The organism is Mycolicibacterium baixiangningiae, from assembly GCF_016313185.1.
In the GTDB taxonomy this organism is placed as follows: Bacteria; Actinomycetota; Actinomycetes; order Mycobacteriales; family Mycobacteriaceae; genus Mycobacterium; species Mycobacterium baixiangningiae.
The window spans coordinates 801,478-1,032,163 of sequence record NZ_CP066218.1; the positions used below are offsets into that span (position 1 = coordinate 801,478).

The 230,686-nt window shown below is 67.0% G+C and carries 207 protein-coding genes, 1 tRNA gene and 7 pseudogenes (2 of these 215 running past the window's edge); 124 read left to right on the forward strand and 91 right to left on the reverse strand.

What is annotated here, in order from left to right; translation table 11 throughout:
* From I7X18_RS03770 to I7X18_RS03780, 3 genes are all read right to left on the reverse strand, one after another.
* A protein-coding gene (locus I7X18_RS03770) for an HNH endonuclease signature motif containing protein (RefSeq protein WP_193044488.1) crosses the window boundary here: on the reverse strand, positions 1-1,167 show its 5' portion. The gene continues 234 nt to the left of window position 1, outside the view; only the first 1,167 of its 1,401 coding nucleotides appear in the window; the start codon lies at positions 1,165-1,167; its stop codon lies beyond the left edge, outside the window.
* 96 nt (positions 1,168-1,263) lie between these two features.
* On the reverse strand, positions 1,264-1,551 hold the full coding sequence (locus I7X18_RS03775; protein ID WP_193044989.1) for a YciI family protein: 288 nt from the start codon (positions 1,549-1,551) through the stop codon (positions 1,264-1,266).
* An 11-nt stretch (positions 1,552-1,562) separates the two neighbouring features.
* Positions 1,563-2,339 (reverse strand): DUF3109 family protein, encoded by a 777-nt coding sequence (locus I7X18_RS03780; RefSeq protein WP_193044487.1) that lies wholly within the window; start codon positions 2,337-2,339, stop codon positions 1,563-1,565.
* Positions 2,340-2,436: 97 nt separating this feature from the next.
* Between I7X18_RS03780 and I7X18_RS03785 the strand changes: the two genes are divergently transcribed.
* From I7X18_RS03785 to I7X18_RS03825, 9 genes are all read left to right on the forward strand, one after another.
* Positions 2,437-3,480, forward strand: a complete 1,044-nt coding sequence (locus I7X18_RS03785; protein ID WP_193044486.1) for a Ppx/GppA family phosphatase — start codon at positions 2,437-2,439, stop codon at positions 3,478-3,480.
* A complete protein-coding gene (locus tag I7X18_RS03790; protein WP_193044485.1) occupies positions 3,477-4,634 on the forward strand; it encodes an Rv0497 family membrane protein in 1,158 nt (385 codons plus the stop codon). The genes I7X18_RS03785 and I7X18_RS03790 overlap by 4 nt, the downstream gene beginning before the upstream one ends.
* 7 nt (positions 4,635-4,641) lie before the next feature.
* Positions 4,642-5,499: a sugar phosphate isomerase/epimerase family protein gene (locus I7X18_RS03795; protein ID WP_193044484.1), complete on the forward strand. Its 858-nt coding sequence runs from the start codon at positions 4,642-4,644 to the stop codon at positions 5,497-5,499.
* Positions 5,500-5,517: 18 nt separating this feature from the next.
* Positions 5,518-6,330 carry a thioesterase family protein gene (locus tag I7X18_RS03800; RefSeq protein WP_193044483.1) on the forward strand — a complete coding sequence of 271 codons (813 nt, stop codon included), beginning with the start codon at positions 5,518-5,520 and terminating at the stop codon, positions 6,328-6,330.
* Positions 6,331-6,393: 63 nt separating this feature from the next.
* The gene (proC, locus tag I7X18_RS03805) at positions 6,394-7,266 is read left to right on the forward strand and encodes a pyrroline-5-carboxylate reductase (protein ID WP_193044482.1); all 873 of its coding nucleotides are present in this window, start codon (positions 6,394-6,396) and stop codon (positions 7,264-7,266) included.
* Positions 7,267-7,404: 138 nt separating this feature from the next.
* Positions 7,405-7,662: a helix-turn-helix domain-containing protein gene (locus tag I7X18_RS03810; protein ID WP_193044481.1), complete on the forward strand. Its 258-nt coding sequence runs from the start codon at positions 7,405-7,407 to the stop codon at positions 7,660-7,662.
* A 138-nt stretch (positions 7,663-7,800) separates the two neighbouring features.
* Positions 7,801-7,902, forward strand: a complete 102-nt coding sequence (locus I7X18_RS03815; RefSeq protein ID WP_003402602.1) for a 30S ribosomal protein bS22 — start codon at positions 7,801-7,803, stop codon at positions 7,900-7,902.
* Positions 7,903-7,951: 49 nt separating this feature from the next.
* The gene (locus tag I7X18_RS03820; RefSeq protein ID WP_193044480.1) at positions 7,952-9,025 is read left to right on the forward strand and encodes an SDR family oxidoreductase; all 1,074 of its coding nucleotides are present in this window, start codon (positions 7,952-7,954) and stop codon (positions 9,023-9,025) included.
* 34 nt (positions 9,026-9,059) lie between these two features.
* Positions 9,060-10,124 carry a lysophospholipid acyltransferase family protein gene (locus I7X18_RS03825; RefSeq protein ID WP_193044479.1) on the forward strand — a complete coding sequence of 355 codons (1,065 nt, stop codon included), beginning with the start codon at positions 9,060-9,062 and terminating at the stop codon, positions 10,122-10,124.
* Positions 10,125-10,133: 9 nt separating this feature from the next.
* Here I7X18_RS03825 and I7X18_RS03830 read toward each other — a convergent pair whose 3' ends face one another.
* Together I7X18_RS03830 and I7X18_RS03835 are read right to left on the reverse strand one after the other, a co-directional pair.
* Positions 10,134-10,667 (reverse strand): FAS1-like dehydratase domain-containing protein, encoded by a 534-nt coding sequence (locus I7X18_RS03830; RefSeq protein ID WP_193044478.1) that lies wholly within the window; start codon positions 10,665-10,667, stop codon positions 10,134-10,136.
* A 46-nt stretch (positions 10,668-10,713) separates the two neighbouring features.
* Positions 10,714-11,619 carry an HAD family hydrolase gene (locus I7X18_RS03835; RefSeq protein ID WP_193044477.1) on the reverse strand — a complete coding sequence of 302 codons (906 nt, stop codon included), beginning with the start codon at positions 11,617-11,619 and terminating at the stop codon, positions 10,714-10,716.
* A gap of 35 nt (positions 11,620-11,654) precedes the next feature.
* On the opposite strand from I7X18_RS03835, the gene I7X18_RS03840 reads away from it, so the two are divergent.
* The 21 genes from I7X18_RS03840 to I7X18_RS03940 all read left to right on the forward strand — a co-directional run bounded on the left by I7X18_RS03840 (position 11,655) and on the right by I7X18_RS03940 (position 29,056).
* Positions 11,655-11,918 carry a glutaredoxin family protein gene (locus tag I7X18_RS03840; RefSeq protein WP_404822730.1) on the forward strand — a complete coding sequence of 88 codons (264 nt, stop codon included), beginning with the start codon at positions 11,655-11,657 and terminating at the stop codon, positions 11,916-11,918.
* A gap of 90 nt (positions 11,919-12,008) precedes the next feature.
* On the forward strand, positions 12,009-13,352 hold the full coding sequence (locus I7X18_RS03845) for a glutamyl-tRNA reductase (RefSeq protein ID WP_193044475.1): 1,344 nt from the start codon (positions 12,009-12,011) through the stop codon (positions 13,350-13,352).
* Between the two features lie 3 nt (positions 13,353-13,355).
* Positions 13,356-14,300 carry a hydroxymethylbilane synthase gene (gene hemC / locus I7X18_RS03850; RefSeq protein ID WP_193044474.1) on the forward strand — a complete coding sequence of 315 codons (945 nt, stop codon included), beginning with the start codon at positions 13,356-13,358 and terminating at the stop codon, positions 14,298-14,300.
* Between the two features lie 25 nt (positions 14,301-14,325).
* Positions 14,326-15,996, forward strand: a complete 1,671-nt coding sequence (locus I7X18_RS03855; RefSeq protein ID WP_193044473.1) for a bifunctional uroporphyrinogen-III C-methyltransferase/uroporphyrinogen-III synthase — start codon at positions 14,326-14,328, stop codon at positions 15,994-15,996.
* A 16-nt stretch (positions 15,997-16,012) separates the two neighbouring features.
* Complete coding sequence (gene hemB, locus I7X18_RS03860) at positions 16,013-16,984, forward strand: porphobilinogen synthase (protein WP_193044472.1); 972 nt, start codon at positions 16,013-16,015, stop codon at positions 16,982-16,984.
* Entirely contained in the window at positions 16,981-17,415 is a 435-nt protein-coding gene (locus tag I7X18_RS03865) for a hypothetical protein (protein WP_193044471.1), read from the forward strand. The genes hemB and I7X18_RS03865 overlap by 4 nt, the downstream gene beginning before the upstream one ends.
* Positions 17,416-17,436: 21 nt before the next feature.
* Positions 17,437-17,883, forward strand: coding sequence for a hypothetical protein (locus I7X18_RS03870; RefSeq protein ID WP_193044470.1), 447 nt, complete (start codon positions 17,437-17,439; stop codon positions 17,881-17,883).
* The gene (locus I7X18_RS03875; protein ID WP_193044469.1) at positions 17,880-18,362 is read left to right on the forward strand and encodes a transport-regulating membrane protein Mce1N; all 483 of its coding nucleotides are present in this window, start codon (positions 17,880-17,882) and stop codon (positions 18,360-18,362) included. The genes I7X18_RS03870 and I7X18_RS03875 overlap by 4 nt, the downstream gene beginning before the upstream one ends.
* Entirely contained in the window at positions 18,359-18,595 is a 237-nt protein-coding gene (locus I7X18_RS03880) for a hypothetical protein (RefSeq protein ID WP_193044468.1), read from the forward strand. Before I7X18_RS03875 ends, I7X18_RS03880 begins: the two co-directional genes overlap by 4 nt.
* Positions 18,588-19,331 (forward strand): APH(3'') family aminoglycoside O-phosphotransferase, encoded by a 744-nt coding sequence (locus I7X18_RS03885; RefSeq protein ID WP_193044467.1) that lies wholly within the window; start codon positions 18,588-18,590, stop codon positions 19,329-19,331. Before I7X18_RS03880 ends, I7X18_RS03885 begins: the two co-directional genes overlap by 8 nt.
* Before the next feature lie 52 nt (positions 19,332-19,383).
* Positions 19,384-20,241 carry an oxygenase MpaB family protein gene (locus I7X18_RS03890; RefSeq protein ID WP_193044466.1) on the forward strand — a complete coding sequence of 286 codons (858 nt, stop codon included), beginning with the start codon at positions 19,384-19,386 and terminating at the stop codon, positions 20,239-20,241.
* Complete coding sequence (locus I7X18_RS03895; protein ID WP_193044465.1) at positions 20,228-20,821, forward strand: TetR/AcrR family transcriptional regulator; 594 nt, start codon at positions 20,228-20,230, stop codon at positions 20,819-20,821. The genes I7X18_RS03890 and I7X18_RS03895 overlap by 14 nt, the downstream gene beginning before the upstream one ends.
* Positions 20,822-20,867: 46 nt before the next feature.
* Positions 20,868-21,251 carry a hypothetical protein gene (locus tag I7X18_RS03900; RefSeq protein ID WP_193044464.1) on the forward strand — a complete coding sequence of 128 codons (384 nt, stop codon included), beginning with the start codon at positions 20,868-20,870 and terminating at the stop codon, positions 21,249-21,251.
* A gap of 149 nt (positions 21,252-21,400) precedes the next feature.
* Positions 21,401-21,853, forward strand: a complete 453-nt coding sequence (locus tag I7X18_RS03905) for a pyridoxamine 5'-phosphate oxidase family protein (RefSeq protein WP_226863134.1) — start codon at positions 21,401-21,403, stop codon at positions 21,851-21,853.
* A 54-nt stretch (positions 21,854-21,907) separates the two neighbouring features.
* A complete protein-coding gene (gene hemL / locus I7X18_RS03910) occupies positions 21,908-23,224 on the forward strand; it encodes a glutamate-1-semialdehyde 2,1-aminomutase (protein WP_193044462.1) in 1,317 nt (438 codons plus the stop codon).
* Positions 23,221-23,829, forward strand: coding sequence for a histidine phosphatase family protein (locus I7X18_RS03915; RefSeq protein ID WP_193044461.1), 609 nt, complete (start codon positions 23,221-23,223; stop codon positions 23,827-23,829). Before hemL ends, I7X18_RS03915 begins: the two co-directional genes overlap by 4 nt.
* Complete coding sequence (locus I7X18_RS03920) at positions 23,826-24,431, forward strand: TlpA disulfide reductase family protein (protein ID WP_193044460.1); 606 nt, start codon at positions 23,826-23,828, stop codon at positions 24,429-24,431. The genes I7X18_RS03915 and I7X18_RS03920 overlap by 4 nt, the downstream gene beginning before the upstream one ends.
* Positions 24,428-25,222 (forward strand): cytochrome c biogenesis CcdA family protein, encoded by a 795-nt coding sequence (locus I7X18_RS03925; RefSeq protein ID WP_193044459.1) that lies wholly within the window; start codon positions 24,428-24,430, stop codon positions 25,220-25,222. Before I7X18_RS03920 ends, I7X18_RS03925 begins: the two co-directional genes overlap by 4 nt.
* Positions 25,222-26,895 carry a cytochrome c biogenesis protein ResB gene (gene resB, locus I7X18_RS03930; RefSeq protein WP_226862936.1) on the forward strand — a complete coding sequence of 558 codons (1,674 nt, stop codon included), beginning with the start codon at positions 25,222-25,224 and terminating at the stop codon, positions 26,893-26,895. The genes I7X18_RS03925 and resB overlap by 1 nt, the downstream gene beginning before the upstream one ends.
* A complete protein-coding gene (gene ccsB, locus I7X18_RS03935; RefSeq protein ID WP_193044457.1) occupies positions 26,892-27,890 on the forward strand; it encodes a c-type cytochrome biogenesis protein CcsB in 999 nt (332 codons plus the stop codon). Before resB ends, ccsB begins: the two co-directional genes overlap by 4 nt.
* Positions 27,890-29,056 (forward strand): MinD/ParA family ATP-binding protein, encoded by a 1,167-nt coding sequence (locus I7X18_RS03940; protein WP_193044456.1) that lies wholly within the window; start codon positions 27,890-27,892, stop codon positions 29,054-29,056. Before ccsB ends, I7X18_RS03940 begins: the two co-directional genes overlap by 1 nt.
* Before the next feature lie 40 nt (positions 29,057-29,096).
* Here I7X18_RS03940 and I7X18_RS03945 read toward each other — a convergent pair whose 3' ends face one another.
* Positions 29,097-29,261, reverse strand: coding sequence for a hypothetical protein (locus tag I7X18_RS03945; protein WP_193044455.1), 165 nt, complete (start codon positions 29,259-29,261; stop codon positions 29,097-29,099).
* Positions 29,262-29,309: 48 nt separating this feature from the next.
* On the opposite strand from I7X18_RS03945, the gene I7X18_RS03950 reads away from it, so the two are divergent.
* The 3 genes and pseudogenes from I7X18_RS03950 (at position 29,310) to I7X18_RS03960 (ending at position 31,168) form a co-directional block, all read left to right on the forward strand.
* Positions 29,310-29,627: a DUF4229 domain-containing protein gene (locus I7X18_RS03950; protein WP_193044454.1), complete on the forward strand. Its 318-nt coding sequence runs from the start codon at positions 29,310-29,312 to the stop codon at positions 29,625-29,627.
* Positions 29,624-30,667 (forward strand): annotated as a pseudogene (locus I7X18_RS03955) (aminotransferase class V-fold PLP-dependent enzyme). Before I7X18_RS03950 ends, I7X18_RS03955 begins: the two are co-directional and overlap by 4 nt.
* 165 nt (positions 30,668-30,832) lie before the next feature.
* Positions 30,833-31,168: a response regulator gene (locus tag I7X18_RS03960; protein ID WP_232375405.1), complete on the forward strand. Its 336-nt coding sequence runs from the start codon at positions 30,833-30,835 to the stop codon at positions 31,166-31,168.
* Here the strand turns inward: I7X18_RS03960 and I7X18_RS03965 are convergent.
* Positions 31,146-31,799 carry a response regulator gene (locus I7X18_RS03965; protein WP_193044452.1) on the reverse strand — a complete coding sequence of 218 codons (654 nt, stop codon included), beginning with the start codon at positions 31,797-31,799 and terminating at the stop codon, positions 31,146-31,148. The two genes, I7X18_RS03960 and I7X18_RS03965, sit on opposite strands and share 23 nt — an antisense overlap.
* 44 nt (positions 31,800-31,843) lie before the next feature.
* Here I7X18_RS03965 and I7X18_RS03970 point away from each other — a divergent pair, with 44 nt between their 5' ends.
* On the forward strand, positions 31,844-32,188 hold the full coding sequence (locus I7X18_RS03970; protein ID WP_193044451.1) for an ester cyclase: 345 nt from the start codon (positions 31,844-31,846) through the stop codon (positions 32,186-32,188).
* A 5-nt stretch (positions 32,189-32,193) separates the two neighbouring features.
* Here the strand turns inward: I7X18_RS03970 and I7X18_RS03975 are convergent, their stop codons facing one another.
* Positions 32,194-33,063 carry a 1,4-dihydroxy-2-naphthoate polyprenyltransferase gene (locus tag I7X18_RS03975; protein ID WP_193044450.1) on the reverse strand — a complete coding sequence of 290 codons (870 nt, stop codon included), beginning with the start codon at positions 33,061-33,063 and terminating at the stop codon, positions 32,194-32,196.
* 73 nt (positions 33,064-33,136) lie between these two features.
* Between I7X18_RS03975 and I7X18_RS03980 the strand changes: the two genes are divergently transcribed.
* The 5 genes from I7X18_RS03980 to I7X18_RS04000 are packed head-to-tail and all read left to right on the forward strand — an operon-like array spanning position 33,137 to position 38,346.
* Positions 33,137-33,913 (forward strand): S-methyl-5'-thioadenosine phosphorylase, encoded by a 777-nt coding sequence (locus I7X18_RS03980; protein WP_193044449.1) that lies wholly within the window; start codon positions 33,137-33,139, stop codon positions 33,911-33,913.
* Positions 33,910-34,941, forward strand: coding sequence for an NAD-dependent epimerase/dehydratase family protein (locus tag I7X18_RS03985; protein WP_193044448.1), 1,032 nt, complete (start codon positions 33,910-33,912; stop codon positions 34,939-34,941). The genes I7X18_RS03980 and I7X18_RS03985 overlap by 4 nt, the downstream gene beginning before the upstream one ends.
* A 1-nt stretch (position 34,942) precedes the next feature.
* Positions 34,943-35,770 (forward strand): alpha/beta hydrolase, encoded by an 828-nt coding sequence (locus I7X18_RS03990; protein ID WP_193044447.1) that lies wholly within the window; start codon positions 34,943-34,945, stop codon positions 35,768-35,770.
* Positions 35,771-35,790: 20 nt separating this feature from the next.
* Positions 35,791-36,906: an NAD(P)H-dependent flavin oxidoreductase gene (locus tag I7X18_RS03995; RefSeq protein ID WP_193044446.1), complete on the forward strand. Its 1,116-nt coding sequence runs from the start codon at positions 35,791-35,793 to the stop codon at positions 36,904-36,906.
* Between the two features lie 51 nt (positions 36,907-36,957).
* The gene (locus I7X18_RS04000; RefSeq protein ID WP_193044445.1) at positions 36,958-38,346 is read left to right on the forward strand and encodes an NAD(P)/FAD-dependent oxidoreductase; all 1,389 of its coding nucleotides are present in this window, start codon (positions 36,958-36,960) and stop codon (positions 38,344-38,346) included.
* On the opposite strand, the gene I7X18_RS04005 is transcribed toward I7X18_RS04000, so the two are convergent.
* Both I7X18_RS04005 and I7X18_RS04010 read right to left on the reverse strand, forming a co-directional pair.
* Positions 38,323-39,351: a sensor histidine kinase gene (locus I7X18_RS04005; RefSeq protein WP_193044444.1), complete on the reverse strand. Its 1,029-nt coding sequence runs from the start codon at positions 39,349-39,351 to the stop codon at positions 38,323-38,325. The two genes, I7X18_RS04000 and I7X18_RS04005, sit on opposite strands and share 24 nt — an antisense overlap.
* Positions 39,338-40,051 (reverse strand): response regulator transcription factor, encoded by a 714-nt coding sequence (locus I7X18_RS04010; protein ID WP_193044443.1) that lies wholly within the window; start codon positions 40,049-40,051, stop codon positions 39,338-39,340. The genes I7X18_RS04005 and I7X18_RS04010 overlap by 14 nt, the downstream gene beginning before the upstream one ends.
* Positions 40,052-40,153: 102 nt before the next feature.
* Here I7X18_RS04010 and I7X18_RS04015 point away from each other — a divergent pair, with 102 nt between their 5' ends.
* From I7X18_RS04015 to I7X18_RS04025, 3 genes are read left to right on the forward strand one after another with little or no spacing between them, the layout of a single operon-like run.
* Complete coding sequence (locus tag I7X18_RS04015) at positions 40,154-40,810, forward strand: glycosyltransferase family 2 protein (RefSeq protein ID WP_193044442.1); 657 nt, start codon at positions 40,154-40,156, stop codon at positions 40,808-40,810.
* Entirely contained in the window at positions 40,807-41,478 is a 672-nt protein-coding gene (locus I7X18_RS04020; RefSeq protein WP_193044441.1) for a TIGR04282 family arsenosugar biosynthesis glycosyltransferase, read from the forward strand. The genes I7X18_RS04015 and I7X18_RS04020 overlap by 4 nt, the downstream gene beginning before the upstream one ends.
* A gap of 3 nt (positions 41,479-41,481) precedes the next feature.
* Positions 41,482-42,111, forward strand: coding sequence for a methyltransferase domain-containing protein (locus I7X18_RS04025; RefSeq protein WP_193044440.1), 630 nt, complete (start codon positions 41,482-41,484; stop codon positions 42,109-42,111).
* On the opposite strand, the gene I7X18_RS04030 is transcribed toward I7X18_RS04025, so the two are convergent.
* From I7X18_RS04030 to I7X18_RS04040, 3 genes are all read right to left on the reverse strand, one after another.
* On the reverse strand, positions 42,092-42,574 hold the full coding sequence (locus tag I7X18_RS04030) for a hypothetical protein (RefSeq protein ID WP_193044439.1): 483 nt from the start codon (positions 42,572-42,574) through the stop codon (positions 42,092-42,094). The genes I7X18_RS04025 and I7X18_RS04030 overlap by 20 nt on opposite strands.
* A 1-nt stretch (position 42,575) precedes the next feature.
* Positions 42,576-43,838 (reverse strand): molybdopterin-dependent oxidoreductase, encoded by a 1,263-nt coding sequence (locus I7X18_RS04035; RefSeq protein WP_193044438.1) that lies wholly within the window; start codon positions 43,836-43,838, stop codon positions 42,576-42,578.
* 180 nt (positions 43,839-44,018) lie between these two features.
* A complete protein-coding gene (locus I7X18_RS04040; protein ID WP_193044437.1) occupies positions 44,019-45,374 on the reverse strand; it encodes a hypothetical protein in 1,356 nt (451 codons plus the stop codon).
* 202 nt (positions 45,375-45,576) lie between these two features.
* Between I7X18_RS04040 and I7X18_RS04045 the strand changes: the two genes are divergently transcribed.
* Together I7X18_RS04045 and cynS are read left to right on the forward strand one after the other, a co-directional pair.
* On the forward strand, positions 45,577-46,431 hold the full coding sequence (locus tag I7X18_RS04045) for a formate/nitrite transporter family protein (RefSeq protein WP_193044436.1): 855 nt from the start codon (positions 45,577-45,579) through the stop codon (positions 46,429-46,431).
* Positions 46,428-46,883: a cyanase gene (gene cynS, locus I7X18_RS04050; protein ID WP_193044435.1), complete on the forward strand. Its 456-nt coding sequence runs from the start codon at positions 46,428-46,430 to the stop codon at positions 46,881-46,883. The genes I7X18_RS04045 and cynS overlap by 4 nt, the downstream gene beginning before the upstream one ends.
* Before the next feature lie 5 nt (positions 46,884-46,888).
* Here cynS and I7X18_RS04055 read toward each other — a convergent pair.
* The 3 genes and pseudogenes from I7X18_RS04055 to I7X18_RS04065 form a co-directional block, all read right to left on the reverse strand.
* A pseudogene (locus I7X18_RS04055) lies at positions 46,889-47,502 on the reverse strand (pyridoxamine 5'-phosphate oxidase family protein).
* Positions 47,503-47,509: 7 nt separating this feature from the next.
* Positions 47,510-48,586 carry an o-succinylbenzoate--CoA ligase gene (gene menE, locus I7X18_RS04060; protein ID WP_232375480.1) on the reverse strand — a complete coding sequence of 359 codons (1,077 nt, stop codon included), beginning with the start codon at positions 48,584-48,586 and terminating at the stop codon, positions 47,510-47,512.
* 68 nt (positions 48,587-48,654) lie between these two features.
* Positions 48,655-48,930 (reverse strand): DUF3349 domain-containing protein, encoded by a 276-nt coding sequence (locus tag I7X18_RS04065; RefSeq protein WP_193044434.1) that lies wholly within the window; start codon positions 48,928-48,930, stop codon positions 48,655-48,657.
* A 215-nt stretch (positions 48,931-49,145) separates the two neighbouring features.
* Between I7X18_RS04065 and I7X18_RS04070 the strand changes: the two genes are divergently transcribed.
* Genes I7X18_RS04070 through I7X18_RS04080 form a run of 3 tightly spaced genes read left to right on the forward strand, consistent with a single transcriptional unit; the run spans position 49,146 to position 50,994 of the window.
* A complete protein-coding gene (locus I7X18_RS04070; RefSeq protein ID WP_193044433.1) occupies positions 49,146-50,381 on the forward strand; it encodes an inorganic phosphate transporter in 1,236 nt (411 codons plus the stop codon).
* Positions 50,382-50,399: 18 nt separating this feature from the next.
* Complete coding sequence (locus I7X18_RS04075; protein ID WP_193044432.1) at positions 50,400-50,678, forward strand: hypothetical protein; 279 nt, start codon at positions 50,400-50,402, stop codon at positions 50,676-50,678.
* A gap of 10 nt (positions 50,679-50,688) precedes the next feature.
* Positions 50,689-50,994 (forward strand): DUF3349 domain-containing protein, encoded by a 306-nt coding sequence (locus I7X18_RS04080; RefSeq protein WP_193044431.1) that lies wholly within the window; start codon positions 50,689-50,691, stop codon positions 50,992-50,994.
* Positions 50,995-51,000: 6 nt separating this feature from the next.
* Here the strand turns inward: I7X18_RS04080 and I7X18_RS04085 are convergent, their stop codons facing one another.
* The 4 genes from I7X18_RS04085 to I7X18_RS04100 form a co-directional block, all read right to left on the reverse strand.
* Complete coding sequence (locus tag I7X18_RS04085) at positions 51,001-51,372, reverse strand: VOC family protein (protein ID WP_193044430.1); 372 nt, start codon at positions 51,370-51,372, stop codon at positions 51,001-51,003.
* Positions 51,373-51,393: 21 nt separating this feature from the next.
* The gene (locus I7X18_RS04090) at positions 51,394-52,269 is read right to left on the reverse strand and encodes an SDR family oxidoreductase (RefSeq protein WP_193044429.1); all 876 of its coding nucleotides are present in this window, start codon (positions 52,267-52,269) and stop codon (positions 51,394-51,396) included.
* 74 nt (positions 52,270-52,343) lie between these two features.
* Positions 52,344-53,342 carry an SDR family NAD(P)-dependent oxidoreductase gene (locus I7X18_RS04095; RefSeq protein ID WP_193044428.1) on the reverse strand — a complete coding sequence of 333 codons (999 nt, stop codon included), beginning with the start codon at positions 53,340-53,342 and terminating at the stop codon, positions 52,344-52,346.
* Between the two features lie 185 nt (positions 53,343-53,527).
* The gene (locus tag I7X18_RS04100; protein WP_332522612.1) at positions 53,528-54,514 is read right to left on the reverse strand and encodes an SDR family NAD(P)-dependent oxidoreductase; all 987 of its coding nucleotides are present in this window, start codon (positions 54,512-54,514) and stop codon (positions 53,528-53,530) included.
* Positions 54,515-54,658: 144 nt separating this feature from the next.
* On the opposite strand from I7X18_RS04100, the gene I7X18_RS04105 reads away from it, so the two are divergent.
* A complete protein-coding gene (locus tag I7X18_RS04105; RefSeq protein ID WP_232375406.1) occupies positions 54,659-55,513 on the forward strand; it encodes a helix-turn-helix domain-containing protein in 855 nt (284 codons plus the stop codon).
* Between the two features lie 54 nt (positions 55,514-55,567).
* On the opposite strand, the gene I7X18_RS04110 is transcribed toward I7X18_RS04105, so the two are convergent.
* The 9 genes and pseudogenes from I7X18_RS04110 to I7X18_RS04145 form a co-directional block, all read right to left on the reverse strand.
* The gene (locus tag I7X18_RS04110; RefSeq protein ID WP_193044426.1) at positions 55,568-56,479 is read right to left on the reverse strand and encodes a 1,4-dihydroxy-2-naphthoyl-CoA synthase; all 912 of its coding nucleotides are present in this window, start codon (positions 56,477-56,479) and stop codon (positions 55,568-55,570) included.
* Positions 56,480-56,489: 10 nt separating this feature from the next.
* Entirely contained in the window at positions 56,490-56,948 is a 459-nt protein-coding gene (locus I7X18_RS04115; RefSeq protein WP_193044425.1) for a nitroreductase family deazaflavin-dependent oxidoreductase, read from the reverse strand.
* Positions 56,949-56,955: 7 nt separating this feature from the next.
* Positions 56,956-57,648 carry an HAD family hydrolase gene (locus I7X18_RS04120; protein ID WP_193044424.1) on the reverse strand — a complete coding sequence of 231 codons (693 nt, stop codon included), beginning with the start codon at positions 57,646-57,648 and terminating at the stop codon, positions 56,956-56,958.
* 9 nt (positions 57,649-57,657) lie between these two features.
* A complete protein-coding gene (locus I7X18_RS04125; protein WP_193044986.1) occupies positions 57,658-58,866 on the reverse strand; it encodes an RNA polymerase sigma factor in 1,209 nt (402 codons plus the stop codon).
* Positions 58,867-59,046: 180 nt separating this feature from the next.
* A pseudogene (locus tag I7X18_RS29930) lies at positions 59,047-59,469 on the reverse strand (MMPL family transporter); the annotation flags it as partial.
* A complete protein-coding gene (locus tag I7X18_RS04130; RefSeq protein ID WP_319017966.1) occupies positions 59,454-60,266 on the reverse strand; it encodes an MMPL family transporter in 813 nt (270 codons plus the stop codon). The gene I7X18_RS04130 and the pseudogene I7X18_RS29930, both read right to left, overlap by 16 nt.
* A gap of 162 nt (positions 60,267-60,428) precedes the next feature.
* Positions 60,429-62,039, reverse strand: coding sequence for a fatty-acid--CoA ligase FadD8 (gene fadD8, locus I7X18_RS04135; protein ID WP_193044423.1), 1,611 nt, complete (start codon positions 62,037-62,039; stop codon positions 60,429-60,431).
* Positions 62,040-62,100: 61 nt separating this feature from the next.
* Complete coding sequence (locus I7X18_RS04140; protein WP_193044422.1) at positions 62,101-63,006, reverse strand: oxygenase MpaB family protein; 906 nt, start codon at positions 63,004-63,006, stop codon at positions 62,101-62,103.
* Entirely contained in the window at positions 62,981-64,210 is a 1,230-nt protein-coding gene (locus I7X18_RS04145; protein WP_193044421.1) for an oxygenase MpaB family protein, read from the reverse strand. Before I7X18_RS04145 ends, I7X18_RS04140 begins: the two co-directional genes overlap by 26 nt.
* Positions 64,211-64,317: 107 nt before the next feature.
* Here I7X18_RS04145 and I7X18_RS04150 point away from each other — a divergent pair, with 107 nt between their 5' ends.
* From I7X18_RS04150 to I7X18_RS04215, 14 genes are all read left to right on the forward strand, one after another.
* Positions 64,318-64,914 carry a TetR/AcrR family transcriptional regulator gene (locus I7X18_RS04150; protein WP_226862935.1) on the forward strand — a complete coding sequence of 199 codons (597 nt, stop codon included), beginning with the start codon at positions 64,318-64,320 and terminating at the stop codon, positions 64,912-64,914.
* 276 nt (positions 64,915-65,190) lie between these two features.
* Positions 65,191-66,048, forward strand: coding sequence for an MlaE family ABC transporter permease (locus I7X18_RS04155; protein ID WP_193044419.1), 858 nt, complete (start codon positions 65,191-65,193; stop codon positions 66,046-66,048).
* A gap of 1 nt (position 66,049) precedes the next feature.
* Positions 66,050-66,904, forward strand: coding sequence for an ABC transporter permease (locus tag I7X18_RS04160; RefSeq protein WP_193044418.1), 855 nt, complete (start codon positions 66,050-66,052; stop codon positions 66,902-66,904).
* Positions 66,905-68,527 (forward strand): MlaD family protein, encoded by a 1,623-nt coding sequence (locus I7X18_RS04165; RefSeq protein WP_193044417.1) that lies wholly within the window; start codon positions 66,905-66,907, stop codon positions 68,525-68,527.
* Positions 68,524-69,579: an MCE family protein gene (locus tag I7X18_RS04170; RefSeq protein WP_193044416.1), complete on the forward strand. Its 1,056-nt coding sequence runs from the start codon at positions 68,524-68,526 to the stop codon at positions 69,577-69,579. The genes I7X18_RS04165 and I7X18_RS04170 overlap by 4 nt, the downstream gene beginning before the upstream one ends.
* On the forward strand, positions 69,572-70,618 hold the full coding sequence (locus I7X18_RS04175; RefSeq protein WP_193044415.1) for an MlaD family protein: 1,047 nt from the start codon (positions 69,572-69,574) through the stop codon (positions 70,616-70,618). The genes I7X18_RS04170 and I7X18_RS04175 overlap by 8 nt, the downstream gene beginning before the upstream one ends.
* A gap of 5 nt (positions 70,619-70,623) precedes the next feature.
* Entirely contained in the window at positions 70,624-71,742 is a 1,119-nt protein-coding gene (locus I7X18_RS04180; protein ID WP_193044414.1) for an MCE family protein, read from the forward strand.
* Positions 71,739-72,977 (forward strand): MlaD family protein, encoded by a 1,239-nt coding sequence (locus I7X18_RS04185; protein WP_226862934.1) that lies wholly within the window; start codon positions 71,739-71,741, stop codon positions 72,975-72,977. The genes I7X18_RS04180 and I7X18_RS04185 overlap by 4 nt, the downstream gene beginning before the upstream one ends.
* Positions 72,974-74,224 (forward strand): MlaD family protein, encoded by a 1,251-nt coding sequence (locus tag I7X18_RS04190; protein WP_193044413.1) that lies wholly within the window; start codon positions 72,974-72,976, stop codon positions 74,222-74,224. The genes I7X18_RS04185 and I7X18_RS04190 overlap by 4 nt, the downstream gene beginning before the upstream one ends.
* Positions 74,225-74,249: 25 nt before the next feature.
* Entirely contained in the window at positions 74,250-74,906 is a 657-nt protein-coding gene (locus I7X18_RS04195; RefSeq protein ID WP_193044412.1) for an Rv1363c family protein, read from the forward strand.
* Positions 74,906-75,712: a mannan-binding family protein gene (locus tag I7X18_RS04200; RefSeq protein WP_193044411.1), complete on the forward strand. Its 807-nt coding sequence runs from the start codon at positions 74,906-74,908 to the stop codon at positions 75,710-75,712. The genes I7X18_RS04195 and I7X18_RS04200 overlap by 1 nt, the downstream gene beginning before the upstream one ends.
* A 17-nt stretch (positions 75,713-75,729) precedes the next feature.
* Entirely contained in the window at positions 75,730-76,290 is a 561-nt protein-coding gene (locus tag I7X18_RS04205; RefSeq protein WP_404822729.1) for a hypothetical protein, read from the forward strand.
* A 57-nt stretch (positions 76,291-76,347) separates the two neighbouring features.
* The gene (locus I7X18_RS04210; RefSeq protein WP_193044409.1) at positions 76,348-76,602 is read left to right on the forward strand and encodes a DUF3253 domain-containing protein; all 255 of its coding nucleotides are present in this window, start codon (positions 76,348-76,350) and stop codon (positions 76,600-76,602) included.
* Positions 76,603-76,733: 131 nt separating this feature from the next.
* Complete coding sequence (locus tag I7X18_RS04215) at positions 76,734-77,360, forward strand: hypothetical protein (RefSeq protein ID WP_193044408.1); 627 nt, start codon at positions 76,734-76,736, stop codon at positions 77,358-77,360.
* A 56-nt stretch (positions 77,361-77,416) separates the two neighbouring features.
* On the opposite strand, the gene I7X18_RS04220 is transcribed toward I7X18_RS04215, so the two are convergent.
* Entirely contained in the window at positions 77,417-77,884 is a 468-nt protein-coding gene (locus I7X18_RS04220; protein ID WP_193044407.1) for a YciI family protein, read from the reverse strand.
* A 169-nt stretch (positions 77,885-78,053) separates the two neighbouring features.
* Between I7X18_RS04220 and I7X18_RS04225 the strand changes: the two genes are divergently transcribed.
* From I7X18_RS04225 to I7X18_RS04250, 6 genes are all read left to right on the forward strand, one after another.
* Positions 78,054-79,664 carry an amidohydrolase gene (locus I7X18_RS04225; protein ID WP_193044406.1) on the forward strand — a complete coding sequence of 537 codons (1,611 nt, stop codon included), beginning with the start codon at positions 78,054-78,056 and terminating at the stop codon, positions 79,662-79,664.
* A gap of 30 nt (positions 79,665-79,694) precedes the next feature.
* Positions 79,695-81,263, forward strand: coding sequence for a long-chain-fatty-acid--CoA ligase (locus tag I7X18_RS04230; protein WP_193044405.1), 1,569 nt, complete (start codon positions 79,695-79,697; stop codon positions 81,261-81,263).
* Between the two features lie 19 nt (positions 81,264-81,282).
* The gene (locus tag I7X18_RS04235; protein ID WP_193044404.1) at positions 81,283-82,260 is read left to right on the forward strand and encodes an o-succinylbenzoate synthase; all 978 of its coding nucleotides are present in this window, start codon (positions 81,283-81,285) and stop codon (positions 82,258-82,260) included.
* A 65-nt stretch (positions 82,261-82,325) separates the two neighbouring features.
* Positions 82,326-83,462 carry an LLM class flavin-dependent oxidoreductase gene (locus I7X18_RS04240; protein WP_193044403.1) on the forward strand — a complete coding sequence of 379 codons (1,137 nt, stop codon included), beginning with the start codon at positions 82,326-82,328 and terminating at the stop codon, positions 83,460-83,462.
* A 67-nt stretch (positions 83,463-83,529) separates the two neighbouring features.
* The gene (locus tag I7X18_RS04245; protein ID WP_193044402.1) at positions 83,530-84,486 is read left to right on the forward strand and encodes an oxygenase MpaB family protein; all 957 of its coding nucleotides are present in this window, start codon (positions 83,530-83,532) and stop codon (positions 84,484-84,486) included.
* A gap of 4 nt (positions 84,487-84,490) precedes the next feature.
* Positions 84,491-85,072 carry a TetR/AcrR family transcriptional regulator gene (locus tag I7X18_RS04250; protein ID WP_193044401.1) on the forward strand — a complete coding sequence of 194 codons (582 nt, stop codon included), beginning with the start codon at positions 84,491-84,493 and terminating at the stop codon, positions 85,070-85,072.
* 3 nt (positions 85,073-85,075) lie between these two features.
* Here I7X18_RS04250 and I7X18_RS04255 read toward each other — a convergent pair whose 3' ends face one another.
* On the reverse strand, positions 85,076-85,312 hold the full coding sequence (locus tag I7X18_RS04255; RefSeq protein WP_193044400.1) for a hypothetical protein: 237 nt from the start codon (positions 85,310-85,312) through the stop codon (positions 85,076-85,078).
* A gap of 205 nt (positions 85,313-85,517) precedes the next feature.
* Positions 85,518-85,766, reverse strand: coding sequence for a hypothetical protein (locus tag I7X18_RS04260; RefSeq protein WP_193044399.1), 249 nt, complete (start codon positions 85,764-85,766; stop codon positions 85,518-85,520).
* Positions 85,767-85,963: 197 nt separating this feature from the next.
* Between I7X18_RS04260 and I7X18_RS04265 the strand changes: the two genes are divergently transcribed.
* The 6 genes from I7X18_RS04265 (at position 85,964) to I7X18_RS04290 (ending at position 91,267) form a co-directional block, all read left to right on the forward strand.
* Positions 85,964-86,464 (forward strand): nitroreductase/quinone reductase family protein, encoded by a 501-nt coding sequence (locus I7X18_RS04265; protein ID WP_193044398.1) that lies wholly within the window; start codon positions 85,964-85,966, stop codon positions 86,462-86,464.
* A 70-nt stretch (positions 86,465-86,534) separates the two neighbouring features.
* A complete protein-coding gene (locus tag I7X18_RS04270; RefSeq protein WP_193044397.1) occupies positions 86,535-87,317 on the forward strand; it encodes an alpha/beta fold hydrolase in 783 nt (260 codons plus the stop codon).
* 2 nt (positions 87,318-87,319) lie between these two features.
* Positions 87,320-88,951, forward strand: a complete 1,632-nt coding sequence (menD, locus tag I7X18_RS04275; protein WP_193044396.1) for a 2-succinyl-5-enolpyruvyl-6-hydroxy-3-cyclohexene-1-carboxylic-acid synthase — start codon at positions 87,320-87,322, stop codon at positions 88,949-88,951.
* The gene (locus I7X18_RS04280) at positions 88,948-89,469 is read left to right on the forward strand and encodes a DUF3592 domain-containing protein (RefSeq protein ID WP_193044395.1); all 522 of its coding nucleotides are present in this window, start codon (positions 88,948-88,950) and stop codon (positions 89,467-89,469) included. The genes menD and I7X18_RS04280 overlap by 4 nt, the downstream gene beginning before the upstream one ends.
* Before the next feature lie 110 nt (positions 89,470-89,579).
* Positions 89,580-90,089 (forward strand): SRPBCC family protein, encoded by a 510-nt coding sequence (locus I7X18_RS04285; protein ID WP_193044394.1) that lies wholly within the window; start codon positions 89,580-89,582, stop codon positions 90,087-90,089.
* A gap of 11 nt (positions 90,090-90,100) precedes the next feature.
* The gene (locus I7X18_RS04290; protein WP_193044393.1) at positions 90,101-91,267 is read left to right on the forward strand and encodes a zinc-dependent alcohol dehydrogenase; all 1,167 of its coding nucleotides are present in this window, start codon (positions 90,101-90,103) and stop codon (positions 91,265-91,267) included.
* On the opposite strand, the gene I7X18_RS04295 is transcribed toward I7X18_RS04290, so the two are convergent.
* Positions 91,264-91,929: a DsbA family protein gene (locus I7X18_RS04295; protein WP_193044392.1), complete on the reverse strand. Its 666-nt coding sequence runs from the start codon at positions 91,927-91,929 to the stop codon at positions 91,264-91,266. The genes I7X18_RS04290 and I7X18_RS04295 overlap by 4 nt on opposite strands.
* An 85-nt stretch (positions 91,930-92,014) precedes the next feature.
* On the opposite strand from I7X18_RS04295, the gene I7X18_RS04300 reads away from it, so the two are divergent.
* Complete coding sequence (locus I7X18_RS04300) at positions 92,015-93,142, forward strand: glycosyltransferase family 4 protein (protein ID WP_193044391.1); 1,128 nt, start codon at positions 92,015-92,017, stop codon at positions 93,140-93,142.
* A gap of 122 nt (positions 93,143-93,264) precedes the next feature.
* Here I7X18_RS04300 and I7X18_RS04305 read toward each other — a convergent pair whose 3' ends face one another.
* Positions 93,265-94,089: an SDR family oxidoreductase gene (locus tag I7X18_RS04305; RefSeq protein WP_193044390.1), complete on the reverse strand. Its 825-nt coding sequence runs from the start codon at positions 94,087-94,089 to the stop codon at positions 93,265-93,267.
* A 70-nt stretch (positions 94,090-94,159) separates the two neighbouring features.
* On the opposite strand from I7X18_RS04305, the gene I7X18_RS04310 reads away from it, so the two are divergent.
* Complete coding sequence (locus I7X18_RS04310) at positions 94,160-94,852, forward strand: demethylmenaquinone methyltransferase (protein ID WP_193044389.1); 693 nt, start codon at positions 94,160-94,162, stop codon at positions 94,850-94,852.
* A 14-nt stretch (positions 94,853-94,866) separates the two neighbouring features.
* On the opposite strand, the gene I7X18_RS04315 is transcribed toward I7X18_RS04310, so the two are convergent.
* Complete coding sequence (locus I7X18_RS04315) at positions 94,867-95,403, reverse strand: YceI family protein (RefSeq protein ID WP_193044388.1); 537 nt, start codon at positions 95,401-95,403, stop codon at positions 94,867-94,869.
* 10 nt (positions 95,404-95,413) lie between these two features.
* On the reverse strand, positions 95,414-95,863 hold the full coding sequence (locus I7X18_RS04320; protein ID WP_193044387.1) for a GAF domain-containing protein: 450 nt from the start codon (positions 95,861-95,863) through the stop codon (positions 95,414-95,416).
* A gap of 62 nt (positions 95,864-95,925) precedes the next feature.
* On the opposite strand from I7X18_RS04320, the gene I7X18_RS04325 reads away from it, so the two are divergent.
* Positions 95,926-97,530, forward strand: a complete 1,605-nt coding sequence (locus I7X18_RS04325; RefSeq protein ID WP_193044386.1) for a glycosyl hydrolase family 79 N-terminal domain-containing protein — start codon at positions 95,926-95,928, stop codon at positions 97,528-97,530.
* 13 nt (positions 97,531-97,543) lie between these two features.
* Here I7X18_RS04325 and I7X18_RS04330 read toward each other — a convergent pair whose 3' ends face one another.
* Positions 97,544-98,182 carry a trimeric intracellular cation channel family protein gene (locus I7X18_RS04330; RefSeq protein ID WP_193044385.1) on the reverse strand — a complete coding sequence of 213 codons (639 nt, stop codon included), beginning with the start codon at positions 98,180-98,182 and terminating at the stop codon, positions 97,544-97,546.
* A 105-nt stretch (positions 98,183-98,287) separates the two neighbouring features.
* Between I7X18_RS04330 and I7X18_RS04335 the strand changes: the two genes are divergently transcribed.
* The gene (locus I7X18_RS04335; protein WP_193044384.1) at positions 98,288-98,551 is read left to right on the forward strand and encodes a hypothetical protein; all 264 of its coding nucleotides are present in this window, start codon (positions 98,288-98,290) and stop codon (positions 98,549-98,551) included.
* On the opposite strand, the gene menJ is transcribed toward I7X18_RS04335, so the two are convergent.
* Positions 98,552-99,772 (reverse strand): menaquinone reductase MenJ, encoded by a 1,221-nt coding sequence (gene menJ / locus I7X18_RS04340; protein WP_193044383.1) that lies wholly within the window; start codon positions 99,770-99,772, stop codon positions 98,552-98,554.
* Between the two features lie 20 nt (positions 99,773-99,792).
* Here menJ and grcC1 point away from each other — a divergent pair, with 20 nt between their 5' ends.
* The 3 genes from grcC1 (at position 99,793) to I7X18_RS04355 (ending at position 102,465) form a co-directional block, all read left to right on the forward strand.
* Positions 99,793-100,800 carry a nonaprenyl/(2E,6E)-farnesyl/geranylgeranyl diphosphat synthase gene (grcC1, locus tag I7X18_RS04345; protein WP_193044382.1) on the forward strand — a complete coding sequence of 336 codons (1,008 nt, stop codon included), beginning with the start codon at positions 99,793-99,795 and terminating at the stop codon, positions 100,798-100,800.
* Between the two features lie 67 nt (positions 100,801-100,867).
* Positions 100,868-101,743 (forward strand): zinc metalloprotease HtpX, encoded by an 876-nt coding sequence (htpX, locus tag I7X18_RS04350; RefSeq protein WP_193044381.1) that lies wholly within the window; start codon positions 100,868-100,870, stop codon positions 101,741-101,743.
* A 131-nt stretch (positions 101,744-101,874) separates the two neighbouring features.
* Positions 101,875-102,465, forward strand: coding sequence for a hypothetical protein (locus I7X18_RS04355; RefSeq protein WP_193044380.1), 591 nt, complete (start codon positions 101,875-101,877; stop codon positions 102,463-102,465).
* Here I7X18_RS04355 and I7X18_RS04360 read toward each other — a convergent pair.
* The 12 genes from I7X18_RS04360 to I7X18_RS04415 all read right to left on the reverse strand — a co-directional run bounded on the left by I7X18_RS04360 (position 102,453) and on the right by I7X18_RS04415 (position 113,997).
* Positions 102,453-103,706, reverse strand: coding sequence for a Zn-dependent hydrolase (locus I7X18_RS04360; RefSeq protein ID WP_193044379.1), 1,254 nt, complete (start codon positions 103,704-103,706; stop codon positions 102,453-102,455). The two genes, I7X18_RS04355 and I7X18_RS04360, sit on opposite strands and share 13 nt — an antisense overlap.
* Positions 103,687-104,106, reverse strand: coding sequence for an allophanate hydrolase-related protein (locus I7X18_RS04365; RefSeq protein WP_198730523.1), 420 nt, complete (start codon positions 104,104-104,106; stop codon positions 103,687-103,689). Before I7X18_RS04365 ends, I7X18_RS04360 begins: the two co-directional genes overlap by 20 nt.
* 49 nt (positions 104,107-104,155) lie before the next feature.
* Positions 104,156-104,863, reverse strand: a complete 708-nt coding sequence (locus I7X18_RS04370; protein WP_193044378.1) for a GntR family transcriptional regulator — start codon at positions 104,861-104,863, stop codon at positions 104,156-104,158.
* A gap of 17 nt (positions 104,864-104,880) precedes the next feature.
* Positions 104,881-106,263 carry a dihydropyrimidinase gene (hydA, locus tag I7X18_RS04375; RefSeq protein WP_193044377.1) on the reverse strand — a complete coding sequence of 461 codons (1,383 nt, stop codon included), beginning with the start codon at positions 106,261-106,263 and terminating at the stop codon, positions 104,881-104,883.
* Positions 106,260-107,783: an amidohydrolase family protein gene (locus I7X18_RS04380; protein WP_193044376.1), complete on the reverse strand. Its 1,524-nt coding sequence runs from the start codon at positions 107,781-107,783 to the stop codon at positions 106,260-106,262. The genes hydA and I7X18_RS04380 overlap by 4 nt, the downstream gene beginning before the upstream one ends.
* Entirely contained in the window at positions 107,780-108,667 is an 888-nt protein-coding gene (locus tag I7X18_RS04385) for a carbon-nitrogen hydrolase family protein (protein ID WP_193044375.1), read from the reverse strand. Before I7X18_RS04385 ends, I7X18_RS04380 begins: the two co-directional genes overlap by 4 nt.
* On the reverse strand, positions 108,664-109,464 hold the full coding sequence (locus I7X18_RS04390; protein ID WP_193044374.1) for an ABC transporter ATP-binding protein: 801 nt from the start codon (positions 109,462-109,464) through the stop codon (positions 108,664-108,666). The genes I7X18_RS04385 and I7X18_RS04390 overlap by 4 nt, the downstream gene beginning before the upstream one ends.
* The gene (locus I7X18_RS04395) at positions 109,461-110,351 is read right to left on the reverse strand and encodes an ABC transporter permease (protein WP_193044373.1); all 891 of its coding nucleotides are present in this window, start codon (positions 110,349-110,351) and stop codon (positions 109,461-109,463) included. The genes I7X18_RS04390 and I7X18_RS04395 overlap by 4 nt, the downstream gene beginning before the upstream one ends.
* On the reverse strand, positions 110,348-111,412 hold the full coding sequence (locus tag I7X18_RS04400; protein WP_193044372.1) for a substrate-binding domain-containing protein: 1,065 nt from the start codon (positions 111,410-111,412) through the stop codon (positions 110,348-110,350). Before I7X18_RS04400 ends, I7X18_RS04395 begins: the two co-directional genes overlap by 4 nt.
* Positions 111,409-112,317: an ABC transporter substrate-binding protein gene (locus I7X18_RS04405; RefSeq protein ID WP_193044371.1), complete on the reverse strand. Its 909-nt coding sequence runs from the start codon at positions 112,315-112,317 to the stop codon at positions 111,409-111,411. The genes I7X18_RS04400 and I7X18_RS04405 overlap by 4 nt, the downstream gene beginning before the upstream one ends.
* A complete protein-coding gene (locus I7X18_RS04410; RefSeq protein WP_193044370.1) occupies positions 112,314-112,817 on the reverse strand; it encodes a hypothetical protein in 504 nt (167 codons plus the stop codon). Before I7X18_RS04410 ends, I7X18_RS04405 begins: the two co-directional genes overlap by 4 nt.
* A 154-nt stretch (positions 112,818-112,971) precedes the next feature.
* On the reverse strand, positions 112,972-113,997 hold the full coding sequence (locus tag I7X18_RS04415; protein ID WP_193044369.1) for an NAD(P)H-dependent glycerol-3-phosphate dehydrogenase: 1,026 nt from the start codon (positions 113,995-113,997) through the stop codon (positions 112,972-112,974).
* Positions 113,998-114,104: 107 nt separating this feature from the next.
* Between I7X18_RS04415 and I7X18_RS04420 the strand changes: the two genes are divergently transcribed.
* Positions 114,105-115,010, forward strand: a complete 906-nt coding sequence (locus tag I7X18_RS04420; protein WP_226862933.1) for a WXG100 family type VII secretion target — start codon at positions 114,105-114,107, stop codon at positions 115,008-115,010.
* Between the two features lie 89 nt (positions 115,011-115,099).
* Positions 115,100-115,570 (forward strand): lipoprotein LppJ family protein, encoded by a 471-nt coding sequence (locus I7X18_RS04425; protein WP_226862931.1) that lies wholly within the window; start codon positions 115,100-115,102, stop codon positions 115,568-115,570.
* Here the strand turns inward: I7X18_RS04425 and I7X18_RS04430 are convergent.
* Positions 115,557-116,048 carry a YajQ family cyclic di-GMP-binding protein gene (locus I7X18_RS04430; RefSeq protein ID WP_193044367.1) on the reverse strand — a complete coding sequence of 164 codons (492 nt, stop codon included), beginning with the start codon at positions 116,046-116,048 and terminating at the stop codon, positions 115,557-115,559. The two genes, I7X18_RS04425 and I7X18_RS04430, sit on opposite strands and share 14 nt — an antisense overlap.
* Positions 116,049-116,149: 101 nt before the next feature.
* Between I7X18_RS04430 and I7X18_RS04435 the strand changes: the two genes are divergently transcribed.
* From I7X18_RS04435 to I7X18_RS04445, 3 genes are all read left to right on the forward strand, one after another.
* A tRNA-Tyr gene (locus I7X18_RS04435) sits at positions 116,150-116,232 on the forward strand.
* Between the two features lie 222 nt (positions 116,233-116,454).
* The gene (locus I7X18_RS04440; protein ID WP_193044366.1) at positions 116,455-116,913 is read left to right on the forward strand and encodes a helix-turn-helix domain-containing protein; all 459 of its coding nucleotides are present in this window, start codon (positions 116,455-116,457) and stop codon (positions 116,911-116,913) included.
* 191 nt (positions 116,914-117,104) lie between these two features.
* Positions 117,105-117,920, forward strand: a complete 816-nt coding sequence (locus I7X18_RS04445) for a VapC50 family PIN domain-containing toxin (protein ID WP_193044365.1) — start codon at positions 117,105-117,107, stop codon at positions 117,918-117,920.
* A gap of 153 nt (positions 117,921-118,073) precedes the next feature.
* On the opposite strand, the gene I7X18_RS04450 is transcribed toward I7X18_RS04445, so the two are convergent.
* Positions 118,074-119,411, reverse strand: coding sequence for an aminotransferase-like domain-containing protein (locus I7X18_RS04450; protein WP_193044364.1), 1,338 nt, complete (start codon positions 119,409-119,411; stop codon positions 118,074-118,076).
* A gap of 62 nt (positions 119,412-119,473) precedes the next feature.
* On the opposite strand from I7X18_RS04450, the gene I7X18_RS04455 reads away from it, so the two are divergent.
* The 3 genes from I7X18_RS04455 (at position 119,474) to I7X18_RS04465 (ending at position 123,009) form a co-directional block, all read left to right on the forward strand.
* On the forward strand, positions 119,474-120,091 hold the full coding sequence (locus I7X18_RS04455) for a DJ-1/PfpI family protein (RefSeq protein WP_193044363.1): 618 nt from the start codon (positions 119,474-119,476) through the stop codon (positions 120,089-120,091).
* 69 nt (positions 120,092-120,160) lie between these two features.
* Positions 120,161-122,695 (forward strand): SpoIIE family protein phosphatase, encoded by a 2,535-nt coding sequence (locus tag I7X18_RS04460; protein WP_193044362.1) that lies wholly within the window; start codon positions 120,161-120,163, stop codon positions 122,693-122,695.
* Positions 122,695-123,009 carry an STAS domain-containing protein gene (locus I7X18_RS04465; protein WP_193044361.1) on the forward strand — a complete coding sequence of 105 codons (315 nt, stop codon included), beginning with the start codon at positions 122,695-122,697 and terminating at the stop codon, positions 123,007-123,009. The genes I7X18_RS04460 and I7X18_RS04465 overlap by 1 nt, the downstream gene beginning before the upstream one ends.
* 4 nt (positions 123,010-123,013) lie before the next feature.
* Here the strand turns inward: I7X18_RS04465 and I7X18_RS04470 are convergent, their stop codons facing one another.
* From I7X18_RS04470 to I7X18_RS04495, 6 genes are all read right to left on the reverse strand, one after another.
* Positions 123,014-123,346 (reverse strand): putative quinol monooxygenase, encoded by a 333-nt coding sequence (locus I7X18_RS04470; RefSeq protein WP_193044360.1) that lies wholly within the window; start codon positions 123,344-123,346, stop codon positions 123,014-123,016.
* A 119-nt stretch (positions 123,347-123,465) separates the two neighbouring features.
* Positions 123,466-124,929: an APC family permease gene (locus I7X18_RS04475; protein ID WP_193044359.1), complete on the reverse strand. Its 1,464-nt coding sequence runs from the start codon at positions 124,927-124,929 to the stop codon at positions 123,466-123,468.
* 18 nt (positions 124,930-124,947) lie between these two features.
* Entirely contained in the window at positions 124,948-126,255 is a 1,308-nt protein-coding gene (locus I7X18_RS04480; protein ID WP_198730524.1) for an NtaA/DmoA family FMN-dependent monooxygenase, read from the reverse strand.
* Between the two features lie 311 nt (positions 126,256-126,566).
* Complete coding sequence (locus tag I7X18_RS04485) at positions 126,567-126,890, reverse strand: hypothetical protein (RefSeq protein WP_193044358.1); 324 nt, start codon at positions 126,888-126,890, stop codon at positions 126,567-126,569.
* A gap of 120 nt (positions 126,891-127,010) precedes the next feature.
* Entirely contained in the window at positions 127,011-129,758 is a 2,748-nt protein-coding gene (locus I7X18_RS04490) for a helix-turn-helix transcriptional regulator (RefSeq protein WP_193044357.1), read from the reverse strand.
* Between the two features lie 169 nt (positions 129,759-129,927).
* A complete protein-coding gene (locus I7X18_RS04495; RefSeq protein ID WP_193044356.1) occupies positions 129,928-130,512 on the reverse strand; it encodes a MarR family winged helix-turn-helix transcriptional regulator in 585 nt (194 codons plus the stop codon).
* 240 nt (positions 130,513-130,752) lie between these two features.
* On the opposite strand from I7X18_RS04495, the gene stpK7 reads away from it, so the two are divergent.
* From stpK7 to I7X18_RS04510, 3 genes are all read left to right on the forward strand, one after another.
* Entirely contained in the window at positions 130,753-132,570 is a 1,818-nt protein-coding gene (gene stpK7 / locus I7X18_RS04500) for a serine/threonine protein kinase StpK7 (RefSeq protein ID WP_193044355.1), read from the forward strand.
* Between the two features lie 94 nt (positions 132,571-132,664).
* Positions 132,665-133,915, forward strand: coding sequence for a KasA/KasB family beta-ketoacyl-ACP synthase (locus tag I7X18_RS04505; RefSeq protein WP_193044354.1), 1,251 nt, complete (start codon positions 132,665-132,667; stop codon positions 133,913-133,915).
* A 46-nt stretch (positions 133,916-133,961) separates the two neighbouring features.
* Positions 133,962-136,205 (forward strand): alpha/beta hydrolase family protein, encoded by a 2,244-nt coding sequence (locus tag I7X18_RS04510; protein ID WP_193044353.1) that lies wholly within the window; start codon positions 133,962-133,964, stop codon positions 136,203-136,205.
* Here the strand turns inward: I7X18_RS04510 and I7X18_RS04515 are convergent.
* From I7X18_RS04515 to I7X18_RS04530, 4 genes are all read right to left on the reverse strand, one after another.
* Positions 136,198-137,082, reverse strand: coding sequence for a cyclopropane mycolic acid synthase family methyltransferase (locus tag I7X18_RS04515; protein ID WP_193044352.1), 885 nt, complete (start codon positions 137,080-137,082; stop codon positions 136,198-136,200). The genes I7X18_RS04510 and I7X18_RS04515 overlap by 8 nt on opposite strands.
* A 66-nt stretch (positions 137,083-137,148) precedes the next feature.
* Entirely contained in the window at positions 137,149-138,081 is a 933-nt protein-coding gene (locus I7X18_RS04520) for a cyclopropane mycolic acid synthase family methyltransferase (RefSeq protein WP_193044351.1), read from the reverse strand.
* Positions 138,082-138,299: 218 nt separating this feature from the next.
* Positions 138,300-139,469, reverse strand: a complete 1,170-nt coding sequence (locus tag I7X18_RS04525) for a N(5)-(carboxyethyl)ornithine synthase (protein ID WP_193044350.1) — start codon at positions 139,467-139,469, stop codon at positions 138,300-138,302.
* A complete protein-coding gene (locus I7X18_RS04530; RefSeq protein ID WP_197373277.1) occupies positions 139,453-139,590 on the reverse strand; it encodes a hypothetical protein in 138 nt (45 codons plus the stop codon). The genes I7X18_RS04525 and I7X18_RS04530 overlap by 17 nt, the downstream gene beginning before the upstream one ends.
* A gap of 225 nt (positions 139,591-139,815) precedes the next feature.
* Here I7X18_RS04530 and I7X18_RS04535 point away from each other — a divergent pair, with 225 nt between their 5' ends.
* The gene (locus I7X18_RS04535; protein ID WP_193044349.1) at positions 139,816-140,964 is read left to right on the forward strand and encodes a glycosyltransferase; all 1,149 of its coding nucleotides are present in this window, start codon (positions 139,816-139,818) and stop codon (positions 140,962-140,964) included.
* 199 nt (positions 140,965-141,163) lie between these two features.
* On the opposite strand, the gene I7X18_RS04540 is transcribed toward I7X18_RS04535, so the two are convergent.
* Entirely contained in the window at positions 141,164-141,889 is a 726-nt protein-coding gene (locus tag I7X18_RS04540) for a DJ-1/PfpI family protein (RefSeq protein ID WP_193044348.1), read from the reverse strand.
* Between the two features lie 108 nt (positions 141,890-141,997).
* Here I7X18_RS04540 and I7X18_RS04545 point away from each other — a divergent pair, with 108 nt between their 5' ends.
* Positions 141,998-142,417, forward strand: a complete 420-nt coding sequence (locus I7X18_RS04545; protein ID WP_198730525.1) for a MarR family winged helix-turn-helix transcriptional regulator — start codon at positions 141,998-142,000, stop codon at positions 142,415-142,417.
* Here the strand turns inward: I7X18_RS04545 and ppk2 are convergent.
* From ppk2 to I7X18_RS04565, 4 genes are all read right to left on the reverse strand, one after another.
* Positions 142,414-143,292, reverse strand: coding sequence for a polyphosphate kinase 2 (gene ppk2, locus I7X18_RS04550; RefSeq protein ID WP_193044347.1), 879 nt, complete (start codon positions 143,290-143,292; stop codon positions 142,414-142,416). The genes I7X18_RS04545 and ppk2 overlap by 4 nt on opposite strands.
* The gene (locus I7X18_RS04555; RefSeq protein WP_193044346.1) at positions 143,289-143,759 is read right to left on the reverse strand and encodes a hypothetical protein; all 471 of its coding nucleotides are present in this window, start codon (positions 143,757-143,759) and stop codon (positions 143,289-143,291) included. Before I7X18_RS04555 ends, ppk2 begins: the two co-directional genes overlap by 4 nt.
* A 36-nt stretch (positions 143,760-143,795) precedes the next feature.
* Positions 143,796-147,320, reverse strand: a complete 3,525-nt coding sequence (gene car, locus I7X18_RS04560; RefSeq protein ID WP_193044345.1) for a carboxylic acid reductase — start codon at positions 147,318-147,320, stop codon at positions 143,796-143,798.
* Positions 147,321-147,505: 185 nt separating this feature from the next.
* A complete protein-coding gene (locus I7X18_RS04565) occupies positions 147,506-148,729 on the reverse strand; it encodes an oxygenase MpaB family protein (protein WP_193044344.1) in 1,224 nt (407 codons plus the stop codon).
* A 100-nt stretch (positions 148,730-148,829) separates the two neighbouring features.
* On the opposite strand from I7X18_RS04565, the gene I7X18_RS04570 reads away from it, so the two are divergent.
* The 7 genes from I7X18_RS04570 to I7X18_RS04590 all read left to right on the forward strand — a co-directional run bounded on the left by I7X18_RS04570 (position 148,830) and on the right by I7X18_RS04590 (position 152,350).
* Complete coding sequence (locus I7X18_RS04570; protein ID WP_193044343.1) at positions 148,830-149,114, forward strand: type VII secretion target; 285 nt, start codon at positions 148,830-148,832, stop codon at positions 149,112-149,114.
* Positions 149,115-149,117: 3 nt separating this feature from the next.
* Positions 149,118-149,846 (forward strand): WXG100 family type VII secretion target, encoded by a 729-nt coding sequence (locus tag I7X18_RS30055; RefSeq protein ID WP_404822726.1) that lies wholly within the window; start codon positions 149,118-149,120, stop codon positions 149,844-149,846.
* Positions 149,753-150,091, forward strand: a complete 339-nt coding sequence (locus tag I7X18_RS29465; RefSeq protein WP_226862927.1) for a hypothetical protein — start codon at positions 149,753-149,755, stop codon at positions 150,089-150,091. The genes I7X18_RS30055 and I7X18_RS29465 overlap by 94 nt, the downstream gene beginning before the upstream one ends.
* Positions 150,092-150,254: 163 nt before the next feature.
* Complete coding sequence (locus I7X18_RS29470) at positions 150,255-150,482, forward strand: hypothetical protein (RefSeq protein WP_226862926.1); 228 nt, start codon at positions 150,255-150,257, stop codon at positions 150,480-150,482.
* A 65-nt stretch (positions 150,483-150,547) separates the two neighbouring features.
* A complete protein-coding gene (locus tag I7X18_RS04580) occupies positions 150,548-151,240 on the forward strand; it encodes a hypothetical protein (RefSeq protein WP_193044342.1) in 693 nt (230 codons plus the stop codon).
* Between the two features lie 142 nt (positions 151,241-151,382).
* Positions 151,383-151,838 (forward strand): hypothetical protein, encoded by a 456-nt coding sequence (locus I7X18_RS04585; protein WP_193044341.1) that lies wholly within the window; start codon positions 151,383-151,385, stop codon positions 151,836-151,838.
* A 2-nt stretch (positions 151,839-151,840) separates the two neighbouring features.
* Entirely contained in the window at positions 151,841-152,350 is a 510-nt protein-coding gene (locus I7X18_RS04590) for a hypothetical protein (protein ID WP_193044340.1), read from the forward strand.
* A 178-nt stretch (positions 152,351-152,528) separates the two neighbouring features.
* Here the strand turns inward: I7X18_RS04590 and I7X18_RS04595 are convergent, their stop codons facing one another.
* Positions 152,529-155,252, reverse strand: a complete 2,724-nt coding sequence (locus tag I7X18_RS04595; protein WP_193044339.1) for an AAA family ATPase — start codon at positions 155,250-155,252, stop codon at positions 152,529-152,531.
* A gap of 293 nt (positions 155,253-155,545) precedes the next feature.
* Here I7X18_RS04595 and I7X18_RS30060 point away from each other — a divergent pair, with 293 nt between their 5' ends.
* The 8 genes from I7X18_RS30060 to I7X18_RS04630 all read left to right on the forward strand — a co-directional run bounded on the left by I7X18_RS30060 (position 155,546) and on the right by I7X18_RS04630 (position 183,355).
* A complete protein-coding gene (locus I7X18_RS30060) occupies positions 155,546-155,872 on the forward strand; it encodes a WXG100 family type VII secretion target (RefSeq protein WP_404822724.1) in 327 nt (108 codons plus the stop codon).
* A gap of 609 nt (positions 155,873-156,481) precedes the next feature.
* Positions 156,482-159,799: a hypothetical protein gene (locus I7X18_RS04600; protein WP_226862925.1), complete on the forward strand. Its 3,318-nt coding sequence runs from the start codon at positions 156,482-156,484 to the stop codon at positions 159,797-159,799.
* Positions 159,796-164,772 carry a DEAD/DEAH box helicase family protein gene (locus I7X18_RS04605; protein ID WP_193044338.1) on the forward strand — a complete coding sequence of 1,659 codons (4,977 nt, stop codon included), beginning with the start codon at positions 159,796-159,798 and terminating at the stop codon, positions 164,770-164,772. Before I7X18_RS04600 ends, I7X18_RS04605 begins: the two co-directional genes overlap by 4 nt.
* Positions 164,773-165,076: 304 nt before the next feature.
* Entirely contained in the window at positions 165,077-168,244 is a 3,168-nt protein-coding gene (locus I7X18_RS04610; protein ID WP_232375410.1) for a helicase-related protein, read from the forward strand.
* A 5-nt stretch (positions 168,245-168,249) separates the two neighbouring features.
* On the forward strand, positions 168,250-172,845 hold the full coding sequence (locus I7X18_RS04615) for an Eco57I restriction-modification methylase domain-containing protein (protein ID WP_193044337.1): 4,596 nt from the start codon (positions 168,250-168,252) through the stop codon (positions 172,843-172,845).
* Between the two features lie 47 nt (positions 172,846-172,892).
* Positions 172,893-174,737 carry a DUF262 domain-containing protein gene (locus I7X18_RS04620; RefSeq protein WP_193044336.1) on the forward strand — a complete coding sequence of 615 codons (1,845 nt, stop codon included), beginning with the start codon at positions 172,893-172,895 and terminating at the stop codon, positions 174,735-174,737.
* A 17-nt stretch (positions 174,738-174,754) separates the two neighbouring features.
* Entirely contained in the window at positions 174,755-181,141 is a 6,387-nt protein-coding gene (locus I7X18_RS04625) for a DEAD/DEAH box helicase (protein WP_193044335.1), read from the forward strand.
* Positions 181,142-183,355 carry a 3'-5' exonuclease gene (locus I7X18_RS04630; RefSeq protein WP_193044334.1) on the forward strand — a complete coding sequence of 738 codons (2,214 nt, stop codon included), beginning with the start codon at positions 181,142-181,144 and terminating at the stop codon, positions 183,353-183,355.
* Positions 183,356-183,467: 112 nt separating this feature from the next.
* Here I7X18_RS04630 and I7X18_RS04635 read toward each other — a convergent pair whose 3' ends face one another.
* Positions 183,468-183,722: a hypothetical protein gene (locus I7X18_RS04635; RefSeq protein WP_193044333.1), complete on the reverse strand. Its 255-nt coding sequence runs from the start codon at positions 183,720-183,722 to the stop codon at positions 183,468-183,470.
* A 240-nt stretch (positions 183,723-183,962) separates the two neighbouring features.
* Between I7X18_RS04635 and I7X18_RS04640 the strand changes: the two genes are divergently transcribed.
* The gene (locus tag I7X18_RS04640; protein WP_193044332.1) at positions 183,963-190,316 is read left to right on the forward strand and encodes an anti-phage protein ProA; all 6,354 of its coding nucleotides are present in this window, start codon (positions 183,963-183,965) and stop codon (positions 190,314-190,316) included.
* Here the strand turns inward: I7X18_RS04640 and I7X18_RS04645 are convergent.
* The gene (locus I7X18_RS04645; RefSeq protein WP_193044331.1) at positions 190,313-191,128 is read right to left on the reverse strand and encodes a hypothetical protein; all 816 of its coding nucleotides are present in this window, start codon (positions 191,126-191,128) and stop codon (positions 190,313-190,315) included. The two genes, I7X18_RS04640 and I7X18_RS04645, sit on opposite strands and share 4 nt — an antisense overlap.
* Before the next feature lie 863 nt (positions 191,129-191,991).
* Here I7X18_RS04645 and I7X18_RS04650 point away from each other — a divergent pair.
* Together I7X18_RS04650 and I7X18_RS04655 are read left to right on the forward strand one after the other, a co-directional pair.
* On the forward strand, positions 191,992-192,894 hold the full coding sequence (locus tag I7X18_RS04650) for a hypothetical protein (RefSeq protein WP_226862923.1): 903 nt from the start codon (positions 191,992-191,994) through the stop codon (positions 192,892-192,894).
* Positions 192,887-193,318, forward strand: coding sequence for a hypothetical protein (locus tag I7X18_RS04655; RefSeq protein WP_193044329.1), 432 nt, complete (start codon positions 192,887-192,889; stop codon positions 193,316-193,318). Before I7X18_RS04650 ends, I7X18_RS04655 begins: the two co-directional genes overlap by 8 nt.
* A 436-nt stretch (positions 193,319-193,754) precedes the next feature.
* On the opposite strand, the gene I7X18_RS04660 is transcribed toward I7X18_RS04655, so the two are convergent.
* The 3 genes from I7X18_RS04660 to I7X18_RS29475 are packed head-to-tail and all read right to left on the reverse strand — an operon-like array spanning position 193,755 to position 197,175.
* The gene (locus I7X18_RS04660; RefSeq protein ID WP_193044328.1) at positions 193,755-195,089 is read right to left on the reverse strand and encodes an RNA-dependent RNA polymerase family protein; all 1,335 of its coding nucleotides are present in this window, start codon (positions 195,087-195,089) and stop codon (positions 193,755-193,757) included.
* A complete protein-coding gene (locus I7X18_RS04665; protein WP_226862922.1) occupies positions 195,079-196,884 on the reverse strand; it encodes a hypothetical protein in 1,806 nt (601 codons plus the stop codon). Before I7X18_RS04665 ends, I7X18_RS04660 begins: the two co-directional genes overlap by 11 nt.
* A 15-nt stretch (positions 196,885-196,899) precedes the next feature.
* Positions 196,900-197,175, reverse strand: a complete 276-nt coding sequence (locus I7X18_RS29475; protein ID WP_226862921.1) for a hypothetical protein — start codon at positions 197,173-197,175, stop codon at positions 196,900-196,902.
* Between the two features lie 115 nt (positions 197,176-197,290).
* On the opposite strand from I7X18_RS29475, the gene I7X18_RS04670 reads away from it, so the two are divergent.
* On the forward strand, positions 197,291-198,052 hold the full coding sequence (locus I7X18_RS04670; protein ID WP_193044327.1) for a ribonuclease T2 family protein: 762 nt from the start codon (positions 197,291-197,293) through the stop codon (positions 198,050-198,052).
* Between the two features lie 7 nt (positions 198,053-198,059).
* On the opposite strand, the gene I7X18_RS04675 is transcribed toward I7X18_RS04670, so the two are convergent.
* A complete protein-coding gene (locus I7X18_RS04675; protein WP_193044326.1) occupies positions 198,060-199,313 on the reverse strand; it encodes a hypothetical protein in 1,254 nt (417 codons plus the stop codon).
* 363 nt (positions 199,314-199,676) lie between these two features.
* On the opposite strand from I7X18_RS04675, the gene I7X18_RS04680 reads away from it, so the two are divergent.
* Entirely contained in the window at positions 199,677-200,438 is a 762-nt protein-coding gene (locus I7X18_RS04680) for an SseB family protein (RefSeq protein ID WP_193044325.1), read from the forward strand.
* 371 nt (positions 200,439-200,809) lie between these two features.
* Here the strand turns inward: I7X18_RS04680 and I7X18_RS04685 are convergent, their stop codons facing one another.
* Genes I7X18_RS04685 through I7X18_RS04695 form a run of 3 tightly spaced genes read right to left on the reverse strand, consistent with a single transcriptional unit; the run spans position 200,810 to position 203,325 of the window.
* Positions 200,810-201,238 carry a hypothetical protein gene (locus I7X18_RS04685; RefSeq protein ID WP_193044324.1) on the reverse strand — a complete coding sequence of 143 codons (429 nt, stop codon included), beginning with the start codon at positions 201,236-201,238 and terminating at the stop codon, positions 200,810-200,812.
* Positions 201,238-203,001: a WXG100 family type VII secretion target gene (locus tag I7X18_RS04690; protein ID WP_193044323.1), complete on the reverse strand. Its 1,764-nt coding sequence runs from the start codon at positions 202,999-203,001 to the stop codon at positions 201,238-201,240. Before I7X18_RS04690 ends, I7X18_RS04685 begins: the two co-directional genes overlap by 1 nt.
* Positions 203,002-203,010: 9 nt before the next feature.
* Positions 203,011-203,325, reverse strand: coding sequence for a type VII secretion target (locus I7X18_RS04695; protein WP_193044322.1), 315 nt, complete (start codon positions 203,323-203,325; stop codon positions 203,011-203,013).
* Between the two features lie 141 nt (positions 203,326-203,466).
* Here I7X18_RS04695 and I7X18_RS04700 point away from each other — a divergent pair.
* A pseudogene (locus I7X18_RS04700) lies at positions 203,467-204,246 on the forward strand (mechanosensitive ion channel family protein).
* A 5-nt stretch (positions 204,247-204,251) separates the two neighbouring features.
* Here I7X18_RS04700 and I7X18_RS04705 read toward each other — a convergent pair.
* Together I7X18_RS04705 and I7X18_RS04710 are read right to left on the reverse strand one after the other, a co-directional pair.
* Positions 204,252-205,241, reverse strand: coding sequence for a DUF6880 family protein (locus I7X18_RS04705; RefSeq protein WP_226862920.1), 990 nt, complete (start codon positions 205,239-205,241; stop codon positions 204,252-204,254).
* A 43-nt stretch (positions 205,242-205,284) separates the two neighbouring features.
* Entirely contained in the window at positions 205,285-206,415 is a 1,131-nt protein-coding gene (locus tag I7X18_RS04710) for a DUF2293 domain-containing protein (protein WP_226862919.1), read from the reverse strand.
* Here I7X18_RS04710 and I7X18_RS04715 point away from each other — a divergent pair.
* From I7X18_RS04715 to I7X18_RS04730, 4 genes and pseudogenes are all read left to right on the forward strand, one after another.
* On the forward strand, positions 206,399-207,490 hold the full coding sequence (locus tag I7X18_RS04715; protein ID WP_193044321.1) for a hypothetical protein: 1,092 nt from the start codon (positions 206,399-206,401) through the stop codon (positions 207,488-207,490). The genes I7X18_RS04710 and I7X18_RS04715 overlap by 17 nt on opposite strands.
* Positions 207,491-207,644: 154 nt before the next feature.
* Entirely contained in the window at positions 207,645-208,400 is a 756-nt protein-coding gene (locus I7X18_RS04720; protein WP_193044320.1) for an SseB family protein, read from the forward strand.
* 228 nt (positions 208,401-208,628) lie between these two features.
* A pseudogene (locus I7X18_RS04725) lies at positions 208,629-208,928 on the forward strand (type II toxin-antitoxin system VapC family toxin); the annotation flags it as partial.
* A gap of 419 nt (positions 208,929-209,347) precedes the next feature.
* Positions 209,348-209,728, forward strand: a pseudogene (locus I7X18_RS04730) (PIN domain-containing protein); the annotation flags it as partial.
* On the opposite strand, the pseudogene I7X18_RS29480 reads toward I7X18_RS04730, so the two are convergent.
* A pseudogene (locus I7X18_RS29480) lies at positions 209,725-209,808 on the reverse strand (transposase); the annotation flags it as partial. The pseudogenes I7X18_RS04730 and I7X18_RS29480 overlap by 4 nt on opposite strands.
* 327 nt (positions 209,809-210,135) lie before the next feature.
* Here I7X18_RS29480 and I7X18_RS04735 point away from each other — a divergent pair.
* Positions 210,136-210,492, forward strand: a complete 357-nt coding sequence (locus tag I7X18_RS04735) for a hypothetical protein (protein WP_193044318.1) — start codon at positions 210,136-210,138, stop codon at positions 210,490-210,492.
* Between the two features lie 171 nt (positions 210,493-210,663).
* Here I7X18_RS04735 and I7X18_RS04740 read toward each other — a convergent pair whose 3' ends face one another.
* The 11 genes from I7X18_RS04740 to I7X18_RS04790 form a co-directional block, all read right to left on the reverse strand.
* A complete protein-coding gene (locus I7X18_RS04740) occupies positions 210,664-212,964 on the reverse strand; it encodes a N,N-dimethylformamidase beta subunit family domain-containing protein (protein WP_193044317.1) in 2,301 nt (766 codons plus the stop codon).
* Positions 212,961-213,350: a N,N-dimethylformamidase alpha subunit family protein gene (locus I7X18_RS04745; RefSeq protein WP_198730526.1), complete on the reverse strand. Its 390-nt coding sequence runs from the start codon at positions 213,348-213,350 to the stop codon at positions 212,961-212,963. The genes I7X18_RS04740 and I7X18_RS04745 overlap by 4 nt, the downstream gene beginning before the upstream one ends.
* A 25-nt stretch (positions 213,351-213,375) precedes the next feature.
* Positions 213,376-214,401 carry a sugar ABC transporter substrate-binding protein gene (locus tag I7X18_RS04750; protein ID WP_193044315.1) on the reverse strand — a complete coding sequence of 342 codons (1,026 nt, stop codon included), beginning with the start codon at positions 214,399-214,401 and terminating at the stop codon, positions 213,376-213,378.
* Entirely contained in the window at positions 214,398-215,441 is a 1,044-nt protein-coding gene (locus I7X18_RS04755) for an ABC transporter permease (RefSeq protein ID WP_193044314.1), read from the reverse strand. Before I7X18_RS04755 ends, I7X18_RS04750 begins: the two co-directional genes overlap by 4 nt.
* Positions 215,438-216,403 carry an ABC transporter permease gene (locus I7X18_RS04760; RefSeq protein WP_193044313.1) on the reverse strand — a complete coding sequence of 322 codons (966 nt, stop codon included), beginning with the start codon at positions 216,401-216,403 and terminating at the stop codon, positions 215,438-215,440. Before I7X18_RS04760 ends, I7X18_RS04755 begins: the two co-directional genes overlap by 4 nt.
* Positions 216,400-217,908: a sugar ABC transporter ATP-binding protein gene (locus tag I7X18_RS04765; RefSeq protein WP_193044312.1), complete on the reverse strand. Its 1,509-nt coding sequence runs from the start codon at positions 217,906-217,908 to the stop codon at positions 216,400-216,402. The genes I7X18_RS04760 and I7X18_RS04765 overlap by 4 nt, the downstream gene beginning before the upstream one ends.
* Positions 217,909-218,052: 144 nt before the next feature.
* Positions 218,053-219,537 carry an APC family permease gene (locus tag I7X18_RS04770; protein WP_193044311.1) on the reverse strand — a complete coding sequence of 495 codons (1,485 nt, stop codon included), beginning with the start codon at positions 219,535-219,537 and terminating at the stop codon, positions 218,053-218,055.
* Between the two features lie 21 nt (positions 219,538-219,558).
* On the reverse strand, positions 219,559-221,292 hold the full coding sequence (locus I7X18_RS04775) for a phytoene desaturase family protein (RefSeq protein WP_193044310.1): 1,734 nt from the start codon (positions 221,290-221,292) through the stop codon (positions 219,559-219,561).
* Positions 221,289-221,603, reverse strand: a complete 315-nt coding sequence (locus I7X18_RS04780) for a RedY/HapK family protein (protein ID WP_198730527.1) — start codon at positions 221,601-221,603, stop codon at positions 221,289-221,291. Before I7X18_RS04780 ends, I7X18_RS04775 begins: the two co-directional genes overlap by 4 nt.
* Before the next feature lie 64 nt (positions 221,604-221,667).
* A complete protein-coding gene (locus tag I7X18_RS04785; protein WP_198730528.1) occupies positions 221,668-223,101 on the reverse strand; it encodes a gamma-aminobutyraldehyde dehydrogenase in 1,434 nt (477 codons plus the stop codon).
* 205 nt (positions 223,102-223,306) lie between these two features.
* Positions 223,307-223,984: a GntR family transcriptional regulator gene (locus I7X18_RS04790; RefSeq protein WP_193044308.1), complete on the reverse strand. Its 678-nt coding sequence runs from the start codon at positions 223,982-223,984 to the stop codon at positions 223,307-223,309.
* A 176-nt stretch (positions 223,985-224,160) separates the two neighbouring features.
* Here I7X18_RS04790 and I7X18_RS04795 point away from each other — a divergent pair, with 176 nt between their 5' ends.
* The 4 genes in view from I7X18_RS04795 to I7X18_RS04810 are tightly spaced (at most 38 nt apart) and all read left to right on the forward strand, a layout consistent with a single transcriptional unit that may run on beyond the window.
* Positions 224,161-225,306, forward strand: coding sequence for a phosphotransferase (locus I7X18_RS04795; protein ID WP_193044307.1), 1,146 nt, complete (start codon positions 224,161-224,163; stop codon positions 225,304-225,306).
* Positions 225,307-225,344: 38 nt separating this feature from the next.
* Positions 225,345-226,664: an aspartate aminotransferase family protein gene (locus tag I7X18_RS04800; RefSeq protein WP_193044306.1), complete on the forward strand. Its 1,320-nt coding sequence runs from the start codon at positions 225,345-225,347 to the stop codon at positions 226,662-226,664.
* On the forward strand, positions 226,661-229,579 hold the full coding sequence (locus I7X18_RS04805) for an FAD-binding and (Fe-S)-binding domain-containing protein (protein ID WP_193044305.1): 2,919 nt from the start codon (positions 226,661-226,663) through the stop codon (positions 229,577-229,579). Before I7X18_RS04800 ends, I7X18_RS04805 begins: the two co-directional genes overlap by 4 nt.
* Positions 229,576-230,686, forward strand: partial view of an NAD-dependent succinate-semialdehyde dehydrogenase gene (locus tag I7X18_RS04810; protein WP_193044304.1) — the 5' portion only. 371 nt of this gene lie beyond the right edge of the window; the window shows 1,111 of its 1,482 coding nt (coding positions 1-1,111); its start codon is at positions 229,576-229,578; its stop codon lies off the right edge, out of view. Before I7X18_RS04805 ends, I7X18_RS04810 begins: the two co-directional genes overlap by 4 nt.

The window sequence follows — 230,686 nt, forward strand, 5'->3', positions numbered from 1 at the left end:
CTGGGTGGGGCCTGCCGGCCACGGGATCGTGTGGTTGATGCCGCACTGCTGCGCCGGCTGATCGCACCCGGGAAAGCGACACGTCAGATCGCGGCACCGGACGAAGTCGGCGAGCGCCTGCGACGGTGTGCAGCCCTTCTCCGGTGGCGCGGCGCCCGGGTGGACCAGCCTTCGGATGGTCGCCGAACGGCCCACCTCGGCGAGCACCGGTGCGGGCAGTATGCCCCCGCCGAGCATCACGCCGGGGCCCGCGATCGTCGGCCCGGTCGGTGCGGGCTGCCAGAAGGCCTCGCCCAGCGTCATCTGCCGCAGCGTCTTGCCTGGCCCCTTGCGCTCCGGGTCGGCGCCGTCGAGCTGTGCGCCGACACTGGCCGAAAGGCTTGTCTCCTCGGCGATCACGTGCACCACCACGCAGCCCGGTGTCGTTATCGCGGCGGCACACCGTGTGCGACCGCAGCGGCATTCGAGTCCGTCGTCACCGCTGACCAACGCCCCGAGCGCGTCGGCGCGGCGTTGTCCGAGGTCCCGCGGATCGTCGTCGCACACCGCGCGCGCCATGCTGTCGAGGCGGTTGTCGAGTACCGCTGCGTCGTCGGCGTACAGCGTGGCCCACACCGCCCCGGTGCCGCTGCCGTCGGGCACGTCAACCGTCACGCCGCGGGAACGCGCCGCGATCCCGGTGCGGCGCAACGCATACGGATCGTGACGGTCGACCCAGTAGTCGATCGCCTGCTCGGCTCTGTCGGCGGTCAGCCGCATCCAGGTGTCCGCGTGCGCCGCGACGGCGGAGTCGACGGCGGCCATCGTCTCGGCGTCCTTGATCAGCGCGGTGCGGAAGGCGACGGCGTTCACCAGCCGGTAGGAGACCGCGCCGGTGGCGAACACCTCGGCGAGGCGCGGCAACCGGTCGTGCAGCGCCTTCGCCACGGTCAGCTGATGCGATGCGACGCCGAGGGACACGTTCATCTCCGCGCCCACTTCGGCGCTGACCGCATCCCAGTTGGCCAGGCACCGCTGCTCGCGTTCGGCGGCGTCCACCTCACCCAGGCGCGATTCGAGCAGCTCCGCGACGGCCTTCAGTCGCCGCGCGCATGCGGCGTTCTCCGCCTGTGCCCACGCGCCGACGGCCGCGGCACCGGATACACCTTCGACCAGTTCTTCGAACATGCTTGCGAACGCTAGCCGCGGGCGCTGACACGCCGACGCGTGGACTCGGCGATCTCGCCGCCCTGTGGATGCACCCGCCGCTGTGGACGAGCGGGGTCAACCCGCGAGGCCGCCCATGATCTCGAACACCTCGAAGGTGTTCACCCCCGCAAGCACCGACGGGTCGTGTCTGCCGATCTCCAGGACCTCGGCCCGGTCGGCCGCGCGCACCACGCCCAACCCCCAGACACCCTCCGGATCGGCCACCGGACCGTAGACCACGACCTTTCCGGCCTGCAGCAGCTCGCGCCAGTAGTCCTGGTGCCCGGCCATCGCCTGCTGTTCGTCGGCCGTCATCGTCTGCGCGAAGTCGGCGCGCGGCGGCACGAGCTTGAACAGGAACAACCCCTGTGTGCTCACTGCGCCGCCCGGGTCGCGGGATGCACCGCGATCAGTCCGAGGCCGCTGCGCCGCCGGCACATGGCCGCCATCTCTGCATAGGCCTTCTCGCCGAGCAATTCGGTCAGCTCGGGGCCGTAGGACTCGTACACCTGCCGCGCGCCGACGTGCGCGGCCGGATCGCCGGTGCAGTACCAGTGCAGATCGGCACCGCCCTCACCCCAGCCGCGGCGGTCGTACTCGGTGATCGTCGTCCGCAGGATCTCCGAACCGTCGGGACGCGTCACCCAGTCCTGTGTCCGGCGAATCGGCAACTGCCAGCACACGTCGGGCTTCATCGTCAGCGGTTCGACGCCCAGTTTGAGGGCCTTGCTGTGCAGCGCGCAGCCGATGCCGCCGGGGAAGCCCGGCCGGTTGAGGAAAATGCAGGCGCCCTTGTACTTACGGGTCCGCAGGTTGGGTTTGTCGTCGTATTCGTCCATCTCGAGATAGCCCTTCTTACCCAGGCCTTTCTCGCGGAACTGCCAGTCGTCGGCGGTCAGGTGGGAGACGGCGTCGTCGAGGCGGGCCCGGTCGTCGTCGTCAGACAGGAACGCTCCGTGCGAGCAGCAGCCGTCGTCCGGCCGGCCTTCGACGGTGCCCTGGCAGGCCGGTGTGCCGAAGACACACGTCCACCGCGACAGCAACCACGTCATGTCCGCGGCGATCAGGTGCTCGGAATTGTCCGGGTCGTAGAACTCGACCCACTCACGGGCGAAGTCGAGCTCCACCTCGCCGGGATGGGCTGGCATCACGGATGCCAACGCTACCCGCCCCACCGGGGAGCCGCGCCGCACCTGAAGAGGGGTGTCGGCGCGAGGACGGGCAGCGCCGACGGGATAGGTTGGAACCGTGCGACTGGGCGTTCTCGACGTGGGCAGCAATACCGTTCACCTGCTTGTGGTGGACGCTCGGCGGGGTGGCCACCCGACGCCGATGAGCTCGACCAAGGCGTCCCTGCGGCTGGCCGAGGCGATCGACAACTCCGGAAAACTCACCCGCAAGGGGGCCGACCGGCTCGTCGACACCGTCGACGAATTCGCCAAGATCGCCGCGAGTTCGGGCTGCGCGGAGTTGATGGCGTTCGCCACCTCCGCGGTGCGCGACGCCACCAACTCCGATGATGTGCTGGCGCGCGTGCTCGCCGAGACCGGTGTGCGGCTGCGGGTGCTCAGCGGCGTCGACGAGTCGCGGTTGACGTTCCTGGCCGTGCGGCGCTGGTACGGCTGGAGCGCGGGCCGCATCATCAACATCGACATCGGCGGGGGCTCGCTGGAACTGTCCAACGGCGTCGACGAGGAACCCGAGGTCGCGCTGTCGCTGCCGCTGGGCGCCGGCCGCCTGACCCGCGAATGGCTACCCGACGATCCGCCGGGCCGGCGCCGGGTGGCGATGCTGCGGGACTGGCTGGCCACCGAACTGTCGGATGCGGGCACCGAGCTGCTCGAAGCGGGCAGCCCCGACTTGACCGTCGCGACGTCGAAGACGTTCCGGAGCCTCGCGCGCCTCACCGGTGCCGCGCCGTCGGGGGCGGGGCCGCGGGTCAAGCGGACGCTGACGGTGACAGGGCTGCGGCAGCTCATAGCTTTCATCTCTAGGATGACCGCGGCCGACCGAGCGGAATTGGAAGGGGTGAGTGCCGAGCGAGCGCCACAGATCGTGGCCGGAGCGTTGGTGGCTGAGGCGAGTATGCGGGCGCTCGGAATCGAGTCCGTGGACATCTGTCCGTGGGCGTTGCGGGAGGGTCTGATTCTGCGGAAACTCGACAGTGAGGCCGACGGGAGTCCGTTCGTCGGCGTCAGCGGTGTGGGTGAACTCGCCGCGGTGGAGACGCCCGTGCGGGATGCTGGACACAAGGCGCTCAGCCCAACTGCCACTAAAGGCAACACACGATGACAGAACCAGATAACAGCTCCAGCAACACCCGGCCGATCTCCGTCGCCGAGTTGCTGGCGAAGAACGGCAGCATCGGCGCGCCTCCCGTCGGGGGCCGGCGCAGGCGTCGCCGCGGCAACGCCGATGCGGTGACCGTCGCTGAACTCACCGGTGAGATCCCGATCATCAGCGACCGCTCGCACGACGCCCGCGAGGAACCGGCCGCCGACCACCACGCCGACGAGACCTCCCGCATCCCGCTCAACGGCGCCGGGCAGCAGACGGTCATCGAGCCTGAACCGCAGACCACCGAGGCCGACGTCATCGAGGCCGACGTCATCGAGGCCGACGTCATCGAGGCCGACGTCACCGAGACCGCTGATGTCACCGACACGGTCGGTGCGAACGAGACCACCGACGTCACGGAACCGGTCGACAGCGAGCCGGCGGCCGACGTCATCGACGTCATCGAGGCCGACGTCATCGAGGCCGACGAATTCGAGGCCGACGAATTCGACGCCGATGTCATCGTCGTCGAGGTCATCGAGGACGAGGACGACGACGAGTCCGTCGATCTCACACCGGGCAGCGCTGTCGGCGCCGAGGAGATGAGTCCCGACCCGCTCCTCGATGACGACGACGAGACCGCGGCGGATCTGGGCGATCCGCCGATGGACCTCGACGAGCCCGCGCGGCTCGAACGCTCCGACGACGACGAGTTGCCGTCCTATCTGCGGTCCTCGGCCGGCCCGTTGTTCGGCGGTGGCACCGTCGCCGACGACCTCGCCCGGCGGGGTAAGCGCACCCGCACGATCAACGAGGACGACCTGGTCGACGTCGAGGTCGAGGACGCCGACGAAGAGGACCTCGAAGAGGAGGACCTGCACGACGAGGTCGCGCCGGACGGTCGTATGGCGGCGTTCCTGCGGGGCGCCTGGATCGTCGGGCAGTGCATCATCGCGGTCGCATTCGGTGCGGGCCTGTTCATCGCCTTCGACCAGCTGTGGAAGTGGAACAACATCGTCGCCCTGGTGCTGTCGGTGCTGGTCATTCTCGGATTGGTGGTGGGGGTGCGCGTGGTGCGCAAGACCGAGGACATCGGCAGCACACTCATCGCCGTGGCGGTCGGCGCCTTGGTCACGCTGGGGCCGCTCGCGTTGTTGCAGTCCGGCTAGTCACCCTGTGCGCCCCGCGATCAAGGTCGGTCTGTCGACGGCCTCGGTCTACCCGCTGAGGACCGAGGCCGCTTTCGAGTACGCCGCACGCCTCGGCTACGACGGTGTCGAGCTGATGGTGTGGGCCGAGGCCGTCAGCCAGGATGTCGACGCCGTCGCCAAGCTGTCCGAGCGCTACGGCATGCCGGTGCTGTCGGTGCACGCGCCGTGCCTGCTGATCTCCCAGCGGGTGTGGGGCGCCAACCCGATCCCCAAACTCGACCGCAGCGTGCGCGCCGCCGAACAACTCGGCGCGCAGACCGTCGTCGTCCATCCGCCGTTCCGATGGCAGCGCCGCTACGCCGAAGGGTTCAGCGAACAGGTCGCCGAACTCGAGGCGGGCAGCGACGTGATGGTCGCCGTGGAGAACATGTTCCCGTTTCGCACCGACCGGTTCTTCGGCGTCGGTCAGACGTCGATCGAGCGGATGCGCAAACGCGGCGGCAGACCGGGGCCGGCCATCTCGGCGTTCGCCCCGTCCTACGACCCGCTCGACGGTGAGCACGCGCACTACACCCTCGACCTGTCCCACACGGCGACCGCGGGCACCGACGCGGTCGAGATGGCGCAGCGGATGGGCATCGATGGTCCGGACGGGCTGGTGCACCTGCACCTGGCCGACGGCAGCGGCGCCTCGGCCGACGAGCACCTCGTCCCCGGCCGCGGCACCCAACCGACCGCCGAGGTGTGCCAGATGCTGGCCAACGGTGACTTCAGCGGGCATGTGATCCTCGAGGTCACCACGTCCGGGGCGCGTACCGCCAACGAGCGCGAGGCGCTGCTGCGCGAATCGCTGCAGTACGCCAGGGCGCACCTGCTGCGCTGAGAAGACGGAGGACCACGGATGTCTAGTTCGACCCTGTTCGCCGATGCGATGGCGCTGACCGCGCTGGGCGACGGCGTCTACGGCGGGCAGCTCAACGAGCACTGGACGATCGGGCCGAAGGTGCACGGCGGCGCCATGCTGGCGCTGTGCGCGAACGCCGCGCGCACTGAGCACGGCGGCGAGGGCGTGGAACCGATTGCGGTGTCGGCGAACTTCCTGTGGGCGCCCGACCCGGGGCCGATGCAGGTCGTCACGACGGTGCGCAAACGCGGCCGCCGGGTGAGCCTGATCGACGTCGAACTCCTCCAAGGGGACAGAAGTGCGGTGCGCGCGGCGATCACCCTCGGGGAGCCAGAGCACGACGTGGCACCGCTGCTGTCGGCCAACCCGGTCGTGCCGTTGATGACGCCGGAGCCCCCGCCGGGGCTGGCGCCGATCGGCCCGGGTCATCACATGGCCGACATCGTGCACCTCGCGCACGGGTGCGACATCCGGCCGTCGCTCACCACGATGGCGCCGCGCTCCGACGGCGGGCCGCCGGTGATCGAGTACTGGGTCCGGCCCCACGGCGCCGCGCCCGACGTCCTCTTCGCGCTGCTGTGTGGCGACGTGTCGGCTCCGGTGACGTTCGGGGTCAACCGGTTCGGTTGGGCGCCCACGGTGCAGCTGACGGCCTTCCTGCGGGCCCGGCCCGCCGACGGCTGGCTGCGGGTGATCTGCACGACGACGCAGATCGGCCAGGAGTGGTTCGACGCGGACCACATCGTCGTCGACTGCGAGGGCCACATCATCGTGCAGAGCCGGCAGTTGGCGATGGTGCCCGCCGCTTAGTGACGCGTCGGATGGCGCGCGCCGGATGATGACGTCCGCGCCCGACATGCCATGCTTTGGCGCATGGCCAGAATCGCGATCATCGGTGGCGGAAGTATGGGCGAAGCACTGCTGTCCGGCATGCTCCGGGCGGGCAGACAGGTCAAGGATCTGGTGGTCGCCGAGAAGCATCCGGAGCGCGCGAAGTTCCTCGCCGAGAAGTATTCCGTCTTGGTCACCTCGGTCGTCGAGGCCACCGACAACGCCAACTACGTCCTCGTCGCGGTGAAACCGGCCGACGTCGAACACGTCATCGACGACATCGCCGAAGCCGCCGCCAACGCCGAGACCGACACCGCCGAGCAGGTCTTCGTGACCGTCGCGGCGGGGGTGCCCACCGCCTACTACGAGAACAAACTCCCCGCGGGCGCTCCGGTGATCCGCGCGATGCCCAACGCGCCGGTGGTCGTCGGCGGGGGAGTCAGCGCGCTGGCAGCAGGACGCTTCGCGACCGCGGAGCATCTCCGAGAGGTCTCGGCGATCTTCGACTCGGTCGGCGGGGTGCTGACGGTGCCGGAGTCGCAGCTGGACGCGGTCACCGCGGTGTCGGGGTCCGGGCCGGCCTACTTCTTCCTGATGGTGGAGGCGTTGGTGGACGCCGCCGTGGCGAACGGGTTGTCGCGGACGGTGGCCACCGATCTGGTGGTCCAGACGATGGCGGGTTCGGCCGCGATGCTGCTCGAGCGCCTCGACGACGCGCAGCCGGTGGGCGATGCGGCCATGGGTACGTCGATGGACACCACGGCGGCGCAGCTTCGCGCTACGGTTACCTCACCGGCCGGTACCACCGCCGCTGGGCTGCGGGAACTCGAACGCGGTGGTTTGCGGTCGGCGGTGGCGAATGCGGTCGATGCCGCGAAAACCCGCTCTGAGCAGCTAGGAATTACAACAGAGTAGTTCGTGGATTTCCGATGGATTAGCCCACACCCGTCGCAGTAACCCCATCCGCCACGCTATTCTCCTCGTGTATGCACGGGTCGGTGCCAGCGGTGGGGAAGCCGCTGGAACTGCCCGCGCCTGATGGATTGGGTTGCGATGACGTCTATGAACGGGCCATCGGCACGTGACTCGGCTGGCGGTAAGCGGGACAGCAATGCTCCCGACGGCCAACAGCCACGGGCGCAATTTCTCACGGTCGCCGAAGTGGCGAGTCTGATGAGGGTCAGCAAGATGACGGTGTACCGCCTGGTGCACAACGGTGAGCTGCCCGCGGTCCGGGTGGGCCGGTCGTTCCGGGTGCACGCCAAAGCCGTCCACGACATGCTGGAGAGTTCGTACTTCGACGCTGGCTGACCGGGTCGGCTGACCCGACGTTTTCGTTCACCTGCGCCTCTTGGGTAAGGTGTCCGGGTTGGACGTCAATCCGGACGTCGGGCCGATCGTCGGGTCGGGACCCGACTCGGACCGAGGAATACGTAGGTAGCGGAGTCAATGGGTTCAGTCATCAAGAAGCGGCGTAAGCGCATGTCGAAGAAGAAGCACCGCAAACTGCTTCGCCGGACACGGGTGCAGCGCAGAAAACTCGGCAAGTAACCTCACGGCCGTCTCCGGGGTGTCTCCCAGCCGCAGCCGTTAGGCTGGCGTGGTGGATTCCAGCACCCCGGGTGACGCCGTCCAGTACCCGAAGGTGGTGCTGGTCACGGGGGCATGCCGCTTTCTCGGTGGGTACCTCACTGCGCGGTTGGCACAGAACCCGTTGATCAGCCAGGTGATCGCCGTCGACGCGGTCGCACCGAGCAAGGATCTGCTGCGGCGGATGGGCCGTGCCGAGTTCGTCCGGGCGGACATCCGGAACCCGTTCATCGCGAAGGTCATTCGCAATGGCGACGTGGACACGGTGGTGCACGCCGCCGCGGCCTCCTACGCGCCGCGGGCCGGTGGCCGGGTCACGTTGAAAGAGCTCAACGTGATGGGCGCGATCCAGCTCTTCGCGGCGTGTCAGAAGGCGCCGTCGGTACGGCGGGTGATCCTCAAGTCCACCTCCGAGGTGTACGGCTCGAGTCCCCGGGATCCGGTGATGTTCACGGAGAACACCGATGCGCGCCGGCCGCCGGGGGAGGGCTTCGCCCGCGACAGCATCGACATCGAGGGCTACGCGCGCGGGCTCGGGCGGCGCCGATCGGACATCACGGTCACCATCCTGCGGCTGGCCAACATGATCGGTCCGGCGATGGACACCGCCCTGTCGCGGTACCTGGCCGGGCCGGTGGTGCCGACGGTGCTCGGACAGGACCCCCGGCTGCAGCTGCTGCACGAACAGGATGCGCTCGGTGTGCTGGAGCGCGCGACGATCGCGGGCAGGGCGGGCACGTTCAACGTCGGCGCCTCCGGGATCATCATGATGAGCCAGGCGATTCGGCGCTCCGGGCGGGTCCCACTGCCGGTGCCGCGGTCGGCGCTGACGCTCGTGGACTCGCTGCGACGGGCAACCCGATACACTGAACTCGATCGCGAGCAGCTGAACTACCTGAGTTACGGCCGGGTCATGGACACCACGCGGATGCGGGAGGTCCTCGGTTATAGCCCAAAGTGGACTACGGCGGAGGCTTTTGACGATTACGTGCGCGGTCATGGACTGACGCCGATCGTTGATCCACGATGGGTACGCTCGGTGGAGGGCCGCGCAGTCGCTGCGGCGCAGCGTTGGGGACGTTAGAAAAAACTGACGGAATCGGTGGGGTGAAGAGTACGTGTCGGGTGAGTCTAAAGCCAAAGTCATTCCACTGCATGGCAATTCGGGTCGGGGCGCCGCGAGACGGGCGGCTCAGCGCACGGACAGCGCGCGTCGTCATCCCTCGCTTCTCTCCGACCCCGGTAGCCGGGCCTCGGCCGAGCAGATCGCCGCGGTGGTGCGCGAGATCGACCAGCACCGCGGCGCCGCCGCCGGCGGCTCCCCACTAGAGGACACCCCCAACGAACTCGCCCAGCGCATCGCCGCGGTCGCCGAGTTCGTCCGCAAGCGGATGTCGGGTGACTACACCGTCGACGAGTTCGGATTCGACTCGCACCTCAACAGCGCCGTGTTCCTGCCGATCCTGCGGGTGCTGTTCAACTCGTGGTTCCGGGTCGAGGTCAGCGGGATCGAGAACCTGCCCGCCGAGGGTGCGGCCCTCGTGGTGGCCAACCACGCCGGCGTGCTGCCGTTCGACGGGCTGATGACCTCGGTCGCGGTGAAGGACAAGCACCCCGCCCACCGCGATCTGCGGCTGCTGGCCGCCGACCTGGTGTTCGACCTGCCGATGGTCGGACAGGCCGCGCGCAAGGCCGGCCACACCATGGCGTGCACCTCAGACGCGCACCGGCTGCTGGCGGCCGGTGAGCTGACCGCGGTGTTCCCCGAGGGCTACAAGGGGCTCGGCAAGCACTTCAAAGACCGGTACAAGCTGCAGCGGTTCGGCCGGGGCGGGTTCGTCTCGGCGGCGCTGCGCACCCGCGCGCCGATCGTGCCGTGCTCCATCGTCGGGTCCGAGGAGATCTACCCGATGATGGCCGACGTCAAGCTGCTCGCGCGGCTACTCGGCCTGCCGTACTTCCCGGTGACGCCGCTGTTCCCGGTGGCCGGTCCGCTGGGTCTGGTGCCGCTGCCGTCGAAGTGGCACATCCAGTTCGGTGAGCCGATCTACACCGAGGAGTACGACGAGTCCGCCGCCGACGATCCGATGATCACCTTCGAACTGACCGACCAGGTGCGCGAGACCATCCAGCACACGCTCTACCAGTTGCTCGCCGGCCGCCGGAACACGTTCTTCGGCTGACCGCCGGGGCTACTTCGCGTTCTGCCCGGAGACCATCTTCGCGATCGCCGCATCGCGGCGGGCCTTGATCGTCGCGCTGATCTCGTCGGCCTCGTTGTCGTGGGCGGCCTCGCCGATCACGGTGACGATACTGGTCAGCACCGGTTGCCCGGCCTCGTCGCTGACCTCTCCGCGGACCTCGGTGACGACGGTGCCGTGCGCCTCGATCACCGAGTCCAGGTAGGAGTCGAAGAACAGTTTGTCGCCGGCCAGGACCGGCCGGTGGAAGACGATCTTCTGGTCGCGGTGCAGCATCCGCTCCATGTTGATCGGCACGTCGAACTGATTGAAGATCTCGGCCTGGACCTTGCGCCCGGCCACTGCGAGGAACGTCAGCGAGGCGATCAGCGCGTCGTAACCGGACTCCTCGGCGGCCGCTTCGTCGTGGTGCGCCGGATGGTCGTCCTTGACGGCGCGGGCGAACTCGCGGATCTTCTCGCGGTCCACCTCGAAATAGTCCGGATACCGGTAGTGGGTGCCGATGATTTCTTCAGCGATGGCCATGGCTTCGCGTACTCCCCGCGTCGACGTGCTTGGCGGCGCGAGCCTATCAGCGCCATCCGGTGTGGCCGTCCTGGCGGCGTGACACCACCGCCGCCAGCGCACCGCCGAGTGCACCCAGCGCGACAGCCGACGGCACCCCGATGCGGGCCGCTTTGCGGGCGGTGCGGAAGTCGCGGATCTCCCACCCGCGTTCGCGGGCGACGCCGCGCAGTGCGGCGTCCGGGTTGATCGCGACCGCCGTGCCGACCAGCGACAGCATCGGCACGTCGTTGAAGCTGTCGGAGTAGGCGGTGCAGCGCCGCAGGTTCAGACCCTCGCGGATGGCCAGGGAGCGCACGGCGTGCGCCTTGCCGGTGCCGTGCAGGATGTCGCCGACCAGCCGGCCGGTGAACACCCCGTCCACCGATTCGGCGACCGTGCCGAGTGCGCCGGTCAGGCCGAGGCGGCGGGCGATGGTCGCGGCGAGTTCATAGGGCGTCGCGGTCACCAGCCAGACCTGCTGGCCGGCGTCGAGATGCATCTGCGCCAGCGCGCGGGTGCCCGGCCAGATCTTGGAGGCGATGATCTCGTCGTAGATGTCCTCGCCGAGGTCGACCAGCTCCGCCGTCGAACGGCCCTCGATGAACGCCAGGGCCTTGCGCCTGCCCGCCGCGACGTCGTGGCTGTTCTCTCTGCCGGTGAGCTGGAACTTCGCCTGTGCGTACGCGAAGCGCCCGAGGTCGCCGTAGGTGAAGTACTTGCGGGCGGCCAGGCCGCGGGCGAAGTGCACCAGCGACGAGCCGTGGACGAGCGTGTTGTCCACATCGAAGAACGCCGCGGCGGTCAGATCCGGCGGCGGTGCCGCGGGCGGCGCCGGGACGGGTTCGGCCGCCAGATCGGTGACTGCGGCCTCCGCGCTGGCATCCCCGGCGATCTGTTGCCGCTCGGCGTGCGTACCCCCGATTTCGGACACGACTCAACCCTAGGTCACCGGCCCCGGATACTGGGGTGGTGGATCACGCAATCGAGTTGCTGACGCGGGCCGGCTGCAGTGTGTGCGAGCAGGCGGCCGGCCGGCTGGCGGAGCTGGCAGGCGAGCTGGGTTTCCGTCTGACCGTCACCGATGTCGACGTGGCGGCGGCCGACGGGAACTCGGCGTTGCGGGCGGAGTACGGCGACCGGTTGCCGGTGGTGCTGCTCGACGGCGCCGAACACAGCTACTGGGAGGTCGACGAACCTCGACTGCTGGCTGATCTGGGATCCGCCCAGTGACAAATCCTCGCCGGGGTGACAAAGATGACTAGGTGAAATTTGGTCGGCGCGCTCGTGAACGGATACCGTGGATGACGTGGTGATGAGGCCATGAGCGTGTTGTTGTTCGGGGTTTCGCACCGCAGTGCCCCCGTGTCGGTGCTCGAGCAGTTGAGCACCGACGAATCCGACCAGGCCAAGATCGTCGACCAGGTGTTGCAATCGTCGCTGGTGACAGAGGCGATGGTGCTGTCCACCTGCAATCGCGTCGAGGTCTATGCCGTCGTCGACGCATTCCACGGTGGGCTGTCGGTGATCGGCCAGGTCCTCGCCGAACACTGCGGCATGTCCCTCAACGATCTGACTAAGTACGCCTACGTGCGCTACGCCGAGGCCGCCGTCGAGCATCTGTTCGCCGTCGCGAGCGGCCTGGACTCCGCCGTCATCGGCGAGCAGCAGGTGCTCGGCCAGGTCCGCCGGGCGTACACCTCCGCCGAGGCCAACCACACCGTCGGCCGGACCCTGCACGAACTGTCGCAGCGGGCGTTGTCGGTGGGGAAGCGCGTGCACTCCGAGACGGGCATCGACGCGGCAGGCGCCTCGGTGGTCTCGGTCGCCCTCGACATCGCCGAAGCCAAACTCGGCTCGCTGGCCGGCCGCACGGCCGTGGTCATCGGCGCCGGATCCATGGGTGCCCTGTCCGCCAAGCACCTCGTCCGCGCCGGCGTCGACCGTGTGCACGTGGTGAACCGCTCGTTGCCGCGGGCCCGCCGGTTGGCGCAGAGCCTGCTCGAGCAGGGCGTGACCGCTGACGCGCACAACCTCGACGACATCGCCCACGCGCTGGCCGACGCCGACGTGGTGGTCTCCTCGACCGGCGCGGTGCGGCCGGTGGTGTCGCTGGCCGACGCCCACCGCGGGTTGACCGGACGGCCCGAGCACCGCGAACTGGTGATCTGCGACCTCGGAATGCCCCGGGACGTCGAACCGGCCATCGCCGGGCTGCCCGGCGTCTACGTCATCGACATGGAGCGCATCCAGCGCGAACCCTCGGCGCGGGCCGCGGCGTCCGATGCCGACGCCGCCCGCGCGATCGTGGCCGCCGAAGTCGCCAACTACCTGGCCGGCCAGCGGATGGCCGAGGTCACCCCGACGGTCACCGCGTTGCGGCAGCGGGCCGCGGACGTGGTCGAGGCGGAGTTGCTGCGCCTGGACAACCGGTTGCCCGAACTCGACGTCGCTCACCGCGACGAGGTCGCCAAGACCGTCCGCCGGGTCGTCGACAAACTCCTGCATGCCCCCACGGTGCGCGTGAAGCAGCTGGCCAGCGCACCGGGCGGGGACAGTTACGCCGAAGCGCTCCGCGAGCTGTTCGAGCTCGACCAGCAGGCGGTCGACGCGGTCGCGGCAGGCGAGTTGCCTTTGCTGCCCATCGAACTCGACAGGTCCGAGTAGCGCTTGAGCAACGCCGACGCGCCCATCCGGATCGGCACCCGGGCCAGCCTGCTCGCGAAGACGCAGGCCGGCACCATCCGCGATGCGCTGATCGAAAAGGGCCATCCCGCCGAACTGGTGCTGATCTCCACCGAGGGGGACCGCAATCAGGGTCCCATCGCCGACATCGGCGTCGGGGTGTTCACCGCCGCCCTGCGCGAGGCGATCCATGACGGCCGCGTCGACGTCGCCGTGCACTCGTACAAGGATTTGCCGACGGCCGCCGACGAGCGGTTCACCATCCCCGCGATCCCGCGTCGTGAGGACCCCAGGGACGCCCTGGTGGCCCGCGACGGCCTGGTGCTGGGGGAGTTGCCCGTCGGCTCCACCATCGGCACGTCGAGCCCGCGACGGGCCGCGCAGCTTAGAGCACTGGGTCTCGGTTTGGAAATTCGCCCCCTAAGAGGCAACCTAGATACCAGGTTGAACAGGGTCGGCAACGGTGAGCTCGACGGCATCGTGGTTGCCCGGGCGGGTCTGGCCCGCATCGGACGGCTTCGCGATGTCACCGAGACTCTCGAGCCGGTGCAGATGTTGCCAGCGCCGGCTCAGGGTGCCCTAGCGGTCGAGTGCCGCGCAGGCGACACCGGACTCGTCGCGCTACTGGCGGAGTTGGATGACGCCGACACGCGCGCGGCGGTCACCGCTGAACGGGTCCTGCTCGCCGAACTGGAAGCGGGTTGCGCCGCACCGGTGGGCGCGATCGCCGAGGTGGTCGAGTCTATCGATGAGGACGGCCGCATCTTCGAAGAGGTGTCGCTACGCGGCTGCGTGGCGGCGCTGGACGGATCCGACGTGATCCGTGCGTCTGGCATCGGAACTCCGGGCCGCGCCGCAGACCTCGGGGTCTCGGTCGCCGCGGAGTTGTTCGAACTGGGGGCGCGCGAGCTCATAGCGGATCACCACTGAGCAGTAGAGCGGGAGTGAGCGACAGATGACTCGGCAGGAGAGCGGGCGTGGGCGCAGGATGAAGCCCGGCCGCATCACCTTCGTGGGATCGGGCCCGGGTGACCCCGGCCTGCTGACCACGCGGGCGCACAGTGTGCTCGTCAACGCCGCGCTGGTGTTCACCGACCCGGACGTGCCCGAGGCTGTGCTGGCCCTGGTGGGGGCGCACCTGCCGCCGCCGTCGGGCCCGGAACCGGCGGAGCCGGTCAACGCCGCCGACGGCGCCGAGGAACCCGCGGTGTCGACGATCCCCGGTGGCCCCGACATCCGGCCCGCGCTGGGTGACCCGTCCGAGGTCGCCAAGATCCTGGTCGGCGAGGCCAGGCACGGAGTGGACGTGGTCCGGCTGGTGGCGGGCGACCCGCTGTCGCTCGACGCCGTCATCGCCGAGGTGAACGCGCTGGCGAAGAGCCACGCGAACTTCGAGATCGTGCCGGGTCTGCCCGACACCACCGCGGTGCCGACGTACGCCGGTCTGCCGCTGGGCTCCACCCACACCGTCGCCGACGTGCGCGGTGACGTGGACTGGGCCGCGATCGCCGCGGCCCCCGGTCCGCTGATCCTGCACGCGACCGCGTCGCATCTGCCCGACGCGGCCCGCACTCTGATCGAGTACGGCATCGCCGAGAGCACCCCGGCGGTCGTCACCGCCAACGGCACCACCTGTCAGCAGCGTTCGGTGGAGACCACGCTGTCCGGGCTCATCGACAAGAACGTGCTGACCGGTCCAGAGCAGACCGGCGCACCCGCGGGTCCGCTGGCCGGGCCGCTGGTCGTCACCATCGGCAAGACCGTCGCCAACCGGGCCAAGCTGAACTGGTGGGAGAGCCGGTCGCTGTACGGCTGGACCGTGCTCGTGCCGCGCACCAAGGACCAGGCCGGGGAGATGAGCGACAAGCTCGTCGGCCACGGCGCGCTGCCGATCGAGGTGCCCACCATCGCCGTCGAACCGCCGCGCAGCCCCGCGCAGATGGAGCGTGCGGTCAAGGGTCTTGTCGACGGCCGCTTCCAGTGGGTGGTGTTCACCTCCACCAACGCCGTGCGTGCGGTGTGGGAGAAGTTCAACGAGTTCGGGCTCGACGCCCGCGCGTTCTCCGGGGTGAAGATCGCCTGCGTCGGTCAGGCGACGGCCGAGCGGGTGCGCGCGTTCGGCATCAACCCCGAGCTGGTGCCGACGGGCGAGCAGTCCTCGCTGGGTCTGCTCGACGAGTTCCCGCCCTACGACGACATCTTCGACCCGGTGAACCGGGTGCTGCTGCCGCGCGCCGACATCGCCACCGAGACGCTGGCCGAGGGGCTGCGTGAACGTGGTTGGGAGATCGAGGATGTCACCGCCTACCGGACGGTGCGCGCTGCACCGCCGCCGGCCACGACCCGCGAGATGATCAAGACCGGCGGCTTCGACGCGGTGTGCTTCACCTCCAGCTCGACGGTGCGCAACCTGGTCGGCATCGCGGGTAAACCGCATGCCCGCACGATCGTCGCCTGCATCGGGCCGAAGACCGCGGAGACCGCGGCCGAGTTCGGCCTGCGCGTCGACGTGCAGCCCGAGGTGGCCGCCGTCGGTCCGCTGGTGGAGGCGCTCGCCGAGCACGCCGCCCGGCTGCGCGCCGAGGGTGCGTTGCCGCCGCCGCGCAAGAAGAGCCGTCGCCGGTGAAGATCAGCCGCTGATCATGCGCCAGCGTCCACGCAGATTGCGTTCGACGCCGGCCATGCGCCGGCTGGTTGCTGAAACTTCCTTGGAGCCACGGCATCTGGTGTTGCCGATGTTCGTCGCCGACGGGATCGACGAGCCGCGGCCCATCTCGTCGATGCCCGGGGTGGTTCAGCACACGCGCGACTCGTTGCGCCGGGCGGCTGCCGACGCGGTGGCCACAGGGGTGGGCGGGCTGATGCTCTTCGGTGTGCCCCGCGGCGAGGACAAGGACGCCCGCGGTTCGATCGGCATCGACGCGGACGGCATCCTCAACGTTGCTCTGCGCGACTTGGCCAAGGACCTCGGTGAGGACACCGTGATCATGGCCGACACCTGCCTCGACGAGTTCACCGATCACGGGCACTGCGGAATTGTCGACGGGTCGGGAAGGGTTGATAATGACGCCACCAATCATCAGTACGTGAAATTGGCTGTGGCGCAAGCACAATCGGGCGCCCACGTGGTGGCTCCGAGCGGGATGATGGACGGGCAGGTGGGCGCCATCCGCGACGGACTCGACGCCGCCGGACACACCGACGTGGCGATCCTGGCGTACGCGGCCAAGTTCGCCTCGGCGTTCTACGGCCCGTTCCGCGAGGCCGTCGGCAGCAGCCTGCAGGGTGACCGCCGGACGTATCAGCAGGACAGCGGGAACGCCCGCGAAGCGTTACGTGAAATCGAACTCGACCTCGCCGAGGGCGCTGACATGGTGATGGTCAAGCCGGCCATGTCGTATCTGGACGTCGTGCGGGCGTGCGCGGACATCTCGCCGGTGCCGGTCGCCGCGTATCAGATCTCGGGTGAGTACGCGATGATCAGCGCCGCGGCCGCCAACGGGTGGATCGATCTGCAGGCCTCGGCTCTGGAAGCGCTCGTCGGCATCCGGCGTGCCGGCGCCGACATCGTGCTGACCTACTGGGCGGCAGACGCGGCCGGTTGGCTGGCATGAGCGAACCCAATGTGCGCCCGGCCGGGCCGCCGTCCACCCGGCCGCCCGATGTCGACACCGGATTCTGGTTGTGGGCGGCCGCACTGCCGCTGCTGGTGATCGGCTACCTGATCGACAACCTGATGGTGCCGGTGGAGGGCGCGTCGCTGTTCCTCAAGGGGATGGCGGTGATGATTGTGGTGGTGGTCGCGTCGATCGTGGTGACGTTCCTTCTTCTGCTGCGTCAGGGCTACCGCTGGACCCGCACGCTGCTGACCGCCGGAGGCTTCGGATCGGTCGCCTACACCGCCACGAATCTGTTCACCGTCGAGCGGGAATCTCCCGTGGCGGCCTTCGGGTACGCGGGCACCGCGATCATCGGTTCGGTGCTCATCGCGGGTGGCATCTTCCTGCTGCACCGCAAGGACGCCAACGCCTTCTTCACCCGGTGACCGCGCTAGGCTGACGCGACCATGACCGCTTCGCCAATACCGTCGCGGCCGCGCGTCGTCGAGATCGCATTCTGGGCCCTGGTCGCCGGCGCCGTTCTGCTCATCGTCGGAGGACTGCTCGCCGCCACCGTGACGTTCGAGACCGCCCGCTCGGCCATGGATCCGGAAGTGACGAACGAGAAGGTGCGCGACTACCTGACCGTCTATCGCGGGATGGGGATCGGCGCGGTGTTGGCCGGTGCCGGGTTGGCCTTCGTCGCGGGCCGGGCACGCCGAGGTGACGCGAAGTTCCGGCGGGCCACGGTCGCACTCGCGCTGGCGATCGCGGTGGTGCTGGTGATGCTGGCGGCTGGAGCCGGTGTCGGCCAGCCCATGACGCTGCTGGCGCTGCTGCCGATCGTTGTCGGCACCGTATTGCTGACGCGCCGCAGTGCCGCCGGGTGGTTCGAACCCCGGGCCGCCCGATGACCGGCCCGTCGACCACCGCGTCGAGTGAGCGGCTGTTCTACGAGCCGGGCGCGAGCTGGGCGTGGCTGCTGGCCGGGCCCGCGGCGGGGGCGGCGATGCTGGCGATCCAGATCTCCGCGGGGTACGGGCCGCAGCCGCTGGTGCCGGGGCTGTTCCTGGTCCTGGTGTCGGGGTTCCTGACCGTCCAGATCAAGGCCGCGCGGATCCACACCTCGGTCGAGCTGACTCGCGACAGCCTGCGCCAGGGCGCCGAGATCACGAAGCTGACGGAGATCATCGAGGTGTACCCACCCGCGTCCGGTCCCGATATGCCGAAATGGCAGGCGGCGAGGGCGCTCGGTGAGCTGACCGGCGTCCCGCGCGGGCGTACGGGCATCGGCGTCAAGATGTCGAACAACCGGACCGCCCAGGCGTGGGCGCGGCGGCACGCGAAGCTGCGCGAGGAGCTGACCAAGCTCGTCGAGGACCGCGCGTCGTGAGCGCGCGGGGCCGCGCGCTGCTCGAATTGGTGTTGGCCGCAGCCGCGGCGGCCGGCTGTGTCGCGAGCTGGATGGCGGCCGACAGGCCGGCGACGGCGGCGCCGGTCGCACCGGGAGAACCGGAGACCGCGGTGACGGTGTACTCGGCCCCGCTGCTCACACTCGCACTGCTGCTGGTGACGACCGCCGGGGTGCTGCTCGTCGTGGGGGTGGCCCGGCTGCGGCGTGGCTGACTGGCTACCGGTCACGACCGGAGAATCCGGCGCGCGGGTGTTCCGCAGCGCGGACGGCAGCCGCTACCGCAAGGTGGTCGACGCCGCCGGCGCCGCGGCGCTGGCCGGTGAACGCGACCGGATGAGATGGGCGACCGCGCACGGGGTGCCCGGTCCGGTCGTCCTCGATTGGCGCACCGACCGCGCGGGTGCCGAAATGGTCACTGGTGCGGTGCGCGGAATCCCCGCGGACCAGTTGGGCGCCGAGGCGCTCGCCGAGGCGTGGCCTGCGCTCGTCGACGCCGTGCGGACACTGCACGCGATGTCCGTCGTCGGCTGTCCGTACCGCCGTGACCTCGACACGATGCTGGCGATGGCCCGCGACGTCGTCGCCCGAGACGCGGTCAACCCGGACTTCCTCCCCGACGAGGACCGCGGGGTTCCCGGGACGGCGTTGCTCGCCCGGGTGGAGCGGGACGCGGGGTTGCGACGCCACCAGGAACGCGCAGACCTCGTCGTATGTCACGGCGACCTGTGCCTGCCCAACATCCTCGTCGACGGGTCCAGCGTCGGTTTCGTCGATCTGGGTCGACTGGGCGTCGCGGACCGGCACGCCGATCTCGCGTTGTTGCTGGAGAGCGCTCGGCAGAGCTTCCCGGGGATGCCCGCCCGCAGCGGGGTCGAGGAGCGTTACCCCTGGGCCGTCGACGACGAACGACTCGAGTTCTACCTGCGGCTCGACCCCCTCACATGGTGACCCCGCCCACACCCGGTTGGTACATAGTTCGAATTCTGTAACACTGTGCCACATGACGGAGTTGGCGGAGAACAGCACCACCGGGGTCGACGCGCTGCCGCTGGGACCACAATCGCTGGTCTGGCGCTATTTCGGCGACAACCGGATGTACCTCATCGGCCCCCGGCCCGCGGTCCTGCAGAACATGCTCGCCGAACTCGGCCAGGGCGTCCTCGACCACTCGGTGTTCTTCTCCGACACCGCCGCCCGCGTCAAGCGCACGTTGCCGCCGATCTTCATGACCGTGTACGGCTCCGATGACCAGCACGAGGGCTCCAACGTCCGCGATTTCCACCACGACATCAAAGGCACCATGCCCGACGGCTCCCGCTACCACGCGCTGGATCCGGAGACCTACTTCTGGGCGCACGCGACGTTCGTCGAACAGGTGCTGTACTTCGCCGACACCTTCGTCAAGCGGCTCTCCGACGCCGAGAAAGAGCAGATCTACCTCGAGTCGAAGACCTGGTATCGCCGCTATGGGGTCAGCGACCGGCCGATGCCCGCGACCTACGCGGAGTTCGAGCGGTACTGGCAGCGCATGCTCGACGAGAGCGTCGTCGCCCATCGGACCGCGAGATACGGCGTGGGTTACGTGACCAAGGGCTTCCCCTGCCCGAAGGGGGTGCACCCCGCGGTGTGGCGGGTCCTGTCGCTCGGGTTCAACCCGATCGCCGCGTTCCTCACCGCCGGCGGTCTGCCGCCCCAGGCCCGGCGCCTGCTGGGTCTGCCGTGGAGTGAGCGCCAAGACCGGCGGTACCAGCGTTTCGCGGCGGTCTGGCGGTCGCGGCCGGTGAACTGGCTGTGGGACAGGCTGCCGATGAGCGTGCGCTACAACAAATTCGCCCAGCGGGGCTATGCCCACGCCTGACCGCTCGATGCCTGCGATCCTCGACGCCGCCGTCGCCGAGTTCGAGCGGCACGGCTTCCGGCGGGTCGCCCTCGACAACGTCGCGCGGCGGGCGGGGGTCAGCCGCACCACGATCTACCGACGGTTCGCCAACCGCGACGAGCTGGTGGCCGCCGTGGTCGAGCGCGAGAACGCCGCGTTGTTCCTCGACATCGCGCAGGAGCTGAAAAGCGCTGCACCGCAGTCGAACTACTATGTCGAGGCGTTCACGCTGTCCATCCTGAAGTTCCGAGGGCACCGGATCCTCAATGGCATGCTCGCCGAGGATGCCGGCTTCGTCCTCGCGCTCGCGCATCAGCACTGGGCGGCGGCCGTCGAGCGGATGGCCGAAGCGTTGCGGGTGATCTTCCCGGCCGGCTTCGCCGAGCGGATCGGTCCGCAGGCCGTCAACGAGCTCGCCGACACCATCCTCCGATACGCGGCGGTGGTGCTGTTGCTGCCCAGCATGCAGCCGCTCGACACGGCCGACGAGCTTCGTGCGTTCGCCACCCGGCATTTCCTGCCCAGCCTGCCCGCCGCAGTGAGAGCTGTACCGGCGTAAGACGGCTTCTGTTTCGCAGATCACACTTTCGGGCAGTCGTTAGCTCATGAGCAGCGACGACAAGGACGACACGGAAGAACGGTCCGGAGCCGAAAAGAACGCGTCACAGAACGTGGCCGACGACCCCGACGCCAAGATCACGGAGAAACCCGAGATCACCGACGAGCATCGCGCCGCGGCCAAGGAGATGCGCAAGGAGTACGAGGAAGAGCGCCCGACGATCGTGATGCCGGGTACCGGCGGCACGGTGGCGGGAACCGCCGTCAACGAATGGGTCGACGAGAACGGCGAGCCCAAGTTCGGCAAGGACGAGGGCGGCGAGGCCGAGGGTGGCCAGGACGAGGGTGGCCAGGACGAGGGTGGCCAGGACGAGGGCGGGCAGGACGACAAGCACGCCGAGACGGCCCAGGCGGGCTCCGAGTCGAGCTGACCTGCTCTGGGCCCTGCGCGAGACTGACGCTACGCAGGCAAAGTGCGAGAGAGCCGCTGCGTGAATGCAGCCTCGCGACGCCACGACTCTCGCGCATAGGGTGAATCGGTGTGAGCACCCTGGACACCGTGGCACCCGCGTTCGTCGGCATGGCCCATTCGATCGTGTGGGCATCGGCGGCCACCGTCGACGCCGACGGCCGTCCGCGCTCCCGCATCCTGCACCCGATCTGGGAGTGGAACGGCACCGACCTGTTCGGCTGGATCGCGACCGTGCCCTCGCTGGTCAAACGCGCGGATCTGCATGCGCACCCGTACATCTCGCTGTCGTACTGGTCGCCGAGCCAGGAGACGTGCAGCGCGGACTGTCTGGTGGAGTGGTATTTCGACGACGACACCCGCACCGCGGTGTGGCAGAAGTTCGCCACCGGGCCGGAGCCGGTCGGGTACGACCCGCACATCATCCCGCAGTGGAGCGGCGGTCCGGCCTCGCCGGAGTTCGCGGCGCTACGGCTCACGCCGTACCGGCTGCGGGTGATGCCCGGCAGCGTGATGACCCAGGGCGCGGGTCAGGTGCTCAGCTGGCGGGGCCGGTTGCCCTGAGACGAACTACACCCTGTAGTTGACGCGCTCGGTGCGGCTGGGACACTGGGATGCATGGGTGCTGACCACACCGCGACCGAGAAGTCGGCGCGGCTGTTCGCCGATGCGTGCGCTGTCATCCCCGGCGGGGTAAACTCCCCGGTCCGGGCGTTCAACGCCGTCGGCGGCACGCCTCGCTTCATCACGTCGGCGAGCGGCTACTGGCTGACCGACGCCGACGGCAACCGCTACGTCGACCTCGTCTGCTCGTGGGGCCCGATGATCCTCGGCCACGCCCACCCGGCGGTCGTGGAGGCGGTGCAGGGCGTCGCCGCCCATGGTCTGTCCTTCGGCGCCCCGACTCCCTCGGAGACCGAGCTGGCCACCGAGATCATCGGCCGCGTCGCGCCCGTGGAGCGGTTGCGGATGGTCAACTCCGGCACCGAGGCCACGATGAGCGCGATCCGGCTGGCCCGCGGATTCACCGGCCGCCCCAAGATCGTCAAATTCTCCGGCTGCTACCACGGCCACAGCGACGCCCTGCTCGCCGACGCCGGATCCGGTGTCGCCACGCTGGGGCTGCCGTCGTCGCCGGGCGTGACCGGCGCGGCCACCGCCGACACCATCGTGCTGCCCTACAACAACGTCGCCGCGGTCGAAGAGGTGTTCGGCGAGCTCGGCGACCAGATCGCCGCCGTCATCACCGAATCCAGCCCCGGCAACATGGGCGCGGTCCCACCGGAACCCGGCTACAACGCGGCGCTGCGCCGCATCACCGCCGACCACGGCGCGCTGCTGATCCTCGACGAGGTGATGACCGGTTTCCGGGTCAGCCGCTCGGGCTGGTACGGGCTCGATCCCGTCGACGGCGACCTGTTCGCCTTCGGCAAGGTCATGAGCGGCGGCCTGCCCGCCGCGGCGTTCGGTGGCCGCGCTGAGGTGATGGAACGCCTCGCGCCGCTGGGCCCGGTGTACCAGGCCGGCACCCTGTCCGGGAACCCCGTCGCGATGGCCGCCGGCCTGGCGACGCTGCGCACCGCCGACGACAGCGTGTACGCGGCGCTCGACGCCAACGCCGACCGGCTGGCCGGCCTGCTCACCGGCGCGCTCACCGGCGCCGGCGTTACCCACCGCGTCCAGCGGGGCGGCAACATGCTGTCGGTGTTCTTCTCCGCCGAACCGGTCACCGACTTCGCCACCGCCCGCGCCACCGAGACCTGGCGCTTCCCGCCGTTCTTCCACGCCCTGCTCGACGCCGGCGTCTATCCGCCGCCCAGCGCGTTCGAAGCGTGGTTCGTCTCCGCGGCCCTCGACGACGAGGCGTTCGACCGCATCGCCGCCGCGCTGCCCGCCGCGGCCCGCGCCGCAGCGGAAGCGACGAAGCCCGCATGACCGACAAAACGATCGTGCACGTGATGCGTCACGGCGAGGTGCACAACCCCGACGGCGTCCTCTACGGCCGGCTGCCCGACTACCACCTGTCCGAACGCGGCCGGGCGCAGGCCGAGGCCGTCGCCGCATGGCTTGCCCACCGCGACATCGTCTACGTGGTGGCCTCTCCGCTGGAGCGCGCCCAGGAGACCGCAGGCCCCATCGCCGCGGCGCACGGGCTGTCGATCGACACCGACGACGAACTGATCGAATCGCTCAACGTCTTCCAGGGCAAGAAGGTCTCACCCGGTGACGGTGCGCTGCGCAATCCGGTCAACTGGCGTCACCTGCGCAACCCCCGCACCCCGTCGTGGGGTGAGCCGTACAACGACATCGCCGCGCGGATGACGGCGGCGCTGCACCGGGCGCGGGAGAAGGCCGCAGGCCACGAGGCGGTGTGTGTCAGCCATCAGCTGCCGGTGGAGACGCTGCGCCGCGCGATGACGGGCAAACCGCTGCACCACTTCCCGACCAGGCGGCTGTGCAACCTCGCCTCGGTCACCTCGTTCTATTTCCACGGCGACGCCTACGTCGGGTGGGGATACGCGGAGTTGTCCGGACAGTGAGGCGGTGGTGGATTGTGCTGGCTAGCGTGGCGGTGGTCGCGCTCGCCGGCTGCTCCACCGGTGACGACGCCGTCGCGCAGGGCGGCACCTTCGAATTCGTGGCACCCGGCGGCAAGACCGACATCTTCTACGATCCGCCCGCCGACCGCGGCCGGCCCGGCGCGCTGACCGGCCCCGACCTGCTCGACCCGGCCAAGACACTGTCGCTCGACGACTTCGCGGGCCAGGTCGTCGTGATCAACGTGTGGGGTCAATGGTGTGCGCCGTGCCGCACCGAGATCGGCGAGCTGCAGAAGGTCTACGAGGCCACCCGCGCCGACGGCGTCGCATTCCTCGGCATCGACGTACGCGACAACAACCGCGAGGCCGCCGTCGACTTCGTCCGCGATCGCGGCATCACGTTCCCGTCCATCTACGACCCGCCGATGCGCACGATGATCGCGTTCGGCGGCAAGTACCCGACCACGGTCATCCCGTCGACCGTCGTCCTCGACCGTGAGCACCGGGTCGCGGCGGTGTTCCTGCGGGAACTGCTCGCCGAGGACCTGCAGCCCGTCGTCGAGCGCCTCGCCGCACAGCCTCAACCGGGGACGCAGCCGTGACCGGGTTCGCCGAGATCGCCGCGGCCGGGCCGGTGGTGCTGGCGCTGGGCGTCTGCGTGCTGGCCGGGCTGGTGTCGTTCGCGTCGCCGTGCGTGGTGCCGCTGGTGCCCGGCTATCTGTCGTATCTGGCAGCGGTGGTGGGGGTCGACGACGACAAAACCGACGGCACCGAGCCGCAGCCCGGTGGTGTCGCCGTGCGCGCGCGGCGGCTGAAAGTCGCGGGCGCCGCCGCGCTGTTCGTCGCCGGTTTCACCGCGGTGTTCCTGCTCGGCACCGTCGCGGTGCTCGGTATGACGACGACGCTCATCACCAATCAGCTTTTGCTGCAACGTATCGGCGGCGTGGTCACGATCCTGATGGGCCTGGTGTTCGTGGGGCTCGTCCCCGCGCTGCAGCGCCAGGCCCGGTTCACCCCGCGGCAGCTGTCCACCGTCGCCGGTGCGCCGTTGCTGGGCGCGGTGTTCGCGCTGGGCTGGACGCCGTGTCTCGGGCCGACGCTGACCGGGGTGATCACCGTCGCCTCGGCCACCGACGGCGCCAGCGTCGCGCGCGGTGTGGCCCTGGTCATCGCGTACTGCCTCGGCCTCGGCATCCCGTTCGTGCTGCTGGCCTTCGGTTCGGCGCGGGCGGTGCACGGGCTGGGCTGGCTGCGCCGGCACACCCGCACCATCCAGATCTTCGGGGGAGTGCTGCTGCTCATCGTGGGCACCGCTCTGGTGACGGGGTTGTGGAACGACTTCGTGGCCTGGGTGCGTGATGCGTTCGTCAGCGACGTGAGGCTCCCGATCTGATGGTCACGTCCTCCCCGCGAGCAGACACAAAACTGCCCGAAAATCGCCGAAAATGGACACCTTTGCGTCTGCTCGCGTACGGGCGCAACACCTGGCGGACGCTCACGTCCATGGGCACCGCACTGGTGCTGCTGTTCCTGCTGGCGCTCGCGGCCATCCCGGGCGCCCTGCTGCCGCAACGCAGCCTCAACGAGACCAAGGTCGCCGAATACCTCGCCGAACACCCCACACTCGGCCCGTGGCTGGACCGGCTGCAGGCCTTCGACGTGTTCTCCAGTTTCTGGTTCACCGCCATCTACGTGCTGCTGTTCATCTCGCTCGTGGGCTGTCTGACACCGCGACTCGTCGAGCACGCCAAGAGCCTGCGGGCGGTTCCGGTGCCCGCCCCGCGGAACCTGAGCCGGCTGCCCAAACACCACACCGCGCAGGTCGCAGGGGATCCGCAGCAGGTCGCGGCATCGATCAGCGAGCAACTCAAGGGGTGGCGCAAGGTCACCCGAGCCGAGGGCGAAGCGACCGAGATCTCCGCGGAGAAGGGTTATCTGCGCGAGTTCGGCAACATCGTCTTCCACTTCTCGCTGCTCGGTCTGCTCGTCGCGATCGCCGCGGGCAAGCTGTTCGGCTACGAGGGCAACGTCATCGTCATCGCCGACGGCGGCCCCGGCTTCTGTTCGGCCTCACCCGCCGCGTTCGACTCGTTCCGCGCCGGCAACACCGTCGACGGCACCTCGCTGTATCCGATCTGCCTCAAGGTCAACGAGTTTCAGGCCGACTACCTCGACAACGGCCAGGCCACGTCGTTCTCCGCGGACATCGAATACCAGGCCGGCGACGACCTGACGACGGGGACGTGGCGGCCCTACGAGCTCAAGGTCAACGAACCACTGCGCGTCGGCGGTGACCGGGTGTACCTGCAGGGCCACGGGTACGCGCCGACGTTCACCGTCACCTTCCCCGACGGGCAGACCCGCACCCAGACCCTGCAGTGGCGGCCCGACGACCAGTCGACGTTCCTGTCGTCGGGGGTGATGCGCTTCGACCCGCCCGCGGGCACCTACCCCGACGCCGACGAACGCCGCAAGAATCAGATCGCGATCCAGGGGCTGTTCGCGCCGACCCAGTCGTTGCACGGCACGCTGTTGTCGTCGAGCTTCCCCGCGCTGCGCGACCCCGGCGTCGCGATCGACGTCTACCGCGGGGACACGGGGCTGGACTCCGGCAGGCCGCAGAACATCTTCACCCTCGACGAGCGCCTGATCGGCCAGGGCCGGCTCACCCGCGAAGCCAGGGTCAACCTCAGCGTCGGCGGCGAAACCCGCCTCGACGACGGCACCGTCATCCGGTTCGACGGTGCGGTGCCGTTCGTCAACGTCCAGGTGTCGCACGACCCGGCGCAGATCTGGGTGCTGGTGTTCGCGATGACGATGATGGCGGGTCTGCTGGTCTCGCTGATCGTGCGGCGCCGCCGGGTCTGGGTTCGGATCACCCCGGCGCATCCGGGTACCGTTAGCGTCGAATTGGGCGGGCTGGCCCGCACCGACAACTCCGGGTGGGGCGAGGAGTTCGAGCGGTTGACGGTGCGGCTGTTGGCCGGCCACCCCGACGCTGGTCACACTGACGCCGGCCACCCCGACACGAAAGCCGACGCCGTGTCAGGAGAGAAGGTCACATGAACAGTCCCGAGATCGACCTCGGTCTGGCCCGGTACTCGGACTGGGCGTTCACCTCATCGGTGGTGGTCCTGGTGGCGGCGCTGCTGCTGCTCGCGGTCGAACTGGCCTACAGCCGCAGCCGCAAGGTCGACGACCGGGAACTGGTCGGAGCCGCCGCGGCGGCGACATCGGGCGCTGCCGTCGGCGCCGACAGCGCGCGCCCGGGCATCGTCTCCGACGTCCCGCGGCGTCCGCTCGACGAACGCATCGGTTCGGCCGGGTTGGCGCTGGTGTACGTCGGCACCGCGTTGCTGCTGGCGTGCATCGTGCTGCGCGGACTGTCCACCTCACGGGTGCCGTGGGGCAACATGTACGAGTTCATCAACCTGACGGCGTTCTGCGGTCTGGTGGCCGCCGCGGTGGTGCTGCGCCGCCCGCAATACCGCGCGCTGTGGGTTTTCGTGCTCCTCCCGGTGCTCATCCTGTTGACGGTGTCAGGGCGCTGGCTGTACTCCCACGCCGCACCCGTCATGCCCGCGCTGCAGTCCTACTGGCTGCCCATCCACGTCTCGGTGGTCAGCCTCGGCTCGGGGGTGTTCCTCGTGGGCGGTGTGGCCAGCATCCTGTTCCTGGTCAAGATGTCGCGGCTCGGACAACCCGGACACGACGGGGTCGTCGCGCGCGTCGTCCAGCGGCTGCCCGACGCACAGACCCTCGACCGCATCGCGTACCGCACGACGATCTTCGCGTTCCCGGTGTTCGGTTTCGGCGTGATCTTCGGCGCCATCTGGGCCGAGGAGGCCTGGGGCCGTTATTGGGGCTGGGACCCCAAGGAGACGGTGTCGTTCATCGCGTGGGTGGTCTACGCCGCCTATCTGCACGCCCGGTCGACCGCGGGATGGCGCGACCGCAAGGCCGCCTGGATCAACGTCGCCGGCTTCGTGGCGATGGTGTTCAACCTGTTCTTCATCAACCTCGTCACCGTCGGCCTGCACTCCTACGCCGGAGTGGGCTGATGGGTGACCACTCGCCGGGCGGGTTCCGGGCTCAGCAGCGGTTCCGTGATCCGGCCGCCGAGGAGCCGCAGGCGCCGCCGGAGTGGTCTGCCCCCACCCCGCCGGCCGGGATGCCGGTCGTCGATCCCGCTGCGGTCCAACCGGTGCCGCCGACGCCCGCGGTCGCCCCGCCCGTCACCGAACCGCAGCATCCGGTGTCGCAGCCGCTGCCGGTCCCGCCGACGCCGTACCTCGATCTGTCCACGGTGGCGCTGCTCGGCCAGCCCAAACCCGCGCCCTCGCACGGCTGGCGCAAGTGGCTGTATCTGGCGACGTTCAAGACCGTCAACATCGGCGAGAGCCCCAAGGCCGCGGAACAGGACAGCCTCATCACGCGGGTCAAACAACCGCTGGGCGGCTGCTATCGGATCGCGGTCCTGTCGCTGAAGGGTGGCGTGGGCAAGACCACGATCACCGCCACCATGGGCGCGACGTTCGCGTCGATCCGCGGTGACCGGGTGGTGGCCGTCGATGCCAACCCCGACCGGGGCACGCTGAGCCAGAAGGTGCCGTTGGAGACGACGGCCACGGTGCGCCACCTGCTGCGCGACGCCGAGGGTATCGAGCGCTACAGCGACGTCCGCGCGTACACCTCGCAGGGGCCGAGCCGCCTGGAGGTGCTGGCCTCCGAGACCGATCCGGCGGTGTCGGAGGCGTTCAGCTCTGACGACTACACCCGCACGCTCGAGGTGCTCGAACGCTATTACAGCCTGGTGCTCACCGACTGCGGAACCGGGTTGATGCATTCGGCGATGACGGCCGTGCTGGCGAACGCCGATGTCCTGGTGGTGATCAGTTCCGGTTCGGTCGACGGAGCGCGCAGCGCATCAGCGACCCTGGACTGGCTGGACGCACACGGCCACCAGGCGCTGGTGGCCAACGCGATCGCCGTCATCAACGCGGTACGGCCGCGCTCGGGCAAGGTGGATCTGCAGAAGGTCTCCGACCACTTCTCCCGGCGGTGCCGCGCGGTGCGGGTGGTGCCGTTCGACCCGCATCTGGAAGAGGGCGCCGAGATCAGCCTGGAACGGCTGAGGCCGACGACCCGGGATGCGTTGCTCGAACTGGCGGGTGTCGTGGCCGACGGGTTCGCCGGGGCCGCGCGCCGCGACGACGGACGCGGCTAGCCGGCCCGGCCGACAGCGGGCGCCGGCGATCGCCGCGGTGCTACTGCCGCGGGTTGTTGTCGTCCTGACCGAGACGCCGGAGAAAATCCGGGTCGTCGTCGGGTCCGATCACCCGCGGCTGCGGCCGGCTTCCACCGGACCGCATGAGCCGCCAACCGATGTAGAACAGACCGGCCAGAACGAGTAACAGGAGCAAATACGCCACACAAACCTCCTGACATCGAATATACGCGCCGTCGGTAGGCTCAGGTGCGTGTCAGAAGGTCGGCAAGGTCCCCGTCTCGTCGCCGATGTGCTCGTCTACGTCGGGGCGCGTCTGTTACTGGTTGCGGTGCTCGCGGCGGCGATCCTCGGGGTCGGTCGCCTGCTCGGGCTGCAAGACTTCCCGTTCGTCATCGCGATCCTGTTCGCGATCGTGATCGCGTTCCCGCTGGGCATTTGGCTGCTCGCACCGCTTCGGCAACGGGCGACGGCGAGCATCGCCAGGTTCGACGAGCGACGGCGCCTGGACCGCGAGCAGCTGCAGGCCAGGTTGCGTGGTGACGAGCCCCCCGGTGACCCCGGGGCATGACGGCGCGGCAGGCGTTCGGCGCTGAATTCGACGGGGCCGCAGGGTTTCTCAACTCGCCCACGTACGGGTTGCCCCCGAAGTTCCTGATCCGGGCGCTGCACGACTGTCTTGCCGCGTGGCAGGCCGGAACCCTCGACGCGACGTCGTTCGATCAGCCCGTGCGCGACGGCAGGGCGGGGTACGCGGCACTGGTCGGAGTGCCCGTCGAATCGGTGGCGATGGCCGGTAGTACGTCGACGGCACTGGGTTTGGTGGCCGCCGCGATTCCGGACGGCAGCCGCGGCGCCACGCTGGCGGCTGAATTCACCAGCACCACCTTCCCGTTCGCCGCGTAGGCCGCCCGCGGGGTGTCGATCACCGAACTGCCCGCCGACGAACTCGTCGCGACCGCCGGTGATTACGACTTCGTGACGGTCAGCCTGGTCCAGTCGGCGACCGGCGCCGTGCTGGACACCGAAGCGCTGCGGGCGAGTGTGGCGGGCATCGGGACGGTCACGATCATCGACGTCACCCAGGCCGTCGGATGGAAGCGGTTGGACCTCGGATGGGCCGACGTGACTGTCGCGTCGGTCTACAAGTGGCTGCTGGCCCCGCGCGGTACGGCGTTCCTCTCGGTGAGCGAGCGCCTCGCCGGATCCATGACGCCGCACGCCGCGAACTGGTACGCCGGGGAACTGCCGTGGGAGTCGATCTACGGGCTGCCGCTGCGGTTGGCCGCCGACGCGCGGCGCTTCGACACCTCACCCGCGTGGTTCGGCGCGCTCGGCGCGGGGTTGACGCTGCCGTGGCTGGCGGGGCTCGACGCGGTGGCGGTCGAGGCGCACACCGTCGGCCTCGCCGATACGCTGCGCGCCGAACTGGACCTGCCGCCGAATCCGTCGGCGATCGTGTCGCTGCCGTCCGGCCGCCACGAACACGCCGCCGAGCGCCTGCAGCGGGCCGGCGTTCGCGCCTCGGTGCGGGCGGGGGCGGTCCGCGTCGGCTTCCACCTCTACAACACCACTGACGATCTGGATCAGCTGCTCACCGCGCTCGGGTGAGTAGAGCCCCTCCGGCGGGTATGCGTGGGTCGAAGAACGTTCCGGTTAGCGGTAATGAATCGCGACCGGTCGTCTGGAAGGCTGGGAATGTGAGTCGCTGGAGTTTGCGCTGTGCGCTGTCTGATCGTTGACGACAGCGCAAACTTTCGCGACGCCGCACGCTCGATGCTCCAGCGGGCGGGGATCGACGTGGTTGCGGTCGCATCCAACAGCGCTGAGGCGCTGATCTACTCCCGGGAGCTGGAGCCCGATGTCGCCCTGGTCGACGTGGATCTCGGTGGGGAGAGCGGGTTCGATCTCGCCGAGGAGCTCGGCCGGTCGGGTTTGCCGACAATCCCCGCGGTGATCCTGGTGTCCACCTACGCCGAACAGGATCTCGCCGAGATGATCGCCGTCAGCCCGGCCATCGGGTTCGTCTCGAAGATCTCTCTCTCTGCCAAAGCGATCCGTGACCTGTTCGTCGCCGCGAGGGGGCCGCTCACCGAGCCTCGAGGTACGTGATCACCGCACGCACCCGTCGGTGATCGTCGCCGGTCTCCGGCAGGTTCAGCTTCGTGAGGATGCTGCGCACGTGCTTTTCGACGGTGCCTTCGGTGACCCACAGCCGCCGCGCGATGCCGGCGTTCGAGCGTCCTTCGGCCATCTGCATCAGCACTTCCTGCTCGCGGGCGCTGAGCACCGCGAGCGGATCGTCCCGGCGGCGGGCCGAGACCAGTTCGTGCACCAGGGCCGGGTCGATGATCGACGCGCCCTTGGCGATGCGCTCCAGGGTGTCCACGAAGTCGGCGACATCGGTGACGCGGGTCTTGAGCAGGTAGCCGATGGAGCGTCCGGTCGCGAGCAGTTCGGTGGCGTGCTCGACCTCGACGTGCGCCGAGAGCACCAGGATCCCGGTGTCCGGGAATTCCGAGCGGATCACCCGAGCGGCGTCGAGGCCCTCGGTGGTGTGCGTGGGCGGCATCCGGATGTCGACGACGGCGAGCTGGGGCTGCGTTGCCCGCACGAGGTCGAGCAGTTCGGTGGCGTCGGCGGCCTGGCCGACGACCTCGAATCCCGAGCGGTCGAGCAGGCTGGCGAGTCCTTCGCGCAACAGCACATCGTCGTCTGCCACCACGACGCGCAGCGCACTCATGACGCGCAGCTTAACCGGCGCGGTCGCTGGGTAGCCGGTTGATCATGACGACTCACGAGGCGCTCTACGAACAGTGGATCACCCGATTGTGGGCCGGGGAACCCGTCGCCGCAGAACTGGTGACCGACGATTTCGTCGGGCACTGGCCCGATCGGGAGGTGCACGGACCCGCGGAGTTACAGGCGATCATCGACCAGACCCACGCGATGCTCTCGGACCTGACGTTCGAGATCGAGGTGGGACCGTTGATCGACGGCGATCTGGTGGCCGGGCGCTGGGTCGGCAGCGGCACCAGCGAACAGGGTCCGGCGCGCTTCACCGGCAACGACATCCTGCGGGTGGTCGACGGCAGGTTCGCCGAGTACTGGACAGGAACGTCGACGGGCTGACCGGCTCAGCCGAAGGTGAGCGCGAGCGCCACCGCGACGGCCCACACCAGCATCGTCAGCCCGGTGTCGCGCAGGACCGGGATCAGGTCTTTGCCGCCGAGGCCGCCGCGCACCGGCCGCGCCGCCCGCACGGCCAGGGGCAGCGCGACGAGGCCGGCCGCGCACCACGGTGTCGCGAGCATCAGCACCAGGGTGAGCGCGAACGCGATGAGTAGCAGCGCCTGGTAGAGCAGCCGGGTGCGGGCGTCACCGAGGCGCACGGCCAGAGTGATCTTGCCCGATTCGCGGTCGGTGGGGATGTCACGCAGATTGTTGGCGACCAGCACCGCCGACGACAGCGCACCCATCGCGACGGCCAGCGCGAGCCCGACCCAGTCGACGCGAAGCGCCTGGGTGTACTGCGTGCCCAGCACCGCCACCAGGCCGAAGAAGACGAACACCGCGATCTCGCCGAACCCGATGTAGCCGTAGGGTTTCGACCCGCCGGTGTAGAGCCACGCGCCCGCGATGCACGCCGCGCCGACGGCGATCAGCCACGGCGCACTGCTCACCGCGAGGACCAGACCGGCCACCGCGCCGACGGCGAGGCTGATCATCGCGGCGGTGAGCACCGCGCGCGGAGACGCCAGCTTGGCGCCCACCAGGCGCAGCGGCCCGGCCCGCACGTCGTCGGTGCCCCGGATGCCGTCGGAGTAGTCGTTGGCGTAATTCACCCCGATGATCAGCGCGACGGCGACGACGAGCGCCAGCAGCGCCTTCCACCACACCGCACCGTCCAGCCACGCGGCCGCTCCGGTGCCGGCGATCACCGGCGAGACGGCGTTGGGCAGCGTGCGGGGGCGGGCGCCTTCGACCCATTCGGCGAAACTTGCCACGGGCGCAATCGTCGCACGGCGGGCGTCACCCCTCTCTCACCGCGGCGGAATCCGGATGGTCGACAATGGGCGGATGCTTGGAGTGATCGGCGGAAGCGGCTTCTATTCGTTCTTCGGCCCGGATGCGCGCAGCGTCAGTCTCGACACCCCCTACGGCGCCCCGAGCGCGCCGATCACGGTCGGCGCCGTCGGTGCGCACGAGGTGGCGTTCCTGCCCCGGCACGGCGTCGACCACGAGTACTCCCCGCACACCGTGCCGTACCGAGCCAACATGTGGGCGTTGCGCGCGCTGGGCGTGCGGCGGATCTTCGGGCCGTGCGCGGTGGGCAGCCTGACGCCCGAGCTCGGCCCGGGCTCGATGGTGGTGCCCGATCAGCTCGTGGATCGCACGAGTGGGCGTGCCGACACCTACTTCGATTCCGGCGGCGTGCACGTCAGTTTCGCCGATCCGTATTGCCCCTCGCTGCGCGCGGCGGCCACCGGACTGCCCGGTGTCGTCGACGGCGGCACGATGGTGGTCATCCAGGGCCCGCGGTTCTCCACCCGCGCGGAGAGCAAGTGGTTCGCCAACCAGGGTTTCACGCTGGTCAACATGACCGGTCACCCGGAGGCCGTGCTGGCTCGTGAGCTTGAGATGTGTTATGCCGCAATCGCACTGGTGACCGATCTGGATGCGGGTATCGATAGCGGAACGGCGGTCCGGGCTGTTGATGTCTTCGCCGAGTTCCAGCGCAACCTCGTACCGTTCAAGAAGCTGGTGTTCGAGGCGATCGACCAGGTGGCCGTCGAGCGGACGTGTGCGCACTGTCTGCCGCACGACGGGGTGACGCTGCCGATCGAGTTGCCGTGAGGGTGCTGCTGACCGGGGCGGCCGGGTTCATCGGCTCCCGGGTGCGCGCGGCGCTGGAAGGAGCGGGCCACGACGTCGTCGCCGTCGACGCGATGCTGCCCGCGGCGCACGGCCGGGGTGCGCAGGCCCCTGCGCAGACACACCTCGTCGACGTCCGTGACGCCGCCGCGCTGGCCCCACTGCTCGACGGTGTCGACGTGGTCTGCCATCAGGCCGCGGTGGTCGGTGCCGGGGTCAACGCGGCCGACGCGCCGTCGTACGGCAGCCACAACGACTACGGCACCACCGTGCTGCTCGCCGAGATGTTCGCCGCGGGCTGCCGAAAACTGGTGCTGGCGTCGTCGATGGTGGTCTACGGCCAGGGCCGGTTCGACTGTCCCGAACACGGCCCCGTCGACCCCTTGCCGCGTACCCGCACCGATCTGGACGCCGGTGTGTTCGAGCACCGCTGCCCGGTGTGTGGTGCGGAACTGCAGTGGCGGCTGGTTGGCGAGGATGAGCCGCTACGCCCCCGAAGCCTCTACGCGGCAAGTAAAGTCGCGCAGGAGCACTACGCGCTGGCTTGGAGTGACGCTGTCGGAGGCTCCGTCGTGGCGCTGCGCTACCACAACGTCTACGGCCCCCACATGCCTCGCGACACCCCCTACAGCGGGGTCGCGGCGATCTTCCGGTCCGAACTCGAGAACGGCGACGTGCCGAGGGTTTTCGAGGACGGCGGGCAGATGCGCGACTTCGTCCACGTCGACGACGTCGCGGCGGCCAACCTGGCCGCGGTCGAGGCGCGGGTTGCGGGGTTCGAGGCCTTCAACGTGTGCTCCGGCCGGCCGATCTCCATCATCGAGGTCGCCACCGAACTGTGCGATATCCGCGGCGCCGCAGCACCATTGGTCACCGGACAGTACCGCAGCGGCGACGTGCGCCACATCGTCGCCTCGCCGCTGCGGGCGGCCGAGGAGTTGGGTTTCCGGGCCGCGGTTGACCCGCGGGACGGGTTGCGGGAATTCGCTTACGCGCCGTTGCGGATGTGATGTGCGCCGCTGGACACGCATCCTGGTTATCGTCGTCCTCGTGGCGACAGGAGCGTTGGCGCTGCTGTGGACACAGCAGCGCCGGTTGATCTACTTCCCCGCACCGGGTCCCGTGCCGTCGGCGACCGCGGTGTGGTCCGGCGCGCGCGATGTCGTGGTGCGCACCGCCGACGGTGTGGATCTCGGCGCCTGGTTCTTTCCGGCCGCCGAGCGAGGGCCGGCGGCAGTCGTGTTCAACGGCAACGGTGGCGACCGGTCGATGCGTGCGGCGCTGGCCCTGGCGCTGCGACGGACGGGGCTGTCGGTCCTGCTGTTCGACTACCGCGGCTTCGGCGGCAATCCGGGCCGACCCAGCGAGGAGGGGTTGGCCGCCGACGCCCGCGCGGCCCGCGACTGGTTGGCCGCGCAACCGGAGGTCGACCCGGGCCGTCTGGTGTACTTCGGCGAATCGTTGGGCGGCGCAGTCGCGGTGCGTCTCGCCGTCGAACGACCGCCCGCCGCGTTGATACTGCGGTCGCCGTTCACCTCACTGCCCGACGTGGGCGCGGTGCACTACCCGTGGTTACCGGTGCGGCGGTTGCTGATCGACCGCTACCCGTCGATCGACCGGATCGCGGGGGTGGATGCTCCGCTGTTGGTGATCGCGGGGGACCGTGACGACATCGTCCCGATCGAGCTCAGCCGGCGGCTGTTCGACGCCGCGGCCGAACCCAAGGAGTTCGTGCTCGTACCGGGTGCCGGGCACAACGACCCGGTGATGCTCGACGGGCGGCTGATGATCGAGGGGATCGACCGATTCCTCGGGCACACCTCGGTGCTGGGCCCGTAGCGCGGGGCGATACTGACTGCGTGAAAACCGGCATATGTGAACAGTTCGGCATCGACTTCCCGCTCTTCGCGTTCAGCCACTGCCGCGACGTCGTCGCCGCGGTGACGAACGCCGGCGGTTTCGGGGTGCTGGGGGCGACCGCCTACACCCCCGAGCAGCTGGACCGGGAACTCAGCTGGATCGACGCGCAGGTCGGCGGTAAGCCGTACGGCGCGGACATCATCGTGCCGGCCAAGTTCGAGGGCAAGGGCGAGAACCTCTCGCGCGGTCAGCTGGTCGACCGGATCCCTGCCGAGTACCGCGATTTCGTCACCCAGCTGCTCGCCGACCACGACATCGAGCTCGACGCCGCGCCGCGCCTCGGCGGGTCGTCGCTGTCCGGTGACACCGGCCGCGAACTGCTCGACGTCGCGATGAGCCACCCGATCAAGCTGATCGCCAACGCGCTCGGCGTCCCGCCGGACTACATGATCGAGGCGGGCCGCGAACGCGGTGTGCCGGTCGCCGCGCTCGTCGGCGCGCGTGAACACGCCGTCAAGCAGGTCGCCGCCGGCGTCGACCTGATCATCGCGCAGGGCACCGAGGCGGGCGGGCACTGCGGCGAGGTCTCGACGCTGGTGCTCATCCCCGAAGTGATCGAAGCCGTCGAAGCAAGGGTGCCGGTGCTCGCCGCGGGTGGCATCGTCACCGGCAGACAGATGGCGGCGACGGTCGCGATGGGGGCCGACGGGGCGTGGACGGGTTCAGTGTGGCTGACCACCGAGGAGGCCGAGACCGCGCCGCACACAGTGCAGAAGATGCTTGCCGCCACGTCGCGGGACGCGGTGCGCTCGGCGGGCCGCACCGGTAAGCCGGCTCGCCAGCTCCGGTCGGACTGGACCGACGCGTGGGCGCCGCGGGGGAGCATGCCGCCACTGCCGTTGCCGCTGCAGAACATGCTCGTCGAACCGCTGCTGCGCCGTGTGGATGTGCTTGCCGCGCAGGGCCATCCAGGCGCGCAGGCGTTGGCGACCTACTTCGTCGGCCAGGGTGTCGGCCTGATGGACAAGGTGAAGCCGGCACGCGAGGTCGTCCGCGAATTCATCGAGGACTATCTGGCCGCCGCCGAACGGCTGGGCGACTCGCTGCCCGACTGACGGGCAGGTGTCCGCTTCGCGGTCGAGGTGTCGGGGAATAGCGTTGTGGTGATGAGTCGTGAAAGACCTCGGGTACTGATCATCGGCGGCGGGTTCGGCGGCTTGTTCTGCGCGCGGCGGTTGTCCCGCGTCGACGTGGACGTCACCCTCCTGGACCGCGCCGCCGGGCACCTGTTCCAGCCGCTGCTGTACCAGTGCGCCACGGGCAAGTTGAGCATCGGACACATCAGCCGTTCGTTACGCGAGGAGTTCGCGGGCCACCGCAACATCAGGACGCTGTTGGGTGAGGCCGTCGAACTCGATCCGGTCGCCCGTTCTGTCACCGTGCTGCGGCCGGACGAGACCACGTTCACCATCGATTACGACGTGTTGATCCTCGCCGCCGGGATGCGGCAGTCCTACCTCGGCAACGAGCATTTCGCCCAGTGGGCCCCGGGCATGAAGACCCTCGACGACGCACTCGACATCCGACAGCGCCTGTTCACCGCATTCGAGATCGCCGAGACCCTGCCGCCGGGACCGGAACGGACCAGTTGGCTGACCTTCGCGGTGGCAGGTGGCGGCCCCACCGGGGTGGAACTGGCCGGCCAGATCCGTGAGGTGGCCACCCGCACGCTGGCGAAGGAGTTCCACAGCATCGAACCGGAAGAGGCCAGGGTGCTGCTCTTCGACGGCGGCGACCGGGTGCTGAAGAGCTTCGCACCCGACCTCGCGCTGAAAGCCAACGACACCTTGCGAGACCTCGGTGTCGAGTTGCATTTCGGGGTGCATGTGACGGACGTGGACCGCGACGGCATCGCCGTCACACCGAAGAAGGGCGGCCCCGAGGAGCGGTTCGCGACACGGACCGTGCTGTGGACCGCCGGTGTGGAGGCCGTCCCCTTCGCCCGCCACGTCGCGCAGGTCCTCGGCGCGGAGACCGACCGCGCCGGTCGGATCGCGGTCGAACCGGACCTGACCGTCGCCGGACACCCCGAGATCTTCGTCATCGGTGATCTGGCCGGACGTGACAAGCTGCCCGGCGTCGCGGAGAACGCGATGCAGGGCGGCCTTCACGCTGCTGCCTGCATCCGCCGTGACCTCGCGGGTCGGTCCCGACGTCCCTACCGGTACCGCGATCTCGGGTCTGCCGCCTACATCAGCCACGGGCACGCACTCCTGCAGGTCGGGCCTGTTCGCCTCTCCGGATACGCGGGGTGGGTGGCGTGGGGGCTGTTGCACATCGCCTTCCTCACCGGAGTCAGCAATCGCATCAGCACGGTCGCCACCTGGCTGGCGTCGATAGCCCGCGCCGACCGCTACCACCGGGCGTTCATGCTCGGCGCCGCGGACCGGCACGCCGAGCGGTACACGTATTCATCGTGGGATCTGCCGGACCCCGCACCGGAAGACCGAGGTGCCTCGACGCAACCGGGCTCAGTCGTCGACGGCCAGCGGTAACCGCACCTCGAAGCGGGCCCCGGTGTCGAGGTTGTGCGCCGAGAGGGTGCCGCGGTGGGCTTGCACCAGGCCGGCCGCGATCGCCAGTCCCAACCCGGACCCACTGGGCAGTGACGAATCGTCGCGCGGCACCCGGTCGTTCGATCCGCGGTAGGCGACGTCGAACACCCGCGGCAGGTCGGCCTCGTCGATGCCGACCCCGGTGTCGTCGACACGGGCCCATGCCACGTCCTCGTCGGAGCCGAGCGCCAACTGCACGCGGCCGCCCTCCGGGGTGTGCGCGATGGCGTTGGCGACCAGGTTGGACAGCACCCGCACCAGCGCGCGATCGCTACCGAGCACTCGCACGGGTTTGTCGGGCAGTTCGGCGCGCAGCAGCACGCCCGCGCGTTCGGCGGCGATCCGGTGCGCGGCCAGCACGTCGTCGACCACTTCGTCGAGGGCGACCCGGTCGAAGGTCGGCTGGACCGCGCCTGCGTTGATCTTGCTCATCTCGAACAGGTCGTCGACCATCTCCGACAGGCGGATCGACTCCTGTTCGATGTGCTTGGCGTGGGCGCGCACCTCGTCCCCGCCGACCAGACCGTCGGCGATGGCCTCCGACACCGCCCGGATCCCGGCCAGCGGTGTGCGCAGATCGTGGCTGACGAACGCGACCAGTTGCCGGCGCGACATCTCGGCGGCCCGCTCGGAGTCGCGGATCTCCTGTTCCCACACCGTGCGGCGAGCCTGGTAGCGGCCGAGCATCACCGCGCCGGGAATGGTGACCACCGCGACGACCACCAGCACGACGGCGATCGGCTCGAAGGTCTGGGTGATCATGAAGCCGCTCGCGCCCAGCACGCCGGTGAAGGTGGCCAGTACGGGGATCAGCACCAGCACGACCATGCTGACCGCCAGCGACCACGTCCGGGCCAGCCGGATGATCAGCGCACCGGCCAGCACCACGGGTATCGAACAGGCCAGCGCCCAGGCGCCGATCTCCCAGAGGTCAGTTGTCGGCACCGGTGCTCTGGCCTTCACGAGCACCGGGGGCGTCGCTCCACATGTAGCCGCGGCCCCACACCGTCTGCACCCGGTGCTGATCGCCCAGCTTCGAGCGCAACCTCTTGACGTGCACAGTCACGGTGGACAGATCACCGAAATCCCACCGCCATACCTGTTTGAGCAGCTCTTCGCGGGTGAAGACGGTGTCGGCGTGGGTGATGAAGAAGAGCAGCAGATCGAATTCGCGGTTGGTCAGGCTGACCGGCTGGCGGTCGACGGTCACCGACCGCGCGGCCGCGGAGATCGTGAGGGCGCCGACCTGCAGGTCGACCTGTGCCGCCCCGACCGGAGCGGGTGCGCGGCGCAACACCGAGCGCACGCGCAGCGCGAGTTCGCGGGGGCTGAACGGTTTGGTCAGGTAGTCGTCGGCGCCGGCTTCCAGACCGGCGATGCGGTCGTCTTCCTCGCCGAGTGCGGTCAGCAGGATGACCGGGACGGCGTGGTCGCCCCGCTGGCGCAGGGTCCGGCACAGCGTCAAGCCGTCGGGTCCGGGCATCATCACGTCGAGCACCGCCACGTCGATCCGCTCGGTGCCGAGCAGTCGCAGCGCTTCGGTGCCGTTGCGTGCGATCGCCACTTCGAGGCCGTCGCGCTCCAGGTAGCGGCGCACGACGTCGCGGACGACGGTGTCGTCATCGGCGATCAGCACCCGTGTCACCCTTTCGAGGTTAGCCGCCGGCGCCCGCTACCTGCGCCGATGTCACGGATTCGTCACTGTTGCCCCAGGTCGCTCCTGGCGGGCGTGGTTAGCCTCGTGCTCATGCCCGAAAGTCCCGTGACGGTGATACTGCCGTGCCTCGACGAAGCGGCGTCCCTGCCGGCGGTGCTCGCCGCACTCCCCGCCGGTTATCGGGCCCTGGTGGTGGACAACAACAGCACCGACGGCACCGCGGAGGTGGCGCGCCGCCACGGCGCCGACGTCGTGCACGAGGCGCACCCCGGCTACGGCTCCGCGGTCCACGCGGGTGTGGTTGCGGCGGCCACCCCGGTGGTCGCGGTGCTCGATGCCGACGGTTCGCTCGACCCGCGGGAACTGCCCGCTCTGGTGGCCGAACTCGACCGGGGCGCGGACCTGGCGGTCGGTCGGCGGCGGGCGGTGCCCGGGTTGCGCTGGCCATGGCATGCCCGCCTCGGCACCGCGGCGGTGTGCTGGCGGCTGCGCCGGCGGCACGGTCTGCCGGTCCATGACATCGCACCGATGCGGGTGGTCCGCCGTGCTGATCTGCTCGCGCTCGGGGTTGCCGACCGCCGATCCGGGTATCCACTCGAACTGTTGGTTCGCGCGGCCGCGGCGGGCTGGCACGTCGTGGAACGCGACGTCACCTACGGCCCGCGCACCGGCGGGAAGTCGAAGGTCAGCGGCTCGTTACGCGGCAGCGTGGTGGCCGCGCTGGACTTCTGGCGGGTGATCGAGTGACGCGGTTGCCCGTGACGGCGCTCGTCGTCGCCAAGGCTCCGGTTCCCGGGCAGGCCAAGACGCGGTTGGCCGTCACCGTCGGGAACGAGATGGCCGCGGTGATCGCCGCCGCGGCGCTGCTCGACACGCTCGACGCGGTCCTCGCGACCCCGGTGGCCGCGCGTGTCGTCGCGTTCACCGGTGACCTCGACGAGGTGCACAACGCCGCGGTGTTGCGCGCCAAGCTCGCCGACTTCATCGTGGTCGGCCAGCGCGGTGACACGTTCGCCGAACGGCTCGCCAACGCCCACCTCGACGCGGCCGCGGCGGTGGGGGACCGGCCGATCGTGCAGATCGGCATGGACACTCCGCAGGTGAGCGCGGATCTGCTGGCCCGGTGTGCGCAGACGCTGCTGGGCGCGGATGCGGTGCTGGGTCCGGCCCGCGATGGCGGCTGGTGGCTGCTCGGCGTGCGGACCGCGGCGATGGCCGACTGCCTGCGCGATGTGCCGATGTCGCGCTCCGACACCGGGGCGCTGACCCGCAAAGCGCTGCAGGACAGGGGGATCGGTGTGGTGATCGTCGACGAGCTCGCCGATGTGGACACGGCCGCGGACGTGGATTTCGTCCGGCGGCGCTGCCCGCAGGGCGGGCGCTTTCCGTTTGCGACCGCGGCGGCGGGCCTGTGACCGATGCTGGGTAACCTCTACGACCGCGCGCTGGACGGGGAACGATGCTGGATCCGCCACGACGACGGTGAGGTGAAGACCCTTCCGGTGCGCAGTTGGCTCGGCGGACGCCACGCCGACCGGCTCTTCGATCGGGCCGTCGTCGCGCTCTGCGAGGGGCCGACGATCGACTTGGGTTGTGGCCCAGGGCGTTTGGTTGCCGATCTGATTCGTCGCGGCATCCCCGCGCTGGGCGTCGACCAGTCCGCCACCGCGGTCGAGCTGGCTCGGCGAAACGGTGCGCCGGCACTGCGCCGCGACGTGTTCGGGGCACTGCCCGGTCTGGGGCGCTGGCAGACCGCGCTGCTGGCCGACGGCAACATCGGCCTCGGGGGCGATCCGGGCCGGGTGCTGCGGCGCGCTGCCGAACTGCTGCGGCCCGGTGGCCGGTGTGTGGCCGAGTTCGACGCCGAAACCCAAGGGGTGCAAGCAAATCTGGTGCGTCTCGAATCGTCGAACACGGTGGGGCCGTGGTTCCGGTGGGCGTCGGTGGGGGTGGATTGCGCGGCCGCGCTGGCGGCGGAGGCCGGGTTGGCGATGACGGGGCTGCATCCGGTCGGGCGGCGGGTGGTCGCTACGTTGGCAGCGCCGTAGACCGTCGTGTCGTCGCGAGCCGGACCGCGTACACCGCGGCGCTGGCCCCGAACATCGCGGCGACCAGGAGCAGCCACCGGCCGAGGAACGGTTCCTGCGTCAGGCCGGTGGCGGCGGTGTAGGCGGGCGCGCCCTGTTCGAGGATGCCGGGGGAGAACACCAGGAAGGTGAGCGCCGAGCCCACTGCGGGCACCCGAAGGTGATTCACGACAGGCACGGGCGCCGAGATGCGTTGGGAAAAGGCGAGAATCCGGTCGGCGAGCGCGTAGAGCGGAAACAACACGAGGTCGTGGACGACGACGGCCGCGACGAACCACACCACGATCGACTGCCACCAGGTACGCGGATTCCACAGGGCCGGAAGGCCGAGCGTGACAATGACGTACCCGAACAACGCGAAGCCGGCGATCAGCGTCAGCAGATGCAGCGGATGCGCTCCGTACACCCTGCGGAAGGCGGTCATCTCAGCCGGTCTCGAAGTCGATGGCGGCCACCCACTTGGTGTTGTGCACACCGGGCAGCGCGGGCACGATCACCCGGGCCGGGAACCCGTGGTCGGGCGAGAGGTCCACACCGTTGACGCGCAGCGCCAGCAGCGCATCGGCATGGGCGATCTGGTTGGCCTGCAGGCGCGCCCGATTGAACGCCCCCCGTCGCTCCACCGACGACACCCGGGCCGACGCCGGTTCGGGCACCCCGGCCAGCGCGGCGAGGTCGCGCAGTCGCACCCCGGTCCACGTCTGGGTGGTCGACCAGCCCTCGACACACGCGATCGGCAGCCGGGCGGTGTGCTGGGGCAGCGCTGCCAGTGCATCCCGGTCGAGAACGACGGGGCGCGGACCGCCGCGCAGCGTGAGCCGCCACGCCGCACCCGTCGCCGCGGTCGTGATGCCGGCGGCGCGGGCAGTGCGGTTGATCTGGAAGTCGCCTGGGCCGTCACCGTAGGAGCGGCCGCGGGGGAGCAGCAACGCCGCCTGCCGGGTGAATCCGCCGATGCTCTGCCCCGCCGTCAGGACCGTCATCAGCAGCGCGCCGCCCCCGACGAGTGCGAGGGCACCGCGCCGGCTGATCGTCGGCGGCGTCGGGTCCACCGGTGCCAGCCCGTCGATGTCGGGTTCTTCCGGCCGCGTGCCGGCGCGGTCGGTGCGCAGCACCTCGAGCAGCGGCATCGATCGCAACCCGGCGCGCATCCGGGGGATCTTGAGCGCGATGTGGACCAGGAAGCCCGCGATGAACACCCACGCCCCGAAGTAGTGCGCGGTGTAGAAGCTGAAGCCGAAGATGTAGTCGTACTGGATGTTGAGCACGCCGGTGACGATCTCGAACAGGATCCCGCCGACGAGCATCAACAGCGAAACCCGTTCCAGCAGTTGGGCGATCGATGTCGCGGGCGGCCAGACGAACAGCTTCGGGATCACCGACCACAACTTGGCCAGCACCACGGGGATCAGCACCAGGCCCAACCCCACGTGCAGCCCCTGGGTGAGCCGGTACAGCCACGCCGGGTCGGTGGGCCAGTCGAACGTCGGCAGTTTCAGCCACCCGACATCGGCGGGGATGGCCTGGCCGAACCGGGGGCCGTAGGCGATGTAGGACAGCAGGCCGGTCACCGTGACGATCGGCAGCGTCACCAGCAGAACCGAACCGAGGACAGAGGTCAACCACAGACCACGCAGCGGGCTGCGCCACCGGAGCGGGCTGCGGGCCGGCGGATGCTCGGGACCCATGCCTGCATTGTGCCGATTCGCATGTGCGGCGCGCACGGCCTTTCAGCGCAGTGTCACGACAATGTCAGCGCGTCAGTTGATCATCCCCGGCGACGCACCGGGGGAGGGGTCTTCGGCGTTCACCGCGGACGATGCGGGACGACGACGGGGGCGGCCGAGGGTCAGCCCGTAAACGGCCGGTCACCAGTTGGTCAGCATCAGATGGCTGATCGCCAGGGCCCCGAGCACGTTGAGCGCCAACCACCACCGCTGCGCGCGCACCGGGAGCAGTGCCCCGGCGGCGACCAGCCACATGGTGAAGGGCAGCCAGATCCGTTCGGTCTCGGCCTTGCTCAGCATGCTCAGGTCGGCGCAGACGATCGACGCCAGCGCCCCGAGCATCAGCACGTGCAGACCCGAGCGGGAGCGGATAGCCGCGATATCGAACACCCGGCCCAGCCCGGCGACGCTGCCCAACCCGATCGCGCAGACGACGGAGGCGAAATTGGCCCAACCCCAGTACTGGAACGGCCGGTCGTTCGCGATGCCCTGCCAGTAGCGTTCCTGCACCAGGTGATAGCCGTCGAACCACCAGAAGCCCGCGACGACGAACACCAGAACGACGGCCAGCGCGGCGCCCGCCGCAGGCGCCAGGGCCCGCAGTGCCGAGCGCCGGTCGGCCGCACACACCAGCACTGCGACCGCGGGCAGCGCCATCAACGCCAGGCCGTAGTTGAGGAAGATCGCCCACCCCAGCAGCAGGCCCGCCCCGACCGCGAAGAGTTCGGGAAACCGTCCGCGCCGCCGCACCGCGAGCGCCAGCAGTGCGATACCCCAGGCGGCGACACCGGCGAAGTAACCGTCGGCCGACACCGCCACCCAGATCGCGGTCGGCGCGACCGCCACGAACGGGGCGGCCATCCGGGCGGTGCGCTCGTCGGCCAGAGCGCGCACGGCCACCAGGATGGCCGCCGCCACACTGGAACCGGCAATCAGGCACAGGAGCCCCGCCCAGGCGCCGCCGCCGAGGCCGATACGGTCCAGCCAGACGAACGTCAGCAGCGCACCCGGTGGGTGGCCGGACACATGGGTGATCCACGAATCGGGCTGGTAGTCGAGGATGCGGCCGGCGAAGGTGCGGACGGCCTCGGGGATGTCGGTGACGGTGGGCACCTGCCGCAGGTATTCGTGGCGGGCGGTCAATCGGCCGGCGAACCCGCGCTGCCAGCCGTCGACCATCGCCAGGGAGAACGCCCACGCCGCCGACGCCGCCCACGTCGTCAGGACCACGGTCCGCCAGTTCAGCCGCAGCGCCAGCGGCTGGCCCCACACGACGGCGCCGACGCCGAGGACGACGGCAGGCACGGTGCCCCACCCGATGTGGGCGTCCCACCAGCCGAACAGGGGCGCGGTGCCGGCGAAGTCGCGGAACCGCTCCGGGGTGGCGTTGATCAGCGGTGTGACGATACCGAGCCCGAGATGGGGCACCACGAACGCCGCGACCACGAGCACCACGCCGCACGCGGCGGCGAGCGTCTCCTTGCGATAGGCCCGCATCGGGCCAGCCTAGGGGCCGCACCGACCAGCGATGTGAACCACGTCACCAGCGATGGAGTTCACGGCTGGTCACCAGCTTCGGTGAAGGAACCGTGACCCGTTGTCAAAGTCGCGTTACGTGCCGGACATATGCGGTCGCCAAGCTGAGTGTTCAGTGCCGTCGTCTGCCGCTGTCCCGCCATCCGAAAAGGAGCGACGACCCATGTCCTATGTGAATCCAGCTCAGTTCGTCACGAAGATGATCGACGCCGGGGAGAGCAAGGCGTTCATGTCGACCCGCGACACGGTGATCCGCGCCTACATGGCGGGGGCCATTCTGGCGCTGGCCGCGGCGTTCGCGGTGACCATCACCGTGCAGACCGGTAACGCACTCGTAGGTGCGATTCTGTTCCCGGTCGGGTTCTGCCTGCTGTATCTGCTCGGATTCGATTTGCTCACCGGGGTTTTCACCCTCGTACCGCTCGCGCTGCTCGACAAGCGGCGCGGCGTGACGGTGCGCTCGATGCTGCGCAACTGGGGGCTGGTGTTCCTTGGGAACTTCGCCGGGGCGCTGACCGTCGCGTTCATGATGGCGATTGTCTTCACCTACGGGTTCTCGGTCGATCCCAACGAGGTCGGCCTGCGGCTGGGGGAGATCGGCCACGCCCGCACCGTCGGATACGCCGAACACGGTGCCGCCGGCATGCTGACGCTGTTCATCCGCGGGGTGCTGTGCAACTGGATGGTCTCCACCGGTGTCGTGGCCGCCATGATGTCGACGTCAGTACCGGGCAAGGTGATCGGGATGTGGATGCCGATCATGGTGTTCTTCTACATGGGCTTCGAACATTCGGTCGTCAACATGTTCCTCTTTCCGTCCGGTCTGATGCTCGGCGGTGACTTCTCGGTGATGGACTACCTGGTGTGGAACGAAATCCCCACCGTCGTCGGCAATCTGGTCGGCGGTGTGGCCTTCGTCGGGTTGACGCTGTACGCCACGCACGCCCGCACCGGCTCCGAGAGGAACCGGCCTGTCGAACCGGAGCAGTTCACCCTTCCGGTGGAGGCGCGCGCATGACCCGCGACCAGATCAGCGCCGAGATCGTGGCGGCGCGGTTGGCGAAACAGCTGACGTGGCAACAACTCGCCGACGCCATCGACAGACCCGTGATGTGGACCATCGCGGCACTGCTCGGTCAGCACCCCATACCGGTGGACTGCGGCAAGGTCCTCGTGGACATGCTCGGTCTCGACGAATCCGCGGTGCCGGTGCTCGCGGCGGTCCCGATGCGCGGGGGCCTTCCCACCGCCGTACCGACCGATCCGACGATCTACCGGTTCTACGAGGTGCTGCAGGTATACGGCGGCGCCATCAAGGAGTTCATCCACGAGGAGTTCGGCGACGGCATCATGAGCGCCATCAACTTCAGCATCGACATCGAGCGCAAGCCGCATCCGGCCGGGGACCGCGTGGTGGTCACGCTCGACGGCAAGTTCCTGCCGTACGACTGGACGGCCGCCGAGGGCTGATCCGATCAGTACAGCTGCTTGCGCATGGTGTCCTCGGAGTAGTACTCGTCGAGTTCGGCCTGCGTCAGATCCGGTTTGAACGTCTTGGCCAGTTGCGCGACGCTCGGCACGGCGGTGGGGTTCCACGACTCCGGCTTCCACGCACCGGAACGCAGAAACGCCTTGGCGCAGTGGAAGAACACCTCCTCGACGTCGATCTCCAGCGCGAGAATCGGCCGCTTCCCGTTGACGGCCATCGCGTCGAAGTAGTCGGCGTCGGCCAGAACGCGGGCGCTGCCGTTGATGCGCAGGGTGTCGCCGCGGCCGGGAATCACGAACACGGTGCCGACACGCGGCCGCTCCAACACGTTGAGGTAGCCGTCGACACGTTTGTTGCCCGGCCGCTCGGGAATCGCGATCGTCCGGTCGTCGATGACATGGACGAAGCCGGGTGGGCCCCCTTCGGCGACACGTCGATGCGGCCTTGCGCGTCGGTGGTCGCCACGAATCCCAGCGACGCAGCGTGTAGCCACTCCTGCTGCACCGACGACAGGTGGGGGCCCACCTTGTTGGCGACGTAGCTGTTGGGATGGCCGACGATCGCGCGCAGTTCGTCGACGGTGGTCACTTCTCGGCGCATACCGCCATCATGCCGATCCGCCGAACCGCGCGCTCAACCCGCGGCGGTCCACCTTGCCGATCCCCCTGCGCGGCACCTCCTCGACCACATGCACCTCACGCGGGGCCGCGGTGGCGTCGAGTTCCGCCGCCACGTGCGCCCGAACCTCCGCCACCGTCGGCGCCGTCGCACCCGCGGCGACGACGATCGCGGCCGCCACCCGCTGCCCCAAACGCTCGTCGGCCACGCCGAACACCGCACAGTCCGCGATCGCGGGGTGGCGGGACAGCACCGCCTCGACGACAGGGGGCATCACCGTCAACCCACCGGTGCTGATCGCATCGTCGACGCGGCCCAGCACGCGCAGCACGCCGCCGTCCAGCGCGCCGACGTCATCGGTACGGAACCAGCCCGCTTCGGCGAACGGGTCGGGCTGCACGCGATTGCGATAGCCCCTCGCCAGGGTCGGCCCGCCGAGCAGGATCCGCGACCCGTCGAGACGCACCCGCACACCGTCCAGCGGCACACCGTCGTAGACGCACCCCCCGGCGGTCTCGCTCATCCCGTAGGTTCGGACCACCGAAATGCCTGCCGCAGAGGCTCTTTCGGCCAAGCCGGCGGGCATCGGGCCGCCTCCGATCAGGACCGCGTCGAACGTGGCCAGCGCGTCGGCGGCGGACGGCGAGCGCAGCACCTTGTCGAGTTGCACGCTCACCAGCGAGACGTACCGTCGTCCCCCTCCCATCGCCGCGACCGCCGACACCAGGTCGCCCGCCTGGAAACCCGCCGGCATCGCGACCGCCCGTTGACCGGCCACCACGCTGCGGACCAGCACCTGCAGCCCGGCGATGTGATGGGCGGGTAGCGCCAGCAGCCACTGTCCGGGACCGCCGAGGCGCGTGTGGGTGGCGTGCGCGCTCGCGGTCAGCGCGGCGGCGGTCAGCATCGCGCCCTTCGGCGTGCCGGTGGTGCCCGACGTCGGCACCACGACGGCGACGTCGTCGTCGATCGGCGCACCGACACCCAGCGCCTCACCCAGCCGCGCGCCGTGCCCGGCGTCGTCGGCCGGTGTCGGCAGCAGTGCGGGACCGCGGCCGCGCACCATGTCCTCGATGACCGGCAGCACCTCGAGCGCCGCGGCGCCGGACGGGACGGCGAGGGCGCGCAGGACGGCTATCCGTCCTCCTCGGGGTCGTGCCCGAGCCGGGCGCGCACCCGCTCGATGTCCGCCGGCGTGGGCATGTCGTCGGTGATCGAGGTGATCATCACGGCGATGTCGACCTGGTCGAACTCACCGCGATCGATGAGTGTCTGCGCCACGGCGGTGACCTCGTCATCGGTCAACTGCCTGCGCAGCAGCGCGAGCAGCGGCACCCGGTCCGGTCCCGGCACCCCCTCGGGGTAGCCGGCCGTGATCCACGCGACGATCCTGACTAGGAAGTTGGGCACTGACGTCACTTTCCCGGGCACGTCACAGACCGGTGTGCCCGCCGGCAGTGATGTTAGCGCTGGTGAGCGCCCGGCGCCGCCGGCCAACGCCGACTGCACGCGGCATGAACACTCGGTGAACATCGCCGCGTCGCCGACGAAAGCCCAGGACACACCCCTGATTCGGATGACCGGTGATTGGTGTTGCGGGTCGCGGCCACGCAGAATGAGGACTCGTGAGTTCCGAGTTGATCATCTTGGTGCTGCTGGTCGCGACAGCACTGGCCTTCGACTTCACCAACGGTTTCCACGACACCGGAAATGCGATGGCCACGTCGATCGCCACCGGCGCGCTGAAGCCCAAGACGGCGGTGCTGCTGGCCGGCGTCCTCAACCTGGTCGGCGCCTTCCTGTCGGTCGAGGTCGCCCTCACCGTGACCACTTCGGTGCTCAAGATCCAGGACAGCGAGACCGGTTCGCTGCTGCCGAACATCGACGCATCCACCGGGCTGACCATCATCTTCGCCGGCCTCGTCGGCGGCATCCTCTGGAACCTGCTGACGTGGCTGTTCGGCATCCCGTCGAGTTCGTCGCACGCCCTGTTCGGCGGGCTGATGGGCGCGGGTCTGGCGGCCATCGGCCTGGCCGGGGTGAACTGGGCCGGCGTCACGCAGAAGGTGCTGATCCCGGCGATCGCCGCACCGGTCATCGCAGGTCTGGTCGCCGGCTGCGGCACCTGGCTGGTCTACCGGATCACCCGCAGGGTGGCACCCAAACGCCGGGAGGGTGGCTTCCGCTGGGGACAGATCGCCACGGCGTCACTGGTCGCGCTGTCGCACGGCACCAACGACGCGCAGAAGACGATGGGCGTCATCGCGCTCGCCCTGATCACCACCGGCCACCTGACCGGCGACGTCGCCGAGGACGGTCTGCCGTTCTGGGTCATCGCCAGCTGCGCGCTGGCCATCGGCCTGGGCACGTACCTCGGGGGGTGGCGCGTCATCCGCACGCTCGGCAAGGGTCTGGTGGAGATCCAGTCCCCGCAGGGCCTGGCCGCCGAAGCGTCGTCGGCCGCGATCATCCTCAGCTCGAGCGCCGCGGGTATGGCGCTGTCCACCACCCACGTCGCGACCGGCTCGATCCTCGGCAGCGGGGTGGGCAAGCCGGGCGCGCAGGTCCGTTGGGCCGTCGCCGGCCGCATGGCAGTGGCCTGGCTGGTCACGCTGCCCGCGGCGGGCCTCGTTGGCGCGCTCGCGTTCTGGCTCTCCCACTCGGTGGCCGGAATGACCACACAACTCGCGGGTGACGGGCTGATCTTCCTGATCCTGGTCGCGCTGTCGTTCTACATGTGGCGGCGCGCGCAGCAGCAGAAGGTCGATCACTCCAACGTCAACGCGGACTGGGACGACACGACCAATTCGGTCGTGCCCGCGGATGTTCGCGAGGCCCCGAAGACGTCCGCCGCCGTCTGACCGATCGAAGGAATAGTCGTGAGCTATCTGGAAAGCATCCTGCGTGTGCTCGGGGTGGGCCTGCTCCTCGGTGCCGGTCTGCCCGCGTTGTTCGCCTACGGGCTGGTGGCGTACTCCGCCGGAGCGGGCAACACTGACGCCGACGGCACTGTCCACGCGCCGAACCCCGCGCTGAAATTCGTCGGCGTGGCGCTGTTCACGATCGTCGCGGCGGTGATCCTGCTGGCGCTGCTGTGGATCACGAGGTCGACGATCGAGCATCACGTCGGTGTCAACCTGTTCCCGTTCGCCAAGTGAGGGTGTGGTGATGACTGACAACGCCGGCATGATGGACAAGGTGCTCACCTGGCTGCGCGAGGGCTACCCGCAGGGTGTCCCGCCGAAGGACTACTTCCCGCTGCTGGCGCTGCTGAAGCGATCGCTCAGCGAGGAAGAGGTCGTCCGGGCCGCGCAGTCGATCCTGCGGTCGAGCGACTCCGAGACCGTCACCGAGCACGATATCCGCGCCGCCGTGCACGAGGTGATCGCCAAGGAACCCAATCCCGAAGAGGTGCAGCAGGTCGCGGCGCGGCTGGCCTCGGTCGGCTGGCCGTTGGCCGCACCGGTTCGCTGACGCTCCTCAGCCGCGGGTGTCGCGGCGCAACGGATGGTCGTCGGGCACCTGCACGAAGATGAGCGTCACACCGTCGGGATCGTTCACGTGCATCTCGTGCAGCCCCCAGGGCTCCTGCCGGGCCTCCCGGGAGATCTCGACCCCGCGTCCGCGTAACTCGTCCTGGACCGCGTCGATGTCGCGCACCTGCAGCCACAGCGCACCGCACGCGTCAGGGCCGCCGTGGGCGGCCAGCTCGATCAGCGACTGGCCCGCGTAGAACACGGTGCCGCCGCCGTATTCACGGGCGACCGCGAGCCCGAGGTCGTCCCGGTAGAAGCGAAGCGACCGCTGGTAATCCGTGGGCCGGAACAGCACCCGACTGGCCAGGATCTCCATGGGCTCTGTCTATCACGGCGGTCAGGCGCCCGGCTGCACCTGCTGGCGTTTGACGATCGCGTTCAGCCACGTCGGCGCCAGCGAGTCGACGGCCCTTGCGGTCACGGCCATCCGCGGAGCGATGCGCACCGGCCGGCTGCGCGCCGCGTCGATCATCCAGTCGGCGGCCTCCTGCGCACTCAGTCCCGGCACCCCGTCGTAGGCCCGCGTCGGCGCGATCATCGGTGTCTTCACCAGCGGGTAGTACAGCGTGGTCGAGTGCACACCCTTGCCGGCCCATTCGGTTTCGATGACCCGGCTCACCGCTGACAGCGCCGCCTTGGAGGCGTTGTAGACGGCGAACAGAGGTGAAGCCTCGCTGAACACACCCCAGGTCGCGACGTTGATGATGTGGCCGTCACCGCGCTCGATCATGCCGGGTGCCAGTCCGCGGATCAGCCGCAGCGGTGAGTAGTAGTTCAGTGTCATCGTGCGTTCGACGTCGTGCCAGCGGTCCAGCGATTCGGCCAGGGGCCGGCGAATCGACCTGCCCGCGTTGTTGATCAGGATGTCGACGCCGCCGAGTTGGGTTTCCACCTCGGCCACCAGCGCGTCGACCGCGTCGAGATCCGACAGGTCGCACGCTCGCGCGGTCGCAGCGCCGCCGGCCTCGGTGATGCGTGCGACGAGCGCGTCGAGCAGGTCTTGTCGGCGGGCCACCGCGACGACCGTGGCGCCGCGTCGGGCGAGCTTCTCCGCCGCGGCCTCACCGATGCCGGAGGAGGCGCCCGTCAACAGGATGCGCTTGCCGGCGAGCTCGATCGATGAACGCGGCTGCAGGAACTGTTCGGCCATCGAGGGCCGCATGCTGGTCAGCATCAGGCTGTCGGACAGGCGGCGCAGCGGGTTCTTGCTCACTGGAGGAGTCTAGTTCCCGGCGACTTGTGCACGGTTTGGAGCGCTGACCGCTCCAAACCGTGCACAACCGACCGTCAGATCGCTTCCTCGCTGAGCTTCCACAGCCGCTCTGCCGATTCCGGGTCGACGGCGTAGCGGGTGACGCCGACGGTCATCTCGAACGGACCGCTCCCGAAATCGCCATCCATGCTGACGGGCTCGGTGATGTCCTCCAGTGGTGCGATGTCGTTGTTCTGCAGATACACCCCGCCGATGTCGGCCAGCAGCGGACTCGTCGCGGCCCACACCGTCGTCGAGGCGCCCTGTTGCGGTGTCTTCATGTCACGGTCGGGGTCGATGACCGGCTGTCCGGCATCGTCGACGAGACCCATGGCGCGCCAATCGTCCTCGGTCAGCCACGGCGCCAGGTTGGTCCCGAAGATTCCGCCGGGATGCAGGGCATACCCGCGGATGCCGTCATCGGCGAAGCGCCGGTCCAGTTCGACCGCGAACAAGACGTTGGCGGTCTTGGACTGGCCGTAGCCGATCATGCCGTCGTACGGACCGACCTCGAAATGGGGATCGTCCCAACGGATATCGGACAGATGGTGGCCCCATGACGATAGGTTGACCACTCGTGCGCCGCCGGCGGACCGCAGCGCGGGGAGCAGTGCCCGGGTGAGCTGGAAGTGGCCGAGATGGTTGGTGGCGAAGTGGGATTCGTAGCCGTGAGTGTTCCGTACCAGAGGCACTCCCATGATTCCGGCGTTGTTGATCAGCATGTGCAGCGGCCGACCCGAGTCGAGGTAGCGCGCGGCGAAGGCCTCGACCGACGCCGGGTCGAGCAGATCGAGTTCGCCGACCTCGACGCGGTCGATGCCGGCGACCGCCGCGGCGGCGCGGCGGGGATCGCGGGAGCCGACCACCACGGTGGCGCCCGCCGCGCTCAGCGCGCGGGTGGTTTCGCGGCCCAGGCCGACGTGGCCGGCGGTGACGATGGCGGTGCGGCCGGACAGATCGATGCCTTCGAGGACGTCGTCGGCGGTGTTCGCGGCGGTGAATCCTGATCCCAAGGGGTGCTGTTTGTGTGTCATGCCCGGAACAACATCGGGGGTTGGCGACTTCGCATGATCGTGAGTCCGCGTTTTCTGCGCGACAGTACGGAGCCTAGGTGGACGATTCCACCGCCTCGCGATGGATGCGCAGCATCGCGACGAAGGCGAACACAGCCGCCAGCGCCCCTGTCGCGATCTGAACAACAGAGCGCCGGCCGCCGCGATCACCCACCACCGGACGCCCGGATCAGCTCCTCACTGAGGGCCCAGAGGCGCTGCGCCGCCTCGGGGTCGACCGCGTACGGCGCGACGCCGAGGTTGGAGTCCTGGGGACCGGCGGTGATGTCGGTGTCGAGTGCGGTCACCGCGCCCACCGGCGCCACATCGCAGTTCTTCAGGTACACGCCGCCGACGCCGTCGAGCAGCGGGCTGGTCGCCGCCCACACCGAGGTCGCCGCACCCTGCTGCGGCGTCTTCATCTCACGCTCCGGGTCGAGGATCGGCTCGCCGGCATCGTCGACCAGACCCATTCGGCGAAGTTCGTCGTCGGTCAGCCACGGGGCGAGATTCGTACCGAAGATCACGCCGGGGTGCAGCGAGTAGCCCCGGATGCCGTCGCCGGCCCAGCGCCTGTCGAGTTCGACGCCGAACAGGATGTTCGCGGTCTTGGACTGCCCGTACCCGAGCATCCCGTCATATGGTCCGGTCTCGAAATGCAGATCGTCCCAACGGATGTCGGAGTAGTGGTGCCCGCCGGACGAGACGTTGACCACGCGGGCGCCGTTCGCATCGCGCAGCGCGGGAAACAGCCCGAGCGTCAGCTGGAAATGACCGAGGTGGTTCGTCGCGAATTGCGCTTCGTAACCGCGTGGGTCGAGGGTCCGCGGTCCGCCCATGATGCCGGCGTTGTTGATCAGCATGTGCAGCGGCCGCCCGGAGTCGCGAAAGCGGTTGGCGAAGGCGTCGACCGATACCGGATCCAGCAGATCGAGCTGCTCGACCTCGACACCGTCGATTGCGGTCAGCGCGGCCGCGGCCCGGTCCGGGCTGCGGGACCCGACCACCACGGTGGCGCCCGCGGCGCTCAGGGCGCGGGTGGTCTCGAGCCCGAGGCCGACGTGGCCACCGGTCACGACGGCGGTTCGGCCGGTCAGATCGATGCCTTCGAGGACGTCGGCGGTGGTCGAGGCGGCGGTGAATCCTGATCCCAAAGGGTGTTGGTTGTGTGTCATGCCTGGAATAACCACGCCGAACACGGGCTTTCCTTGAGCATGCGTCCCCACTTTTTGCGCGACAGTACGGAGACGTCGACCGATCAGCTCTCTGACGTACTGCGGCTGGTCGAGGTGAATAGTGTGATCTCCGGAGGGTTCGGGGTCGCAGGCGCCTGGTCGACGCGTTTCGAACTGTCATCCCCGCTGAAGTTCGTCGCCATGGTGGCCGGCCGCGCGACGCTGGTGGCCAACGGCGTGAGCGGCCCGATCGACATCGGAACCGGCGACGTGGTGGTCCTGAACCGCCGGTCGTGGGCGACGATGAGCGGGGGACCGGACGGGCTGGCCAGGCAGTTCGCGCTGACCGAGCCGAACACCTTCGTGCGCATCGACGACGGCGACGACGACGTCATTCTCGGCGGGCACATCGACGCGAACCGGGTGGGGATGGACCTGCTGGCGGCCGGCCTGCCGCCGGTCCTCCACGTGCGGGCGTCCGCCGCCGACGCCACGCACCTTCGCGAAACCCTCGAACGCATCTGGGAGGAGGCGACCGCCCGGCGAGTCGGCGCCGAGTTCGCGATCAACCAGCATGCACAGTTGCTGGTGCTCACGCTTCTGCGGGCGCACCTCTCACAGGCCGACGAGCTTCCCGTCGGTTGGCTGCGTCTGCTGGCGGACGAGCGACTACGGGCAGCGGTATCCCTGATGCACACCGAGCCCGGACGGCAGTGGCGGCTGGACGAGCTCGCCCGCGTCGCGATGATGTCACGCACCGCGTTCGCCGAGCGGTTCCGAGACGTGGCCGGGTCACCGCCGCTGGCCTACCTCAGCGCCTGGCGGATGCGGCTCGCCCAGCGCGCGCTGCGCGACGGCGACGTACGGATAGGGCCGTTGGCGGTCGAGCTCGGGTACACCTCCGAGAGCGCATTCAGCACGGCGTTCAAGCGGGAGGTCGGGATGTCGCCGCTGCGCTACCGCAACTCGTCCGTCTGAGTGATTTGGGCGCGCTTACATGCGCCAGGCGTCGATCACCGCGCCCGAATCGCCTCAGAAGTAGCGCGGGAACGCAGACCAGTCCGGGTCGCGCTTCTCCAGGAAGGCGTCGCGGCCTTCGACGGCCTCGTCGGTCATGTAGGCCAGCCGCGTGGCCTCCCCGGCGAACACCTGCTGACCGACCAGCCCGTCGTCGATGAGATTGAACGAGAACTTCAGCATCCGCACCGCCTGCGGTGACTTGCCGTTGATCTCGGCGGCCCACTGCAGCCCCTCGTTCTCGAGTTCGGCGTGGTCGACGACGGCGTTCACCGCGCCCATCGCGTACATCTGCTCGGCGTCGTACGCGCGGCCGAGGAAGAAGATCTCGCGGGCGAACTTCTGGCCGGTCTGACGGGCCAGGTACGCGCTGCCGAAGCCGCCGTCGAAGCTGCCGACGTCGGCGTCGGTCTGCTTGAAGCGCGCGTGCTGTTGGCTCGCCAGCGTCAGGTCGCACGTGACGTGCAGGCTGTGCCCACCGCCGGCCGCCCACCCGTTCACCAGGCAGATGACCACCTTCGGCATGAACCGGATCAACCGCTGCACCTCGAGGATGTGCAGGCGGCCCGCGCGTGCGGCGTCCACGGTGTCGGCGGTCTCGCCGTCGGCGTACTGGTAGCCGCTGCGGCCGCGGATGCGCTGGTCACCGCCCGAGCAGAACGCCCAGCCGCCGTCCTTGGCCGACGGGCCGTTGCCGGTCAGCAGCACCACGCCGACGTCGGGCGACATCCGGGCGTGGTCGAGCACCCGGTAGAGCTCGTCGACGGTGTGCGGCCGGAAGGCGTTGCGCACCTCGGGCCGGTCGAACGCGACCCGCACCGTCGGCTGCGGTGTGCCGTCGACGACGTGGCGGTGGTAGGTGATGTCGGTCAGATCGAACCCGGGGACCGGCTGCCAGACCGACGGGTCGAACGGGGTGTCGCTCATGGCAGGAAACCTACGTGATCGGGTCGAAGCGGAAGACGGCGCAGCGGCCGGCGAGCGCCTCGAACTCCTCGGGGGTCGCCTCGGTGACCAGTCCGGCGTTCTTCATGAAGTCGACCCCGGTGGGCACCAGCGTGGGGAACTCGCGAAGCAGGGGCCGGGCCTCGTCGTCGGACATCTCCACCATCCGCGCCCGCTCGCTGCGGCGGTTCTTCGTCAACGTCACCTCAGGGTTTGCCCGAGCGTTGCGCACCCAGTCCGCACCCGGAAAGCCGCCCACCACATAGCGTTTGGCGTCGACGTACATCGGCGTGATCGGTGTGGACCGCGGCCGCCCGCTCTTGCGGCCGGTCACGGTCAGGATCAGCGGCCCCTCTTTACCGAAGATCGGCAGTCCCAGCTTCGTCGAGGCGATCACCACCTTGTTCATCGGCTTGAGCCACCACGGCGGCCGGATGCGTTCCTCGGGCATATCCCTCCTATACCTTTATTCCGATGTCTGCCAGCGCATCGCGCAGACCGGTGGGACGCTGCTCGGTGGGCAGCGGGTCGACGAGCAGGAACCGGCAGCCCACGTCGCGCGCACCGCCGTCGGCCTCATCGCTGTCACCGATCATCACCGCGTCCGATGCGTCGACCCCCAGCCGTGACAGTGCGGTGGTGAAGATCTCGGGCGACGGCTTGGTCGCGCCGACTTCGTACGACAGCACGAACTCGTCGACGTCACTGTCGGCGCCGACCGCGGCGAAGGCGGGCCGCACGTCGAACGCGATGTTGGACACGACCGCGGTCTTGATGCCCTGCCTGTGCAGGCAGGCGAGGACCTCGGCGGTGTCGGGATACGGCGTCCACGACGACGGATCGATCACTCGCCGGTAGAGCTGCTCGGCGTGGTGGTCGGCGAGTCCCGACTCCCGAAGCACGTGCAGGTAGGCCTCGCGGTGCAGATGCGGGGCGAGGTCGCGGTTGACCCACGCGTGGTCGGCTTCCGGGGTCATCTTCACCGTGCGTCCGGTCGGCGCGGTCAGGCGACGCAGCAACTCGGCCTGCACGTGCCCGTCGATCTCGCGGGAGTGGACCTCGATACCGGTGAACCAGCTGTCGTCCTCCTCGAGGCGGAAGAGTGTTCCGGAGAAGTCGAACAGCGCTGCTCGTACAGTCATCTCCGCCATGGTGCCACGTCATCCGCGGCGGATGCGAGCCAGTTTGTCCGACAACACCTCTCGTTCACGCGCATTGTCGGTCAGTGCGGCGGCCCGGTCGAATTCGGTGGCGGCCTCGTCGGTGCGGCCCAGGCGGGCCAGCAGTTCACCGCGCACGCTGGGCAGGAGATAGGAGTCCTCGAGTCCGGTGAGCCCGTCGACGATCTCCAGTGCCGCCGCCGGTCCGGAGTCCATCGCGACGGCGACGGCGCGGTTGAGTTCGACCACGGGTGACGGGGTGATCTGCAGGAGGGCGTCGTAGATGGTGACGATGCGGTGCCAGTCCGTCTCGGCGGTCGACGGGGCGGTGGCATGGCATTCGGCGAGCGCGGCCTGCAGCGCGTAGGGACCCCAGCCGGTGCCGCGCCGGTCGATGGCCGCGGCCGCGCGGTGCAGTGCGGCCACTCCCCGGCCGATCTGGCCGCGGTCCCATTTGGTGCGGTCCTGGTCCTCGAGCAGGACGGGGCGGCCGGTGCTGTCGGCGCGGGCCGCGAATCGCGACGTCTGCAACTCCATCAGCGCGACGAGGCCGTGTGCTTCGGGTTCGTCGGGCACCAGGGCGGCGAGGATGCGGCCCAGCCGTAACGCCTCGCGGCACAGTTCGTCACGGATCCAGCGCTGCCCGAACGACGCCGAGTAGCCCTCGTTGTAGATGAGGTAGATGACGCTCAGTACCGTCGACAGGCGTTTCGGGTACTGGTCGCGGGGCGGCACCTCGAACGGGATCTGCGCCTCGGCCAGCGTCTTCTTGGCTCGCACAATCCGCTGTGCCACGGTGGCTTTCGAGGTGAGGAAGGCCCGGGCGATCTCCTCGGTGGTCAGCCCGCCGACGACGCGCAGGGTCAGGGCGATCTGGTTCTCCCGCGACAGCATCGGGTGGGTCGCGACGAAGATCAGCCGCAACACGTCGTCGTCGATGTGGTCGGGATCCCACGCCGGTTCGTCGAGCCGGGTCTCCAGGTCGCGGGCGATTTCGGCGTACTTGGCGCCGAGGGTGTCCTGCCGCCGCCAGTGGTCGATCGCCTTGCGCTTGGCGACGGTGGTCAGCCAGGCGGCGGGGTTGCGCGGCACCCCGGACGACGGCCACTGCGAGAGCGCGTCGACCAGGGCGTCGGCGGCGAGGTCCTCGGCCATGCCGACATCGCCGACAGTGCGGGTCAGTGTGGCGACGATCTTGGCGGCTTCCATCCGCCACACCGCATCGACGGTCTCGCGAATCTCGGTGTCCACAGCGGCCACGTTAGCGGTCACCGTTCGCGCCCGGGCCCGACCGCTACGACTCCTGCGCCGATAGTGCTTCGGTATCAGCGACTTTGGCGCGGTGACGGCGAGGGGAGGCGCCGTGCGCGGTGCCTCCGGACCGCAGGGTCAGCCTCGCACGCGTTCGACTGCGACGCGCTGGATCTTCTCGCCTTCGATGTCGACGTTGGGCACGAGCCGGTCCAGCCAGGGCGGTAGATACCAAGCCCGTTCGCCCAGCAGGGCCATGATGCTCGGGACGATGACCATGCGCACCAGGAAAGCGTCGAACAGCACGGCTGCTGCCATCGCGAAGCCCACGCTCTTGGCGACGGTCTCGGGCGAGAGCATGAAGGCGGCGAACACCGAGATCATGATGATCGCGGCCGCGGTGACCACCCTGGCGCCGTGCTGGAAGCCCACGGCCACTGCGGTGCGGGCGCCCTCGCGTGTCTGCGGCCCGTGGATGTACTCCTCGCGCATCCGCGTCACGAGGAACACCTGGTAGTCCATGGCCAAGCCGAAGACGATGCCTATCAAGAACACCGGAAGAGGGAGGTTCGATACCGCGACATGATGAACAGCGAATAGTCGATCGACACCGCGATCCCGATCATCGACGCGATCAGCAGTGACGAGGTGTCCAGGTTGGAGAAGAATGTCGACCCGGTGATGAGCGCTACCGAAATGCCCACGCCGAAGATCGCGGTGATGATGGGGACGGTGGCGGCGACCAGTGACGCGAACGCGATGACCATCACGATCAACGCGACGCCGAAACCCATCGCCTCACTGGCGCCCTGCTGTGGTGGCTGGCCGTTGAAGATCGTGCCGGTGGCTTCGACCGTCAGGCCGTCGTCACGCCCGGACTGCAGGACCTCCTTGAAGGCTTCGACGGTGGCAGCATCGACGTCGGTGAACTTCTGGTCGTACACGACGTCGACATAGGTGATCGTGCGATTGCTGTTCACCTGCGCCGCCAAAGCCGGGGTGCTGAGCGGATTCTGGATCGACTGCGGTGCGGCGAGGTGGTCGAGACCGCGCAGTCGCTGAACCAGAGCGTCGAGCGCTGCGGCCATCTGCGGGTCGTCGAGCCGCGTACCGGCGGGCGTCTGGATGACGACCTTGGCCTGCGCAATCTCCTGCATGTCGCCCTGGCCGGGGAACTTCTCATCGAGAAGGGTTGCCGCGCGGTCCGTTTCAGTTCCGGGTAGTGAGAAGTCCATCTGGTAAGGCTTGGCCAGGAGCGTCGAGGCGCCGGCGGCGAACAACAACACCACCCAGAGGGCGATCATCAAGAGCCGATGACGGAACGCGAAGTTGCCGATCCGATAGAGCAGCGCTGACATCGGCGCTACCGTCCTTCCACTGATGCCGACTATTCACGCCCCTACCTACCCCGCGGCGGCGCGGTGGAATCTGTCCTGGGCCTACACGAAAGCGACGTTGTCGCTGATAGCCGGGCGCATACACACCCAATCCCCCCAGAGACAGATGGGGCGGGTGTGACGTCAGCCCACCGCCCGCGACGCGCCCTCCCAGAACTGTGCCCGCACGGCCTTCTTGTCCGGCTTGCCGAGCCCGGTCAGCGGCAGCGCGTCGGCCACGACGACCTGCTTCGGCGTGTGCACCGACCCCTTGCGTTCCTTGACCGCGGCCTGGATTTCGGCGGTCATGGTCGCCACCGACTCGTCGTCGGACCCCGTACCGCCGCGCAGCACCACCACCGCGGTGACCGCCTCGCCCCACTTGTCGTCGGGCGTCCCGACGACGCACACCTGCGCCACCGAGGGATGTTCGGCGATGACGTCCTCGACCTCACGCGGGAACACGTTGAAGCCGCCGGTGACGATCATGTCCTTGACCCGGTCGACGATGAACCAGAAGCCGTCCTCGTCCTCGCGGGCCATGTCGCCGGTGCGCAGCCAGCCGTCCTTGAACGTCTCCGCGGTGGCCTCGGGCAGTCCCCAGTAGCCGCCGGCCAGCAGCGGACCGCTGACGCAGATCTCGCCGGCTTCGCCCTGCGGCACCGGTTTGCCGTCCTCGCCGAGAAGGGCGGTGCGCGCGAACAGCGTCGGCCGCCCGCATGACGACAACCGCTGCTCGTCGTGGTCGGCCTTCGACAGGTAGGAGATCGCCATCGGCGCCTCGGACTGTCCGTAGTTCTGCGCGAAGATCTTGCCGAACCGCTCGATGGCCTCGGCCAGGCGTACGGGGTTGATCGCCGAGGCGCCGTAATACACCGTCTCCAGCGACGACAGGTCACGGGTCCGCGAGTCCGGGTGGTCCATCAGCGCATACAGCATCGACGGCACCACGAACGTCGCCGTGATCCGTTGCTCCTCAATGGTCTTCAACACCTGACCGGGGTCGAACTTCGACATCACGTACATCTGCCCGCCCTTGACCACCGTCGGCAGGAAGTATGCGGCACCGGCGTGCGAGAGCGGCGTGACCATGAGGAACTTCGGGTTCTCCGGCCAGTCCCACTCGGCCAGCTGAATCTGCGTCATCGTCGTGGTCGCCTGGCTGGTCATGATGACGCCCTTGGGTTTACCCGTGGTACCCCCGGTGTAGGTCAGGCCGGTGATGTGGTCGGGTGCCAGGTCCGCCGCGACGAGCGGACGCGGTGAGTACTTGTCCGCCTCGGCGTTGAGGTCGACCACCTTCGCGCCGGATTCGGCGAGCTCGGCGGGCACCGGTCCGATGGTGAGGACCTGCTCGAGCGAGTCCACCTTCGAGAGCAGGCCCAGTGCCCGCTCGGTGAACATCGGATTGGGATCGATGATCAGCGAGGTCACGCCGGCGTCGGTCAGCACGTAGGCATGGTCGTCCAGCGAGCCGAGAGGGTGTAGTGCCGTGCGGCGGTATCCCTGGGTCTGTCCGGCGCCGACGATCATCAGCACCTCGGGCCGGTTCAGCGACAGCAGCCCGACGGCGGCGCCGGTGCCCGCTCCGACCGCCTCGAACGCCTGAATGTACTGGCTGATGCGGTCGGCGAGCTGGCCGCCGGTCAGCGTGGTGTCGCCGAGGAACAGCAGCGGCTTGTCGCGATGGCGCTTCAGCGCGCCCGCGAGCAGGTGGCCGGAGTGGATGGGGTGGCGCAGCAGATCGTCACTCATGGGCCTAAGACTAGAACGTGTTCCAACTTTGTAGCCAGACCCAGGTTGGATCGAGCCGAACTCAGAAGCGAGTGGGAACGCGACCCTGTTCGCGCAACCATCCGGCGCGCGCGGCCGGATACCACGTGAACGACGCGGGCACGTACGCCCACCCCGTGCGGACGGCGGCACGGAGCGCGCGGTAGCGGCGTTCGTCACCCCGCGTCCACCGGATGCCGAAGCGTCTACGCACCACAGGAGGGAGGCCGCCGAAGATCACCAACCGCATCGGGGGCGCCAGTGCCATCCGCACCGGCAGGGTCGGCAACAGCGCGTCGGACAGCGGGCGTAGACGCGGGTGAGTCGGGTAGTCGGGTGAGGCACTCATGTCCGGGATCGCGCGCCTGCCGATGAACTCGATCAGGTAGTCCGAGGCGGGGTTGGGCTGCAGCACCTCGTGGCAGTAGCGCTCGACCTCGCGCTCGAAGGCGGCCCGGTCCGCCGGGACCACGGTTGCCGTCATGCCGTAGCGGCGGTACCACTCGCAGCCCTCGGCGTAGATCTGTTCGCTTTCCTGCGCGGTGAGGCCGTGAGGGTCCCAGTGCAGCGCAATCCGGTCCACCATCCGCTGGAAGGTCGCGTGCGCCCACCAGAAGGTTTCCGGATTGAGGGCGTGATACCGGTCCCCGCCAGCCAGTGTGCCCTTGATGTCGTGGTGGAAGTCGCGGACTCGCAGACCTGTCGCCTCGGCGTCCGGGCCGTCATACACGGTGCCGAGAATTCCTGGGAGGGAACGGAACACTCGATCGACCGGGTCGTCGAAGAAGTCGGAATGGTCGATCAGACCCTGCCCGATGGCGGGATGCATGGTCTGCAGCAGACCAGCCGTGCCGCCCTCGAAGGCGATACGCATGTCTCCGGCCCACCGCCACAGCAGCGAGGACGGCCCGAGCGCGGTGCCCTCAGCAGGGGAGTTGGCCGATGCCATGCTGCTGCTCTCCGAAGTACTTGTCCAACAGTCGCGCACTGGAGCGCTCCCCCCAGCGCTCCAGGTGTTCCCTTCCGCGTCGGGTGCGTGAAAGCACCTGATAGCGAACGGTGTTCCTGGCGATCACCGGTAGCACCGCCCAGGGTAGTGCGTGAGGCAGATGCAGATCATCCATACCCTCTGCGCGCAGGAAGTATCGCAGCATGCTGAGCAGCCGCGCACGCTGGTAGGCGCCGCGTACCCTCGCCAGATTCGGGTAGTGCAGGGCGCGTTGCGCATCGACGATTGCGTTGGCCAGCGCAGGTCCGGCCGCCGTCACGGTCGATTGTGTGACGAGCAGGTGGTAGTTCAGGCGATGTTGCTGAGCTTCGTTGTCGCACAACCAGTCTTCGTCAACCCCCATCAGCCAGCCGACGTACTTCCACATGTGCATGATCGCGCGCGACTCCTCGGGGCTGACCCGTACGCCCAGCATCCGCACTCCGAGGAGCAGTGCTCCGTTGAACAACCCGAGTGTCGCCGCCTGGTCCGTCTGATTGATCGGGAGTCCCCACCGCTCGATGTCCCAGCGGCCGTTCGTCTCGAACTGGTGATTCACCAGCGCATGCATGAGCCGCACGTGGACGGTGAGTTTGAAGCCCTCCCCGTCGCGACGCATGGCGTCGGGCTGGGAGACGGCGACGGCCCATTTCTGCGTCTCCGCGAGTCGCCGCACGGTCTTGCGGCCGGTCAGTCCACCGGTTTCGACAAGCAGGTCCGTCGGTCCGCCGAACCGGTAGCCCCCGATGAGCGAGAGCTGCAACATCACGTCGGCCGCGTTGGTGCCGAGGCGCCGGTACGCCGCTGCGCCGCGGTCGACGAGGTCGAAATCGACCCAGGTGGGTGTGTCTTCGACGACCGCGAAGAAGTCACGCAGCGCAGCGGGGCACCCGGGCACGCAGGCGGCGCCGTGGTCGAGGGCGTCTTTGAACTGCCCCATCGTCACCCGCTCCGCCTGATCGGGGTCGGCCGGCTTCATCGCCGCGACCAGCGCGGCTCCGAGTTCGTCGCGATGCCTCAGCCGTTGCCCGATCAAGCCGGTCAGCTCGGGGTCCAGGCGCACGGTCCGGGTCAGCACCCGTAGCGGTCGGCCCAGGCGGCGGTTACGCCGCTCGGCCTCCATGAAACGCCGGGGGTATGCGGTGGCTGCCTCCTGTGTCACCATGGCGCCATGGTCACACGAGCGATCATTCGCGTTCAATTCGCGTTCGCATGAGAGGCGACGCGTCCTCCCGGTTGCGACGGGCCCCTCGTCAGGAGCGGTCCCGCGCGATGGTCGACCGCATTCTCGACGCGGGTGAGCAGGTGTTGATCGCTCATGGTTTCGACGGTGCTTCCACCAACCGCATCGCCAGTGCGGCGGGCATCAGCCCGGGATCTCTCTACCAGTACTTTCCCAACAAGGACGCGATCGCGGCAGCTGTCATCGACCGGTTCAGCGATCAGTTGTCGGCCCGCGTGGCGGCCAGGGTCTCGGAGCGGTTGGACCAGCCGGCGCCCGACTATGTGCGTGAGTCGATCGCTGCGCTCGTCGACGCGCTCGACGTACACCCGGAGTTCCTGCGGGCGGTGATGGAGCAGACGCCGCGGCTGGGCGCGGGGAGCAAGTTGGTCGCCTTCGAACAGCGCATCGGCGAACTCACGATTGCCTATCTGACCATCAACAAGCAGCAGGTCAGATCCGATGCACGACTGGACACAGCGGCATGGATGCTGGTGCGGATGGTCGAACATCTCTGTGTGCGTTACATCCTCGACCAGCCTCCGATCGAGCGTGAGACGTTCATCGACGAGATCACGCTCATGGCGCTCAACTATCTGCGACCTTGGGCGTCTCCGCCGCAGGACTGCTTCGGCCCGACCGGCTGAAGGCGGGCGCGCGGTCCGCCGAGCCTCCTGCACGAACGCGAATTGAAGACGAGCCTCTGCTCGTGTCAGCCTTCGCGCCATGCTCGGTCGACGAGTTTGCCGGTTTCGTCGCCCAGCGCCTAAGTGAATGTGCATACTCGTTTCCGACGGGGCGATGACTCATCGGCATCCTCAGTCATCGGGTGGTCGATCTCGTCGGTAAGACGGCCAGAGAGCAGGAATCTCGCATGAATTGGTGTCGTGAACATCTCTTCAGCACGAGCGTTGAGGCCTGATGTGAATGAGTATTCGTCACAGGTAGCACCGCGTGACAGTGCCGACACCATCGCCGACTGGGCCGGTGGCTACCTCAAGCGGCACCCGCTGGCTTCGCTGGCGACCGTCGGCGACCAGTTCGTCCTGGGCGCCCGCACCGTGCAGTTCTTCGTCATCGACCTCTTCACCGGCCGGTTCCAGTGGCAGGAGTTCGTGCGGCAGGGCGCCTTCATGGCGGGTACCGCCGTGCTGCCGACCGTCCTGGTCGCGCTTCCGATCGGTGTCACGCTCTCCATCCAGTTCGCCCTGCTGGCCGGACAGGTCGGTGCCACCTCGCTCGCCGGGGCGGCGAGCGGGCTTGCGGTCATTCGCCAGGCGGCGTCGCTGACCGCGGCGATTCTGATGGCCGCGGCCGTCGGTTCGGCGATCACTGCTGACCTCGGCTCGCGAAAGATGCGCGAAGAGACCGACGCGATGGAAGTGATGGGCGTTTCGGTGATCCGCCGTCTGGTGGTGCCCCGTTTCGCTGCCGCGATCATGATCGGCGTGGCGCTCACCGGAATGGTGTGCTTCGTCGGCTTCCTCGCCAGCTATCTGTTCAACGTGTACTTCCAAAACGGCGCCCCCGGCACCTTTGTCGCCACCTTCGCCTCTTTCACGACGACCGGTGACATGGTTGTCGCTCTGGTGAAAGCCGTGATCTTCGGGGCCATCGTCGCCGTGGTGTCCTGTCAGAAGGGGCTGTCCACGAAGGGCGGTCCCACCGGCGTCGCGAACTCGGTGAATGCCGCGGTGGTGGAGTCCATCCTCATCCTCATGGTCGTCAATGTCGTGATCAGTCAGCTGTACATCATGTTGTTCCCGCGGATCGGGCTGTGACATGGCGTCGACCTTCGTACCGCCGCTGCTGGCACCCTTCGTCCGCCTTTACGGCAAGAGCGTGCGGCCAATCGGCCGCCTCGGCCACATGCTGGTGTTCTTCGTCCGGGCGATTGTCGCGATCCCGTTGTCGCTTAGGCACTATCGCGCCGAGTTCGTTCGGCTGCTGTCGGACGTCGCGTGGGGCAATGGCTCCTTGGTGGTGGGCGGCGGAACCGCCGGGGTGGCGATCGTCCTCGGCATCACCGTCGGCGCACTCGTCGGCATCGAGGGGTACAACTTCCTCGACCTACTCGGTTTGGGGCCGGCGACGGGAATCATCTCTTCGCTGGTGAACACCCGCGAACTGGCCCCGATCGCGTTGTCGTTGGCCTTCGCCACCCAGGCCGGCTGCCGGTTCACCGCACAGCTGGGGTCCATGCGTATCGCCGAAGAGATCGACGCCTTGGAATCTCTTGCGATTCGCCCGATTCCGTATCTGGTGACCACCCGACTGATGGCCTCGGTGGTCGCGGTTGTCCCGCTTTACGTGGTCTGCCTCGCGGTCAGTTATCTGACCACACAGGTTGTGGTCCGCATCATCGGCGGGGGCTCGACCGGCTCATATCTGCACTACTTCACCCTGATGCTGTCCGGTCAGGACATCCTCTACTCGCTGCTCAAGGCCATCATCTTCGTGTGGATCGCCACGACGATCCAGTGCTACTACGGGTTCTATGCCAGCGGGGGCCCCGAGGGCGTGGGGGTCGCCGCCGGCCATGCCATGCGTGCCAGCATCACGGTGGTGATCATCGTCAACATGCTGCTCACCTTGGCGCTGTGGAACATCGACAGCGGAGCAAGGTTCGGGGGTTAGGTGGCGAACAATTCCTTTGACCTGGACGGGCGCGGACCCAGCGATCGCCGGCTGGCCGGTGCCGGGCTCGCGGTTGTGCTTGTGGCAGTGGTGATTACGACGGCTCTTTTGGTGAAGGCAACGGGACGGCTGGATCCCTTCGTGCGCGTGGTCGCGAATCTCGTCAACGTCGGAGACGGACTGCCGCAGCGATCCGACGTCAAGTACCACGGCGTGCTGGTCGGCGCCGTCGAGGGTGTGACCCCGGCCGCGCATGGCCACCCCAACATCGTCCAGATCAACCTCAACCCGGAGTACGCCGGATCGATCCCGGCCACCGTCACCGCGCGGGTGGTGCCGAGCAACGTCTTCGCGGTGTCCTCGGTGCAACTGGTCGACCGCTCCGAGGGTGGCGGCCCGGCGATCAGCGCGGGCGCGCAGATTCCGGAGGACACCGAGTTGCCCACCGTGTTGTTCCAGACCACCATCAGCAAGTTGCGCGACGTCCTGGCCGCCACCGGGCGCGGCCGCGAGGACAAGACGGTGGGCATCCTGGCCGCGGTGAACGCGGCCACCGAGGACCGCCGCACCGAGTTGCTGGCCGGCGGTGCGCAGCTGAACAGGCTCGTCGACCAGATCGATGCGATCGTGGCCACCGATGCAGGTCCGACCACGGTTTCGGCACTCATCGAGGCCACTCGGGGATTGCAGGCGACTGCGCCGGAGTTGATCGACGCGCTGCACACGGCGGTCGGGCCCATGCAGACCCTGGTGGAGCAGCGTGCGCAACTCGACGCGCTGGTCAGCAGCGGCGTGCACACCGTGGGCACTACTCGTACGGCGCTGAACAACCACACCGACCGGCTGGTCACGATCACCACCGAGATGACCCCGGTGATCGGCAACCTGGCCGACACCTCGCGCCACTGGTTGCCGGCCTTCGTCAAGCTCAACGGGCTGTCCGACAAGTTCTTCACGGAGGTTTGGAAGTCCGAGCGCGACATCGGGAACATGCGGATGAATCTGTCGTTCACCCCGACCTACACCTACACACGAGCCGACTGCCCGCGGTACGGCGAGTTGAAGGGGCCGAGCTGCTACACCGCACCCCTGGTGGTCACTCGACCCGAGCTGCCCGATGTGCTGCTGCCGCAGAACTATCAGGCGCCCGCTGATTTGGCACCTCCGCCGGGAACGGTGGTCGGGGAGAACGGCAATCTGGTTGCCGTGGGTCCGCCGCTGGTCAACCCGAATCCGAGTTTGGCCGATCCGAATCCGCCGCTGCCGCCGTGGATGTCGCCTGCCCCACCGGTGCCCGGAACGGCGAATGACGCATTGGTCCCGATACCGCCGCCGCCGGTGAATCAGTCTCCGCTCGCCCCGGTGGCGCCGAAACCGGGTGACCCGCCCCTGCCAGCGCCCCCCGGCCCGCCACCGGCACCGGTGCCGGTGCTGCCCGCCGAAGCCGCGCCGGCCTCGTTCGGAGGCAACGTCGGTCCGGTCGGCAGCGCGCAGGAGCGCGCGGCGCTCAGCGCCGCCACCGGCCAACCGGTCACCACGGCAACGCAGTTGCTGCTCGGCCCGGTGGCCCGCGGTATGACGGTGAGGTCGGTGGAATCGGCTGTGGGAGAGGAGCCCCGATGAAGTCGCGCGGTGCACTGATCGGGCTGTCGCTGTTCATGGTCCTTGCTCTGACGTTGACCTGGCTTGTCTACGTCACTCTGCGTCGGGACGTGGCCGGGTCGACGGCGCCCTACGCGGCAGTGTTCACCGATGTGTTCGGGCTGCGCGACGGTGACGACGTGCGGATGGCCGGTGTGCGGGTGGGACGCGTGGAAAGCATTGAACTGCAGGGCAATCACGCCAAGGTGTCCTTCGTGGTGCAACGTGACCAGCAGGTGCTCGGCACCACGGTGGCCTCGGTGACGTACCAGAACATCGTCGGTCAGCGGTATCTCGGGCTGTCGCTGGGCAGCCTCGGTGAACCGGATCCGCTGCCACCCGGCAGTGTCATCCCGGTCGAACAAACGGACCCGTCATTCGACGTGGGCACGCTGCTCAACGGGTATGAGCCGCTGTTCAGCCTGCTCGACCCGCGGCATGCCGACAATCTCACCCAAGGGGTCATCCAATCGCTGCAGGGCGACGAGGCGTCGATCACCGCCCTGATCGACCAGACCGCACAGCTGACCGACGCGTTCGCCGGGCGCGACGAGGAACTCGGCGGTGTGATCACCGACTTGAACGTGGTGGTGGCCAATCTGGCCCAACACAACGACGACCTCGATCACATCGTCGGCGAGGCCAGGTCGGTGGTATCGACCTTCGACGCGCGTCGGCCCGAGCTGGTGGAGTCGATGGGCTCGATCGCGGCGGTGGTACGTCAACTGTCGGCGATCTCCGACGAGGTCTACCCGCCGCTGAACGAGCTCGTCCAACGCCAACCGGGCTTCGCAGCGCACATGCTCGGCATCGAATCGCAGTTGGCGTTCGTCGGTGCCAATCTGCCGCTGATGCTCAAGGGGTTTGCGCGCATCACCGGCGAAGGCACCTACGCCAACGCCTACGCGTGCAACCTGGACGCCACCGCGTTCTTCCCCGGACTCAACGACGTGACACCGATCGTCGTCGACGCCGCCACCCCCGGCAACAAAGCCCGCTACACCCCCAAGTGCAGGAACATGGCCAATGGCTGATCAGACATCAGGGACCCGACGCAAGCGCCGCCCGCTGGAGAACTACAACAAGACCTGGCTGGGAGTCGTTGCCGTCGTGGTGGTCTCGGCGCTCGTCGGAACACTATTGTTGTTCAAGGTGGCCGATTTCGGCTACCGCCGCTACACCGCGCACTTCCTGCAGGCCGCAGCGCTGCAACCGGGCAACCCGATCACCGTGGCCGGGATCCCGGTGGGCGAGGTGGCGAGCATGGACCTTGCGGGCGACCACGTCGAGGCCGGTCTGAGGGTGCGCGACGACGTCGTGCTGGGCGAGAACTCCCGGGCCTCGATCAAGATCACCACGATCCTGGGCTCGCGCTACCTCGCGCTGTACCCCGACGGCCCGGGTTCGCTGCCGGACGCCACCTTTGACCAGACGCACACCGAGGTGCCCTACGACCTGCAGGAGGCGCTGTCCGACGTCTCCACCACTTTCGAGCAGGTCGACTCCGACAAGTTCGCCCAGACGTTGGCGATTCTCGGAAAACAGCTGGAGACGCTGCCCCCGGTGGTTCCGCAGGCGCTGGAGAACACCCACACGCTGTCGACGATCATCGCGCAACGCCGTGACCAGTTGGGTGAACTGCTGAAGACAACCGAATTGGTCAGCACCACCCTGCGCCGGCAGCAGTCCACCATCGGCAATCTGGTGGATCAGGGGAACTCTCTGCTCGGAGAGTTCGTCGCACGGCGCGCCACCTTCCACGCGATGATGGACGCGCTGACCAACCTGGTGGAAACCTTGAGCGGCATCATCATCGACGACCGCCCCGAGTTGGAAAAGCTGCTGACCAACTTGGGTGAGCTGTCCACCCTGCTGGGTCGAAACGACGGCATGGTGCGCAGCATCCTTCAATCCGGCCCGATCGCGGTGCGCAACCTGACCAACGTCACCGGCACCGGCAACGCCATCGACTTCAACGCCTCCAGTGGTCTGCTGGTCGACTCCTGGATGTGCGCAATCAGCGGCCGGGCCAAACAGTTCGGCCTGATCGAGTACTACCAGGACTGCAAATGAGCGCCATGAAGAGCACCAGGTCCAAGGTCATCGCCATCGTCGCCGTCGGCCTGGCCGTGGCACTGGTGGTCGGTGTCGTGGCGGTGAAGTTCGTCAACGATCAGCTCGACAGCATCACCGTGACGGCCCAGTTCGACAGCGCGGCAGGCCTGTACGAGGGCAATGTGGTCGCGGTGCTCGGGATGCCGGTGGGCAAGGTCACTCAGATCAGCCCGAAGGGCGGATACGTCGAAGTCGAATTCACCGTCGACAAGGACGTCAAGGTTCCCGCGGATGTCCAGGCCGCCACCATCTCGAACTCGATTCTGACGGATCGCCAGATCGAGTTGACCCCGCCGTACCAGAGGGGCCCGGCCCTGCAGAACCATGACACCATCGGCCTGAACCGCACCCGCACGCCGGTCGAATTCGCCCAGGTGCTCGATGTTCTCGACAAGCTGGCCCTCTCGTTGCGCGGCGATGGCAAAGGCAACGGGCCGATCGCCGATGTGATCGACGGAAGCGCCGCGGTCGTCGACGGGCGAGGTCAGCAGATGAAGGACGCACTGGGCGAGCTGTCGAATGCGTTGCGGCTCAGCGCCGATCGCGGCACCGTGACCAAAGATCACCTGACGGCCATCATCCGCAACGTGAGCTCGCTGTCTGATGCCGCGGCTCGCAACGATACGACGATGCGGGAGTTCGGTTCGTCCGTGCGGGCACTGAGTCAGATCCTCGCCGACGAGGATCTCGGTAGCGGCACCACCGGTAAGAAGATCAACGAGGTGCTGACCCATACCGGTGAGGTCCTGGAGAAGCACCGGGAATCCATCAAGGATCTGGTCGCCAACGGCGACATCGTCTTGAAGACGACCGTCGACCACGAACGCGACCTGATGGAGTTCCTCGATGTCGCGCCGATGACCTTGGACAACCTGTACAACGTCGCCGACCAGAAGAACGGTGCTCTGCGGGTCAAGGTGGTCACCGACAAGATCTTGTTCGACAACCAGTTGATCAAGGAGGTCTGCAACATGATGGGCCTGCGCCAACTAGGTTGCAGCACCGGGACGTTGCAGGATTTCGGACCCGACTTCGGGTTGAGCTACATGCTGGACGGACTCGCGGCGATGGGGCAGAAATGACGGCGACGATGCAAATCCGCGCCAAGGCCGCGGTCGCGATGACGGCCTGCCTGACTATTTCCGGTTGTGCCACAGACGGGTTGGCCAGTCTGCCGCTGCCGGCACCGGGTGCGGGATCGGGCGGATATCGGCTGACCGCGGTGTTCTCCAACGCACTGAACCTGCCGGCGAACGCGAAGGTGAGGCTCGCCGGTGCCGATGTCGGTCAGATGGAATCGATGGTGGCCCGCAACTACACCGCGGTGGCCACGCTGCGGATCATGGACGGAGTGCTGCTACCGCAGGGCAGCACCGCCGAGCTGCGCTCCGCGACACCGCTCGGAGATGTGTTCGTGGCCATCCAACCGCCAAGCCCGGCGCAACCGGGTGCGCCGCTGCTGGGTGACGGCGACACCATCGACCTGGAATCGACGAGGGCCGCGGCCACTGTCGAATCGCTATTGGGTTCGGCGGCGATCCTGGTCAACGGCGGGGCAGTGCGCAACTTCACCAACGTCATCAACGGCCTCGGCAAGGCGACCGGAGACCAGGGCGAAGCGTTCGGAACCCTCATCCGCAAGACGAACCACACCCTCGGCAAGCTGAATGCGCGATCGGAAGAGATTTCGACCGCGATGACCGAGACCTCACGGCTCGCCTCCGAGATCGCCGCCAAGAATGACGTGATCAGCGAGGTGATGGCGCAAGCACGTCCGGCCACCGACACCCTGGCGACCCACACCACCCAAATCGCCGATCTCGTCGAACAGCTCGGCGATGTCTCCGTCCAGTTGCGCAAATTCCCGTCGATCGCGGGTACCGACACCAGCGGTCGCAGCGTCATCGCCGATGCCAACACCATTGCCAAGGCCTGGAACGACGTCGCGCTCGCTCCGGACGCCACGCTCTTCGCGCTCAACCGGCTGATGCCGCCGTTCATCAAGACCCTGACCAGCAACGCCATCGCGTTGGACGCCAGCGTCGACCGGCTGGTGCTCGGATCCATCCCCGACATCGGCTACGACGGTGACACCGGTTTGCACGGGCCGAAGCGGCACGACTGGCACCAGCTGGTGGGCACGTTGAAGTACACGCTGTGGCGGCTGCAGGAGAGGGTCGTGGGGAAGGGACCCGGGGTGCCGCAGATCCCGGTGATCCCGAGTCCGACCGAACCCGGCGAGATCATCGCGGTTCCGCAGGCGCCGACACCGGCGCCGGTTCCGCCGACCGCCCTGCCCGCAGAGGCCCCACGATGATCGCCGGCGCCGCCGATCGAATCCTCGGTGTCGTCCGGTTCGGCTATCGCCGCCGCGCCTGGCTGTCGGCGCTCGGGTTGGTCATGACACTCGTCGTGGCGACGGCCTACCTGTTGTTCGGCGCGCTACGGGTGAACCCGTTCGCGTCGAGCTACCGTCTGATCGTCGCGTTACCGGCGTCGGGAGGGCTGTTGCCCGATCAGGACGTGACCATGCGGGGTGTGCCGATCGGACGGGTCGAACGCCTCGACATCACCCCGGCCGGCGTCAACGCGGTCGTCAATGTCCAGTCGACGGTGCAGATACCGAAGTCCAGTGACGTCCGGGTGTCGGGGCTGTCCCCGGCTGGAGAGCAGTACATCGACTTTGTCGCCGACGGGAATTCGGGTCCGTTCCTGGCCGACGGCGCCACCATCGGCCAGCGCAGGGCCACCGTTCCGGTCGGCCTGGCCGATCTGCTGGCCAACGCCGACGGGGCGCTGGCTCAGGCGGACATCGCCAAACTCGAAGTCATCAAGAAAGAACTGAGCCTCAGCGAAGCCGGACCGCAGAAGCTCGCGGACATCGTGGACGGGGGCACCTTTCTCCTGTCCACCCTCGATTCAGTGTTGCCGGAGACGAGCTCCATGTTGCGGACCAGCCAAGTGGCGTTCACGTTTCTCGCCGACAAGAACGCTGGAATCGACGTCGCCTCAGACAATCTCGCCGAGAGTTTCGCGGGTATCAACACGATGCGCGAAGGTTACCGCCGCCTGACCGACCAAACGCCGGACACGCTGGCAGCGGTGGACAACCTCTTCCTCGACAACTCCGACACCATGGTGCAACTGCTGGGCAATCTCACCAACACCTCCCGGCTGCTGTATCTGCGAGTGCCGGCGCTCAACGCGCTGTTCCCATCACACCGCACATCGGTGCTCGACGCACTGGGTTCCGCGATGCACACCGGCGGGCTGTGGGGCACCGCCGAGATCTATCCGCGTTACACGTGCGACTACGGCACGCCGAAGCGGCCACCGTCGTCCGCGGACTTTCCGGAGCCGTTCATGTACACCTACTGTCGAGACGACCATCCCGGAGTCCTGGTCCGCGGGGCGAAGAATGCGCCACGGCCTGCGGGCGACGACACCGCCGGACCGCCACCGGGTGCCGACCTCGGCCGCCAGACAGATCCGAGCCCCAAGGGGCGCTACACCATTCCGACGCCCTACGGCGGCCCGACGCTACCCATCGAACCGCCCCGCTGACCGAGCCATCCGCTAGGAGTTGATGATGCCCGTGAACACCGAAGACCGCGATACCGGCGAAAAGCCTGACGCCGCAGACACAGCAGAGAAATCCGCAGCTCCTGCCGAGGCCTCCCCGGAGACCTCCGCCGAGGCCGAGGCCGAACCGGACGACGACGGCGACGGCGGTGGTGGGAGCGACGGCGTCGAGACGGCCCGACGCGGTTGGCGCCACCCGGTGCTGCGAGGCGCCGTGGTTGCGGTGTGCGTGGTGCTCCTCGCGGCGACCGGTTTCCTGGGTTGGCAACTGTGGCAGGAGCGTCAGATCGCGCAGGCCGGCGAACAGGCCCGGCAAGCGGCGGCGGACTACGCAAAGATCTTGACGAGTATCGATTCGGCGAAGGTCGATGAGAACTTCGACGCGGTGCTCGACGGAGCGACCGGTGGGTTCAAGGACATGTACTCGCAGTCCAGCACGCAACTGCGGCAGTTGCTGATCGACAGCAAGGCGACGGCCAACGGGGTCGTGCTGGATTCGGCAGTCCAATCGGCAACCAAGGAGAAGGCGGTCGTGCTGCTGTTCGTCGATCAGTCGGTCTCCAACACCAACGTGCCCGACCCGCGTATCGACCGCAGCCGCATCAAGATGACCATGGAGTACGTCGACGGACGTTGGCGGGCAAGCAAAGTCGAACTTCCGTAATGATGCGCCGGTTCATTCGCGGGGGTGCGGTCGCTGTGGTGGCGACGGCCGTGTTGGCCACCGCATCACCCGTGTCGGCGTCAGCACCCTCGTTCTGTGATGAGCTGGGCGGTCAGTGGGACGGGCAATTCTGCACGACATCGGTGGTTTCGGAGCGCAAAGCGGTCCGAAACATCAGGATGGCGCTGCCCGGCGATCTCGTGGAGAACCCCGTCATCCGGGAGTACCTCACCAACCTGATGAACAACTGGCGCAACGCGGCGAAGAAGCAGGTCCAGAACAGCTTCGGAGAGCAGCAGTTCCAGATCTTCCAGCACGGCGAGGCGATGACGGCCGTCTTCCACGAGATGTACTCGGGTACGGTCGGTACCGACGCCCTGGCGCATCCGAATGCGCCCATCGTCAGCGATGCCTACCGGACCTTCGCCTTCGCCGGCGGGCGGCAGTTGCAACTGGCCGATCTGTTCAAACCCGGCGTCGACCACCTGGCCGAGATCCCGCGCCTGGGTGCGCCGTTCATCGTCGCTGCCCTCGATGCCGCACCGCCGCCGCACCAGCCCGGCACCTATCCGTTCACCCCCGACCGCTGGACCCCGGACAAGGTGTACTCCGGCGCGTACAAGGCGTGGGCGCTGACGCCGGACGAACTGGTCATCTACATGCCGGATTATCCGGTGGGCCGGGACCGCCCCACCAACTTCACCCCGGGGATCATGCAGTGGTCGATGGACGGGGGGACGGTGCGGGCCCACATACCGCTTGCGGCGCTGGCGCCGATCCTGCGCCCCGAATTCGGTGGTGGGTAGGCGTGTTCCGTTGGGTGGTGACGGTTCTGGCGGGGCTGCTGCTCGTCACGGCAGCGCCGGGCCAGGCGGAGCCGGCCACGCCGACACTGCCGGTCTTCACCCCGTACCCGTCGGACTGGCAGCCCGACTACCGGCCGTTCCCGTACAACCTCTGGCAGATCCGCGTCACCCCGCAGCAGATCACCGCGCAGCGCGAATCCTGCCAGTGGATCAACGCCCAGTACGGCGATCTGATGAACCAGGTCTACGGCTTTCAGCACTTCCTCGCCGACCGGGGTGACAACTGGTCACGGCCCGGGGTCACCGAGGCTGGCGACATCGTAGCCGCGAACCTCGACCAGTCCGCGGCGTTCCTGGACCCGCGAGCGCACACGCTGTTCATCGTCAACTATCCGGATCAGAGCGAGTATTCGCCGCTGTTCCACGGCGATTCGATCTACCGGCTCTGGTACCAGTTCACCCAGATCAGCGACAAGATCACAAAGCGGATGCCGTCCGGGCAGATCAACGCCAACATCGCGACCGCCAACGTCTACGGTCGAGTGATCCGGGATTCCGCGGTGTGCACCGGCGCGTGACCGAATCCGGCGCCACGCGCCCGTAGGCTTGCCGCAACGACGACGCCGGGAGGTCCCATGGCCCCAGTCGACGGGGACACGCTTCGAACGGCGATTCTTCGGATGGCGCGCGACCGCGGCCCGAAGAGCAGCATCTGCCCGTCCGAGGCGGCACGCGCGGTCGGCGGCGACAACTGGCGCGATCTGATGGATCAGGCGCGTGATGCCGCCCGCGAACTGGCCAGGGCCGGCGAGGTGGAGGTCACCCAGAAGGGCGAGGTCGTGGACCCGGATGCACCCTGGCGCGGACCCGTTCGGATCCGCATCCGGTAGTTGCGATCGACCGGACCTCCTCTGTCGTAGGGAAACGCCCGATTTAACTGGGCCTGTGGCTCCTTAGCGTCATCGCTTGAGATCGATCGCGCCGAGCGGTGTTGTGGCCGCCCGCCCAAAGGAGAAACACGGTGGCACACAGTCTCTTGCGGCATTGCGTGTTCGCCGCCCTTGCGGCGGCGGCTGCTGCCGCTCTCGGCGTGGTCGTGCCACCGGGCATCGCCGCGGCCTCCCCCGACACGTGCGTGCAGGGATTCGTCTGGCGGGAGGCCTCACCGAGCGACCACGTCTGCGTCACTCCAGCCGAGCGTAGTGCGGCCGCACAACAGAATTCGCTCGCTGCGCAACGTCGCGAGCCGGCCGGCGGTGCTTTCGGTCCGGACACCTGCAAGCAGGGCTTCGTCTGGCGTGAGGCGTTCGCCGGCGACCACGTCTGCGTCCCAACGGATGTTCGCGATCAGGCGGCCGCCCAGAACGGCGCCGCGGCGTCGCGGGTGGTCAAACCCGCACCGCTGCAGGGACCGGGTGTGTCCTGGGAGCAGAGGCCCGTCGGCGGGCTGACCGCCCACATCCAGGACCGCAGCGGGAAGGCCGCGCAGTGCACGTACACGTCGGACTGGTACTCGCGCGGGTTCTTCCTTCCCGCGAACTCCACCTTTGATCTGGTGATCTTCCCGGCGGTGCCGAAGTTCCAGAACTGGGACATCACCATCTCGTGTGACAACGGTACGAAGACTCAGACCACGACGTTCTTCTGACTCGCCTGCGCTCACCGGCGGTGTCAGACTGCCCCGCCGGTGAGCGCTGCGGACCGTCAGCGGGTCAGCTTGTCGGCCTCAGCCCGCGCCTGTGCCGCGACCTTCTCGGCGAGTTCGGCCTTCCACTGCAGTTCCTTCTGGACCCACGGATTGTCCTGCGGGAACTCCTCGGTCTCCGACACCCGCCGCACCTCGAGCTTCACGCCCGGTCCCAGCGGCACCTTGCGCGCCCATTGTTTGGCCTCCTCCTTCGACGACACGTCGAGGATCCAGAAGCCGTTGAACAGTTCTTTGGCCTCGGTGTAGGGGCCGTCGGTGACCGCCGGTGGGTCGGAGTTGAAGTCCACGACGAACCCGTCCTCCGGCCCGGTGAGGCCTTCGCCGGCCAGCAGCACACCGGCCTTGATGAGCTCTTCGTTGTAGCGACCCATCGATTCGATGACCTGGTCGAAGTCGATCTCCTGCTCGGCCATGACCGCCTCGGCCTCCGGCCCAACCCGCATGATCAGCATGTAACGCGCCATTGTCGTCTCCTTCTCTTTCAGTGGTGAAGGGGCTGGTTCGTGTCTGTGTTCAGGGTGCCCCTCGCAACTACGTCGAACGGCGACCCCCGGATTTCGACACGGCGACGAAATTCCTCCGAACTTTCTGTTGCTACCGGGAAACCGCAGGTCATGCCGTTAGCATTCGCCCATGCCCGCCGCTGACCTTGTTCTGACCGGGACCGTGCTCACCGTCAACGACGCACAACCGACCGCGGAGGCGCTCGCGGTCTCCGACGGGCGCATCGTCGCCGTCGGGGACCGCGCCGACGTCGAGTCCTGGATAGGCCCGGAGACCGAGGTTGTCGATGTCGGCGACGGCTGCGTGCTGCCGGGTCTGGTGGAGGCTCACGGGCATCCGCTGATGGAGGCGATCGCGGTGTCCGAGCGGATGGTCGACATCCGCCCGGTCACCGTGACTTCCGCCGACGCCGTCGTCGCCGCGGTTCACACGGAGGTGGCGCGCCGCGGACAGCAGGGCGCCTACCTCAACGGGTGGGATCCATTGCTGCAGAACGGGCTTCCGGATCCGACGCTGGCGTGGCTCGACGGCATCGCGCCGGACAGTCCGCTGGTCATCCTCCACAACTCCGGGCACAAGGCGTTCTTCAACAGCGCCGCAGCCACACGGGCGGGGCTCCACCGCGACATCCCGGATCCGAAAGGTGCTCGCTTCGGCCGTGACGCCGACGGCGGTCTGGACGGGACCGCGGAGGAGGCGGCAGCGGTGTTCCCCCTGCTCGCCGGTGTCGTCTCACCGAGCGACTATCCGTCGATGTTGATGGCGGAGTGCGCCCGGCTCAACCGTGCCGGACTGACGACGTGCTCGGACATGGCGTTCGATCCGGTGTTCCGGCCGCTGCTCGACGGTCTGCGTGGCGATCTGACAATTCGGCTGCGCTCCTACGAGATCTCCAACCCTCAGATGACGAGCACCGCGCGACCGGGCGACGGGGACGACATCGTGCGCCAGGTGGGAATCAAGATCTGGGTCGACGGCTCACCGTGGATCGGCAACATCGATCTGACGTTCCCCTACCTCGACACCGCCGCCACTCGGACCATCGGCGTGGTGCCGGGCTCCTGCGGGCACGCCAACTACACCCGCGAACAACTGCGCGAGATCGTCGGCGCCTACTTCCCGCTCGGCTGGCAGATGGCGTGCCACGTCCACGGCGATGCCGGGGTGGACACGATCCTCGACGTGTACGAGGAAGTGCTGCAGGAACATCCCCGGCCCGACCACCGGCTGCGTCTCGAGCACGTCGGCGCGATCACCGACCAACAGTTGGAGCGCGCGCACGCGCTCGGCGTCACCTGCAGCATTTTCGTCGACCAGATCCACTACTGGGGCGACGTCATCGTTGACGGCCTGTTCGGGCCGGAACGCGGGAACCGGTGGATGCCGTGCGGATCGGCTGTCGCGACCGGTATGCGGATCTCGCTGCACAACGATCCGCCTGTCACCCCGGAGGAACCGCTGCGCAACATCAGCGTCGCGGTCACGCGTACAGCGCCGAGCGGACGGGTGCTGGGCCCGGAGGAACGGTTGACCGTCGATCAGGCGATCCGCGCCCAGACGATCGACGCCGCGTGGCAGTTGTTCGCCGACAATGTGATCGGTTCCATCGAGGTCGGCAAGTACGGTGACCTGGTGGTCCTCTCGGCTGATCCGCGCAGTGTGGCGCCCGAGCGGATCGCCGAACTCGACGTCCGCACCACGTATCTCGCCGGCCGTTGCGTTTACGCCAAACACAACTGACAACGGCCATTGTCGTGGCACGCTTTCGATATGTCTGCGCTGCCGGAACCGCGTTTTCTCGATGACCGACTCAGCCACTGGGCTCGCACCACACCCGACGCTGAGGCCATCGTCTACCTCGACCGGACCTGGACGTGGGCGCAGTGGGACGACCGGGTCCGTCGGCTCACCGGGGCGCTCACCGAGTTCGGTGTCGGGCATGGTGACGCCGTGGCGTTCCTCGACAAGAACCACCCCGCGTGCGTCGAGCTGACTTTCGCCGCGGCGTCGCTGGGCGCGGCGAACGCGGTCGTCAACTTCCGCCTGGCCGGTGACGAACTCGACTACGTCCTCAACGACAGTGGGGCCAGAGTCCTGATCGTGGGTCGCGAACTGCGACCCGCCATCGACGGAGTCCGGGACCGGCTCACCCACGTCGAGCACGTCATCGAGGTGACGCCCGACGGTGAGGACGGTGACGAATACGAGGCGCTGCTGGCCGGTGCCACACCGACCGGCCGCGCCGACGACGTCGAGCCCGGCGACGTCTGCGTGATCATGTACTCCTCGGGGACCACCGGTAAGCCCAAGGGCGTCGAGCTGACGCAGACGAACCTCATCGCCCACACCGTCAACGGCCACGAAGGGTGGAGTTTCGACGAGGGCGACAAGAACATGGTGTCGATGCCGCTGTTCCACGTCGGCGGCCAGTCCTACGTGCAGGTCGGCATCCACGACGGCGTCCCCACCGTGATGACGCGCGAGGCGGACGGAACCGCGCTCGCCGGCGCGATCCTCGCGGGAGCCAACCGCACGTTCCTGGTGCCTGCCGTGCTCGCGAAGGTGCTCGACGCCGGTCCGGACGCGGTCAAGCTGTTCGGTGCGCTGAAGACCTTCTGCTACGGCGCGTCGCCGATGCCGCTTCCGCTGCTGCGGCAGGCGCTGAAAGCCTGGCCCGACACCGATTTCAGACAGGTGTACGGGTTGACGGAGGTGTCCGGGGTGATCAGCCACCTGATGCCCGAGGCGCACCGAGACACCGAACATCCGGAGCGGCTGGTCAGCGCCGGTCAACTGATCCCGAACGCCGAGTTGCGGGTGACGAACCCCGACACGGGTGAAGAGGTCCCGACCGGACAGCAGGGCGAATTGTGGTTCCGCACGCCACAGCTGATGAAGGGTTACCACAACAAGCCGGAGGCGACGGCAGACGCCGTCACCGCCGACGGCTGGTTCCGCACCGGCGACGTCGGGCGGATCGACCCGCAGGGTTACCTCTTCGTCGAGGACCGGCTCAAGGACATGATCATCTCGGGTGGGGAGAACGTCTACTCGATCGAGGTGGAGCGGGTGCTGGCGGAGCATCCGGCGGTGACGGAGGTGGCGGTGATCGGCGTGCCCGACGAGAAGTGGGGCGAAGCTGTCAAAGCGGTTGTGGCGGTGGAGGGGTCAGCATCTGAGGAGGAGTTGACCGCATGGTGCCGCGAGCGGCTGGCACGCTACAAGTGCCCGCGGACCGTCGGCATCGTCGACGAGTTGCCGCGCAACCCGACCGGCAAGATCCTCAAGAAGGAACTGCGCAAGCCGTTCTGGGAGGGCCGGGACCGGGCGACGGTGTGAGGTCGGCGAGACTGGCGCTGTGACCCCGACGCTCGCCGACCTCCTCGACCGCCTGCACGTCGTCTCGCTGCCGATGCGGGTGCGCTTCCGCGGCATCACGGTCCGCGAACTGGCGCTCATCGAAGGACCGGCCGGGTGGGGGGAATTCGGGCCGTTCCTCGAGTACGCATCGCCGGAGGCGGCGACGTGGCTGGCGTCCGCGATCGAGGCGGCCTACTCCGCACCGCCGGCCATCCGGCGCGACCGGATCCCGATCAACGCGACGGTACCCGCAGTGGACGCCGCGCAGGTGCCCGAGGTACTGGCCCGCTTTCCCGGCGCGCGGACCGCGAAGGTGAAGGTCGCGGAGCCCGGGCAGACACTGGCCGACGACATCGCCCGGGTCAACGCCGTCCGTCGGGAGGTGCCGACGGTGCGGGTGGACGCCAACGGCGGCTGGACCGTCGACGAGGCGGTGGCCGCCGCGGCGGCGCTGACCGCCGACGGACCGTTGGAGTATCTCGAGCAGCCGTGCCGGACGGTGCCCGAACTCGCCGAGTTGCGTGCGCGCACCACGGTTCCCATCGCCGCCGATGAGAGCATCCGCAAGGCGGACGATCCGCTGCACGTCGTCCGATCCGGAGCCGCCGACATCGCGGTGGTCAAGGTCGCGCCGCTGGGCGGGGTACGTCCGCTGCTGGACATCGCGTCGCAGATCGACATCCCGATCGTGGTGTCCAGCGCGTTGGATTCGGCGGTCGGGATCGCCCGCGGACTGTACGCGGCGGCGGCGCTACCGCGGTTGGAGCACGCGTGCGGCCTGGGCACGGGTGGGTTGTTCGTCGAGGATGTGGCCGCGCCGCTGGTCCCGGAGGACGGCTTTCTGCCGGTCGGACCCGTCGCACCCGACGCGGACCGCCTGGCGGCGCTGGCTGCGGGTCCCGAGCGCCGACAGTGGTGGATCGACCGCGTTGCTGAATGCTTGCAGGTGCTAAGAGGCCGAAGCCCGTCTGCTTGAGCGACTTCCGGGCGCCGCGCGCAGTTGCGATGATAGAACAAGATCACGTGCGGTAGGGGGTCGCCATGCGTATTGGTCTGATGGATCCGATCATCGCGTCGCGGCCTGCAGCCGACAGCTTCACCCGCGCCAACTACCTCAATGCAGTCGCCAACCGGGTGGACTCTTTCTGGGTGCCGGACCACCTGAACGCGCTGTTCCCCCGAGCGCTGTGGCGGCCTGAAATCACCGCCGCAGCAAGGGTTGTGCCGTCGGCCGATGCTTACCTCGAGCCCTGGACGGTGCTCGGGCATCTGGCAGCACGCAACCGGATCGCCAAGCTGCGCCTGGGTGTCGGCGTCACCGACACAGGACGCCGGAATCCCGCGGTCACCGCGCAGGCCGCCGCCACCTTGCAGCTGCTGACGAAGGGCCGCGCCATCCTCGGCATCGGGTGCGGTGAACGCGAGGGTAACGAGCCCTACGGCGTGGAGTGGACCCGCCCGGTCGCCCGATTCGAAGAGGCGATGGCGACCATCAGGGCGCTGTGGGACTCCAATGGCGAACTGGTGAACAGGGATTCACGCTTCTTCCCTCTGCGTAACGCGGTGTTCGACCTGCCACCGTACAAGGGTGAGTGGCCGCAGATCTGGATCGCCGCTCACGGGCCCCGCATGTTGCGCGCAGCCGGGCAGTACGCCGATGGGTTCTTCCCCGCATTCGCGCACACCCCGCAGGAGTACGCCCGCCGGCTGGAGGTCGTGCGGACCGCGGCCTCCGATGCCGGGCGGGACCCGATGTCGATCGTTCCGGCGATGTGGGTCATGACCGTCACCGGGCGCACCCGCGACGACGTCGACGAGGCATTGGAATCGGTGGTGGTCCGGGCTGGGGGTCTGAACTTCTCAGACGACTTCTACGCGCTGCACGGGGCCGCGCATCCTCTCGGCGCAGGCTTCTCGGGAGCGCAGGACATCCTGCCGCAGGGATGGGACACCGAGACGGCGCTGTCCTACGCCAAACGGGTGCCGGTCGACGTGCTGAGGTCCGGCATGTTGAGCGGGACGCCCAAGGAAATCGTCGAGCAAGCGGCCGAATGGCGTGACTGCGGGGTTTGCTACCTGGTGCTGGCAGACGTGACGTTGTTGCAGCGCAGTCTTCGCAAGGGATTGGCCGGGCTCGCGCTGTCCCACAAGGTCGTGCGAGGCCTCAAGCGGCTGTGACCAGACGTTGACATGTTGAGACAGACGCATAGTCTTTGTGTCAACACACCCGACGCCTGGAGGCGACATGGTCGCAGTGGCCCACCCTCACACCCAGCGCCCGGCCGCGGCGGTGCGGCCGAAGGTGATGCGCGAGTTCCGCAAGCACAGCGGCAGCGTGCTCGGCGGCTTCTTCGGGGCGGCCGCCTTTGACGAGGTGGCCCTGGTCCCGGTGGCAGCCGCGGTCGACAGGACCGGACGCTTCGCCGCGAACTTCGCCGACCGCGGTGTGCGCAGCGGCTTTTCGGCATTCCTGGCGATCTGGGGTGACGCCGAGGACCGGATCGCCGAATCCGACCGGCTCAAGATGCTGCACCGCGACGTACGGGGTCGCGGCAGCGGTGAGTTCGCCGACGTCCGCTACAGCGCGCTCGACCCCAAGCTCTGGAACTGGATCGCGGTCAGCGGCATCTTTCTCGTGCTGAACTCGTTCACCCCCTGCACGGGCATCGTGCTCTCGGAGGCCGAGCGCGACGCCGCCTACCTGCAACTGCTCGACGCCTTCCGCGGTCTCGAACTGCCCGGTGAGACCGCGAAGCTGCCCACCACCTACGCCGACGCGGCCGACTACTACGACACGATGGTTCGCACCGAACTGAAGGCCAACCCCTTCCTGCAGCGGGTGACGGCCGATCTGACCCGGCTGCCGTTGCCGACCCTGCTGCTGCCGGCTCCGGTGCGCCGCGCACTGACGCCACCCTGGCTGCTACTGCGACCGGTCGCCGGACGCGTGGTCAGGGTGTGCTCGTTCGGCATCCTGCACCCGGGGATCCGCGAGATGACCGGCTTCGACTGGCAGGCGCGGCACGACCGGGAGTTCGAGCTGTACTCCCGCCTGCTGCAGGTGGCGTGGCGGGTGCTGCCGGACAGGGTGTTGTTGATCCCGTTGGCGCGCAACCGGATCGAATACGAAAAGCTTGTCCGGTTGCACCGGTCGGTCGCCCTCGAATCGTTTGCGCCACCGCCCGGGTGCCCGGCGGGCTGATCCGATGCGACGCACCAGTGCCAACCGCTCCGAACAGGAAGCCGCGATCCTCAAGGCCGCCGCCGAGGAGGTCGCGCTCGTCGGCGTCGGCCGGTTGAGCATGGACGTCATCGCCCGCCAAGCCGGTGTCAGCCGCAGCACGCTGTACCGACGGTTTCCCAGCCGCGATGCGCTGGTCACCGAACTCGGCAGGCAGACTTTCGAATTCGCCATGGCGCGGTTGCAGACGGTCAGTGTGAACGCGGGCCCGCAGGACGCGGCGGTCGCCGCGTTCCGGGAGGGCGTGCGGCTGCTGACCGGGGAACCCGTCATGCGGCGGTTCCTGCAACTCGACGGCGACTTCACCGCCACGACGGGCATGTTCGACGAGGCGCGGATGTTCCTCGTCAGCGCCGCCACCGCGATGGCCAGGGCGCTGCGGGCCGCGGGCGCCACGATGCCCGACGAGCAACTGCTCGCCGTCGCCGAGGTGCACATCCGCCTCGCGGCGTCACTGGTGCAGGTGAGCACGCCCGTCCTCGACGTCACCGACGACGATGCGGTGACCCGCTATGCCCGCGCGTACCTCGCTCCGCTGGTGCGCTGAGCGTCAGTACATGCACACGTCGGCGATGAGGACGGCGGGCCACCCGGCGACGAGAACGCCGAACGACAACAGCTGGTCGCGATTGCCGTAGAGCGTCTGCATGTGGTGAAGTTGCTCGGCGCGCAGGCCGATGACGACCACGCCGATGATCACGTAGGGAATCGACGACCACAGGATGATCTCCAGTAGCGCTCCCACCGAGACCTCCCGATCGAGCATTCGCCGGAGAAGCCGCATCATCCGTCGAGTCTGGCACCGGTCGCCGCGGGTGATGATCGCTTTACCGTTTGCGTGACGTCACGGCGGAATTTTGGGCTGCCCACCGCCACAGCGTTACGTGATCTCGCATCTCGCCCGGCCGCTCCCACGAGTCACTTCCTGGAGCCGGCGCAGCCTGGATGCCAAAAAGGGGCGCCCCGGGTGGGGCGCCCCTTTTCTCAGAGCGTCAGCGGGTGGTGACGTAGACGACGCGGTCGTTGTTGTCGTAGCGAACCGAGACGATGCTGGACTGGTCGAGGGGCTTGACCATGCCCTGGTGATTGACCCGTACGGAGTAGCCGCGGTCGTCGAGCTGTTCGATGCTGTTCTGGGCGTTGCCGGCGCCTGCGGGGGCGGCCTGTGCGGAGGCGGCGAAACCGAGGGCGGCGGTGGCCAGTGCGCCGGCGGTGAGGGTGGTGAGTGCGAGTTTGTTCATTTTGAGGCCTTCCTCTTTTTCGATTCTGTGGTTCTGGTCGGCATAACCTGCAGGTCATTGGGATCGATGCCCGGTGGCGGTGATTGCCCGGCGGTTGGCAGGAAGTGTTCGGTCACCCGCCCCTACTTCTGTGGAACACCGCACTGCAGGCCGTGCGGTCCCGCCGGCGTCGCGCACGGTCTGCATAGGATCGGCCAATGGGCATACCCGAGGTGGATCCGACCGCCGGCTCGCCGATGCTGAAGATCGGCGCACGGCTGCTACGGCCCCGGCCGGTGCGGTATCTGGTTCGTCACATCGTGCCGCGCATCGACCCACCGCTGCTGCGCGTGTCCGGCGGCCGGGTGTCCTCGGCGATGGTCACCCCCGAGCTGCTGCTCACCTCTACCGGCGCGAAGACCGGCGAACAGCGGGTCACGCCCCTCACCTACTTCACCGACCGCGGCCGGGTGATCGTCGTCGCGTCGAACTACGGCGGCCGTCGCCATCCCTCCTGGTACCACAACGTCAGGAAGCAGCCCCGCGTCACGCTCACCGCCGGTGGCTACGAGGGCACGTTCGTCGGCGAGGAGGTCACCGGCGCGGAGCGGGACCGGTTGTGGGAGCTGGCCAAGAACTGGATCCCCAGCTACGCCGACTACGAGAAGCTGACCCAGGGCCGCACCATCCCGATCCTCGCGTTCACCGAGACCGAGTGATTACGGCGCGCCAACCGACGCTGCGCGCACGTCAGCGCGCCCGAATCGCCGTCGAGTAGCGTCGAGAACCGTGAATCTCGCTTACGACGATCGCGGCAGCGGCATCCCTGTGCTGTTCATCGCCGGCCGCGGCGGCGCCGGCCGCACCTGGCACCTGCACCAGGTCCCGGAGTTCGTGCGCAACGGCTATCGCGCCATCACCTTCGACAACCGCGGCATCGGCGCCACCGAGAACGCCGAGGGTTTCGGCGTCGAGCAGATGGTCGCCGACACCGCGGCGCTCATCGAGGAGCTGGGCGCCGCACCCGTACGCATCGTGGCGGTGTCGATGGGCTCCTACATCGCCCAGGAACTCATGCTCGCCCGCCCGGAGTTGGTGCGGTCTGCCGTGCTGATGGCGACCCGCGGCCGCCACGACCGGGCCCGCGAGTTCTTCGGTACCGCAGAAAAAGAGCTGATCGCATCGGGTGTCGCGCTGCCCGCCCGGTACGACGCGAAAGTGCGTGTGCTGGAGAACTTCTCACCCAAGACCATCAACGACGACCGCGCGATCGGCGACTGGCTCGACATGTTCACGATGTGGCCGACCAAACACACCCCCGGACTGCTCGCGCAGGGAGACGTCGGCCCGAAGGAGAATCGGCTGCCGGCCTACCGCAGCATCCGCATCCCCACGCTGGTGATCGGGTTCGCCGACGACGTCCTGCTGCCCGCGCACCTGGGCAAGGAGGTCGCCGACGCGTTGCCGCACGGGCGCTACCTGGAGATCGCCGACGCCGGCCACCTCGGCTTCATCGAGAAGCCGCAGGAGGTCAACGCCGCGGCCCTCAAGTTCTTCGCCGATATCCTGTAGCGATGAACCCCTCGACGGCACAGGCACGTGTCGTCGTCGACGAACTCGTTCGCGGCGGCGTGCACGACGTGGTCCTGTGCCCGGGATCACGAAACGCGCCGCTGGCCTTCGCTCTGGCCGACGCCGATCGTGCCGGCCGGTTGCGTCTGCATGTCCGCATCGACGAACGCACCGCCGGGTACCTGGCGATCGGGCTGGCGGTCGCCGACCGCGCCCCGGTCTGTGTGGCGATGACGTCGGGCACGGCGGTCGCCAACCTGGGCCCGGCCGTCGTCGAGGCGAACTACGCTCGTGTGCCGCTGATCGTGCTGAGCGCCAACCGGCCGTATGAATTGCTGGGCACCGGCGCCAACCAGACCTTCGAGCAGCTCGGCTACTTCGGCAACCAGGTCCGCGCGAACATCAGCCTCGGCCTCGCGGAGGACGCCCCGGAGCGGATGGACTCGCTCAACGGGCAGTGGCGGTCGGCGACGTGCCGAGTCGTGGTGGCGGCCAGGGGATCTCGCAGCGCCAACGCCGGGCCGGTGCAGTTCGACATCCCGCTGCGGGAACCGCTGGTGCCCACCTTCGACGACGACGGCTCCTGCCCGCCGGGGCGGCCCGACGGAAGGCCGTGGACCTACACCCCGCCGGTGACGTTCGACCAGCCACTCGACATCGACGTCACCCCCGACACCGTGGTGATCGCCGGCCACGGCGCGGGCGTGCACCCGAACCTCGCCGAGCTGCCCACCGTCGCCGAACCGACCGCACCGCCCGCAGCCAACCCGTTGCACCCGCTGGCGCTGCGGCTGCTGCGGCCAAAGCAGGTCATCATGCTCGGCCGCCCGACACTGCACCGGCCGGTCTCGGCGCTGCTCGCCGACCCGTCGGTGCCGGTGTACGCGCTGACCACCGGTCCCCGCTGGCCCGATGTCAGCGGCAACTCGCAGGCGACCGGCACCCGCGCCGTCACCAGCGGGACGCCCGATCCGGCCTGGTTGCGGCGTTGTGCGGAGGTCAACGGGCACGCGGTCGCCGCGGTCCGGGGGCAGTTGAAGGCCAATCCGCTGACCACGGGCCTGCACGTGGCCGCGGCGGTGGCCGACGCGATGCGGCCGGGTGATCAGCTGGTGCTGGGCGCCAGCAACCCGGTGCGCGACGCGGCGCTGGTCGGTTTCGCCCCGCACGGTGTGCAGGTGCGATCCAACCGCGGCGTCGCCGGTATCGACGGCACGGTGTCGACGGCGATCGGCGCGGCGCTGGCCCACGACCGCACCGGCGGACGCACGGTCGCGTTGATGGGTGACCTGACCTTTGTTCACGACAGCTCGGGGCTGCTCATCGGCCCCACCGAGCCCAGCCCGCGGGATCTGACGATCGTGGTGTCCAACGACAACGGCGGCGGCATCTTCGAGCTGCTCGAACAGGGCGATCCGCGGTACAGCGACGTGTCCTCGCGGGTGTTCGGCACCCCGCACGACGTCGACGTGGGCGCGCTGTGCCGGGCCTATCACGTCGACAACCGCCAGATCGAGGTCGGCCAGCTCGCCGAGGCGCTCGACGAACCGCACGAAGGGATGCGTGTGCTGGAGGTGAAAGCCGACAGGTCGTCGCTGCGCGCGCTGCACGCCTCCATCAAGGCCGCGCTGTGAAAGCGGCTGACCGGCTGGCGGCTGTCCGCCGGGTGGTGATCCCGCACCTGTGGGGCGACGGCAACGAGACGCGCGCCGAGCGGATCATCCGGCGGGTGCGCATCGGCGTCATCCTCGCGGCCTGCCTGGTGACACTGCAGTCGACGCTGATGGTGATCGGCGCATGGCGCAACGACCGGCAGATCGAACGCCACATGGGGGTGGCCGAGGCGACGGTGCTCAGCGCCGGCCCGCGCCGCTCGACCATCGAATTTGTCACCCCTGACCGCGTCACCTACCGTCCTGAGCTGGGCGTGCTGTACCCGTCGGAGCTGGAGACGGGGATGCGCATCTACGTCGAATACGACCGCAACAATCCTGATCTCGTGCGGGTGCGCGACCGCGACGCGTCGCTGGCGATCATCCCGGCCGGGTCGATCGCGGTCGTCGGTTGGCTGGTGGCCGGTGGTGCGCTGATCGGCCTGGCGGCGCTGCAGAAGCGGCTGGCCCGGGAACCTTCCCTCGCCGAGCAGACGTAAACCTGTCCCGACACGCCGGGTTCGTGGGCAGCTTTGCGGCTGCTCGCGCACCGGAACTGTTTGGCCGTCCCCTCGCCGGGTATCGCCCCGCGCGACGGAGGGAGCCCAACATGTCGATTCTGGACACGGCCAAGGACCGGGCCACCAACCTGGCCGCGGGTGTGGTCAACATGGTCGGGGACAAGAAGTCACCCGACTCTGCCAACGGCCAGTCGGTCACCATCAAGGCCAGCGTCGTCGAGGTCGAGGAACTGTGGCGGGACGCCCGGCGGATGTCGGTCGTGCTCGGCGAACTCGGCGACGTCGAGAACACCGGACCCGACCGGTACCGGTGGAACCTGAAGGCCGGACCCGTTGCGACGACGTGGGAGTGCACGGTCCACACCGACAACGGGGGTCTGCGGTTCACCGGCGACGACGGCAACGAGATCCTGCTCAGCTTCCGGCCCGCGCCCAACCATCTCGGCACCGAGGTCACCCTGCGGACCAAGACGCCCGCCCCCGGCCTTCTCTCCGGCGCGCTTTCGTTCAAACTGCTCTACCGCGCCCGGGCGCTGCTGCAGACCGGCGAGGTGCCCACCATCCGAAACAATCCGAGCGCGCGGCCGTCCGCGCGGTAGGGAGGCCACTCATGCGCGCACTGTGCTGGAACGGCGTCAACAAGCTGTCCGTCGAGACCGTCGACGACCCCGAGATCATCAACCCGCACGACGTCATCCTCAAGGTCACGCTCACCACGACCTGCGGATCCGATCTGCACTTCATCGACGGCTACCTGCCCGGCATGCGGGAGGGTGACGTGTTCGGCCACGAATTCATGGGCGAGATCGTCGAAGTCGGGCGCGAGGTGCGCGACGTCACGGTCGGTGACCGTGTCGTCGTCCCGTCGTTCATCGGGTGCAACCGGTGCTGGTACTGCGACCACGAGCTCTACTCGTGCTGCGACACCACCAACCCTAACGCCGAACTGCAGCAACCACTTCTGGGCTATCCGTCCGGCGGCATCTACGGGTACACCCATCCGTTCGGGGGCTACGCAGGCTCGCACGCACAGTTCGTGCGCGTACCGTTCGGCGACACCAACTGCTTCAAGATCCCCGGCGACATCACCGACGAGCAGGCACTGTTCCTGTCCGATGCCGTGCCGACCGGGTTCATGGGCGCGGACTTCTGCGATGTCAGCGGCGGGGACACCGTCGCGGTGTGGGGCGCCGGGGGAGTGGGCCTGATGGCGGCCAAGAGTGCGTTGCTGCTGGGCGCCGAACGGGCCATCGTGATCGACCGCATCCCCGAACGACTCGCCCTGGCCCGCGAATTCGGCTTGGAGACAATCGATTACGGCCAGGCGGACAGCGTGCAGGAGTCGTTGCGCGAGATGACGGGTGGCCGCGGGCCCGACGCGTGTATCGACGCGGTCGGCATGGAGGGCCACAGCAACGGTCTGCAACAGGTCTACGACCGGGCCAAGCAGATGCTGCGCCTGGAGACCGACCGTGCGAGCGCGCTGCGCCAGGCGATCCTGGCCTGTCGCAAAGGCGGTGTGGTGGCCGTGCTGGGCGTCTACGGGGTGACCGACAAGTTCCCGATGGGTGTGGTGACCAACAAGGCGCTGACACTGAAATCCGCTCAGCAGCCCGGTCAGCGGTACATGGAGCGGTTGTTCGACTACGTCGAGCAGGGTGACCTCGACCCGGCGAAGTTGATCACCCATGACCTCCCGCTGGAACAGGGTGTGCGCGCCTACGACATGTTCAAGAACAAACAGGACAACTGCATTCGCGTGGCGCTGCGTCCCTAGATCGTGGAGATCAGCTTCGACAGCCAGTCCTCGTCGTCGATGTCGAGCACCTCGTTGTCGACCAGGTCGTAGACCGTCGGCGTACCGACCCCGTACACGTTGATGTCGGTGAGCAGTTCGACATTGAAGTCGGACATGTCCAGGGTGTCGACGGCCTGCCCGCCGCCCGCGACGGCCTGGACGCCCGTGGCCGGTATGCCGCTCTGTCCTGCCATATCGGCCATCTCGGTATCCGACGGGCCGGTGCCGCCGGGTTGTTGATGGGCCCAGAGTTCTTCGACGAATTTCTGGAACGCGACGGCGCGGGGTGCCGCGTCGGCGGCGGCGAACATCGCGTTGCTCACCCGCGCCGAATGGTCGCCGGTCTGATCGAGGAACGTCACCGGCCGGTAGGTGACCGCCAACTGCCCGAGGCTGATGTAGCTGGCCATCTCGCGGCCGTAGTCGGCTTGAAGGGTCGCGCAGTGCGGACACTGCGGTTCGGTGAACACTTCGATCCGGGCGGCGGCCTCGGGGTCGCCGACGAGGATGCCGTAGCCGTCCTCGGTCACCGCGGTGCGGGGCTGGTTGGGATCCTGGCGGGCGGTGCCGGTGACCTCCCGCGTGCACGCGACCGTCAGCAGTAAGAGTGTCGCCGTGACGAGCGCGATCCAGGTCCGCACACGGCAAACGGTACCGCGACTGTTCTTCGTGTCGCGTATCCCGGCACGCAACCTGGGCGACAGCTTCCACTGAAACCCTCGGTTCGTGCGCGTCGCGATCGTCGCAGAGTCCTTCCTCCCCAACGTCAACGGTGTCACCAACTCGGTGCTGCGGGTGCTCGAGCATCTGCGCCGCACCGGCCACGAAGTGATCGTGATCGCCCCGGACACCCTCCGCGGTGACCCGCCGGCCGAACGGGTGCACGACGGCGTGCGGGTGCACCGGGTGCCGTCGCGGATGTTCCCGAAGGTGATCTCCCTGCCGCTGGGGGTGCCACGGCCCCGCATGGTGGGGGTGCTGCGCGGGTTCGACCCCGACGTCGTGCACCTCGCGTCGCCTGCGCTGCTCGGCTACGGCGGGCTGCACGCCGCGCGCCATCTCGGTGTCCCGACGGTGGCGGTGTTCCAGACCGACATCGCCGGATTCGCACAGAGTTACGGCGTCGGGGCGGTGTCGCGTGCGGCGTGGTCGTGGACCCGGCATCTGCACAGCCGTGCCGACCGCACACTTGCGCCGTCGACGTCGGCGATGGAGAACCTCGCGGCGCACGGCATCCCACGGGTGCACCACTGGGCGCGCGGTGTGGACATCACCGGTTTCGCGCCGTCGGCGCGCGACGAGGGGTTGCGCCGGCAGTGGTCACCCGGGGGGCGGCCGGTCGTCGGGTTCGTGGGCCGCCTCGCGCCGGAGAAACACGTCGAACGGCTGGCGGCGCTGAGCGCACGCGACGACGTCCAGGTCGTGGTCGTCGGCGACGGCATCGACCGGAAGAAGCTCGAATCCGCCATGCCGACAGCAGTTTTCACGGGCGCGCTCTACGGTGGGGCGTTGGCGGCCGCGTACGCCAGCATGGATGTGTTCGTCCACCCCGGTGAGCACGAGACGTTCTGCCAGGCCGTCCAGGAGGCGATGGCCTCGGGACTGCCGGTGATCGCGCCGAACGCCGGCGGACCCCGCGATCTGGTCGCGCCGTACCGGACCGGGCTGTTGCTGGACGTCGGCGAGTTCGAGGCCAGGCTCGGCGAATCCGTCGCCCATCTGATCGCCGAGCGCCAGCGGTACTCGGTGGCCGCGCGGCGCAGCGTGCTCGGCCGCACGTGGCCGGCCATTTGCGACGAATTGCTCGCCCACTACGAGGACGTGCTGGGGCAGCCTCGCCTGCGCGCCGCTTAGGAGGGGTGTGCGTTACAGCGCCTTAGGCCCGGTTTCGTCACCACGGCTGTCGATCACCGGTCCGTACGCCAAACCACAGCCGTGGTGTCGAAATCGCGCATAAGGCCGGAAACGGCAGTGCCCTAGCCCTGCGCCTCGACGGCGACGGGCTGCCACTCCTCCCACGACGCCAACCGGTTCTCGTAGTCGGCTTTGGCGATGCCCAGCGGCACCTCCCCGAAGAACACGCGCAGCGGTGGGTTCTCGGCGTCCACGACCTTGAGGATCGCGCGGGCCGACGCCTGCGGATCGCCCGGCTTGGCGGTGCGCTGGCTGCGCGCCCGCTGCGCCTCCTCGTGGACCTCGGCATAGACCGGAAGCGGCGTCGCGTGTTTGGCCGACGGACCGGCCCAGTCGGTGGAGAAACCACCCGGTTCGACCAGCGTGACGTGCACACCGAACGCGGCGATCTCCTGCGCCAGCGCCTGCGAGAACCCCTCGAGCGCCCACTTCGACGCGTTGTAGATCCCGATGTTGGGGAAGGCACTGATCCCGCCGATCGACGACACCTGGATGATGTGGCCGCTGCGCTGCTCCCGCAGGTACGGCAGCGCCGCCTGGGTGATCCACAGCGCGCCGAACACGTTCGTCTCGATCTGGTCGCGCGCCTCCTGCTCGGAGAGCTCCTCGATGAACCCGAACTGTCCGTAGCCGGCGTTGTTGACGACGATGTCGAGCCGCCCGAAGTGGTCGTGGGCCCGCTTGACGGCCGCGAAGTCGGCGTCGCGGTCGGTGACGTCGAGCGCGATGGGCAGCAGCGCCTCGCCGAACTTGTCGACGAGGTCGGTCAGTGTCGCGGTGTCCCGGGCCGTCGCGGCCACACGGTCACCCCGTTCGAGCGCGGCGATCGCCCACTCCCGGCCGAATCCGCGCGATGTACCAGTGATGAACCAGACTTTGTCGCTCATGTCGGGGTTCAAGCCCATCCGGACCGCCCTCATTCCCGCTGACTGCAGATTCACAGGTAGCGTCGGCGTCGTGAGCCGGGCGACGTTGGACAAGAACCCCCACGAGGTTGCGTCGATGTTCGACGCGGTGGCACGCCGCTACGACCTGACCAACACCGTGCTGTCGCTGGGACAGGACCGGTTCTGGCGGCGCGAGACCTGTTCGGCGCTGCACATCGGGCCCGGTGACAAGGTGCTCGACCTGGCCGCGGGCACCGCGGTGTCCACGGTGGAACTCGCCGGCTCCGGCGCCTGGTGCGTGGCCGCCGATTTCTCGGTGGGAATGCTGTCCGCCGGCCGGGAACGCGACGTGCCGAAGGTGGCCGGCGATGCGACCAGGCTGCCCTTCGCCGACGAATCGTTCGACGCCGTGACCATCAGCTTCGGCCTGCGCAACGTCGTCGACCACGTCGCGGGTCTCAAGGAGATGGCCCGCGTGACACGGCCCGGCGGGCGGCTGGTGGTGTGCGAGTTCTCCACGCCGACGAACCCCGCCTTCGCCACGCTCTACAAGGAGTACCTCATGAAGGCGCTGCCGCGGATGGCGAGCGCGGTGGCGTCCAATCCCGACGCCTACGTGTATCTTGCCGAATCGATCCGCGCCTGGCCGGATCAGGCGGGTCTGGCGCGGCGCATCGAGGACGCGGGCTGGTCGGCGGTGCGGTGGCGCAACCTGACCGGCGGGATCGTCGCCCTGCACGCCGCGGTCAAACCGCCGGCCTGATTCCTGGCGGCGCGCTACTTCTCATGCGCCGCGGACAGCGTGACGGTGAGGGTGTCGGCGACCTTCATCGAACCCATGAACATCGAGTACGGTTTGACGCCGAAGTCTGTCTGCCGCAGCGTGGTTCGCGCCGCCAGCGCCCACCCGTCGTCGGCGTCGGCGACGTGCACGTCCAGCGCGTGCTCACGCCGGCGGCCGTGGATCTCGAGTTCGCCGGTCAGGCGGTAGCCGCCGTCGGTGGGCGTGACCGCGCTGGATTCGAACAAGACGGTCGGATAGCGTTGCACTGACAGCGTTTTCAGGGCGTATGAGCGCGCCAGCGCCCGCTCGGGACCGGACAGCGGTGTCACCCCGCCCGCACCGCCTTCGACCGACAGCGAGCCGACGTCCGCGGTCAACCGCATGGCGGAAGGTTCGACGCCGTTCCACTCGACGGTGGCGTTCCAGCTTTCGACCAGGATGCTCAGCCGGTGACCCATTCGGGCGGCGGGGCCCGCCACGTCGGTGAGGATGCGCAGGTCGCCGTCCGAGGCGTCGAGCGTCCAGGCCATGGGCGTGACGCTACCCGGCTGCGGTGCGGGCCTCCCACAGTCGCAGGCTCTCGGGTCCGACCGCGGCATCGTGAGTCTGCTGGAAGTTCCGCCCGCCGCGCCGATACGTCGCCAGCACCGCCGCGGGAACCTCCGATTCCAGGAACTGCGCGGCCAGCCACCGACACGGCCGCACGTGGACGAGGTCTACCGCTGATGCGGCGCTGGCGGAATCGTGCCGGTAGGGGCCTTCGATGCGGCCCAACCAGAACAGGCCCTCCGGGTCGCGGGTCCATACCAGCGCACCGTCGGGCACGTCGGCGAACCGGGCGATCCGCCGCGCGAGGCGGTCGTCGTCCACTCCGAGCTCACCGAACCCGCATACCCCGAGCCTGCGGCCACGCGCGATCGTCTTCCCAGCGTCGATGCCGTCGTCACGCGAGCGCATCGGCGCCCGGTACACCAAGACCATGGCTGACATCCTGGGGGATAGTCGGTGCGTGGGTGGGTACCCGCGTGGAATGGCGGAACATCGGAGGAGCAATGGGCAGCGCGTCGCGCAAGACCGCGCTGTGGGCCGGCGTTGCTGTCGCGGTGCTCGCCGCCGGCAGCGCCGGGTGCGGCTCCTCTGAGCACGACGAAGGAGCAGCGCCGATGGACCCCAGCACATTCGAGCGGTTGGGCACCGTTGACGAGCGCTACCAGTCCTACAACGTCGAGATGCTCGAGGTGACCGGCGGCGCCTTCTGGAAGCCCTACGGGTCGTCGACCGGTTCGTCGGAAGCGCCCGACTCGTCGGCCACGACCCCGGCAGGGATGAACTCCGACCTCTACCAGTACCGGCCACCACTGGACCTGGCCAACCCCCGCCTGCGCACACTGGCCGCGGCACTCGGCCCCGCCTACGTCCGGGTCAGCGGAACATGGGCCAACACCACCTATTTCGCCGATATGGACCCTGCGCCGGCGGAGCCGCCCGAGGGGTTCGACGGCGTGCTGACCCGCGATCAGTGGCGCGGGGTGGTGGATTTCTCGCGCGCGGTGGACGCGAACATCGTGTCCTCGTTCGCGATCAGCCCGGGAACGCGGGACCCGGACGGCGTGTGGACGCCCGACCTGGCCCGCCGTTGGCTCGACTACACCCGTTCGGTCGGTGGGCGGATCGCCGCGGCCGAATTCATGAACGAACCGAATGTGGCCGCCATGGGCGGTGCGCCGAAGGGGTACGACGGGGCTGCCTACGGCCGAGACTTCAAGGTGTTCAGGGAATTCGCCGACCAGGTCGCGCCCGACATGACGATCGCAGGCCCCGGCTCCGTCGGCGAGACTCCCGGAACCTGGGGGCTCACCTACGGTGCGCAGGGGACGATCCGCACGTCCGTCATGCTCACCGCCGGCGGCCGGGGGGTGGACGTGTTCTCCTATCACCACTACGGCGCCGCCTCGCAACGCTGCGCCGCCATCGGCGCGGCACAGACGACGGCCGACGACGCGTTGACCGAAGACTGGTTGGGACGAACCAGCAAGACCGCGGCCTACTACGCCAGTGTCCGTGACGAGTACCAACCGGGCAAACCGATGTGGCTCACCGAAACAGCCGACGCCGCATGTGGTGGAAATCCCTGGGCATCAACATTTCTCGACAGCTTCCGGTATCTGGATCAGCTCGGCAGGCTGGCACGTGCGGGGGTACAGATGGTGGCGCACAACACGCTGGTGGCCAGTGACTACGGCCTGCTCGACGACACCGACTTCACGCCCCAGCCGAACTACTGGGCGGCCCTGCTGTGGAAGCGGTTGATGGGGCCCACCGTGCTGGACTCGGGTGTGCCGATCGAGGAGGGCACGCACCTCTACGCGCACTGCCAACCGGGCACGCCGGGCGGGGTGACACTGCTGGCGATCAACAACGACCGCACCGCCTCACGGACGGTCGAGCTGTCGACGGCGGCCGAACGCTACACCCTTGCCGCCGACCCGCTGGACTCCCGGACGGTGAGCCTGAACGGGCACCCGTTGGCGCTCGGGCCCGGCGACGCCCTACCCACGTTGTCCGGTGCGCCGACAGCTGCCGGTGAGCTGATATTGGAACCCGCCACGATCACCTTCCTGACGATTCCCACGGCCGGCAACCAGGCGTGCAGTTGAGGTGCGGCGCTGACTAATTCGGATCAGGAGGGGAACCGGGCGGGCGTGGTGCGTTGAGCCGGTACTTGACCCCGAGCATCCGGATGACGAAGCAGACCGCCGCGGCGGCCAGCCCGGCCGGCAGGCCGTACACATCGAGTTCGATGGCCACCACGGTGAGCACCGCGGCGGCGAGGGCAGGGATTGCATACAGTTCGCTGCGCAACACCGTCGGGACCTGCCCGCACAGCGCATCCCGGATCGTGCCCCCGCCGACCGCGGTGATGACGCCGAGCAGAACCGCGGGTGCCATGCCGAGCCCGAACGCCAGCGCCTTGCTCGCGCCCATCACCGCGAACACGCTCAACCCGATCGCGTCGAACACGGTCAGCGACATCCCCAGTCTGTCCAGCCACGGGTTGAGGAGCAACGCGATGAGCGCGCCCCCCACGGCGAGTGCGAAGTAGGGCCAGTAGAGGAACGTCGCCGGGGGCAGCGCGCCGATGAGGACGTCGCGGATCACCCCGCCGCCCAACGCCGTCAGCATGCCGAGGGTCACCACGCCGACCACATCGAGCCGGGTGGCGCGCAACGCCGTCAGCGCCCCATTGAGACCGAAGGCGAAGGTGCCGGTCAGGTCCAGTGCGAACAGCAGCGGCGGGTCGGTGTTCACCGACCCTGCCTATCACGGCCTGACCTGGGATACCGGGCGGTGGCCGGTTTCCCTCGCCTCGACGTACTCTGCCGGTGCGGGCGGTCACCGGCGACGGGAGTACGGATGCGCACCTTCTGGCGGTACGTCCGCATTCAGCTGATGATGTTCGTATTCGGGTGCGTCGGGCCGATATTCCTGGTCCTGTTCTTCACCACCCGCCCTGATCCGTCGATGAAGTGGGCGTACTGGATCGGGCTGTTCATCACGACCGCCGATATCCTCATCGCCCTGGCGCTCACCGAGGCGAGCGGCAAAGACGCTCGGCCCGCCGATATGCGGATCGCGCTGGCATTCGCCAAACGGCGCGACGGCGGCTCCGGCGAGTGATCAGCGGAAGGGCTTGCGGGCATCCATACCGCGCGATGCCAGCCCACCGGCGCGCCAGACGCGGGCGATCCAGTCGGCGTCCTCGTCGGTGACCAGGTTGCCCATCACGCGCACGGCGATGCGCATCAGCGTCGACGACCTCATCGCGAGCGGACCGGTCACCGGGAGGAACCGCGGCAACGTCAGCAGCAGCGCCAGCCTGCGCGCCACGGAGAACCCCCGGGCGTAGTGCTCGGTCAGCACCGCGGGCCAGGCCTGCGACAGATCACCGGAGTCCAGCAGGTCGGCGGCCAGGCGCCCGGTCTCCAGGCCGTAGTCGATGCCCTCGCCGTTGAGCGGGTTCACGCACGCCGCGGCGTCACCGATCAGCATCCAGTTGGGCCCGGCCACCCCCGACACCGCACCGCCCATGGGCAGCAGCGCGGACAGCGGCGCGCGCGGTTCGCCTTCGAAGCCCCACTCCTCGCGGCGCAGCGCCGTGTAATACGACATCAGCGGACGCAACGCGGCATCTGCGGGGCGCTTATCGGTGGCCAGGGCGCCGACGCCGATGTTCACTTCGCCATTGCCCAGCGGGAAGATCCAGCCGTAGCCGGGCAGCACCTTGCCCTCCGGTGAGCGCAGTTCGAGGTGTGAGGTGATCCACGGCTCGTTGCTGCGCGGCGTGGCGATGTACCCGCGGACCGCGACGCCGTAGACGGTCTGCTGATGCCACTGCCGGCCCAGCGTGCGGCCCAGCGTCGAACGCGCCCCGTCGGCGACGATCAGTGTCTCGAGGCCGATCTCCTCACCGGAGTCCAGTGTCAGCGAGTCCACACGGCCAGCCGAACCATGCGAGACACCAACGACTTTCGCGCCGAGGATCATCTTCGCCCCGTCGTCGGCGGCGACCGAGCGGATCCGGTCGTCGAGTTCGGTGCGGGGGACCGCGCTGCCCGTCGACGGGAACGAGGGGCCGGGCCAGGCCACCTCCACGTCGGCGCCGAATCCCGACATGCGCAGACCGCGGTGGCGGATGCGGGTGTCGAGCCACGGTCCGAGGCCCAGGCGTTCGAGTTCGGCGACCGCCCGCGGGGTCAACCCGTCCCCGCAGGCTTTGTCGCGCGGGAATCGGGCGGCATCGACGACAAGGACGTCGCGGCCTGCGCGGGCCGCCCACGCCGCGGCCGCCGAACCCGCAGGTCCGGCCCCGACAACGACCACATCCGCCCGGGTCTTCATTGTCACAGTATGTTGGCAGGGTGAGGACACCGGCGACTGTGGTGGCGGGCGTGGATTTCGGCGACGCGGCTTTCGCGACCGAAGTTCGCGACGGAGTCGCCCGCATCGAGGATCTGATGTCCACCGAGCTGGGCAAGGCGGACGAGCTGATGGCCGAGGCCGTCCAGCACCTCTTCCAGGCCGGCGGCAAGCGGTTCCGTCCGCTGTTCACGGTGCTCTCGGCGCAACTCGGGCCGGATCCGAACGCCTGGCAGGTGTCGGTGGCCGGTGCGGTGATCGAGCTGGTGCACCTGGCGACGCTCTACCACGACGACGTGATGGACGAGGCGCAGATGCGGCGCGGGGCGCCGAGCGCCAACGCCCGCTGGGGCAACAACATCGCGATCCTCGCCGGTGACTACCTGTTCGCCACGGCCTCGCGGCTGGTGTCGCGCCTCGGCCCGGACGCGGTGCGGATCATCGCCGACACGTTCGCCCAATTGGTCACCGGCCAGATGCGCGAGACGCGCGGCGCGGTCGAGGGCGTCGACGAGATCGATCACTACCTGAAGGTGGTGTACGAGAAGACGGCCTGTCTGATCGCCGCATCCGGCCGGTTCGGGGCCACGTTCTCCGGCGCCGACGAGGCGCAGATCGAACGGTTGGCGCGGCTCGGCGGGATCGTCGGCACGGCGTTCCAGATCTCCGACGACATCATCGACATCGACAGCGATCCGGACGAATCGGGCAAGGTTCCGGGCACCGATCTGCGTGAGGGTGTTCACACTCTGCCCGTGCTGTACGCACTGCGGGAGTCCGGTCCGGACACCGACCGACTGCGCGAACTGCTCGCCCGCCCGATCGACAACGACGACGATCTGGCCGAGGCGCTGCGGCTGCTGCGCCGTTCACCAGGCATGGAGCAGGCCAAGGCCACCGTGACGCGCTACGCGCAGCAGGCCCGCGACGAGCTGGCCGCGCTGCCGGACGTGCCGGGTCGCCAGGCGCTGGCGTCGTTGGTGGACTACACGATCACCCGGCACGGTTGAGCGTCGCCGGAACCCAGACGGCTGTATGCAGCGTTGGATCAGCGAAGACTTCACGAGGAGGTAGCTGATGACGTGGCATCCGCACGCGAACAGGTTCAAGACGTTCCTGTTGCTCGTGGGCATGTCGGCGCTGATCGTGTTCGTCGGTTCGCTGTTCGGTCGGTCGATCATGGCGCTCGCGGTGCTGTTCGCCGTGGGCATGAACGTCTACGTCTACTTCAACAGCGACAAGATGGCGCTGCGGGCGATGCACGCGCAGCCGGTCAGCGAACTGCAGGCACCGGTGATGTACCGGATCGTGCGGGAACTCGCCAACGCCGCGCACCAGCCGATGCCCCGGCTCTACATCTCCGACACCGCGAATCCGAATGCGTTCGCGACCGGCCGCAACCCGCGCAACTCGGCGGTGTGCTGCACCACCGGCATCCTGCAGATCCTCAACGAGCGTGAACTGCGCGCGGTGCTGGGCCACGAACTGTCCCACGTCTACAACCGCGACATTCTGATCTCGTGTGTGGCCGGCGCGTTGGCGTCGATCATCACCGCGCTGGCCAACATCGCGCTGTTCGCCGGCATGTTCGGTGGTAACCGCGAGGGCACGAATCCGTTTGCGCTACTGCTGGTTTCGTTCCTGGGGCCGATCGCGGCGACGGTGGTGCGCCTGGCGGTGTCGCGGTCGCGTGAGTACCAGGCCGACCAGTCCGGGGCGGAGCTGACCGGTGATCCGCTGTCGCTGGCGTCGGCGCTGCGCAAGATCTCCGGCGGGGTGGAGGCCGCACCGCTGCCGCCGCAGCCGCAGCTGGCCGACCAGGCGCACCTGATGATCGCGAGCCCGTTCCGGTCGGGGGAGAAGATCGGCAAGCTGTTCTCGACGCATCCGCCGATCGCCGACCGCATCCGCCGGCTCGAGGACATGGCCGGGCGCGGCCCGGGCCACTACTGAGCGGCGCCCGCGCGTCGAGATCCACACCAGGGTCGTCAAGGCGCCCGCTTGGCAGCCCTCACGTCGATCTCGGCGAAAGGCAGCAGCCCCGGCCGCGAAACGAAATCCCCCGGCCGCGCGATGATCAACGCATGGGAAATCAGTCAGCCGATGCGCGCCGCGGCACCCGCACATATGGTGTGGGCGTGCTCAGCAGAATCCTGGCAGGCGCCGCGACCGTCTTCGGCGCAGCGGTCATGACGGCAGGCCTCGCCGCGGCCCAACCGCCGGCGCCCGCCCCGCCCCCCGCGCCCAACGTCAACGCGTGGCCGCCCGTGTCTCCCATGGAGTTCACGGCGATGAACGGCACGTGGTACGCGTTCGGCGCGCCCGGCGACCTCACGTGCGTCATCCAGCGCGGCGGCGCCTACGGCTGCAGCGGCCCCCTTCCCGCCGCCCCACAGGGCGCCAACCTGGTCAGCGGTGGCATCGGTGGTGTGCCGACATTTGCCAACGTGGGGGCCCCGTTCTCCAACGTCGTCGAAACCGTCAAACCGTTGCCGGCCAACACCCGGCTGAGCTTCCAGACGGTCAGTTGCGGCACCGACGGCACGATGACCACATGCGTCGACGCGCACAACGGCGCCGGCTTCGTCATCAGCCCGGCCGCCAGCTTCGTGCTGCAGCCCAGCAACCCCCTGCTGATGCCGCGCGAGGGCCGCAGCAACCCCTACTTCAACTGAGCATCGGCTCCGAGCAGCGCGCGTAGCAGCACGTCGGCGCCCAGCGTCAGGTCCTCGGGGGCGGTGGCCTCGCCGGGTGCGTGGCTGACACCGTCGACGCTCGGAACGAAGACCATGGCCGCGGGCGCGATCCCCGCCATGATCTGGGCGTCATGTCCCGCGCCGCTGCACATCGTGAGCGTTGTCGCGCCGAGCGCGTCGGCGCCGTCGACGATGTGACGGGTCAGCGACGGGTCCATCGGGACCGGCGGTTGCACGACCCCGCGCTCGAGCGTGATCGCGGTGCCGGTGGACGCCGCGATGTCGCCGGCCCATCGGTCCAGGATCTCCAGGCCGGTGCCGATACGCCCGGCGGCGTCGTCACGGATCTCGATCCCGACAGTGGCGACCCCCGGGATCACATTGCGTACACCCGGTCCGATGCCCAGCGTCCCCGTGGTGGCCACCCGGACGTAGCCGTCGTCGGCCAGCGCCCGCACCGCGAGCACGAGCCGCGCCGCCGCCACCGCGGCGTCCCGCCGAGCCGACATCGGTGTGGTGCCCGCGTGATTGGCCTCGCCGCTGATGGTCGCGGTGACGCCGGCCTGACCGGTGATACCGGTGACCACGCCGATCCGCGCCCCCGAATCCTCCAGCACCGGGCCCTGTTCGACGTGCAGTTCGAAGAACCCGGCGATGCGCTGCGGTGACCACGCGGCCTCGGCGATGCCCGCCGGATCACCGCCGGCGGCCCGGATCCGGTCGGAAAGCGTGACGCCCTCGGCGTCGACGTGCGCCAGGTCGGCCGCGGTGAGTGCGCCCGTCACCGCCTTGGAGCCCACCATGCCGGGAGTGCCGCGGGCGCCCTCCTCGTTGCTGAACGCCACGACGACGAGGTCGTGGCGGAGCTGTCGGTCCGCGCGGCGCAGCGCTTCGGCGGCCGCCAGCGCAGACAGCACCCCCGCGGGTCCGTCGAGCGGGCCGGCTCGCACCACGCTGTCCAGATGGCTGCCGGTGAGCAGCGCGGTCTCGCATCCACTGCCGGGCAGCCGGCCGAACAGGTTGGTGGCCGCGTCGACCCACACTTCGAGTCCGGCGTCGGCCATCCAGCCGGCGACCAGGTCGCGGGCACGTACATCCTCGGGCGAGTAGGCCAGCCGCGTCACTCCGCCCACCGGGTCGGCGCCGATGGACGCCAACCGGGCGATTCGGTCGTTCAGCAGATCGCCGGCGACCCGCAGCTCACAGACCGAGGAGTGCACTGGCTGCGCAGTTGGCCGAGAGATGCGCCTGGTAGGCCCGCCAGCCGCCGAAGTCGGCGATGTCGAGAACCTTGTCGCCGGGGCGGATCCGGTCAGGCTGCAGGATCATCGCGCGTACCGTCGACCCGTCGGACAGCTCGATCGACCCGATCTCCAACTCAGCGGGCTCCTGCGGCAGCAGGACGTCGAAGAGCAGCTCGTCGGACATCTCGTAGAGCTCGCCGGTGATGGAGGCACCGTCACCGTCGACGGGGAACAGGCCGGGGAACTCGTCACGGATTGCGAAGAACCGGTAGTGCGGCGCCGTGGTGACAGCCCCGACGAGCCGGGCCAGACCGGCGATCGCGCCGTGGTCCTTCTGCCCGGACATGGCGGTGCCGTTGAGGAACATCAGTTGCATGGTTGAGCCTTTCGGTGACAGCTGCATGTGCAGCTCGGTGTTTTCCGGATCAGGACAGGGTGGTGTCGGTGCTGGCCCGGTGAGCGTCATCGGCGCTGCGCCGCACGTGCGCCTCGGCGGCCGCGACGGCGCGGCTGACGTCTCCGCTGGAGAGTTCGGCGAGCAGTTCCTCGTGCTGTTGCACCGCGGGCAGCGCGCAGGCCGGATCGCGGTAACTCAGTTCGGCCGCCACATCCAGGCACTGCAGCAGGTAGTTGTCCAGCAGTCCGGCGAAGCGGTTGCCGAACGCGATCCGGTAGACGGAGGTGTGGAAAGCCAGATGGATTTCGCCGAATTCCTCAGACCCGAGCCCGAATTCGTCGATCGCGGCACCCATCTGAGCGATCAGCGAGCGGGGTTCGGCCCACTGCTCGGGTTTGGCCCGCTCGCAGGCCAACCGGGCCGCCAACTTCTCGAGCTCGGTGCGCACCAGGAACAGGTCGGCGATCTCGTCGGGGCCGATCCCGCGCGACCACAAGCCACCCGCCGTGCCGCGCGCGACGAAGCCGTCGCTCTCGAGACGGCGCAGCGCGTCGCGCACCGGCGTCCTGCTCACCCCGAGCTGGGCGGCCAGTTCCGTCTCCACCAGGTGCGTGCCCTCCGGGATGCGGCCGCTGATCAGGGCGTGCCGCAACGCGCGGTAGACGTGCTCGTAGGTCTTGCGACGCGACTGGGTGGGAAGTGATCCGATGGCCCGCAGGCCGTCGTTGTCAGTCAAGATCCACCCCTGCGCCGTCAGACCTGTCCACTGGCGTCCCGGGCGATATAGCACCCGGCACCGGGTTTGCCGGTGAAGACACCGTTGTCCACTATCACCCTGCCACCCGAGATCACCGTGCGCACCGCGCCGGTGAGTCGCCACCCCTCGTAGAGGCTGTAATCGACGTTCATGTGGTGGGTCTCGGCACTGATCGTCGTCGTACCGTTCGGATCGAAGACGACGAAGTCGGCATCCGAGCCGACGGCGATGGTGCCCTTGCGCGGGAACAGACCGAACAGCCGGGCCGGGGTGGTGGCGAACACATCGACCATGCGTCGCAGCGACAATCGGCCGGCGACCACGCCGCCGGAGTACAGCAGCTGCAGACGGTGCTCGACCCCCGGCCCGCCGTTGGGGATCTTCGAGAAGTCGTCCGCGCCGATCGTCTTCTGCCCGTTGAGGCAGAACGGACAGTGGTCAGTGGAGACCACCTGCAGGTCGTCGGTGCGCAACCCGCGCCACAGATGGGCGTGGTGGCGGGCATCCCGCAGCGGCGGTGTCAACACGTACTTCGCGGTGTCGAAACTCTCGTCGTCGTACACGCTGGAGTCCAGGAACAGATAGTGCGGGCAGGTCTCGGCGAACACCGGCCGGTTGCGATCACGGGCGGCGGTCACCTCGGCGAGCGCCTCCGCACACGACAGGTGCACGAAGTACACCGGGGATTCGGCCATCTCGGCGAGCGCGATGGCCCGATGCGTCGCCTCAGCCTCCGCCAGTTCCGGACGCGTGCGGCCGTGCCACGACGGGTTGGTGCGGCCCTGGGCCAGGGCGCGCCGCACCAGGACGTCGATCACCGGTCCGTTCTCGGCGTGGATGCAGCACAGTGCGCCCACCTGACCGGCCCGTTCCAGAACCTGGAACAGCGTGGCGTCGTCCACCATCAGCTCACCCGGGTACGCCATGAACATCTTGATGCTGGTGACGCCTTCGTCGACCAGCTCGTCGATCTGGCCGAGCGATTCGGCCGCCAGTTCGGTGATCACGATGTGCTGCGCGTAGTCGATGACGGCCTTGCCCTCCGCCGAGGCCAGCCCGTCGTCGACGGCGGCACGCAGGTGCTGACCGCGTTTCTGCTGGGCGAAGTTGACCACGGTCGTGGTGCCGCCGAAGGCGGCGGCGGTGGTGCCCGACGCGTAATCGTCCGAAGTGGTGGTCAGTCCCATGTTGAATCCCAGATGGGTGTGCGGATCCACCCCGCCCGGCAACAGGTAGCAGCCGGCGGCGTCGACGATGTGGTCGGCCGGAAGGTCCAGCGTCGCGCCGATCGTCGTCACCCTGTCATCGGCTACGTATACGTCGGCGAGGTAGTCGTCCGCGGCGGTGACCACCCGCGCGCCTTTGATCAGAAGGCTCACAGCGCACCCACCCAGGCGCGGTCGTCGTCGCTGAACCGGTTGATGCCCAACGGTTGCCCGCAGCAGCGCTGGTAGATGTCGCGGAAGTACGGTTCGAACACCTTGTTGGCGTCCTCCACCTTCGCGAACCGCTCCAGGTATTCGCCGCCGAGTTCCCGGACTTCGTCGAGCACGGCGTCCTCGTCGATCAGCAGGCAGCGACCGTCGCGCACCACGGGCTCACCGTTGACCCACACTTCGGTGATCGATTCGCCGTTCTCGACGTACACCAGGTGCTGGGCGATGTCGTTGGCGGGGGTGAAGTTCACCGAACGCAGATCCAGCATCAGGAAGTCGGCCTTGCGTCCGGGCGCGATCGCGCCGACCTGGTCGCCGACGCGGGCAGAGGTGGCGCCGCCGCGCGTCGCCGCCCACAGCACCTCGTCTGCGGTCGGCCAGGTGGTGTAGTCCGGTTGGGTCACCTTGTGCAGCAGCGCAGCGGATTTCACCACGTCGAACATCCGCGCCGAATCGTTGCTCGACAGTCCGTCGGAACCCAGACCGAGGTTGACACCGGCGTCGAGCAGCGCGCGCCACGGCGCGATCCCCGAACCGAGTTTGAGATTGGAGATCGGGTTGTGCGCCACCGACGCGCCGACCTCGCCGAGACGGGCGATATCGGTGTCGGTGAGCCAGATCCCGTGCGCCAGCGTCGCCCGGTCGCTGAGCACGCCCAGGGAGTCGAGGTGTTCGACAAGGGTGGAGCCGTAGAACTCACGGCCGGTGACGGCCTGCATCTTCGTTTCCAGGACGTGCACGTGATAGGTCGTATCGTGTTCGCGGGACAGCTCGTTCGCCGCGATGAACAGATCGTCGGTGCACCGCTGCGGGCCACTCGGTGCGATCACGTATCGCAGCCTGCCGGCTCGGCCGTCGTAGCGCGACAACGCCTCCTTGCTGATCGCCAGGTATTCGTCGACGGTGCGCGGGTCCACGGCGCGGGCTTCCGCGAGCAGCTCGGCGGGCAGCACCTCCTCGACGTAGGGGATCGAGTCGATGTAGGGCCGGTTGACGATGTTGCCCGAGCAGTTGGCGCGGATGCCGATGTCCTCGTAGCCGCGGAACACCTCGTCCAGCGCCGAGAGGCTCTGGGTGGGCATCTCGATGACGTCGTCGAGTAGGCAGGTGGCCCCGTTGCGCAGCGACTCCAGGCCGACCAGCAGAGTGCGCAGGTACACCAGCCGGTCCGACATCGGCTCGACGCCGAGGATCGGATACGACAGCAGCATCCACAGCTCGAGCGGCAGATTGTCGTAGCGGCCCTTGAACAGGGCTTCCCAGGAGTGGACGTGGGCGTTGACGAGGCCCGGCATGATCAGACGGTCGGTGCAGTCCACCACCGTCGCGCCCTCGGGTACCTCGATCTCAGGTCCCACCGCGTCGATGCGGTCGCCGACCACCAGCACGTCGGCACGGAACGGGTCACTGCGGTGCTCGTCGTCCATCGCGACGACGAGGGCATTGCGGAAAAGCGTGGTCACAGAATCTCCTTGGCGCTGGGAAACAGGTCAGTGCGGCGGTGCTCGAAGTAGCGCAACGCCTTTCGGGTGTCGGGAAGGGAACCCAGGTCCACTTCGGCGAGCAGCAGACCCGGTCCGGCCTCACGCGGTCGGCGGGCGACGAGTTCGCCGTCGGGACCGACGACGCAGGACTCGCCGAAGTTGTCGATCGGGTGCCCGCCCACCCATTCGACGCCGACTTTGTTCGCGGCGACCGCGAACACGCCGTTCTCCCGGGCATGGGTGCGCAGTTCGGCGTGGAAGAAGTCCGCGGTGTCACCGCCGCTGCCGGCTACGGGGACCACCACGAGATCGGCGCCGAGAGCGCGCAGTTCACGCCACGGCTCCGGGAAGCGGCGGTCGTAGCACACCAGCACGCCGATCCGACAGCCGTCGACAGAGTGCACGCCGAGCCAGCCACCCGCGGTGAAGTGCGCCGCCTCGTCGAATCCCGGTGCCGGGCTGTCGGCGACCGGCAGGTGCATCTTGCGGGCGACGGGATGCGCGGTGCCGGTGCGGTCCACCGACGGTGCGATCCGGCCACGGTCGATGACGACCGCAGAGTTGTGGAACGTCCCCTCGGCCGTGTCCTTCTCGAACAGCGGCAGCACGACGGCGACTCCGAGTTCGGCGGACAACTCCGCCATCCGGTCGCTGTGCTGACCCGGCACGGGTTCGGCCCAATCCTGGTACGCGCCGGCCGGTTCCCCGGCGAAGTACGGTGTGGTGGCCAGTTCCGGAAGCACGACCAGGTCCGCCCCGGCGGCGGCTGCGTCCCGGACCGCCGCCTCTGCCACGGCGAAGTTCTTCTCTCGATCATCCTCACATGCGGGGAGCTGCGCCGCGGCGACGACGACCACGGTCATGCACGGATCCGTTCCTGCTCGGCGAAGGCGCGGTCGACCTCGTCGGCCAGCAGGTCGACGAGCTGATCGTGCAGCGCGTGGTAGCCCGGCGAACGCGGATCGCGCGGCCGTTCGAGGTCTACGTTCACCGTGGCCTTGATCCGCCCGGGACGGGCGGTGAACACCACGATCCGGTCGGCCAGCGCCACCGCCTCGTCGATGCTGTGGGTCACGAAGATCACCGAGGCGCCGCTCTCATCGCGCAGTTGCGCGACGTAGTTCTGCATCTTGGCGCGGGTCTGGACGTCGAGTGCGGCGAAGGGTTCGTCCATCAGCAGGACGCGCGGCCGCATCGCGAGCGCGCGGGCGATGGCCGCACGCTGGCGCATACCGCCGGACAGCCCGTCGGGATGGTGGTCGGCGAACCCGCCCAGACCCATGGTGTGCAGCAGGTCGCGTGCGGTCTCGCGACGTTCGTTCTTGGGCACCCCGCGCAGCTTCAGGCCGAAGCCGACGTTGTCGGCCACCGACATCCACGGGTACAGCGACGACTGCTGGAAGACCATGCACCGGTCGGGTCCCGGCCCGGTGACGGGCTCGCCGTCGGCCTCGATCGATCCGGACGTCAGCGGTTCCAGACCCGCGATCATCGACAGCAGGGTGCTCTTACCGCACCCGCTGGGCCCGAGAATCACGACGAACTCCCCGGCCGCGATGTCGAGGTCGACGCCGTCCACCGCGACGAGTTCGGGAGTGGTTTGCTCGAACGTCTTGGTCACAGCGCGGCAGGCCACCGCACCGGTTACGTTGTCGGTCATCGCTTTCCGCCTCCATTGGTCATCGGTTGCCACCACAACAGCCGGTTCTGCAATTGCCGGAACAGGACGTCGAGCAGGTAACCGCTCAACCCGATCACGGTCATTGCGAAGAACACCAGGCTGGCGTTGAAGGTGTTACGCGCCAGCATCACGACCTGGCCGAGTCCTGTTCCGACACCGACGGCCTCGGCGAGTAGGACGACCATCCAGGCCGCGAACAAGTTCAGTCGCAGGCTCTGCATGAGACCCGGCAGGATGGAGGGCAGGAGGACCTGCCCGAGGATCTGCCGCCTGGTGGCCCCCATGGTGCGGGCGACGTTGACGTAGGTGGCGGGAACGTCGTTGATCAGGCTGATGGTGGCCAGGGTCATCACGAAGTACACCCCGATGAACACCATGAACACCGCGGGTGCGTTGCCGATCCCGAACAGGAAGATCGACACCGGCAGCCAGGCGATGGGGGAGATCGGGGCGAGCAGGGTGACGGCCGGCAGCACCAGTCCCCGCGCCACCCGGAACTGGCTGATCAGCACCCCGGTGATCAGGCTGGCGACGAATCCCAGGGCCAGGCCGGCGAGCACCCGCAGCACGGTGGCCATGACGGTGCTCAGGACGGCGACCACCGGCTGGGCCTGCTGCGCACCGATTGTCGAGGTGTCGAAGAACTGTGCCTGACTGGTGAAGTCCTGCAGGAAGATGTGCGGCGGAGGCAGCAGCAGTTCGGGCGCGAGGCCGACTGCCCAGGCAAGCTCCCAGATCCCGGCGAACACGGCGACAGATGCGATCCACCAGCCGGCGGCGGTCGCGATCCTGTGAAGGCGGGAGTTGGTTTTGCGTGGCGGAGTGGGCTTCGGCTTAACGGTCACGCCGACGGTGGTGGTGCTCATGCGGTTTTCACCTTGAGGGAGTCGTAGACGCCCTTGTTCTCGGCGATGACCTGCTCGAGCAGCGACCAGTCGAAGATCTTCTCGTCGGGCAGCGCCTTGAGGTAACCGAGGTCTTTCATCCCCACCGCGCGGTCGAGCATGAACTTCGACTTGGACCGCTGGTCGACGATGCAGGGCTGCTTGCTCGACGCGTCGCGAGCGTCTTCGGCGCTGGTCTTGAAATATGTTCCGACGGTCGCGTCCACGGCTGACGCTTGATCCTGCTCGACCTGCTGCTGGGCGACGAGGAGGCCGTTGATCACGGCCCTGACCGCGTCGGGGTTCTCGGCAAGCAGCGGATTGCGCACCGCGAGTACGCAGTCGGTGTAGTTGGGGCCGTAGACATCCTTGCCGTCGGACAGCGCCACCGAGCCGGAGACCGCCTTGAGTGCCTGGGTACTGTAGGGCTCGATGTGGCACATGCTGTCGATGGAACCGCTGATGAATGCCTGTGCGAGTTCGGGTGAGGTGCCGAAGTAGCGCACCTGGATGTCGTTGAACGACATGCCCGCCTTCTGCAGGTAGTCGTAGGGCAACATCTCGAGGGTGTCGGCCTGGAAGGTGCCCAGCGTCTTGCCCTTGAGGTCGGCCGCGGAGTTGATACCCGGCTGCGCGACGATCGTGCAGCCCTCCACACCACCGCCGGCGACGATGGTCACGGGGGCGCCGGCGTCGTAGAGCGTCAGGAACTGGGTGTAGGGGATCAGCGACATGTCGACCTGTCCGGCCCCGAACAGGGTCACGATGTCGGCATTCGTCGGCGTGACTACGAAGTCCACTGCAGCACCGCCGGGTTCGGCGAGGTTGCGCTCCTTGACCAAAAAGATGCCCAGGTTGCAGAAGCCGGTGCCGTGCGTGGCCTTGAGCGTGGTGAGGCCGCCCGGGCCGCCAGCGTTCGTGGGACCGGCGTTGGAACAGGCCGAAAGTAGCCACGACGGGACCGCGACCGCGGCGCCGGTCATGGCTGCGCCGCGGAAGAAGTTGCGGCGGTTGAACGATGGGATGGTGAACTTCTCGGTCATCGGGCGGTCTCCTCGGCATGCTGGGCATTGAGCTCGTCGTTGAGCAGGTCGAACATCACGGCGTCCACCGGTGCGATGGCGTCGGCGGGTACCAGGTCTAGTGAGCGCAGGGTGTCCCACCGTCCGAACACGGCGGACACCATGTCCCGGATGTCCACACGCGCGGGCTGACGCCGTGCGGCTGACAGGAGTTCGTCGTGTCCGAAGCCGGGGTAGAACTCCGCGGCATGCCGGATCGCCGCGGAGAGGTCGGCGGCGATGAACTCGTCGGCCCGCAGCATCGCCCGGATGGCGGCCCGCACCTGCTCGGGGCGCTCACGCAGGAATTTGGCCGAGACCACCAGGGTGGTGTCGGGGAACGGGTCGCCCCACAGTTCCGTACCGTCGGACAGCACATGCCCTCCGGCGGCCCGAACCCGCCCGGCGAACGGCTCGGCCAGCGACAGCGCGTCCAATTCCCCTGCGCGCCAGGCGTCGATGGCGTCGGTGAGGATGTCGAAGTAACGCAGCTCCACATCAGACATGCGAAGACCGCCCGCGGCGAGAACATCGTGCAGCAGCACCTCCATCGGGTCGGTGCGGAAGGTGCCCACGGGCCGACCCGCGAGCGCAGCGGCGTCGGTCATCGGGTTCCGGGTCAGCACCGAGATTCCCATCAGGCCGCTTCCGGCAACCATGACGGGCGGATCGGGCCGGAACGCGTCGATCAGGGGTTGGGTGAACGCCGCCGTCCCGAGGTCGGCGACTCCGGTCGCCAAAAGCTCAGCGGTGGAACTGATGTCGTCGAAATACGGCGCGACCACCTGCAGGCCTTCATCGGCGAACAGCCCCTCGCCGACGGCGACGAACAGCGGCAGGTTCGACAGCGAGCAGCCATGGGTCAGGACGAGACGGTCGTCGCTCATGCCGCACAACCCGCGAGGTGCGCGTCGGTGTCACATGCCAGCGGCACCGTCGTGGCGCCGGTCCGGACGACGTTCCAGCCCGGCGCCGCGGCCGCCTCCGCAACCACGGCGGTGGTCCGGACGGTGAGGTGCCGCGCGTCGGGTCCCGACAGCATCGCGACCGCATCGGCGAAGGTGATCGCGATGACCGGCCCGCCGAGGTCGGCCAGTCCCACGATCCGGATGTCGATGCCCGGGACGGCGATCCACCCCCCGGACAGCTCCGGAAGGTCGGTCGAGGCCACCGCGCGGCCCGGTGTCAGCGCACGCAGAGAAGTGCGCTCTGCCTCCGAAAGCGCCGGGTCGGCCGGGTCGGCCGCTACGAGGTCCAACGTGGCGCCGCAGCAGGATCGGGGGCTGCCCGCCGCGATGTGCAGCCGCCGGCTGAGGACCGGTCCCAGCAGGTCAAACGCATGATCGGGAGCCGCGCCCGGCCACTGCAGAGCGGCGAACCGGGACACTGTGTCCTGTATACAATGCATGCGGAGGATTACAGGGCTGCTGGATTGCCGGCGTGTTACCTCCGCAGGCTGCCCGTGTTAACAGTTGTGACGGCCACGTTTTTCGGTGCGCGGACCGCATGGCACCGCTCGGGCCCGAGCAGCGGCAACTGACCTAGAAGCCCTGGCCGTGCACCTCGTGGCCGGGCTTCTCGGCGACCAGGCCGTGGTAGGCCTGCTCCACCGTCGACCCTTGGTTGATCACCCCGTCGACCTCGCGGGCGATCGGCATGTTCAACGCGTACTCGTCGGCGAACTCCATCACCACCGTGGAGGCCTTCACGCCTTCTGCGACCTGGTTCATCGACGCGATGATCTCGTCGATCGATTTCCCCGCGCCCAGCTGTTCGCCGACATGACGGTTGCGGCTGCGCTGGCTAGTGCAGGTGACGATCAGATCGCCCATCCCGGCCAGTCCGGCGAAGGTGTCGCGGTGGCCGCCCATCGCCTCTCCGAGTTTCGACATCTCCCGCACCGCGCGGGCGATCACCATGGCGCGCGTGTTCTCCCCGATGCCGAGTGAATAGCCCATGCCGACGGCGATCGCGTAGACGTTCTTCAGCGCGCCGGCCATCTCGACACCCACCACGTCGTCGGTGGTGTAGGTGCGAAAACGCTTGGTGCGGAACAATTCTGCCAACCGTGCCGCGAGGTGGGGGTCCGGCATCGCCAGCACTGCCGCCGCGGCATACCCGTCTGCGACCTCGCGGGCGATGTTGGGCCCGGCGAGGATTCCCGCCGGATGCCCGGGCAGCACTTCGTCGACGATCTGACTCATCCGCATATTGGTGCCCTGTTCGAGCCCCTTGACCAGCGACACCACCGGCACCCACGGCCGCAGTTCGGTGGCCAGTTCCTCGAGCACCCCGCGGAACCCGTGTGACGGCACGCCCATGACGACGACGTCGGCGCTGTTGGCGGCCTCGGCGAAGTCGGTGGTCGCACGCAACGTCTCGCTCAGTACACAGTCGTCCCCGAGGTAGCGGGAATTGCGGTGGTTGGCGTTGATGTCCTTGGCGGTGTCCTCCGAGCGCACCCACTGGATCGTCGGCGCGCGCCGCGAGCAGATCGATGCGACGGTGGTACCCCAGGAGCCGCCTCCGAGGACGACGACGTTGGGCTGTCGATGCGCGTGTGCCATGGCGATCAGCGTAGGACGGGTGCCGCCGGCCGGAGGCCGATTCGATTGGTGCAGCAAGCGTGTCACGGGCCAGGTGATACTGAGATCCGGTCGGCGCAGGGGGTGTGGTGACGGTTTCACTGTCGGTGGTGGAGACGTCCAACCCAGACGGTCTCATCGACGCCGCCGGCCAGATCCGCGAGAAGATCACCCACCTCGACACCCTGCTGACCCAGCAGCGCCGCGCGCTGGCCGAGTTGCGCGCGAACTGGCTGGGCAAGGCCGCGGCAGCAGCGATCGCGAAGGCCGAAGCCAACCTCGACCAGCAGGAGACGCTGCGGGCGCGACTGCGGGCGTTGCAGTCGGCGTTGCAGTCCGGCGGTACGCAGCTGTCCTCGACGCGGCGCGGGCTGCTGATGCTGGTCAACACCCTGCGCGCCACCGGCTGGCAGGTCGCCGACGACGGCACCTGCACTCCGCCGTCGTACCTGCCCCCGGTGTTCAGCGGGCTGGCCATGGCGTGGACGGCCCTCATCAAGCGGCTGCGGTCGCAGTACAGCGAGATCGACCAGTCGACGGCTGCGGCGATCACGTCGGCGCTGGGCGGTCCGGTGCCGCGGACGCCGCCGGGAACGCTCGGCGATCCGCGTCAACTCCCGAACAAGGACACCGCACCCGAGGACGTCAAGAAGTGGTGGGACTCGCTGAGCCAGGCCGAGAAGGACGGGCTGATCGCCGAGCATCCGCCGGAGTTGGGCAACCTCAACGGCATTCCCGCCGAGGTACGGGACAAGGTCAACCAGGCGGTGATGAACGCGTGTGATCACCGATATCGCCACCGGCAACAGCGACCGCTTGGCGGCACAGGATCTGCTCGCCGAGGGCCGCCGCCAACCCCACATCACCACACCCGACCACATCGATCTACCGTTCGGCGGCAGAGTTCCGTTGCCGCACCTCGATACCGATATTCCGGGCAGTCCCGCCTTCATCGACCCGGAAGCCGGCCGACCAGGGAGCTCTGTGACCACTGACCATGAGTACACACCGGCCGGGTGAGAGAGTGCGGGCGGCGCTGGCCGTCCCGCTGCTGTTGTGCACGATCGCGCTAGGAGGGTGCTCCATGTCGAAGCCCGGCGCCGGTGGCGGCGAGCAGGTCGCCAGTCCGATGTCCGACGGACAGGCCGAAGCCCAGGTCGTCGATGCCGGCAGGCAGCTACGGACGGTCGCCGGTCTGCAGGACGTCGGCGGGGGGTTTTCGTTCGAATCCTGCAACGACCAGGGTGAGCCGCCCTATCGCGGGTTCGTCGAGATGAGCGCCCAGCTGCCTGCGGGCACCGACACCGACACCTATGCCCGCCAGGTCGCCGACGCCATGGTCGCGGCGGGCTGGACCGACGGTCCACCGCCGGGAAAGAAGCCGTACGGCACGGTCATCCACAAGGACGGGGTGATGGTCGTGATGGGGCCCGGCAACGTCGACGGTCTGCTGGCGTTCACGATCTCGGGGGAGTGCCGCAACACGACCGATCACCGCGACGACGGTAAGGCCGTCGGCCGCGACATCACCGCGGAGTTGCTCAGCGGTAGTTGACGAACTGCAGAGCCACGTCGAGGTCGGCCTGTTTGAGCAGGGCGATGATGGTCTGCAGGTCGTCGCGCTTCTTGCTGCTGACCCGGATCTCCTCGCCCTGGATCTGGGCTTTGACACCCTTGGGGCCCTCGTCGCGGATGAGCTTGGTGATCTTCTTGGCCTGCTCGCTGGTGATGCCCTGTTTGATGTCGCCGCTGACGCGGTAGGTCTTGCCGCTGGGCTGCGGGTCGCCGGCGTCGAACGCCTTCATGGAGATGTCGCGGCGGACGAGCTTCTCCTTGAAGACGTCGACGGCGGCCTTCGCGCGTTCCTCGGTGGAGCTGACGATCTCGATGGTCTCCTCGCCCTTCCAGGCGATGGTGGTGTCGGTGCCCCGGAAGTCGAAGCGGGTGCTCAACTCCTTGGCTGCCTGGTTCAGCGCGTTGTCGACCTCCTGGCGATCGACCTTGCTCACGACGTCGAAGCTGGAATCCGCCATGGACTCGCTCCCTCCTGGCTTGTTCGGGCGTTTTCGTCTTCGGACCATCCTCGTTGTACCCTGCTAGTCGCACCAAATCCGAGAGGACGGTGCGGACACCCGGCAGGTTGCCCGAGCGGCCAATGGGAGCGGACTGTAAATCCGTCGGCTTACGCCTACGCAGGTTCGAATCCTGCACCTGCCACGCACTGATCAGGCCCCCTCGCAGAGGGGGCCTGATTGCGTTGCGGGACGGAATTGTCACGGATTGTCACAGGCGCGGGGAACTGTGCGTCGGCGTGCTGACTGTGTCACGTAGGAATGAGATCCGCGGCATCGGACGCGTGACGAGGTGAGGAATCGCTAGGGCGACTTGAACTGCACCCGAGTCAGTGCGCTTTCGTTTTTTTCGAATTACGATGGCGGAATGACCGTGACAACCGAGCACACTGTCTTCCCGGCCGACGTCGACCGGGGACTCGCTGCGCTGCTCGTCGCACTGGAGACGGCAAAAGCCCTGGCCATCGAAACAACCGATGGCCAGTCGTTCCCCTTGACGCCCGAACTACGCGACATCCTCACTCATGCAGCACACGCGCTGATAGAAGGCCACGCAGTCACCCTCGAGCCGCAACGCGTCGTCTTGTCGACGCAGGAAGCCGCCGACCTTCTCGGAGTGTCTCGACCAACTCTGGTGAAGCTGCTCGAGACGGGCGCGATTCCCTACACGCAGCCGGGTCGGCATCGCCGGGTGCAACTCACCGATCTACTGGCCTATCAACAGCAAATCCGCCACGAGCGGCGCGACACGCTCGCTGCGATGAACGCTGAAACGGCCGCTGACGATGCGTACGGCCGCCTCGGCGAGTTCGGTGGGGCGCGCTGACCCGTGTCACGAGTACGGGTGATCCTTGATGCGTGCGTTCTGGTGCCCTACCAACTTGCGGACCTTCTGCTTCGCATCGCTGATGCCGAACTGTTTGAACCTTTGTGGTCAGACGACCTGCTTGCCGAAGTTGAACGAAATATCGTCAGCTCGGCGTCCAGCCTGACAAAGCCGCCCGCAGGATCGCGCAGATGGCATCGGCGTTCCCCAACGCGACCGTGACGGGCTTCGAACATCTTGTGCCTGCGATGAGCACGGACCCCAAAGACCGTCACGTCGCCGCCGCAGCCGTTCGAGGCGGGGCTGCCCTTATCGTCACGGCGAACACGCGGGATTTTCCACCGGAAGCCTTGGCGCGCTATGACATTGAGGTCATTCACCCTGACGACTTCCTTCAAGACCAGCTGGACCTTGCCGGGGCCACCGTGCTGACTTGCCTTCAGCAGCACCGCTCCGCCTATACCCGACCACAATTCACCGTTACCGAGTGTTACCTCGGTCTTGAGCGGACCGTGCCTGCTTTCGCCCGGGCGGCGATACAGGCTGAGTTGAGCCAGGCTGGCCACCAGCCGGGCGATCCACTGCCAATCGAGATACGCACCGGGGATGAGGCCTTTGGCGCCTTTTTCCCAGACGGCGAACCAACACCTGACGAGCCCCGCGGCGCTGCATTTATCTGGTGGGAGGCGCTGAGAGGCAAAGCCGAGTTCCTAGATGTTCTGCACGCTTTGACGTTAGATCCGTCTCTGTGGGACGACTACAACCAAGCCGAAGAGATACTGCGCGACCACGGCATGATGCAGTTCCCCGAGCGGTGTCCCGGCGACGATGACATCGCCTACATCAAGTTCATGCCGAACGCGGAACACGCAGCGGTTGCATTCGCGACCACGCCAATCTATGACGCGAAGATCCTGACGCTTCTTCGTTGCGCTGACGGAATCTGGCGTGTTTGGGGACTGAGCCCGAGTCGCTTTCCGTCGGCGGATGAAGTCCGAGGGTCGTGATGTCGCGCTCCGCCGGACACGGGCTCCTGCCGGCGAACCGTCCCTGATCAATCAGCGAGCTTGCGTTCCATTCTCGACAACTTTCGCGAAACTTTCGGCGGCAGTCGCCAACGCCTCAGGGCAGAGGCGCCGGCGTTACGGTGTCCGGCACACTCAGCGGAAGGTGTGATCGTCGACGACTTCGGCGATTCGGCGCAGCGCGTGGGCGAGGACCTCGGTGTCGACCGAACCCAGGGCCAGTCGTAGAGCGTGGGGGCTGTCTTTGGTCGTCGCGTACGGTTCGGCGGTCGCAACAGAGATCTTCTCGCGCAGCAGTGCGTCGGCGACGCGGTCGGCGCGCACGTCGTCGGGCAGTGGGAGCCACAGGAAGTAGGACGACGGGTGTCCGACGATGTCCCGTTCGCCGAGAATCTGCCGGGCCGTCGCGTTACGGCGTTGCGCGTCCAACCGTTTGGCGGCTTCGAGGCGGGTGACCGTGCCGTCCTCGAGCCACGACGTCGCGATCGCCGTGACGACCGCAGGCGTGTTCCACGTCGTCGCGCGAATCGCGCGTTCCAGCGGCTCGACGAAATGAGCTGGTGCGCCGAGGAATCCGAACCGGAGTCCCGTGGCGACGCTCTTGGACAACCCCGACACGTACACGGTCGACTCCGGCAGCATCGCGGCCAGGGGCGGTGGTGCGTCCTCGGCGAGGAACGCGTAGGCGGCATCCTCGATCACCAACACGTCGTGCCTGCGGGCGATGCCGGCCAGACGCCGCCGCGAATCCTCGGGGGTGATCCACCCGAGGGGGTTGTGCATGGTGGGCATCGTGTAGATCGCCCGCACCGGCCGGGTCGTGCACAGCCGCTCGAATGCGTCGAGGTCGGGGCCGTCGTCCGCCGCCGGTAGTGGAGCCAGCTCCAGGTGGTGTGCGTGGGCGAGCACCGTGAACCCCGGGTAGCTCAGCGCGTCGACGGCCACCACGTCGCCGGGCTGCAGGAGGGCCAGTACGGCGACGGACAGCCCGTGCTGGGCCCCGTTGACGATCAGCACCTGCTGCGGGTCGACTGTCACGCCGCGGGTCTGCAGATGCCGTGCCACAACAGCGCGTTCCTTGGGGCGTCCGGCGTGCGGTTGGTAGCGCAGCAGCGCGGCGAGGTCGCCGGTGGCCGCCAGGTCGCGCAGAGCGTCGCGCAGCAGGTCGGCCTGTTCGGACAGCGACGGAATGCTGAAGGTCAGGTCGATCACGTCTGCGGCCACGGTCTGCTGGTCGATGCCGTGCGTCAGTGGGAGCGCGGTCTCGCGGACGAACGTGCCGCGGCCTGTCTCGCCGCTGACCAATCCCATCGCGGCCAGTTCCGCATACACCCGCGACGCGGTCACGACCGCCAATCCTTCCCGGGCGGCCAGTTCGCGATGCGTGGGTAACCGGCTGCCGGCGGTCAGCCGGCCGGTACGGATGTCGGCGGCGAGGGTGTCCACCACCGCGCGGTATCGGGAACGAGGCACGCCGCATTGTATGCATGACAATTCTTTGATTGTCCTGTGTAACCGCTCGTATCGTCGGCGGTATGCACATCGCCATCCTCACCTTCGAGGGCTTCAACGAACTGGATTCGCTCATCGCCCTGGGCGTGCTCAACCGCGTGCGGGACGAGGATTGGCGGGTGTCGATCGCCAGCCCGTCCGCCCGGGTGTGCTCCATGAACGGCGTCGTGATCGAGTCCCACGTCTCCCTCGAAGAAGCCGGGCGCGCAGACGCCGTGATCGTGGGGAGCGGTATCCGAACCCGCGAAGTGGTCGCCGACCCCGACCTCATGGCGCGCCTGACGCTGGACCCGGGGCGCCAACTCCTGGGCGCGCAATGCTCGGGCACGCTCGTGCTGGCCAGGCTCGGACTCCTCGACGGCGTGCCCGCCTGCACCGACCTGACGACCAAGCCCTGGGTCCAGGCCGCCGGGGTCGAGGTCCTCAACCAGCCACTCTTCGCCAAAGGCAATGTCGCCACCGCCGGTGGTTGCCTCTCATCGGCGTACCTCGCCGGCTGGATGATCGCTCGACTGCGTGGCCTGCACGCCGCTCGCGACGCGCTGCACTACGTCGCCCCCGTCGGAGAGAAACAGGCCTACCTGGCCAACGCGATGAACAACATCACCCCCTACCTGACAGACAGCCGGATCAACGCGTGAAGGTTGCACCGGCCCGATCGGAATAGCCGCGACTGCTTCGCGGGTGCACCCAGCCACTATTTTGTAGATATGAACGTTGGCCGCGGCGAGACCGAGTGGAACGCGCTGCACGGACAACTCGACGAGCTGGTGGCAGCGCACCACCAACTCGAAGAACTGGTGCGGGTCATCGTCGAGATCAGTTCCGATCTGGACCTCGATGTGACGTTGCACCGAATCGTCAGTGCCGCCATGGAACTCACCGGCGCTCGGTGCGGAGCGCTGGGGATTCGCGGGTCCGACGGCGAGCTGGTCTCGGTCCTGAACAACGGACTCGATGACGACACGGCGTGGCGGCTCGGCACTCTGCCGGTGGGCGACGGTCTCCGCATCGACGACTTGAGTGCTTCGAGATATACCCGCGAGCAGGTCGGCGACGACTCACCGATACGGGCACTCCTGGCAGTACCCATCACGGTACGGGGAGCTGATTTCGGGAATCTCTACCTCGCCGATGACCGGCCCGGCCGGCTGTTCTCCGATTTCCAGGAGGGTGCCGTTCGGGCGTTGGCGACGGCGGCGGCTGCGGCGATAGACAATGCGCGACTCTTCGAGCGAGAGCGTGAAGCGGCGAAATGGACGAAGGCCAGCCGCGAGATCACGACGGCGATGCTGTCCGGCGACCCACAGACCGGGCCGTTGCAGCTCATCGTGAACCGGACTCTGGAATTGGCCGATGCCGAGCAGGCGATCCTGCTGGTTCCGAAGGAGCCTGATCGGCCCGGAAGTGACGTCGACACCCTTGTCGTGGCCGCGACGGCGGGCCGGTACGCCTCCGAGGTGATCGGTCGCCAGGTTCCCATGGACGGCTCGACCACAGGTGGGGTCGCGCGCCGGGGACTACCGCTGATCACCGACTCTTTTCAGTACCCGATCGAGGGCTTCACCGACGTCGGCGAGCGCTCGGCGATCGTCATGCCACTGACCGCCGACGATGCCGTACTCGGTGTGATCGCCGTTGCCCGCCGGCCCCACCAGCCGCCCTTCGACAACGACTACCTCGAGCTGGTCAGTGATTTCGCCCGGCACGCGGCGATCGCGCTGGCGCTGGCGGCTGGTCGCGAGCACGCGCTCAATCAGGAACTGTCGCAGGCGGACACCGTCGGTGACGCCGTCAACGCCGCAGCCGAGGAGTTGCGCCGGCTGTGGCGGGCGCGCCGGGTACTCGCCGTCACCTTCCCGACCCACGTACCCGCCACCCAGACCGCACCCCAGCTGGTGTCGGTCGGCGAGTCCGCGCAGTGGGTCGACCTACCACCCGAGACACAACGAATGCTGACGTCGTTGCGCGACGGCGACCTGCTGACCCCCAACACGACGCGGCCCGGTACGGCGGGGATCGCGATGCAGCATCCCGACGGCGTGCTCGTCGTGTGGATCGATCTGGTCGAGGAGCGGTCGTTCACCCTCGAGGACCAAACCTTGTTGACCGTGCTGGCGGGCCGGCTCGGCCAGGGTCTGCAACGGGTGCACCAGGTCGACCAACAGCGCGAGACCGCGCTGGCGCTACAACACGCGATTCTCGGCCCCGCCGATCTACCGCCGGGCTTCGCGGTGCGGTATCAGGCCGCCAGCCGACCCCTACAGGTGGGCGGTGACTGGTACGACGTCGTCGGTCTGGACGATGGGCGCATCGCGTTGATCGTCGGCGACTGCGTCGGCCACGGCCTCGCCGCGGCGACCGTGATGGGTCAGGTGCGCAGCGCCTGCCGTGCACTTCTGTTCGGCAACGCGAGCCCCGGCGCAGCCCTCGAGGGAATGGACCGCTTCGCTGCCAGACTGCCCGGCGCCCAGTGCACCACCGCGGTCTGCGCCGTGCTCAACCCCGACACGGGTGAACTGGTCTACTCCAGCGCCGGGCACCCGCCGCCCATCCTGGTCCTCGCCGACGGCACCACCCAGATGCTCGAGGAGGGCCACACCATCGCGTTGGGAATGCGCGCCCGGTGGCCCCGTCCCGAAGCCCGGCTGACCATGCCGGCGGGGGCGACCCTGCTGTTCTACACCGACGGTCTGGTCGAACGCCGCCGAATGGCCTTGGAGTCCGGCATCTCTCGCGCCGCCGACCTCGTTCGGGACCTCCGCGCCTCAGCGCTGGACGAGTTGGCGGACCAGATCATGACCGGGCTCGCACCGAGCGGCGGATATCAGGACGACGTCGCCCTTCTGCTGTACCGCCATCCCGCGCCGCTGGAGCTGGATTTTCCGGCCGACGCCAGCCACCTCGCTCCCACCCGCGCCGCCCTGCGCAGCTGGTTGACCCGCGCCCGCGTGGACCCGAACCTGGCCATGGACGTGCTCGTCGCCGCCGGAGAGGCCGTCGCCAACGCCATCGAACACGGTCACCGCCATAGTCCGGGCGGGATGATCAGCCTGCGCGCGATCGCCCTGGTCGACCAGTTGCGGTTGACCATCGTCGATACCGGCACGTGGAAGCCCCAGCAACAGGTTCCCAGCCTCCATCGGGGCCGGGGTATCGCCCTGATGAAGGGGCTCATGCACGACGTCACCATCGATCACGGCGCCGCCGGGACCACAGTTCACCTATCCGCGAGGATCACCTGATGACCATGTCGCTCACTTTCGAAACCGTGCGGTGCGATGACGGAGAGCGCATCTTGTCGGCAGCGGGGGAGATCGACATGAGCAACATCGACGCGCTCAAACAAGCCCTCGCCACGGCCACCACGGAGGCGGGTGGCGGAAGCGGAACACTGACTGTCGATTTCAGCGCGGTGGAGTACCTGGACAGCGCTGCCATCAACGTGCTGTTCGCCCGCGCGGACCACATCGAGAAACTCATCGCTCACCCGCTGCTGATGTCGACCCTCAGAATCAGCGGCCTGGCCGAACTGGTGACCGTCGAACGCGGGCACTGACCACTCAGCGTGTCGGCGTGATCGACTCCAGCACAACGACGTTGCGCGGTGCGGCATACATGTCCTCCGTGCGGGAGAGGTACTCCCGATAGAAGGGCAGCGCAAGGTACTCGTTGAGATACTCGAGGCCGTTTCGCCAACGCTCGGTGAGCACGAAAGTCCCTGGAGCCTCGACGCTTTCTCCGACCTCCAGAAGCAGGCAGCCTTCGAGCGCCCTGGCCTGCGGGACTACCTTCTGCAGCTCCTCCAGGTACGCCGAGCGAGATTCGGTGCGGATGGTCAGTGTATTGCTCATGTAGAGCTCATCGTCGGTGACTCGAGGCATCTTCTCGGGCACAGGGCAATCCCCTCACAGCGGTCAGTGGTTCTGTTCGTCAACACGGCATTCGATGAGTTGTGTCAACGCAGCAACCTGCCCCCGATATTCCGCGGCTCAGTGTGGTTGTGCGCCTGCCCTCAGTCGCCGACGCCCGCAGCGGCGGTGGCAGCGACGGCGACCGGCGGTGTGCGGGGGACGGAATAGCGACTCGCCATGACGATGCCGACCCCGGAGAGGACGACGAACACCACGATGGTGGCCCATTCGACGTACCACGGCGAGCCGGTGTCGCGCGGCCACGCCACGTTGACGAGTTCGAAGCTGCACCACAGGAATGCGGCGACCGCCAGCGGGGTCGAGGCGCGGCCCAATCGGTATCCGCCGGGGTGGGCCTGCCACCGTCCCCGGATCACCTGGTACATCCGGCCGTACAGCGCCAGCCACATGGCCTGGAAGAAGCCGAACGTCACGAAGCTCACCAGCATCGTGTAAATGGTGTCGGCGAGGGAGAGCACGACGATCACCGCCGCGACGATGCCGACCAACACCATCGCCGGAATCGGCAGCGCGCGTGCGGTCTTCAGCTGGCTGAGGTGCTTGGAGGCGGGCAGCCTGCCCTCGCGGGCGTAGGACCATGCGACGCGGGCGGCGCCGGCGACGATGCCCACCGCTCCGGCGAAGAAGCTCGTCAGCACCAGCCCGTAGAACACCGTGGGTGCCCACGCGCCGAGGTTGATCGCCAACGCGTACGCGGCCGGATCCTCGCCGCTGGCGAGCAGGGCGTCGTAGTCGGGGATGGCCAGCACGATCGCGATGTAGGAGAGCAGGACCAGCGCGCCGACGGACAGCAGCGCCCCGAGCATCGCCATCGGCAGCGCCTTCCTCGGGTGGCGGACTTCTTCCGCCAGGTCCGTGGCGCTTTCGAAGGCGAGGAACGCCCAGCCCGCGATGGCCATGACCGACAGGAGCGCCGTGCCCCCCGCGACGGTGCCCGCGCTCGACGGTAATGCCTCGAAGAGCGCCGAGAACGGTTGGTGGCGGTGGAAGATCAACAGCACCGCGCTGATTCCGATACTCGCGATCAACTCCATGCCGACGCTGACCACCACGACGATCTTGAGCAGGGTGGGACCGATGACGTTCAGGAGCACGGCCGCCCCGATGAAGGCCAGCGCGAACACCAGCTGCCCGGCCGTGCTCATCGTCACGCCAAGCACGATGTCGGCGAACCCCATGCAGGCCACCGCGAGTGAGGCCAGCGCGATGATCAGCGTCCACATGTAGAGGAAGCCGGAGACCCAGCCCGCCTTCACGCCGATCGCGCGGACCACCCACTGGTAGATGCCGCCCTGCACGGGCCATTTGGCGGCCATCTCGGCCAGTGAGAGACAGATCAGGATCTGCCCGACCAGGACGACGCCGACGCCGAGGGCGGCCCGCGGCCCGTCCGTCGCGACCAGCATGTGCAGGATGGCGAACAGCGCGATCACCGGCGAGACGATGATGAACGCCAGACCGAGTGCGGTGCCGGTCGAGTACTGACGGTTGACGGTGGCGTGCTCGCCGTGCTCGGCGGCACCCGGTGGGATCGTCGTGGTCATGTCATGCCTTTCGAGGGGTTAGAAGGCGCGGAGATTTTCGCGGAGAGTGCTGTGTTCGTATGACTCCCGCACGACCCCGAGGTCGCGCAGCGCCGGCACCAGCGCTTCGGTGATGTCGGTGACGTATCGACGGCTCAGGTGCTGGATCGGGGTGGTCAGCAGGAACCCGTCTCCGCCGACAGCGTCCATGGCCTCGGCCATTTGCCCGGCGACGCCTGCGGGTGTGCCGACGAGCGGCAGGCAGCTGGCGAATCCCGTTGCAGTAGTGGCCAGCTGGCGCAGCGTTTTCCCGCTGCCCGCCTGGGCGAACTTGGTCAGCGAACCCTGTTCACCGTTGGTGGTCAGTGGCGGTAGAGGTTCGTCGAGGGGGAAGGTGGAGAAGTCGATGTCGGTGACTGTCGAGATCATTCCGAGTTGGCCGGTGATGAAGGCGTCGGTGTTGACCATCTTGTGGCGCTTGGCTTCCGCGTCTTCGGCGGTGTCGCCCAACACGGGCGTGACCAGGAACAGGACCTTGATGTCGTCGGGATTGCGGCCGGCGGCCTGCGCCCGCGCACGGACATCGTTGCGGTACTCGATCATTCCGTCGATGCCCTCGGCGATGGCGACGATCGAGTCGGCCGTCTCGGCCGCGAACTGCCTGCCGCGCGGGGATCCACCCGCCTGCAGGTAGACGGGGCGCCCTTGCGGGGACTGCGGGACGTTGAGGGGACCACGGGATTTGTAGAACTTGCCGACGTAGTTGACCTCGTGGACCTTGGTGTGGTCGACGAACGTTCCCGTCTCACGGTCCATGACGACGGCGTCGTCGTCCCAGGAGGCAAGCAGTTTCGTGACGACGTCGACGTATTCGTCGGCCATGTCGTAGCGCATCTGCCGCGGTGGGAGCGCATCGAGTCCGACGTTGTGGGCGGCCTGTTCTTCGCCGGAGGTCACGATGTTCCACCCGAAGCGGCCGTCGGAGAGATGGTCGAGGCTGGCGATCATCCGGGCGAGGGTGAACGGCGGGTAGGACAGGATCGAGGCCGTGGCGATGACGCCGAGTCTGGTGGTCGCTTTGGCGACGGCGGCGGCCAGCACGGTGGCGTCGAGCTTGGGCACCTGCAGGGCGTGTTTCAGCGCGGCCTCGGTGGAGCCGCCGTATGCGTTGGACACCATCAGGGTGTCTTCGATCATCAGGTAGTCGAAGCACGCGCCCTCGAGCATGCGGGCCATCTCGATGTGGAAGTCGGCGTTCGTCCACGACGTGTTCACCCGGTCGAACGGATCGAGCCACTGCGGGGGCGCGTAGTTCATGAACCAACCGAGATGCATCTTCTTCGACACAACGACTCCAGGACCGTGGGGGTGGAGCGGGCGGCGTCGACCACTCGGGGTGCGTCGTGAGAGTTGACCGACTGGCCATTTCGACAGGGTGGCCGCATTCGAACGTCGGTATTGCGCCAGTGGCGGACGCCAAACCCTCAGGTCAGGCGGTCATGAATGGGCCATTGCGCCGCGCAGATACGACAAAAGCTTGTCTACCTGCCGCCCCGTCGGCAGGTAGACAAGCAATTGTGACGTCGCATCCCCCGGGCGACGCACCTGGACCAAGATCGCTCCTGCGTCCTTGTCAAGTGAACCAAGCGGCGGAACCGTCAGGAATCGGGGTTTTCCCTACGTTGCTCATATGAGTGCAGGATTCGTGTCCCGACCCTGCTGCTCAACCGCTGGGGCGCCAGGCCGGCTTGTTCACATGTGCGCGACACGAGCGCGGGTTCGCATCCGTCGAAGACTCCGTAGAGGACCTCGTCCGACGGCACGGCCAGGGTGAGGACCAGATGAATGTCGGTACCCTCGGCGCGCATCTGAGCGGCGACCGATTCGATTCGGGCGACGAAGGCGTCGATCAGCTCTTCGGAGAGGTCTGGCAGGTACCACTCGGCCAGACAACCCGACGGCTGAGCGTCGACAGTGAGCATATTCACACGCTAGGGCCTATCGGCTCGCGACGAATTGGGGGTTTCCCTACTCTTGCCGCCTCAGTTCTATGCGGTACCTGCGTCCCAGATCGCTACGCGCGGCCGGGCGGATCGACGCCGTCACTCGTCGAGCTTGCGGGCCAGGGCGACGCGTCCGCGCACGCCGAGCTTGCGGTACACCCGCCCGAGATTGGCCTCGACCGTCTTGATGCTGATGAACAGCGCGGCGGCGATGTCGCGGTTGCTCATTCCCGACGCGGCCAGTTCGGCGACCCGCCGCTCCGACGGGGTGAGGCCCTGATCCCGGGTGGGGCGCACGTTGACCCTGGCGAGCTCTTCGCGGGCCCGCTGCGCCAACAGCGTGGCCCCGATGCTCTCGAACGTCTCGAGCGCCTCACCCAGTGTCGCGGCGGCCGTTTCCTTCTGGCGTTGCCTGCGCTGCAACTGCCCGAGCAGCAGTGCGGTGCGTGCCCGTTCGAAGGGCATCGGTAGCCGCTCGTGGTGGTCCATCGCCTCGGTGACCACGGCGACCGCACCGTCGACGTCACCGCCAGCAGCCAGTTCCATTGCGCGGCAACGTCCTGCGACCGCCGACAACCACGGACGGTCGAGGCGCCGGCCGTCGGTCTCGAACCGTTCGATCAGGGGTCGAGCCTCGGCGGTTCGTCCCACCGCCACCAGCGCCTCCACTGCGTCGGGGACGAAGAAGGAGTTGAAGATCTCGTTGCCCGGCGCCGCCAGGTAGTCGACGAGCAGCGGCTCGAGGGTGGTGAGGGCCTGGGGGTAGTTGCCCAGCGACACCTCGAGGACGATCAGCACCCCGAGCGGCCACCACGACATCCGCATGGCCCCGCTGCGGCGCGCCATATCCAGCGCCGCTTCGGCATCCGCGCGGGCGGCGCGCACCCGGCCCGCGTAGGCGCTGACGATTCCGCGCACGCCCAGCGCCACCAGGCGGGAGTTCTCGCCGCCGACCTGTTCGGCGCGTTCGACGGCATCGTCGGCGTAGGTGGCCGCCTCGTCGAGCCGTCCGCGCCACACTTCGAGCAGGGTGCCGCTCACGGCGAGTGTGAGCAGGTCACGGTCGGCGCCGCGGTCCAGGCTGTAGCTCCGCAGGTCCTGCAGCGCGGCGTCCGCCTCGTCGAGGCGTCCGGTCCACGAGTCGAGCAGGCCGGCCACCGCGCGGGCCCGGAACGGCAGCGGCACTTCGTCGTTCGGGTCTTCGTAGTCGAGGGCCCGGTGCAGCTGCTGCTGGTCGACGCCGAATCCGAAGATGAATCGGATGAACACCCACACGGTCAGGGCATGCCCGATCAGCTGGTGCTGGCCGGCCTCCTCGGCGATCGCCACCGCGCGGTCGACATTGCGCAGGGCGGATTCGTGATCACCGCAGTTCGTCTGCGCCATGCTCAGCGAGAGCAGGCAGTGCACCTGGAGCGTGGGGTCGGAGTCACAGTCGGCGAGTGCCTCGTCGAGCAGCTCCATTCCATGCTGGAAGTCGTTGTGGTCCATCACGATTCCCGCAAGCTCCATCGAGGCGATCGCGCGTAGCGGGCCGTGTGGCATCCGGGGCAGCGTGGTGGAGAGCAGTTCCTCGGCGCGCACGCTGTCGCCCGCGGTGAAGTAGTGCGCCGCGGCCTGCAACCGGCGTAGGTCGGTGTCGCCTCCGAGTCGCATCGCGAATTCGAGGAGCTCGGCCGCCGCTGCGGGGGCGCCGCGGCTGCGGGCGGCGTCGGCGGCCGCGTCGAGGGCGGCGAGCGTGTCGTCGTCGTGGCTGGTCGCGGCGAGCGCGAGGTGACGGGCCTTCTGCTCGGGTTGGTGGATGACGCCGGCCAGCCGCCGGTGCATGTGGCGGCGCCGGGCGGGCCCCGCCTCGGAGTACACCCCTCGCGCGATCAGAGGATGGGCGAATCGCACTGTGAGGCCGTCGATCTCCACCAGGCCCTGCTTTTCGGCGGCTTCCAGCAGCTCGAGCACTTCCTCGGGAGATTTCTCGGTGGCACTGGCCAGGAGGTCGACGGTGGGCGCGGCGACGCATGCGGCGGCAAGCAGAACGTCGCGCACCACCTCGTCGATGCCGTGGATGCGCCGGCGCACGACGTCGGCCAGTGACGCGGGCAGCGCTGGTTCACCCGCCGCGGTCTGCTCGGACATGGCGCGGGCCAGTTCGAGCGCGTAGAGCGGGTTGCCGCCGGAAGTCTCGGCGATCCTGATCAGCGTGGGCCGCGGAAACGAGCGGCCCAGCCGCTCCGAGAGCATTGCGTGCAGGCCGCCCAGTGACAGCGGCGCGACGCGATGGTGGCGCAGCCGGTCGGGTTGGGTGAGCTGCAGCCAGTCGGTGCGGACGTTGCCGGGCTCTTCGGTGCGCTTGGTGAGCAGTAACCCGACGGGCCCGCTCAGCCGTCGTGCGACGAAGCCGATGACCTCGCGGCTGCACACGTCGAGCCATTGCACGTCGTCGACGGCCAGCACGACCGGCCGCTCCCGGCACAGGATCTCGACGGTGTTGAGTACGGCCGCCGCGGCCACCCGGTGGTCGGTGTCGGGACCGTCGGCGTCACCGCGCAGCAGCAGCCTGTCCAGGGCCAGGCGCTGCACTTCGGGGAGACTCTCGGTGACGGCGGGGTCGATGTCGTCGAGGAGGTCCGCGACCACCGCGTACGCCAGCGAGGTCTCGGCTTGACCGGCGCGGGCTGACAGCACCCGATATCCGCGCTGATGCGCTTCTTCGACGGCGGTGAGCCACAGCCGGGTCTTCCCGATGCCGGCCTCACCCTCGAGCAGCAGTCCAGCAGGTCCCTGGGCGACGGCAGCGAGGAACTCGGCGACGGCCGGCGATCCGGCCGGCGTGCTCCGCAGCCCGTCCACTACGCAATGATCGCAAACAGCAAAGCGACGTGGAAACCGACCCCCGGTATGTTTTGCCGCGGTGCTAGTGCTCAGGGCCGGTTTCGCCCAACCGTTTCTTGCATCTGCAACAGGAAGCCCTGCAAACTATCGTCGCCGTCAGTTCCGGACGGACGCGACGCCGCCGAATTCAGTTGGCCGCGCGCAGTTCGGGGGACAGGGCGGCGTTGATGCGACGGCAGTTCTCCGCCATCGCGGCGGTTTGGGCCCGGCTCAACGGGTCGAGGTAATGGGTGCGGACGGCTTGGCCGTAGACGGTCATCGCGTTGCCGAGCAGCGAGCGCCCCTCGTCGGTGATGGTCGCCAGGACGTAGCGGCCGTCCCGATCGCTGGACGCACGGTGGGCCAGGTTGCGCGCCTCGAGCCGGTCGACACGGCGGCTGACGCGGCTCGGAGTGGACACCAGCGTCTGCGCGAGCGCACCCATGCGGACCGAACCGGTGGCCGATTTCGCGAGCTCGTGCAGCAGTCGGACGTCTTCGAGGGTCAGCCGGCAGGCGTCGTTGAGTTCGTGGTTCAATGTGGCCTGCAGCCGCAAGGCGGCGTCCAGATAGTTCTGCCAGGACTTCAGCTCGCCGATGTCGAGACCCGGCATGTCGCTCGGGGTACGCCCCGTCGCTGTCACTTGTAAAGTTCCCCTACTGCCGGCGCGACGGTGTCCCCCGTCCGCGCGGTGGTCGATGCTGGTTTGTCGATCCGCGACCTGCTGTAACACTTTTCACCCCTTCGTCGCACTTGCGGATGACTGGCCGCTCCCCACGGCAGTTCGTTGCCACAATTGTCGAACACAGGTATGCACCGAGGAATCGGGGGTTTCCCTACCCTTCACCAAATTTGCCATAAGCGCACTTCTGTGGAAGTTTGACGGGTACGCAGATTGACTGGCGACAATTTCGGCAAACGTGCGGTAATTTCTCCTCGACACACCGATTGGCCGCTGCCGAGGAGTACAACGGTGGACGCGACACCATTCGGGCACTACCAGCTCCAGAAGCTGATCGGCCGGGGCGGAATGGGCGAGGTCTACCAGGCCTACGACACCCAGACCGACCGGATCGTGGCACTCAAGGTGCTGCCACCGCACATGGCGCAGGACTCGACGTTCCAGCGGAGATTTCGGCGCGAATCACAGGCAGCCGCCGGCGTCCAGGACCCTCACGTGGTGCCGATCCACAGTTACGGCGAGATCGACGGTCGCCTCTATATCGACATGCGCCTGATCGAGGGGCGCAACCTCGGCACGATCCTGCAGGAGGCGGATAAGCCGCTGCTGCCGTCCTTCGCCGTCAAGGTCGTCGAACAGGTGGCCACGGCGCTGCACGCCGCGCACGCGGCGGCCCTGATCCATCGGGACGTCAAGCCGTCGAACATCCTGATCAGCGAGCGCGACTTCGTGTACCTGATCGACTTCGGGCTGGCCCGCAGCGCCGGTGAGCCGGGCATGACGACGGCGGGCAGCACGCTGGGCACGCTGGCCTACATGGCGCCGGAGCGCTTCAACGGCGGCAAGATCGACCCGCGTTCTGACATCTACGCGCTGACCTGCGTGCTTTACGAGTGCCTCACGGGAGCGCGGCCGTATCCGGCGGACAGCCTCGAGCAGCAGATCGCCGGGCACATCGTGGCGCCGGTGCCCAAGCCGTCGGCGACCGATCCCCGACTGGCCTCCTTCGACGAGGTGATCGAGAAGGGAATGGCGAAGAAGCCCGAGAAGCGCTACCAGTCGGCAGCGGAGCTGGCCGCGGCCGCGAGGCGGGCGTTGACGTCGCCGGTGCGCTGGTCGAGCCGGGCGGGCAAGCACTCGGCGCGGTCGGCGCGGATTCCGGTGCGCCGCAGACTGACCAGGCGGGCGGCCGCGGCGGCCGCCGCCGGGCTGGTGTTGGTGCTGATCTCGGGTGCGGTGACCTGGCAGTGGAGCGGTTGGCCCGAACGCACCCGCACCCCGCGGCAGGTGGTGGTCTCCGAGGACACCGCGACGCCAGTGCCGGTACCGACCCCGGGTGCGGTGCCGTCCATCGCGGCGACGGTGCCCGCGGACGTCCGCGAGTCGGGCCGGCTGGTCATCGGGGTCAATGTGCCCTACGCGCCGAACGAATTCCGCGACGCCTTCGGGGAGATCGTCGGGTTCGACGTCGACCTGATGAAGGCCGTGACCCGCACGCTGGGCCTGGTGCCGGAGTTCCGCGAGACGGCGTTCGAGAGTGTGCTTCCGTCGGTGCAGTCGGGGGCGTTCACGGTGGGCATGTCGTCCATCACCGACACCGTCGAGCGCGAGAAGACCGTCGACTTCGTCACCTACCTGGAAGCGGGCACCCTCTGGGCGCAGCGGGCCGGGGCGACGGTCGACCCCTCGAACGCCTGCGGCCTACGAGTCGGTGTGGCCTACAGCGTGATTCAGGAGACCGAGGAGCTGCCCGCCAAGAGCGAGGCCTGTGTCGCAGCCGGGCGGGAGCCCGTCGAGAAGGTGGTGTTCACCGAACAGGACGACGTCACGGCGGCACTGCTCGCAGGCAAGGTCGAGGCCATGTCGGCCGACTCGCCGGTCACCGGGTTCGCCATCAAGACCTCCGGTGGCGCTCTGGAACCGGCCGGTGAGGTGTTCGACTCGGCGCCCTACGGATGGCCGGTGGCCAAGGGTTCGGAGCTGGCGGAGTCGCTGCGTCTGGCGCTCGAACACCTGATGGCCACCGGTGAGTACCGCACGATCGCCACCATGTGGGGTGTGGAGAAGGGCATGATCGACCACCCGGCAATCAACGGGGCGGTGCGCTGACCCCGAAACAGGGGGGCGAAAACAACACTGCCGCAGCGTATTCTCTTGTAGAGCACTCAACGTCGTCACGCGAGTAGTGAAGGAATTCGCAGTCATGGCCAAGTTGAGAACCGGTAGCGGGTTCGCCGACGTGGTGGTGACCGCGCTGGCGTCGACCACCGCATTGGCGCCCGACGCCGAGGACACCTGGCAGCAGTTGCTGGCCGGACACAGCGGTATCCGCCCACTCGATTCGTGGTTCGTCGACGAACTCGGCTCACCGGTGCGTATCGGCGGTCAGCTGCGGGAGAATTTCGACGAACACCTCAACCGCGTCGAGCTGCGCCGGCTGTCGTACATGCAGAAGATGTCGACGGTGCTGGGCCGGCGGCTGTGGGAGGCCGCGGGATCGCCGGACATCGACTCCCGCCGCCTGATGGTGTCGATCGGGCTCGCGCTCGGCTCGACCGAGGAGATCCCCGCGCAGTACGACAACTGGCGGAACAAGGGGATGCGCGCCGTGTCTCCGCTGGCGGTACAGATGTACATGCCCAATGCGCCGGCGGCGGCGGTGGGGCTCGACCGGCAGGCCAAGGGCGGCATCGTCTCCCCGCTGATGGGCGACGCATCGGGTGCGGCCGCCATCGCGCAGGCGTGGCGGCAGATCGTCCTCGGCGAGGTGGAGATGGCGATCTGCGGCGGGGTGGAGACCAGGATCGAGGCGGTCCCGGTGGGTTCGTTCACCCGCATGGGTGTGCTGTCCACCGGCAACGACGACCCGGCCGGCGCGTGCCGTCCGTTCGACAAGGACCGTGACGGCATGGTGTTCGGGGAGGGTGGCGCGCTGCTGCTCGTCGAGACCGAGGAGCACGCAAAGGCGCGCGGGGCGCCGATCCTCGGCCGGTTGATGGGCGCGGCCATGACCTCCGACGGATACGACATCGTGGAACCCGACCCGAGCGGGGTGCCGGCCGGCGACGCCATGACGCACGCGATCGACCTGGCCGGACTCCAGCCGTCCGACATCGACCACGTCAACGCCCACGCGACCGGCACCGCGTTCGGCGACGTGGCCGAGGCGCGCGCCATCAGCCATGCGCTGGGCGGCCACCGGCCCGTGGTGTACGCGCCGAAGGCGGCGCTGGGGCATTCGCTCGGCGCGGCCGGGGGGGTGGAGGCGGTGACCACGGTGCAGGCGTTGCGCGACGGGGTGGTGCCGCCGACGCTCAACCTCCGCAATCTCGACCCCGACATCGACCTCGATGTGGTGACCGGCGAGCCCCGTCGCGGTGACTACCGGTATGCCGTCAGCAACTCGTTCGGCCTCGGCGGGCACAACGTCGCGCTGGTGTTCGGCGCGTACTGAGCCCGAACCGCCCGCCATAACCCGACTTTCGCCCTAGCGTCGGGCGGTGTCATTGATCTCCACCGCCCTGCTCCCGGTCCGGGTCGCGCGCCGCGTCGCCGGTGCCGTCAGGAGTGCGATCGCGCCGGCGCCATCGCCCGCCGCGGACCTCGTCGTCATCGACGGGATGCCCGAGGGAGTGCCGCCGGCCGCGCTGCAGCGTGAGCCGCGCCTGCCCGCGCCCGCGGGCTGGCCGTTCGGGGAGGACTTCCCGCGCACGTGCGGGACGGGCCGGTTCGCCGGTGGGGCGCTGTTCTGGACCGACTTCCTCTACGACGACCACGGCGCCTCGGGGATCCCCGTCCAAGTTCCGACCGGAGGTGCGCCGGCGCGTGGCACCTACGTGTATCCCGACGGGCCCGCCGCAGGCAACGGTGCGGACATCTTCCGCGTCGCGGTCGGGCTGGACACCACCCACACGTGGTGGCGGATCGACTGGAACACGTTGGTGGACAGCTCGATTCCGATCGGTCTGTTCACGTTCGACACCGATCGCGGCACGGCGCCCACCAACGAGTGGCCGGCGAACGCCGGTGTCCGCTCCACCGGGATCGACCTGGCGCTGCTGATGTCGGGCCAGGGGGCGTGGCTGATCGACCCCACCACCGGAACACGCACCGGGGTGGAGCACCGGGTCGACATGGAGTCGCGCACGTTCCTGGCCAAGGTGCCCCGGGCGCTCGTCGAACCCGCAGGCACGTGGACGGTCCGGCTGGCGGCGGGGTTGGCCGACGACGCCGGCGACGGTTTCGCGGAGGTGCCGTTCGTCCGCGGCGCCGGGCCGGGACAGCCCAACGTCTACAACCTCGCGTTCCGCACGCGCGAGCAGGAGAAGGTCCACCTCAACTTCTGGTCGGATCACGCGCAGGCCGACGCGCTGGACGACGGGGACGTATCGCAGTTCTCGCTGGCAGTGCCGTGGGATCAGCTCGCTAAGCGCCGGGCCGACGACGAACCGGTGGTCACCGGTACGTCCACCCGCTGGTACGTGTCGTCGATCGAGCTGGGGCAGGGGGTGGCCGACGGGAACATCCTCGACACGAAGCCCCAGTTTTTGGGCCGCGTGCAGCCGTATTCGGTGTGTCTGCCCGCGACCTACGCACCGGGACGGCAGCTGCCGCTGACGCTGATGCTGCACTCGCTGGCGCTGGGACAGAACCAGTACGCCGCGTTCGATCCGAAGCTGCTGCACGAGGTGTGCGACGGCCGCAACTCGATCGTCGTGACGCCGCTGGCGCGGGGCCCGGCGTGCTGGTACTTCGACGAGGGCGAACTCGACGTGTGGGAGGTGTTCGCGCGGGCCGTCGAACAGCTCGGCGCCGACCCGAACCGCACGGTGGTCGCCGGGTACTCGATGGGCGGATACGGCACGTACAAGCTGGGGCTGAGCTATCCGGAGGTGTTCGCCCAGGCGGTGGTGCTCGCCGGTCCGCCGACGTGCGGGGTGCGGCTGGTGCGCGGGGTCGAGGCACCCGCGGATTTCGACCCGACGTCGCACTGCGCGCGGGAGGGGGACAGCTGGCCGCTGCTGGCGAACGCCCGCTGGCTGCCGTTCGTCATCGCCCACGGCGGGCTCGACCAGTTCGTCCCGTTTCCGGGGATCGTGCAGCAGGTGTTCGAGCTGGACCGGCTGGGTTACCGGTACCGGTTCGCCGCCTATCCGGTGGAGGACCACGTCGCGTTCCTGCTCAAGGACGATTTCGACGACCCGATCGCGCACATGGGAACCGGTCTGCGGCAAGCGGATCCGGGCCACATCACGTTCGCCTGGTATCCGCAGCTGGTGCGGGAGGACCTCGGGATCGGACCGCACCGGGTGTGGTGGGTGTCCGAACTGCGCGCCGCCGACGACGTGACGGCCGAGCGCGGGAAGCGCGCCAAGGTCGACGCCCGGTCCTACGCGCGCCCCGACCGCACCCGCACGATCCGGCGCCGTCGCGGAGTCATCCCCGACTTCGACCCCACGCCCGGGCTGTTCACGGAGATGACGTGGCAGCTGGGCGCCGACGTCGACCCGCTGCCACTGCTGACCCTGGACCTGAGCGGTGTCGCGGGGCTCGCGGTGGACGTCGTGCGGGCGGGGCTCGCGACGCTGTCGCGCTCGACGATCGCGGTGTCCACCGACCGCGCGGTGCGGATCCGGCTGGCGTCACTGCCGCCGGGCACGACGGTGAAGCTCGACGGCGCACCGGCGGGAGCGGTGGTCGACGTCCCCGTCGGTCGCTCTCAGCTCATGCTGACGGCTACTTGACGAGCGTGAACTGCTCCACGTAGCTGACGTTGCGGTTGAAGAAGTCCGCGCAGCCCAACAGGTACTTCATGTACCGGTCGTAGACCTCTTCGCTGGTCACGGCAATCGCCTGCTCGCGCTGCGCTTCGAGGCTCTGGGCCCAGGTGTTCAGGGTCCGGACGTAGCTGGCGGTGAGGTCGTCGCGCTCGGCGACGGAGAATCCTGCCGCCGTCGAGTACTCGATGACGTCCTCGTCGCAGGGCACCGAACCGCCGGGGAAGATCTCCTTGGCGATGAAGCGCATGAACCGCAGATCGGTCATCGTGATCGGCACACCCAGCTCCGGCCAGCGTTTGAGCGGGTGACCCATGATCGTCTGCAGCACCATGCGTCCGTCGTCCGGCATGATGCGGTGGCACAGATCGAAGAACGCCTTGTAGCGCTCCTTCGGGAACGCCTCGAACGCCTCGATGCTGACGATGCGGTCGACGGGCTGTTCGAATTCCTCCCAGCCGCGCAGCATGACCTCACGCGACCGCTGGGTGTCGAGCCCGTCGAGGATCTCCTGGCCCAGCGCGCGCTGGTTCTTGCTCAAGGTGAGGCCGATGACGTTGACGTCGTACTTCTCGATCGCGCGCTTCATCATCGCGCCCCAGCCACAGCCCACGTCGAGCAGCGTCATGCCGGGCTCGAGGCCCAGCTTGCCGAGCGCCAGGTCGATCTTGGCCAGCTGCGCCTCTTCGAGCGACATGTCCTCACGCTCGAAGAAGGCGGCGCTGTACGTCCGCGTCGGATCCTGCCAGAGCCCGAAGAATTCGTTGGAGATGTCGTAGTGGGCCTGGATGTCCTCGTACGCCACCTTCATCTTCGTCGAGCCCCCCGACCCGGTGTCCGTCATCTGCGTTGTCCTCCCGCGCTCATGTGTTGATCTTGTCGTGTCTATGACGCAGATACCTTAGCTTGACTAAGCGGGTGCTTTCTCCAGCGTGAACTGCACCACGTCGGTGTAGCCCTGACGGAAAAGGTCGGCGCAGCCGTCGAGGTACTTGAGGAACCGCTCGTAGATCTCCTCGTTCGTGACCGCGATGGCCTCGTCCTTCTTGGCTTCGAGGTTGCGCGCCCAGGTGTCGAGAGTCTTGACGTAGTGCGGCTGAAGGTGCTGCTCACGGGTGACGGTGTAGCCCGCCTTGACCGCGTGCTGCGTGACCATCGAAGCCAGCGGCAGACGGCCGCCGGGGTAGATCTCGTCCATGATGAACTTGATGAACCGCACCCGCGACATGGTCAGCGGAAGCTTCTTGGCCTTGATCTCCTCGTCCTCCGGGATGGTGATGGTGTGCAACATCTGCACGCCGTCCTCGGGGAGCCAGTCGAAGGTCTTCTTGAAGTAGTCGTCGTACTTGTTGAAGCCGAAGTGTTCGAAGGCGCCGATCGAGACGATCCGGTCGACGCGGCCGTCGAAGTCCTCCCACGGCTGCAGGCGGACCTCCATCTTGCGGTCGCTCTTCGAATTGGCGAACCAGTGGTCCTCGATGTGCTGTTTCTGGTTCTCGGAGAGCGTTAGGCCGATGACGTTGACGTCGTACTTCTCGACCGCCCGCATGATCGTGGCGCCCCAGCCGCAGCCGATGTCGAGCAGTGTCATGCCGGGCTCGAGTTTCAGCTTGCTCAGCGACAGGTCGATCTTGGCCATCTGGGCCTGTTCGAGGGTGTAGTCGTCCTTCTCGAAGTAGGCGCAGCTGTAGACCTGGTTGGGGTCCTGCCACAGCTTGAAGAATTCGTTGGAGATGTCGTAGTGGAACTGGACTTCGCCCTTGTCGGAACCACGGGTCTGCGAAGCGGACTTCGAGAGCCACGCGGACTCGGCCTTCGGGGCTGCGCTGGATGTATCTGCCATCGTCCGTCCTGGTGAAGTTGCTATTCGGTGGTGAACAAGGGGTGCCATCTGCTCGACACGGTGCCGAGACTACGCCTGCCGTCAATCGGCGAAAGCATTACGTCGTCACTATGGCTGGCGCACATGGGGATTGCCAATCCAGAGCCGCATCGGCGGCCCCGCGAGTCTTCAGGAGCTAACCGGACCTACCTGACCAGCGTAACGGTGGCTGCGGCTTCTCACCCGGTGTGACACTCGAGCAACGCGTGGGGATATGTCGGGGCGCGGTGCTGGAAGTCCAGGATCGCGGGGTTGAGCACGGTGCCGTCGCGGATCTCGATGGCCCGCGAGACGGTGGTGCTGTCCGCCCAGGCGGTCGGCCCGGCGAGGACGGTGTCCAGGTGGGGCAGCAGCGCCTCGCTGATCTCCCAGGTCGCCGAGTTCCAGAGGTAGGACGGGCTGTGGTCGACGGCGTAGTAGAGCAGTCCGTTGCCCATCTCGACGGCCGGTTCGCGGAACGTGGTGGGCCGTGACCAGCTGAAGCCCATGCCGACGTCGCAGGAGACGTCGATGATCAGGCTGCCCGGTGTGAACGCGGGCAGGTCCTCGGTGGTGAGGAAGATCAGCGGTGCCGCCGGGTTCTGCAGAACGCAGTTGACGACGATGTCGTGGCCGGCGAGGAAGTCGGCGAGCAGGATGCTGCCGTCCTCGGGCGTGTCGGCCCACATGCTGCCGTCTTCCTGCCCCATCTGCACGATCTGGGTGCCGGGAATGGGGGAGCCGACGGCGGCGACCTCACGGGTGGTGAGCACCCGCACGTCGTCGACGCCGTGGGCGTTGAGGGCGGTCACCGCACCGCGGGCGGTGGCGCCGAACCCGATGACGGCCGCGCGCAGCCGCCGGCCGTAGCTACCGGTGATGCCGGCGAGCTGCATGGCGTGCAGAACGGAGCAGTAGCCGGCGAGTTCGTTGTTCTTGTGAAAAACGTGGAGACCGAATCCGCCGTCGGCCTGCCAGTGGTTCATGGCTTCGAACGCGATCAGCGTCAATTTCCGGTCGATGGCGACCTGGGTCAGCGCCGTGTCCTGCACGCAGTGCGGCCAACCCCAGACGATCTGGCCCTCGCCCATTTCCGACAGATCCTCGGCCTGCACCTTGGGCAGCAAGATGGCACTGCACTGGTCGATCAGCTGCGCGCGCGTGCGGATACCGCCCACGAACTCGGCAAGCGCGTCGTCGGTGGCGCCGAAATCCGATCCGTATCCGGTCTCGAGGTAGATCCGGTCGCGGAGCTCAGGAGCGATTCGGCTCAGATGTGCCGGGTGAATCGGCAGTCGGCGTTCGTCCGGCTTCCGCGAGTGGGCCAGGACGCCGAGCGAAAGGTGTTCTGTCTCAGTGCTTCTTGGCATTGAAAAGAGCGTCGGCGGACGAGAGCTTGGCGGAGACCTTGTCCTGCTTGACGGCCCGCTTCTCCTTGAGGCTCTTGCCGGACTTCTTGCTCATGGTCGAACGGGGTGACTTGTCAGACATTGTCGGCCCTTTGAATTGGGGGCCTGAATGGTCCCGATCGTTTTGACCCTACCCTTGATCGGGAGTCCGTGGACCGCGACTATCGACCGCGACGCACCGCAGGGTGTACCGTGAAGGGGTTGGGAGCCCAGCCAGTCCGGACCGGGTCAGCCGTCCGCCGCTGATCTCACCGAGCAACCGCTCACGTCGACTGCGCCGATAATCAACCGCGAGTCGGGACCACCTTTGACTGTCTTATCCGCCGTTTCGTCGCAACGTGTTTCGCGTACGCCCAGTTTCGGCATCCTCAGCACCTACGCACCGACTCCGTGCGGGGTCGCGGCGTTCAGCGGGGCGCTCTGCGACGGGCTGAACGATCTCGGTGCCGAGGTCGGCGTGGTACGGGTGGCCGATGATACGGCCGCGACGGACCCGCGGGTGGTGGGCCAGGTCGGCGACGGGTCGGCGCAGGAGTGTGCGGCCCTGCTCAACCAGTACGACGTGGCTTTCGTTCAGTACCAGTACGGCATCTACGGCGGTGTGGCCGGCGAGCATGTGCTCGACATCCTCGATGGTCTGCACGTCCCGTCGATCGTGTTGGCGCACACGATCCCGAAAAACCCCTCGCCGCAAGAGCGTGCGGTGCTCGAATCGATCGTCGCCAAGGCCGACCGCGTGGTGGTGATCTCCGACGCCGCACACGCGCGGTTGCGCTCGAGCTACAACGTCGACCACGACAAGATCAGCACCATTCCGCACGGGGTCACCCTGCCGCGCGGTGCCGGGCCGAAACGCGCCGGACGCCCGACGCTGCTGACGTGGGGGCAGATCGGACCCGGTAAGGGCATCGAGCGAGTGATCGACGCGATGCCCTCGCTGAGCGATGTGCCGGGTCGGCCACAGTATCTTGTTGTGGGACAGACGGATCCAAACATTTCCCCCGAAGAGGGCGAGGCGTACCGGCAGTCGTGCATCGACCGCGCACAGCGGCTCGGTGTGGCGGACTCGGTCCGGTTCGACGACTGCTACCGAAGCCAGACGGCGTTGACGACCATGGCCCGCTCGGCGGCCGCCGTGGTGCTGCCCTACGACTCCACCGAACAAGCGGGCTCCGGCGTCCTCGCGCAGGCGGTGGCCAGCGGCAGGCCCGTCGTGGCAACCGCGTTCCCGCACGCCGTCGAATTGCTCGGCACGGGAGCCGGAATCGTCGTCGACCATGACGACCCGGCCGCGATGGCGCTCGCGCTGCGCCGGGTGCTGACCGAACCGCGCCTTGCCGGTGCGCTGGCCGGTGAGGGCCGGCGCCTGGCGCCGACCATGGCCTGGCCCGTGGTGACGGCCAGCTACCTCCGGCTGGCGCAGAAGGTGCTCGCCGGGCGGCCTGCGTTCGTCTGAGCAGCCCTTTCGCCGTTCGGAACTCCCACACGGCGCGCTGTGGTCATTACCAGGCAGCTCGGTTCGAGCGATTCAGCCTGGCGGTGAAGGACATCGATGAACGGCGCGAAGGAGTGGCACTCCTACGCGTCGGGTGACTGGGTGGACGTGGACGTGGACGGCGACGAGCGCAAGTCGCGGGGCTTCTGGCGCTGAGGCGTCAGACCGATACGGCGCCAAGGCGTTTGGCCGCGCGGTCGATCGCCTCGACATAGGGCCTGACGATAGCCGCACTGTGGTCGAGTGCGCGCTGGGTCAATTCGGGCCCGGCCAGGTCGGGACGGCCGACGCCGAAGATCGGCTGCGGTGCGTACTCGGCCTGCAATTCCATCTCTCGTGCCGCATCGTCACCGTAAAACCGTTGGGCCAGAAGCAGTGCGGCTTCGACGCTGCCGGTGAGTGGTCCAGCGGTGATGCGGTTGCGGTCGATGACGACGTTACCGTCGGCGGGTATGGCGCCGAATCGCTCCAGTAGGTACTTCTGCTGGAAGTTACTGGTGGCCCGGTATCCCTGCAGTAGGCCTGCTGCTCCGAGAAGCAGTGTGCCACCGCAGTTTCCACCGACCCAGCGGGCGCGGTTTCCGCGATCGGCGAGGAACTCCAGCGTCTCCTCGTCGTCGAAGATCTCCGGTGCGACGGCGCCGGTCCAGATGACGTCGAGGTCGGCAGGGCAGTCGGCGAACGTGGTGGTGGCCCGGGTGGGGAACGTCGGGAACCCCATGATCTCGTCGAGGTCCTTCCACACCAGGTGCACGGTGGCACCCGGTGCGGTGCCGAAGACGGTGTGCATTCCGATGATGTCGACGGGCATGTAGCCGGGGCAAACCAAGATGGCGACGGTCACCGGCGGCAAGTCGGTGTCGTGGCTGAAGGTCGTATCGGTCATGGGAGGCTCCTCGTGACGGTTTCAGTCAAACTAACAGTCCGACTGATAAACCGTCAACGGTATCGGCGGTACGGTGTCGCTGAACATCGCCGAGTCCGGGAGTGTGACGTGTCAGAGCCCGACGAGCCCAGCGTCGCCATGAGCACCACGATGCTGCTCATCGGCGCAGGCCGGCTGGCTCAACGCCGATTCGAGGCGGCGTTGGCCCGAGAAGGGTTGACCCTGCGGCACATCGGAGCACTCGGGCATCTTTCGCGGTCGCCCGAACTGTCGTACAGCGACTTGGCGCGTCGAGCGCGCATCACCCCGCAGAGCATGCATGCCACGATGGCGCAGCTGGTGGCGCTGGGCGCGGTGACGACCGAAGCGCGGGGGCGCGCGTCGTACCCACGGTTGACAGAACGCGGACGCGAGTTGTTGGCGTTCGCCGCCGAGGCGGCCGCGGCGTGTGATGAGGCCCTCGGTGTCGATGCCGAGGTGCGCTCGCAACTGGCGCGGCTTGCGCAGCAGGCCCTGTCGGAGGGTTAGTCGTCGAGGGCGCGGCCGACGATCAGCGGGTCCGGTTCGCCGACGACGTCGGGGTCTTTGTCGTCGTAGTCGTACTTCGAGAGCAGGAAGCGCATCGCGTTGGTCCGTCCGCGCTTCTTGTCGTTGGTGTTGACGACGATCCACGGTGCGTGGTCGGTGTCGGTCGCGACGAACATCTGCTCCTTGGCGTGGGTGTAGTCATCCCACCGCCGCGCGGCCTCGATGTCCATGTCGGAGAACTTCCAGTGCCGCAAGGGGTCGATGAGCCGGATCGCGAAGCGGGTGCGCTGCTCGGCCGGTGACACCGAGAACCAGAACTTGGTGAGGTGCAGGCCGTCGTTGACGAGCATCTTCTCGAATACGGGCGCCTGACGGATGAACTCGGCTTGCTGCTCTTCGGTGGCGAAGCCCATCACCTTCTCGACGCCGGCGCGGTTGTACCAGGACCGGTCGAACAGCACGATCTCACCGGCGGTGGGCAGGTGCGCGACGTAGCGCTGGAAGTACCACTGGGACCTCTCCTGCTCGGTGGGCTTCTCGAGCGCGACCGTTCGGGCGTGGCGGGGGTCGAGGTGCTCCATGAAGCGCTGGATGGTGCCGCCCTTGCCCGCGGCGTCGCGGCCCTCGAAGAGGATGACGTGGCGGGCACCGGTGCGTTTGCTCCACCGCTGCAGCTTGAGGAGCTCGATCTGCAGCTTGCGCTTCAGCGACTCGTATTCCTCGCGCGGCATGCGCTCGTCGTAGGGGTAGCGCTCGCGCCACGTCTCGATGGGGTTGCCGGCGCGGTCGAGCAGGACGGGGTCGTCGTCATCGTCGTCTAGGACGGTGAACCCGTGGTCGGTGGTCGAGAGGGTCTCGAGGTCGATCTGTGTCACGTCGCGGGGGTGAGCCGGATGGCGGCGATGCCTTGTTCAGCAGCGGAGACGAATTCGTCCTTCGACGGGACGGTGTTGTCCCGGAACTTGAGGCCCATGGTCTGCTGCGCCTTCTTGGCGCCGTAGGACGTCGCGACCCGGTGCACGATGTCGGCGACGGCCTCGGGGTCGTTGATGAGCTGCCCGTGCATGTGTGTGGTGCGGCCGTTGTGGAGGACGTCGGCGGGGGCGCCGTCGCGAAAGTTGTGCTTCCAGCCCGCCTCGAGGATGACGTAGAGGTCTCCGTCGAGGTGGTGGGCACTGACGGGGACGGAGTAGCGGCGGCCGGTCTTGCGGCCGGTGAAGCTGACGACCATGAACTGCTTGAGCGCGGAGCCCAGCGGCGTCCGCAGGGCGAACCGCAGCGCGGGGTTGACGACCTTGAGCAGCGCCTGCGGAGGGTGAGCGGCATCGATGTTTCCGGCCATGGGTTCCACGGTAGCGGGTTGGCGCTGCCGTTGAACTCAAAGCAGCCCGAGCAGCTCCAGGTCGGTGAGGTACTTGACGATCGCCGGCGCCGACAGGTGCGGGATGTCCTTGTCCGGCCCGATCTTGGCGTCCTGCACCGCGGCGCGGAAGTGATCGGCCGGCGCCAGTGAGCCGTTGATCGGGTGTCCGGGCTTCTGGTAGTTGTGGATGAGCGGCAGCAGCGATGCCTGGCGTTGCCTCTCCGGAAGCGCCCGCAGCGCCGTGTCGAAGCGATCCAGCCACGCCGCATATCCGGGCACCCGTGCGATCGGATAGCCGGCTTCGATCAGCCAGTCGACGAAGGTGTCCAGGCTGATGGCGTCGTCGTGGGGATTCATCACGTGGTAGGTTTCGAAACCCTCTTGTGCCGCCGCGCCGATCGTCGAGATGGCGTCGGCGATGAATTCGACTGGCAGACCGTCGAAGTGCGCACGTTGGCGGCTCCCGCCCGCGTCCAGCTCGTAGAACGAGTTCGGCGCGATGCCGGTTGCGGCCACGCTCAGCATCAGGCGGGTGAACATGTCCGGGACGTTGAGCTGCCCGGCGTAGCTGGTGTCGGCCATGATCATGTCGCAGCGGAACACCGCCACGGGCAGGCCGGCCAGGTCGTGTGCCTCGCGCAGCAGCACTTCGCCGGCCCACTTGCTGTTGCCGTAGCCGTTGGCGTAGCTATCGTCGATCGCGCGGGTGGGGCTCATCTGCCGGATGTCGGCGTTCTCGACGAAGCGGCCCGGTGCGATCCCGTCGGCCACACCGACCGTCGAGACGTAGACGAACGGCTTGATCCGGGTGGTCAGGGCGATGCGGATGAGCTCCGCGGTGCCGACGGCGTTCGGCCCGAACAGCTGGCTGTAGGGCAGTACGTGGTTCACCAGCGCTGCCGGGTCGACGATCAGGTCGACGGTGTCGGCCAATCGCTGCCAGGTCGCCTGCGCCAGGCCGAGATTCGCCTCGCCCTTGTCGCCCGCGAGCACCTCGAGGTGATCGGCGGCGAGTTCCCGGTAGTGGGTGAGCAGCTTCGGATCTCCGCTGTCGAACGTCGCGTCGAGGCGGGCCCGTGCGGCGTCGTCGTCCTTCGCGCGGACCAGCGCGATGACCTTGCCGCCGACCAGATTCATCCGCTCCAGCCACTGCAGGGCGAGATACCGGCCGAGGAACCCGGTGGCGCCGGTCAGCAGCACGGTGCGGACCTCGCCGCTCGGCGCGGGCAGCGACGGCGCGGCCGCCAGGGTGGCCTCGTCGAGGAACTTGTCCAGCGTGAGGTCTTTCGCGTGGACCTCGGTGGCGTCACGGCCGTGGACCGCGTCGTAGGTGGGTCGCTTGGAGCCGCCGGTGCGTTGCACCTCGATGTAGGCGGCGATGGCCGCGAGGTCGCTGGCCGGGCTGACGATCACGCCGACCGGCACGTCGACGCCGAAGATGTCGTTCAGCAGGTTGGCGAAGGTCAACGCTGACAACGAATCCCCACCGAGATCGGTGAACGCGGTGTCGGGTGCGGCGTCGGCGGTCCCGAGGAGCGCTTCCACGGCGCGGGTGACGGTCTGCAGGGCGGGGGCGTCGGCGCCATGCTGGCGGAGGTCACGCAGCACGTCGGCCTGTCCCTCGGCGAGGTCGGTGTAGAGCTGTTCGAGTGCCGGGCCGTAGTGCTCCTTGAGCTGTGGGCGGGCCAGTTTGCGGATGCCGGTGAGCAGGCCGTTGTCGAGGGTGAACGGGCGAGTCTCGACCAGGAAGTCGCGCGGGATCTCGTAGGACTGCAGGCCCACCTCGCGGGCGACGCTCTGCAACGCGTCGCTGAGCACCTTCTTGACCGCGGTGACATCACCACCGACGCCGGCCAGAGCGTCGTCCGTGGGCACGATGACGGCCAGCACGTAGGAGCGAGCACTGTTGCCGTACACGAAGATCTGGCGGATCGCGGGGTGTCCGCCGTAGGCGGCTTCCAGCTTCGACACCGTGACGAACTCACCCTGCGAGAGTTTGAGGACGTTGTTGCGGCGATCGACGTAGACCAGGTGGTCAGGTCCGGTCTCGGCCATCACATCGCCGGTGTGGTACCAGCCGTCGGCGTCGAACAGTTCGGCGGTGACGTCGGGCCGCTTGTAGTACCCAGGGATGAGATCGGTTGTCTTGAGGTACAACTCGCCGCGCGGATACGGTCGGTCGGTGGCGAAGTAGCCCAGGTCCGGTACGTCGACCAGCTTGTAGTCGAGGGCCGGTGGGCGCCGGATGTAGCCGTCGATGAGCGCGACGCCGGCCTCGGTGGAGCCGTACCCGTCGACGATGTGGGCGTCGATGAAATCCTCGGACCATGCGCGCAGTTCCGGTGACGTGGGGGCCGAACCCGTCATCGCCGCGAATTGCCTTCCGCCGAGCAGGCTCTCGCGTTGCTCGGCCATCACCTGGTGCTCGACCTCGTCACGGCTCAGGTCACCGGGGCCGCTCGCCATCCGCTTCTCGACTTCGCTCTGCACCTCCTGGAACAACATCTCCCAGATACGGGGGACGAAGTCGAGCCGGGTCGGGCGCGCGAGGGCGAGATCGTCCAGCAGCGTTGACAGGTCGCTGCGTGCGGCGAAGTAGACGGTGCCGCCGGCTCCGAGGGTGGAGTACAGGATGACGCGGCCCATCACGTGGCTCAGCGGCATGAAGTTCACGCTGATCGCAGGCAGCTTGTCGTCGACGTCCCAGTCCGGGCTGAACCAGCGACGCCAGCAGTTGGCCACCAGGTAGTCGGTGTACATCGCGCCCTTCGGGGCTCCGGTGCTCCCCGAGGTGTAGATCAGCAGCCGCAGGTCGTCGGGGTTTGCCCTGCTGATCTCCGGTGCGTGGGCGTCATTCGCGCCCTGGGCGATGACGTCCTCGAGGGTTTCGACGGTGAGGTGCTGTTCGCGCAGGCGGGCGGCGGCGTCGTCGAGGGCGTCACGGTGGTCGTCGATCTGCGGGCGGTAGTCGAAGACGATGAACCGCTGCGGCGCGTGTGCGGTGAGTGCGAGTTCGACTGCGTCGCTCAGGTAATCGACGCTGGTGAGGATCGCCACGGGCTCGGACTCGACCATGATCGGGTGCAGTTGCGTGAGCGGTGCGCTGGTCTGCAGCGGCACTGCGACGGCTCCGGTCAGGGACACGGCCATGTCGACGATGGCGTAGTCGGCGCTGGTGAACCCCAGCGTCGCAACCCGGTCGCCGGGCTGGACGGGATTGCGGGACAGGGCGTGAGCGAGCGCCTGCACCCGCGACCAGGTCTCGCGGTAGGTCAGGGTCTCGAAGCGGGGCTGCAGTTCGGCGACGGTGCGGCCGGATTCGTCGGTGACGAACTCGACGACGCGCTGGCCCAGAGCGGGCCGGTCGGCGTAGCCCGTCGTGACAGTGCGAATAACGTCGCTGAGGAGTATGCCGGGCTGGTAGATGGCGTCGGTGATAGCTGGATCAGGTTGGGCGGCAATGAGTTGCGCGTCACTTGAGGTCAACTGGGCGAAGCGGTGCAGGAGCCGCGCTTCGCGCTCGGTGGCTGGTGTTGACATGGGAGTCTCCCGTAGTCGATCTGTGCGACGGAGCCGTGCGGCTGTCACTAGGAGCAACGGGCGTGTGGAGCGGATGTAGTCCTGGGAATGTGCTGTGGGACCACTGTTTTACGGCTGTACGCAGGCAGAATGCGCTGTTCAGCGGAAGCCGTGGTGATCAGTCGGTGAGCGACATCACGGCGTCGTCAGCGGCGTAGCGGCGCCGCGGCTTCGAACGTGGCGGCTCTACCGGCCGATTGCCATTCGAGCCAGCGTTCCCACCGTCGGAGGTTGGCGAGCTGCCAACGGCGGTCTACTTGCGGGCTGAGGCGCCGGGTGAGTTCGAGGGCCGCGATGAGCGGGGCCTTCGCGAGGAGAAGCGCGATGCCGGGCAGGGCCGACGGCAGGCGGTAGCGGCGACGGTTCCACGGCAGCATGTAGAGACCGAGGTAACCCGCCTGTACCCGGTAGTGGTACTCGGCTCTGATTCTGGCGAGGCCTTTGTGCGCCGGGGTCGGCTCGAACGCGGGAACGAAGGATTCGACGAGTTCGGTGCCGCTGCGCGCACTGTCGTAGCTGCGGGCGGAGTCGGCCAGGAACAGGATGCGCCAGGCGTCGGCGACGGTTTCGGGGAAGTACCCGTCGCACCGGACGCCGACGAGGTGGCCGCAGTAGCGGTTGAAGTGCAGGACGGCGCGCATCTCCTGCGGTGAGGTGAGGTGCCCGAGCGCGAACAGGCCGAGGGCGGGGGCGACGCTGCCGCCGAGCAGGGTGAGCAGCATGGCGGACTGGCTGATCGGCAGACCCCAGCGGGTGGCATCCCATTCGGGGTGGTGTCTGACGCGGTCGCGGACGCTCACGTGCATGATGCGCACGTGCAGAGAGATGTTGCGGGCGGGGGAGTTCGGAGTGAGCAGGGCGCCGGGGCGGCAGACCTCGATCCACCACTTCGACGTTTCGAGGTAGCGGTGTAGCGCCCGGTCGCCGGCGTAGCCACCGCTCAGGCTCAGGGGGACGGCGAGCCAGCCCTCGGTGTAGGTGTCGTTGGTGCCGGCGTTACCGAGGGCGCCGAGCGCGTAGGCCCAGCGGCGCCAGACGGCTGCGCCCTGTTCGAGGAGGTCGGGGTCGAGCCAACCGGGGAGCTGTTCGAACTCCGCAAAGAGCTCGCGCATGGAGTCGGGTGCGTCGTCGATGGTGTCGATGCCGTGTTGTTGCGCCTGCTCGACGAGGTCGCGGGCCTTCCGGGCGCCGAGGTCACCGTGGTAGGTCTCGGCGACGAAGCGTTCGGCGGTGGGGTCGCCTTCGCTGAGGCCGTCGATGAACCTCTGGGCGACGGTGTCGTCGGGGAGGAGGTCGATGCCGAGCTTGCGTGCGGTGTTCGAGAGCCGGGTGCGGCGGCCGGTGGGCGGGTAGCGGAACGCGGTCGGCATGGGTCTGTCTTAGCGCACTGGGCACCGAAATTAGCGGAGTTGGGGGTGTCCGCGGTGCCGCAGAATCGAAAGATCATGGACGAGGGTGCGGGAGGTAGCGATGCTGGTCGACCCGGAGATTCTGCGCGCATTTGCCGGTCAGGTGGATATCGCGGCGGCGGATATCGGCGCGGTCGACGTGGGCGGCAAGACTTCTTCCGCGGGCGATGCGCTGCCTGGCTCGACGACGCAGTGGGCGGTAGGGGCGGTGGGGAAGCACTTCCAGCAGATGGCGACGCAGCTGGCGGAGAACGTGACGAAGATGGGCCAAGCGGTGCGCGGCGTGGGTGACACGTTCGAGGTGGCGGACGACGCGCTGGCAGGCCAGTTCGACGGGCTCTTCTGAACGATGTTGCCCTCGCGTCCCACGCTGAGGGGCTGGAATCCCGACGCGCTCGCCACGTCGACAGACGCAGTCGGTGCTGCGGCCGAATCAGTCGAGGGATCGGTGAAGGGGATCGACAGCGCGTGCGGTCGGATGCCGGAAACACAGGCCTGGGAGGGGCGCTCCCACGAGGCGGCGAGCGCGATGTTCGGGCGAGCGAACGCGGACGCCACGGAGCTGTCCGAGTACGCCCACGCCGTCGCTGCGGCATTGCGGACGGGAAGCTCGGCGATCGGAGGAGCCAGGTCGGCGCTTCTGAGCAAGGCTGACGCGGTCGACGCAGGGCCGCTGAGCGTGACCGATCAATGGGTGGTGCTGATCGATCCGGTGAAGATGTCGACTGAGGAATTCGCCGAGCTGGAGAAGCTCGCGGCAGCGGAGCAGAGCGCCATCAACAAACTGCTGACCGCGGTCGGAGACGCGGATGAGGACACAGCCAATGTCGTGACGGCAGCCGGCGGGCGATTCGGGTTCGTCGAAGCCAAGCCCTCGGGGGATCCTTCGCGATTCCTACGGCGCCGCAGAGGCCGCCCGACCAAGTCCCAAACCCTCGGGACCCGATGGGGATACTCGATCAGCAGGCCCTGCGGAATGGCGATATGGCGGTCACGGTTCGTGAAGTCGTCGAATCGGAGAATTCGCACGGCGAAGAGGTCACCACCGTCTACATGCAAGACGGCAGTAAGCAGGTGATCACCAAGAAGGATCCCTTCGACTGGCCGAGTCGACAGGACTTCATCACCGTCGAGCAGTTCGACAAGGACGGCGAGGAGACCTCGCAATCGAGCTCCTGGCACGACCTCGGAAACGATTGCGATTACACGTCGGTCACGTGGCCCGACGGATCGAACTTCACGATGTCCATGGATCCGACGGGCATCGCACCGCTGGCTTTACGACGGCGGGAGGTCGACATCAAGCGGTGCCGGTTCAATTGATCGACAACATGTCGCTCGGGGCGGGCACGGCTCTGTCACGCCTCGAGAAGCACGTGGTCAACGGCGGCAGCTTGCCTATGCTCACCGCGGAGTCCGTCGATGACATCGGTAAGGCCGCGAAGTTCGGTGGCCCGGCGCGGGGGTGGCGACGACGGTGTTCGACATGGTGATGGCTGAGTCGGGCCGGGATGCCTGCATCGCGGCGTTCGGTGGAATCGGTGGAGCTGGTGGCGGATGGGCCGGTGCTGAAGTCGGTGCCATGGCTGGTGCCGCGACGGGTCCCTTAGCGTGGTTCATGGTTCCCGTGCTGGCCGCGGGTGGTGCGGCGGGCGGCGGATACGGGATGGGAGAGCTCGGCAAGGTGATGGGGGACGTGGTTTGCCCGTATTGAGGCTTCCTGAACCAGCCGGTTGGCAGGCCAGTAGGCGTCGGCTGACATGGATCACCGTTGCGTCGTTGACATCCTTCTCGCCGGGAGTGATTTACGGGGTGCGATCGCTGCTACGCGGGCATTACCTCACGGTCCTCGCAATGTTCTGCCTGGTCGCCTGCCTGGTCCTAGTGCTAGTAGCGTTGCATCTGGTACAGAGCGGTCGCACGACCCTACGTGCAATCTACGACCGCAATGGGACCGAACTCCTCCCCGACAGACGGTTCGGTGTGCTCGTCATATGTGGGGCCGTTACGGCTGTTCCGGCGTTCCTAGCGTTGGCGATCTTCGTCCCGAGAGGAGGCATCGACATTCCCATGTCTCAAGGCATGCAGATGCTCTCGCCGTGGCTCGGTTGGTTCGGAGCGTCTATCGCGGTACTCGGGCTGATCACCGTGTGGCGGGGCGGCATCGGGTATGTCGGACTCACACCGGACGAAATCGACATCGTAAACGCAGCATTCACGGAGTCCGTCCAATGGGATGACATCGCTGATGTCACGGACAGCACTGAGACGAAGAAGACGCGCAGAGCCGTCGTCCTCTGCCTTCGAGACGGCAGCGAGAAGATCATCGACGGCGCGGACTTCTATGTGCCGAAGGGGACTGCCCTTTATTGGATGGTGCGGCACTACTGGCGCCATGCTGATGATCGCGCCGAGCTCTGTGACGGATCTGCCTTGAAGCGGCTTCGCGAGCAGCGGTTCGAGACGGTGTGAGCAGCAAGGGCTGCAATCCACGCTTCCCGCGGTTCGGTCAGCCCGCCGGAATGACACAATCCCGGCAATTTGACCGGTCCGAACCGGGCGCACTCCGGCAGACGATCACCAGTGACGAGGATCGTCGCCGCAAGGAGGAACAATGCAACGGGCCGTCAAGTACCTACTCGCTTGGTTCGCCGTCTACCTGCTCGCGACCGGGACATGGCAGCAGCTCTCCCCGCGCTCGTTCTACGACCACTTCCCCGGATTCGGGCTGCACTGGGTGGACATCGACGGGCCGTACAACGAACACCTGCTGCGCGACGTCGGCCAGGGCAACATCGCGATGGGCCTGGTGGCGCTGACCGCCCTGCTGATCGGCGGCGTGTGGTTGGCCAGGGTCACCGGGATGGCCGTCATGGTGGCGAACGTCCCGCACCAGATCTATCACCAGACGCACGTCGACATCCTGCCCACCGTCAGCGAACAGGTGCTGCAGACGCTCACGCTGTCGATCGTGTCCGTCACCGCAATCGCTTTGACCGTGTTGGCCTTCCGGTCGCCGGTCTCGCCGCCGGTCGAGGCTCCGGCCGTCAGCCACGCAGGCAGGAGCTGACGGTGAGCGCCGCCGACATCCTCGACTGGGTGTGGCAACGCCACCACAACGTGTTGAGCTGGTACATCCGTCCGCTGTTCATGTTGCCGCTGGCGTGGTTCGCCTACCGGCGCAGCGGGGCGGGCATCGTCGCGACCCTGGTCGCGCTGGCCACCAGCATGTTCTGGTTCCCCGCGCCGGACACCCCCGACGCCCGGGTGGAGGAATTCCTCGCCTTCGAGCGGGACTGGCTGACCGGACCGTGGACCGTCGCCAAGGTGGCATGGACGTTGCTTGTTCCGGCGTCCCTGACCGCGTACTGCCTCGTGTTCTGGAAGCGCTCCCTGCTGTGGGGCGTCATCCTGTTGAATCTGATGGCCATCGGCAAGCTGTTCTGGGGCGTCACCGCCGGCGCGGGCACCGGATGGGCGATGACGGCTCCCGCTCTGATCGGCTTGTTCGTATGCGACGCCGGTCTGGTTGCAACGCTGCAGATTCGGCGACGGTCACGGAAGGCGACGGCAGCACTGTGAACACCATCGAGAAGAACCGCGGCGCCGCCGTGCTGACCTACTTCGACGACGCCGGCGCTGGCCCACTGGATGGCCGACGCGAAGCTCACGGCGGACACGGCGTCCACCTCCGGCTTGGAGGACAAGGCGGCGGCGCACTGCGAGAGTGGGACGGGGCGCACGGTCGGCAGGATAGCGATCACGGTGTCGTGACGTCGGCGAGGACCCGTGCGAGTTCGGTGCGGGACGTGACACCGAGTTTGGTGAAGACGTTGCGCAAGTGGAAGTCAATGGTTCGTCGCGACAGGAACAGCTTGGCGGCGACGTCGGCGTTGGTCAGCCCCTGCGCGACGAAGCCGGCCACCTGTGTCTCCTGCGGTGTCAACTTTTGTGACGCAGTGTCGTCGCGCTTGCGTACGCTCTGGCCGCAGGCGCGCAGTTCGACCTGTGCCCGCTCACTCCAGGGGTCGGCTCCGAGCGCGTCGAAGGTGTCGAACGCTGCCTGCAGGTGTTCTCGGGCGGCTGTGCGGCGCCGGGTCCTTCGCAGCGACGCGCCGTACTCCAGCTGTGTGCGGGCCCGCTCGAACGGACGGTTGGCCGAGCGGTGATGCTCAAGCGCCGCGTCGAAATACCCTTGTGCGTCGGGCATGTCGGCGAGCAGTGCGCGTCCGTGCGCGAGTCGGGCGAGCGCCCACGGCTGCTCGGAGGCCGTCGCGTAGTCGTCGAGCTCGGTGATCCACCGTTGCGCGGTGTCGGGTTCGTCTGCGCGGGCGGCGCTTTCGATTCGGTCGAGGGTCGAGAACACGATGACCACGGGGTGGCGGATGTCGCGGAGCCGTTCGAATGCGGAGCGAGGTCGTTCGCGCGCGAGCTCCGTGACGCCGAGCGCCCAGCGAACCCAGTCCTCGACGAAGCTCATCGGCCGGCTCGCGGCCAGGGCGAGCACCCGCTCGGCGTAGGCCTGACACTGCTCGACGTGGCCGCGTACCGCCGCGTGTAGGGCCAGGCACGCCAGTCCGTGCCCGGCGATGGTTGGTTGGCCGATCGCGTCGGCGAGGCCCACGGCTTCAGTGGCCGCGGCCTCGCCGGCGGCCCAGCGCCCCGCCAGAATGTCGGCCAATCCGGCTCGCGCGCCCGCGACCGGGATGAGTCCGATCTCTCCTGCGACGCGCGCGAGTTCGACTGCAAGGCTGCTGAAGTGGTGCGCGGCCTCGTCGTCACCGACGTAGAGGCCGGCCCGCCCGGCGACCATGAGCAGCGGGGGTTCGGTGAAGTCAGCTGCGGCGGCGATCGCGCGGCGCAGCGGTGCCACCGCGCCGGCTGGCCGGCCCGCGAAGTGGTCGGCGGTGCCGGTCAGGATGTCGACGAAGAACCGTTCGCGGGCGGTGTCGCCGGAGCGCAGTTCCGACGCGAGGGAGCCCACAGACACGAGGGCGTCGACGTCTGTGGCGTTTGATGCCGCCTCCGCCGCGAACAGCAACAACTGCAGGGCGCCGACCGGGTCGGTGGCGGCCAGGCCTTCGGCGGCGTCGCGGACGATGCGGTAAGCGCTTGTCGACATCCCTGCTGCCAATTGCGCCATGCCGCGCAGGTATTCAGTCGTGCTGCGCACGGCCGGTGTGGTGGGGACCGCGGCGGCGCGGTCGAGAAGGCGGGCGGCACGGTCGTGTTGGTTGGCGCGCCAGGCCCGTTCGGCGGCCTGGGACAGACGCTGCGCGCGCTGGTCGGCGTCCGGAGCGAGTTCGGCGGACCGCTCGAGTGCGGAGGCGGCCGCGGCAAACGCGCCGCGTCGGTCCGCTCGCGACGCGGCATCTTCGAGGGCGTCGGCGATGTCGGCGTCGGGCCCCGCCGCTGCCGCGGCCAGGTGCCAGGCCCGCCGGTCAGGTTCCGAACCCTCGTTGAGTGCGTCGGCCAGCGCCCGGTGCGCGGCTTGCCGGTCGCTGAACGTGGCGCCCTGGTAGATGGCTGAGCGCAGCAGCGGATGCCGGAAGTTCACACCGCCGTCGGCGACGCGCAGGATGTCGCTGCGTTCGGCGGCACCCAGCGCGGTGTCGTCGACGCCGAGGCGACGGGCGGCGGCCAGGACGGTGGCCAACCGGCCGGTGTCGTCGGCGGCGGCGGCGAGCAGCATCCGCTGCGTGTCGGGCGGCAGGCGCCGAACCTGTTGCAGGAACGTACTTTCGATCTGTGCGGTGACGGGCAGCGGTGCGGGAAGTGGTTGGCGTCCGGTGAGCTGGTCGAGGCTCAGCGCGCGGGCCAGCTCGACCAAGGCGAGCGGGTTGCCGCCTGCGGCGGTTGCGAGGCGTACGCAGACGTCGGGATGAACGCCGCTGCCGACCTCGGCGCGCAGCAATTGGGTCGCCGCCGACAGGCCCAGCGGCGTCAGGTGCAGCGTCGGCAGGTCGTCGAGCTGCAGGTGATTCGTGGCACCGTCGCGGGCGGCGAGCACCATGGCCGCCCGTTCGGCGTCGAGGCGGCGGGCCGTGAATGTCAGCGCGTCGGCGGAGGCGGTGTCGAGCCAGTGAGTGTCGTCGATGGCGCAGAGCACGGGCCGCTCGTCGGCGAGTTCAGCGATCAGGTTGAGGACGGCCAGAGACAGGACGAAGCGGTCGTCGGCGCGCCCGGACTGTATGCCGAACGCGGTACGTAGAGCGTCCGCCTGGGGCTGCGGTAAGCGGTCGATGTGGTGGAGCGCGGGGCGCAGCAGCCGGTGCAAGGCGGCGAACGGCAGGTCGGTTTCGGCTTCGACGCCGCGGGTGCGCAGCACCGTCATGTCGGTGGCGGCGGCGACTGTCACACTCAACAATGCGGACTTGCCGACTCCGGCCTCGCCGCGCAGGACGACGACGCGCCCATGTCCGGCCTGGGCGTCCGAAAGGGCAGCCGTCAGGTAGTGGAGTTCCTGTTCGCGGCCGGCCAGCACGCTTCAGATGGTAAGTGCTTTCCGCAGTCTGCCGAGCCCAACGGTGGCGTCGGAGACGCGGGGTCGCCAGTCGGTGGCGGCGGTGAATCGGCGGTTGGAGACGCGCTGGCTGCGGAGGAGGAAGCTCATCCGCCCGCCGAGCCCAGCGCGGATCAGCGGCGCGGGCGGGCGCCGGATGGCGGCGACGCTGGGCAGAACGTGACGAAGATGGGGACAGCGTGCGCGGCGCGGGTGACACGTTCGAGGTGGCCGACGAGTCGCTGGCGGGCTAGTTCGACGGGCTCTTCTGAACGATGCTGCCGTCACGTCCCACCCTGAAGGGTTGGAATCCCGACGCGCTCGCCACGTCGGCAGACGCAGTCGGAGCTGCAGCCGAATCGGTCGAGGGTTCGGTGAAGGGGATCGGCAGCGCGTGCGGTCGGATGCCGGAAACCCGGGCCTGGGAGGGGCGTTCCCATGAGTCGGCGAGCGCCATGTTCGGGCGAGCGAACGGAGATGCCACGAAGCTGTCCGAGTATGCCCATGCTGTCGCATCGGCACTGCGGACGGGAAGCTCGGCGATCGGCGGAGCCAGGTCGTACTTCTGCGTAAGGCCGAGGCCATTGACGCAGGGCCGCTGAGCGTGACCGATCAGTGGGTGGTGTTGATCGATCCGGTGCGGATGTCGGCCGCCTTACAGAGCCGCTCATGAGAAACAAGTGTCGGGACAGAGAACGTTGCCCCATGTTAATCGTGACCACAGTGAAGGAAGGGCTAAGTGTGGCGTCGTCGGGGCGGGCACTGAGACCCTGGCTGTCGCCGTCGCGCCCGATGCTCGAGCACCCGTTGCGGTGACAGCCGGCGTTGGTTTCCTTCGCGAGACTTCAAGTGGCGCTGTTCTGGTCTTGGAGTGTCGAACCGAAGGTGACCAGATCTGATTCCGGACGATCTTGTAGGAGTTCCGGTTAAGATCCAGACATTTAACTCGTACTGGTGTCTTGAATCTGGACTCGCACGTCAGGGCGATATCCGGTCTGCAAAACGCTTCTGACCTTGATTGCCCTCCGCTGTCCTCGCGACATCCCCGCCGTTTGCAGTGGGCGCGATCAATGCCGGTAAGCCGACTGGCCATGTTTGTCGTAGACCTATGCAATCCTGAGCGGCTCTTGGTACAGAGGTGAACAAGGGGAAGTTGATGTACTCGTTGACGTCGGCCGCTGTGCGGACCTTGCGCCTGCGGGGGAGATGACGTGGCAGAGGTTCGGAAGGTTTCATCGCGAGAGTTGCTCGAAATTCGTGAGAAGGGGTGGCGACGGCGGGTCGACGTGGTGTCGCTTGCTGCGGAGACGCTCGACGACATCCCGCAACCCCACCGCGAGCAGGCGCTCAAAGTCCTCGGGCGGCTCTATTGTGAGACAGAACCGGGGCCGGCTCTGGATAGACTCCTCAGGCGCTATCCCGCGGTCCACGTTCTGTCGACAGCCGGTGTGGCTGCCGAACACTACGAACGGGCCACCTTCTGGCCGAAGCTTGTGGACATCCTTCGTATCCAACCTGATCTAAACTTTCAGAGATCCTGGGGCGAGGCATTTCTCGACAACTTGCGCACGCTTGGTCTTCCGACTTTCGAGGCGGATGACGACGCCGGAACAAGATTCGTGGGACGAATTCTTCTCCATTGCGGCATGCCCACCTATTGCCTCGACGACTTTTTCAGACTCGTGTCCTGGCAGCGTGGCCGAACTCCGGGTTTGACGCCGGAAGCATTCGTATCGTGGGCGGCTGCACGGGCTGCCGGGCCGGGCATCAGCAGCGTCGATATGCCTGTGCAACGTTTCGTCAGGTTTGGCGACGAGTTTGCGGTCGATGTTGCCGAGCGGTCCTTCGAACTGCTCGACGCATTGGCGGCTGGCAGCGACGGAAAAGATGTCCTCTTACCTGAGCGCTTCCTACACGTGGCGCGGGAACTCTACGACGGGCGGCAGATCGACCAGGTCGCTCACGGTGGAATCATGGGTTCGTCCTCCATCGATGATCGCCCACGACTCGTGCTGGACCCGTTCGGCCAGGGCGTCATCTTGCGATTGCCTCCGGTGGGAGACGCGCCAGACGGGCGCGCAGTCTGGGTGGTGACGCTGGGTGAAGAGGTGCGCCGCGTGGCCACCGAATCGCTGTGGCCGGGTTCCACGGAGCCCGCGCCGCAGACCGACGTCGCAATCACCAAGCCGGTGCGCAACGCGTCGGTTGCGCTCTCGGGACGCGACCATCTACAGCTCTCCATGATTGTGGTCGACGATCATGACCCACTGATGGTCTTCGGGGACGATGGTGAGTTCATTGCGTCAGGCCTGCCACTTCCAGGAACGCAGGCGTGGGTCCTGTTCCCAGGAGACCCTGACGCGCTCCACACGACTGGAGAACTTCGCGTCATCGCTGAAAGTCCCTTGCCACCTGGTTGGTCGGGATTCTGTCTGCTTCAGGTTGACCTTTCCAAGGTGACGGGCCTTTCCGTCGGTTCGAGCAAGCGGACAGTAAGGAAGTTCGACTCCGCGCGTATTGAGCTGCCTCGGCCGGTGCAGGGGATTCGTACGTCTACCGCGTTGCCCGTCTTCGCGGAGCTGCCCCGCATATCCATCCCGCAGAACTTGGAAGCGGCCGATTGGGACGTGACGTTGCAAGACGACAGCAGCGGACAGGTGATCGCCAGGCACCGCGTTTCGGAGGCCTCGGGAGCAAACGAGCTGTGGCACAGTGTCGTTCGGCCACTTGTGGGCAGTTTCACTATACGTGTGCGGGGGCCTTGGGGACGCGGGGCCTCTCGATCATTCACACTGGTCGAGGGTCTGGCGGCCACCTTCAGCCCAAGCTGGCGTCGGTTCGTGGCTGGCGGGCTGCGGCAGTGCTCGGCGAAAGTGCGAGCCGCCGACGGAATCGAATTATCTTGCTCTCAAATCGAATTCGACGAGCGAAAGCGTGAGCATGCGCTTCGCGTAGGAACACGCTCGTATTTTCGATCGATCGTTGTCACACCACCTCACATGACCGTCGCGTACCAAGCACCGGTCTTGACGCTCAGTCCGTCAGTCCGTCCGCTTACGCTTTTCTGTGAGGATGTGCAAGAGGCTCCGGGACACGTACTGCTCGATATCGGAGCCGGCGCGGAGCCCTCTCTGCACGTCATTGCGAACAAGCGCAGCGTCCAGACGCTCGCCGCGCGGAGCGGCCGCGCGGGTGTGTATCAATTCAATCTGGCGGAGATCGTCGACACGCTTCGCGACTTCCCCCAGGTTAGCCTAGCGCTCGACGAAGAAGGCGAACTCATTGTCGCGACGATGCGACCGCGGAAACTCTTTAGCGGGATCGTGCTCGACGGCCGCCACCTCACATTGAGGAACTGCGTCGCTGTGGAGGGTCTTTCGGCCTACTTGTTTCCCACTCGTGCGCCGTGGCGTGAGCCCACTTGTGTTCCGGTCGTGGATGGCCGGGTCCCTCTGCCCGACTGGCTGATCGAGGCAGGACCGATCCGAGTGATGGCGCGCATCGAGGATCCGTGGGTTCCGCTGCCGATTCCAGATTGGCCGTCACCCGGCACATCCAGGCTGGTTGAGGCGAATGGGTGGGTGACTAGTGGCGATTCAGAGGAAGTCGCCATCTCGAAGTTTCTCGCCGGAGACATGCCCGACCCCGTCGACGTCGTCGACTTCGCGCGACTATGGACGGTAAGGGCACGGCTCGGGTCGCTGGCCCTCGGAGACCGGTTTGCGGACATCGCGGAAGCGATCGAGACCGAGATCTACGGCAACCCCGCCGCTGCGTTGGCAGCCTTGACCGGTTCAGAGGCGCCCAGTGAAACGATCCCGTCCCTCATGATCCGATCCGGACTGGCCTGGGCCAATTTGGCCGAGGCGCATGAGTCCTCAGTCCTCCCCTGGACCCAGCGTGGAGCACTCCCCGCCGCCTTGCTTTCAGCAGCGGACTCTCTGTGGTCCGACGAAGAGATCGAAGTCGCAGTCGGTGTCTGCGGCGACGCAGTCATCGGTGTGCTTGATGGCGAAGATCCATATGCGGGCGCTGGTTGCATTGATGGCTCCGCGGAACTCCTCGATCAGAATCCAGCATTGCGAGACCAATTCATTCATGCTGCTCGACTCGTTCCGCAAGGGCTGCTTTCCGCAGACTCTCGCGTGCTCGCTGCCATGGATTTGGTTGCGAACCGTCGAGATTCACGCCTCGAGTGGCTTACGCGAAACGCGCGCAGTGTGTTTCGAGAAGGTGAGAGGCTGATCCGCATGATCGGTCATAGCGGAACTCAACGCGCGTTCGATGCTCGGCGGCATCACAGCAGAACTGACGGATGGCAGGTAATTCCTGCGATCTCGATGGCCCTGGCGCTAGCCGCGCGACACGCTGCGCGAGGACACGCGGAAGCCGAGAAGTGGATGCTCAGGGAGCAACGGGCATGGGCGGGCCTCGCTGAGGTCGCTCCTCAGCTAGTCACCATCGACTTGATCATCGCGGAGTTGACCGTCGGCACCAGATTGAAGCAGGAGAGTGGCCTACCGCAATGACCAACAGCATTGATGCCGTAGCGACGTCCGAGTCGATTAAAGCGACGTATCGCCGGTACCTTTCGTCGCTTCTGGCAGTTCGTGACACGAAGATCGATGCGGCGTTGCGGCACGCGATTGACAACACCGACATGTTGGACAAAGGGCCCTATCTCGAAGCTACACCGCCCTATGCGCCAGGGGCACCGCTGAGCACCCTTATCGACGAGGGTGTCCTGGCGCCGGGGTTCGCCAATCTCGCAAGCGACGCTCTTCCTCTCGACCGCCCCCTCTACGTCCACCAGGAGCAGGCGGTACGGAAAGTCGCCAACGGCCGAAACATCGTGGTCGCCACGGGAACCGGCTCAGGCAAAACCGAAGCCTTCCTCTTCCCGATCTTGGACGCGCTGCTACGCGAGCAGGAACGCGGGACTCTCGGCCCGGGCGTCCGTGCGTTGCTGCTGTACCCCATGAACGCATTGGCAAACGACCAGATGAAGAGGCTGCGCCAGCTGCTCGCCGACTATCCCGCCATCACATTCGGCCGATACACCGGTGAGACAGAGACTGATCCCTTGAAAGCGCGAGAGTTGTTCGCGGAATTAAATATTGGCGAGCCGATACTCGCAAACGAGATCCTGAGTCGTCAAGAAATGCGTGAACGCCCGCCGCACATTCTGTTGACGAACTACGCGATGCTCGAGTACCTCCTGCTGCGGCCACAGGACATGGACTTGTTTGCGACAGGCGAGCAGTCGAAATGGCGATTCATCGTAGTCGACGAAGCGCACGTGTACGACGGTACGCAAGGTGCTGAGATTGCGATGCTCTTGCGGCGGGTGCAGGACCGGGTTTCGCCTACGCACCCAATTCAATGCATCGCTACTTCTGCGACGGTCGGCGGCGACTCCGATCCGACCGCCGTTACCCGTTTCGCGTCCACCTTGTTCGGCCAACCTTTCGAGTGGTCACAACACAACCCGGATTGCCAGGACGTCGTGATGGCGCGCCGCGTTGCCGCACCTTCGGGTCCCTTCTGGGGACCGCTATCGGCATCGGACTACCAAGCGCTTGCAAACGATGCCGACCCCGGAGCCGCGGTGCTCGATGCAGCGCTTAAGGCGGGCTGGACAAAGGCAGCGGAAGCGACTGCAGCCACCGCGCTTTCGCATGAAAAGTCACTGTCCATCATGCGCGCGACGCTGGCGAAAGCGCCGCGACCGTTTACAGCGGTCGCTAGAGCGACTTTCGATGAAGCGGAAGACAGCGCCGCCGGCCTCGCCGCTATGGTGGACCTAGCAAGCTCCTTGCGAGAAGCTGACGGATCGACACCGCTCTCTGCTCGATACCACCTCTTCTTGCGTGCGACCGAAGGCGCATTCACGTGTTTGTCTCCGCGCGGGCCGCACGTCCACTTGGCCCGCCATGAAGTGTGTCCCGATTGCGATGCGCCCGTCTTTGAGATCGGCTCGTGCAAGCGATGTGGCGCAGTCCATGTCTACGGCACCCCAACGCCCGAGGGCGGTGTACTTCGACTGCGGCCGCGCAAGGCCGGGAGCAAGGGCGTCTGGCTCGTCCTGGGCGACCACGATGGCCTCGATGACGAGGATGAAACAGCTGTCGTCGATGACAACAGCGAGGTCTCGGGCGACGAGGCGAAGCTGTGTACGGGATGCGGTGTCCTTGCCCAGTCCAATGAGCAATCTTGCTCAGCCTGCGGCGCATCGGAACTGAGACCAGTTCGCAAGTTGAAGCAGCGAGGCGACGAGATCGCCGGTTGTCTTGTGTGTGGTGCACGTGGAGCGGCAACGGTCCGAGGGTTCGAGACGGGGCCCGATGCAAGTGGTGCGGTTATTACAACGGCGCTATATCAGAATCTGCCGATTGCAGATGACCCTCACGGCGCTTTGTCGCCGGGTGAGGGACGAAAGCTATTAGCCTTCAGCGATAGTCGGCAATCCGCCGCGTACTTTGCTCCCTATCTTGAGGATTCCTATGGTCGGCTTCAACGCCGCCGGCTGATCTCGCAGGGAATGCTGGCACTCCGTGCAGACGACGAGGAGGTGGCAGTAGACGACGTCGTGTTCAAGACGCGCGCGAAAGCCGCTGCTGTCAAGCATTTCCCGGGGCGCATGACGTCGCAACAGCAGACGCGCATTGTTGCTCCTTGGGTCATGGCCGAAGTGCTCGCCACCGACGACCGCCAGTCCCTGGAAGGACTCGGGCTTATCGGCGTGACGATGTATCGCGATCCTCGGTGGCGCGCCCCAATGCCACTGCTGCAGCTTGGGCTCGCCGAGGAAGAGGCGTGGGCGTTCCTTCAAGAGCTTGTGCGAACCCTCCGCCAACAGGGTGCGGTGACCATGCCAGAAGACGTGCCTCCTAACGATGAAATCTTCGCGCCCCGACTAGGGCCCATCCGTGTGCGGCGCGAGGGTCCGCAGGCAATTCGAAAGGTGTTGTCCTGGTTGCCGGGACGCGGGACCAATCGACGCGTCGACTACACCCGGCGTGTCCTCGCTGCCCTCGGCAAGGACGAAGATGCTGAAGCGCTCTTGCGTGGCATATGGGAATTCATTGTGCGGCCCGAAGCGCCCGTGGATTGGCTAGTCAGCTCGACCGAATCCGGGCTGGGGCAGGTGTACCAGATTGACCACCAGTGTCTGCGGTTGAGATGGATAAATGCAACAGGCCCCGCCTATCAGTGCGGGACCTGCCGACGAGTGACCTCATTCTCGGTCCGCAACGTCTGCCCGGCCCTTGGGTGCGACGGAGTTCTCGACGAGTTCGCGCCCCAAGAGGACGGCGACCGCGATCACTACCGGACGCTGTATCGCACCATGAATGCGGTACCCATGGCGGCGAAGGAACACACGGCGCAATGGATCAACACCGAGGCCGCCGCGATTCAGCACCAGTTCGTGCGAGGCGAGATCAACGCGCTCTCGTGCTCAACGACCTTTGAACTCGGTGTCGATGTCGGCGAACTGCAAGCTGTCATGCTCCGGAACATGCCGCCAAGTACGGCCAACTATCTGCAACGAGCTGGTCGGGCGGGCCGGCGGTCGGGCGCCGCGGCTCTGGTAGTTACCTACGCGATGCGACGGTCGCACGACCTCACAAGGTTCAACGAGCCCGAGGTGATGATCGCCGGACACGTTCGGGCACCTTACGTTCCGCTCACGAACGTACGGATCGATCGCCGACACGCGCAGTCCGTGGCCATGGCCGCATTTTTCCGGTGGGTTTTCGAATCGACGCGTCGCATTGACCGGAAGGCCGGTGAGTTCTTCCTGCGCCAGGACGGAAACGAACCTTCTGTCAGCCTTATTAGTGACTTTTTGACTCCGGTGCCCCCGGAGATCACTGAGGCGCTGGGTCGGATTCTGCCTCCTGCGGTCGGCGCGGAAATGGATCTGGCCGGAGGCTCCTGGGCCAAGTTACTCATTGAGCATGTTGACCTAGTCCGGAAAGAGCTCGAGAACCAAGTCGACACGATGAGCGAGTTGGAACAACGAGCGTCGAGTGAAGGCAAGCACGCGTTGGCTCAGCGTTACCAGCGCGTCGGGAAAACACTGCGGGAGCGTGATCTCCTTGGCTTTTTAGCGAATCGCAATATTCTGCCGAAGTATGGGTTCCCGGTCGATACGGTGGAGCTCCGTACTAACTTCGGGACCGGCAAGGCCAAGGGTGGTTTGCTCGACCTGAGCCGCGATCTGTCCCAGGCAATCTACGAGTACGCACCGGACGCGGAAATCGTTGCCGGGGGCAATCTCTGGACATCCCGCGGAATCTACCGCCTTCCGCATAAGGATCTCGTTGAGTACTACTACCACGTGTGTAAAAGGTGCGGTGGCTTCCGCTACGGCATTGAATCTGCTGACGAGAAGTGTCAGTACTGCGGAGAAGCCGCCCAGACCGCGGCGCGTCGATTGACCATTCCAGAGTTTGGTTTTGTGGCGGCCCCCGAGCCTGCCAAACCTGGCTCACGTCCCCCGCGCCGAACGTGGAGCGGTGATGTGCACGTGCTGGCTCAACCGCCTGAGGTGCGCTCGTACACGAAGCCGATGGGCGGAGGATCCTTGCTGGTGAAGGCCGGCCCGCGTGGCCAACTCATTGCTCTAGCCGACGGACCAAACAAGATGGGCTACTGGATCTGCGACTGGTGTGGATACGGGTCGCAGAGGCTGAGAAGCCCACAGAAGCCGCCGAAGCACAACCATCTTCTGAAGAACCTGCCGTGCAATGGGCCCCAGCGACTTCTCGATCTCGCTCATTCGTATGAGACCGACCTCCTCTCTGTCGATATCACTGTGTTCGGGGTGTATCCCACCCACGCGGCATGGTTGTCGACGATGTACGCGATCGTCGAGGCGGCGTCGGAGACGCTGGAAATCGCCCGCGAAGATATCGGCGGCTCACTGACGCCGTCGGGCGCAGACCGGTGGTCAATCACCTTGTTCGATGCCGTGCCGGGTGGTGCTGGACACGTGTTGCAGGTCGAGCAAAACCTTGAGCGCGTGTTGCGGGTCGCACTCCGCCGTGTCAGCGAATGTGAGTGCGGTCCGGAGACGTCGTGTTACGGATGCCTTCGCAGTTATCAGAACCAGCGCGATCACGACTCCCTGTCACGCGGAGCGGCGGAGCAAGTCCTTCGGCGGTTGGTTGACAACGAAGGCACGGTCAACGAGGCGGTCACCGGGCCGGTGATTCCTGACTCGCTGCCGCCGGAGTGGGCGCCGACCTATGCAAGTGCTGTCGGGGCCGAGCGGGAGCTAGTACTCGCGCTCGCCGAAGCCGGCGTTCCCCGGCCGGAGCTCGGGTTCGAAAGCCCCGGTGGCATTCCGATTTCATTCGCCTGGCCGGACCGTTCCCTCGCCTGCGATTTCGGCCTCGCTTCAACCGAACGTGCTGAGCTCGAATCCGAGGGCTGGACGGTTGTTGCGCTTAGCGAGCTGTCGGCTGCCCTAGCGCCAGCTGCAGGTCAGTCGTGACCTTTGAGCCCCGGTGTCGCCGTCTCGGCGAGTACGTCCTCCCCAGTCCGTTCACGCGGCTAAGCTCGCTCAGTAGCAGCGCAATGGGGGTATGTCCGACGTTCACCTTGCAGGCGTGCTATGCCTAGATACAAATTCAGCTGGTCGAACCTGCCCGAGTCGCTTCTCGATCAGCTTTGCGAGCACTTGTTCGTCGACAACGGTGGACTGACGTCGCCTGAGGTGCTGCAGGGCGCGTACGGCGCTCGACCGAGGGAAAACTTCGTCGTCGAGGCGTGGGAGCCGCTACGCGAAATCTGGCTCAGTGGCGACAAGCCGTCACGGGACCGGGTGGTTGGCGACGCTGCGCGAGCTACGCCACGAGCACGAACGCGCCACCAGCCGTCGCGCGCAGATGGACTATCTCCGCGACCTTCGGAACGCGAAGACCCTGCGTGCTGTCGTTCTCGAAGCGTTCATCGAGTTGGGCGAAGTAGCCCCCGACGAGACCGAGCCCCACGTCGAAGCACCAGAGCCCTCGAAACCCGCAATCGTCCGTAAGCCCAGCCCACCCTCACCACTTCCCGGAGATGACGTGTCCACCCCCGTTGTAGACAGCCCCCAAGACCTCAACGTCGCCCCTGGCTCGATCGTGGTCATCCGCGACGAAGAGTGGTTGGTCACTTCAGCGGAACAGGGCGCCGACGGTTGGTTGGTCCTGGTGCGTGGGCTTTCCGAGCTCGTCGCCGAGACCACCGCAGCGTTCTACTCGAGCCTCGACACGATCGAGGTTCAAGATCCGAGTAAGGCCAAGGTCGTGGCCGACGGCTCCTCCGGGTACCGCGACTCCCGGCTCTGGCTCGAAGCGCTGCTGCGCAAGACGCCGGTGCCCTACGGCGACCAGGCGCTGACGGTCTCGACGCACATGCTCGCCGACGCGCTGGCCTATCAACAGGCGGCAGTCACCAAGGCGCTCGATCCGCAGCACATCCGCCCTCGCATCCTGATCGCCGACGCGGTCGGGCTCGGTAAGACGCTGGAGATCGGCATGATCCTGGCCGAGTTGGTGCGCCGCGGGCGAGGTGAGCGCATTCTCGTCGTCACGCCCAAGCACGTGCTGGAGCAGATGCAGCACGAGCTGTGGTGTCGCTTCGCGCTCCCGTTCGTCCGGCTCGACTCGACGGGCATTCAGAAGGTTCGCCAGAAACTGCCGGCCACCCGCAACCCCTTCACGTACTTCAAGCGCGCCATCATCTCGATCGACACCCTGAAGAGCCCCCGCTACAAGGCTCACCTGGAACGCCAGCAGTGGGACGCGGTCGTCATCGACGAGTCGCACAACCTCACCAACGCCGGCACTCAGAACAACGAACTGGCCCGCATCCTCGCCCCGAACACCGAGGCGCTGATTCTGGCGTCGGCGACCCCGCACAACGGCAAGGAGGAGTCGTTCGCCGAACTGCTACGACTGCTCGACCCGACGGTCGTGCACGCCGACGGCACGTTCACCAAGCCCGACGTCGAGTCGTTGCTGATCCGCCGACACCGGCACAGCCCCGACGTCGCCGCCGAAGTCGGAAGCGACTGGGCCGAGCGCGCCGAGCCAGTGCACCTGCTGGTCAAACCGTCACCCGCTGAGGACGCCGTCGCCGCCGAGCTGTCACAGACCTGGCTGCACCCCCGGGGCAAGTCCTCGCCGTACTCCGGCGACACCAAGGCGCTGTTTCCCTGGACGTTGGCCAAGGCGTTCCTGTCGTCGCCGGCCGCACTCGCCGAGTCGATCAAGCAGCGCCGCAGCAAGCTCGATCCGGGCGACCCCGCCCAACGCGCCGAACTCACCGCTTTGACCACGCTGGACGAACTGAACGCCGCCGCGATGCAAGAACAAGCCGGCAAGTTCGCCGCACTGGTGAAGCGGCTCCACGACATCGGTGTGGGCAAGAAGTCCTCAATGCGAGCCGTGGTCTTCGCCGAGCGGATCGCGACGCTCACGTGGCTGCGCGACCACCTGCCCGCGGCCCTCGGTTTGGCCGCCGACAACGTCGCGATGCTGCACGGCGGCCTGTCCGACGTCGAGCAACAGGAACTCGTCGACAGCTTCAAGCTGGAGACTTCACCCATCCGGGTGCTGGTCACCGGGGACGTGGCCTCAGAGGGCGTGAACCTGCACGCCCAGTGTCATCACCTCATCCACTACGACATTCCGTGGAGCCTCATCCGCATCGAACAGCGCAATGGCCGCATCGACCGTTATGGGCAGAAGCACCCGCCGGTGATCTCGTCGCTGATCCTGGAACCGTCCGACCCGGAGTTCTCGGGCGACCTGCGGGTGCTGTCGCGCCTGCTGGAGCGAGAGAACCAGGCGCACACCACGCTTGGCGACGTAGCCTCGCTGATGGGCAAGCACAGCGTCACCGAGGAGGAAAACGTCATCCGTAACGTCCTCGCCAAGGGCGCGACGCTCGAAGACGCCGTCCGCAACGCCGACGAGGTCGCCGCCGGCGAGGATCTGGACGCGTTCTTCGCACAATTCGACACCGACGACGATGCTCCGACGACCCTGCCCGCGACACCGCGTCAGAGCCTGTACCCCGATGACCTGACGTTCCTGGATGAAGCCTTGCACGCGGCATTCCACGACATGCCACACGCCGCGCCCGACCAGGGCGGCATCGGCTGGACGGTTAGCGCGCCACACGGCATCGCCGAACTCGCCCCGCCGCGCGATCTGCGGCAACGGCTAGCGCAGCTCCCGCAGAACTATCTGCAGCACGGCCGGGTCTTGGAGAAGCTCAAACTCGCCACCAACACCGCGGTTGGCAACGCGCAACTGCGTGCAGCGCGAGAAGGCAAGGGCGTCAACGGCACCACCTGGCCCGAGGCGCACTACCTGGGCCCGCTGCACCCGGTGCTCGACTGGGCTAGCGACCGCGCGCTGACCGCACTGGGTCGTAACCAAGTGTTCATCATCCGCGGCGAGGTGGAAACACCGACAGTGCTCCTGATGGGCACGCTGACCAACAAACGGGGACAACTGATCTCGCGGGTGTTCTCCACCGCGGTGTTCCCCAATCCGGCCAACACCAAATTCTGCATGGTCGAACCGCTCGAGGACATCGCATTCCTCAGCACACAGACAGCGCTGCGCCCCGGCTCGTCGAACCCCGGCCCAGTGGCCAATGCGGAGCGCTATCAGGCCTTGATCCCCATCGCCGTCGAGCATGCCCGTCGGGAGATGCGCTGGGTGCTCGACGCGCAAGAGGCTGCGACCACCGAAAGACTGACGCAGTGGCGTAAACGCGCGCGGCGATGGCACGACGACGCCGAACAACTCGAACTATTCGGAGCGCAGCGTTCACGGGTAGGCAAGCTCAGCCAGCGCATCAACGAGGAACAGCGCCTGGCCGATCTGTTGGCACCGACCCAGCAGCTCGTGCGCCCGCTGCTCGTCGTCGTGGCCGCCGATGCGCCCGTCGCTGGAAAGGAATTCTGAGAACCGTGCCCTCCTACGATTCCATCGTCGTCGGCGAAGACTGGATCAGCGAGCATTACTTCACCACCGATTCGCCACGGGAGTCCTTCCAGGGCAAGGTGATCGAGTTGCGCAAGCAGTGGGATGCCGAAGCCGCCGAAGGGCGGGAGACGGTGCGACGCCGGCTGCAGGCTGCGGCCGGTGAACTGCAGACGGTGCTGTCGACGCTGGACGAGAACCCCAACGGTGCGGCAGCGGCCCACCAGCTGATCCGGACCGCCCTCGGCTTTCCCGAACCGTTGACCGACTACACCGGCGACCGTGCCGGAACCGAGATGCGGCTTCCGCAGGCCCGGCTCGCCGGCGTGACAAGCGCACTGTTCCTGCAAGCGGCGCCCGTCACCACCGTCGACGATCTGCTTGACCCGGATACCGGCCTGCTGCTGGACGCGGGGGACGAGGACAACAAGCCCATCGTCTCAGTGTCGAAAGCGGTGTCTGCGGCGTTCCGCGCCGACGAGCCGCCGGCGTTCGTCGTGGTGCAGGCCGGCCAGTGGGTGCTGCTGGCTGAGGCGCAGCGGTGGGCGGAAGGGCGGTACCTGGCGGTCGATCTGCTGGTGGTCACCGAGCGCCGTGAGGAGAAGCGCGGCGGCGAACTTGACCGGACCGCAGCGATTCTCGGTCGGCAAGCTTTGGTGCCCGACGCCGACGGCAACATCTGGTGGACGGGTGTTCTCGAAGACTCGGTCAAGCACACCGTCGGGGTGTCCAAGGACCTGCGCGAGGGCATCCGGCTGTCCATCGAGATCATCGCCAACGATGTGGTGCGGCGCCGCGCCGCCAAGGACATGCCACTCGATCAGATCGACGCCCAACAACTGGCCAAGCACGCGCTGCGCTTCCTCTACCGAATCCTGTTCCTGCTCTACGCCGAAGCCTCCCCGGAGCTACGGGTGCTGCCATCGGGCGTACCGGAATACGGCGAGGGCTACGGCCTGGACCGGCTGCGGGAACTCACCCTCACCGAACTAGTCTCGCCGACCGCGAAGTCGGGCACCCACCTCTATCAGTCGTTAGCGACGCTGTTCCGCCTAGTCGACAAAGGCCATGCCCCGCGCGGGCCCGAGGTCGACGGCGCTGACGAGCCGGCGCCCGGGCTGGAGTTCAACGAGTTGCGCGCCGACCTCTTCGATCGGAAGGCCACGGCGCTCATCGACGAGGTGGGTCTGAGCAACGAGGCTACCCAGCGTGTGCTGCAACATCTGCTGCTGTCCAAAGAGTCGAAGGGACGCAGGGGATCCGACCGCGGCTTCATCTCCTACGCCGAACTCGGCATCAACCAGCTCGGTGCGGTGTACGAGGGGCTGATGTCGTACACCGGCTTCTTCGCTGAAGAGGACCTCTACGAGGTCGCTAAGAACGGTGACCCGGAGAAGGGATCGTGGGTGGTCCCGGTGTCGCGGGCGGATCACCTCTCGGAGTCGGACTTCGTGACGACGCTCGACGAGGCGAGGGGCGAGAGCATCCCCGTCGTCCACGCGAAGGGCACCTTCGTCTTCCGGCTCGCGGGACGCGAGCGTCAGCAGTCGGCGTCGTACTACACGCCCGAAGTGCTGACGAAGTTCGTCGTGTCCCAGGCGCTCGAAGAACTGCTGGACCAGAACGACGTGCGCACCACCCCGGAGCAGATCCTCGGGTTGACCGTCTGCGAGCCGGCTCTGGGCTCGGGTGCGTTCGCGATCGAGGCGGTGCGGCAACTCGCCGCCGAGTACCTCAAACGCCAGCAGGAAGATCGTCACGAGGTCATCGACGCCGACAGGTACCAGGAGGAATTGCAGAAGGTGAAGGCGCACATCGCCCTTCACCAGGTGTACGGGGTTGACCTCAACGCGACGGCGGTCGAACTGGCCGAGATCTCGCTGTGGCTGGAGACCATGGTCGCCGGCTTGCAAGCACCTTGGTTCGGCCTGCACCTGCGCCGCGGCAACTCGCTGATCGGGGCCCGTCGGGCGGTCTACGCGCCCACCCTGCTGGCCAAGAAGGCCTGGCTGACGACGGTGCCGAACGACGTCCCGCTGGGTGAAGAGATCGGTGCGGGCATCCACCACTTCCTGTTGCCGTCACAAGGCTGGGGCGCGGTGATCGACACCCCCGAAGCCAAGACGTACGCGCCGGACAAACGCGAAGAACTGCGCCTGTGGCGCAACGGGATTCGCGGCAACCCCAGCGCAACGATCAGGAAAAGGCTGGCCGCGCTAGCTGAACGCGTCGAGACGCTGTGGGGGTTCACGCTACGCCGTTTGACCATTGCTGAGTCCGAGATCCACCGGGCCATCGACGTCTGGGGCCTTGAGTCCGCGAAGTCGTCTGAATCGGCGGTTACACGCGAGCAGATCGAAGAGGTGCTGCAGGACGAGAACGGCGCATATCGACGTCTGCGCCGCGTGATGGACGCCTGGTGTGCACTCTGGTCGTGGCCGCTGACAACCGACATCGAGCCGCCCGACTGGGACCAATGGGTTGGCGGGCTTGAAGCCATCCTCGGTGTATCTCCGAAGGCCGGCAAGTTCGAGAAGTACGGGCAGACCAGCCTTGCCGGCGACCTCAATTGGGAGGAACTCGACCTCGCGGAGGACACCGATCGCACGTTCGCACAGACACTTTCGATCGAGAAAGCCCTCGGCGGATTTCCCTGGCTGACGGTCGCGGAGTCGATCACCGCGGAGCAAGGCTTCTTCCACTGGGAGCTGGACTTCGCACCGGTGTTCGCGCGAGGTGGCTTTGATCTGCAGGTAGGCAATCCACCGTGGGTAAAACCGGACTGGGACGAGACGGCGGTTCTGGCAGAGTTCGACCCCTGGTGGCGGTTAGTGGACAAGGCGGCTGAGTCGACGATTCGCGACAAGCGGGAGTCGACGCTAGCGGATGCATCCAACCGAACCATTCTTCTCGACGAACGGTCGGTCCAGGCGGCACTGAAGGAACATCTCGGATCGGGCGTCGACCGACCGTTTCTGACGGCCCTGCAGCCCGACCTGTATCGCGGTTTTATGGACCGAACGTGGCGCTCCATGGCGCCGGCGGGAATTGTGGGATTAATCCATCCGGAGAGTCACTTCACGGAGCTCCGGGCGAGAAATCTGCGCAAGGAATCATATCGTCGGCTGCGGCGGCACTGGCAGTTCAAGAATAACGCTTACATCTTTCGCGAGATCAGCGACAAGCGAGACTTCGGTGTCCACATCTATGGACCCTCTCGCGAAGTAATCAACTTCTTGCAGGCGGGCTGGTTGTATAACCCAAGCGTGCTTGAACGGTCACTCAATCATGATGGCTCAGGCCCGGCGCCGGGTGTGCGTGATGACGAAGACAATTGGGACATGCGTCCACACAAGCAGCGCATCGTCCGTGTCGACCAGTCGATTCTCAAGGGTTGGGCGGCACTTGTTGATGAGCCTAGTATTCCACCCGAAGAAGCGCGCATGCTTTACCCAGTGAACCGCGCCAGCGCCGAGGTGCTCGATAAAATCGCAGCCGCAACGCGATTGGGTGATATTGCGTTCGAGGTGACTCGTGGATGGGAAGAAGACCGCGACCGTAGACTCGGTTACTTTCGCGCGGAGTCTGCTGTCCCCAGAGAATGGTCGAGGGTAATCCTGCAGGGTCCGCACCTGACTGTGGCGACGCCGTTGTATCAGCAACCGAATCCGAACCCTAAGAGCCGTCAAGATACTGCGCTGCTTGACCTCGATGTCCTCGGTGAGGATTTCATTCCGCGTACCAGCTACCAGGTCGCAAAGCCGCTCGCCGAATACTCTGCCGCCTATCCGAAGTGGCACGGCGATCCCAGCTCGTCTTACTTCCGGTTGGTGTGGCGGCGGATGGCTGACTCCGCGACCGTGAGAACCCTTCATGCGGCGGTTATCCCGCCCGGACCGTGCCACGTTTTTCTTCTTTGGTCTGCCCTGTTGCCCGACCTTCGCGACACCGCTGTGGCTGCGGGAATATGGGCATCGTTGCCGGTCGACTTCTTCGCGAAAGTTGCTGGGGTATCGGATTTCACTCTTAATGTTGTTAGTCGCATACCGCATGTTCGCGGCCATGGTCTCGAATCTCATCTGATTCTTCGTGCCCTGCGGCTTAACTGCCTTATCGGCCCGTACTCGCCGATGTGGGAAGAGTTGTACGACGGGGAGTGGCAACGCGATTCCTGGGTGCCGCACATCGGCGTCGACTACTCCGGTCGCACCCCACTGGGCGGCGTCAAACCCGAGTGGGAGTGGGCGACGCCTCTCCGCCGCGCTGCTGACCGTCGCCAGGCTCTTGTGGAGATCGATGCGATTGTGGCGATCATGCTCGGCATCACTGCTGAGGAGTTGCTCACGATCTACCGCACTCAGTTCCCGGTGCTACAGAAGTACGAACGTGACGCACTTTATGACGCGAATGGACGCCAACTACCAGGCAAGCTGGCGTCGGAGTATCGCAAGAAGGGAACGGTTAAGGCTGAAGACCTCACCGTTAACGGCGTCACCTACATCGAGCCCTTCGTCGGGGTAGATCGAGAACGCGATATGGAATTGGCGCACAAGCACTTCAGCGCTCTAGTTGGAGAGCTGTAGCAGATGCAGTCAGCCGTTGTTCGGCGGATCGAAGCCAGGGAGTCGAGTTGAAGAAGATTGACGGGGTGGCCCGGTCAGTGGCCCAGATCCTCAAGGGTTCCAAGTACGTAATCGACTACTATCAGCGTGACTACAAGTGGGAAGAGAAGCAGCTTCAGGAGTTGCTGGACGATCTGAGCGGAAAGTTCCTTGAGGCGTACGATCCGTCGCACCGGCGCGATGCCGTGGCGACGTACCCGTTCTACTTCCTCGGCTCAATCGTCATCAGTGAGAAGGACACCCAACGCTTCATCGTCGACGGGCAACAGCGACTCACCACTCTTACCCTGCTTTTGACATACCTGCGGGAACTGCAGGGCGCAAACCGCGAACCCAACATCGACGAACTGATCATCTCCGACACCTTCGGCAAGCGATCCTTCAATCTCGACGTCGATGACCGCATCGCCTGCATGACTGCGCTCTACGACGGACTTCCGTTCACTGCGTCCCCGGCTGACAGCGATTCGGTCCGCAACTTGGTCGAGCGCTACGACGACATCGGTGAACTGTTGCCCAAACAGCTTCAGGGCGAGGCTCTCCCGTACTTCATTGACTGGTTGCAGCACTGCGTCCAGATCATCCAGATCACCGCCTACAGCGACGATGACGCTTACACGATTTTCGAGACCATGAACGACCGTGGGCTTCAACTCCGCCCGGTTGACATGCTCAAGGGTTACTTGCTAGCCGGAATCGACGAGGACACCCGCCGGGTGCCCGCGGACCTGTGGCGCCATCGTGTGCAGGACCTCGCCGCGTTGGGTAAAGAGCTCGACGCCGACTTCTTCAAGGCGTGGCTGCGTAGCCAGTACGCCGAGACAATCCGTGAACGCCGCAAGGGTGCCGTGGGTTTGGACTACGACAAGATCGGCACCGAGTTTCACCGCTGGCTACGCAGCAATGCGCCTCGAATCGGCCTGCAACAGTCGGCGGACTTCGCGCGATTCATCGGCAACGATTTCGAGTTCTACAGCCGCCACTTCGCCACGATTATGTCGGCCACCAAAGCGCCGGTGTTAGTCGCGGGTCTGGAACGAGTGCGTTACAACGCCGACCACCAATTCACCCTGCAGCTTCCGATGCTGCTCGCGCCGCTCGTCGTCGGTGAGGATGACGCGGTGGCGGTACGCAAGATCGGACTGGTCGCTCAATTCGTCGACATCTTGCTGAGCTGGCGGATCTGGAACAACCGGGCGATCGACGCCTCCACATTGCAGTACCGAACCTTCATAGTCACAAAGGCAATCCGCGGCAAGGATCTCCCAGCGCTGGGTCAATCCCTATACGAGCAACTGATGCAGGAGGTTGAGCGGATCGGCAGCACTGACCGGCTTCGGTTGCATCAACAGAACCGCCGGCCCATCCACAGGCTGCTCGCCCGCCTCACGGACTACATCGAGGTTGAGTCCGGCGGTCACTCGACCTACGTCCAGATGACCACGGGTACGCCAGTCAAGTACGAGGTCGAACACATCTGGGCCAACCATCCGCGCCGACACTCAGATGAGTTCGAGCACGCCGCCGATTTCGCCGACCATCGCAACTTGATCGGCGATCTGCTGTTGCTGCCCAAGAAGTTCAACGCCAGCTACGGCGACATGACGTTCGAGAAGAAGCTGCCGCACTACAACGCGCAGAACCTTTTGGCGCGCTCACTGAATCAACAGTGCTACCAAAACAACCCGGGCTTTCTCCAGTTCATCGCTCGCACCGGGTTGCCGTTCCGACCATATGACGATTTCACCGCGCAGGCGGTCCTAGATCGCGGCACTCTTTATCAGCAGGTAGCACAACATCTATGGAACCCAGACGACCTGCTGATTACCGACGACACGGTTTCATCGCCATGAATCAGGTGATGTAGCTGATGGGCGCACTCCTACCCACTTTGCAGGCCGAACGCCTTCGCGAGGGTCTGACCGATTACCTGGCAACCACGTTCGCGCTTACTGACCCCGACGCGCAATCGGCGCTGACCGATTTCGTCGGCGATCCGGACAACGGGATGTTCAAGGGACCGTACGTGCGGCTGCGGCTCCCGTTCGCCCCGGCCGGCGACGACTGGGCCGAGCACCTGGACTGGTGGCCGCCGGACTTCACCCCGTACGGACACCAGGCCCGCGCGTTCGCACATTTGTCGACCAAGCAGGGGCAGCGCCCAAAGGCCACGCTGGTCACCACCGGTACCGGATCGGGCAAGACTGAGGCGTTCCTCTATCCGATCCTCGATCACGTGTTGCGCGCCAAGAAGTCCGGTGTCACGGGCATGAAGGCGCTGATCCTCTACCCGATGAACGCGCTCGCCAACGACCAGGCCGAGCGGCTCGCCAAGCTCATCGCCGGCGACCGCGCGCTGGCCGCGGTCAGCGCCGGGCTCTACACCGGCGAGCAGTCCAGCGGCGGACGAACCCGGGTGTCGGCGGACGGGCTGATCACCGACCGCGCTCTCATGCACGACGCGCCACCGGACATCCTGCTCACCAACTACAAGATGCTCGACCACATGCTGCTGCATCCGGGCCGCGCCGACATGTGGCGGCTGTCCGCAGAATCGCTGCAGTACTTGGTGCTCGACGAGTTCCACACCTACGACGGTGCGCAGGGCACCGACGTCGCTATGCTGCTGCGTCGGCTCGGCCTGACGCTGAAGAGTCACTGGACCGCGACGTCGCGCGTCACCGACGAGGACCGAAGCCGCCCGCTCGGCAGGGTCACTCCGGTGGCAACGTCGGCGACGCTGGGCTCACGTGCGGCGCCGTCGGCGATGCTCGACTTCGCGCACACCGTGTTCGGCGAAGCCTTCAACGCTGATGCGGTGATCGAGGAGACGCGACTTACCCCCGACCAGTGGCGTAGTGCGCGGCTCGGGACCCGTGACGCCGAGTGGAGACCCGTCGAACCGGGGCTGCCCGACGCGCTGGAACGGATCACCAACGCGGCCCTCTCCGCCACCGACAACCAGGCCATCGCTTCCGCGGTCTTCGCCGAACTATTCGAGAAGCCCGCTCAATCGGACCTCTTCGGAAAGCCCAGCCAGTCTGAGCTCTTCGAGACGGCCACCCAGTCTGACCTCTTTGAGGAACCCACCCCTTCAGGTGCCTCCGCCGTCGGGTCGGACCTGACCATTGATGACATGCTCGATCAGCTCAAGCGGCACCGGTTCATTCAAGCCGTGTTGGAGGGGTCTGTCGACGCCGTGTCGTTGGCCGACCTGGCGAATCGGGTGTTCCCCGCCGTGGCCGTCGATCGCGACGCCGCGCGCACCCACGCCATACGAGTCCGCTTCCTGGAGTTCGTCTTCGCGTTGCTCTCCCACGTTCGTGCTGAGGTCGGTCGCGCGGCACTCGGCGTCGACGTTCATCTGTGGATCCGGGAACTCAGTCGGGTCGACCGGGCGGTCCGGGCCGCCACCGAGTACCGCTGGTCCGACGACGGGGCACTGGCCGACGACAACGAGCTCTACCTGCCCGCGGTGTACTGCCGGCATTGCGGTCGCTCCGGATGGGGGGCCCGCCTCGCACCGACGGGAACCGCACTCGATGTCACCGACGAGGCGATCCGCGCCGACCACGCCGCTGGCGCGTCCCGGTTCCGTGCGCTGATCTCCGCGCCCGCCGAGGCGCAGGTGTCCGGCGGTGTGGAAGGGCTGCGTTGGTTTCACCTGGACCACCGCGAACTGCTCGACACCACCCCCGACCCAGAGAGCGCCGACGTCGTCGACGGAGGGCTGCTGCCGGTGCTCACCCTGATCGGACCCGACGCCGACGAGCAGTCCAAGGAGGACGTGTGCCCGGCGTGCGGGGCCACCGACGGCATCCGCTTCCTGGGCAGCGCGGTGGCCACCCAGCTGTCGGTCACGCTGTCAAACCTGTTCGGCGACAAGACCCTCGACGCCGCCGAGAAGAAGGCGCTGATGTTCACCGACAGCGTCCAGGATGCTGCGCACCGGGCCGGATTCGTGCAGGCCCGCTCGCACAGCCTCACCTTGCGCACCGCGCTGCGCGGCGCCTTGGGCGACGGTGAACTCGACCTCGACGAGTTGAGTCAGGCCGTCATCAGCCGTGCGGGCAACGACCCGATGCTGCGCTACCAATTGCTGCCACCCGATATCGTCGACCGCGATGAGTTCGTCGCGTTCTGGCAACCCGACGCCCACCCCAACTCGCGGCGCGCCGCGGAGAACAAGGCCAAACGGCGGCTGCGGTTCGACGTCGACCTCGAATTCGGGTTGCAGTCCCGCACCGGCCGCACCCTGGAACTCACCGGCAGCGTCGCCGCTGAGGTCTACCTGGGTGCTCCGCACAAGGCGCCGATCCTCGGGCGACGCGCACTCGATCGGGCCGACCCCACCCAACTGCCACTGACCGGGGTTTCTGACGAGGCACTGGCCAGATGGGTACGCGGCACAGCGGAACGGGTCCGCACCCGCGGTGGTATCCACCACGACTGGTTGCGCCCGTATATCGAGAAGAACGCCAACCGCTACCACGTCTGGGGCGGCCGGCCGCGCGGCCAGGGCATGCCCGCCTTCCCGAAAGGTCGACCCGCACCCGCCTTTCCGGCGCTCAAGTCCGGAACTGGGACGCTGCCTGAGGGCTTCGACGCGATCACGGCCGCGTCGTCCTGGTATGCCCGATGGGCCACGAGATGCCTGGACGTCAGCCCACACGATGGCACCTACCTGGCCAAGGCGCTGTTTGCCGAACTCACCGACCAGATGCTGCTATCCACCCTCACCACTGAAACGGGCTCCACCGTCTACTATCTGGCGCCCGCCACCGTGCAGGTGAGCGCGCCCCCCGTGGAGGCACTGCTCAACATGCGGCATTTGCTTGCCTGCGATGTCTGCCAGACCCCCGTCCCGGGCAGCACCACCACCATTGACGAACTCGATGGCGCACCCTGCATCCTGATCCGTTGTCCCGGTTGGCTCCGCCGAACTCCCAAAGCCGACAACTTCTACCGGCGGCTCTACGACTCGACCAACATGAGACGCGTCGTCGCCCGCGAGCACACGAGTCTGCTGCCAACCAAGACCCGGCTCGACTACGAGACCGCCTTCAAATGCGGCGGCACCGACCCGCAAGCTCCCAACGTGCTCGTCGCGACGCCCACGTTGGAGATGGGCATCGACATCGGCGACCTGTCCACTGTGATGCTCGGATCACTGCCCCGCTCGGTGTCTTCGTACCTGCAGCGCGTCGGCCGCGCCGGCCGGCTGACCGGGAACTCGCTGATCCTGGCCTACGTCCGTGGTCGCGGCGAACACCTTCCGAAGCTGTTCGAACCGCTGTCGGTGATCCAAGGTGACGTGCGGCCACCCGCGACGTTCCTCAGTGCCGAGGAGATCCTGCAGCGGCAGTACGTCGCCCACATCGTCGACCAATTCGCCCGCGATCCAAAGCTCGATCCGCCGACAGACGCGCGCTCAGTGCTCGGCGATGATGGCGATAACAGCTGGCTGGCGCGGTTGCTCGAGACCGCCGCGACCGATAGCGCGGAGCTGCTCAACCGCTTCTTAGGCCAGTTCGGCGACCATCTCAGCCCGGATTCCGTTGCCGGCCTCCGGGCGTGGGCCAGCGCCCCTTCCGAAGGGGGGCCGAGCGGGCTTACCCAGCGGCTAATGGCCGCGAGCTACCAATGGCGACTAGACCTCGACGAACTCACCACACGCAGAGCCGCCGTCGACGCCGACTTGCCCGAGTTCGAACGCCGCGCGTCGTCACCGGCAGCCACCGACGACGATCGGCGCGCTTACAAGATCGCCAAGGGCTCACTCAAACTCCTTGGTGCGCAGATTAACTCACTGACTCGCGACTACTGGATCGCGGTGCTCGAACGCTACGGCGTACTGCCCAACTACACGCTGCTCGACGATGCGGTCACCTTGGATGTCGGCGTCACTTGGATCGACCCGGATAGCAACGAGTACATGGGGGAGGAGCTCAGTTACCAGCGGGGATCGCGGGTGGCCCTCACCGAACTGGCCCCCGGGGCCACGTTCTATGCTCAAGGTCTTGCCGTCACCATTGACGCGGTTGACTTGGGAACCGGCGAGTCCAACATTCATTCCTGGCAGGTCTGCCCACAATGCGGCTGGGCCAGGACGGGACCGTCCGGGCCGACGCCCGAACCGGCGGCGAGTTGCCCTCGCTGTCACAGTGGTGCCATCGCCGACGTTAGTCAGCACCTGCCTGTCGTCGAGATGACCCGGGTGTCGGCCGAGGTGCGTCGTGACGAGGCGACCATCAATGACATCCGTGACAACCGCAAGCAGGAACCGTTCACTATCGTCACCGCTGCTGATATCGATCCCACACAGGTGGGCCGCACCTGGTTCCGGGAGAGTTCGGCTTTTGGTGCTGAGTACCTGCGGCGCTTGGATATTCGGTGGATCAATCTGGGTCGGCGGACGTCGAAGGGCAAGAAGCGGCTGATCGCCGGACAAGAGTCGGCCAGCGGCCTGTTCCGCGTGTGCGCCGCCTGCGGCCAACTCGACGGTGCAGCGGGGCGCAACAGCCGCTACGAGCACCGCACCTGGTGCCGTCTGCGTGATTCGGCCAGTGAGGACGTTCGCGACATTGCCCTGGCCCGCCGATTGCGCACCCAGGGCGTTCTGCTGCATCTGCCGCCGCAGATGGAGTTCGACAACTTCGCTCATCCCAGCCTCGCCGCTGCGATCCTGCTGGGGTTGCGCCAGGTGATTGGTGGTTCGCCTGAGCACCTTGACGTCGCCACCATTAGCGACGCGCTCTGGGCACCTGACCGCCGGGCGCTACTCATTCACGACACCGTTCCTGGCGGCACCGGCTATCTCGCCGAATTCGCAGACCACACTAAGGTTTTCGCCGCACTCGCCGCCGCTCGTCAGATCGTGCGCGAATGCCCCTGCCGAGACGAGGACCGACTGGCGTGCCACCGTTGTCTGCTGCCGTTCGCCGCGCCCTACGAGATGGATAAGGTATCCCGGCTGACGGCGTTGAAACTGCTCGACGACATCCTGGATGTCGGGTCGCATGCCACCCCTGACCTCGAGGACTGGACCGCCGACGTCACCGAGAAGGCACCTCCTCCCACGCCGGTGAGCGACGAGTCGTTCCTTGAACGTGACTTCTACGCATCGTTCATCGCTCGGCTCAAATTGATGGGCGCGGCCGTCGTCGAGAAGCCCGGCACGTATGGACCGTCGGCGACGATCACGCTGCAGGGCAGTACGCCACGTAAATGGTCATTGCGGCCGCAGGTTTCGCTTGACTTTGTCAAGCCGGACTTCGTGCTGCAGACTGCCGATCCCGACATCCCCCGAATCGCCATCTTCGCCGACGGCCGCGCCTTTCACGCCGGGACCGGCGACCGCAACCGCGTGGCCGACGACGCCGACAAGCGCGCGGCACTGCGAAAGGCCGGTTTTCTGGTGTGGTCCTTCAGCCATGACGATCTGCAGCGCTTCAAAGCTGGTGAATCAGCTGAGCCCAGTTGGTTCGATCAGAAGGCGGCCAACTTTGTCACCAGCAAGTTCCACGTGCAGCCCAGCCTGGTCCGGTTGCAGGCGAAGGACCCGGTAACCCAACTGCTGGAGTTCATGATCGATCCAAATTTCGACGCATGGAAGCACTTCAGCACGTGGATGCCGTACCTGTTTGTACGCGGGGACAATCGCGCGCACAGCGAGTCCGACACCGTGCGAGCCGCCGCGATTACTGCCCTGGACGGAGGGGCCTCGTTCGCGGGCTCCGGTCCGGACATGTGTTGGGCGTATGTTGCCGGCGGCGTCACAGTCACGGCAGGAGTGCGCACAGCCGTCGACCCGCCGAAGGCCGTGCTCGCCGTCGACGACCGTGACGACCGGCTCGACTACTCGGACGGCGCGGCGTGGAAGGAGTGGGTGCGACTGTCCAACTGGTTGGGTATCAGCGATGCCACCCGCGTCTCCACACGCACGCTGTTAGAGGCGGCGCCCCCAGCCGAATGGGACGGTGCGCCAACAGTGTTGCTGCCCGCGGCCTGGGAGGCATTGTTGGCCGAGGCAGTTTCGGACACTGAGCGCGAACTCATCCGCGCCCTCGCTGACGCAGGAGTGGCAGTTCCAGAACTCGGCTACGAAACCGATAGCGGCGACGTCATCGACATGGCATGGGTAGGCGCGAAGATCGGCGTCGCTTTTGACGCCGGTGAATCTCCTAGCGGTTGGACGGTATATCCGGCCGACATCGAACAGCTGGTCTCAGCGTTGAAATCGAACGGGGTGGTGTAGATGGCGAACTTGGTCATCGCGTCGAACAGCAAGGCAATGTCCAAGCTGGACGGCTCGATTAAGAACAAGGTGTACGACTTCTTCGAAAAGCTCAATGCCGATGACACTCAGGCGTCGCTGCACATCGAACCAATGAAGGCGGCAGTCGACCCTCGGGTCCGTACGGGCCGTGTCGACTTGCACTATCGTGCCGTTCTTTTCCGCGTCGACGACAAGTCGAGCGGCCCCACCTATATCTACATGGGCACGTGGGGGCACGACGAGGCCATCAAGCTCGCCGAACGTGCGACGCTGCGGGTCAACCCAATCAACGGCACGCTGGAAGGCTTGATCGGTGAGCCGGCGACAGCATTGGCGGAGCCTGATTCAAAAGCGCTGCCGCCGAAACCCGTTCCCGATGTTTCATATCTTGCGGGTGTCGGTTACACGCTTACCGATCTGACCGACCGCTTGGGCATCAGCGTCGAGGTAGCAGAGCGAGCGATGGCGGCATCGGACGAAGCGGCGCTCATGGATGCCGCTGAAGGCGCACTGGACTGGGAGGGCAGCGCACTGCTCGACCTTGCTACCGGGATCGCGGTCGAAACGATCCGCGAGAAGCACGGATTCACCGAGACGCCCATCGATACCAAGCGCGACGAAGACGAAGAGATCATCAAGGCGCTGGAGCGTCCGGCATCAAAGATGCAGTTCGCCTTTATCGAGGACAACGACGAGTTGCGCCGTGTCATCGAGGGGGGTGACTTCGCCGCGTGGCGGATCTTCCTGCATCCCGAGCAGCGCAAGTATGTCGAGTCGGATACTAGCGGGGCGTTTCGGCTGTCTGGCGGCGCGGGCACCGGCAAGACCGTCGTCGCCATTCACCGAGCGCGGCGGCTCGCGAAGCACAATCCCCACGCACGCATCGTTCTGACGACCTACAACACCGCACTCGCTGACGGTCTGAAGGCTGACGTCCGGGCGCTGGATCCCGATGTCGTCATCGCTGAAAAGCCGGGCGATACCGGAATATACGTCGGTGGGGTCGATTCTTTGGCAAAGGCGGTCGTCGATAGTTCATGGTCGTACGTCAATAGTGCGTTTCAGACGATCTTTGGCCGAAGCGGCGTTGTCGGTCCACAGCGCACGTCGTCCGTCGCGGTGTGGCGCGACGTTGCAGCCACGGTGCAGTCGGGGCTTGACAGCAAGTTGGCGACCCCGGGGTTCCTGGAAAGTGAGTACGTCGCCGTGGTGTTGGCCAACCGGATTATCTCGCTCGAGCAGTACGCAAAGGTGGCGCGGCCGGGTCGAGGGGTGCGGCTCAACCGTCCGCAGCGGATCGCGGTGTGGAATTTGGTCGAGGCCTACCGGCGTCAGAGCGAGATGGACGAGACGCTCAGCTTCCCTGAGGTGTTGGCACTCGCCGCGGAAGCGTTGCGGATAAGAGCGGAGGCGGGGGAAGGGTATCTCGCAGACCACGTGATCGTTGACGAGGCTCAGGATCTGCATGCAACCCACTGGGCGTTGCTGCGTGCGTTGGCGGCCGAGGGGCCGAATGACCTGTTCATCGCCGAGGACTCCCATCAACGCATTTATGGCAGCCCAATTGTGCTGAGCCGCTTCGGCATCAAGATCGTGGGCAGGTCCCGCCGTCTGACGCTGAATTACCGGACGACGGCTCAGAACTTGGCGTTCGCAGTCGGGGTGTTGTCGGGTGCTCAGTACACCGACCTGGAACAAGAGGCAGAGAAGACAACGGATTACCGCTCGGCGCGCAGCGGTCCCGAACCGCAGCTGATCGGATGCGAGAGTCAGGTGGCCGAACTGCAGAAGGTGGCCGACCTGATCAAGGCCTGGCTGGACGACGGCGTAGTGCCCGAAAGCATTGCGGTACTGACGAGGAGCCAGGATGACCGCGACCGATTCGTGCGGGGCCTGAGCGAGCGCGGCGTTTCCGTCCGGGCCGTCGATCGATCAGCGGCTTCTCCAGGTCAGCCAGTTGTTATGACCATGCATCGCGCTAAAGGCATGGAGTTCTCGCGGGTGATCTTGTCCGGCGCCGACGATAAGCACGTTCCGGCTCCAGTCGCGCTGCGGGGGGTACCGGAGGAAGAGCGAACGGAAGCGCTATTGCGGGAGAGATCCTTGCTCTACGTCGCGAGTAGTCGAGCGCGGGACTCGCTTGTCGTGACGTGGAGCGGCAAACAGTCTGAATTGTTGGGAGCCGGAAGATAACCGGCAGAAAGTCGAACGACGAACAAATGGTGGACGCTGACGACCCGATCCACGACAGCGACTGACTTGGAATTCAGCTAATGCAACACCCAGCTTCAGCGGGTCTGCCCAGCTACGTTCCGTCGCGGTTTGCGATTCGTGGAAACGCTTCTTGAAGCACCGCGACGAGCTTCGCCGCCATCGTCTCGTCGAGCTCGATGATCTGGCTGGGCTTCGGGTGTAACTTGCGCTGATCGGAACCCAGTGTGGCCAGGCGCAGCAGTCGTTGTCCATCATCGGTGTTCACCGTCGTGTAGAGACAATCGACCTCCGTGCGAGGCGGCCGAGCGACTTGCTTGTCGGGCTCCAGCGAACGAATGAGTGCCATGATGCCAACGGTACTGGTCGGCCCACCATGAGCGCCCACAGCTGGGCGAGCAGTGGCTCGCCACGTCGACACACAGACTGATTTTGGTTTTGGACGACTGACGAGTGATCCGACAGCCTGACAGAACCGTTATCGACGTGCTTTCATGAGCGCGCCTAACTTGTCGGACCCGAGCTCTAACCTCTGCCGGGGCGCTTTGGGGGAGCCCCAGTACCGAAGGATCCACAGGGGAGGGTGCGCATGAACCGCGTCGACCATCATCAGCTCGTCGGTGAGGCCTTGGGTTCGCTGATCGACGGGCTCCAGCCGTTCGTCAGTCGCGTTTTGAGTCCCGCCCTACCTGCGGGCACAGACTGGCCGGACGTGCTTCGCGCGAAGGACGCTGCGAACGGGCGCCGCGGCGGTGAGTACCGCAACCGTGACCTGTCGCTGATGCTGCGGGCCATGACGGAGCGGCTCGGTGACCTCCTCGGCTACCCCTTCTCGCGTCACTTGTCGCGGCAGGCCGAGAACTACGCGCGCGAACTGCGGAGCGTCCGCAACGAGTGGGCGCATAACGAGCATTTCGACGCCGCCCGGGCCTACCGGGCGATCGACTCGGCCGAACTCCTCCTTCGCGCCATCGGCGCTGACGCGCAAGCCGACGAGGTCGCCGGCCTCAAGGCGACCGTCGCACCCGTCCAGGTGACGCCCAGAGCCGAACAAGCCCCGGCGGAACAGGTCGCTTCGCAGGTGAAGGTGACGCCCGGCCCGAATGCCGGTGACGTCGACGCACCGCGGATCGGAATCTCCGCGGTCTCCGACCTCAGCTACGCAATGGCGCACTGCCGGATCCCGGTGATCGACCACATCACCGTTGACCACGTCACCAGCGACCTTCACGGCGCCGTCATCGAAGTCGATGTTGTCAGCGCTATTGGCAGCCATGGTGGCCCCCGGGAAGTGCACCTCGACCTGGCCGCGAACAAGCCGACCATCCTCAACAACGTCGACCTCCAACTCGACCCAGCCTCCATGCTCGAGGTCGACGAACAAAGCCCCGGCGACATCCGGGTCGTCCTCCGCGACGCGAACGGACAGGTGCTCGCCGAGGCGGCCAAGAACGTCAACATTCTCGCCGCCAAACAGTGGAAGGCGACCCCGCCGCAACTCGCGCTCGAGATGCTCGCCGCATACGTCCAGCCGAACTCGACGGCCGTCACCACCTTGCTGACCGAGGTGTCAGACCATCTGAAGGCCGCGACCGGAAACTCGGCAATCGACGGCTACCAAAGCGAGAACCCCGACCGGGTCGATGCGATCGCCAAGGCTGTGTTCGACGTGATGCGCGCCCGCGACATCCGCTATGCCGAACCGCCCGCAAGCTGGGGCGCCGATGGGCAGAAGATCCGAACACCAGCCGAAGTGCTGGACGGACGGCTGGGAACCTGTCTCGACACCACACTCACGATGGCAGCCGTCCTCGAACAGGCGGGCATCAACACCACGCTGTGGGTTCTGCGGGGCCACGCATTCCTCGGCTACTGGCGCACCGACTCCGCGCTCAGCATGGTGTCCACCACCGAAGTCGTCGACGTCGTCAACCAGGTTGACCTGGGCCACATCGCCCTGATCGAAACCACCATGCTGACCCAGGCTGCGGACCAGCCGTCCTTCGTCGACGCCACCCACGCACCCCGAAGGTCGCACCTAACGGGCGACCTCTCGGGGATCGTCGGGATCACTGACATTCGGCAGGCGCGCGAGGCAAGGATTTACCCGCTCCCCAGCCGGTCGATCGACGCCGAGGGCAACGTCGTGGTCACCACTTATCAACCGGGCGCCGGGCGGTCCATTGCGCCCTATCTGCCGGCACAGGGTCAGGCCCGCACCTCAGTCGACGAGCTCGTGCCCGCCCGCATTGCGCAGTGGAAGAACGCGTTGCTCGACCTCAGCCTCCGCAACAAGTTGATCAACTACACGGACCGCGCCGGCTACCGCTTGGAGGTGCCGGGCCGCGCACTCGGCCGGTTCGAAGACGCCGTAAACGCCGGCGCTCCCGTCGTGCTGCTGCCCTCCGACGAAGTGAAAAGTGTCGACACCGCGCGCGGTATCCGCTTCGGACGCGATCTACCCGAAGCCGAGCGCGAAGTGCAGCTCGCCGAGAAGCGAACTACCTACATCGACATCACCGACGCCGCCTACAAGAACAAGTTGCGCTACCTGGCGAACAAGGCCAAAACCATCGTCGAGGAGACCGGCGCGAACAATCTGTACCTGGCTTTCGGCATGCTGCACTGGCACTTCAACGACCGCGAACTGCGGTCACCACTGGTCCTGGTGCCTGTGAATATCTCCACCAAGAACCGCGGCGAGCGATACCAGCTCACCCTCGACGAAGCCGGTACGTCGACACCGAACTACTGCCTCGTCGAAAAGCTGCGAGTGGCCTTGAACCTACACATCCCCGAGTTGTCGAATCCGGCCGAGGATGCCTCTGGGATCGATCTCGTCGGCACCTTCAACGGTGTGCGTCGAGCTATCGCCGACGCCGGGCTGCACTTCCGCGTCGAAGACACCGTTCACCTGGCGATTCTTCAGTTCGCGAAGTTTCCGCTGTGGAAAGACCTCGACGAATCATGGAAGTCGTTGTCTCGCAATCCCTTGGTCGAGCACCTCATTGAGACGCCGCAGGAGCCTTTCACCGACCCGGTGACCCCCTCCGCTGACGTCGACCTCGACGAGCTCAATGCCGCGGTTCCCGTGCCGGCAGATTCGTCGCAACTTCGTGCGGTCGCCGACGCAGTGGCCGGCCGCACCTTCGTTCTCGAAGGACCGCCCGGTACTGGGAAATCGCAGACGATCACAAACCTGTTGGCCCATGCCATGGCTCAAGGCCGCCGGGTGCTGTTCGTGGCAGAGAAGCGTGCAGCTCTCGATGTGGTCAAGAAGCGACTGGAAGCGGTCGGGCTGGGTGAGCTGTCGCTCAATCTCCACGACAAATCGGCGCGGCCGGCCGCTGTCCGCGGGCAGATCAAAGAAGCGCTCGAGTTGCGCATCCACCACGACGAGGATCTCCTGCACACCCAGTTGCAGGCAGCGGAGTCGAGCCGCGGGTCGTTGGGACGATATGCCACTCGGCTCCACGAGACCAACGCCGTCGGTCAATCGCTGTACTCCGCGCGTTCCCGAGAGCTGGCGGCTGACCGGCACGTCGACCCACTCGACGTGCCAGAGCAATTGGTGGCGAGTGGAAACCCCGAACTCCTCGAGCGCGTCAGCCAAGCCCTGAGAACGCTGCCGGAGAAAGCGGATCTCGCGCGCCCACGCCGTGAACACCCGTGGGGCTTTGTCGATGTGCCTCCTCAGCAGGGTCTTGACGGGGCTGAGATACACGCGGCGGCAGCGGAGTTCGATCGCGCCCTGGATGAGGTCCAAAGGGCAGGTCTGTCGTTGCACCAGTTATCCCATGCGGCTGATCTCTCGGCGGTCGCGGCCTGGGCGATTCTCGCCGGAGAGCCGCGGTATCCACTCGATGCGATCGACACGCTGCAGTCGAGCGCAGCCGCCGCCCAACTTCGAGCCGTCGAGGAACTCGTAAGAGCCATCACCGGCACGAAACACGACTGGGAGGCCGTGATTACTCCTGCCGCCATGGATCTCGATATACCGGCGATTCACCAGGCTGCCGTAGCTGCTGACGAGTCCGGCTTCTTCGGCCGCAAAAAACGCCGCCGGGCGGTCGTCGAGCAGATCACTCCGGCCCTGGCGGTCGACGCCGACACCGTCGACCTGAAATCGCTCTCGGCGTTGTTGGAGCAGGTCCGTCACACGCATGCCTTGGTCGCCGGACTACGCGCACAGGTCGCGGCGCTGCCCCTGCAGCTCTTCAATCGACCGTGGAATCCAATGGCCGCCGCAGATGCGACCTACCTGCGCGACAACATCGCCGCTATCCGTCGCGTTGCCGCCGTGATTTCTGCCAATGCGGACGACGAGTATGCCCGCGTCTTACGGGGCTTCTTCACGAGCACCCGACAAGGCGAGCTGAGCACGCAGCTCGATCTGCTGGCCAAGGCCTGGAAGCGATTGCAGGACGCGACGGGCGCATCACCGGAACAGCAGCGGGCCTGGGCGGGCGAAGGGTCGTTCGTCGAACAGTGGTGGGAGACCCGCACAGACCGAAAGTTGGAGTCGTCGGCTTCGATCGACCGTTGGGTCGACTTGGTCAGCCACGTCGAGCCGCTCCGTCACGCGGGGATGACCACCGCGCGGACCGGAATTCTGAAAGGCACGGTGGTTGCTGACGACGCCGCACTCGCGTTCGACCGCGGCAAGGCCAAAGCGTCGGTCGCTGAGCGGCTGGAGGCGAGCGCTCTCGGTGACTTCGATGTCGCCGCCCACAGCAAGGCGATCCAACGTTTCACGGTCAGCACGGGACAGATCAGAGAAGAGCTGCGCCGGGCCATCCCAGCGCAGATCCTTGGTGCCCGGCGTTTCGACTCGGATTCTATGAGCGGCCAGGTCGGTGGGCTTCGCAGACAGCTGGACCGTAAACGCGGCGGCATGAGTGTGCGCGGGCTCATGGAGAACTACAGCGAGCTGATCACCCAGATCCTTCCGTGCACACTGATGAGTCCCGATTCGGTGGCACGGTTCTTCCCCGCCAAGCCGGACCTGTTCGACATCGTGGTGTTCGACGAGGCCTCACAGATTCGCGTGGCAGACGCGGTCGGTGCGATGGGCCGGGCCAGATCCATTGTCGTGGTTGGGGACAGCAAGCAGATGCCACCGACGAGCTTCGCCGAAGCCAGCGCTGCGGTCGATGAAGACGAGGATTACAACCCCGACGTGGTATTGGATGAGGAGTCCATCCTCACGGAGTGCGTGCATGCGCGGGTGCCGCAGCAGTGGCTGTCCTGGCACTACCGTAGCCAAGACGAAGCCCTGATCGCCTTCAGCAACTTCCACTACTACAACGGCCAACTCGCGTCGTTCCCCGCGCCTCTCGCGACCGCGAGTGAGCACGGCATTTCGCTTGTGCGGGTCAACGGGCATTTCGAGCGGAGCGGGCGCGGTAAGGCACTGCGGACAAACCACGTTGAGGCAAAGGCCATCGTGGAGGACATCATGCGGCGGTTCGACGACTCGCCGGCGGAGGCCCCGTCGCTGGGCGTCATTACGTTTAACGCACCGCAACGCGACCTGATCGAGAATCTGCTGCGAGATGCCGGCGATGATCGCTTGCTGCAAGCCCTCGACGAGCCTGACGGTCTGTTCGTGAAAAACCTCGAGAACGTGCAGGGCGATGAACGCGACGCCATTCTCTTTTCCATCGCGTTCAGCAAGAACGACAAAGGCGTAGTACCGCTCAACTTCGGGCCGCTCTCCCGCCCGGGGGGCGAACGTCGACTGAACGTGGCCATCACCAGAGCGCGGCGAGAAGTGGTGCTATACGCGAGTTTCGATCCTTCGGAGCTGCGTGCGGAAGAGACCTCACAGGTCGGCACGAAGCATCTTAAAGCGTACCTGGAGATGGCCGCACGCGGAGTGGAGACGATCACCGAGGGCGGTCGACGGCTACCGGTGATCGACCGCCACCGTGAGGAAATCGCCGAAGTGCTGCGAGCCGAGGGATTCGTAGTGCGCACCGATGTGGGGCTGTCGGACTTCCGCGTCGACATTGTCATCGCCGACCCAGAAGACCCGGAGCAGCCGCTGGTGGCGGTCCTCTTGGACGGGCAGGAATGGTACGGCCGCAAGACCGTCGCCGACCGCGACGGTCTACCGGTCGAAGTCCTCGGCAACCTGATGAAGTGGCCGGCTGTCGAACGAGTGTGGTTGCCGGAGTGGCTGAATCAGCGAGAAGAGACCATCGGTCGGTTGCGTTCAGCCGTGGTGGAGGCGAAGAATGTGCTCGCCACGCCCTCGACCGTCCCTGCGCCGGCCGTTTTCGAGAACGAGGTACCGCCGGCGCCCACGCATCAGTTCAAGTATGCGCCGTTGCGGTCAGCGAGGCCGACGCCCGCACCCGCGCCATGGAAGCCGAAGCAGCATCCGAACGTGATGACGTTCCGAGAGTGGACACCGCGCATCGAAGGGGATATCAGCATCCTCGATGCCCTGCCGAGTCAATGGGCCAAGGATGCGGTGCGTCGAGTGGCCGAATCGGTGATCGCGGCCGAGGCGCCGGTGCATCGAGCGCGGCTTGCGAAACTCGTCGCCGGCGCCTTCGGCTTGGGCAAAGTCAACGACGACAGGAAGCGCTCGATCCAGCGCGTGGTGCCGTCGGAATTCATGCGGGCGGACGATAAGGACTTCTACTGGCCGACGGGACTTCAACCGGATTCATGGCGAGGGGTGCGCATCCCACCCGAGGGGCTCAGCCGGCCGCTGGAGGAAGTGAGTCTCGTCGAGATCGGTAATGCCATGCTCGTCATCGTGGAGCAGACCGGCGGTATTGAACGAGAAGAGCTGAAGCGGGATGCTCTGGCGATGTTCGGTGGCAAGCGTCGCACGCAGGGAATCAGCGCGCGGCTCGACGCGGCGATTCTGCATGCATTGGAGCACGAGTTAGTGCAGGTGTCTGAGTCGGGGCTTGTAGTTCTTCGCTAACGTCGCCGTCCCAGCTGCCGGCCGATTAGCAAAGCGCAGAATGCCATTGCTGCGGCCGTGGACAACGACACCTGTCGACCTGTGGAACGGTTAGCGCCTGCCACACTGTCGTCGGATTGCGTTGCCTGCTCGACGTTCTGCTGGTCCGAGAAGGGTTCCGCTGGTCGCGGGTCGGAATGGACCGGCTTGCCATGCTCATCCCTTTCTGATGCGCTTTCGGCAGCGTTCCCGGTGTTGTTGACCGGCGGCCTTGTATTGACGGATCCTCGAGATTCGGTGGGTTCTGGTGTATCAGCCTTGGTTGCGTCTATCACGGCTTGCTGTTGATGTGCGTGTTCTTCGTCGGTGGCGCTCGGTGTGGGCGCTGCGCGCTTGACCACCGGTCGGATGCGGGCCAACGTCATCGGCGTCGGTCGCTTCGGCGGAACGGGCTCGGGTGCGGCAGCCTCGAGCGTGGGCAGCAACGGCATCGGCTCCACCCGATGTGAATCAATTCGAGACGGGATGCCGAACTTGACCTGTTCCCAAGTTCGCTCCCGATGGGCGGAACGGTAGGCGGTGACCGCCTTCCTATTGGGGCCGATATCGAGGCGGTACCCTTCGCGGGATAGCACAAGATAATTCGCCGTGGTGACCGTGCGGCCGGAGTTCTCCAAGAAATCCTCTAGCATCCATCGGATCTGCACCTCCGCTTCCGCATCAGTGCCGCCGTGGTGAAACTTGAACGAGCGGACGGCTTGCGGCCATACCTTGATCGTCGATGGGGCTCGAAGCGATCTGCGCGGGACGAGCCCCCGTTTCTGCGATCTCACTTTCAGAACCGTAGAACTTGACGTCTTTCAGCGTTGGCGCCTGCGCGAGCGAGGACCTTGTGAATCCCGCGCACCCGTTCTCTCGACACCAGCGGTCCTCGTTGGCGGTGGCATTCTCACAACGTCGTCCGTCAACGCTGAAACGGCTGCAGATCGTCACGTGCGCATTCTGCCTCAAGCTTCTGACAACGCGGGTGGCCGGTGTTGAACTTGCGAAGCGGCACGAACCCTGTCGCAGTTCGATATTTCGCGCAATTGGTGGGTCCTGCACTGGTACAGCTTGCTTATTGGGGGGTCTTCGCGAAGAAGTTGCTCACGGCTGGTGGACGCCGCGGCCAGACGCCGCCCTGAAAAGTCTTAGCGTGGTTCCGCAAATCTGCGAGCCCGCTTAGTCCTGACCACAGACGACGCGGTACTGGTCGCCGACATTCGAAGCTACGTGCGTCTCGGTGCGTCTTCGGCCGCCATCTCGCAGCTGACCAGAAAGGGATCTCGTCATGAACGGTGGTGAAATTTCAGCCCTGACCCAATGACGCCGCCGCTGGGTCCAGCGCCGTCGCGGCCAATTGGTCGCACAACTGCTCACGTGCGGTTCGCAAGCTAGGTGATGAGCCCAAAATTGGTCCCACTGTCTCGGAGTCAGAGTTCGCGCCGAGCACGCCCGCGCAAACAACCTGATGGATCTTCCCCGCCACGTCCGAATCTCAGGTTAGCTGGATCGGCGAGGCGGGGCGCGCTACTGTTCGGCGGAGGCGTGATTTGGGAGGGGGTAGACGATGGTTTTGCCGTTGATACCGATAGCGCTGATTGCCGTCGGAGCGGTTACGGGCAGTGGTGGGCTGGCACTCGGCGGTAGGGGCGCCATGGCCCTGAAGAAGGCTCAATCGCAGCGGAGTGAAGCAACACAGCGTTACGAGCCTCGGAGAGAGCAAAGCGAAGCTGCTGTCGCGGCTACGAATGAGTCACTCAGGGAGCTCGGGGATGACCAGAAGCAGGCGCTGACTGATGTCCTCCTGCGCATGGTTGAGTTCCTTCGCCGCAACGAGCGTCAAGTCCGGGAAAACGAAAGATTGCTGGTTGACGGTATTGATGCGACGACACATCGGGTGACTGGCCTTACAAGCCTCGACATTGATGCCGCGTCGTGGATTGCCGGAGCGCTGGGGTCGGTCGGTGCGGGGTTGGGCGCCGGCGCCGGGGTTACGGCCGCGGCGGGCACCTTTGGAGTGGCGAGTACTGGCGCGGCGATCTCAGGCCTTTCGGGGGCTGCTGCGACTAACGCGGCGATGGCCTTTCTCGGCGGGGGCAGTCTGGCTGCGGGCGGTGGCGGAATGGCGCTTGGCGCCGCAGCGCTCAACTTCGTGACGATCGGACCAGGACTGCTAGTCGCAGGATTTGTCACACACACCCAGGGAGACAAAGCGCTAACGCAGGCGAAGGAAGTCTGCTCAAAGGTTGAGGTCGGCATCGCTGAACTCGACGAGTTCGACACAAAGATGGCGGCGGTAGACGCACGAGCGCATGAGTTGCGATCTGTTCTGCGTGACCTGCGTGAGCGTGCGGTTACTGCGCTCGATCTGCTGGAATCCGAGCCGTTCGAGGCACAGGCACACGCAGATCGGTTCCAGAGGGCCATGACCTTGGCGATGGCGGTGCGGGACGTGGCCGCAGCACCAATTGTCGATGCTGCCGGTGACTTGACCGAGGAAAGCGCGGAACTCACGGTGAGATACCGCGCGATGACTAAGGAGCAATCAAATGGCTGAGCCGGTCAGGACACACACAGCCAAAGTTGTTGGTCGAGCGGCGAACGCGGTCACTCCGCTGCAGGGCTTCGATGCGTTGAACCAGATTGTGGAGGCGGCGCGCGAATGCATCGCTGTGCACCAGGTGGAAAGCACCAAGCGGGCTCGGCTACAGGCATATGAGACCACCGAAGTCGCCCGCATTAAGGCCGCCGAATCGGTACTGAAGGACTATTTCGCCCAGGTGTTCGCTGAGCGCCGGTCGAACTTCGAGGAACTTTTCAAGCGGCTTGATGGCGCACTCGAAGCGAACGATGGAGAAACAGTCAGCCTCATGGTGCGCGGCATCGTGGACATCGCTAAGTCCTCACCTCTCGCAGATCTTGGAGACCTCAGCAAAATTCGGGCTGCTCTCGATGATCCGGACCAGGTTTGGGAGTTGTGACCTGTCTGGTCCTTGTTGAGCCCTCGCTCCTTGCGATTGGCAGCTACTGGCGGAAAGATAGTCGATCCGCCTTCTCAGTTTGTGCAGTGGATCCGTCGCGTAGACGGTAGGTAAACGCCTCCGCGCCGTCAAGTGGTGTCGGTTAATGCGCCGACCTGTGGAACTCGGCACGTACGAATCACTGCTGACCAACGGCTCCATGAGCAGCTCGACCAAGCCTCGGGTTTGCGCCCGCCACCACGCCGAGAACGGATAGTGCGTCGTCCGACATCGGGACGGTCTTCCCCGCGGCACACGCCAAATTTAGAGGCGCGGGGATAAACGCCGAAAAAGAGAGACCGAAAGCCGCAACCTCTGTGGTCTCTCGCAGTGACCGCACACGTGCGGGATCCGCGCCTGACTCAAACTAGCCGCGCGTCGGGCACATCCGCAAGGCTCACTGCGCATTTCGCAGCGCGACCAACGACACCAGCCCCATCTCCCGGTACAGCACCTCCGGTGGCAACTGCCGGAAGCCGCGCACTCCCGCCGTGCCCGTCGCCGCCTGCGCGATCTTCCGCGCGATCCGGTAGTCCAGATCCTTCAGCGACCCCCGGTCGGTCACCGTGTCCAGCAGTGCCGACAACCCCGCCACCGCGAACGGGCTCGTGACATCCAGCATCACGTTCGTCGCCGCGACCAAATGACCGGCCCGCTCCCGCACTGTCATTGACGCCAGCGTCGGTGATGACGCGTCGATCCGCGCCGCGATCCGAGCAACGAAGCGTCGCAACCGATGTGGGCCCAACGTCACCGTCCCGGCCGCCGTCACCGACATCCCCAGGCAGTCGATCCGGTCCCTGCCACGGTAGGTGGGGTCAACCTCGCACCGCCGGCCATGCACCGACAGCGCCGTGCGCAACTCCTTGCTCAGCTTCCGCTTGACACCCAGCTCTGCAACCAACGCATCGATCCGTGCGTCCGCCTCATAGAGCGCAGCGAGATCCCCATGGGCAACGATGAAGTCGTCGTTGTAGCGGGCGTAGAACACCCCGTCCATATCGGTGATCGCCCGGTCCATCGGTACCACCGCCAGATTCCCGAGCACCGGCACCAGCGGCGTCCCCATCGCAACCCCGTTGAGGCGGGTGAACTCGGCACCGTCCTCGTCGCGCACCACCGGGCGGATCAGCGCAGTGATCAAACCCCAAGCACTACCGCTGATCTCACCACGTGCGCTGCCGAGCGACGCCACTTCCCGCAGGCTCTTCCACAGCGCGGCATCCGGCCCGACCGGCAGGTTGTCGCCGTACTTCTCGAAATCCGACTGCAGCACGTACAGCGGTCCGCCTCTCGGGCCGACCCGCTCACGATGGGCACGGATGAACGCCGCGAACGCCCGCATCGCGCCCACGTTCGTCAGACCCGGCAGATACGAATACACGCCCGGCAGGCCGTAACAGCGGGCGTTGTGCGACAACAGCTTGAACAGCGCCGAACCGACGATGTGATCGACGAACCCCGGCATGTGAGCGGCGCGGCGCTTGCCGTTGGTCTCCAGGAACCACAGATCGACCGGCTGCGGCTCGTAGCTGCCGTCGGCGATAGTCGCGGCGATGGCGCGGGACAACGCCTTTCGATCGGCGGCCGCATCGAAATCCGTGACGCCGTCGGCGACGTCGTGGAATCCCATGCCCCGCTCGTTGCGCTTAGCGTAGATCCGCAGGATCGTGGACTCGTAGGTCGCCGGGTCCATAAGGCACTGGTCGATATCGACCGGTTCAAGCGCCATGAACGGCGGCCTCCCGGTCCCACTGGCCGAGGCGCCACGCCCGCAGTGTTCGCAGCCAGCGTTGGAACTGCTCCGGCTCCGGATCCGAGGGCAGCAGGAAGATCATCCGGACCTTGTTCTCGTGGAAGATCGGGGACAGCCAGCGCCCGGCCACCGACACCACCAGCGCGTCGTCGTCGAGGCTCTTCATGGCCGCCGGCAGGATCGCCTGCACCAGGTCGTCGTCGAGCGTGCGCATGGCCTGCGCCCCCGCGCGGGTGTCCAGGTCGGCCACCACCCCGTCGGGGAAGATCTCGAGGAACTGAGGCTCGAGGCATTCCGGGCTCTGCGGCTCCTGCGGCGCGCCTGCAATGCCTTTCAGCCACTGCGCCGTCACGATTCGGTCCAGCGCCGCGCGCCCGTCCGGAGCCGGTTCCCGCCAGTACTGGCCGCGGTTGGCGGCGCCGCCGGTGGCGGTCTGCACCTCGAGATGGGGCTGCCGGTCCGGACCGAAGGACGAACGCACGTAGAACACCAGTGACGTCGCCGAGCAGAAGGCGAGACTTCCGCTGTCCGTCAACGTTTTCCGCATGAGTTCGATCGCCGCGGCCCGCTGCCGCTGCGGAATCCACTCCGGGACGGTGATCGTCCCCGCACGCACCGGCCCCGGTTCGGCGGCCAGTGCGCGGATCCAATCCCCGAGCGGCAGCTGGGTGGGCGATGGCGGGATGCGATCGCGCAGGTGCTGCAGGTTGATGTGCACGATCAGCAGCGTGATCATCGCGGCGGTGAGCTCGAAGAGATCCGAGGACGGATTCGCGTCGATCCACACCAGGGCGAACAGCACGGCTGAGAACGCGATGGTGAAGTTGAGCGCCCGGAACTGTCCCTCGGCGAACAGCCGGATCTGGTAGGTGCCGATGAAGCTGCGCACGATGAACAACGGCAGCAGCGCCAGCAGGAACGTGAACGGAATGCCGGGAAGCACGAACAATCCCAGCATCACGGCGAGCCCCCAGAAGTACAGGGTGACCACCGGCGTGACGATCAGCAGCTGGTGGAAGAACCACACCCGGTACTCCCGCAGCGCCGAAATGCGCCGCAGCCGAACGAAATCGAAGTAGAAGACCGCCGTGGCCTCGTAGGCGCCGCGCAGCAGTGGCAACACCAGGTAGAAGAATTGGAAGGCGTCGATGTCGCGCCACGCCTCGAACCCGGCGGTCAGGTCGAAGGACCGGGTACTGGTGCCGTAGATCCCGGCGATCGCGAGCACGGCGATCGCATCGAGCCGTAGGCCCAATCCGGCCACCGTGGCGTCGAATCCCTGCCGGACGGGGATTCTCGGCAGCCGGTCCCGCAGTGACCGCGCCGTCCGGGGATGCGGTGAGACGCCGTTGAGGCGGTAGAGGCGCAGGGTGAAGTGGACGGTGATCCAGATCGACAGCGCGTTGGAGACGATGATCGCCACGACCACGGCCGCGGTGGGGTAGAAGAACACCCCGGCGCCGATGACCACCATCTGCACCGCGGTCGGGGCGAACAGCGTCCACAGTGGCCGGTAGACCCGCCGGGTCGCGTACATCCCGGAATGCAAGACCCGCACCGGCATTCGCAGCGCGAGCTCGAGGACGACCAGGAGGGCATACAGCAGGCCGAGCGGGTCGTCGGTGGAGGGGAGCAGCGACAACGCCACCGCCGCACCCGCGACGGCCACGCCCGTCGCCACGATCAGCGACAGCACCAGCCAGCTGCTGATCTCGCGCTCGACGGCGTCCCGGTCGCGGGTCAGCGAGAGTCCGCGGAGGCGTTCGCGCATCACCTCGAGCAGTCCTCACCAGGCGCCGCTGACGATTAGGCTGCCGACGCGCAGGATCATCACCGTGAACGCCGCGAGTCCGCCGAGGCTGGTGAGGATGATCAGGAACTCGGCGACGTGGACGACGAACGTCGCGCCGTCGACCAGCAGCGCGTAACGCAGGCGGTAGCGGAAGTACTCGAACATCCTGCCGGTGAGCAGGCAGCCGTACAGGGACACCGTGCGGGGCTCTCGGCGCCCGGTGCGTTGGAACCAGCGGTCGATGTCGTTCACCGCGACGTACCCGGCCACGCACGCACGTCCGCAGCACCTTTCGTCGTCGATCGCGCAATACTAACGCGTTGCTGTGGAAGGCTGTTGCCGTGCAGCTGGCTACCCGCTGCGTTCACTGGTGAAAGGGTGCACCATGCGGCGAGGCGACGTAGCCGTATTGTCGATTTCCGCGGCGCTGGCCGCGATTGTCGTCGCTGCTGTCACCTACAGCGTGACTGCCCTCGACCGGACACCCAACCCGTCTGCGCTGGTATCCGACGGCGCCGCCTCCAGTTGGCTGGTGCTCACCTGGGCGCCCAGCTTCTGCATCGCCGAACCGGAAAACGCGGCGTGTGAGTCCGGTGAGGTCGCCAAGAAGGGGTCGACGCTTGTCCTGCACGGTCTGTGGCCGCAGCCACGCGACCGTCAGTATTGCGGTGTGCCACAGGAGTTTCGCGATCGCGAATCAGCGCTGCCGGCGGTGCAGGTGGCGGACGACGTCCGTGACCAACTGGGTTCGACGACCGTCAACACGGACTCGCTGATGCACCACGAGTGGTACACCCACGGCACGTGTGCGGGTGTCTCGCCGGACACCTACTTCGGCGATGGGGCTGCGTTGACCGACGAGGCCCGCACGGTCCTCGATCCGGTGCTGCGCGACGCGGCCGGGGGCCGGTTGACGTTGGCCGCCGTCCGGGCGCGCGTCGACGAGGCGTTCGGCGCGGGGGCAGGGGAGCGGGTGGGGTTCGGGTGCCGGACGGCGTCCGGTGAGGGAACGGTGATCGTCGAGGTGCGGCTGTCGCTACCTCCGGTCGTCGGGTTGCGCGACGGGGAGGAGCTGGCGTCGCTGGGCACGCTGCTCGGCGACGCGCCGCCGATGGCGTTGCAGTGCCGGCACGGCAGCGTGCCGTGAGGGCCGGTTACTCCTCGTCCGGCTGACCGCGGGATCGTCGCTTGCCGAACAACTTCGACCCTTCCCCTGTCGTCTTCGAGAGGAAGTTGCTGACCGCGGTGTACCCCTCGGTGGCGACTCCGAGTGCCTGCGTCGCCGCGACGGAGGCCTTGTCGGCGGCGGCTTGCAGCGCCTCCTTCGGCGTCGGTGCATCGATCTCGGACCACTCCAGCGCTTGCGCGCGACGGGCGTGGGCGAACCGATCCAGATCCTCGCGCAGCTTCGGCAGGTCTCGTGTCAGGCCTTGGACCGACCAGAAGCGGAAGCCGTCGATCGCTTCGGTTCTCGCGACGGCGTCGAGAACGGTCTGCGCCCGTCGATACAGCTCTCCGTCGGCGGCCATCTGATGGGCGAGCAGCTCACGCGCGTCGTCGAGCACCTTCTGAAGGTGTTGCGGCTCGGTCGCTTCCACGCGGGCGATGCGCAGCCGCTGCCACTGGAACAACGACTCCTCGGCGACGACGAGCAAGCTCAGCGTCTCGCCCAGCTGCTGGTTCTCAACCGCGTTGACGACGAACTCGGCGCGATCCTGGATCGGTCGTGACGGGTCGAAGGTCTTGAGTGTGGCGAGGGCGTGTTGCCGTAACTGCTCGACCGTCCGGTTCAAGCCCGGCCCGATGCTCGAAATCCAATCCCAGTCGGTATCCGAGAACGCCCCGTGCTTCTCGAGATAGTTGACCATGCGTTCGAGCGACAGGCGATCCCCGAGGACGTCCCCGGACCGGCTGGCCTGGGCGAGGCGGAGCACTTCCTCGACCTTGCTCTCGACGCGTTGGACGGCGAGCATCTGGGCAGACATGAGCTTGGCCGGATTGACGTCCGTCGGCTTCCACTGCAGCTGGCTGACGAACTTCTTGTCCGCACCCCGAGTTGTCATGCGGAAGAAGCCGTCCGTTCCGGGGATCAGCTGACCCTTCCGCACTGCTCTGACGCTGTCGGGGTGCAGTTGGACGAACTTGGCGGATTCCCCAAGAAGCGATGCGGCCCCGGCGGCCAGGCCGGTGGCATTGCCCAGCGATGCCTTGTCGAGCCCGACGGTCTGGATGGCGTAGCCGGCGTTCTCGGTGAGCCGTTGCAGGTAGGACTCGACGGCCTCGGGCTCCCCGCCGACCAGGAGCCCTTCCGGCTGCGTAGACACCACCACTTCGCCGGGAGCTGCTTCGGAGGTTGTAGGCAGGTTGTCCGTCTCGTCTACTGCCGTGGTGAGCTCTTCGTCCGCCATCGTCGCCCTCTCGCGTGGCCTGCCAAGGCTGTGTCGCCGCCAATTGGCCGCGCTCCCAGTGCTAAGTTGCCGCTTCTCCCCGGCTGGCAAACATAAGAGGGGAAATTCCGTACGTGCAATTGGTGTGTATGGAAGCAGCGCGGAGCCCATACGCTGGATCTGTGAGGGCGCTGGACAGCACGCGTTCGACCCAGCAGGTTTGCAGCCGGCTCGTCGTATCGCCCGAACTAGCCCACGATATGCGCAGCACGCGTTAGACCCCACTCCGTTCCAACCTCTCATCGACACCCCATGCGCTCCGTCAGTGGCGCAACGTGCAGGAGCCTGCTTGCACGCCAATTCGCTGGAAAGGTGGTCCGAATCATGGAGTTGGTCGACAATGTGATCGTCCGTCGAGCCGTCGGTGAGTTCGCGGCCCATCCTGACCAGCGGCGTGCGCTCGAAGTGCTTCGGTCGTGCATGTACGGCGAACTTCTCTTCGACGTCACTGGATCAGATGCGCCAGTAGACGGTTCGTTCCCCGGCGGATCTCGGCTCCAAATCCGTGGTGGCACGGGCCCAGGTGGCGGTCGGGCGCTGTTCGCATTCACGCGGCAGGAGGAAATTGCCCGCCTGTATGCGCCGGATACTCACACTCAGTCGATGGTGACGCCGGCTGCGGGCGCATTGGGGATGGCGCGGCAACAACGCGATGCCTGGCTCTATATCGATCCTGCGGGGCCAACGTGTGCGCTGTCGGCCGCTGATATCGATTTCGCCTTGCGTAATCCGAACAACGAGCCTTTGAAGACGGCGCTCGCCGCGCTGGATACAGGTCACGCCGACAGGGGAGATGTCCTGCGAGTTCTTGTGGACGACGGCCCGATACTGCTGGGTGCGGACGAGAAGTCCGTCGCGGGCAAGGTGGTCGCTCGCTCTATGGCGTTGGCCGACGGCTCGACTGCCCTGGTCGGTTTCACGAGCGCGCCAGAGGTCGTTGCGTTCAACCCGTCGGATGCTGTCGTCGCTCTCACCGCGCACGAGGTGCTGGAGATGGTTCGCAGGGACGGCTACAGCGCAATCGTTATCAATCCCGCCGGTCCCTCAATCTCATACGCAAGAAATGAAATTGGGAACAGCGCGTAAGCGTCGCTCGGGCGAAGTAACCGGTTTCCATGGCTGCATACAAGTCCGCCACCGCGGTCGAGTACGTGTCCGCTCGCGGTCCACCAGGCCAGGCTCGATACCGATTACGCCCGTCGGCTCTGGTCGGCAAAGCCTCGTCGAACGAGGGCCGACCTCATGATCACCGACGCGAATAAACGGCGCGGAATATCCGCAGCCCTTGGTTTATCCTGATTCGCGAAGAGCCGGTTAAACGAGTCGCTGGCGTTGCTGACTCGTTCCCACGTGCGTCAGAGCTATGTCGGTCCAGGGACATTCGAGCTCATCGAATGCTCCAGTCACTTGTTCGGCGGACTCGGAATACCATCTATAACAAAATCGTGAAATAAGCGTCAGGGGTTTCCATAGGCTTCCAGGATCCCGGCGTGCGCTGTTTCGTAATACTTCAAGATATTGTCTCGAACCCAGTGCAGTTCTTCGGCAGTGGTCTTCGGGTCGAAACTCACAGCCTCGATCAGCACTTCCAGGGGTACGTCAGGCATCGGGGAGAACCTGGTTAAGTACTGCCACTTCGAAGATTTGTCTCGCGGACCGAACTCGTTTCGCGCATCTAGCGGTGCGATCATGCAGTTCACGCTGCCCTCGCGGGACGATTGGTAAATCTGGATCCTGCAATCCGCGGATACGTAATAGACGACAGAACCAAATCTGCCGCCTTCGTCGACATCAACATTGGCACTATCTAGCGTGAACCCGAGGTCGGATAAGAGTGGGCCGACTACGGATTGCACTTCTTCTGTAAAGTCATTCGCAGTATTCATCAACTTCCTACTCTCACCCACGAGTTGCCGATCCGCTCATATCCGTATGCCGGTGCGTTTTGCATCAGGTACTTTATCTCCCTCGCGGAGAACGAATTTGGGTCAGTGCGAACCACGTCTTCTACCGACGAAAACCTCGTACCTTGAACGACATAGTCGAAGCGCGCAACACCGATCTCCATCTGAGCTTTGAGGAATTGCTCGTTTACCTGCCAACCGAGCGCATCGGCCTCCTGGTTGCTGAGGGCGTGACCGATAGCGCTCCAAGTGTCGGGTCCTGTGTCGTAGTAGATACCCCCGTTGTTCCTGGCTTCACCTATGTATCCATCTTCCTGTCCGGCCCACTTGCCCAGGACCACGCGGTCCGCGTTGCCCGCGTCGACGGTCGGGCTCGGCATGCGGTGCGTCGAGAGGTCTGCGAGTTCGCGCGCAAGGTCAACTGTCGGCTGCCCGTTCACGAAGGCGTCGTTGAGACTCGATGCCAATCGGGGAGCGTCAGGCGAGTAGCCGTCAGAGTAATCCCAGACGGCAGGTGGCGAGTGATCGCCCGTTGCGGGGCCGAGTGAAGTCGGGTTGTCGAATGTGTCTGTGCCGCCTGGCGTATGAAGGATGTCTTCGGGGATGCCCGCCCCCACGCCGCGGGCCGCGAGGGCGGCTTCACCCCCGAAAACGGCACCCGGCGCAGTGATGGCCGTGCCGCCGGCCACCTCCCCCAGATAGTGCTCGGGGTACTTCGTCAGGTGCTCGACTTCCTCGGTCAAGGAGTCGATCGGGTTGGTGACTCGTTCCCAGCTGCCCGTGACCAGGTCGGTCCAGGCGCCTTTGAGGTCCTCTGATCCGTTGGCTCCGATGAGGTCTTTGATGCCTTCCTCGGTGTTGAACCAGCCGTCGGCGAACCCGTCGGCGAAGCTGGGCGGTGGCTTCGGCCCGCTCTCGGTCGGCCTGGCAGCGGGTAGTGGCTTCTGCCCTGCAGCGACGATCGCATCGAGTCGCTGCTCGATCTCCTCGGGCGGCACACCGTCACGCAGCATCGTTTGTCGCGCAAGTTCTTTGAACTGCTGGACCTTGGCGGGGTCCATCGGCGTAGGCCCGGCGGTGGGGCTGCCTTCGGGCCCGCCCGGCTTTGTTGACGCGGCACCGTCGCCGGATTCTCCGGTGAGCTGATCCAGTGCGCTGTCGAGGCTGTCGGGTGTGGACTTACGCTGCTCGCCGTCCTGGGGGAGCAGCAGATCCTCCAGCGATCCTGCCGACTTCACCACCGGCTCTGCGCCCCCGCTGGCCGCGGTGATTGCACCTGCCAGTTCGGCGTCTATTCGCTCGCCGTCGGCAAGTACGATCGCGATGCGCGCCTGTAGATCGGTGACTTTGGCCGCGACCTTCGCGGCGTACTCGTCTGTCATGTGTCCGGTGTCGGGCGGGATCACCTGGTTGGTGGTCTCGTTGATGGTCACCGCCGGTTGGGCGGCGGCGTCGTCGAGGATGCGCCTTATGGTCTCGGCGAGATCCTCGGCGTCCTGGTGGACAAGTTCCATCCGGCTCGCCGCGGCGCCCAGGCTTTCGGCCACCGCGTCGTGATCGCTCGCCGTGGCCTCCATCGCGGACCGGGCCGCCTGCGCACCCTGCCCCTCCCACGTGGACACCGTGACCAACGAGCGATAAAAGTCAGCGGCGTCGGTGTGGTTCGCGACAGCGTCCCGCGCTGATTGCGCCAAGTCGGCGATCTCCGGCGGCCACTGCTTGAGCTCGCTGAGGTTCAGTGCCATGCGATCAACTCAGGGCGCGGAACCCGCATTGTCGATTCGGTCTGCGCTGCCGGCATCGGTGCTCAGATAGGCGTCCGCCGCGTCGCGGTGTCCTTGCGCGTGCTTGGCGAAAGTTCCGCCGAACTTCGCACCGTCGGCTTCCCAGGCTGCCAGCATTCCCGGCAACGCAGCAGCTGCGGACCCTGACCCGAGGGCGGCTTTGCTCGCGCGGGATTGTGCTGCGTGATGCGCTGTTCGGAATCCGCTGGCCTGACCGTCGAGATGGTCCGCGGTAATGCGTAGCTCTGTCGGATCGGTCTTCAGCGGCTCATGCGGATGCGACACCGTGCCCCCCTTTCGCCTGTTAGCCGCACACTAACACCGCTACGGCGTGTGCCGAGGCGGCAAATTGGTTCAGGAAAACCTGAAAGCCTGCAGACCGTTCTGCACGCGAACCGCGAAACGAAGCTGTCCGCCGAGCCGGGGATGGCCCTAGATGGTCCACGTCGTCGAGTTGCTTACAAACGCAAATTCCGCAGTCGACGCGATCGTGCCGATAGCGTCATCAAAGCCGCCGAACGGCGAAGGCAGCGCGCGCAGACCATCGGGTCGGTGCTCAAATCGACGGTGTCGATCGTGATGTTGATTTGGCTCTTGTTAAGCGTGCTCAACGTGGTCGGGGTCAACATCGCGCCATTCATCGCCTCTGCCGGCATCGTCGGCTTGGCGATCGGTTTCGGCGCACAGAACCTGGTGCGCGATTTCGTCACGGGCGTATTCATGCTCTTGGAAGATCAATACGGGGTAGGGGACAACGTCGACCTCGGCGAAGCGGTCGGCGAGGTGGAAAGCGTCGGTCTCCGGGTCACCACCGTGCGCGATATCGACGGCACCCTCTGGTACGTCCGCAACGGTGAGATCGCGCGTGTCGGCAATATGAGCCAGGACTACGCGGTGGCTCGGGTGGAGTTGCCGGTCGCCTTGACCGCCAACGTCGACCAGGCTGAAACGGTGGCGGTGCAAGCCGCCGAGGAAGCGCTGGAGGATCCCGAGTTGGCCGCGAAGGTGCTCGGTAGTCCCGAGATGCTCGGGGTGCAGGACGTATCGCCCGACCTGCTGACGTTACGGATGACGATCAAGACTCGCCCCAATGCGCAGTGATCGGTGCAGCGACGACTGCGTCGCGACATCCTGCGCGCCTTCGACGAGAACGGGATCGAGCTGCCGATCCGGACACCTCGCGTATACGCGGTCCCCGACGAGTGAGTCCGTCACTCCCCAGGCGGCGTTTCACCGCACCGACCGCAATCATCGGGATGAGGCTCATCGGCCGAACGAAACGGAATGTCTTTCAGGGAAAGTTGCGCGAACAGCACCGCCTCCCGCGGATGCGATGACAGCCGCTCGATCACCTCCGCCTCGTACTCGGTCCACAACGCGCCGGCATCTCGGTAGAGGCGGCCCGCAGTGGTCGAGGACGGCCAGCGATGAAACACGTCGGCCCGCGCTCCGAGCAGTTCGTCTGGTCGGTGCTCGGCGAGCAGCTCGCACCAGTACTCCGCGGCACGCTGTGACTGGTGGCCGTTGTCGAAGTCGGTGGCCTGCTTCGCCCAGTCGATCGCCGCGTCGACCTCGTCGATCTCCATGAGGGCTACCGCGGTATCCGTGAGCCACGCGGCGACCCGTCGGTCTCGGGCGTGGGTGCGGATGATCGCGTCGACGTCACGATCGAACACGGCCAGCCGCCGGGCATTCCAGTTCAGGGTGAACCACGCCCCCGAGCCCGGCGACGAGAACGGCTGATCGTCCGGCGGTCGCGGCGCGAGTGTCGCGGCGTGTTCGTCGAGTTTGGCGCGGTAGGCGGCGATCCCCGCCGGGCCGAGCGCGGAGGCGTAGGCGACCGGATCGATCGTGAAGTAGTCGCACTCGTCTACGAACTGGAATTTCATCATCCACGTGATGAGTTTGTTCGCCGGCGGGCGTGCCTTGGCGGCGGCAATCGGATGGAGATCGAGTAGGTCGCGGCACGCGTCGCCGATGATGCCGCTGGAGTCGTCGGCGCGCATGATCACCTTCAGTGCTGACGCGATGGCCCGCTGGGTCACGGCCAGCACTTCAGCGGGGTCGTGGTCATGCGTGGCCTGCTGCAGGATCGCCACCGCTTCGTGCATCTGGGCTCCGTGCGCGTTGGCGACCTTCCACCGCCACACGTCAGCCCGGGTTCGAATCAGGGGTAGAACCGTATCGGCGAGAGAACTCACCTCGTCATGATGCGCGATGCGCCCGACTGGGTGCGCGGGCTTGTCACCCGTCAAGCACGCTGAGCCCGCCCCTCCACGCCGCGAGGACCTCCTCGACCCGCAAACGCACGCGGTCGCGCGCGTCGTCGCGGTCGACCCCCGCCATCAGCAGGTCGTCGTACTCGGTGTCGACGTGGCGGACCGAGGCGGTGACCGCGAGCCGTATCGCGTCCGGATCCAGAGCGCGGCCGGCGGCGCGGCGCCCGACGCGTCCGCTGCCGCGTAGGGCTGCGTGATAGGCGACGGCCTCGGCGCGTGTGGAAGGGCAGCCTGGGAAGTGCATCCGGATGGCTTCGGCGAAGTCGCCGCGGAACTTCTCGTCGACGACCTCTCGACGCAGCTGGTCGCGTTGTCGGCGCAACGCCCGGGCGTCGGCGTCCTCGAGGCACTGTCGCGCGGCCACCTCGATGGCGTCGGATTCGGCCAAAATGCCCTGTCGTTCATAGCGATTACGGCGCCGGCTCCATTGGACGACCACGGCGGACAGTCGGCTTGCATTCGCGGTCCGACGGGTCAAAGCGGCGTCACCGGAGGGAAGGAAGACGAGGTGGCCCAGATCGGCGCAATCCAGACAGGAGATGCCGGTTGTGGTCGTAAGCAGCAGATCGCCCGAACCGCCGCAGGAATCACAGGTCCATGCATACTCGACCTCCTCGACGGTGAGCCCGCGGGGACGGTGTCGCGGCAGGGCCGGGGCGGGTTGCTCACTGACGGCCCAACGGGTGCGGAATGCGCGCTCGGCATCGGCGTCAACGCCGGTGGTGAACGAATGGTCGCCGTAGTCGGTATCCCACGGTTTGAGCCCGCGGTCGTGCGCCCACGCCGACAGGGCCGCCAGGGCGGCGGCAGTCTTGTCGGAGTCAACCGCGACGCACAGCCCGAGCGCGGCGACGCGGCCGGTGAGCCACCGATCGACGTGGGGCTGGGTGAGCCAGCCCAGGCCGATCAGAACGTCGATGGGCGTGACGAATTGCCGTTCGGCCAGCGCGGCCTCGGCGATGTGTGCGATGCGGGTTTCCAGACGTGCCGTGACATCGCCAGCGTAGGTCCGCGGCCCGACAGTTCGCCCGGTCGGTTGCCGAGTCTGTTTGTCAGTCCTCGCCCATACCGTCTTGTACATGAGCGATGGACGCATTCGACGCAAAGTGAAAAGGGCCAGGCGTGAGGCCCGGCGCAGGAGGAGGCTCGAAACACGATCCGCCGGCGAGGAGCCGGCCACGGAGGACATCTTCCAACGGTTGATCTCGGGGCATCCGTTGGGACTGCTCGGCTTCTTCAGCAAGGAGGTGGAGCACGCCACACCGCACCGGTGGGTGCTCGACGCCGAACCTCGTGAGTCGATGGACATCCCGTATCTCGTCTCCAACCTCGTGGCGACGCCCGGACCCGGCGCTGACGCGGTGCTGGCGGCACTGGCCGAACTGGTCGACGACGAGCAGCTGCGCGACGCCTGCCGCGGTGAGCTCGCTGCCCGACGTGACGGGCTGTCGGGCCTCGCGGCGGAGCTGTCCGACGTGCGCGTACATACCGCTGTGCGGATGATCCATGTTCTCGGCGACGACGACCATCTCTTCATCGGCTGTCGCATCGGGAAATGGGATCTCACCTGCGTGGCGCTCCTCGCGCACGGCGAGCTGTCCGAGATCGTCGACGCAGCCTTCGCGCCCACCGCGGTGGAGGACGTCCTTACCGACGCGAAGCGGCGACTCGGCGAACGTGACTACGCCGTGGAGCCGCTCGACCTCGCCGATGCGCGCGCCTGCCTCGAACACGGCATGAGACAGAGCGACCTGCTGCCGATACGTCCGACAGCCATGTGGCCGGACTGCCGGCCGCTGGTGCGCGCGGTGACCCGCCACCTCCCCGAAGGCGGACAACGACCACGCCCCTCAGAGGCTGAGGAGCAACTGCGCGAGGAGGTGATCGAAGAGTTCTTTACCACCTCGGCCGGCGCACCCTTCGACAACATGGACGGCCGAGAACTGCTCTCGGACTGTGCCGACAGCGGCACCGGAGATCCGTTGCGATGGAGTGCCGACCGACTACGGAATCTGCTGCAGCGGCCATACATCAGCGAGTACGGACCGACTGTCGGCGTCGTACAGCGCCCTCGAGGTGCCCGATCTGCTCAAGGCCTATGTCCCGTTCGCGCATGGGCGTGCCGGGGTCCGCGACGATCTGACCGCGGAGGCGCTGGACGTCATCGATGAACTGCGCCTGGGCTATCAGCGAGCAGTGCTGAGCGAAGGCTCCGAACCCCTCGGTTCCGTTTGGTGAGGGGCTCGCCCCTGGAAGTGGGGCAAACTCAGTTGGTCCGATTGCGGAAGGCAGTGGTTCCGGGGGAGGTGGACCGACATCACGGGATTGGTCGACAATGAGACCGTCCGTCGAGCTGTCGATGAGTTCGCGGCCCAGCCTGACCAGCGGCGCCTGCTCGAGGTGCTTCGGTCGTGCATGTACGGAGAACTCCTCTTCGGCCTCACAGGATCAGATGTGCCAGTGGACGGTTCGTTTCCCCGAGGATCTCGGATCCAGATCCGCGGCGGCACTGGCCCGGGCGGCGGTCGGGCGTTGTTCGCCTTCACGCGCCAAGAGGAAATTGATCGCCTGTATCCGCCGGGCACTGAAACCCAGTCGATGGTTACGCCTGCGCGCGGCGCACTGGAGTTGGCGCGGCAGCAACAGGATGCCTGGCTCTATATCGATCCCGCGGGCCCGACGTGTGCGTTGTCGGCCTCCGACATTGACTTTGCCTTGCGTAATCCGAACAACGAGCCGCTGAAGACAGTGCTAGCCGCCCTGGATGCCGGTCATGCCGACAGAAGTGATGTCCTGCAGTTGCTCTTTGCGGACGGCCCGCTGCTGCTGGCTGCGAACGAGGCAACCGAGCCGGGCAAGGTGAGGGTTCGATGGATGACCTTGGCAGATGGCTCGCCGGCCCTGGTCGCCTTTACCAGCGCGCCCGAGGCCGTCGCTTCCAATGCATCGGATGGCTTCTTTGCACTGAGCACGTCTGCGGTGCTCGAAATGGTTCGCAGGGACGGCTATGACGGGATCGTGATAAACCCCGCCGGGCCATCAGTTGCGTTTTCCTTAGCCGACATTTGGGACGACGAGTAGGTGCACTATCGCGTCGAGCTTTCAGCGATGTGCCGGCCGACGACTCGGCGCTCCGAAGAAAAATTGTCGTTCCCGCTGGCCGCGCTGCGTTAGCGATGTTTTACGTTTCGCGGATTCCAGCGTGCGCCGCTTTGTAGTGTTTCGCGATATTGTCGCGAACCCACTGAAGTTGTTCGACGCTGGTCTTGGGCTCGAGCTAACCTCCGCGGCCAACTCTTCCAAAGGTAGCGGACGGTGATGCATGCACCAGCCCACTTCGATGCGGAGGTGCTTTCGGCACTTGGGCGACTGCAGCGCGGCGGTGCGCTCACCGTCGTGGAGGTCGATACAGCACTTGGCGAACTCCGGCGGGCACCGGTGACTCGGCACAATCTCACTCCCGTGGCGGTCGGAGCGTGGGCGCGCCGCGACACACTCCGACTGGCCGATGCGCTCTACGTCGAGCTGGCAGATACCGCTGGTCTGACGTTGCTGACGACGGACCAGACGCTGGCACGTGCTTGGCCTTTTGCTGACGTGATCATCTGAGTCGGTCTGTCGCGCGAACAGGCAGCCCGCGGTCCGCCGGAATGCTTGGGGCCGCCCGTCTCCGACCCTGATCTAACCGCACGCGCCACCCTGTGAGGATCCAAGATCTGTGCACGAGTCCGCCGATGAGGGCAATGGTGAAGGCGCAAATAGCGATGGGATTCCACTGGTAGCCTAGTCCCATGGAGGCTGTCATTGACTCCGGTGGTCGAATAGTCCTGCCCCAAGCAGTTGCGTGACGCGTTGGGTCTGACTCCCGGATCCAAGGTGGATATCTCAGCGTATGGCGGTGGGCTGCACGTCATTCCCGGAGGGCGGACGGCTCGACTCGAGCGCGATGAGGACGGGCGCCTGGTAGCCAGGGCGGATACGGTCGTCACCGATGAGATGATGTTCGCCCTCATCGATTCGGGACGGCGGTGACGCCGGCGCCGGTGACGGTGACGGTGGTCGATACCAGCGTCGCAGTGCCCCTCCTCGTGACCTCGCACCCGCAACACACCCTGATCGCGAAGTGGGCCAAGGCGCGGTCTCTTGGGCTCAGCGGGCACGCGCTGGCCGAAACTTATTCAGTGCTCACCCGTCTGCCTGCCGATGCTCGCGTCAGCCCTAGTGACGCGGTCGCACTGATCGATGAGAACTTCCCCGAATCCTTTCAACTCGGCGCCCGGGCCGCGCGGAACACCCACCGCGAGTTCGCCCGCCGAGGAATCGCCGGGGGCGCGACCTATGACGGGCTTGTCGCCTTGGCGGCTCGTGAACGCGGTGCCGTGCTGTTCACCCGAGATGCGCGCGCTAGAGTCTCGACGAGTTTGTCCATCCGCCGGGTGGAGACCCCCAGCAGGTAGCAGGTGGCGACCACCGTGGTCAGGCGACGTTCTTCGGGGACAAGCCACTGAACGCTGACATCGAGAATCTCTTGCTCTACAACATCGATTCGTTCAGGGCAGCGAGACGAAACGGAATCCGCTTCGAGCACGGTGGCGCAGGCGGTGGTCAGTACCCATTCGGATACCGCTACGCGGTCGCACCCCGGTCGGCTCCCTTGGCGCACTGGCAGCAGGGGCGGACGCTAGCGTCATTCGGTTGGACCGACTTAGGTGCTTTCGTCGGTGAAAAGAAGTTGGCACAGGTGTGGCTCGCTCTCGCGTGCGGAAAGGCCGAAGTCGAGGTGCCGGCAGCAGCTACGCGCGGGACACCATTCGCAGTGAAGGTCGAGATCCGGCCGCACCTCGAACGCCGCCCGGTGATAGGTGGATTGATGAAGGGCGTTATCGACGGGGTGGTCTGTGCCTTCCAAGCCCACACCGATACGTCGGTCCTGCCGGACGTAGTAACCCGCCTCGTGAAGGATCTCCCAGCACGCCCGGAGGAGATCGAGCGTTGTCTGCTCGATCAACGCCGAGCCGTGCTCGGCGCCGTACCACGGCTCGTCTCTCCCTACCGCGAAGGCGTCAAGTGGGATCCCGCGGATCATCTCTGCGTTGCCGGAGAGGTGCTCACCGCTGAAGCAGTCGATGCGCGCTGGGCGATCAAAGGTCAGATCGTCGAACTTCTCCGCTGAGGCGATGCAACCACGGGAAACTAGCGATCGCGGTAGCCCTCAGGGCGCGCCCCGGAGCCGCAGGGCAGATCGGACGAGGGATGCTGGTCGGGATGATCGCTGCCCCAGCTGCATTGGCCGTGGTCCTGCCAGGACTTTTGATCGCGCAGGCTGCGGGTCTTGTCTGACCGGTCAGATCACCTCCTCGATGGGGGCCGAGTCGCTGAAACGCTGGATCACGTTGGCCGTTATCCGCGCGACCGCGTTGTCACCGTCGTGGTGGAAGAGACTTGCGCACCAACTCATCGAGGATGTCGCGAACATGGCGCCACCGTTCGGAGTGGTGAAGTAGGTGATGTCCGCTCGCACCAACGGGCTTTCCTCTCCGTTGGTCGCGGGGTTCGCCCCGTAGATCTCCTCCGTCGTGAGCATCGAATTCTGGTCGTGGCCCACGGAGGTGGCAAGAACCCGCGTGTGCGGGGGACTACCTTGGTCGAGGTCGTAGCGATCCACCTCCAGGCCGGCGGCGCCGCCGTTGACCAAGCCGAAGTCGCCGAGGCGCTCACTCGTGTCGACGCCTTCGGTGATCCATGCGACCCCCGGATCGGCGACGTCTGAGAGGTATTCGTAATAGGTCGACACTGCCATGGTGTGAGCGGCATACCCTGTGCCCCACACTTTCTGCGGTGCGCGGCCGCGCATCCGCCAGAGACCACCCTTCTCACCGGTGGTTGAGTGCTGAAGCTCGCCCGGACGCCCCCGCCATGACTGGTCGCCGTTCTCCCCCCGGCGGATTTCGACGACATGGTCCTTGTCGGGCGCGACGCTGGTGACCCAGTACATCCCGTTGCCGCCCAGGTACATTCCGCGGCCTCCGCCTGCCAGATAGATCTCCCAGGCATCGATCATCTCGGCGGAGTAATACTCCGGATGGGTGGCCGTCAGCACCGTGGTGTAGCGCGAAAGCAGCTCTGCGCCTTCAGTGTGGAGGTCGTGATCGGTAGCGATGTCGTAGTTGAACCCGCGATCGGTCATCCAGCAGACCAGATGCAGATCTGCGGGATACTGCCACACCTGGGAGCTCTGCTCGTGCTGGTAGCTGGGCTGCATGTTCAATTGCGGTCGCCGCCAGCTGGAGTACTGCACGCCGCGGCCGTCGAGGTGCTTGTCGTAGCACGACAGTCCGTACTGGTCGATCCCACTGTTCATGGCGAAGTCGAGATCCTCCAGAACGGTGATGTGCCCGTTGCCGAGCTGACCCATCGGGGTGTTCTGATACACCTGGCTGTTGGTGTAGGCCAGGTAGCTGAAGGTGGGGATGAGCAACAGGATGGGGCTGGTGGCGGTACCTCGCGGCGCGGTGACGAAGAAGGGCACGAAGAACGTCTCCGGTCCGTCCTCGCGAACTTCCTTACACTCCAGGGCATAACAGCCGCTGGCGAGGTCTGCCGGAACTGTGAATTCGAGGGTCGTCGGCCAGCGGCAATCGTCGAGGGAGTCGTTGTGGAACCACATGGCTCCGTACTCGTGGGGCGCGTGGGCGAAGTTGAACTCCTTGCCGGACCATCTCCAGCCGGTCATTCCTCGATCGGGCTGGTTGACGCATTCACCGATCAACCCGGCGACGGGTTCTTCCACCCGGTCCCCGAGTCCGGGGCCGGCGACCGAGGTGTCCTGTCCCAGTTGCCATGCCGCGGCGGGCGCGCATTTGTCGCGTGCGGCGTGGCAGTCCGCGATCTGATCGGGGTTCAAGGCGTGCGACCAGAACCGGGGCGCGTCGATCTTGCCGTTGAACCCCGCGGTGACGCGTTGTCGGGGCTCGACGGTGCTGCGGACGCCGATGCCGCCCAGAAGCGCATCGGTGCCCGAGTCCCCGGGTGCGGCGGCGGTATCGACCGTATCGGCGGACCCGTCGAACGGGACGACGAGCCCGAAAATGCTGTTGGTGCTGTTGATCACCGACCGCTGGGACAGCGTCACGGTATTGGCGGCGACATCGACCACGGCGACCACCGAATACCAGACCTCTCTGAGGAGAGGCATTCCTGTGCACACGCGGGTGGTGTTGCCCGCACCGTCGCCGAGTAGGACCGTGAGCCCCTCCGGCTCGAGGACGACCGCCCATCCGGTGGCCGTGTGGTCGTCCCATCGCGACATCAGACCCTGCCGGCCGAGCGAGGGCAGAGTCGGCCACACGTAGAAGTGCACCGTGAAGGAGTCGGCGCCGACCAGCCTGCCGTCCGGGTCGGGGATCCGCACGAAGCCGCCACTCTGGGTGAACTGGTCCGCGACGGACAGTCGCTGGTCGAGCGTCGACGGGATGTGCACCGTGCGCATTCCCGGACCTGCGGGGTTGAGGTTGCCGTTGTACATACGCAACAGTCGCGTATCGACAGGGCCGTCGCCGGTGTGCGCCAGATGAAACGTCAGTGATTCGCCGGGCGCCACGTTAGGCCGAGAGTTGTAGCCGCGCAACCGAAGTGCACTGTTCATATGTTGTCTGCTTCCACTGAGCCGATGCCGGTGATCTCGTGCGCCCGCTCGAGGAACGCGGCGGCGATGGCGTCCTCCTTGGTGCGGAAGGTACGAGAGGTGTCGACGGTCGGTGGCACGCCGCGCTCGGCGTGCAGGCGTGCCAGGTAATAGCTTTCGTAGGACGGTGCGGCGTAGGCGAAGGTGCGCCCTTCGATCGGCGCCATCCGCATGAAGTTGAGCAGGTGGCGCAACGCGAGTGTTCGCGGCTTCCTGCCGATCACATCGCTGCAGAACTCGTCGATGGTCTCGGGTGTCACTGCGTCGCGAAGTGCGGCGCGCCGGCGCTCATCGAAGCGCCGACGGATCTCGGCGTTGCGATCCTCGACCACCGTCTGTCCGGTCAACGGCATGAATGCTGTGCCTTTCGTGTCACTGGTAATTGCCGACGGCTTCGTCACAGGTGGCCAGGTTGTCTTTGGTGATGGTCGCCGCCTCGAGGGTGGTCGACTTCTGAACCTCTCCGCCGCTGAGGAGATCGACGGTGACCTCAGCGCCGGTGTGCCCCAGCGCGAACGGATCCCACAGTGCGGTGGCGTACTGCTTGCCCGCTTCGATGTTGCGGTAGCCCACCGGGTCACAGTCGGCGCCGACGGCCACATAATCCCGGCCGGCGATGGTGCCGGCGCGTTCGCCGGCGAGGATGGCGCCGTCGAGCATCACGTCGGAGTGGGCGAACACTCCGACGATGTTGTCGGCGGCGTGGCGGGAGAACATCTGCGCGGCGACGGTGGTCGCTTCGGTGCCATCCCAGTTGGCGGTCATCGACGACACGATCTTCAGATCCGGTGCGATCTGCGCCAGGGTCTCTTCGAATCCCTTCTTCCGCAGGATGGTGGTGGCACCCCCGGGAGAGCCCTCGATCTGCAGGATCGTGCCCTGCACCGGCTTTTCTCGGGCGGTGAGCCCGTCCACGATCGCCTGCGCGCTGCTGGCGCCGATCTTCTCTTCGTCGTAGCCCCAGAACGCGTCATAGAGGTTGTCGTCATCAGTGGCCGGCTGGTAGATGCCGACGACGATCTTGGTGTCGGGGGACTGCTGGCGCGCTCGGGCGTAGGCGGGGATCAGGGAGGAGGTATCGGTCGGCCACAGCACGATCGCGGCGGGCTTGGTGCTCAGCGCCTGGTTGAACTTCTGCATCTGGTCGGCGCCGGCGCCGTATTCGCTGTACTCGGTCACGACTTTGAGGCCCGCGCCCTCGAGGTCCTCGGTGACCGTGTCGGCGAAGTTGGATTGTGTGGGGTTCGAGCGGGGGAGGGTCAGGACGTAGGCGGACTGGCCCTCGACCCCCTCAGTGGAACCCCCTGCGGCGCTGCCGTTGTCGCCGCCGGTTGAGCAGCCACTGACGGTAAGGGTGACAGTCAGCGTGGCCATCGTGGCGATCCGAATTCGGTTCATCGGGATCCTTCGTCGAGGGTGGTGGACTCCGCCGCCGTTGCGGCGGAAGCTGTTTGGCCTTCGGCGATGACGAGCCGTTGTGAGCCGCGTTGCACCAGTCGGCGTAGTGGACGATCGCAGATCACCACGACGACCAACACGACGCCGTTGACCAGCTGGATGGTCGCCGATGCGACGCCGCCAAGGCTGAGGCCGTTGTTGAGGATCGCGAGCAGCAACGCCCCGCCCACGGCCCCGACCAGGGAGCCGCGTCCGCCGGTGAGCGCGATCCCACCGATGAGCACTGCGGTGGCGGCCTGCAGCAGGTACGCGTTGTTCGGGCCCGGCTGCCCAGTGGCCAGGGCGACACCTTCGAGGGCGCCGCCGATCCCGGCGCAGCCGGCGCAGAGGACCAGGGCGGCGACCACGCTCGAGGTGACGGGCAGGCCGGTGGACCGGGCGCGGATGCCGTCGCTGCCGATGGCGTAGAGAAACCGGCCCCACCAGGCCCGCTTGACCACCACGATCAGCAGGGCCACCAAGGCGAGTTGCAGAACGGATTGCCTCGAGAGGACGCCGAGGAGCGGCTCGGTCAGCTCCAGGCCGGGTTGATAGTCGGCCATGGTCACGACGTTGTTGCCGGTGACCAGGTAGCCGAGACCGATGCCGAGCATCATCGTCGCCACGGTGACGGCCAGGGAGGCGATCCGCACCGCCCCGGTGGCCAGGCCGTTCACCAGTCCGATGAGCAGTGCGGAGCCGACGCCGACGGCGACGCTGAGGGCCAGGCCCAGCTCGTCGGCGTACTGCACGGTGATCAGGCCGGCGAGGGGGAACGTCGCAGCGATCGAGAGGTCGAATTCGCCGGTGATCATGACGACGGCGAGGCCGGCCGACACCAACGCCAGCGTCGCGAAGACCTGCATCAGCGCGTAGAGGTTCCCGGCACTGGAGAACCCGGGCACCGCCACGGCGCACGCTACGTACGCGATGAGGGCGATCAACCACGTCAGCAGAGTGCGGGCGCCCCAATAGGTGGAGCGGGTGAGGGTTTTGCTCATCGCGCACTCTTCGTCTTGAGGACGCCGGACATCAGCACGACGAGCAGGATCAGTACGCCTTCGGTGACGAGCTGCATCTCGTAGCTCAGGCCAGCCAGGGCGGCGACGTTGTTGAGCAGTCCGGCGAACACGGCGCCGATGGCGGCTCCGACAGGCGTGCCCACACCGCCGGCGATCGCGACGCCGCCGACGACGACGGCCACGATGGCGTCGAAACCCAAACCGGCTCCCGACATCAGCTGCCCCTGGTTGGACTGGGCCGCGAGCAGCGCTCCCGCGAGGCCGGTCGTGGCGCCGGAGATGGCGAAGGCTGCGGTGATGAGCACAGTGCGGCGGTACCCCGACACCAGGCTCGCGGGCTCGTTGAGTCCGAACAGGGTCAGTTGGCGACCGAACACGGTTCGGCGTAGCACCCACAGCAGAACGATGGTGAGAACGAGGAACACAGCGGTCTGGAACGGCAGGACACCGAGCACGTTCATGTTGAGCACGGAGTTGTTGCCGTCGCTGAGTACGGTCTGCCCGTTGGTCCACAGCTGTCCCAGGCCGACCAGGATGGCGGCCGAGGCGATGGTGACGATGATGGGGTCGGCGCCGAATCGGCCGACGACGATACCTTGGAGCGCGCCGACTGCGGTGCCGAGGGCGACGGTGAGCAGCACCGCGACGACGACACCGAACTGCCCGTTGGACGCGAACGTGATGGTGCACAACGCGACCAGGGCGGGTATGGACAGCGAGAACACCTGACCGGCGATGGTGATGAAGCTCAGTCCGACGGCGATGATTCCGATCAGGGACACCGACAGGCACAGACCGCGGATGTTGGACGCGGTGGGGAAGGCATCGATGGTGACGGTGGCGACGGCGGCCAGTGCGATCGTGGCAGCGGTGACCAACCCGGTGGCGGTGGTGCTGAGCCGGGGTGCCCGCAGCGAGGACCGCAGGTCGGTGAGAGTCATACCGGCTCTCCGTGCAGGATCTCGGTGATCAGCGTGGTCTCGTCGGTGTCATCGACCCAATGGCTGCCGACCGTCCTCCCGCGGTACATGGTGACCGCACGGTCGGCGAGGTCGCGGATCTCCACGATGTCGGTGCTGTAGACGACCACCAAGACGTGCTCGGCGGCCAAGCGGCGCAGCGCCTGATGAATCTCCGCGCGCGCCCCGATATCGACGCCGCGGGTCGGTTCACTCATCAGCAACAACTGCGGTTGCATCGCGAGCGCGCGGGCGATGGCGACCTTCTGCTGGTTACCGCCGCTGAACGCCGACGCGTCCTCGTCCAGCCGCTTCCGGTCGAACCCCACAGCGTCGGCCATCTCGCACGCGAGCTCGCGTTCGCGCTTCCGGCTGAGCACCTGGGTGCCACTGATGCGGCTCAGCGCGCTCGAGGACATGTTGAAGGTCACTGCGGTATCGAGGAACAGACCCTCGGTCGCGCGATCCGCCGGCACGTATCCGATGCCCCGGCGCTTCGTTGCCACGCGGCTCGGGACAGCGAGGGCATCGCCGCGCAACGTGATGGATCCTCGGTGCGGGGGCAGAAACCCCGCCAGTGTCCGCACGACATCGTCGGCGCCGGAGCCGACCTGACCGAACAGCGCGACGATTTCGCCGTCGCGCGCGGTGAAGCCGACGTCTTCGTAACGGCCCTCGACGGTCAGCCCGGTCAGCTCCAGCATGTTGGATGTATCGCGGTCACGTTCGTTGGGAACGCTTTTGGTGACGACGGTGTGGGCGTCGCCCAACATGGCCTCGACAATGGCAGGCATCGTGAACTCGGATCGGCGGCCGGTGGCCGCGACTCGGCCAGATCGGAGAATGGTCACCCGGTCGGCCAGTTCCATGACCTCGCCGAGCCGGTGAGTGATGTAGAGAACGGCATGTCCGGCGGCCGCGAGATTACGTGTCACGGTGTGAACGCGGCGGATCTCGACGTCGGAAAGCGTGGCGGTGGGCTCATCAAGGATCAGCACCTGCGCATCGCGGATCAGCCCACGCGCCAACTCGAGAAGTTGCTGCTGCGCCAATGACAGCGTCTCGACGGGTCGGTCGAGATGGACATCGGTCAGGCCGGCGGCATCGAGAACCTGGCGAGCCCGCCCGCGGAGGCGCCGGTAGGGGACCAGCCACCGGTTCGCCCGTCCTGCCAGTGCCAGGTTGTCGAGGACGGACAGCTGCGGCACCACCGAGAGCTCTTGGAAGACCATCGCGACGTCGTCGTCGTAGGCAGGACCGACGACTCGGCCACCACTGGGGGCGATGATGCCGGCCAAGATCTTGACCAAAGTGCTCTTGCCGGCGCCGTTCTCGCCGAGAAGGGCGTGAATCTCGCCGGCGAGGAATTCGACGTCAACGGACTGCAGAACCGTCACCTCGCCGTACTTCTTGCTGACAGATTCGGCTGCAAGCAGTGGGGAGGCGCTTGACTCGTCGTGGACGGCTTCGTGTTGTGGCGACGGCACCGGCTCAAACTCCTGTGGGGACGGGGTGAGGAAGGACGATGGCACGCTGAGCAACGAAAGCTGGCCGCGCGGCCGGCGGTTCGCCGCAGGCGGAGACTCGGCGGGTACCGGCGATACCCGCGGAGCGGACTCTCCGGCCTGGCGTCAGACGCGGTCGCCGAGTGTGGAATTCAGCTGCGCGTAGCGTTGCGGCGAACGGGCCTTGATGAGGTAGGCGCCGATAAGGCCGATGGCGAGCGAGGCGAACAGCATTGTCGTGAAGCTGATCTGCAGCCAGCCTCCGCCACCGAGTAGGACATCCATACCGGTGACCGCGTACCAGAGAAACGGCAGGAGACCGGCGATGCCGAGCAGTGGCGCGATGAAGGTGTTCCACGGCCGCTTGTCCACATCCGAGCGGCGGAAGAACACGAAGATCGCGATGCTGGCGATGGTCTGCAGCAGGATGATCGCCGCCGCGCCCACGCCGGTCCACCAGGTGAACAAGGTGGTGTACGGGTCCAGACCCAGGACGGCGAAGATGGCCACCACGATCGCGACCATCGCTATCTGCACGTAGCAGGCCACGGCTGGTGACTTGCGTGTGGGGTGGGTGGTGCCCAGTCGCGCCCAGATGACGCCCTGGCGGCCCAGCGAATAGAGATAGCGGGCGACGTTGTTGTGGAATGTCAGGATCGCGGCGAACAGGCTGGTGATCACCAGCAGCTGAAACGCCTCGGTGCCGATCTGGCCCAACACGCTGTCGCTCACGGCGAAAACCAGGTTGCCACCCTCGGTTTCGGTCAGCCCGACCACGTTGCCGACGCCCACGGCGTTGACGATCAGGAAGGCGGTGACGGCATAGAACACGCCCATGAAGATGACCGACGCGTAGGTGGCCCGTGGGACGGTGCGCTTGGGGTCCTTGGCCTCCTCACCGTAGATGGCGGTGCCCTCGAATCCGATGAACGACGCGTGGGCGAACATGAGCGCGACACCGAGCGCGCCGGCGAACACCGCCGAGGGGGCGAACGGTTCGAGGGAGTACTCGGATAGGGGGGTCGGCGAGTTGACCAGGATGCCGATGTTGAGAACCAGAATGACGCCGGTTTCCAGGGTGAGCAGTACCGCCAGGACGCGCGCGCCGGCATGGATCTGGCGGACGCCGAGGAACAGTGCAGCCCCCATGGCCAGGAACGAGAACACCCACCAGGGAAGTGCGGCGCCGCTGTGCCTGTTGACGAATTCCGCCCCGTAGTAACCGAACCCACCGATGACGCCGAGTTGAATCGCGTCGTAGGCGAAGATCGCCAGCGAGGCCGAGCCCAGCCCCATCGGTCTGCCGAGGCCTCGGGTGATGAACGCGTAGAACGCACCCGCGTTGGTGATGTGCTTGCTCATCGCGACGTAGCCGACCGCGAAAACCGTCAGCACGACAGCGACGACGACGAAGGCGCCCGCGATGCCGACCCCGTTGCCCGCGCCGATGATCACCGGGAACAGGGCCACCACCACGGTCAGCGGGGCGGCGGCGGCCACGACGAAGAACACGATGCCGAGTACGCCGATTTGGTTGCGCGCCAGACCCGGTGGCCCATCGGGGGATACTTTTGCGGTGGCCAGCGGCTTGGGATCGTCCTGGTCAAGCATGTCGTGTCCTTTGTCGTGGGGTTAACGGGAGGTTTTACTGCGAGCGGCGAACTTGACGACCTTGCGCAGCGCCGGGCTGGTCGCGACGGTGTATCCGAGTTTCTTGCCGGCCTTGGTTTCCATGACCGTCTCCAGGGCGCGGTCGATGGCCCCCGCCTTGGGTGCAGGGCCGACACGCGCGGCCGTCGGTGCGGGCGTGCCGTCGAGGTCGGCGATGACGACCTTCGCGGCGTTGTGTCCGTTGGCGCCCATGACGCCTCCACCGGGATGGGTGCCCGACCCGCACAGGTAGTAGTTGGCCACCGTGGTGCGGTAGTCGGCCAGTTCCGGGGTGGGCCGGTTGTTGAACAGCTGATCGAAGAACATCGACCCGTGGAAGATGTTGCCGCCGGTGAGACCGTAATCCCGCTCGAGGTCCTTCGGGGTGATGATGACCCGCTCGACGATGTGGTTGCGCAGGTTGGGCGCGTATCGGAACAGGACTTCCAGCACTCGGTCCGCCCACTCGTCGCGGATCGTATCCCAGTCGGTCCCCGCCAGCTCGAACGGAAGTTGCTGCACGCCAAGGGTCATGGTGTGCTTACCCTTCGGCGCCAGGGTCGAGTCGTGGGTGGACTGGATGACGGCTTCGATCACGAAGTCGTCGGGGATTTCGCCGCGGCGCTCGGCTTCCCATGCTCGTTCGAAATTCTCGATCGAGGCGCCGAGGATCGCCTGTGCCTGATGCTGCGGGCCTTCAATCCCCTCAGGGAAGCCGATGTAGTCGGGTAGCTCGTCGATCAGCAGATGGATGCGCGCCATCGACCCGCGGGCGTCGTAGTTCTCCAGCTTCGCGGTCAACTTGGCATCGATCGCGCCCGCTGGCAGGAGCTGCAGCATCGACCGCTGCGGGTCGGCGTTGGAGATCACCGTGCGCGCCGAGATCGTCTGTCCGCCATGCAATGTGACGCCCGTGGCCTCACCCTTGGTGACCACGACCTGCTTGACCGGCGACTGGATCCGGATCTCGACGCCGTAGGCTTCGGCGCTGCGGGCCAACGCCTGAGTGATACCACCCATGCCGCCCTTGACGAAGCCCCACTGGCCGAGCGTGCCCTTGAACTCACCGACCGAGTGGTGACCGTAGACGTACCCGGTGCCCGGGGTCGACGGGCCGCCCCACACCGAGATCATGCCGAAGAAGGTGAACAGACCCTTGATGTGTTCGTTGTCGAAGTAGCGGTCCAGCAGGTCCTTCGTGGACAGCAGGACCATCTCGTTGAACAGATCCTCGGCGCCGGCGGCCTCGAACGCGGCCAGCACCTGGGAGCGGCTGGGTGCGGGAGACAGCAGGAAGGGGGTCAGGATGGACGCGAACTTCTTGACCCGCAACCCGAAGTCGAGGAATGCGGCCGCGTCACGCTTGGAGAATTTCTCGATCTCCTTGAGGGTCTTGTCCATGTCTTTCCACATGAACAGGTGGCTGCCGTCGGGGAAGATGCTGACTTCGTTGGCCTCGGTCTGGTACATCTCCAGCCCGAAGCGCTCCAATTCCAGGTCGGCGATGATCTGCGGGCGAAGCAGACTGGCGATGAACGCACACGATGACCACGTGGACCCGGGGATCAGTTCCTCACTGGTACACGCGCCTCCTACCACGTCGCGGGCTTCCAGGACGAGGACCTTCTTACCGGCCCGGGCCAGATATCCAGCGGTGATCAGACCGTTGTGGCCGGCGCCGACGATGATCGCGTCGTAGGCGGTGGTAATGCTCATCGGGGCTCTCCAGGGATGACGTGGGTGAAGTAGGTGCGGACGGTGGCCGGGTCCACGAGGGCGTTGAAGCCGTCGATGACCGGGCTCATGCTCGGGTGGGTGTCGCGGAGTCGCTCCCAGTCCGCCCAGTCGGTGACCTCCATGACTTCCAAGATGTCTGCCGGCGCCCCGTCGGGTGCCTCGTCGACGCGGAACGCTTCGAAGCGTCGAACGATGTCCCGGTGGGCCAGGCATGTCGGCCGGTCCACCTCGGCGGAAAAGCGTTCGAAGTCAGCCGGATTCACCCCGGGCAACATCGAGAAAAGGTTCACCGCTACTACTGAGCGGCTGGGGGCGGTCATCGTATGAAACTCCAGGAAGGTTGGTCAGGATCGATCAGGATTCGAGGTTGATCATGATGTGTTTGATCTCGGTGTACTCCTCAACGGAGTAGATCGACATGTCGTTGCCGTGGCCGGACTGCTTGAAGCCGCCGTGGGGCATCTCCGAGACGATCGGCAGATGGTCGTTGATCCAGACGGTGCCGAACTGGAGTTTGCGTGCCGCCCGCATCGCCCGACCCACGTCGCGGGTGAATACCGAAGCGGCGAGGCCGTATTCGACGTCATTGGCCCAGGCGAAGGCTTGCTCCTCGCCGGTGAAGCGGGTGGTGGTGACCACCGGGCCGAAGACCTCCCTCTGCACGATTTCGGAGTCCTGTGCGGCATCGACGACCAACGACGGTCGGTACCAGAAACCGGGTCCGGCGCCGAGGCCACCGACGGCCAGTGAGGCCGGGCCGGACTCTGTGGCCCGGTCGACGAAGCCGGCGATCCGGTCGCGCTGACGCTCGGAGATCACCGGGCCCATCTCGGTGGACTCATCGGCAGGCGCACCCATCGTCACCTTGCCGACGGCGCGGCTGAGTTCGGTGACGAACTCGTCGTAGATGCCGTCGGCGATGTACACCCGCGACGCGGCCATGCAGTCCTGCCCGGAGTTGCCGTAGCCGCCCTCACAGATCTTGGTGATCGCCAGTTCGACGTCGCAGTCGTCGAACACCAGAACCGGCGCTTTGCCGCCCAGCTCGAGGTGCAGGCGCTTGAGGTTCCCCGCACCGGCGCGGGCGACGATCTTGCCGGTGGAGGTGTCACCGGTCAGCGAGGTCATCCGGACCCGCGGGTGGCCGGTCAAAGCCGCGCCGACGGTGTCGCCGTGGCCAGTCACCACATTGAACACCCCCGCCGGGAACAGGTCGGCGGCCAGCTCGGCCAGCCGCAACGTGGTCAGCGGGGTCAGCTCACTGGGCTTGAGGACCAACGTGTTTCCGGTCATCAGCGCCGGGCAGATCTTCCAGATCGCCATGACGAGGGGGAAATTCCAGGGCGCGACGCTGCCGATGACACCGAGAGGGTCGCGTCGGATGATGCTGGTGTGGGTGGGGGAGTATTCCCCGGCTGCGCGGCCCTCCAGTACGCGGGCCGCACCGGCGAAGAAGCGCATGTTGTCGACGCCGAAGGGAATCTCTTCGCGCGCAACAGCTATCGGCTTACCGACATTCTGCGATTCCAGCTGCGCGAACTCCTCGGCATGGGTTTCGAGACGATCGGCGAGCTTCAGCAGCAACTCGGCGCGCTTGCCCGGCGTTGTGGCAGCCCAGTCCTCGAAAGCCTGCTCTGCGGCAGCGACGGCACGATCGACGTCGGTGGCATCACCGGCCGGCACCGTCGCGATCTGCTCGCCGTTGGCGGGGTTGATGACCGCTTCGGTCGCGCCGCTCGCGGCGGGGACATGTTCGCCCGCTACGTACATGAGCTGGCTGTCTGCCATGAATTGGTTCTCCAAACGACATCAGGGCGGCCGACGCCGGTCGAAATCCTGCCCTAGTGTTGAACAGTTGACGTGGAGAACTTAAGCACAGGGCTGGGGTGCGCGCAAGATAAGCGGCGGGAACGGTGGCGTCACGCGTCCCGGGGCGGTCCAGGGGAAGGTCGACGTAACCGGCGCCGTCGTCCACTCGGGCGAGGGCCCGGAATCACGACACTGTGCGCGTCGCCAGGATCTTGCGAACCTCGTCGCGGTTTTCGGTGATGATGTCGGCGATTGTGGTGCGCGCCAAATCAGGATCTCGAGAGGCGAAGGCGGCGACGATGCGCTCGTGCTCTTCTTCCAGGCCGGAGTCCGTCTCGTACTCGTGGTGGTCCAGCGACAGGATCAGCAGGAAGTAGCGCAAGTCGCCGAGCAACTCGGCGTAGAACTTGTCCAGCCGGGGGCTCTTCATCAGGCCGACGATGGCACGGTGGATGTCGAGGTCTTTCTCCACAATGGTGCGTGGATCTTCCGTCGACATGGCCTCTTTGAGGGCCGCCATCGCGTCGGTCAGCGGCGTCAGGTCGGTGTCGGGACCGATGGACGCCGCCGCGGCGGTCTCCAAGTACAATCGGGCGCGGTAGATGTCGAGGACCTCTTCGTCGGAGGGGTCCCAGACGACCAGGCCGCGATTGAAGGTGTAGCGCACCAAACCCGTACCCTGCAGCAGGCGAACCGCTTCGCGGACGGTGTTGCGCGAGATGCCCAGTGAGTCGGCGACCACGCTCTCCCTGATCCGCTCGCCGGGTTTGAGTTCGCCTTCGAGGATCATGTCCATCAAGCCGTCGGCGATCTGCTGCGCGCTGCTGCGTCCGACGATCTGAATACGGTCTGCCATGGACATGCCAGCATCGTACAACTGTTAAACAGCCCTTGGACCTGGGCAACCATCGGAATCTGGACAGCTTCTGCTCTAATGTTCTACAGTTCAGCTGGCCTGCATGGCCGTAGTCGCCTCACCGCAGCGTGAACCACCATCACCGCGGCGACGGTCCCCGACAGCACAGAACAGGATCCCGGATGCCGAACGCTTTCGATGGCGACGCAACCGGCCCATCCACCAGAAGGGACGACGCCGCGATCGCAAGCGCGGGTGCGCTCGGCCGAATCGCCCGCGAGAGTGCGCTGGAACCCACCGTCGAACGGTTTCCGGAAGACGCGGTCGTAACCGAACTCCGACGCCAGTACGGCCTGAACGGCCGCCTGAGCCGCATTCCGACAGAGAAAGACGACACGTTCCGACTTGCGAGCGATCTCGGGCGGTTCCTCGTCAAGATCGCCCCTGCAAGCGAGCGTGCTCAGATCGTCAACCTCCAATCCGCGGTCATGCTGCACCTGGAGAAGCGAGGCCCGGCGATTCCCGCGCAACGGCTGATCCGCGGGGTACACGGCCAAGTCGAAACGACCGTCGTGGATTCCCGCGGCAACGCGCGCATCATGCGGGTCATGAGTTACCTCGATGGCGATCTGCTCTCGTCGGTCGCCCCGACGGGTGCGCAGTTCCAGAGTGTCGGCGCCACGTTGGCGCGACTCGACCTGGTCTTGGCGGGCTTCCGTCACCCCGACGAAAACCGGTTGCTCATCTGGGATCTGAAGAACTTCCTGCACATGCGACCGCTGTTGGACCTGGTCACCGATCGCGACGATGTCGCCATGGCGACGTGGGTCTTCGACCGATTCGAGACCGTGGTCGCGCCCCGCATGGGCACGCTCGAAGAGCAGATGATCCACGGCGACTTCAGTCCGTTCAATGTCGTCGTCGACCCGAGCGCCGACGAATTCGTCACGGGTGTGATCGATTTCGGTGATGTCGTGCGGAGCCCCCTGGTGTTCGAGTTGGCCGTCGCAGTGGCCAATCAGATCGGCGTGGATCAGCGTCGACCGTGGGACAGCGCCCGGGACATCGTGCGCGGGTACCGTGCGGTTCGGCCGCTGCCGGACCGTGACGCGGCGCTGTTGGGAATCGCCGGGCCGGCTCGTCTTCTCCTGCGTGCCCTGATCTTTGGTTGGCGGGCCACCGTTCACCCCCACAGCCGTGACTATGGGGTGTCGCATTCGGCCCTGGACTGGGCGAGGCTGCGTTGCGCGCTGTCGGTTGTCACTCCCACTGTCGAAGCACTACTCGCGGATACCGGCGCGACGGCGTCGTCGAATCGAAAGGACTGACAATGGTCAATGCTTCCCCGCTCCAAGCGTCCGAACCCATGGTGAACGGATTCGACACGTCCCGCATCGACGAGCTGCCCCCGCGTACTCGCGAACAGGTCGGCGCCCGGGAACGCCTTCTGGGACCGGGCTACCGCCTCTTCTACGAGAACCCGGTGGAGATCGTGCGGGGTGAGGGCACGTTGCTTTTCGACGCCGACGGCAACGACTATCTGGACGTCTACAACAACGTCGCCAGCGTGGGACACTGCCATCCCTACGTCGTCGATGCGGTTCACCGGCAACTGTCGACGCTCAACACCAACACCCGGTACATCCAGCAGTCGATCCTGAACTACAGCGAACAGTTCTTGGGCACCATGCCGGCGGAGATCGGGCACGTCATGTTCACCTGCACCGGTTCTGAGGCCAACGACCTCGCGATGCGGGTGGCCCGCTACTACACCGGCAACCAGGGCATCATCGTCACCTCCGGCGCCTACCACGGGCTCACCGCCGACGTGTCGTCCTTCTCGCCGTCTCTTGGCGTCGGCGTTCCGCTGGCTCCGCACGTGCGCACCATCGCCGCACCGGATCGACTGCGCCACGGTGGCAACGACGACCTGATCGCGAAGATGCGCCAAGAGATCCGCGAGGCGATCGCCGATCTGCAACGCCACGGGTTCGGTGTCGCGGCATTCATCGCGGACATGATCTTCTCCTCGGACGGCATCTACGCCGACCCGGCCGGATTCCTGCAGCCGATCATCGAGGTAGTTCACGACGCCGGCGGGCTGTTCATCGCCGACGAGGTGCAACCCGGGTTCGGGCGCACCGGCCGGCACTGGTGGGGTTACCAACGGCACGGCCTGGTGCCCGACATCGTGACCACCGGCAAGCCGATGGGCAACGGCATTCCCATCGCCGCCGCCGCCTTCCGCCCCGAGCTTCTCGTCGAATTCGGCCGCAACATCCGCTATTTCAACACCTTCGGCGGCAACTCGGTGTCCATCGCGGCAGCGCAGGCAGTGCTCGACGTGATCAACGATGAAGGTCTGATCGCCAACGCCGAGACCGTCGGCAACTACATCCAGGCCGAGATCGCGACGCTGGCGGCTGATTACGAACAGATCGCCGAGGTCCGTGGCGCCGGCCTGTTCGTGGGGGTGGACATCGTCACCGACCGGGCGTCCAACACTCCAGACGGAGCAGCAACACTGCGGGTGGTCAACCATATGCGTCGGCGTAGGGTCCTCATCTCGGCCTCGGGTCCACGGGGCAGCGTACTCAAAGTGCGTCCGCCGCTGCCGTTTTCCATCAGTGACGCCGACCGCATGCTCGGAAACCTGCAGGTGGTGCTCGCCGAGGAGCTTCATTGACCGAGGATCACCGGTCAGCACGTCACAACCGCATCCTCGACCTGCTGGCGGCTAGCTCTGTCGAGGTCGACACTTCCGGTCGACGCCTCGCTGAATACAGCTACGACGCCTCCAACTACCGCGTGACACCGATTGCCGTCGCCTTCCCTCGGAATCCGGGCGAAGTCAGTGAACTCGTCACCCTGTGCCACCGAGCCGGCGTACCCGTCATCGCCCGAGGCGGCGGAACGTCCATGGCGGGCAACGCCATTGGCGGCGGTGTCGTGCTAGACCTGTCGCGCTACATGAACCGGATACGGTCCATCGACGCCGATACCCGAACCGCTGTCGTCGAACCGGGCGTCGTCCTCGCCGACCTGGCCGAGGCTGCGGAGATCAGCACGGCCCATCAGTTGACCTTCGCGCCGGACCCGTCGAGTAAGAACCGTGCCACCGTCGGCGGGGCGATCGGCAATGACGCCTGCGGCAACCACTCGGTGCGGTACGGCCGGACCGGCGACCACGTGGTATCTCTCGACCTGGTGACGGCCGACGGTACCTGCCTGACGGCCACCCGTTCCGGACTGCACGCCACCGACCCGGCGGATACCGCGGCGGTCGAACGGGCCAGCCAACTCACTGCCGGCCTGGGAGCACTGGCGACGGTGTACATGGCACAGTTCCGGCTGGAGCTCGGACGCATCCCTCGGCAAGTTTCCGGTTTCCATCTCGCCAATCTGCTGCCCGAGAACGGGTTCGACGTCGCACGGGCTTTGGTCGGCAGTGAAGGGTCCTGCGCGATCGTGGTGGGCGCCACGATGCGGTTGGTCGAGGTGCCGTCCTCGGCGCTGTTGCTCATCGTGGCCTACGACGACATCGTGGACGCCGCACGCGATGTCCCCACGATTCTGCGGTATTCGCCCGCGGCGGTCGAAGGGATCGACGAGCAGATCGTCGCGGCGATGAGAGCGCGACGAGGCGACGACTCGGTCTCCGAACTGCCAGCCGGACACGCCTGGCTCTACGTCGACCTCGACGGCGACGACGAAGCCACGGTGCTGCAGCATGCCGAGAACCTCGTATCCGATCTGCAGGCCAATGGACGCGCCCTGGAATGCCGCGAGGTCCGCGATCCGACTGAACGCAAAAAACTGTGGCGTGTGCGCGAAGACGGTGCGGGACTGTCGTCACGGCTGGAACTCGCCGACGGCACCAGTGTCACCTCCTGGCCCGGTTGGGAGGACTCCGCGGTGGCCCCGGAGGATCTGGCCGACTATCTCGCCGACTTCCGGGTGCTTCTGCAGGAGTACCACCTGATCGGCGTGATGTACGGCCACTTCGGAGCCGGCTGCATGCACATTCGGATCACCTTCGACCAGCGGACCCCGGCCGGGCGGGCGGTGATGTCGGCGTTCCTCACCGCCGCGGCCCGCCTTGTGGTCAAACACGGCGGAACGCTGTCGGGTGAGCACGGTGACGGCAGGGCCCGTTCGCAGCTGCTTCCCGAAATGTACTCACCGACCCTCATGGAGGCTTTCGCGAAGTTCAAACACCTCTTCGACCCGACCAACATCCTCAACCCCGGCATGATCGTCGATCCGGAGCCGGTCACCTCGCATCTGGCGTTGGCGAACATCCCCGCCCTGGAGTGGCACACCACCTTCGCACTGCAGGACGTCACGGATCCCGGGACGACCGCCTTCGCCGAGGCCGTCCAGCGTTGTATCGGCGTGGGGCGCTGCCGATCCCACCGCGGCGGCGTCATGTGCCCGAGTTATCGGGCAACCGGCGACGAGAAGGACTCCACCCGGGGGCGAGCCCGCGTCCTACAGGAGATGGTTCGGGGGTCTGGCACCGCCTCCGAAGGCTGGGCGTCCGAGGAGGTACGTGAGGCCCTGGATCTGTGCCTGTCATGCAAGGCGTGTTCCTCGGACTGCCCCACCGGCGTCGACATGGCGACCTACAAAGCGGAGTTCTTCGACCACTACTACCGCGGGCGAATGCGCCCGATGGCGCACTACTCGCTGGGCTGGCTACCCCGCTGGTTGGCCCTGACGTCAAGGGCCGCACCCCTTGTCAACGCAGTCCTGGGAACCCCGCTGCGAGCCCCGGGCCTGCGCTTGGGCGGCCTGACGGCGCAACGGGCGCTGCCGGCGTTCGCGTCACGGCGACAGCTCCGCAGAGAACTCGGATCCCTGCGTACCCCGGGCGGCGATGTGGTGCTCTTCGTGGACTCCTTCACCAAGGGATTTCGTCCCGAGGTCGCGGGGGCCGCGCTTCGGGTCGTCGAGGACGCCGGCCATTGCGCCGAGGTCCGCACCGACATCTGCTGCGGGCTGACCTGGATTTCCACCGGCCAGTTACGGCAGGCGCGAAAGCGGCTGGCGCACAGCGCTGCCGCCCTCGACGACGGATCCGAACGCCCCATCGTCGTCACCGAGCCCAGTTGTGCGGCCGCCTTGCGCAGAGATCTCCCCGAACTCGTCGACACCGGCGCCGCGCGCCGCGTGGCGCAGCGGGTCGTCAGTTTCGCCGAGCAGGTCAGCGCACAGCGCAGCCGCGGCTGGAGACCGAAGACGGTGCTGCCGAAGTCGGTCACCGTGCAGACCCACTGCCACGAATACGCGGTGTTCGGTGCGGGCACGCAGCGTCGGGCTCTCGAAGCGATCGGAATCAGCGAGGTGCGCGAGGCGAACGGCTGTTGCGGAGTGGCCGGCAACTTCGGCTTCGAGCGTCAGCACTACGACGTCAGCATGGCCGTCGCTGAACAGGCTCTGGCACCGGCCCTGCGCGCTGATCCGACTGCGGTGGTGCTCACCGACGGGTTCAGTTGCCACATGCAAGCCAGGCAACTCACCGACACCCCGGCTCCCAGCGCATCCCTGCACCTCGCCCAGATCCTCGATCCCACTCCACGATTGGACTTTCACCGATGACTGCTACGACATCTCCGACGGCGACCACCGCGGCCGCGATCCCGACCGGGCTGCTCATCGACGGGAAGTGGCGTGACGCGACCGGCGGCAAGGTCTTCGAGGTGGAGAACCCGGCCACCGGTGAGATACTGGCCTCCATCGCCGACGCCGGACCTGCCGACGCGGACGATGCGCTGGCCGCGGCGGTCGCTGCCCAGGCGTCCTGGGCCCACACCGCACCTCGGTACAGGAGCGAGATCCTACGCCGCGCTTACGATCTGGTGATGGATCGACGGGACTGGCTGGCCGCGGTGATGACCTCGGAGATGGGCAAACCGCTGGCCGAAGCCAAGGGTGAAGTGGCCTATGCCGCCGAATTCTTGCGGTGGTTCTCCGAAGAGGCAGTGCGGATCTCCGGCGACCACACCACCACGGGCGACGGGGCCAACCGCATCATCGTCACGCGTGGGCCCGTGGGCCCCTGTGTCCTGGTCACACCCTGGAACTTCCCCTTGGCCATGGGCGCCCGCAAGATCGCCCCGGCCGTGGCCGCCGGCTGCACCATGGTGCTCAAACCGGCCCCTCAGACCCCGTTGACGTCGTCGGCCCTGGCGGCGATGTTGCAGGAGTGCGGCCTGCCCGCCGGTGTGCTGAACGTGGTCAGCACCACCGATGCGGCGACCGTCGTACAACGCTGGATGAGCAGCGGCAAGGCGCGCAAGATCAGCTTCACCGGTTCGACGGAGGTGGGCAAGGTCCTGTTGCGGCAGGCCGCCGATGCGGTGATGCGGTCCTCGATGGAGTTGGGTGGCAACGCGCCGTTCATCGTGTGCGCGGACGCCGACATCGACACCGCTGTCGAGGGTGCGATGGCGGCCAAGATGCGCAACATGGGGGAGGCGTGCACCGCGGCGAACCGCATATACGTGCACCGGGACATCGCCACGGACTTCGCGGAACGTCTCGCGGCGCGGATGGGGAAGCTCGTGGTCGGCAACGGGCTCGACGACGGCACCCAGGTGGGGCCGCTGATCGATGCCACCGGCCGGGCGAAAGTGCAACGCCTCGTGGACGATGCGCTCTCGCGCGGCGCGACCGCATTGACCGGCGGCCGGCTACCGGACGGTC

What these genes read in the sequence shown, in the direction of transcription:
- I7X18_RS03790 (WP_193044485.1), top strand. Translation starts at nt 3,477, where the DNA reads ATGACAGAACCAGATAACAGCTCCAGCAACACCCGGCCGATCTCCGTC.
- I7X18_RS03800 (WP_193044483.1), top strand. Translation starts at nt 5,518, where the DNA reads ATGTCTAGTTCGACCCTGTTCGCCGATGCGATGGCGCTGACCGCGCTG.
- proC (WP_193044482.1), top strand. Translation starts at nt 6,394, where the DNA reads ATGGCCAGAATCGCGATCATCGGTGGCGGAAGTATGGGCGAAGCACTG.
- I7X18_RS03810 (WP_193044481.1), top strand. Translation starts at nt 7,405, where the DNA reads ATGACGTCTATGAACGGGCCATCGGCACGTGACTCGGCTGGCGGTAAG.
- I7X18_RS03815 (WP_003402602.1), top strand. Translation starts at nt 7,801, where the DNA reads ATGGGTTCAGTCATCAAGAAGCGGCGTAAGCGCATGTCGAAGAAGAAG.
- I7X18_RS03830 (WP_193044478.1), bottom strand. Translation starts at nt 10,667, where the DNA reads ATGGCCATCGCTGAAGAAATCATCGGCACCCACTACCGGTATCCGGAC.
- I7X18_RS03845 (WP_193044475.1), top strand. Translation starts at nt 12,009, where the DNA reads ATGAGCGTGTTGTTGTTCGGGGTTTCGCACCGCAGTGCCCCCGTGTCG.
- I7X18_RS03855 (WP_193044473.1), top strand. Translation starts at nt 14,326, where the DNA reads ATGACTCGGCAGGAGAGCGGGCGTGGGCGCAGGATGAAGCCCGGCCGC.
- hemB (WP_193044472.1), top strand. Translation starts at nt 16,013, where the DNA reads ATGCGCCAGCGTCCACGCAGATTGCGTTCGACGCCGGCCATGCGCCGG.
- I7X18_RS03865 (WP_193044471.1), top strand. Translation starts at nt 16,981, where the DNA reads ATGAGCGAACCCAATGTGCGCCCGGCCGGGCCGCCGTCCACCCGGCCG.
- I7X18_RS03870 (WP_193044470.1), top strand. Translation starts at nt 17,437, where the DNA reads ATGACCGCTTCGCCAATACCGTCGCGGCCGCGCGTCGTCGAGATCGCA.
- I7X18_RS03875 (WP_193044469.1), top strand. Translation starts at nt 17,880, where the DNA reads ATGACCGGCCCGTCGACCACCGCGTCGAGTGAGCGGCTGTTCTACGAG.
- I7X18_RS03890 (WP_193044466.1), top strand. Translation starts at nt 19,384, where the DNA reads ATGACGGAGTTGGCGGAGAACAGCACCACCGGGGTCGACGCGCTGCCG.
- I7X18_RS03895 (WP_193044465.1), top strand. Translation starts at nt 20,228, where the DNA reads ATGCCCACGCCTGACCGCTCGATGCCTGCGATCCTCGACGCCGCCGTC.
- I7X18_RS03900 (WP_193044464.1), top strand. Translation starts at nt 20,868, where the DNA reads ATGAGCAGCGACGACAAGGACGACACGGAAGAACGGTCCGGAGCCGAA.
- I7X18_RS03905 (WP_226863134.1), top strand. Translation starts at nt 21,401, where the DNA reads ATGGCCCATTCGATCGTGTGGGCATCGGCGGCCACCGTCGACGCCGAC.
- hemL (WP_193044462.1), top strand. Translation starts at nt 21,908, where the DNA reads ATGGGTGCTGACCACACCGCGACCGAGAAGTCGGCGCGGCTGTTCGCC.
- I7X18_RS03915 (WP_193044461.1), top strand. Translation starts at nt 23,221, where the DNA reads ATGACCGACAAAACGATCGTGCACGTGATGCGTCACGGCGAGGTGCAC.
- resB (WP_226862936.1), top strand. Translation starts at nt 25,222, where the DNA reads ATGGTCACGTCCTCCCCGCGAGCAGACACAAAACTGCCCGAAAATCGC.
- ccsB (WP_193044457.1), top strand. Translation starts at nt 26,892, where the DNA reads ATGAACAGTCCCGAGATCGACCTCGGTCTGGCCCGGTACTCGGACTGG.
- I7X18_RS03940 (WP_193044456.1), top strand. Translation starts at nt 27,890, where the DNA reads ATGGGTGACCACTCGCCGGGCGGGTTCCGGGCTCAGCAGCGGTTCCGT.
- I7X18_RS03960 (WP_232375405.1), top strand. Translation starts at nt 30,833, where the DNA reads ATGCTCCAGCGGGCGGGGATCGACGTGGTTGCGGTCGCATCCAACAGC.
- I7X18_RS03965 (WP_193044452.1), bottom strand. Translation starts at nt 31,799, where the DNA reads ATGAGTGCGCTGCGCGTCGTGGTGGCAGACGACGATGTGCTGTTGCGC.
- I7X18_RS03970 (WP_193044451.1), top strand. Translation starts at nt 31,844, where the DNA reads ATGACGACTCACGAGGCGCTCTACGAACAGTGGATCACCCGATTGTGG.
- I7X18_RS03980 (WP_193044449.1), top strand. Translation starts at nt 33,137, where the DNA reads ATGCTTGGAGTGATCGGCGGAAGCGGCTTCTATTCGTTCTTCGGCCCG.
- I7X18_RS04000 (WP_193044445.1), top strand. Translation starts at nt 36,958, where the DNA reads ATGAGTCGTGAAAGACCTCGGGTACTGATCATCGGCGGCGGGTTCGGC.
- I7X18_RS04015 (WP_193044442.1), top strand. Translation starts at nt 40,154, where the DNA reads ATGCCCGAAAGTCCCGTGACGGTGATACTGCCGTGCCTCGACGAAGCG.
- I7X18_RS04025 (WP_193044440.1), top strand. Translation starts at nt 41,482, where the DNA reads ATGCTGGGTAACCTCTACGACCGCGCGCTGGACGGGGAACGATGCTGG.
- I7X18_RS04030 (WP_193044439.1), bottom strand. Translation starts at nt 42,574, where the DNA reads ATGACCGCCTTCCGCAGGGTGTACGGAGCGCATCCGCTGCATCTGCTG.
- I7X18_RS04035 (WP_193044438.1), bottom strand. Translation starts at nt 43,838, where the DNA reads ATGGGTCCCGAGCATCCGCCGGCCCGCAGCCCGCTCCGGTGGCGCAGC.
- I7X18_RS04040 (WP_193044437.1), bottom strand. Translation starts at nt 45,374, where the DNA reads ATGCGGGCCTATCGCAAGGAGACGCTCGCCGCCGCGTGCGGCGTGGTG.
- I7X18_RS04045 (WP_193044436.1), top strand. Translation starts at nt 45,577, where the DNA reads ATGTCCTATGTGAATCCAGCTCAGTTCGTCACGAAGATGATCGACGCC.
- cynS (WP_193044435.1), top strand. Translation starts at nt 46,428, where the DNA reads ATGACCCGCGACCAGATCAGCGCCGAGATCGTGGCGGCGCGGTTGGCG.
- menE (WP_232375480.1), bottom strand. Translation starts at nt 48,586, where the DNA reads ATGGTGCGCGGCCGCGGTCCCGCACTGCTGCCGACACCGGCCGACGAC.
- I7X18_RS04080 (WP_193044431.1), top strand. Translation starts at nt 50,689, where the DNA reads ATGACTGACAACGCCGGCATGATGGACAAGGTGCTCACCTGGCTGCGC.
- I7X18_RS04085 (WP_193044430.1), bottom strand. Translation starts at nt 51,372, where the DNA reads ATGGAGATCCTGGCCAGTCGGGTGCTGTTCCGGCCCACGGATTACCAG.
- I7X18_RS04095 (WP_193044428.1), bottom strand. Translation starts at nt 53,342, where the DNA reads ATGACACACAAACAGCACCCCTTGGGATCAGGATTCACCGCCGCGAAC.
- I7X18_RS04110 (WP_193044426.1), bottom strand. Translation starts at nt 56,479, where the DNA reads ATGAGCGACACCCCGTTCGACCCGTCGGTCTGGCAGCCGGTCCCCGGG.
- I7X18_RS04115 (WP_193044425.1), bottom strand. Translation starts at nt 56,948, where the DNA reads ATGCCCGAGGAACGCATCCGGCCGCCGTGGTGGCTCAAGCCGATGAAC.
- I7X18_RS04120 (WP_193044424.1), bottom strand. Translation starts at nt 57,648, where the DNA reads ATGGCGGAGATGACTGTACGAGCAGCGCTGTTCGACTTCTCCGGAACA.
- I7X18_RS04125 (WP_193044986.1), bottom strand. Translation starts at nt 58,866, where the DNA reads ATGGAAGCCGCCAAGATCGTCGCCACACTGACCCGCACTGTCGGCGAT.
- I7X18_RS04130 (WP_319017966.1), bottom strand. Translation starts at nt 60,266, where the DNA reads ATGTCAGCGCTGCTCTATCGGATCGGCAACTTCGCGTTCCGTCATCGG.
- fadD8 (WP_193044423.1), bottom strand. Translation starts at nt 62,039, where the DNA reads ATGAGTGACGATCTGCTGCGCCACCCCATCCACTCCGGCCACCTGCTC.
- I7X18_RS04140 (WP_193044422.1), bottom strand. Translation starts at nt 63,006, where the DNA reads ATGGCATCGGCCAACTCCCCTGCTGAGGGCACCGCGCTCGGGCCGTCC.
- I7X18_RS04145 (WP_193044421.1), bottom strand. Translation starts at nt 64,210, where the DNA reads ATGGTGACACAGGAGGCAGCCACCGCATACCCCCGGCGTTTCATGGAG.
- I7X18_RS04150 (WP_226862935.1), top strand. Translation starts at nt 64,318, where the DNA reads ATGGTCGACCGCATTCTCGACGCGGGTGAGCAGGTGTTGATCGCTCAT.
- I7X18_RS04160 (WP_193044418.1), top strand. Translation starts at nt 66,050, where the DNA reads ATGGCGTCGACCTTCGTACCGCCGCTGCTGGCACCCTTCGTCCGCCTT.
- I7X18_RS04170 (WP_193044416.1), top strand. Translation starts at nt 68,524, where the DNA reads ATGAAGTCGCGCGGTGCACTGATCGGGCTGTCGCTGTTCATGGTCCTT.
- I7X18_RS04175 (WP_193044415.1), top strand. Translation starts at nt 69,572, where the DNA reads ATGGCTGATCAGACATCAGGGACCCGACGCAAGCGCCGCCCGCTGGAG.
- I7X18_RS04180 (WP_193044414.1), top strand. Translation starts at nt 70,624, where the DNA reads ATGAAGAGCACCAGGTCCAAGGTCATCGCCATCGTCGCCGTCGGCCTG.
- I7X18_RS04185 (WP_226862934.1), top strand. Translation starts at nt 71,739, where the DNA reads ATGACGGCGACGATGCAAATCCGCGCCAAGGCCGCGGTCGCGATGACG.
- I7X18_RS04190 (WP_193044413.1), top strand. Translation starts at nt 72,974, where the DNA reads ATGATCGCCGGCGCCGCCGATCGAATCCTCGGTGTCGTCCGGTTCGGC.
- I7X18_RS04195 (WP_193044412.1), top strand. Translation starts at nt 74,250, where the DNA reads ATGCCCGTGAACACCGAAGACCGCGATACCGGCGAAAAGCCTGACGCC.
- I7X18_RS04200 (WP_193044411.1), top strand. Translation starts at nt 74,906, where the DNA reads ATGATGCGCCGGTTCATTCGCGGGGGTGCGGTCGCTGTGGTGGCGACG.
- I7X18_RS04210 (WP_193044409.1), top strand. Translation starts at nt 76,348, where the DNA reads ATGGCCCCAGTCGACGGGGACACGCTTCGAACGGCGATTCTTCGGATG.
- I7X18_RS04220 (WP_193044407.1), bottom strand. Translation starts at nt 77,884, where the DNA reads ATGGCGCGTTACATGCTGATCATGCGGGTTGGGCCGGAGGCCGAGGCG.
- I7X18_RS04225 (WP_193044406.1), top strand. Translation starts at nt 78,054, where the DNA reads ATGCCCGCCGCTGACCTTGTTCTGACCGGGACCGTGCTCACCGTCAAC.
- I7X18_RS04230 (WP_193044405.1), top strand. Translation starts at nt 79,695, where the DNA reads ATGTCTGCGCTGCCGGAACCGCGTTTTCTCGATGACCGACTCAGCCAC.
- I7X18_RS04240 (WP_193044403.1), top strand. Translation starts at nt 82,326, where the DNA reads ATGCGTATTGGTCTGATGGATCCGATCATCGCGTCGCGGCCTGCAGCC.
- I7X18_RS04245 (WP_193044402.1), top strand. Translation starts at nt 83,530, where the DNA reads ATGGTCGCAGTGGCCCACCCTCACACCCAGCGCCCGGCCGCGGCGGTG.
- I7X18_RS04250 (WP_193044401.1), top strand. Translation starts at nt 84,491, where the DNA reads ATGCGACGCACCAGTGCCAACCGCTCCGAACAGGAAGCCGCGATCCTC.
- I7X18_RS04255 (WP_193044400.1), bottom strand. Translation starts at nt 85,312, where the DNA reads ATGATGCGGCTTCTCCGGCGAATGCTCGATCGGGAGGTCTCGGTGGGA.
- I7X18_RS04260 (WP_193044399.1), bottom strand. Translation starts at nt 85,766, where the DNA reads ATGAACAAACTCGCACTCACCACCCTCACCGCCGGCGCACTGGCCACC.
- I7X18_RS04265 (WP_193044398.1), top strand. Translation starts at nt 85,964, where the DNA reads ATGGGCATACCCGAGGTGGATCCGACCGCCGGCTCGCCGATGCTGAAG.
- menD (WP_193044396.1), top strand. Translation starts at nt 87,320, where the DNA reads ATGAACCCCTCGACGGCACAGGCACGTGTCGTCGTCGACGAACTCGTT.
- I7X18_RS04285 (WP_193044394.1), top strand. Translation starts at nt 89,580, where the DNA reads ATGTCGATTCTGGACACGGCCAAGGACCGGGCCACCAACCTGGCCGCG.
- I7X18_RS04290 (WP_193044393.1), top strand. Translation starts at nt 90,101, where the DNA reads ATGCGCGCACTGTGCTGGAACGGCGTCAACAAGCTGTCCGTCGAGACC.
- I7X18_RS04305 (WP_193044390.1), bottom strand. Translation starts at nt 94,089, where the DNA reads ATGAGCGACAAAGTCTGGTTCATCACTGGTACATCGCGCGGATTCGGC.
- I7X18_RS04315 (WP_193044388.1), bottom strand. Translation starts at nt 95,403, where the DNA reads ATGGCCTGGACGCTCGACGCCTCGGACGGCGACCTGCGCATCCTCACC.
- I7X18_RS04320 (WP_193044387.1), bottom strand. Translation starts at nt 95,863, where the DNA reads ATGTCAGCCATGGTCTTGGTGTACCGGGCGCCGATGCGCTCGCGTGAC.
- I7X18_RS04325 (WP_193044386.1), top strand. Translation starts at nt 95,926, where the DNA reads ATGGGCAGCGCGTCGCGCAAGACCGCGCTGTGGGCCGGCGTTGCTGTC.
- I7X18_RS04335 (WP_193044384.1), top strand. Translation starts at nt 98,288, where the DNA reads ATGCGCACCTTCTGGCGGTACGTCCGCATTCAGCTGATGATGTTCGTA.
- menJ (WP_193044383.1), bottom strand. Translation starts at nt 99,772, where the DNA reads ATGAAGACCCGGGCGGATGTGGTCGTTGTCGGGGCCGGACCTGCGGGT.
- htpX (WP_193044381.1), top strand. Translation starts at nt 100,868, where the DNA reads ATGACGTGGCATCCGCACGCGAACAGGTTCAAGACGTTCCTGTTGCTC.
- I7X18_RS04355 (WP_193044380.1), top strand. Translation starts at nt 101,875, where the DNA reads ATGGGAAATCAGTCAGCCGATGCGCGCCGCGGCACCCGCACATATGGT.
- I7X18_RS04365 (WP_198730523.1), bottom strand. Translation starts at nt 104,106, where the DNA reads ATGCAACTGATGTTCCTCAACGGCACCGCCATGTCCGGGCAGAAGGAC.
- I7X18_RS04385 (WP_193044375.1), bottom strand. Translation starts at nt 108,667, where the DNA reads ATGACCGTGGTCGTCGTCGCCGCGGCGCAGCTCCCCGCATGTGAGGAT.
- I7X18_RS04390 (WP_193044374.1), bottom strand. Translation starts at nt 109,464, where the DNA reads ATGACCGACAACGTAACCGGTGCGGTGGCCTGCCGCGCTGTGACCAAG.
- I7X18_RS04395 (WP_193044373.1), bottom strand. Translation starts at nt 110,351, where the DNA reads ATGAGCACCACCACCGTCGGCGTGACCGTTAAGCCGAAGCCCACTCCG.
- I7X18_RS04400 (WP_193044372.1), bottom strand. Translation starts at nt 111,412, where the DNA reads ATGACCGAGAAGTTCACCATCCCATCGTTCAACCGCCGCAACTTCTTC.
- I7X18_RS04405 (WP_193044371.1), bottom strand. Translation starts at nt 112,317, where the DNA reads ATGAGCGACGACCGTCTCGTCCTGACCCATGGCTGCTCGCTGTCGAAC.
- I7X18_RS04415 (WP_193044369.1), bottom strand. Translation starts at nt 113,997, where the DNA reads ATGGCACACGCGCATCGACAGCCCAACGTCGTCGTCCTCGGAGGCGGC.
- I7X18_RS04425 (WP_226862931.1), top strand. Translation starts at nt 115,100, where the DNA reads ATGTCGAAGCCCGGCGCCGGTGGCGGCGAGCAGGTCGCCAGTCCGATG.
- I7X18_RS04430 (WP_193044367.1), bottom strand. Translation starts at nt 116,048, where the DNA reads ATGGCGGATTCCAGCTTCGACGTCGTGAGCAAGGTCGATCGCCAGGAG.
- I7X18_RS04440 (WP_193044366.1), top strand. Translation starts at nt 116,455, where the DNA reads ATGACCGTGACAACCGAGCACACTGTCTTCCCGGCCGACGTCGACCGG.
- I7X18_RS04445 (WP_193044365.1), top strand. Translation starts at nt 117,105, where the DNA reads ATGGCATCGGCGTTCCCCAACGCGACCGTGACGGGCTTCGAACATCTT.
- I7X18_RS04455 (WP_193044363.1), top strand. Translation starts at nt 119,474, where the DNA reads ATGCACATCGCCATCCTCACCTTCGAGGGCTTCAACGAACTGGATTCG.
- I7X18_RS04460 (WP_193044362.1), top strand. Translation starts at nt 120,161, where the DNA reads ATGAACGTTGGCCGCGGCGAGACCGAGTGGAACGCGCTGCACGGACAA.
- I7X18_RS04465 (WP_193044361.1), top strand. Translation starts at nt 122,695, where the DNA reads ATGACCATGTCGCTCACTTTCGAAACCGTGCGGTGCGATGACGGAGAG.
- I7X18_RS04475 (WP_193044359.1), bottom strand. Translation starts at nt 124,929, where the DNA reads ATGACCACGACGATCCCACCGGGTGCCGCCGAGCACGGCGAGCACGCC.
- I7X18_RS04485 (WP_193044358.1), bottom strand. Translation starts at nt 126,890, where the DNA reads ATGCTCACTGTCGACGCTCAGCCGTCGGGTTGTCTGGCCGAGTGGTAC.
- I7X18_RS04505 (WP_193044354.1), top strand. Translation starts at nt 132,665, where the DNA reads ATGGCCAAGTTGAGAACCGGTAGCGGGTTCGCCGACGTGGTGGTGACC.
- I7X18_RS04515 (WP_193044352.1), bottom strand. Translation starts at nt 137,082, where the DNA reads ATGACGGACACCGGGTCGGGGGGCTCGACGAAGATGAAGGTGGCGTAC.
- I7X18_RS04520 (WP_193044351.1), bottom strand. Translation starts at nt 138,081, where the DNA reads ATGGCAGATACATCCAGCGCAGCCCCGAAGGCCGAGTCCGCGTGGCTC.
- I7X18_RS04525 (WP_193044350.1), bottom strand. Translation starts at nt 139,469, where the DNA reads ATGCCAAGAAGCACTGAGACAGAACACCTTTCGCTCGGCGTCCTGGCC.
- I7X18_RS04530 (WP_197373277.1), bottom strand. Translation starts at nt 139,590, where the DNA reads ATGTCTGACAAGTCACCCCGTTCGACCATGAGCAAGAAGTCCGGCAAG.
- I7X18_RS04540 (WP_193044348.1), bottom strand. Translation starts at nt 141,889, where the DNA reads ATGACCGATACGACCTTCAGCCACGACACCGACTTGCCGCCGGTGACC.
- I7X18_RS04555 (WP_193044346.1), bottom strand. Translation starts at nt 143,759, where the DNA reads ATGGCCGGAAACATCGATGCCGCTCACCCTCCGCAGGCGCTGCTCAAG.
- car (WP_193044345.1), bottom strand. Translation starts at nt 147,320, where the DNA reads ATGTCAACACCAGCCACCGAGCGCGAAGCGCGGCTCCTGCACCGCTTC.
- I7X18_RS04565 (WP_193044344.1), bottom strand. Translation starts at nt 148,729, where the DNA reads ATGCCGACCGCGTTCCGCTACCCGCCCACCGGCCGCCGCACCCGGCTC.
- I7X18_RS04570 (WP_193044343.1), top strand. Translation starts at nt 148,830, where the DNA reads ATGCTGGTCGACCCGGAGATTCTGCGCGCATTTGCCGGTCAGGTGGAT.
- I7X18_RS30055 (WP_404822726.1), top strand. Translation starts at nt 149,118, where the DNA reads ATGTTGCCCTCGCGTCCCACGCTGAGGGGCTGGAATCCCGACGCGCTC.
- I7X18_RS29465 (WP_226862927.1), top strand. Translation starts at nt 149,753, where the DNA reads ATGGCGGTCACGGTTCGTGAAGTCGTCGAATCGGAGAATTCGCACGGC.
- I7X18_RS29470 (WP_226862926.1), top strand. Translation starts at nt 150,255, where the DNA reads ATGGTGATGGCTGAGTCGGGCCGGGATGCCTGCATCGCGGCGTTCGGT.
- I7X18_RS04585 (WP_193044341.1), top strand. Translation starts at nt 151,383, where the DNA reads ATGCAACGGGCCGTCAAGTACCTACTCGCTTGGTTCGCCGTCTACCTG.
- I7X18_RS30060 (WP_404822724.1), top strand. Translation starts at nt 155,546, where the DNA reads ATGCTGCCGTCACGTCCCACCCTGAAGGGTTGGAATCCCGACGCGCTC.
- I7X18_RS04605 (WP_193044338.1), top strand. Translation starts at nt 159,796, where the DNA reads ATGACCAACAGCATTGATGCCGTAGCGACGTCCGAGTCGATTAAAGCG.
- I7X18_RS04625 (WP_193044335.1), top strand. Translation starts at nt 174,755, where the DNA reads ATGGGCGCACTCCTACCCACTTTGCAGGCCGAACGCCTTCGCGAGGGT.
- I7X18_RS04630 (WP_193044334.1), top strand. Translation starts at nt 181,142, where the DNA reads ATGGCGAACTTGGTCATCGCGTCGAACAGCAAGGCAATGTCCAAGCTG.
- I7X18_RS04635 (WP_193044333.1), bottom strand. Translation starts at nt 183,722, where the DNA reads ATGGCACTCATTCGTTCGCTGGAGCCCGACAAGCAAGTCGCTCGGCCG.
- I7X18_RS04640 (WP_193044332.1), top strand. Translation starts at nt 183,963, where the DNA reads ATGAACCGCGTCGACCATCATCAGCTCGTCGGTGAGGCCTTGGGTTCG.
- I7X18_RS04650 (WP_226862923.1), top strand. Translation starts at nt 191,992, where the DNA reads ATGGCCCTGAAGAAGGCTCAATCGCAGCGGAGTGAAGCAACACAGCGT.
- I7X18_RS04655 (WP_193044329.1), top strand. Translation starts at nt 192,887, where the DNA reads ATGGCTGAGCCGGTCAGGACACACACAGCCAAAGTTGTTGGTCGAGCG.
- I7X18_RS04660 (WP_193044328.1), bottom strand. Translation starts at nt 195,089, where the DNA reads ATGGCGCTTGAACCGGTCGATATCGACCAGTGCCTTATGGACCCGGCG.
- I7X18_RS04665 (WP_226862922.1), bottom strand. Translation starts at nt 196,884, where the DNA reads ATGCGCGAACGCCTCCGCGGACTCTCGCTGACCCGCGACCGGGACGCC.
- I7X18_RS04670 (WP_193044327.1), top strand. Translation starts at nt 197,291, where the DNA reads ATGCGGCGAGGCGACGTAGCCGTATTGTCGATTTCCGCGGCGCTGGCC.
- I7X18_RS04675 (WP_193044326.1), bottom strand. Translation starts at nt 199,313, where the DNA reads ATGGCGGACGAAGAGCTCACCACGGCAGTAGACGAGACGGACAACCTG.
- I7X18_RS04680 (WP_193044325.1), top strand. Translation starts at nt 199,677, where the DNA reads ATGGAGTTGGTCGACAATGTGATCGTCCGTCGAGCCGTCGGTGAGTTC.
- I7X18_RS04685 (WP_193044324.1), bottom strand. Translation starts at nt 201,238, where the DNA reads ATGAATACTGCGAATGACTTTACAGAAGAAGTGCAATCCGTAGTCGGC.
- I7X18_RS04690 (WP_193044323.1), bottom strand. Translation starts at nt 203,001, where the DNA reads ATGGCACTGAACCTCAGCGAGCTCAAGCAGTGGCCGCCGGAGATCGCC.
- I7X18_RS04715 (WP_193044321.1), top strand. Translation starts at nt 206,399, where the DNA reads ATGAGCGATGGACGCATTCGACGCAAAGTGAAAAGGGCCAGGCGTGAG.
- I7X18_RS04710 (WP_226862919.1), bottom strand. Translation starts at nt 206,415, where the DNA reads ATGCGTCCATCGCTCATGTACAAGACGGTATGGGCGAGGACTGACAAA.
- I7X18_RS04740 (WP_193044317.1), bottom strand. Translation starts at nt 212,964, where the DNA reads ATGAACAGTGCACTTCGGTTGCGCGGCTACAACTCTCGGCCTAACGTG.
- I7X18_RS04750 (WP_193044315.1), bottom strand. Translation starts at nt 214,401, where the DNA reads ATGAACCGAATTCGGATCGCCACGATGGCCACGCTGACTGTCACCCTT.
- I7X18_RS04755 (WP_193044314.1), bottom strand. Translation starts at nt 215,441, where the DNA reads ATGAGCAAAACCCTCACCCGCTCCACCTATTGGGGCGCCCGCACTCTG.
- I7X18_RS04760 (WP_193044313.1), bottom strand. Translation starts at nt 216,403, where the DNA reads ATGACTCTCACCGACCTGCGGTCCTCGCTGCGGGCACCCCGGCTCAGC.
- I7X18_RS04770 (WP_193044311.1), bottom strand. Translation starts at nt 219,537, where the DNA reads ATGCTTGACCAGGACGATCCCAAGCCGCTGGCCACCGCAAAAGTATCC.
- I7X18_RS04775 (WP_193044310.1), bottom strand. Translation starts at nt 221,292, where the DNA reads ATGAGCATTACCACCGCCTACGACGCGATCATCGTCGGCGCCGGCCAC.
- I7X18_RS04785 (WP_198730528.1), bottom strand. Translation starts at nt 223,101, where the DNA reads ATGGCAGACAGCCAGCTCATGTACGTAGCGGGCGAACATGTCCCCGCC.
- I7X18_RS04790 (WP_193044308.1), bottom strand. Translation starts at nt 223,984, where the DNA reads ATGTCCATGGCAGACCGTATTCAGATCGTCGGACGCAGCAGCGCGCAG.
- I7X18_RS04795 (WP_193044307.1), top strand. Translation starts at nt 224,161, where the DNA reads ATGCCGAACGCTTTCGATGGCGACGCAACCGGCCCATCCACCAGAAGG.
- I7X18_RS04800 (WP_193044306.1), top strand. Translation starts at nt 225,345, where the DNA reads ATGGTGAACGGATTCGACACGTCCCGCATCGACGAGCTGCCCCCGCGT.